Origin of the sequence: Saccharothrix algeriensis (assembly GCF_016907655.1) — a bacterium.
Classification (GTDB): domain Bacteria; phylum Actinomycetota; class Actinomycetes; order Mycobacteriales; family Pseudonocardiaceae; genus Actinosynnema; species Actinosynnema algeriense.
Genome location: NZ_JAFBCL010000001.1, coordinates 2,118,565 through 2,347,005 on the forward strand (window position 1 = coordinate 2,118,565; position 228,441 = coordinate 2,347,005).

The window sequence follows — 228,441 nt, forward strand, 5'->3', positions numbered from 1 at the left end:
CTCGTGGCGTCGGGGATCTCACCGGCCGCTTTCCGCGCTGCCCGCCGCCCGCTGCGCATGGCGCCCGCAGCGGCGATCAGCCCGGCGGCCGGCACGCTCTTGCCCGCCTCACCGCCGTGCTCGGTGTCCCCGGCGGAGGGGACGTCGGCCCCGGCCCGGTCCGAAGCGGTGTCATCGGCGGGAGCGCCGGGCTCTTCGGCAGCGATGCCCTGGTCAGGGAATTCCGAAGCGGAACCACCGACAGGACCGTCGAGCAGCGGCCGGGCGAAGACGTGGGTCGTTTCCGACTCGGATGCGGCGGCCCCCGCCTGCCCCGGTGACGGCGGCGCGAAAGGAGCAGGCCCGGCCGCGAACGTGCCGGAGGGGGGTGTGGCGGGCGCGGCGGAGGCAGGCATGGCGGAGGCAGGCATGGCGGAGGCAGGCATGGCGGGCGCGGGCGTGGCCGGCGGAGGCAGCGCAGGCGTGGCAGGCGCAGACGTGGCAGGCAGAGGCGTGGCAGGCGCAGGCGTGTCCGTCGGGGGTGTGGCAGGCGCAGACGTGGCAGGCGAAGGCGCAGCGGGTGCGGGTGTGCCCGGTGGAGGCGTCGCAGGCGTGGGCCCGGCAAAAGCAGGCGTGTCGGGTGGGAACGACGCAGGCGCAGGCGCGGCCGGCGTGGGCGCGGAGGCGGCGGGCGCGGGTCCGAGCGGGGGCGTCGACGGTGGCGTGGGGGTGGCGGGCGTGGGGGTGGCGGAGGGGAACGCCTGTTCCAGGTAGGTCTGCGCGCGGGTGCGGTGGGAAGTGGGGCGTGCTTCGCCGCTTCTCGCGTGTTCCGGTCGGCCTTGGGTCGCCTGGCCAAGCCCTGCCTGCTGTGGCACTGCGGCCGCTGCCGCCGGCGGGACCGCGGGCGCGGCGGGTGGTGCGGCAGGCGTCGTGGACGGTGCCTCTGCGGTGGCGGCCGGCGTCGCCGTCGGGGCGAACGGCGCCGGTGGCGTGGTGGGCGGCGTGGTTGCCGTGGTGGGAGTCGTCGCGGCTGCGGCTGCGGGCGGCGCTGCTGCGGCGGGTTGCGTAGCGGGGGGCGGCGCTGTGGCGGCGGGCTGCGGCGGCGCAGCAGCGGGCGGAGGCGCTGTGGCGGGGCTGGGTGGGATCGCCGAAGCGGCTTGGGGCGTGTGAGCGGGTGCGGGCGGCTCCGCGGGCGCGCCGGTAGGGATAGGCGCGGTGGAGGCGGGCGCGTCGGTGGGAGCGGACGCGGTGGAGGCGGGCGCGCCGATAGGGGCAGGCGCGGTGGGAGCGGGTGCGCCGGTGGGAAGGGGCGCGCCGGTGGGGGCGGGTGCGAGCTGCGGAGACGGTGCGGGCAGCGGTGCGGACGCCGCCTGCGGCATGGGTGGGGTCGGGGCGTCGGTCGGGTCGGGGGCTCGGCGGCGACCGCCGGAGGCGGGTGGCTCGGCGGCGGTGCCCGGGTCGCCGAACGGCTGGACCAGCCGCCAGCGGTCCGCCGCGTGGGCGCGGGCCGCGGAGAGACCTTCCACCGTCATGTCCTCGGTGGCCCTGCGGGTGCGCTTGACGCGCAGACCTTCCGGTCGGTGCACCTGGCCCGGGCGCCACTGGCGCAGCTGCTGCCTGGCCTCCGGGGTCAGGTGCGGGTCCGGTTGCGGGGTCGTGGTGCGCGGCTCCCGGTGGAGCAGGGACGCCAGCTGCTCGTGCAGGCCGGTCGGCTTGGCGTGCACCCCGGAGAACTCGGCCGCCAGCCTCGCCCGGACCGCGTACACCGCGCGGGCCCGGCGGCGTTCGGCCGCGTGGGCCGAGCGGAGGTCGGCCAGGGCCTCGGTCAGCTGCCCCGACACCTCGTGAACGTGCGCCAGCGCCAGCAGGCTCTCGGCGAGCAGGGTGTCGAGCTGGTGGCGTTCCGCGCTGTCCGCGGCGTCCCGCAGCAGGTCGCGCGCCTGGTCCACGCGGCCGGCCGGCAGGTGGACCCGGGTCGCGAGGGCCAGCCGCAGCCAGCCCACCGCCGGCGCCGACGGCGCCCGCACCGGGAGGTCGAGCAGGGGCGTGCCGGTTTCGGCGGCTTCCGCCGGGCGGCCCGCGTCCATCAGCGCGCAGACCAGCTCCACCACGAGCCTGCCGCGCACCTGGCCGCTGTCGGCCGCCGGGTCCGCCAGCCGGTCGAGCAGCTCCACGCCCTCGCGGCTCGCCGCGATCGCCGCGTCGAAGTCGCCCCAGCGGCGGTGCTGGCCGGCCGCCGCCGCCCGGAGCAGCCCGCGCAGCAGCAACGCCGTGTCGTGGTCCAGCACCGGGTCGGACGCGTAGAGCCGGTCGGCCTCCTCCAGTGCCTGGACCAGGGCCGGCCCGCGGCCCACCGAGACCAGGCACTCGCCGGCCTGCACGAGCGCCGAGGCGCGCAGCGAGTCCGGGACGCCGTCGGCTTCCAGGACCGGGCGGACGGCGGCGAACCCGGTCAGCGGCGCGCCGACCGCGCGGGCGCTGTCGGCCAGCTCCACGCGCAGCCGCCACGCCGTCTCGTGCTCCGCTTCGGCCTCGGCCGCCTTCAGGGCGTCCAGCGCCCGGTCGGCGACCCGGACACCGCGGCCCAGCCGGTTGCTCGCGAAGACCACCAGGGACTCCGCGCGCAACCGGTCGACCTCGTCACGGCGGGCGGAGGCGAGCGCCACCGCGCGCTCGCCCAGCACCAGGGCCAGTTCCGGCGCCCGCCAACGCAGCCGCCAGGCGGGCACGACCAGCGTGCTCACCTCGACGTCCGCCTGCGCTTCGCCCCTCGCCGCCACGGTGTCCGTACCCGGCTCAGTCTCGTGTGAGCTTGCGGTAGGTGACGCGGTGCGGCCTCGCGGCCTCCGCGCCCAGGCGCTCCACCTTGTTCTTCTCGTAGCCCTCGAAGTTGCCCTCGAACCAGTACCACTGGGACGGGTTCTCGTCCGTGCCCTCCCACGCCAGGATGTGCGTGGCGACGCGGTCGAGGAACCACCGGTCGTGCGAGATGACCACGGCGCAGCCGGGGAACTGCTCCAGGGCGTTCTCCAGCGAACCCAGGGTCTCCACGTCCAGGTCGTTCGTCGGCTCGTCGAGCAGGATCAGGTTGCCGCCCTGCTTGAGGGTGAGCGCCAGGTTGAGCCGGTTGCGCTCGCCGCCGGACAGCACGCCCGCGGGCTTCTGCTGGTCCGGGCCCTTGAAGCCGAACGCGCTGACGTACGCCCGCGACGGCATCTCGACGTTGCCGACGTGGATGTAATCGAGGCCGTCGGAGACGACCTCCCAGACGTTCTTCTTGGGGTCGATGCCGGCGCGGTTCTGGTCGACGTAGGACAGCTTCACCGTCTCGCCGATCTTCACCGTGCCGCCGTCGGGCTGCTCCAGGCCCACGATGGTCTTGAACAGGGTCGTCTTGCCGACGCCGTTCGGACCGATCACGCCGACGATGCCGTTGCGCGGCAGGCTGAACGACAGGCCGTCGATCAGCACCCGGTCGCCGAAGCCCTTCTTCAGGTGGTCGACCTCGACCACGACGCTGCCCAGGCGCGGGCCCGGCGGGATCTGGATCTCCTCGAAGTCGAGCTTGCGGGTCTTCTCCGCCTCGGCGGCCATCTCCTCGTAGCGGCCCAGCCGCGCCTTGGACTTGGCCTGGCGGGCCTTCGCGCCCGACCGGACCCAGTCCAGCTCGTCCTTCAGGCGCTTCTGGAGCTTCTGGTCCTTCTTGCCCTGCACCGCGAGGCGCTCGGCCTTCTTCTCCAGGTAGGTGGAGTAGTTGCCCTCGTACGGGTGCGCCTTGCCCCGGTCGAGCTCGAGGATCCACTCGGCGAGGTTGTCCAGGAAGTACCGGTCGTGGGTGACCGCCAGGACGGCGCCGGAGTACTGGGCGAGGTGCTGTTCGAGCCACAGGACGCTCTCCGCGTCCAGGTGGTTGGTGGGCTCGTCCAGCAGCAGCAGGTCCGGCTTGCTCAGCAGCAGCTTGCACAGCGCGACCCGGCGGCGCTCGCCACCGGACAGCGTCTTGACGTCGGCGTCGGGCGGGGGGCAGCGCAGGGCGTCCATCGCCTGCTCCAGCTGGGAGTCGAGGTCCCACGCGTTCGCGTGGTCCAGCTCCTCCTGGAGCTGGCCCATCTCCTCCATCAGCTCGTCGGAGTAGTCGACGGCCATCTTCTCGGCGATCTCGTTGAAGCGGTCCAGCTTCACCTTGATCTCGCCGAGGCCCTCCTGCACGTTGCCCAGGACGGTCTTCTCCTCGTTGAGCGGCGGCTCCTGCTGGAGGATGCCCACCGTGTAGCCCGGCGAGAGGTACGCCTCGCCGTTGCCCGGTGTGTCCAGGCCGGCCATGATCTTCAGCACGCTCGACTTGCCGGCGCCGTTCGGACCGACAACGCCGATCTTGGCGCCGGGGTAGAACATGATCGTGACGTCATCGAGGATGACCTTGTCCCCGTGCGCCTTGCGCACCTTCTTCATGGTGTAGATGAACTCGGCCATGCCCGCGATCGTAGAGCGGTGCCGATCGGGCAAGTACCTCGGACGCCGGCAACGGACGTGGCGACAGCTCGGAGTTAACGCGATCGTGGGTCACCCGCTGCTGTCACAGCGTGCCGGGCCCGTTCGGGCGCGGCGCTGTGACCAGCGGATCCGCTGGGATGCGCGAACTCATTGCGGTGTCAAACCCCCGTGCCGGCGCGAGAACCGCCTCGGCGCCTTCCCACGACCTCCCTCCTCGATGCTCGTGACGACGACCCCCGGTGGCATTGTCCGGCCCGGGTGCGCGCACCGACCCGTTTCCGGCCGTCATGCCCCGAACGGCTCAGGACTGCACTTCGGTTACCCCCTTCGGGTGCTCCCAGTCACCGGGATTTCGGGCGGCGGCTACTCCACTGGCCTGGAAATCACGGCAACCGACTGACACCGGCCGCCGGCGCTGCGACGACCTCGGGCGCGGCGGCGCCTCCGCAGCGCCCGATCAGGCGGGGCGACGGGGCCTGTGACGCCCCCGGACCTGGGACGTTCCCAGGCCCGGGGTGCGGTGGGGACCGGGTCGGGAAGGAACCGAACGAGGACCGGGCCGGGCAAGCCCCGACCAGGCGGGCTCCGAACCGGGCGGGAACCGGACCCGGGCAGGCTCCGGACCCAGGGGGAACTGAACCGGGCGGGGACCAGTCCGGGGTCGATCCGATCCGGGTCGGACCAAGCCGGGCAGGTCGGGCCGGTCAGGCCGGGCCGGGTCAGGCCGGGCCGGGTCAGGCCGGGCCGGGTCAGGCCGGGCCGGGTCAGGCCGGGCCGGGTCAGGTCCGGCCGGGTCAGGCCGGGCCGGGAACCACCGGGCGCGGGTCAGAACGGGATCTTGGCGACCTCCTCCCCCGGCTCGTCGGCGGACTGCTCGCCCGAGCCGCCGAAGAGCGTGGCCACCTCGCCCTCCCGGCGCGGCACGACGACTTCCGGCAGGCCGCCGCCCTCCCCCGGCCCCCTGACCGGACCGCCCTCCACCGGACCGCCCTCGACCGGAGCATCCGCGACCGGACCGCTCCCGGGCGCCCCCGCGACCCCCGGTGCGGCGCGCGGCGGAGCGGTGAAGGCGTCGCCGTCCTTGCGGACGCGGGTGACGACGGCCGTGCACTGCGCCAGGTTCGGCCCCACCACCTGGGCGTCGATGTCCACGAACTGGCGCACGCCCGGCCCGTCGGGCAACTCCTTGATCGTCATCCTGCCGTGGACCACGACCGGGTCGTTCTTGCCCAACGACCCGTAGACGTTGTCCGCCAGCGAGCGCCAGCACGTGACCGACAGGAACATGTGCGCGCCGTTCACCCACGTCTGCCGCTCCGGGTCGAACCGGCGCTCGGTGGTGAGCAGGCGGAACTTCGCCCGGCTGTCGCCCGTGCCGGTCGTCGTGCGGGTCACCTGGCTGGCCACGACGCCCGACAGCGTCACCCGCGTTTCGTTGTAAGCCATGTCGCCCTCCTCCGGGGTGGTCTTCCGACAGGTCCAGGTTGCCGGGGGACGGGGCGGCGGTGAACCGGTGATCCGCGATCTGTGGACAACTCCGGGGCTGTGGACAACTCATGAGTGAGCACTCACTCGTTGACATGAGTGAGGACTCACTCATACGCTTGCCCCATGCCCGAGGAGACCACCCCACGGCGGAAGCGCGCACCCGCGATGAGCCCGGACGACCGCCGGGAGGCGATCGTCGCGGCCACCGTCCCGCTGCTGTTCGAGCACGGCGCCAACGTCACGACCAGCCAGATCGCCAAGGCCGCCGGCATCGCGGAGGGGACCGTCTTCCGGGCGTTCAAGGACAAGCAGGAGCTGATCGCCACGTGCGTCCGCTCCGTGCTCGACGTCGACGCGGAACTGGAGCTGATCAAGGCCGCCGAGCAGGCGGACGCGCTCGCCGACCGCCTGTCGTGGGCGATCAGCGCCGTCTCCGGCTACCTGGACCGGACGTGGAAGCTCATCGGCGTCCTGCGCGACTCCGGCTACCACCCGCACCACGGGTCCGGCGAGCGCAAGGGGCCGCCCGTCGAGATGCAGCGCCTGTCCGAGCGCATCGCGGGCCTGTTCGAACCCGACGCGCACCGGATGCGCGTCGACCCGCAACTGGCCGCGCGACTGCTGCTCGGGCTCGTGTTCACCAACCGGATGCAGGGCGACGGCTTCGGCGACTCCACCGCCGGGACCGACCTGCTCGTCCAGCTCTACCTGCACGGGGTGCTGAGGGGAGACCAGTGAACGACCTGATGATCGAGGCGTGCGACGTCGGCAAGGCGTTCGGCGCGCAGAAGGCGCTGGACGGGGTGGGCATCGCCGTGCCGAAGGGCACCGTGCTCGGCCTGCTCGGCCACAACGGCGCGGGCAAGACGACGTTGGTCAACGTCCTCACCACCATGCTGCCGCCGGACTCGGGCACCGCCCGGGTCGCGGGCTTCGACGTCGTGCGGCAGGCGCACGAGGTGCGCGGCAGGATCGGCCTGACCGGGCAGTTCGCCGCCGTGGACGAGGGGCTGTCGGGCCTGGACAACCTGGTCCTCATCGCCCGGCTGCTGGGCGCGAGCGCCCGCGAGGCGCGGGCGCGGGGCGGCGAGCTGCTGGAGCTGTTCGGCCTCGCCGACGCCGCGAAGCGGCCCTCGCGCACCTACTCGGGCGGGATGCGCCGCCGGCTGGACCTGGCCGCGAGCCTGGTCGGCCACCCCGAGGTGATCTTCCTCGACGAGCCGACCACGGGCCTGGACCCGGCCAGTCGCCTCGGCCTCTGGGAGATCGTGGAGGGCCTGGTCACCGACGGCGCCACGGTGCTGCTCACCACGCAGTACCTGGACGAGGCGGACCGGCTGGCCGACTCGATCACCGTGCTGGCCCGCGGCGCGGTGGTGGCCGCCGGCACCAGCGCCGAGCTGAAGGCCCAGGTGGGCCGCCGCTCGGTGACGGTGACCCTCGCCGACACCTCCGACGTGCCCAAGGCGCAGGAAGCCCTGGAACGCGCCGGGATGCAGCCGGTGGCGGCGGCGAACGCGCTGACCGCGCCCGTGTCGTCGTCGCGCGAGCTGGCCGTCGTGGTCCGCGCCCTGGACGAGGTCGGCCTGGAGGCCACCGAGCTGGCGCTGGGCGAACCGACCCTCGACGACGTCTACCTGTCCCTCGCGGCCCACGCGGCCTGAAAGGAGCCCACGGAGATGACCACCGCCCTCGCCGCCGCGCCGGGGACCCTCCGGCGCGGCGCGGGCTTCGCCACGCAGGTGCTGGTGCTGACCCAGCGGTCGCTGCGCACGCTGGTCGGCGACCCCCGGATGATCGTGTTCAGCGTCCTCCAGCCGCTGGTCATGCTCACCCTGTTCAGCCAGATCTTCGCCGGCATCGCCCACACCCCCGGCTTCCCGCAGGGTGTCGCGTACATCGACTACCTGATGCCCGCGATCCTGGTGAACACCGCCATGCAGTCCGCCCTCCAAGCGGGCGTCGGCCTGATCACGGACATGAAGAACGGCGTCCTGGCCCGGTTCCGCTCGCTGCCCATCCGACTGGGTTCGGTGCTGGTCGCGCGCAGCCTGTCCGACCTGGTCCGCACCACCGCGCAACTGGTGCTGATGCTGGTGTTCGCACTGGCGATCTTCGGCTTCGCGCCGGCGGGCGGCCTCGGCGGGACCGCCGCCGCGCTGGCCCTGTCGCTGGCCGTCGGCTGGGGCCTGGGCTGGGTCTTCCTGGCCATCGCCACCTGGCTGCGCAACGCCGAGCTGATGCAGACGGTGGGCTTCCTGGCGATGTTCCCGCTCATGTTCGCCTCCAGCGCGTACGTGCCGGTGTCGGGGCTGCCCGGCTGGCTGCAGGCGGTCGCGAACGTCAACCCGCTGACCTACGCCGTGGACGCCGCCCGCGCGCTGGCGCTGGCCCACCCGGTGACCGGTGTGGTGGGCGCGCTGGTGACGAGCGCGGCGCTCGCGACCGTCGGCTGGGCGTTCGCGGTCCGCGGCTTCCGTCGCCCGCTGTAGGGGAAGCAGGCGCCGGCCCGCCGCCGCGGGCCGGCGCCTACTCCCGGTCGGACAGCTTGCGCAGCATCGCGTTGTAGGCGGCCAGGTCCGCCTCGCCGTCGGCGTCTGCCTTGCGGTCGGTCCGGCGCGCGTCGCGGTCGTCGGACCGGGCCCACTGCACGAGCAGCGCCACCATCACGACGACGAGCGGCACCTCGCCCGCCGCCCACGCGATGCCGCCGCCCAGCCGCTGGTCCTCCAGCCGCGACGAGACCCACGGCAGCGCCAGCGCCCGGTAGAAGTTGTCCCCGATCACGGTCTGCGAGCTCATCAGCACGATGCCGAAGAACGCGTGGAACGGCATGGAGGCGAACAGCAGCCCCAGCCGCCCCAGCGGCGGCAGCCGGTTCGGAGCGGGGTCGATGCCGATCACCGGCCAGTAGAACACGTACCCGACCAGGATGAAGTGCGCGTTCATCGCCAGGTGCGCCCAGTGGTAGTCCAGCGCCGAGTCGAACAGACCGGAGAAGTACAGCCCGTAGAACGACCCCACGAACAGCGCCAGCGCCACGAGCGGGTTGGTCAGGACCTTGGCCACCGGCGAGTGCACGAACGCGAGGATCCACTCGCGCGCGCCCGGCGGCCTGCCCTTGCCCGCCACCGGCAGCGCCCGCAGCGCCAGCGTCACCGGACCACCCAGCACCAGCAGGATCGGCGCCAGCATCGAGAGCAGCATGTGGCTCTCCATGTGGATGCTGAACATCGCCGGCGCGTACCGCCCGACCCCCGACGACGTGGCGAACAGCACGGTCAGGCAGCCGGCCACCCACGCGATCGTGCGGCCGACGGGCCACGCGTCGCCGCGGCGCTTCAGCCGCCGCACGCCCAGCAGGTAGACCGCGGCCAGCGCGATCGCGGCCGTGCCGAAGACCAGGTCGAACCGCCAGTCGAACAGCAGCCTGGCGAGCGTGGGCGCGCCGGCCAGGTCGTAGCCGATGCGCAGCTCCACCGTGCTGGGGAACGCCCGCCCCTCGGGCGGCGGTGGCGTGCGGCTCAGCGCGGCGGCCAGGCCGATGGTGAGGAACATCAGCAGCACCTCGACGCCCGCGAGCTTCATCAGCGAGCGGCCCGACCCGGTCGCCACGACCTGTCGGACGCCCTTCTGCCGCTGGAAGTAGCCGAACACGCCGAGCGCCACCAGCGCGAGCGTCTTGGCCAGCACCAGCAGCCCGTAGTCGCTGGTGAGCAGTTGGCCGACCGGCAGGCGCACCCAGGCGTTGACCACGCCCGAGACCGCCATCACGACCCAGCACACCAGCGCGAGCCGGGAGAACCGCGTGGTCGCCAGCCCCAGGTGGTCGCCGCCGCGGCGGCCGTGCGCGAGCAGCGCGATCAGGCCGCCGACCCACAGCGCCGCCGCGATCAGGTGGTACAGCAGGCTGTTGGTGGCCACGTCGTGCGAGCCGCCGCCGGACGAGTGCCCCGTCACGGCCACCGGCACCAGCGCGAACACCGACAGGAAGAACAGCACCGTCGTCCAGCCCCACGACAGCACCAGCCGGCAGCCCAGCGCCAGCAGCGCCACGACCACCGCCGTGACCATCCACGCCTTGGCCTGCTCCAGGAACCCGACCAGGGTGAACAGCACCGACGGGTCCAGCAGCGCGGTGACCGGCTGCCCGAGCGCGTCGGCCGCGGTGAACGGCACGGAGGCCACCGCGCCCAGCACCCACGCCAGCGCACCCCACCCCGCCGTGCGCAGCGCCGCGTAGCCGTCGGCGGCCAGTCTCCCGTTCTCCTGCGGCGGCACCAGGAACGCGGCCAGCAGCAGCGAGCCGATCGTCACCACGGCGGCCGACTCGGTCAGCACCCGCACGACGATCAGGCCCGACTTCTCGCCACCGGTCGCACTGGCCAGCCCGGCCGCGAGCAGCGCGGCTATGGCCGTGCCGACGGCCAGCAAAGGGACTAGACCAGTGCGCTGGGTTCGGGTGGGGGCGTCGATGGGCACGGGACGAGCGTAAGCGGCCTTGCAACGCCACCACCAACCGCCGGACGTGCGTCGATCGCACCGACTACCGTTGCTCGCCGTGACCAGCACTCGCAGGTGGCTCCTGGGGGCCGTGACCGTGCTCACCCTCACCGGGTGCAGCTACACCATCAACGGCGACGCGTTGCCCGAGTCCGGCTTCACCCCGGCGACCACCGCGGCACCGGCGACCGCCACGACCACCCCTGCGGGCGACGGCGCGCCGAAGATCGCCAAACAGCGCTCAGTGGCGGGCGTGGACCCGTGCAAGCTGCTCACCGCCGACGACCTGAAGCCGGTCGGCGCGCTCACCCGCGAACCGGCCCGCAAGGACGACGTCATCCAGGAGTCCTGCCAGTACGTGTTCGACGGCGCGAGCGTCGTGACGGCGCTCTACCAGAAGTACGAGCACGTGAGGCAGCGCCAGCCCAAGGGCAGGGAAGCGGTCGTGGAGGGCCACTCGTCGTGGGTGTCGTGCGACCTGGACGGCAACGCGATGGTGTGCACCACCACCACGGCGGTGAACCCGAACCGCAGCATCCTGGTCGCGATGACGTTGAACGGCGGCAAGGCCGAGCAGATGTTCGCGACCCTGCAACCGCTGATCAAGGCTTCCCTGAACCGGCTCCCACAAGGGTGAGCTCGCGGGCGCGGGCGTTGCGCGCCAGCCACGCCGTCGGCACGATCAGGGCGATCACGAACGCCACCACCCCCAGCGCCACGGTCAGCGAGCTGGCGTGCGCGAGGCCGCCGACCATGGGCGGGCCGACCAGGAAGCCCGTGTAGGCCAGCGTCGTCACCAGGCCGATCTCCCGCTCGCCGCCGCTGCCGTCGGCCCGCCGCCCGGCCGCGCCCGCCAGGTCCATGACCACCGGGAAGCAGAACGCCAGGCCCACTCCGGCGAGCGCGAACCCCGTGAAGCCGGCGACCGCCGCGTCCACCAGCACGGCGAGCCCGAGCCCGGCCGCGGCGACCACCGCGCCCGCCGCGAGCAGCCGGTACGGGCCCAGCTTCCGCTGCACCGGCTCGCCGACCAGGCGGGCGATGGCCATCGCGATGGAGAAGCCCGCGTACGGCATCGCGGCGACGGCCTCGGTCAGGTGGCGTTCCCGGACGAAGAACAGCGCCGACCAGTCGGCCGTCGCGCCCTCGGCGATCGCCGCGCACACCGTGATGCCCGCCAGCAGCCACAGCAGCGGGCGGCGCACCACCGACGGGCCGCGCTCCGCTACGGGTTCGCCGGTCGCGCCGGGCACCGAGCGGACCACGGCCGCCATCGTGACCGCGCCGACCGCGGCAGCCGTGACCAGGTGCGTGCGCAGGTCCCAGCCGGCCGCCGCCGCACCGGCGGCGCCCAGGGAGCCGAAGAGGCCGCCGATGCTGTACCCGGCGTGGAACTGCGGCATGAGCGGCCGGTCCAGCGCGCGGGTGACGGCGACGGCGGCGACGTTCATGCCGACGTCCAGCGCCGCGCCGCACCCGCCGAGGACGAACAGGTTGAGGCCGAGGTGCAGCGGCGAGCCGGCGAAGCTCAGGGCCGGCACCGCGAGCACCGTGACCGCCGCGCCGACGACGACGAGCCTGCGCGCGCCGACCGTCGCGCACAGCCGGGCCGCGATCGGCGCGGTGATCGCCAGGCCGATGCTCGCGCCGAGCAGGGCGAGGCCGAGGGTGGCCTCGGACGCGCCCACCTGTGCGGCCAGCGTCGGCATCCGTGCCGCCCAGGACAAGATCAGGGCCCCGTTGAAGAGGAACACTGCGAAGACGGCGTGGCGCATGGGGTCGAGTGTGACTGAAGCGCTTCAGAACGACCACCCCCGCCTCCTCGTTAACCTCGTCACGTGGACCGACCGCGCAAGCCCACCCTCGACACCGTCGCCGGAGCGGTGGGGGTGTCGCGCGCCACGGTCTCCAACGCCTACAACCGGCCCGACCAGCTGTCGGCGGCCCTGCGCGAGCGCATCCTGGAGGCGGCGGCGACCATCGGCTACCCGGGCCCGGACCCGGTCGCCCGCAGCCTCGCGACCCGGCACAGCGCGGCCGTCGGGTTCATGCTCGGCCAGGGCCTGTCGGCGGCCTTCTCCGACCCGGCGGTGTCGATCGTGCTCGACGGCCTGGCGACCACCGTCGACGGCCACGACCACTGCCTCGTGCTGATGCCCGGAGGCCCCGGCGGCGGTCCGCGCCCGGCGACCGTGGCGCGGGCCGCGGCGGACGTCGTGGTGGCGTACTCGCTGCCCGACGGGGCGCCCGCGCTGGACGCGGTCCGGGCCCGCGGGCTGCCGCTGGTGGTGGTCGACCAGCCGGCGCTGCCCGGCACGGCGCGGGTCGAGGTGGACGACGTCGGCGGGGCGCGGCTGGCGGCGCGGCACCTGCGGGCGCTGGGGCACGCGCGGTTCGGCGTGCTGGCGTTCGGCGTCGCCCCGGACGGCCGGACGGGCCTCGCGACCGCCGCGCGCCGGTCGGCCGGGACGTTCCGCGTCACCCGCGACCGCCTGGCCGGGTACCTGGAGGTCGTCGGGGCCGACGTGCCGGTCTGGGAGTGCGCCGGCAGCAGCCGCGAACTCGGCCGCGAGGGCGCCAGGGCGCTGCTGTCCCGCGACCCGCGGCCGACGGGGCTGCTGTGCGCGTCGGACGAGTTGGCGTTCGGCGCGCTGCAGGCGGCGCGCGACCTGGGCCTGCGGGTGCCCGCCGACGTGTCGGTGGTCGGGTTCGACGACGTGCCGGCGGCCGGGCACGCGGAGCCCCCGCTGACCACGGTGCGTCAACCCCTGGCCGAGAAGGGCCGCAGAGCCGGCGAGCTGGCGCTCCGGGTGCTCGACGGGGGCAGACCGGAAGAGCCGACCAGACTGGCCGTTTCCCTCGTCGAGCGGGGCTCGACAGCCCCTCCAGGGTGATCCACATCACTTTTCAGGCATCTTGATCCCTCTTCCGGTGCCCGAACGGAAACGCGCCACGTCTTCCGGACGATGTGTCCGGTGGGGCGGCTACGCTGCTACGGCGCGTGGTCGACAGCCCCTCCAGCCTCCGTAGCTCAGTGGAGAGAGCGAGGGACTTCTAATCCCGAGGTCGCAGGTTCGAATCCTGCCGGGGGCACTGGATGGCAAGGCCCCTGACCTGCAAGGACAGGTCAGGGGCGACAGCAGGGTCGGTCACTGGCCGCTCACGTGGAGCCACATGTGGAGCCAATCGGACCTAGACTGGCTCCATGGGCACCGCCAAGGCTCGCAAGACGACCAGGCAGCGGGGCGAGATCCTGCCCCTCCCGAGCGGCTCGCTAAAGGTGCGCGTGTACGCGGGTATCGACCCGCTGACCGGCAAGAGGAACTACCTGACGCACACCGTGCCGCACACCGCACCGAACCCCGAGCGCGAAGCCGAGAGGGTCCGGACCAGACTGCTCAACCAGGTGGACGAGCGCCGCGCGCCGCGCACGAAGGCCACCGTGAACATGCTCTTCGACAAGTACGAGGAGACCCTTGATCAGGCGGTCGAGCGCACGACCGCGATCGGGTACCGGCGCAACATCCGCCTGCACATCCGCCCGCTGCTGGGTCACTTGCAGATCGGCAAGGCCCTCAACGGCGAGACCTTCGACTCCTTCGACGCGATCCTCAAGCAGTGCTCGCTGCACTGCGGCGGCAGGGGTGACTTCATCGAGCACCGCAAGTCCGGCGAGCACAAGTGCACCGACAAGTGCCGGCGGCACAAGTGCAGGGGGCTCTCGAACTCCACGATCCTCAAGATCCACTCTTGTCTGAACAGCGCGTTGGAAATGGCGCTTCGCTGGGACTGGATATCGGTCAACCCGATGACCAAGGCCAAGCAGCCAGCTGCGCCGAAGCCGAAGCCGAACCCACCGACGCCCGAGGAAGCCGCAGCCATCGTCAACGACGCGTTCCGCGACATCTCGTGGGGCGTGTTCCTCTGGTTGGCCATGACCACGGGCGCCCGACGCGGTGAGCTGTGCGCCGCTTCTCTGGACAACCTCGATCTCGTCCGAAAGACCTTGTTCCTCAAGTCCGCCATCGCCCAGGAAGGCGGTGACACGTGGGAGAAGGATCTGAAGGACCACCAGCAACGCAGGATCGCCCTTGACGACGTCACGGTCCAACTCCTCAAGGCGTACCTGAAGTACCGCGAAGACCTTGCGGCCGAGATGGACGTGAAGTTGAAGAAGAAGGGCCGGATCTTCTCGAACTCGTTCGACCACAGCACGTACGTCAAGCCGAATTCCATGACTCAGCGCTATACGCGCACGTGCCAACGTCTCGGCATCGGGTCGAAACTGCACGCTCTACGGCACTACAGCGTCACCGAATTGATCGTCGCCGGTGTGGACGTGCGCACGATCGCGGGTCGCGTCGGCCACAGCGGAGGAGGAACCACGACGCTCCGCGTCTACGCCGCTTGGAGTTCGGAGGCAGATCAGCAGGCCGCACAGACGCTGACCGGCAGGATGCCCGCTGCACCTCTTGCCCTGGACTCCACCGGCACCCCAGTGGCAGCCCTGGAACCGGAGGTCACCGGCCCGTATCGACAGATCGCCCTGGACTTCCGAGGGGCGATCGCGTGCGGGATGCTCCGCCCCGGAGACACGCTGCCGACCGTTGTGGAGATCCGCAGCCGCTACGGCGTTTCCGCTGGTACGGCGAACCGTGCTGTAGCCGAACTGAAGGCTTGGGGCCTGGTGACCGCGAGTCGCGGCAAGCGCGCGGTCGTTGTCGGCCCCGCGTCCACCTTCCCGCAGAACGCCGAGGTCGTTGAAATGAAGAAACCACCCGCAGCACGGTAGGAATTCAGTCGGCCAGCGCTTTGAGCCGTCGTTGTTGTCGCGTCGACCCGACTTGTGCCGCAAGAAGTTTCGCGCGTTCTGCGTGCAGCGAAGCCGCATCATGCTCACCCTTGGATTTGAGCACCTGCACGAGATCCACTCGCAGTGCGGTTTCCGCGCGCGTGAACGTCGGGTCAAGTCGACTGAGCACGCCGGAAAGCACGTCGACTGCTTCAATTTCCCCGAGACGCGCCAGCGCACTCCCCCGCCACCGCGTCAAGTGGTTCTGATCGAAGACCAGATACGGAACATCCTCACCCGCGGGACACTTCGCCATCAAGCCCAACGCACGATCAAAGGCTTGAGCGCTGGCATCACGGTCACCATTGGCCGCGAGCGCTTCGCCGTGCCCGGCCAGTAGCCACGCCATGAGGAGGGCAGGCGACTCTTTGCCGGCACTCCCGCAGGCGTAACCGGTCAACTCGACGGCCGATGCGGTATCACCGATATCAAGCAACACAACCGCTTGCCCGGCACACGCATACGCTTCAAGGGCACGGGACTCAGCCACGCGAGCCGCGCTCCGCGCCTGGTCGTAGTGCTCCCATGACTCGCGAACAAACCCCTGATCCAGCGATTGCCACCCTGCGAGGGTCGACGCATCCGCCAATACTCGCGCCAAACTGACCCGCGTCCTGTGGTCGAGGACGTCGCTCAGAAGTCGCCACATCCGGCTGATCTGGGCACGCAGTTCATCAAGCAGCGTCACAGCACCCAAGCGGCGATCTATCACTCGGGTCAAGTCCAACTTCTGCTGAAGCAGCGACACGGTCTGCTGATCCACCGCGCGCCCGGACGCGATTCGCGCTCGCAGCTCCGACGCTTCGCCCGACCACTCGCGCTGCTCGGGAACCCCGGCGTTGACCGGCATCAGCAGTTGGTCGATCGGAACGCCCAGCATGTCTTCCAGAAGCCTCTGGGTGCCCGGTCGAACCGGCCCCAGGGGGCGACCGTCGGCACGACGACCGGTGGTGAGCCGGCGGACGTGTCGCGGGCTGAGGGTGGCATCGATGCCTCGTTCCCACGCCAACCGCGTGGCCTCTTCGCTGAACCGCTCTGCGGTCTTGCCCTGCTGCCTCAGCAGCTCCCCGAACAGCGTCCGACCGTGTTCGCGTTCCGGCTTCATCGGCCGTCCTCCGATTCTCCGATGTCAGCGCTGATCAGTCTAGGTCCATGCAGGTCCAGAGAGGTCAATACCCAGGTCATTTGCTCAATGCCGATCAAGAGAGAAGCTGATGTCGGCGCAACGTGGTCAACCGGAGGTGATCGTCGTGATCGAGAGGGCGGCAGGTGTCGACTGGGGAGGAATAGCGATCTTCCTCGTGTGGCTGGCCCTACCTCCGCTGTACACCTTGGTCATCGGCCGGCACTACACCCGGAAATGCCGGGAGCGCACAGAAGAGGCCATGCGGGTCCGCGATGAACTGCGCGCGATGCAGGAGCACCTCGGCGAGTTCGAAGAGGTGCTGGTGGCGCACCTCCACAAGTTGAACGCGCACGGGTCCGGACCGGACAACGGAGGAAGGAAGAGATGATCAAGACAGCGCTACCGGTAGTCAGTGCAGTGAGCAGCGGTGTGCAGTGCGCGTTGGCCTGCGTTGAGCGGGGGTGGCCGGTGATCCCGGGCGCGTCGTGGCTCGACAACGCGTACGTGGACCCGGTGTTGGGTCACGAACGCGATGCGCTGGCCCTGTGCCCGCCCGACATGGCGACGATGGACGAGGACTTGGTTCGGCGGTGGTGGCCGGTGCTACCGAGTCGGTTGCAGCGCTCGGTGTTGGTGGTGACGCAGCCGAACCTCGTGGCGGTGGTGGTCGAGTCCGAACGCGCCAAGCGGGTGGTCGAGCTTGAGTCGTTCCGCGAGAACCCGACACCGGCTGTCCTGGTCTCGACCTGGGACCAGAAGGAAGAGGCCATGTTCCTGCTGTCCTCTTCGCGTGGGTTGACGGGAGAGAACCTCGCTCCGGTAAGCGCCACGATCCCGATGCCGCCTGCGATGGTGGAGGGTCGGGAGGTCCGGTGGCTGTCCCCGATGACCGAGTGCGAGTCGCTGATGGCCGGGGAGGAGCTGGCCTTACTCCTGCGGTAGGTCGGCTGTCCGACGTGAGGAGGTAGCGATGACCTGGACCGTCAAAGTGCGCGTCGAAGCCTTCCGCCAAGCGGCCCACCGCGCGGAGTTCACGTCTGCCTACGCGTTGGGGAACGCCATGGAGGTCGAGCGTTCGACGGTGATCCGGGTGTTGAACGGAGAGATGCGTCCGGGGCCGGCGTTCATCGGAGGTGCGCTGCGGGCGTTGAAGCCGATGGCCTTCGAACACCTCTTCGAGGTAGTTCGCAAGACGCTGTGACGGCATCGGCTGTGGGCGCGTCCCTGTCCGGGGGCGCGCCCACAGCCGTTGCGGTGTGGTTGGGACGGGTTGCCCGTCACCCGTCCCAACCGGCTTGATGGCGCATTTATGCTGGTAGAAGCCTTTTCAGGGTGTCACGGCAGGTGGGACGGGTTGAAGCTGCCGGGACGGGTGCGGTGACGGGTCAGTGATCGTTCTCGACTACCTCTGCGTCCACGGTGGAGCGTTCGCGGTGTCGGGTGATCGCCTCGCGGATGTCAGTGATGAGGTAGCCGCGAACCTGGCGCACACCATCGGCGGTGGTGATGCGGTCACGCTTGGGCTTGCATCCGAGTTCGCCCATCTGCAAGCCGAACGCTGTGGGCTCGACGTCCAGTGCGGCAACGAGTTCAGCGGTGGGCACGAAGTCCCGTTCTCCTGAGTGGAGATCGTCTCCCAAGTAGTCCACAACCGACGTCAACGGTTCCGGCAGCTCCGTCCTGTCGGTGCGTTCGGCCACGGTGCCGATGACGCGTGCGACCGCTGCGTGGTCGAGTTCCGGTCTAGTGTCGTGGCCGGCCGCGTGCCCGCTCAGGGTGCCTTCCGCTTCGCGCAGCGCGCGGCCTTGCCGGCAGATGATCCGCCAGTCCTCGTTGGGCATGTAGTAGGTGCGCACGGTGGTGGCGAGCACGTCAGCGCCCGCTGTCTCTCCGTCCGGTCGGAGGATGCCCACGCCCTTGTGCGAGGCGAGCAGGCGGCTGCTGTCGTAGCCGCGCGTGTTCATCTGCTCGCCCAGGACGATGTTGCTGTCTCGCCAGTCCATGACCCGCAGGGCGAAGCGGGAGCCCATGACAGCCCGCAGGTTGCTGGGGATGGTCTTGCTGTCCGGCCGTTGGGTGGCCAGCACGAGCACGATGCCGGCCGCCGGTCCCTTCCGCGCTAGCCAGGTCAGCAGCTCGCCCACGTACTCGCCTGCGGTGAGCTTCTTGTCCTGCACCTCCAGCGGTGTCCGGTCCTCCAGGGGCACCTGCACCTCATCGAGGAACATCGCGGTGATCGGCATGTCCAGACGGGGATCACGGGACATGCCCGGGGTGATCTTGGACTCGGGGCAGACTTCGTCGTCAAGGTCCTGCATCCTGCGGTAGCGGCCCTGAACCTCGGCGACCAGCTCAACCAGCCACTCCACCAGCGTGAGCACGTGCTCGGGTTCGTCGCCGGACAGGAACCGGTGGGCGACCTGCGCGGCGGCGTACCAGTCCTTGCCAGCCTTGAAGTCGGCCACGTAGAGCCGGGTGTGCGGGTCGAGGATGAGCCCCGCGGCTGCCAGTCGTGCCGCGAAGGTCTTGCCCTGCCTGGGAATCGCGCCCACGAGCAACGACGTCCACACCATCGGCAGATCCACCCGCCGCTGTCGTGCGTCCCGGCCGAACGGCACCGGCCGCCACGCGTCCCACCGCTGCACACCCAGTAACGGCGTGCGCTGCGGAGCCGTTCCGTAGGGGTCCTCGTCGGCCACCCACAGGGCGACGCGTCCGGCGTGGCCGCCGTTGCCGCGTACTCGTTCCACGATGAGCTGCACCTCATCAACGGCGAGCGCGGACGCCAACGCCTCCCGGTTCTTCACGACATCGGCGGCCTTGCGGGTGGCCGGCAGGTCGACCGTCACCGCCCACCCGTCACCCTGCCTGGTGGCACGCTCGACCAGCCGCAGCGCTTCGTCCTTGCCGATCAGCTTCGCGTCACGGAAGGCGTCCACGAGTACCTGCGGGTCCATCGTCCACGTCAACGTGCGCGGCCCGGCCAACACGGCCTTGCGGCCCGGTGAGCCGTCCTTGCGGCGACCGAGGACGGCCAGCCCGACCGCCAGGACGCCACCGCCGATCCACAGCACCCGATGCCCGTACAGCAGGTCGAGCACAGCGACCACCACGGCGACCGACACTGCGATGGCGCCGGTGACCTTCCACCGGAACAGCGTCAGCGTGCGGATGCCGTCGAACTTGTCCGCCAGCTTGTCCGCCGCCTCGGCAGCCTGCCGGTAGTCCGCCACCCGCACCCACGACCGCCACCACCGGGCAGCGACCACCAGCCCGCGCACCACCGCCCCGAAGAACCGGACCGGCGACCGCAGCACAGCCACCAAGAGATCCTTGACCGCCTGCACCGCGAGCCGCCGCGACTTCAAGGCGGCCGGCACCCGCGACGAGCGCGACCACCAAGCCGCTACCCGCTGCCACCGGCTCGTCCGCCGATCGTTCACGAACCCGCCTTCGAGAACCGCGCTCACCAGTTCACCGGATGGCACGGATGCGGGGACGCTGTGGGCCTCGCTGCCGTGAACCCCCGGCCCGTTCATGACTCGCCTCCACCCGACGCTGTTTCGCGCGCGAGCGTGGCCGCCAGGCGTGACGAGAGCCCTCTAGAGCACCCTGTGACTTCTCGGACCCACTTCGGTGACACCACGGTCCCCGGTGTCCATGCCCGGTGTGCCGCTGTCAGGTACTCGGCGAACGACGTCCGAGCACCCGCTGACGTCGGCTTGGCGGTCGGTGCCGGTACAGGTTCACGCGCCGGCCGGTCCATGGCCGCAGGCTCCGGTGGAGCAGCTTCCGCGAACGCCGCCGATACAGCCTCGGTCAACTTGTCCCGCAGGTCCGTGACCGCTTCAGCAGCGACGAACACGACCAGCGGCGGCACCGAGTGCAGCACGACCCCGGACAACGACCCGGCCGTGTACGACGCCCAGGTGTTCATCACGTACGTGGCCGCCAACGTCAACCACTTCGCCCGACGCACCCACGGCCCCGTGCGCACCCGGTACCGCGCGGTCACCTGCTCCGCCCGCAGGATGGCCAGCAACACCAGCGACACCGTCGGGTCGAGCAGCCACGCCGCCAACCACGGCAGCGACCAGGCCGCCGCCGTGCCGGCCGCGAAGTGCTGCACGTTGGTCATCGTGAACCCGAGACCGAGCACGATCCCGGCCCAGCACAACCGGTCCACCTGTGCCCGCACGCGCTCCACCCGCAACGCCACCACATCCGGCCGTGCCCGATGCGCTCGCAGCAGGGCAGCCTCCGCAGCCTCCCGCGCAAGCCGGTCCGCACTCGTTTCCGCGGGGACGGCGGGTGGCCGCCCGAAGGCGACCACCCTTCCCACACCCTTCAGGGTGTTCACCGTCGCTCACCCCTGCGACGCGGACCCTCCACCCCGGTCACCGTGAGCGCCTTGGTCAGGGTGTACGCGGCGAACAACGCCGGCAGCCCCAGCACCACCCACAGCAACGACGAGTCCCGACCGTAGGCGACCACCAACCACTGAACACCCACGATCACACCGGCCGTCACCAGCACGCGCCCCGTCAACGACAGCAGACGGGCACCCGTGCGCGCCGTGTCGGCAGCGGCTCTGGCCCGACGCGAGCCGGCCCGCCACGCCCATACCAACACCACCAACGCACCCATTCCGGCCAACACCTGGGTGACCGTGAGATCCACCGTCATCACAGCGGCCCCCTCTCCCCACCCATGCGCACACGCCGGGCCAACCACACCCCGTGCAGCGCGGAGAACTCCTCGTCCGACAGACCGCTGCACACACCACCGCTGTACGGACCGGGCGTGCGCAACTCCAACTCCAAGCACGCCCGCCACACCGGGCACCCGACCGCCGAAGGGACTGAAGCCCCCTCCCACTGCACCGGCTCGAACTCCGGGCCGTACAGCCACACGCACTCCGCACGCCGGATCACGATCTCCAACAGCACGTCATCCGGAACCTTCGCCAACCGGTCCAGGTCGGTGGCGATCACCTCGAACCGGTCACCCGGGTTCACCACGAAGCACCCCCGGTCGCCCGCGCGATCTCCCGCGCCGTGCGCCGCTCGGCAGCCAGGCCGGCCACGTCGACCACACCGCCGGAGTCCACCGCCCGCCTGACCATCTCCTCGACGGCCTGCGCGGGGACGACGTACCGAGTCCGGACGCAGACGGCCGGGAAAGCGTCTTCCCGGATCGCCCGGTACAGCGTCGACGGCGCGATGCGCATGAGACGTGCAGCCTCACGCACCGTGTAGAAGGTGGGCGAACCAGCGCCCACGCCAGTTGTCGTACTCATCGCCATGCCTCCGAAAGACTGATTTCACCGCTCGGAGCGCTGACATAAGCGTTGATTATTGTTGAAGAGCCGCTGATGTCAGTGATAGCTCCGGATTCGACCTGAACCCCGCGCTAACGTCGGCGCTGAGGGCGGAGCACGGAGGCGTACATGAAAGAGGATTGGTCGGCAGTCGCGGAGGCGGTCAACGCCCGCGCGGCCGAGCTGGCGCTGAAGCAGCGGGAGCTTGCCGAGAAGTCGGGCGTCTCGCTGGCGATCGTGCGCGAAATCCAGCAAGGCCGAATCCAACGCCGACGTAACCCGCGAACCCTGGAAGCGCTGTCGATCGCGCTCGACTGGCACCCGCAGCACCTGACTGCGGTCCTCAACGGCCAGAACCCACCGGAAGCAGACGCGACCGCAGCACCGGTCGACAACCCGGTGATCCCGTTGTTGAACACCATCATCCGCGAGATCCGCGGTCTTCGTGCCCAGCTCGGGACGCTGGCCAACCGACTTGACGACGAAGCACGAAGAAAGGACTGAGTCGCGGTAGTCGTTCGGTGGTCTCTGCGTCGCTGCCATGGCAACAGCAGACCGCCGGACAGGGGGTGGAAATAACTGTCAGTGGCTAACACGTCACCTGTTAGGTGGTGTTAAGTCCGCAGGTCACGACCTCAGGGGACGGGGGAGAACGTGGCAGGACGAGGACGAGGCAACTCGCCGCTCACGCGGCTACAGGCCATCCGCAGGGAGTCCGGACGCACCCAAGCACAGGTCGTACGCTACTTCCTTGCCAGAGGACAGGCACTAGGCATACCCGTAGCCAGCGAGTCGGCTTTATCCGTCATGCTGTCCCGCTGGGAGAACGGGCGGGTAGAAGTAACCGATCCAGGGTATCAACGACTCTTCCGCGAGTTCTACGGCCGGACCAATGAAGAGTTGGGTTTCCCGTCTGAGCACCTCAACGAATCGGCCGAAGAACTCCGCAGTCGTCTGGTCGTCGCACGCAATATCGACCGCGAGACACTCGACCTCTTCCAACGTCAGGTCAACGACCTGCGCAACTCGGACGCACGATTCGGCGCCGTCGTCGTTCTCGACCAGTTGAACAACCTCGTCCGTCAGATGGAAAGCGTCAAGACGTTCAGCGTAAGCACCCAACTCCGTGAACGCCTGGCAGCCATCCTCACCGACGCACGCACCCTCGCCGGCTGGACGGCACTCGACCGAGGTTCCCAACTACAGGCTTGGCAGTACCACGAGGATGCCAAGGTATCCGCTCGTGAAGCCGACTCGCCGCACCTCCTGGCGCACGCCACAGCACAGCAAGCCGTGATCCTCTTGGACATCGGCGAACCGGCCGCAGCCGTCGAGCTGCTGGAGTACGCGCGCAACGTAGCCGAGAACCATGCCCCGTCCCTCCTGCGAAGCTGGCTCGCCGCAGCACACGGAGAAGGACTCGCAGCGGCCGGACGCCACGACGAGTCACTACGCGCGTTCGATGCGGCACAAGCACTTCTGCCCACGAACCCGATTGATCCCGAGCTACCACACCTAATGCTCAATGACGGACACCTAGCCCGATGGCGCGGCAGCGCACTCGTGCGCCTCGCCGACCACAACGCCGTCACCAACCTGGAAGCGGCAGTGCGGGAACTGGAGACGTCCCCACACTCCGCCGTCCGCGCCCAACTTCACATGTACGCCGACCTAGCCTTCGCCTACGCCACCGCGGGCGACAGCAAGGGAGCGCTGAGCTATGCGGCCAGGGCCCGCCAACTAGCCTCCCGTATCGGCTCCGACCGCCAACGTCAACGCCTAGCCAAGCTGCAACTACCCGAGGTCGGCGGACCCGGCGTTGCGTGAGGCGAGGTAGAACAACAGCGGCACAATCGCCCCCGACCCAAGCACCTCACCACGCTTGATCAGCTCCAACATCCGACCAATGGGAATCCACTCAATCCGCGCGGCTTCCTCGGCATCGATCGGCTCTGCGACTTTCTCTGCATTCCGCCAGATGTAGGCATTTACCGGGGCATCGACCATGCCGGGCAATGGCTGAAATGTAGCAATGTGCTCGGGGGCACCGATCGGCCGCCAACCGGTCTCTTCCAAGGCTTCCCTCGCAGCCGTAGCAGCTGGATCTTCGCCTTCCTCGACCAATCCACCAATGAGTTCATAGCCCCACTGGTCAACAGCGAACCGGTACCGCCACAGCGTCAACACCTCCTCACGCTCATTCAAAAGCAGCGCAACGGCCACGTGGTGCAACTTAACCACGTGATGCTCAAATCGATTACCATCCGGTGGTTCGACATCAACAAGCCGCAGCTTTACCCATTCATTGTCGTACACATTCCGACTTCCGTACACTTTCCACTTCAACTCCGCAGGCGGCTCAGTCATGCCCTTATCATAGGGTACATACATCACATTGAATAGCCGTACACCTCACCGAAGTTGCCGCACAAGCATCCAGCACCCTCGTTTATCCATCGAAACGACACCCCCGCAGGATTCCACAGGCGACAGAACTACAGTCATATCGCATACTCAAGCAGCCCCTAACATCCGCTCCCCCTCGCACTCGATTGCCAAGCCACAGCCTAACTACGCGTTTGACGCTACGGATCTGCACCAGTAAGGTTAGCCGATCACTACGCCAGTAATCGGTTTGCGGACTTGACTCCACGCACAAGATCAACGCCTAACGAGGAATCCATGCCCGACCTTGCAGACAGGTTTAAAGCGTACGAAGCACAGCTGAAAGCGTCGCTGCTGCACGCACGATCATCATTTCAACACGCGGGGATAAAAGGTGGCGAGATTGAATCCACTTTCAGGGCCTTTCTGTCACAACATTTGCCTCGACGGCTCACTGTAGGAACCGGCGAGATAATTGATCGCCAATCACGCAGGTCACCCCAGATAGATGTTGTTATATCAAACGAAGATCAGCCATTCCGCAGTGAACAGGACACTCCTGGCCTTATGATCATCGAGGGTGTAGCTGCTTCGTGCGAAGTGAAGACAACGCTCACTAAGGAAAATCTTCAAGACTGTATAGATAAAGGCTTCAAGCTAAAGGCGCTGCAAAATCAGCACCCTAATGGTGATGAAATACTCACTAATCCTGCAGATCGTGCACGATTCTACGATCGCCCTCCTTACTTCGCCATGTGCTTCGAGAATAAGATGGCCACCGATACGATAGGTGCACTACTTTCATCAACTCCACCGGTGGCCATCAATGACGGGGTAGCGATCCCTGTCATTGATGCGATTTTCATCCTAGGCCAAGGTTGTTGGATTAATTACGGAAACGGCGAGGGGGCACTTAAGATTATATGGGGAGAGGAGGGGAGAAAAGCTTTCGGCGCGGACTACGCAGAAGGTTGGGTCTGGGTACCATCCGACCACGTATTGGTTGATTTACTGCTATGGCTTCACGGTTGCATGCCATCTGTAATCCGTCGTCAATCGATTGCAGTCGGCTATTACGAAAAGATTGCATCAAACAGCAGCATGCAGCAGTACGGCTGGGTCGGAGTACAGTTGGAGCGACTGTCGCGAGGTAACAGCAAATAAGCGATCTCGTACATTCTCAACCGACCACACGGAAAGTTGCCGAGCCGTTCAAGCCGACACCCGCACTTCCGAAGATTATTAGCCGTCACGCTACCTCTGCAGCGCTATGGCCCGTGAGATTAGGACACGTTACACGACATGTCTAACCTGCAAGTGCCCATATGGATCGCGGTCGTTGTCCCGATTGGTGCTGCACTCATTGGAGCGGCGGGCCCGACTCTCGCTCAGCTTGTAAACGCCTGGAAAGAACGCACCCGTGAAGAGATTCGCTGGAGAAGAGAACAGCTAGCGGATTCCTTGAAAATTAACCACGAGCATGCTGCACAGTGGAGGCACGAGAAAGTTCAAATGTATGGCGGCTTCCTTAAAGGACTCCGCGATCTAGAGGATACACTGAAGCAGTTGCTCACCAATCAGGGACACCTATACGATATTTGCTACAGACGGTACTTGAACCAGTTTTCGGTACTCGCCGCTACAGTCTCAGAGATTCAGCTCATCGGTTCTGCAGAGATGCTCGACTTCATTGCAACTCGTGCACAACAAATTGATAGGATTCGACCAACCTTGCCGAACCTGGAGCAAGGCGGTGCAACACCAATGGGAGAACCCGAGAGGTCCAGGCCAATAAAGCTAAGACTCGACTTCATAAAGGAATACCGACAAGATTTTCTTTCTGTGGCACGAGAGGAGTTAGGTGTAAGAGCTCCTAGCTTCAACGATTTAGACAAGAAACCGGGAGAAGCGACGTGACCGATGCAGGGGTTCACAAGCGGAGCGAATCGCATTAATGCCTCGTCCGTCTCCATGACTTTGCTTCCTCGACGACCTACGACGTGTGATCATCTTGTCTAAGAACCATGGAGCCTCACATGGAGCCAACCAGGGGTCAACAGCGGCCCTGGAGCCACCAGAGAGACGTAGCTATGCACCAAAAGTGCAGGTAGAGACCCGAGAGAGCCATATCACAGGCACTTCTAATCCCGAGGTCGCAGGTTCGAATCCTGCCGGGGGCACTGGATTGGACACCCCTGGCCTGCGTGGACAGGTCAGGGGTGATCATCGGTCACGAGCGCCGGCACGGTCGTGGGGCCACTCGTGGGGAACAGGCGGCTCCGGGGCGGCCTTGTGGATCTTCGGGTGGCGGGCCGTCCACCTGTTCGGCGTCACCGGGCTCCCGCCGGTCGGGATCGGGCGCTTCCTCGCGGACGGGCGGGGGGGCGGCAGGAGCTGATCGGCCGGCAAGTCGGTCGAGCGGCGGCGCACGGGAGTGACCCGTGCCGCGGTCGGTGCAGCTGCGATCAACGGCGTGGAAACAGCGGATGTCCCGATCGCCACACGCCCGTCGCACCCCGCGGCCCGCTTCTCGCGACCGCCCGGCAGCCGCCCGCCGAGGGCGCGTCCGCGGGATCGCCGCGTTGATCGCGGAAACCGCCGGCACGTGCCCCGTGATCGGCGAAGTGTGCTGTGACAATGCGTGACGAAGCGGCCGAACAGAGCAGTGATCCCAATCACGTCGGCTGGTTCGGGGATTTCGCGGTCCGATCCCGGGTCGGATTGACCCGGGGGCCGTCCGGCCGCCTGCCGACGGGCGAGTGATTACGTCGAACGGCCGAGCTTATTCCATTCCTGCTGGAATCGGACACCGGACTGGCCCCGTTCGGCTTCCGTGCAGGTCAGAGCGTCGCCACGGAGCGGAACCCCGCTGTCACCTCGCGTGACTTCGCTGCTTGTGCGGCTTTCGTCCGGTCGGTACCGTGGCGAAGGGCGCATGACCGTTTCTGGTGACTGGGGTGGGTGCTGTGGCGGTTCCGCACGCTTCCGGCAATGCCGTTGGAGCTACTTCGGCGGTGCCTCCGCGGGGACCTTCCGAACAACCGCCGCGCATTGTCCCGAATAGCGCCGGCAATTGTTCTTGATGCGCTTCGACGCCACCCCGCCACACCCCGTCGCCGGTCTTCCGCCACCTGTTCGCGATCGCTCGCGCGCGTTTCCCGACCGGCCGGCGGACCACCTGCGGGAAGCGACCTCCGGAGGACGTCCGCCGGCGGCCCGGTCCGGCCCGGTGGCCCGGGCCACGCCCCGCCCACGGTCCCGAAGACCCCGGGGTGTGCCGGTGTCCGCACGCCCGACGACTTGGGGGACCGATGAACACAGGCAAGACTCCTGAAGAGGTGCGCACCTCCCCGGCGGACCAGGAGGCCACCGACGGACCCGGCCGGGAGCTGCGGGCGGCCTGGGAAGCCTCCGCGGAAGCCTGGCGCGCGTCGCTGCTGCCCGACCTGCACTTCGTCGACGGCGTGCGGGTGCGCTCCAACGGCCTGATGCTGCCCCGCGGCATGTCGTTCGACGCCTGGCAGCGCATCGGCCGGCACGTGCTCAACGCGGCCGAGTCGACCTCGTGGTGGATCGGCGACCTGCTGGTCTACGGCCAGCACGCCTACGGCGACCGCTACGAGCAGGCCATCGCGCGGACCTCGCTGGACTACCAGACGCTGCGCAACTACGCCTGGATAGCGAAGAAGTTCCCGCTGTCTCGCCGGCGAGACAAGCTGAGCTTCGGGCACCACACCGAGGTCGCCGCGCTGACCGACGAGGAGCAGGACACCTGGCTGCTGCGCGCCGAGCGGCTGGGCTGGTCGCGCAACGAGCTGCGGCGGCGGCTGCGGGCCGCCCGCATCGCCGGCTCCCGCGCCACCGCCGCGCCGCGGCCCGACCTCGTGCAGTCGGTCAAGCTCCAGGTCTCCGTCCAGCAGCACGACCGCTGGCGCGCCGCCGCCGAGATGACCAACCAGGCGATGGACGACTGGATCATCGAGACGCTGGACGAGGCGGCGGGCGGCGAGTTCCCCGTGCTGCACGGGCCCGGCGGCGAACCCGCCGGAGAGGACCAGCCCGAGCAGGGCTGACCGGGGCGCCGCGCGGCACGGCCCCCGCGCGACGCGAAGGGGCGTGGCGGGCCGCTGAGTCCTCCAGCCGCCGGCCACGCCCCTCGGGAGCGGTCGTGCGCGTCAGCCCTGCCGCGTCGTCTCGACCAGCCGCATCCACGAGCCGAACACCCGCCCGGCCAGGTCCTGCATCCGCTCGTCCTCCGTCGCCAGCTCGGCCGCCAGCTCGGCCGGCGCGTCGGCGCCGACCTCGTCCACCAGCTCGCGCGCGCACGAGTCGACGGCCAGCCACTCGGTGAGCAGGGCGGGCGAGACCTCGGCGTGGAACTGGAGGCCGTACGCCCTGCCGAACCGGAACGCCTGGTTGCGCACCGGGTCGCCCTCCACGAGCAGCTCCGCGCCGGCCGGCAGGTCGAACGTCTCGCCGTGCCACTGGAACACCCGCAGCGACTGCGGCAGGCCGCCGAACAGCGGGTCGTCCTGCGCCGCCGGGGCGGTGCGGACCTCGTGCACGCCGTACTCGCGCAGCGGGCCGGGGTAGACCTTCGCGCCGAGCGCCGCCGCCAGCAGCTGCGACCCCAGGCACACCCCGAAGAAGGGCTTGCCCGCGGCGGCGGCCTCGGCGATGAGCCGGCGCTCCGGGCCGAGCCACGGCAGCTCGTCGACGTCGTTGGCGCTCATCGGGCCGCCCATCGCGAGGATCCCGTCGAAGTCGTCCCAGGCCGGGAAGGCGTCGCCGAGGTAGGGGCGGCAGGTGGTCAGCCGCCAGCCCGCTTCGCGCAGCAGGTCGCCGTAGATCGCGGGCACCTCCCAGTGGGCGTGCTGCAGCAGCAGGACGTGCGGCGGGAGCTGCGTCGGACCCGCGGCGCGGTCGGGACTTCCGAGGCGGTCGGCGTGGGCCGGGTCGGGGGTTTCCATGGCCGGGAAGGTAGCAGTGCGCACTTCCGGGCGGAGCTTGATTGCTTCGGGAACGCACCTGCATGATGGGGCTGCCGACGGCCGGCGGTCGAATATCCCCTCCGACGAGCACACGATCGAATTCTCCGCGAAGCAGAACAATTGCCGAACCGGTTCGGGCGCAGCCCACCGGGCGGGGCGCCCAGGCGCGCCCGGCTGATTTCCGGCACGCGGCCGGGAGGTTTCCCCGCAGCGATTCCGCGCAGCGCGCCGACCGCCCGGCGAGGTCCGCGCGCCGCCCCACGAGCGCTGGAGGAGCTGGACATGACGCAGGGCGCGGTCCTCGGGGGGTGGCGGGAGGGCGGTTACCCGGCGCGGCTGGAGGAGCGGCTGGCGGACGACGTCGTCCGCTGCCGGCTCAGCCCGCGCAACTGCCGCATCCGGCCCGGTCAGCACGGCTTCTGCCGGGTGCGCGCCAACCGGGGCGGCCGGCTGGTCAGCCTGAACTACGGCTGGTCGGTGCACGCGACCGAGGAGACCGTCGAGACCGAGGCGGTGTTCCACTACGAGCCGGGCGCCCGCATCCTGTCGATGGGCAACATCGGCTGCATGCTCAACTGCGACTACTGCCACAACTGGAAGACGTCGCAGGCCCGGTACGTCGAGGACAAGGACGTGCACCACTACACGCCCGAACAGGTCGTCGACATCGCGCTCCGGCACGACATCAAGGTCATCTCCTGGACCTACAACGACCCGGTGGTGTGGCACGAGTTCGTGGTCGAGACGGCCCGGCTCGCGCAGCGGAAAGGCATCGTCAACCTCTACAAGTCGGCGTTCTTCATCTCGCCCGAGGCGATCGGGGAACTGCTCCCGGTCATCGACATCTTCTCCATCTCGATCAAGTCCATGGACCCGAAGTACTACCGGAGGATCACCAAGGGCTGGATCGAGCCGGTGCTCGAAGGCGCCGAAGCGGTGCACCGGGCGGGCAAGCACGTCGAGGTCTCCACGCTGATGGTGACCGACCTCAGCGACGACGAGAAGACCGCGCGGGCGATGGCGACCTTCGTCGGCGAGCGGCTGGGCGCGGAGGTGCCGACGCACTTCGTGCGGTTCCACCCCGACTACAAGATGACCGACACCACCCGCACGCCCGTCGACCGGCTGGAGCGCGCCCGCCGGATCGCGCTGGACATGGGCTTGCGCAACGTCTACCTCGGCAACGTCTACGACACCGAGTCGACCGACACCCGGTGCCACGGCTGCGGCGAGCTGCTGGTGACCCGCTACGGCCTGAACGCCCGGGTGCTCGGCGTCGACGCGGAGGGCAGGTGCCTCGAGTGCCGCGCGGACGCGAACATGCGCCGGATCCCGGGCATGACCGCGCCGCCCGCGGTGCCCGAGCTGCCGGACGACGACCTCGACGTGGCCACCTTCGAGTGGTACGGCGACGTGCGGGCCGTGCACGTCCAGGTGCGCAACGACTCCGCGCGACCCGACCGGGTCTACCACCGCCGCGACCGCGCCGGGCACGAGCGCGGCGAGTGGGGCGTCATCGGGTTGCGGCCCGGCGAGAGCTACCGGTTCATCGCCGCGAAGTCGGCCGCGGACGACCGCGGTGTGGCGGTCGCGGTGCCCAGGACCTGCACATCGAGCCTCCACCGGGTGTTCGACCGGGCGCACTTCCCGACGTCGGGCGCCGAGGAGGGCGCGTCGGGCTCCGACGTGACCCCGCTCCCCCTGTTCGTCCGCCCCGTGCGCGGGAAGGAGTGACCCGACATGTCCACGCAGCAGGCGCGGGAGTACCCCGACGTCGTCATCACGCCCGGTTCGGCGGTCGCCGGCCGGGAGGCGTTCCCCGACCTCACCCGGCGGGTGCTGGCCCACAACGACAAGCTGATGGTGGTCGAGCACGTGATGGAGGCGGGTTCGGTCTTCCCCCGCCACAACCACCCCGAGGAGCAGCTGGCCTACCTGATCTCGGGCCGCATCAGGGTGCAGATCGCCGACGACGAGCCGTTCGAGGCCCGCGCGGGGGACAGCTTCGTCGTGCGCGGCGGCGTCGACCACCAGGTGGTCGCCGTCGAGCGCTCCGTCGCGCTCGACGTCTTCACCCCCTCCCGCCGCGACTACGCGGAGTGGGCCGAGCAGGGCTGATCCGGCTCGACCGCACCCTCCCGGCACCGGGGCGGGCCGCCGGAACGGCCTGCCCCGCGCACCCGCCCCCAGGTGTGAAGGAGGAACGGTGACCGACGAGCGCCGAGCTGCCCGGCCGGGCGGCCCGCTCACCGCGGAGCGGTCGGACCCGTTGCCGCCCGGACCGGACGGCGTCGTGCGCCGCGGCCTGCCCCGGCCCGCGACGCACGACGCCTGATCACCGTGCCACCCGGTCGGAGCACCGGGCGGCGCCCGTCACTCCACGAGGCCGAGCCGGGCGAAGCTGTCGTAGGTGCGGCTGTCCTCGAAGACGCCGTTGCGCTCGAACAGGCGCAACGTGGCCGCGCCGGCGGTGCGGATCGAACGGCCGACCGCCATCGGCTCGTTGATCTCCTCCAGGACACCGCGGGTGGTCTCGTCGTCGAGGCCGGCGAGCTTGAGCAGGTGGGCGTCCGCGGCCGGGTCCGGGCCGAGGAACGCGGTGATGAACTGCGGGAGCGCCTGGCCGATCGCATCCCGCTGGCGCTTGCCGAGCTGGTGCCAGGCGTACTGGAAGAACTGCGCGAAATAGGCGTGGTGGCGGCGTTCGTCCTCCGAGTGGTCGGCGATCGTCTCACGGACCGAGGAGATGATGCGCTCGTCCCGCGGGATGTCGTTGAGAATGGCCGAGATCAGCGTTTCGGACACCACGGTGAAGAAGACCTTGGTCAACCCCCGGGTGTCGCTGTCCTCTTCCGCCTCCAGGCGGTCCAGATCCAGCAGGAACCGCGGGAACAGCTCCGGCGAACCCTCGCCGGTGGCGGTCGCCAACTGGTCCTGGAGGTCGTCGGAGAACAGCGCGTGCCACGACTCGTCGGTGCAGATCTTGTACGCGTCGCGGAGCATCCGGTCGGGCAGGTCGAAACCCGCCCGGCGGCGGCTGATCAACTGGGTCACGGGGTTGACCACGAGCTGTTCGAGGTCGCTCGTGAAGTCCAGGTAGATGTGCAGTCGGTGCAGCAGGACGCGCCTGACCAGGTCGTCGTCCGCGTTCCGCTTCACCTCGGGGTGGTTCACCGCGGCCACCAGCTCGGGCGGGAAGAACATCTTCCCGTCCAGGTGCTCGTCGAGGATGTGCCGGGGCTTGCTCCGCACGCTGGCGCGGTCGTCCCAGCTGCCGAACCCCGACCGGTACTCGGTCGCCTCGGGCGTGGTCGTCACGACTATTTCCTTTCCGAAACTATTTTTTGGGTGTGGCGTCATGGGAGTATGCCGCCATGGTCCGGGCGATCAACGGCTCCGGTCAAGACATGGCGAAATGCCCGGATCGCGGTTTTGCACAGCCCCGCCGACAGCACCGCCGAACTCGCGTGGGCAATCCGGCCGGAGGGCGTAACACCCGTTCGGGACGCACTTCGGAACAGTTCGGGACCACGTAGTCCGGCAGTGGCCATTTCACCCCGGTGGTTAGCGGGGTTATTCGGCGTCTTTTCCACTCGGCACGCGCGGCGCGCTCGGCGCGCCCGGCCGGCGCCCGTCGGCGGCGCGCACCGGGCGCTCGCGGCGCCGGGGACCGTCCACACCGGCGCCCGGCCGGCGCCCGCGCCCGCGTCGCCGCCCCCGGTCGGGTCCACATCGGACCGTCGCCGCAACCGCGGTGACCTATGTGGACCGCGCCGGCCCGATCACCGGTTTCCCTTGCCCGGCAGCACCCTCGCCCCGCCAGCGGGGCGCGGTCGACCGCCGGGCGCCGTCGAGGACATCCCAGGAGGACACCCGGTGGTGGAGAACAGGAGCGCGGCCGGGGCCGCGCGACCGCTGGCCATGGTGGTCGGGCCGACCCGCCAGGCGCCCTCGGTGCTGGAGCGGCTCGCCGCTCCCGCGCTGCCGCTGACCGACCCCGCCTTCCTCGCCGAGTTCGGGCGCTGCCTGACCCGGCTGCGCGAGGTCGTCGGCTCCACCTCGGCCGAGACCGTGGTAACGCCCGGCAGCGGCACCATCGGCATGGAGTGCTCCGCGGTCAGCCTGCTGCGCCCCGGGCTGCCGGTGCTGGTGGTGTCCACGGGCACGTGGGGCGAGCGGTGGCGGCGGATCTGCCTGCGCAACCGGGTGCCGGCGCACGCGCCGCGGTTTGCCCCGGGCCGCGCGCCGGACCTCGGAGCGGTCGACCGGGCCCTCCGCCGGCGGCGCCACCAGGCCGTCCTGGTGGCGCACGTCGACTCCAGCAGCGGCGTGCGGTCGGACGTGGCGGGGCTGACCGCGCTCGCCCACCGGCACGGCGCGCTGTGCCTGGTGGACGGGGTGTCCGCGATCGGCGCCGAACGCGTCGAAGTGGACGACTGGGACCTGGACCTCTACCTGGGCGGCCCGTCCAAGGGCCTGGCGGCGGCCCCGGGCCTGGCGCTCTACGCGCTCGGGCGGCGCGCGGTCGAGGCGCTGCGGGACCGGCCGTGGGAGCCGAGCACGTTCGCGCTGGACCTCGCGCCGTGGCTGCCGGTGATGGCGGCGGCGCTGCGCGGCCGGTTCGACTACTTCCAGTCACCTGCCGGCAACTCGGTGATGGCGCTGTCCGAGGCGTTGCGGCTGGTGCTGGCGGAGGGGCGCGAGCAGCGGGTCGCGCGGCACGCGGCGCTGCGCGACCGGCTGCACGCCGGGCTGGCCGACCTGGGCATCCGGCTGCTGGTGCCGGAGGAGCGCGACCGCGCCAACGGCGTCACGGTGTGCCTCGTGCCCGACGACCTGCGGGAGGAGCGGCTGCTGGCGGCCGTCGCCGACGAGGGCGTCGTCCTCCAGGCCGGCACGCTGCCCCTGGCGAGGCGGCGGACGTTCCGGCTGGGTCACCTGGGCACCGTGGACGACGACGACATCTCGCGCGCCCTGGCGGCCGTCGAAGCGGGCCTGCGCGCCTGCCGGCGCAATGCCCGCTGAACCGCTCCCCCGAGCAGCCGCCAACAATGCGACCGGTGTTCACGAACCGCATTAGGGCACCGGGTGCCACCGACCGAATGCGGACCGGCCGGGGCCATTTGACCGGAAGCGGTTCTCCACCACCGGGGCGCAGCCGCGCCGGGGTGCTGCGCCGAACTGCGCCACGTCAGCGTTGTACACTCCCGGTTCGGGCGGCCAGGAGCCGCCGGAACGGCGGCGGGACGAAATCCGCGCCGGCAGTCGGACGCTCTCGCACGAACGGAAATGGCCCGTGACGTTGAATACCACCGTGCCTTCTCTGGGCGCCCGGCTTCGGGACCGGGTCGCGGAGGCGATCACCGCCGCCCTCGGCGACGCGGGCGGGGCCGCCGACCCGAGGCTCCAGCGCTCCGACCGCGCCGACTGGCAGGCCAACGGCGTGCTCGCGCTGGCGAAGTCGCTCAAGGCCAACCCGCGCGAGCTGGCGGCCAAGGTGGTCGAGGCGCTCACCGCCGACGACGTGGTGGCGGCCGGCGAGGTGTCCGGGCCGGGGTTCATCAACCTGACCGTCAGCGGCCCGGCGATCCTGCGGCAGGCGGCGGCGCGCGTGGACGACCCGCGGCTGGGCCTGCCGGTCGCCGCGTCGACCGGCGTGTCCGTGGTGGACTACTCGCAGCCGAACATCGCCAAGGAGATGCACGTCGGCCACCTCCGGTCGACCATCATCGGCGACGCGATCGTGCGCGTGCTGGAGTTCACCGGCGAGCGGGTCGTCCGCAACAACCACCTCGGCGACTGGGGCACCCAGTTCGGCATGCTGATCCAGGACCTGCGCGAGCGGCCCGAGCTGCTGGCGGGCGAGGAGGAGGGCGGCGACCAGCCCTCGATGTCGCGGCTCAACCGGCTCTACCGGGGCGCGCGGGCGCGGTTCGACGGCGACCCGGACTTCGCCGACCGGGCCCGCAAGCGGGTCGTGGCGCTCCAGGCGGGCGACCCGGACACGATGGACGCCTGGCGCGAGATCGTCGAGGAGTCGAAGCGGTACTTCGAGGCGGTCTACGCCGAGCTGGACGTGCTGCTGACCGACGCGGACGCGGTCGGCGAGAGCTTCTACAACCCGTTCCTCGCCGAGGTGTGCGCGGAGCTGGAGGAGTCCGGCGTCGCGGTGCGCAGCGAGGGCGCGCTGTGCGTGTTCTTCGACGACGTGAAGGGCCCGGACGGCTCGCCGGTGCCGCTGATCGTGCAGAAGAGCGACGGCGGCTACGGCTACGGCACCACCGACCTCGCCGCGATCCGGTACCGGGTGAACGTCCTGGGCGCGACCGACCTGCTCTACGTCGTGGACTCCCGCCAGGCCCTGCACTTCAAGATGGTCTTCGAGACCGCGCGGCGCGCGGGCTGGCTGCCCGAGGGCGTCACGGCGCGGCACCTGCCGTTCGGCACCGTCCTCGGCCCGGACGGCAAGCCGTTCAAGACCCGCGCCGGCGACACGGTCCGCCTGGTCGACCTGCTCCAGGACGCGGTGGACCGCGCGGCCTCCGTGGTGCGCGAGAAGAGCCCCGACCTGTCGCCGGAGGAGCTGGCCGTGCGCGCCCGCCAGGTGGGCATCGGCGCGGTGAAGTACGCGGACCTGAGCACGTCGCGCACCCGCGACTACGTGTTCGACGTGGACCGCATGGTCTCGCTCACCGGCGACACGGGGGTGTACCTCCAGTACGCCTACGCGCGCATCCAGTCGATCCTGCGCAAGGCGCCGGACGTGACGGCGGCGGTGGACCCGGAGATCCCGCTGGAGGACCCGGAGCGCGCGCTGGGGCTGCTGCTGGACGAGTTCGGCGACGCCGTGGCCCAGGTGACGGAGCTGTACGAGCCCCACCGCCTGTGCAACTACCTGTTCTCGGTCGCGTCGGCGTTCACCGCGTTCTACGAGCGCTGCCCGGTCCTCAAGGCCCCGTCCGAGGCCCTGATGGCCAACCGCCTCCTGCTGTGCCGGCTGACCGCGAAGACCCTGCGGCAGGGCATGGCCCTGCTCGGCCTCGCGACGCCCGAGCAGCTCTGAGGCCGGGCCGCTCCCCCACCGACCCGCGAAACCCCGGTCGGCTCCGCCAGTGGAGCCGACCGGGGTTTCGCGCGTGGGCCGGGCGAAGTCCCGACTCCGGTAGCTGGAGCGGCGGGGTCCCGCCGTGCGACCGTACGGGTCCGGGTCGCCCTTTCCCTGGAGGACGGGCCGGACACCGCCGCCTTACGAGGGAACGACCTTTCCTAGGAGGTGCGCCATGTCACTACGGTCACGAACCCTGCCCATGGTGGCCGCACTGGCGATGGCACTGCCCGCACTACCCGCGCTGCCCGTCCTGACCGCCCCCGCCGCCCTGGCCGAAGCCCCGCGACCCGCCGCGGCGGCGAAGGTGAGCGCGGCGGGCGAGGAGAAGGCCGGCGGCGCGACCCTGCGCTACGCGCCGACCGGCCGCTCCTGGCGGGTGGTCCTGTCCGAACCCGGTTCCACCTACGTCAAGGTGCACTTCGCGTCGCTGGAGCTGGCGCCCGGCGACCGGGTCACGGTGGCCGACCCGACCGGCCGCGAGGTGCACACCTACCGGGGCGACCCGACCAGGGCCGCGTTCCCCGGCGACTCGCCGCACACCGTGCACGGCAAGCGGGGCTTCGCCGCGATGTCGGTCGACGGCGACACCGCCGTGGTCACCCTGCACGCCGTGACCGACCGCCCGGACGCCGCCGAGCTGACCCGCCGCGGGTTCGGCGCGCGCATCGACACCTACTACCGGGGCTTCAGCCAAGCGGAGCTGGCCGCCGCCAACCCCGCGCCGCTGAGCGTCTGCGGCGCGGACGCCCGCCGCGACGTGGTGTGCTACCAGGCCAACCACCCCACCGAGTACGCCCGGTCCGGCGCGGTGGCCCGGCAGCTGCTCAAGGGCATCGGCCACTGCACGGCGTGGCGGGTGGGCAACACCAACCGGATGCTCACCAACCACCACTGCATGGAGAGCGCGGCCGACCTGAGGGCCAGCGAGTTCCAGTTCGACTACCAGTGCGCCACCTGCGGCGGCAACAACCCCCGGCCCGGCACCAAGGTCAGCGGCGCGGAGCTGATCAAGTCCAGCCCGCTGAGCGCGCTGGACTACGCCTTGTTCTCGGTCAACGACTTCACCTCCGTCCAGCGGTTCGGCACGCTCTACCTGGACGTGCGGGAACCGGTGGCGGGCGAGCGCATCTACATCCCCGGCCACGGCGACACCAGGCCGAAGCGCCTCTCGCTGTACGAGGAGCGCGACGGCGGCGCGTACTGCAAGATCGACGTGGTGTCGTCCGGCGTGAACACCGGATACCGGTGCGACTCCTCCGGCGGCAACTCCGGCTCGCCGGTGCTGGCGGGCTCGTCGCACAAGGTGATCGCGCTGCACCACCTCGGCGGCTGCCCGAACTGGGGCACCCGGATCACGCTGGTGCACCGCGAGATCGCGAGCCTGATCGACAACAGGGCCGCTCCCACCCCGGGCAGCGCGTCCGAGGGCGCCACCGCCTTCCCGGTGGGCGGCCCGGCCACCGGCGCCTCGAACCCCTAGGCCCTCCGGTTCCCGGCCGGCGTCGCGGTGGGACCGCCGCGACGCCGGCCGGCGGGTCGGGGCCCGGCGGGGTCAGGGCTTGCGGCCCACGGCGGCGAGGCCGGCGAAGCGCTCCGGGGCGGCGCCCACCTCCTCCGGCGACGCCGGCCGCCACAGCGGCAGGTGCACCACTCCCGGCTCGACCAGCTCGTAGCCGGCGAACAGGGCGCGCACCCGGTCCGCGGAGCGCATCGTCATCGGCGTCGCCGTGCGCTTGCGGTAGAGGTCCTGGTGCGAGTCGGCCTGCTCGTCCTGGCCGTCCCGGGTGGCGTGCGAGACGACGAGGTGGCTGCCCGGCGCCACGGCGTCGCGGTAGGCGGCCACCAGGTCGTCCGGCCGGTCGGCGTCGGTCACGAAGTGCAGCACCGCCACCATCATCACGGCGATCGGCCGGTCGAAGTCCAGCAGGTCGCGCACCGCCGGGTGCCCCAGGACCCGCTCCGGCCGGCGCAGGTCCTCCTGCACCACGGCGGTCCGCCGGTCGTCGCCGAGGATCGTCCGGCTGTAGGTGACGGCGATCGGGTCGTTGTCGACGTACACCACGCGCGCGCCCGGGTCGGCCCGGTGGGCGACCTCGTGGACGTTGCCCGCGGTCGGGATGCCCGAGCCGAGGTCCAGGAACTGCCGCACGCCCCGGGCGGCGCAGTACTCCACGGCGCGCCGCAGGAACGCCCGGTTGGCCTGCATGATCAGCGGCAGCTCCGGCCACAGCTCGATGGCCTTGAGCGCCATGTCCCGGTCGACCGCGAAGTTGTGCGCCCCGCCGAGGTAGTAGTCGTAGACGCGCGCCGCGCTCGGCCTGGTCAGGTCGATGTCGTCAGCCATGGGGGCCTTCCGTGGGTGGTCCGGCCGAGCGCCGGGCCGGCGGGCGGGGCGCCGGTGACGGTACCGCGCCCGCCCGGAGGGGTGCGCGCGTCCGGGTGAAGGGCCGTTCGAGGTGCGCTCGCGCACGTCCGGGCCGGTCCGCGCGACCCCGGCATAGTATGTAGACCCATACCTGCGACCGGGGAGGGCCGAGCCTTGTCAGCCCACGCGACGTGGTCGGGCCTCCGCGCGCTGCACAACCGCGTCAACGCCGGGCTGGAGCGGGCCCTGCAGCGGAGGTTCCACTTCGGGCTGTCGGAGTTCACGGCGCTGGGCGCGCTGCACGAGGCGCCCGAGGGCGGGCTGCGGATGCAGGAGCTGACCGAGGTGGTGGGGCTCAACCAGAGCTCGGTGAGCCGCCTGGTCGCCCGGTTGGAGCAGTCGGGCCTGACCTCGCGCGAGGTCTGCGAGACCGACCGGCGCGGGGTGTACAGCTGCATCACCCCGGAGGGCCGGGGGGTCTACCGCAGCGCGAGCCCGTTCTACGAGCGGACGCTCGCGGCCATCTTCGACGAGGTCGCCACCGACCCGGAGCTGGGCCCGCTGCTGACCAAGATCCGCTCCTGACCTGCGGGAACAACTTCCCGGAAGCACCCGTTCGCCACCGCTCAGCGTCGTACCCGACGGGTAGAATTCGAACGTAGGTTCGATGCTGTGCGAGGGGAGCCTGTCGTGGTCGTGGAACCGGTCAGCGTCACCGCGTTGTCGTTCACCGAGTACGTGATGAGCGGCCAGCGCGGCCGGATCAGCATCGTGTCCGAGCAGCGGGACGTCTACCTGGGCGCGGACCGGTGGGTGTGCGGGTTCTACAACCCGATGAGGGACGCGATGCGCCGCGCGGCGAACTCGCCGGACCCGGACGCCGAGCTGGACGCGGCGGTGCGGTCGGCGTCGCGCAACGGGCAGCTGCGGGCGTTCGAGGAGATCCGGCAGGGCTTCCTGCCCTGGTTGAAGGGCACCGGGGCGACCGGCGTGCCGGTCTCGCCCGCGCGGTGGTCGGCGGGCGAGCTGACCCTGCGCGTGCGCCCCCACCTGGGCCTGCGCCTGCCGGACGGCTCGACGGCGGCGGTGCTGGTGTACGTCAAGGAGCGGGAGATGACGCAGGAGGCGGCCAACGTCGGCCTGCGCGTCCTGCAGCAGGCGGTCGACCAGGCGCTGCCGGGGGCGACGCCCCTGCTGCTGGACGCTCGGCGCGGCAGGGCCTTCCGGATGGCCAAGCGGACCAACCTGGCCAAGCTGGACGCCCTGATCGCCGCCGAGGCCGCCGGGTACGTCGTGCACTGGCGGATGAGCGCCTGACCCGCCCGCCGGCGGCTCGGCCCCGGGAGCGCCGGTCCGGCGACCGGGGCGGGCCGCCGGTCACCGGGCCGGTCGCAGAACGCGGATCACAGAACGCCGGTCACCGGGCGCGGATCACCGGGCGCGGATCACAAGGCGCGGGTCACAGGGCGCAGTCGGGCACGGGGGTGACGGGCCCCGCCGGGTGCTCGGCGGTCAGCGGGGGCGCCACCCCGCGGAAGGCCGCCAGCTGGGCGGCCGAGAGGCAGAACACGCGGTCGCCGGCGGACCGCGCCCACTCGGTGAGGGCCCCGTGCGGCAGCTCGCGGTCGGAGGCGGCCAGCACCGCGTTGCCCGCCTGCCTGCCCAGCAGCAGGCCGGGCTCGGCCAGGAGCACGACGTGCGGGAACACCTCGGCGAGCGACGCCACGGCGCGCAGCGGCAGGGTCATGTCCGCTGCGGACCACGTGTTGCCCAGGTAGAGGCCGCCGGGGCGCAGGACCCGGGCGATCTCGCGCAGGAACTCGACGGCGGCCAGGTGGGCCGTCACGGCGCCCGCCCGGAAGACGTCCACGACCACCACGTCGGCGGCGGCGTCGGGGGTGCGCGCGATCCCCCGCTCGCCGTCCTCGACGCGCACCCGCAGGTCCGCGATCGAGTCCAGCTCCAGGTGCGAGCGCACCAGGTCGACCAGCGGGCCGTCGAGCTCGTAGACCGTCTGGGGCGAACCGGGGCGGGTCGCGGCCAGGTACCTGGCGATCGTGAAACCGCCCCCGCCGACCTGGACCGCCGTCACCGGCTGCCCCGCGGGCCAGTGCAGGTCCAGCACGCGGGCGGCCCACGTGGCGTAGGGCAGGTGCAGGTAGGTCGGGTCGGCCAGGTCCACGCAGGACTGGAGGGCGCCGTCGACCGTGAGCAACCAGCTGGTCGGGCGGTACGGCCCCGGCGCCAGCCGTGCCATGCCGAACCGGACCTGCCGGTCCACGGCCTCGCGGGGTTCCACGTCGCCACCCTAGACCCCGCCGCGGCGGGCGGGGCGGCGATCAGGGGGCGAAGCCGGCCGGGTCGTGGCGGAACTCGCCGTCGACCACGGTGGCCAGGACGGGGATGTCGCCGATGGCGGACACCTCGCACGTGCGGGGGTCCTCGGCCAGCACCGCGAAGTCGGCGAGCTTGCCCGGGGTGATCGAGCCGAGCAGGTGCTCCCGCCGGCAGGCGTAGGCGGAGCCCAGGGTGTAGGCCGTGATCGCCTCCTGCACCGTCACCGCCTCGTCCGGGCCGACCGGCAGGCCGCCGCGCGACCGCCGTTCCACCATGAACTGGATGCCCCGCAACGGGCTGCCGTCCGCCACCGGGCGGTCCGAGCTGCCGGCCAGGACCACGCCCCGGTCGAGGAACGCCCGGCCCCGGTACAGCCAGGGCGCGCGGTCCGGCCCCATGATCGCCGAGTAGTCGTCGCCGTAGGCCCACAGGAACGACGGCTGCACGACCGGTGTCACGCCCAGCTCGGCGATGCGGTCGAGCTGGTCGGGCCGCACGAGGCCGCAGTGCTCGATCCGGTGGCGCGCGTCGGGCCGGGGCGCGACCGCCCGCGCCTCGGCCAGCGCGTCGAGGGCGAAGTCCACGGCCCGGTCGCCGATCGCGTGCAGCGCCAGCTGCCAGCCGGCCGCGTGGCCGTCCAGGACCGCCGCCCGCATGACCTCGGGGTCGTCCTGCAACTGGCCGACGCCGCCGACGCCCGCGTACGGCTCGGTCAGCGCCGCCGTGCGGGCCATCATGCCGCCGTCGGTCCACAGCTTGAGCGCGCCGAGGGACAGCCACTCGTCGCCCAGCCCGGTCCGCAGCCCCAGCGGCAGCGCCCGCCGCACCCCGTCCGCCGGGTGGGCGCGGACCTCGCGCAGCTCGCCGGCGGACACCATCAGCTGCACCCGGAGGGGCAGCGGTTCCCGCTGGTAGGCCGCGACCTCCAGCGGGCTGCTGCCGAGCAGGCCCGCGCCGACCCCGGCCTCGGCCGCGAGCACGACGCCCTCGCGCAGGCACTGCCACGCGCCCCGCCGCACGTCGGAGGCGATGTCGGCCAGCGGGTAGGGCAGCACCAACGCCCGCACCGCCGACTGCGCGCCCTCGGCCAGGAACCCGGTCGGCCGGCCCTCGGCGTCCCGCTGGGCGCCCTCCAGCGCGGTGCGCGGCAACAGCTCCAGCACGTCGCTGCTCACCACGCACGCGTGCCCGGACAGGTCCTGGACGTACACGCGCGGCCCCACCGCGTCCAGGTCCCGCGCGGTGAGCGGGCGGTCCAGGGCCCGGTGGTCGTAGCCCGCGACCTCCAGCCACCGCGACCGATCGGCATCCCGAAGCGAGTCCAGCACCTGCGCGACGGTCGAGCAGCCGGAGATGTCGGGCGTCCGGGAAGCCCTCCCGGCCCACGCCAGGTGGTTGTGCGCGTCGACGAACCCCGGCAGCACCACGGCCCCGCCCAGGTCCACGACCCGCCGCGCGGGCAGGTCGGCCACGTCGTCCAGCCCGACGACCCGCCCGCCCCACACCCCGGCGCACGACGCGGTCGGGCGAGCCGGGTCCAGGGTCGCGAACCGGCCGCCCACCAGCTTCAGGTCCAGGATCACCGGGGCAGGCTAGCCCTCCCCGGCTAGGTTAGGGTGCGGTAACTTAGGCAAGCCTTAACTAGGAGGAGTCCCATGCGGGTCGTCATGTTCGGCTACCAGACCTGGGGCCACCGCACGCTCCAGGCGCTCCTGGACTCCGAGCACGAGGTGGCCCTCGTCGTCACCCACCCCCGGAGCGACCACGCCTACGAGCGGATCTGGAGCGACTCGGTCGCCGACCTCGCGGCCGAGCACGGCGTCGAGGTGGTCGTCCGCAGCCGGCCGGACGACGACGAGCTGGTGCGCGAGCTCGAGGCGGTCGACCCGGACGTCATCGTGGCGACCAACTGGCGCACGTGGATCCCGCCGCGCATCTTCACCCTGCCCAAGCACGGCACGCTGAACGTGCACGACTCCCTGCTGCCCGCCTACGCGGGCTTCTCCCCGCTGATCTGGGCCCTGATCAACGACGAGAAGGAGGTCGGCGTCACCGCGCACATGATGGACGAGACCCTGGACGCGGGCGACATCGTGCTCCAGCGGGCCGTCCCGGTCGGTCCCCGCGACACCACGGCCGACCTGTTCCACAAGACGCTGGAGCTGTTCGGCCCGATCACCGTCGACGGGCTCGCCGAGATCGCCAAGGGCCGCACCGACTTCGTCAAGCAGGACCGCTCCAAGGCCAGCTTCTTCCACAAGCGCGCCGAGGAGGACCTGCGCATCGACTGGACGTGGGAGGCCGAGGAGCTGGACCGGCTGGTCCGCGCCCAGTGCGCGCCGTACCCGAGCGCGTTCGCGTTCCACCGGGGCAGGCGCCTGGAGATCGTCGAGGCCGAGGTCTCCCGGGCCCGCTACGGCGGGACGCCGGGCCGCATCTTCTACCGGGAGGGCGACGGCGTGGCCGTCGTCGCCGGCGCCGAGGCCCGCCGGGGCCGCAACCACGCCCTGCTGGTCAAGCGCGTGCGGACCGAGGACGGCCGCGAGCTGGCGGCCTCGGAGTACTTCACGCACATGGGCGGCTACCTCACCAGCCGCCCCTGACCGGCGCCCCCGCCGGGGCGGGGCGATCCCCGCCCCGGTGGCCGCGCCGCGCCGCGATCACCGATCATGGGTGCCATGAGCCGCAAGCGGTCCACGACGTGGGCGAGTGTGGTGGTGCTGGTCCTGCTGCTGGCGGTCGGCTACTACCTGTCCCGCCACGAGCCGACCACCCCCGACCAGCCGCCGGCGACCACCGGCCCGGCGACCGGCGAACCGGCGGCGCAGCTGGCGGCGCTGACCGTCGCGCCGGAGGGCCGGATGACCGGCTACAGCCGGGACCGCTTCCCGCACTGGAGCAGCCAGGGCGACTCGTGCGACACGCGCGAGGTCGTGCTGCGGCGCCAGGGTTCCGGGGTCCGCAGCGACTCGGACTGCAAGGCCACGGCGGGCACGTGGACCAGCGCCTACGACGGGGTGACGGTCACCGACGCGGGCAAGCTCGACATCGACCACACGGTGGCGCTGGCCGAGGCGTGGCGCTCCGGCGCGGACAAGTGGACCGACGAGCGGCGCCGGGCGTTCGCCAACGACCTCGACGGCCGCCAGCTCGTCGCCGTCTCCGCGACCAGCAACCGGGCCAAGGGCGACCAGGACCCGGCGAAGTGGAAGCCGCCGCTGGAGACCTACTGGTGCACCTACGCGACCGACTGGATCTCGGTGAAGGCGGCCTACGGCCTCACCGTCGACCAGGCCGAGCACGACGCCCTGGCCGCCATGATCGGCCGGTGCTGACCCCGGGCCCCCGGCGCTCCGGGGCTTTCCTCCGGGTCCTCAGGGCCGCAGGGACTGCAGCTGGTCCGCCAGGTCCGCGTGCGCCTCGGTGCGCCGCACCCAGGCCGCCGACCCCGACCCGGCCGAGGGCGGTTCGCCCAGCGGGTCCAGCGCCGTGGTGATCCCGTACTCCAGCCGGTAGGCGATCAGCCCGGTGGCCGCCCGGATCCACGGCGTCGGGTCCGGGCTGGTGATCTCGCCCAACCCCACCCGGAACCACACCGGCAGCCGGGCGTCGCGGGCCAGCGCCCGCTCCAGCCGCCGCGCGGCGGCGTCCCAGACCTCCTCGCGGGCCTTCTCGCCGGCCAGCACCGCCTCCCGCCGCCAGGAGTCCTCCGCCGCCGCCGTGTCCGCGTCCAGCCGGGCCGCGGCGGCCGCCGCGCTGCTCTCCAGGGCGCCGACCTGCCAGTCCAGCTGGTGCACCTCGTGCTCCAGGGCGTCCCGCTCGAACCGGGGCATCCGGCCCGCCGCCAGCCGCGCCCGGCCCGCGTCCCGCCGCTGCATCAGCCCCTCGTACTCGGCGACCTCCTGCTGCAGCTCCACCCGCACGGAGTCGGCCAGCACGTCCTGCTCGGCGTGCCAGGCGGCCCGCAGCGCCGCGACGACGTCGGCGACCTCGTCGTCCACGGCGTCGAAGTCCTCGTCGGGCCCCGACCCGGCGCCGGCGAGCCGCCGTTCGAGCACGAGCAGCCGCGCGCCGACCCGCTCCAGCTCGGCGGTCAGCAGCTGGGTCCGGGTGACGAGTTCGGCGACGGTCGGCTCGACCTCGTCGAGCCGCTCTTTCTCCGTGGGCACGGGCTCCAGCCAACCCGACGGACCGGCCCCGTCCAGGGACCGACCGGGAAAACCACGCGGACGACCGCGACAAACCCCCGTGCAGGTCAACGCACGTCACCGAGAGTCATCACGGATAAACATCCACTCAACGGTGTATGCCTGGGACATGGCGACATCGGTGCAGGAGACGGAACGCAAGTACGAGGCCCCCGCCGGCGTGGCGCTGCCGGAGCTGGCGGACCTCCCGGGCGTCGCCGCCGCGGCCGGGCCGGAGGAGCAGCGGCTGGAGGCGGTCTACTACGACACCGCGGACCTGCGGCTGGCCCGCGCCGGACTGACGCTGCGCCGGCGCACCGGCGGCGACGACGCCGGCTGGCACCTGAAGCTGCCGGTGGGCGGGGACACCCGCGAGGAGGTGCGGCTCCCGCCGGGGCGCGCCGCGAAGCACCCGCCCGAGGAGCTGGGCTCCCTCGTCCAGGCGCACGCCAGGGGCGGCGAGCTGGCGCCGGTGGCGCGCATCCGCACCACCCGGCAGCGCTGGCAGCTCGTGGACGGCCGCGGCGAACTGCTCGCCGAGGTGGTGGAGGACCTGGTCTCCGCGCAGGACGTCGCGGACGAGTCCGTCGACAGCTGGCGGGAGGTCGAGGTCGAGCTGGGCGAGCGCGGCGACGCCGCCCTGCTCGACCTGGTGGAGCAGCGATTGGCGGGGGCGGGCATCGTCCGCTCCCGGTCGTCGGCGAAGCTGACCCGCCTGCTGTCCGGCCGGCTCGCGCCGGCGCCGCCCGCGCCGAAGGCCGGCAAGACCGCGGGCGACGTCGTCCTGGCCTACCTGCGGGAGCAGGCGGACGCGCTCAAGCACCACGACCCGGGGGTGCGCCGGCGGGGCGCGGAGGCGGTGCACCAGATGCGCGTGGCGACGCGGCGGATGCGCAGCGCGCTCCAGGCGTTCGGCGAGGTCGTGGACCGCGACCGCACCCGCGAGCTGATCACCGAGCTGAAGTGGATCGCCGGGGTGCTGGGCGAGGCGCGGGACGCGGAGGTGATGCGCGACGGCTTCGAGCGCAACGTCGCCGCGCTGGACCCCGACCTCGTCCTCGGCTCGATCCCCGCCGAGCTGACGCGGCACTTCGCGCCGCTGGAGGCGCGCGCGCACGAGTTGGCGACGGAGGCGATGAACAGCCCCCGCTACTTCGCCCTGCTCGACGCCGTGGACGCGCTGCTGGCCGACCCGCCGCTGACGCCGACGGCGGCGCAGAAGGCCCGCAAGGTGCTGCCGCGGCTGGTGCTCAAGACCTACCGGCGCCTGGCGCGCAACGCCGAGAACGCCCACGACGACGAGTCGCTGCACGAGTCCCGCAAGGCCGCCAAGCGCCTGCGCTACGCGGTGGAGGCGGTCGAGCCGCTGTTCGGCAAGGGCGCCACGGAGTACCGCAAGCGCCTCAAGGACCTCCAGACGCTGCTGGGCGAGCACCAGGACAGCGTCGTGGCGCGGCCGGTGCTGCGGCAGCTGGGCGGGCAGGCGCACCAGGACAACACCAACGGCTTCACCTTCGGCCTGCTCTACGGCATGGAGGTGGCCAGGGCGCAGCGCGTCGAGGAGCGGTTTCCGGCCACCTGGCGGGGCCTCGGCAAGCCGAAGTTCGCCTGATTGGTCTGGACCTTGACACCTCCTGGCCCGGCTGGAACCGTGAACCCGCCGCCGCCCGGGTGATCCACGCCGACCCCCAGGAGGACGTCCGTGCCCCGACCAGCAGCGAGGACGAGCAGAGCCGGCCGACGCGGGCTCGGCCTGACACTCGCGGCACTGCTCCTGACCGGCGCGGTGGGCGCCGCGACGCCGGCGCAAGCGACCACGGAGACGCCGTTGCGACAGATCGTGCCCGCCCCGGTGAAGGTCACGCCCAAACCGGGCACCACCTACACCCTGTCCCCCGACACCCGCATCCACACCCACCCCGGCTCGCGGGAGGCCCGGCAGGTCGGCGAGTACCTGGCGGGCGTGCTGCGGCCCTCCACCGGGTACCGCCTGCCGGTGACGCCCGGCGCGTCCTGGCGCGGCATCTCGCTGCTGCTGGTCGGTGCGGACGCGCGGGTCGGCGAGGAGGGCTACCAGCTCGACGTGACGCGGCGCGGCGTGGTGATCCGGGCCAGGACGGCGGCCGGGCTGTTCGCGGGCGTGCAGACCTTCCGCCAGCTGCTGCCCGCGAAGGTCGAGGCGAAGACCCGGCAGCGCGGCCCGTGGACCGCGCCCGGTGGCAGCGTGCTGGACTACCCGCGCTACGCGCACCGCGGCGCGATGCTCGACGTGGCACGGCACTTCTTCTCCGTCGACGAGGTCAAGCGCTACATCGACCAGATCGCGCAGTACAAGGTCAACCGGCTGCACCTGCACCTGACCGACGACCAGGGCTGGCGGCTGGAGATCAAGAGCTGGCCGCGCCTGACCTCCCACGGCGGCAGCACGGAGGTCGGCGGCGGCGCCGGCGGGTACTACACGCAGGAGCAGTACCGGGAACTGGTCGCCTACGCGGCGTCGCGGCACATCACGGTGATCCCCGAGATCGACATCCCGGGCCACACCAACGCCGCGCTCTCCTCGTATGCGGAGCTGAACTGCGACGGCGTCGCCCCGCCGCTGTACACCGGCATCGATGTCGGCTTCAGCTCGCTGTGCATCGACAAGGACATCACCTACCGGTTCGTGGACGACGTGCTGCGCGAGGTCGCGGCGCTGACGCCCGGCGAGTTCATCCACATCGGCGGCGACGAGGCGCTGGTCACCACCGACCCGGACTTCATCGAGTTCATGGACAAGGTCCTGCCGCTGGTGGCGAAGCACGGCAAGAGGGCTTCCGGCTGGCACGAGTTCGTCAAGGCTTCCCCGGACGCCTCGGCGGTGCCGCAGTTCTGGGGCACGAAGCCGGTCGCGCCGGACGTGGTGGCCGCCGCGCAGCGCGGCAACAAGATCGTGCTGTCGCCCGCCACCAAGGCTTACCTGGACATGAAGTACGACGAGAACACGCCGCTGGGCCTGAAGTGGGCCGGCTACACCGACGTGGAGGACGCGTACGACTGGAACCCCGGCGCGTACGTGCAGGACCTGCCGGAGTCGGCCGTGCGCGGCGTCGAGGCTCCACTGTGGACGGAGACGCTGGCGCAGTCGGCGGACCTGGAGTACATGGCCTTCCCCAGACTCCCGGCCATCGCCGAGCTGGCGTGGTCGCCGTGGAGCACCCACGACTGGACCGGCTTCAAGCACCGCCTGGCGGCGCAGGCCCCGCGCTGGGAGGCGCAGGGCGTCAACTACTACCCGTCGCCGCAGGTGCCCTGGAAGAAGTGACGCGCGCCCGCGGGGAGGCGGTTCGGCCGCCTCCCCGCGGCGCTACGGCAGGTCGTGCCCGGCGGAGTAGCCGATCCGCAGGCTCCTGGTGCGCCGGAAGCGGTCCAGCAGCGCGCGGTGGTCCTCGTCGTCGTCCGGCCGGCAGCCGTCGGGCGCCGCGTGGTTCACCCGGACCCGCGCGGCCCGGATCCCGCGCCCGACCCGGTGGGCGGCGCCGAGGTCGCGCGACCACACGCCGGCGTCCCGGACGTCCGGCGTGTCGTTGACGAGCTTCACCGCGTCGTCGCGGTCGTCGAAGCGGGACACCGACACGACCGGACCGGGCGGTTCGCCCGACGGGGGCGGCAGCCTGGTGTCGCGTTCGAGGATCGCCGGCGTGAGGTAGGAGCCGCCGGAGAACTCGCCGCCGAGGTCGACGCGCTCCCCTCCCCGGACCAGGCGCGCGCCTTCCCGCCGGGCGTGGTCGATGTGCGCCAGCACCGCCGCCAGCCGCGCCGGGCCCGCCTGCGCGCCGACCGCGGTCCCGGTGTCCAGCGGGTTGCCCGGCCGGAGGGCCCCGACGCGGTCGACCGCGTCGGCGAGGAACCGGTCGTAGGCGGAGGCTTGGACGAGCACCCGCGACGGGACCGCGCACACCCCGCCCCGGTTGCGCGTGAAGGCGGTGAAGCCGGCCAGGGCCTCGTCCAGGAAGGGGTCCCGGCGCGCGGCCACGTCGGCGAGGAAGACCTCGGCGCCCCGGCCGCCCGGTTCCAGCAGCACCGGGACCAGGTTCCCGGCGGCGTGCCGCAGGACCGGCCGCCCGGCGCCCGCCGCGCCGGCGAACGCGACCAGGGCCACCCGGCGGGAGGACGCGAGCGGCCCGCCCGCCTCGGCGCCGGAACCGGTCACGACGTTCACCACGCCCGGCGGCAGCAGGTCCGCGATCACGTCCACCAGCTGGTGGACCGACACCGGGGCGTGCTCGGCGGGCTTGAGCACCACCGCGTTGCCCGCCGCCAGCGCGGGCGCGAGCACCCGGGCGGCCACCAGCAGCGGGGAGTCCCGCGGCAGGAGCTGCCCGACCACGCCCAGCGGCTCCGGGAAGCGGTGGGCCACCACGTCGTCGCCGACCAGGGCCGCCGTGCCGCCCCCGGCCGACAGCGCACCCGCGAGGCGGCGGAAGCGGTCCACGACCGAGGGCACGTCGGCGGCCAGCGCCTCGCGGACCGGCCGACCGGTCTCCCACGCCTGCACGACCGCCAGGGCCTCCAGGTGGTCCTCGACGCGGTCGGCGATCTCGGCCAGCGCGGCGGCGCGCCCGGCGGGCGGCGTGCGGCCCCACGCCCCGGCCGCGCCGTGCGCCGCGTCCAGCGCCCGGTCCACGTCCTCGGCGGTGCCGCGGGCCACCTCCGCGAACACCTCGCCGGTCACCGGTGTCGCGGCGGTGGCGTAGCCGCCCGCGGCCGGCGCGACGTGCTCGCCGCCGACGAAGTGGTCGTACCGCTCCCGGCAGGACACCACGCTGCCCACCCGGCCCGGTGCCGCGTACCTGGTCATCCCGCCGCCTCCCGCGTCGTCGCGCCGATCGCCGGGCGAACCTAGGCAGCGCCACGTTGCAGTCACGTTGCACCCGATCGGGGGAGGGATCGGCTTGCCGCCGCCGGCGGCGGGCCGTCATCCTGAAGAGCCCAGGAGGTCCCGCCATGCACCCCGATCCCCGCCGGCTCGCCCGCCTGCACGAGGCGACGCTGAGCGGGGCGGCGGCAGCCGGCGCGCGGGCGGTGATCGTGGAGTCCTGGCGGCGCTCGCTCGCGGCGCGGGTCGACCCGGACCGGCACGAGGCGCCCGTCGTGCTCGACCCGGACGAGGTGGCCGCGCTGCGCGCCGCGCACCCGTTCGCCGCCGTGCTGCCGCTGCTGCGCGAGGCGCTGGTGGGCGTCGCCGACGAGGCCCAGCACGTCATGATCATCACCGACGCGGCCGGCCACGTGCTGTGGTGCGAGGGCGCGGCGGCGGTGCGCGGGCGCGCCGAGCGGGTGCGGCTGACCGAGGGCGCCCGCTGGAGCGAGGACGCCATCGGCACGAACGCCATGGGCACCGCGCTGGTCCTGGGCCGCGCGGTGACCGTGCACTCGGCGGAGCACCTGGTGCGCACCTGCCACGGGTGGACGTGCGCGGCGACGCCCGTGCGCGACCCGGACACCGGGCAGGTGCTGGGCGTGATCGACGTGAGCGGACCGCTGACCAGCGCGCACCCGGCCGTGCCCGCCCTGGTGGCGACCGCGGGGCGACTGGTGGAGAGCCAGTTGCGGGCGCGGCTCGCGATCGAGGACGAGCGGCTGCGGTCGGTGGGCACCCGGCACCTGGCCGGCCTGCGCGGCGAGCCCGGCGCGCTGCTCAGCCCCACCGGGCGGGTGCTCGCGACGGCGTCCGGGGACGCGCCGGTGGACGTGGCGGGCGGGCGCGTGGACGTGGCGGGCGGGCAGGTGCGGCTGGCGGACGGGCGCGAGGCGCTGGTCGAGCCCCTGGCCGAGGGCTACCTGCTGCGCGTGCCGCCCGCCCCGCCCCGCCGCGCCCGCAGGCCCGTGCTGTCGCTCCGGTTCCTCGGCGGCGAACCGGGCGGGGCGCTGGACGGGCGGGAGCTGGTCCTGTCGCTGCGACACGCGGAACTGCTGACCGCCCTGTCCCTGCGCCCGCGCGGGTTGACCGCCGAGCAGCTGGCCCTGGACCTGTACGGGGAGCGCGGCAACCCGGCCACGGTGCGGGCCGAGCTGCACCGGCTGCGGGCCCAGCTCGACACCGTGCTGCTGACCCGGCCCTACCGACTGGCCGCCGAGGTCCGCGCCGACTTCCTCGCGGTGCGCGCGGCCCTGCGGGTGGGCGACGTCCGCTCGGCCGCGCGCGCGTACCGGGGTGAGCTGCTGCCGCGCTCCGACGCCCCGGTGGTGCGCGAGGAGCGCGACGACCTCGCGACGGCCCTGCGGTGCGCCGTGCTGGACCTCGGCGACCTGGCGGCGCTGTGGTCGTTCGCGGGCACGGTGGAGGACGCGGAGGTGTTGGAGCGCCTCGTGCGACTGCTCCCCCGCACCGATGCCCGACGCGCCCTCGCGGCGGCTCGGCTGCGACGGGCGTTGGCATAGGGAGCGACAACGCCAACCACCCGACTCGACTGGGACCAGGTCTTACACCCCGGCTTCCGAGCCCGATTTCAGCTTGAAGCTCTTGTCTTTTGCTCTCGCCCTCCCGCACGCCCCGTGCAGACCGGTCGCCTCGTGTTCTCCCCGTATGGCCTGCCCGGAGGGCTACCATGCTTTCTTGGGGGGTGCAAGCACGCTTTTCGCTTGCACCCCCCAAGAAAGCATGGTCGTCTTTGACAGGTCATGCGGGGGGAACACGACCGCTGTTTCTTTTCATTCTCCTTGGCGGCCTGCCTGTCCGGCGAGGACTCTTTCAAGCTTTTCAGCCTCGGGCGGTACGGCACCGAATCTCACCCGGATCGGTGCGGGGCACAAGTACGAAGAGCGGCCGAGAGGCCCCCAAGGAGGAGGAAAAGAAAGGGCGGTCGTGTTCTCCTCCCCGCACGGCCTGCCGAAGGCAATCAGATTTGCCTGGGGGTGTCAAGCGGTAAAGCGTGCTTGACACCCCCAGGCAAATCTGATTGGGCTGCGCCCAGGCCGTACGGGGAGGAGAACACGAAGCGACCGGTATGGCACTGGGTGCGCCAGCCTTGTGGAAAAGCGCAAGAGGGGCGTGGGCCGGGTTCGTCATCGGCCGGGATCTAGGCTGGTGGCATGGGGTCGTTCGCGCCGGGGGACGTGGCGTTGCGCCGTGAAGTGCTGCACGGGCGGCCGTGGGCGGTGACGCCGACCCGGGTCGTGCTGGACGAGCCGGGTCTGCTGGTGGTGTTCACCGTTCCCGGCACGGTGTTCGGCTTCCCGCGGCACCACTACCCGCACGGCTGGCAGGCCGCCGGGAACACGCACTGGCGCGGGCACGGCAAGTTGCAGCTGCACCGGCCCGGTGACGCCTACTCCGTCGACCTGTACTGGCAGGGCCCGCAGCGGCGGTTCGCGGGCTGGTACCTCAACCTTCAGGACCCGTTCCGGCGCACCGCGCTCGGCTTCGACACGCTGGACCACGCGCTGGACTACTGGGCGCCCGTCGAGGGCGGGTGGGTCGAGCGGGACCGGGAGGAGTTCGAGGAGCAGCTCACCGCGGGCAAGTACACCGCCGAGCAGGGCGAGGCGATCCGCCGCACGGGCAAGGAGGTCGCGGCCATGCTGGACGCCGGCGACACCTGGTGGGACCCGGCGTGGGCGGGGTTCGCGCCCGACCCCGCCTGGCCCGTGCCCACCCTGCCCGACGGGTGGGAGGACTACCCGCTGCCGTGAAGGTCCGCCCGCTGACCCCCGAGTCGCTGGTCGCCGAGCTGGTCGACCGGATCGACGCCGCGCCGCGCACCGGCTGGGTGCGGGTGCTGCTCGACGGCGCGCCGCCGGCCCGGCCGGACCGCCTGGCCGACGCGCTGGTCGAACCGCTGCGGGCGGTGGGGCGGCCGGTCCAGCGGGTGTCGGCGGGCGACTTCCTGCGGCCCGCCTCGGTGCGGCTGGAGTTCGGGCGCACCGACCCCGACTCGTTCCGGGACGGCTGGCTGGACGTCAACGGGCTGCTCCGCGAGGTGCTGGAGCCGCTGGGGCCCGGCGGGACCGGCCGGGTGCTGCCGTCGCTGTGGAACGCCGCCACCGACCGGGCCAGCCGCGCCGACTACGCGACCCTGCCCGAGGGCGGGGTGCTGCTGCTGGACGGCACGCTGCTGCTGGACCGGTGGCTGCCCGCCGAGCTGACCGTGCACCTGTGGCTGTCCGCCGCGGCGCTGGCCCGGCAGACCGACCCGGACCAGCGGTGGACGCTGCCCGCCTACGAGGGCTACGAACCCCGCGCCGACGTGACGGTGCGGTACGACCACCCCGACCGGCCCGCGCTCGTGGGTACGATCGGGTAGGAACCGCCGGAGGGGGGTGGACGTGTCCAGGTTGCGGCTGCTGCTCGCGCTGGTGCTGCCCGGCCTGTTCGCGCTCGCCCTGCTGCACTCCCCGGCCGAGGCGCTGGCCGCCGTGACGGCCGTGGCCCTCGTGCTGCTGCTGCTCGTCGCGGCGCCGGTGGTCGAAGCGGCGCCCGCCTGGGTGCGCTCCCTCTCGCTGCGCGACAAAGCCCTGAAAGCGGCTTTCCTGCGCCTGCGCGACCCCGACGCCGCCGGGCGTCCCCGTCCGCGAGCCCCGGGACTCGGCCTGAGCGCCTGACGTCCCCCACCCGGCAAGACCCGCAGACGGAGTACTCCCGTGTTCCACGCCCTGGGCTCAGCCCTGGCGGGCATCGCCACGCCCGCACTCGCCATCGTCCTGTTCACCGCGGCCGTCCGGCTGCTCCTCCACCCGCTCAGCCGGGCCGCCGTGCGCGGCGAGAAGGCCCGCGCCGCCCTCGCGCCCGAGTTGCGCGCCCTGCAGGAGAAGCACGGCGGGGACCGGCAGAAGCTCCAGGAGAAGACCCTGGAGCTGTACCGGGACAACGGCACCTCGCTGTTCGCCGGGTGCCTGCCCGCGCTGGCGCAGGCGCCGTTCTTCATGGTCATGTACCAGCTGGTCACCACGCCGAACCCGCTGCTGGACGGCGCCCTGCTCGGCACGCCGCTGGGCGCGCGCTGGCTGGGCGCGCCCGGCCTCGACCCGGTGTTCCTCGCGCTGTTCGCGGCGCTGACCGCGGTGGCGTTCGCGACGTCGCGGTGGCAGGCCGCCGTGGCGGCGAGGTCGGGCGCGCCGCAGCCGCCGTTCGCGGCGCTCCTGCGGCTGCTGCCGTTCGGCACGGTGCCCGTCGCCGCCGTGCTGCCGCTGGCGGCCGGCGTCTACCTGCTGACCACCACTAGCTGGACGCTGGTCGAACGAGCTCTCCTGTACCGCGCAGTTCAGCTCCCGCCTCGTGCAGGAACTTCAGCACGTACCCGTAGGAGGTGAACAGGCCGCACTCGGCGTAGGAGATCGACTTCTCCCGGCAGAAGTCGCGGACCAGCACCTGCGCCCGGCGCAGGTGCGGGCGCGGCATGCTCGGGAACAGGTGGTGCTCGATCTGGTAGTTCAGGCCGCCGAGCAGGAAGTCGGTGAACCAGCCGCCGGTCACGTTGCGGGACGTCAGCACCTGCTTGCGCAGGAAGTCCAGCTGGTGGCCGGCGCTGAGCACCGGCATCCCCTTGTGGTTGGGCGCGAACGAGCAGCCCATGTAGACGCCGAACAGGCCCTGGTGCACGGCGATGAACGCGATGGCCTTGCCCGGCGACATGGCGGTGAACACCAGCCCGAGGTAGCCGACCACGTGCACGGCCAGCAGCACCAGCTCCAGCCGCCACCCGCGCACCTCGCGGCGCGCGGCGGCGGCGGCGCTGATGACGTGCAGGCTGAAGCCCTCCAGCAGCAGCAGGGGGAAGAACAGCCACGCCTGGTGCTTGACCACGAACCGGAAGAACCCGCGCTTGCGCACGGCCTGCTCGGCGCTGAAGGCGAGCACGGCGATGTCGACGTCCGGGTCCTCGTCCTCGTGGTTGGGGTTGGCGTGGTGGCGGCTGTGCTTGCCCATCCACCAGCCGTAGCCCACGCCGATCAGCAGGTTGCCCAGCACGAGGCCGACCGCGCCGTTGACCTTGTTGTCGGCGAACATCTGGCGGTGGCCGGCGTCGTGGCCGAGGAAGGCGATCTGGGTGAACACCACGGCCAGCACGGCCGCGAGGCCCAGCTGCCACCAGGAGTCGCCGACCAGCACCACGGCGGCCAGGGTCGCCCCCAGGGCCGCGACCCCGCCCACCAGGCACAGCACGTAGAAGCCGATGCGGCGGTCCAGGAGGCCCGCCTGCTTGACCGACCTGGACAACTCCGCGAAGTCACTGCCGCGCCTGGGCGACGCATCGAGGTTCACTTCAGCAGCGTAAGGGGCGGTCGCTGAGAGCCTCAGGTCAGCCTGAGTTGCAACTGGGCGAACAGCCGGAGCAGCGGGTCGTCCAGGTCGAACCCGCCGACCTCCGCCGCCCGCCGCACCCGGTAGCGCAGGGTGTTGGGGTGGACGTGCAGCCCGGCGGCGGCGGAGCGCACGTCGCCGAACGCGTCCAGGTAGGCCAGCAGGGAGCGGGCGAGCTCCGGGTCGAGGGCGGCCAGCCTCGGGTCGCGGATGCGGGGGTGCTCGCCGAGCAGCGCCAGGGTCTCGCTGACCAGGACCCGGGAGCGCACGTCGGCGAGGGTGGCGACGTCGGCGTCCAGGTCGCGGGCCATCGCGTCGAGCACCCGGTCGGCCTCGCCGCGCGAGACGATCACCTCGTCGACGGTGGGCACCGTGGAGCCGACCGCGCCCTGCACCCGCAGGCCCATGTGCCTGCGGGCGGCGGTGACGATCTCGCGGGTCAGCGCCAGCAGCGGGGCCGTCGGCGGCAGGTCGGGCAGCAGCACGTAGGTGCGGCCGGCGGACTGGCTGACCAGCGCGCTGCGCCGGTAGGCGGCGGCGTGCACCGAGATCAGCCCGGTCAGCTCGGTGCGGCGCAGCTCGTGCTGGGTGCGGTCGGCGCCCTCCTGGCCGCGCAGCGCGAACACGACGACGGCCGCGGGCCGGTCCGGGTCCGCGCCGATCTGCTCGGCGACCGACGCGGCGTCCATCCGGCCGTCGAGCAGGGACGCCAGCAGGTTCTCCCGGAACGCGGCGGTGGGCTCGCGCTGCTGCACCAGGTGCAGCGCGGTGACGCGGGCCGCGCCCAGCAGCGCCCGCTCGGACCGCTCGGTGAGCGGGGTGGCGCCCTCCTGGACCCAGATCGTGCCCAGCGGCTGGCTGCCCGCGTGGATGCCGACCGCGATCCGGCGGCGGATGCCCAGCTCGGGCCGCTCGTCGATGCGCACGACCTCCTCGCCGGAGCGCAGCCGCTGGTAGACGCCCCACTCGCGGAGCATCTTGAGGTAGGGCTCGGGGCCCTGGCGACCCAGGATGGACAGCCGGCGCAGCTCGTCGACCTCGTCGGAGGAGCGGGAGTAGGCCAGCACGCGGCTCGCGGTGTCCTCGATGCTCACGATGCCGCCGGTCAGCGCCGCGATCGTCTGGGCCAGCGCGAACAGGTCGCCCAGCACCTCGCCCGCGCCCGCGTCCGCGGTCAGCCGCGCGCTGCTCACCACTCCCCTGACCAGCGACTCCAGGTGCTCCCAGCGCACCTCGGGCCGCACCGCCAGCAGCGCGACGCCCGCGTCCGCCGCCGCCTGCCGCAGCACCGGGGCGGGCGCGTCGACCTTGACCGCGACCGCCGCCGCGCCGCCCTGGCCCGCCGCCCGCACCAGCGGCAGCGCCGCGCGGCCCCGGGCCCCGATGACCAGCGCCAGGTCGCCCGGCCGCACGTCCGGCGCGTCGTCCGGGTCCAGGATCACCACGTCGTGCACGTCCACCTCGAGGCCGTGCGGCGCGACCTGGATCTCCACCAGGGGGTCGCCGAGCGCGATCAACACCTGCCGCAGGCTCACCCCGTCACTCCTTCGGGCGGCAGCCGTCCGGCCGCACCTTTGTCCGTCCGCACAACAGCGGAGGCGCAAGCCTAGACGGGAGGACAACGGTGTGCACGCTCGGTAGTCCTACCGTGAGGGTGACACAACCACGTGGCGAAGGAGCTGCTTTGTGGATGCCGTGACCAGGGTCCCCGCGCCGGTGAACGAGCCCGTCCTCAGCTACGCCCCCGGCACCCCGGAGCGCGCGGAGCTGCAGGCGAAGCTGGCCGAACTGGCCAAGGAGCCCACCGAACTGACCCTGACCATCGGCGGCGAGCAGCGGGTCGGCGGTGGCGAGCGCTTCGACGTGGTCCAGCCGCACAACCACCGCGCGGTGCTGGGCACCCTGCACGGCGCGACCCGGCAGGACACCGCCGACGCCATCGAGGCCGCCCGCCGGGCCGCCCCGCAGTGGCGCGCGCTGTCCTACGACGACCGCGCCGCCATCCTGCTGCGGGCCGCCGAGCTGCTGGCCGGGCCGTGGCGGCAGACGCTGAACGCCGCGACCATGCTCGGCCAGTCCAAGACCGCGATCCAGGCCGAGATCGACGCCGCGTGCGAGCTGATCGACTTCTGGCGCTTCAACGTGGCCTTCGGCCGGCAGCTGATCGCCGAGCAGCCGCAGTCCTCCCCCGGCGTGTGGAACCGCACCGACCACCGCCCGCTGGAGGGCTTCGTCTACGCGATCACGCCGTTCAACTTCACCGCCATCGCGGGCAACCTGCCCACCGCGCCCGCCCTGATGGGCAACGTGGTGCTGTGGAAGCCGTCGCCCACGCAGAGCTTCGCCGCGCACCTGACCATGCGGCTGCTCGAGGAGGCCGGGATGCCGCCGGGCGTGATCAACCTGCTGCCCGGCGACGGCCTGGCGGTGTCCGAGGTCGCGCTGCGGCACCCCGACCTGGCGGGCATCCACTTCACCGGGTCGACGCGGACCTTCCAGCACCTGTGGGCCGAGGTCGGCGCGAACATCGCCGGCTACCGCTCGTACCCGCGCATCGTCGGCGAGACCGGCGGCAAGGACTTCGTGCTGGCGCACCCGTCGGCCGACGTCGACGTGCTGCGCACCGCGCTGGTCCGCGGCGCGTTCGAGTACCAGGGCCAGAAGTGCTCGGCCGCGTCCCGCGCCTACGTCCCGCGCTCGGTGTGGAACCGGGTCAAGGACGCCTTCCTCGCCGACGTCGAGTCGCTGACCATGGGCGACGTCACCGACCTGTCGAACTTCCTGGGCGCGGTCATCGACCGGCGCTCGTTCGACAAGCTGTCCGGCGTGCTGGAGGCCGCGCGCGGCGACTCGCAGCTGGAGGTCGCGGCCGGCGGCACCGCCGACGACAGCGACGGCTACTTCGTGCGCCCGACCGTGCTGCTGGGCACCAACCCCGAGCACGAGGTGTTCACCACCGAGTACTTCGGCCCGGTGCTCGCCGTGCACGTGTTCGAGGACTCCGACTACGACACCGTGCTCAAGCAGCTGGAGAGCGCCGCGCCGTACGGCCTGACCGGCGCGGTCATCGCCCGGGACCGGGCCGCCATCGCGCACGCCCAGCAGGAGCTGCGGTTCGCCGCGGGCAACTTCTACGTCAACGACAAGCCCACCGGCGCGGTCGTCGGCCAGCAGCCGTTCGGCGGCGGTCGCGCGTCGGGCACCAACGACAAGGCCGGGTCGGTGCACAACCTGCTGCGGTGGGTGAGCCCCCGGTCGATCAAGGAGACGTTCGCGGCTCCGACCGCCCACCGCTACCCGCACCAGGGGTGACCATGCTCCGCTCCACACTGCTCGCCGCCTCGCGCTCCGGGGCCGTCCGCGGGCTCGTCGAACGCACGCCGCTGACCCGGCCCGTCGTCAAGCGCTTCATCTCCGGCGACGACGTGGACGCCGCGATCGCCACCACCGGCGAGGTGCTGGCCGACGGCCGGCTGGTCACGCTCGACCACCTCGGCGAGGACACCCGGGACTCGGCGCAGGCCACCGCCACCGCCGAGGCTTACCTGGAGCTGCTGCGCCGCCTGGAGACCGCCGGCTACGCCGACCGGGCCGAGGTGTCGGTGAAGCTGTCCGCCGTCGGCCAGTTCCTGCCGGTCGACGGGGAGAAGATCGCGCTGGAGAACGCCCGGCGGATCTGCGCCGCGGCCGGCGTCGTCGGCACCACGGTCACCCTGGACATGGAGGACCACACGACCACCGACTCGACCCTGGGCATCCTGCGGGAGCTGCGGGTCGACTTCCCGTGGGTCGGCGCGGTGCTCCAGGCTTACCTCAAGCGCACCGAGCAGGACTGCCGGGACCTGGCGCACGCCGGGTCGCGGGTCCGCCTGTGCAAGGGCGCCTACCAGGAGCCCGCCTCGGTGGCCTACCAGGACAAGGCGGACGTGGACCTGTCCTACGTGCGCTGCCTGAAGGTCCTGATGGCCGGCGACGGCTACCCGATGGTCGCCTCGCACGACCCGCGGCTGATCGCGATCGCCGCGGACCTCGCGGCGCACCGGTCCAAGGACAGCTACGAGTTCCAGATGCTCTACGGGATCCGGCCCGAGGAGCAGCGGCGCCTCGCCGCCGAGGGCAACCGGATGCGCGTCTACCTGCCCTACGGCGACGAGTGGTACGGCTACTTCATGCGGCGGCTGGCGGAGCGCCCGGCGAACGTGGCGTTCTTCCTGCGGTCGCTGCTCACGAAGAACTAGGCCAGTCGCGGGCGACCATCGCCTGGGTCCGGGCGCGCGCGGCCTGCGGGTCGGGGTGCGCCCGGACCACCCGCTCCACCACCTCCACGGCGCGGGCGAACCGGTCCGGCGCGGCGCCCGCCGCGCGCAGCACCATGACCGCGCGGTGCGCCGCGGCCAGCGCCCGGTCCAGCTCGCGGCCCGTCTCGGCGCACTGCCGGGCGTAGCAGGACAGCGCGGCGGCGTAGCGCTGGTCGTCGGTCAGCTCGTCCGGCGTCCGGGCCAGGTGCCAGGCCAGCACCGCCACCCGAGCGCGGTCCGGCGCGCCCGGGTCGGCCTGCCCCCACGCCAGCTCGGCCGCCCGCTGCGCCGCGAGGGCGAACGCGACCGGCGCGCCCCGGTGGCGCCCCACCAGCTCCCGCCAGGTGTCGGCGACCTGCTCGGCCAGCCGCAGCGCCGGCTCTCCCTGCCCGTCCGCCGCCAGCCCGTCGACCAGGCCCTGCAGCGCCGAGGCCAGCCTGCCGCCGCCGGTCAGCAGGAACCGCCGGGGCAGCCGCCGCGCCAGCGAGCGCACCTCCTCCACCACCGGCCGCGCCTGCTCGCCGCGGCCCTCGCGCAGCAGGACCCGCGCCAGCCGGGCGCGGGCGACGGCGAAGTCCACCCGGTGGCCCACCGGGTACCGCAGCACCAGGGGCCGCAGCAGCTCCACCGACTCCTGCGCCACCGCGAGCCGGTCCGCGCGGTGCTTGCCGTCCCGGACCAGCAGGTCGACCAGCTCGCCCAGCGCGGCGGCCAGCGCGACGACCGCGTGCGGGTCGCCGTCCGCGGCCACCCGCCGCCGCACCTCGACCGACTCCTCCGCGGCGACCAGCGCGTCCGACGGGCGGCCCAGCCCGCGCAGCACCGCGCCGAGCGTCCCCAGCGCGACGGCCAGGTCCGGCTCGAAGTCGCGCGGGTTGGCGCGGGCCAGGCGGCGCAGCACGTCGATCGCCTCGCGCACCGCCGCCGCGGCCTCCTCGCGCTCGCCGAAGACCGACAGCAGCGCCGCGATCGACACCAGGGTGCGCGCGAACTCGGCCTCGTGGCGCGGGTCGGCGTCCGCCGCGGCCCGCCACCGCACGACCGCCGAGCGCGCGGCGTCCGCCGCCTCCGCGCGGCGGCCCACGTCGAACAGCCGCACCGCGAGGTGGTGGGTCACCTTGGCGGCGTCCAGCCCGAACAGCGCCGGGTTGCCCTCGGCCAGCTCCCGGTAGAGCCCGGCGGCCTGCCCGGTCGCGGCCAGCGCCTCGTCCCGGCGGCCCACCGCGGCGCAGCGCAGGCCCAGCTGGTCCAGCGCGTCGGCGAGCTGCGGCGCGCAGTCCGCGTCGTGCGCGGCGACCAGCCGGGACAGCGCGACGGCCTCCTCGGACGCGGCCGGCGCCTCGTCGTCGCGCCCCACCGCGACCAGCCGCAGGCCCAGGTCGCCCACGGCGTCGGCGAGCGCCGGGCGGTACTCCACCGGGTCCTCCGCCACCAGCTCCCGGTACAGCGCGACCTCCGCGCGCGCCGCCGCCAGGGCCTCCTCCCGCAGCGCGGCGAGCGCGGCGCGGGCGCCCAGCATCCCGTGCAGCTCGGCCAGCTCCGCTTTGCCGGCAACGGGCGCTCGGTCGCGCAGGAGCGTCCGGGTCACCACGGCGGGCAGGGCGTCGCAGTGGAAGCGGGGGTCGTCGAACACGTGCCGGGCGATGGCCCGCGCCGCCGCCGGGCGCTCGGCCAGGGCGGTCAGGCCCGCGGCGCCGGTGACGCCCACCAGCTCCGGGTGCGCGGTGAACAGCTCCTCGGCGCGGCGCAGCGCGTGCGGCCACCGCTCGGCGGCGCGCAGCAGGGCGTCCAGGGCGGCCGGGGTGCGCTCGGGCTCGATGCGCTCGTCCAGCAGCGCCACGGCGAGCACGTCCTCGGCGAGCCGCCCCGAGGTCGCGGCGGCCGGGTCGACGTCGGCCAGCCAGCGCACCAGCTCCACCTGGTCGCCGGCGGGTGAGCCGTGCACGGCGGCGAGCGCGGCCAGGTGCAGGTCGTGCAGGGTGCCGGCGGGCGGGGGCGGCGCGGTCGGGCGCGGCCTGCCCAGCGCGTCGGCGAAGCGGGCGCAGGCGGCGGCGAACGACTCGTCGTGCTCCGCCGGCCGCGCGGCCAGCTCCAGCTCGGCGCAGGCGCGGTCCAGGTCCCCGGCCCGCTGCCGCGCCGCCGACCACCACCAGCCCGTGCGGCGGGCCACGAGCAGGACCCGGTCGTCCGGCTCCTGCAGCAGCCGGTGCAGGTCCTGCCACGGCAGCAGCTCGGCGTCGTCCACCACGCGCACGGCGTCGCCCGCGAAGTGGTGCGCGAGGCGGGTCTTGCCCACGCCGGCGGGGCCGTGCAGCAGCAGGACCGACGGCCCGCCCACCCGGTCGCGCCACCGCGCCAGCGCCGCCAGCTCCCGCACCCGGCCGTGGAAGGGCACCACCCCGTGCCGCGGGTCCAGCAGCTCGCCGGGAGACAGGGGCACCTCTGTGTTGGATGGCCCCGACTCCGTCGGGGCGGCTCGGTCGCCTGTAGTCGGCAGGTCGAGCCTGTTCTCCCGGCGATCGGAAAGCGTGATCGGCGGGAGAACAGGCTCGACCTACCGACGCGACCTCGCGGGGGAGGTCGGGTGGGTATGAGGACGTGAGTGATTTTTGGGGTGAGGGTAGTGAGGTGGGGGGCGGTGTTCCGGGGTGGGAGCGGAGGATCACTGGAAAGAGTGATGTCGTGCCCAAGGGGGAAGGTGGGCGGGGTCGAGAGGGTCGCTCACAATGCACTGGTGCTCGCTGCCCTGGTGCCCCACGCGGAGAACGCCGGTCGGGTCCGGTTGCTCTCCGACGCCGGTGAGCCCGCGGGGCCGGTGGTCGGGACCGACGACCTGGCCTCGGTGGTGGCCGAGTGGGAGGGCTCGCGACCGCGCTGGCTGTGGCCGTCGACCGCCGAGGTGTACCCCGGGCTGCTGGCGCGCGGGGTGCGGGTGGAGCGGTGCCTGGACCTGCACCACGTGGAGGCGCTGCTGCTGGCCTACCAGGGGCGGCACGGCGAGCCGCGCGGGTTGGGGGCGGCGCTGGCCCGGCTGCGCGGGCTGCCCGTCCCGGAGGACCACGGGCCGCGCCGGCGCGAGACCCAGCCGACCCTGTTCGAGCCGGAGCGCGAACCGCTGCCGGGCGCCGCGGACCCGCTGGAGGCCGTCGTCGCGGTGCACGCCGAGCAGCAGCGCACCGCCGCCGGGCTGGGCCACGCCGACCCGCTGCGGCTGCTGTTCGCCGCCGAGTCGGCCAGCGCGCTGGCCGCCGCCGAGATGACCCACCACGGCCTGCCGTGGCGGGCCGACGTGCACGAGGCCCTGCTGGTGGAGCTGCTCGGCCCGCGGCCGGCCGCCGGGGCGCGGCCGAGCCGGCTGGCCGAGCTGGCGGACCGGATCACGGCGGCGTTCGGCGGCCGACCGGTCAACCCCGACCACCCGCCGAGCATCGTGCGGGCGTTCGGGCGGGAGGGCGTCGAGGTCCCGTCCGCGCGGGCGTGGGTGCTCAAGGGCGTCGACCACCCGGCCGTGCAGCCGCTGCTGGAGTACAAGGAACTGGCCCGGCTGTGGGTCGCGCACAGCTGGTCGTGGCTGGACCAGTGGGTGTCCGACGGGCGGTTCCGGCCGGACTACGTGGTCGGCGGCGTGGTGTCCGGGCGGTGGGCGACGCGGGGCGGCGCGGCGCTGCAGATCCCGCGCACGCTGCGCCGCGCGGTGCTGGCCGACCCGGGGTGGCGGCTGGTGGCGGCGGACGCGGCGCAGCTGGAGCCGCGCGTGCTCGCGGCCCTGTCCGGCGACCGCAGGCTGGCCGAGGTCTCCGGTGACGACGACCTGTACACCAACGTGGCCGCGGACGCGTTCGACGGCGACCGGGACCGGGCGAAGGTCGCCATGCTGTCGGCGATGTACGGCGGCACCAGCGGTGCGGCGGGCCCGCTGCTGGCCGTGCTGCGGCGGCGGTTCCCCGACGCGGTCGGGTACGTGGAGGCCGCGGCGGCGGCCGGCGAGCAGGGCCGGGTGGTGCGCTCCCGCCTGGGCCGGACGAGCCCGCCGCCCTCCGACGCGTGGCACGAGGCCACCGGCAGCGCCGACGAGGGCGAGGACGCGGTCCGGCGGTCGCGGCGGGCCGCCCGCGAGTGGGGCCGGTTCACGCGCAACTTCGTGGTGCAGGCCAGCGCGGCGGACTGGACGGCGGCCCTGCTGGGCGCGCTGCGCCGCCGCCTGCACCGGTCCGCGCCCGAGGCGCAGCTGGTGTTCTTCCAGCACGACGAGGTCCTGGTGCACTGCCCGGCCGGGCTGGCGGACGCGGTGTGCGCGGAGGTGACCGCGGCCGGCGCGGAGGCGTCCCGCCTGGTGTTCGGCGACACGCCGGTCCGGTTCCCGCTCAAGGCCGTGCCGGTCGCCGGGTACGCCGACGCGAAGTGACGCCGCCCGGCGCGGTTAGGCTGGTCGGCGTGCAGCAAGCCCGACGCGCCGCCGTCCGCGGGGGACCGACCGCGCGCCGGCGCGCCCGGCCGTGAGCTACGTCGAGCGCCCGGCCGCCGGGCTGGACTGCGCCTGGCGGCGGTCCTCGGCCACCCCCGCCGTCGGCCGGGTGGTGCCCGACGGCTGCACGGACATCATCTGGTCCTCCGACCGCGCGCTCGTGGTCGCCGGTCCGGACACCGTCGGCCACGTCACGGCGATGGGCCCGGGCGAGGTGTTCGGCGTGCGCTTCGGCCCGGGCGTCGGGCCGGCCGCGCTGGGCGTCCCGGCGCACGCCCTGCGCGACCAGCGCGTGCCGCTGTCCGAGCTGTGGGGCGGCTCGGCCGCGCTGGAGGACGCCCTGGCCGCGGCCGACGACCCGTGCGCCGTGCTCGCCGCCGCGGCGCGCGAGCGCCTGCGCGCCACCCCGCCCGACCCGGTGGCGGCGCGGATCGCGCGGTCGGTGCGCACGTCCTCGGTCGCCGCGCTGGCCGACGACCTGGGGCTGAGCACCCGCCAGGTGCACCGCCGCAGCCTGGACGCGTTCGGCTACGGCCCCAAGGTGCTGCACCGCGTGCTCCGCTTCGACCGCGCGGTGAAGCTGGCGTGGCGGGGCGTGCCGTTCGCCGACGTGGCCCACCGCACCGGCTACACCGACCAGGCGCACCTGGCGCGCGAGGTCAAGGACCTGGCCGGCGTCCCGCTGGGTCAGCTGATCCGGTCGTAGGCGCGCAGCGTCAGCAACGCCTCGATGGTGACGATCGGGCGCCACTCGTAGGTCGTCACCGGGGTCCAGGCGGGCCACGGGAACGTCCAGCCGCCGTCCTCGCGCTGCCCCCGGGCCAGCTCGTCGAGGTCGCGCTCGACCTCGTCGTCGCCGAACCAGCGGCGGGCCAGGCTGTCCGGCGTGGGCGCGTAGTGGTGCGGCTTGTGCGTCTCGCCCGCGGCGTACCCGGCCGGCGCCTGCCCGTCCCCGAGGTCCACGAGCCCGGTCTCGCGCACCAGCGCGCCCAGCCGCTCGGCCGCCACCTCGGCGTGCGACCGGTCGGGCAGGTGGTCGAGGAACCGGGCGCAGGCGCTCGCCTCGTACGGGTGCGAGGAGGTCAGCGCGCCGAGCCGCCGCAGGCAGAAGTCCGTGGCCCGGTCCAGCCACGGGTGGTCGGACCCGGCCTCGTGCAGGGCGCTCGCGGCCAGCGCGGTCATGAGCAGGTCGCTCCCGCCCGACACCTGCCACCAGGGCGCGCGCGGGTGGTCCGCGGCCGTGGCGAGGCAGTTCGGCAGCCCGCCGTCCGGGTTGGCCACCGAGGCCAGGAAGTCGGCCGCGCCGGCCACGAACCGGTCGTCTCCCACCTCGCGGCAGAGGGTCAACGCCGTGAAGGTGTGCAGCGGCTGGCTGCTGGGCCCGCGGCCGTCGGGCTCCAGGGCGTGCCCGAACCCGCCGTCGTCGTTGCGGTGGGCGGCCACCGCCGCGACGACCGGCTCCCCCGGCCCGCCGTCGAACAGGTGCGCGAACCGCCGCTGCTCCAGCACGCGCGCGTTGTGCCACAGGAAGGACCTGGCTGCTTCGATCATTCCGCCACGGTAGGTCCGCCGGCCGCGGCGGTCTTGTACGGATCGGACACCGGTCACCCGGGACGACCCGGCCGAACTCCCGGACGCGCCGAGGCCGTTGTGCCATCATTGATCGCGCTGTTGGCGTGAGGGGAGCGCGAGCGATGCTGGACGCAGGTGGTGGGGGCGCGAAGCTGGGATTCGTCGCCGACACGGTGGCGCGCGGTCCGGGCGCGGGTTACGTGGCGACGCAGACGAAGTTCTCCGTCGACCCGGCGGAGGCCCAGCGACTGATCGACGGCCTCAAGCAGGCGCTGGAGAAACTGGTCAACACGAAGTTGGTCTCGGATGAGATCGCTGCCAGCAACTCCCCGGGCAAGGACGTCTACAGCGGCATGGCCACGCTGACCATCCGCAAAACCGCGAGCGACGAGCCCGGCGGTTACGGCTGGGCGAACCTCGAAGCGCGCAAGGCGCTGGAGAACACGATCGAGAACATCCAGAAGGCGCTGGACGAGTACCAGGGCACCGACTCGGCCGCCGCCGACGCACTCAAGCCGAAGGAATGAGCTCCTTGAACCGCACTGTTCGGGCGGCTCTCGCCGTCGGCGCTGCCGTGGCGGCACTTGCCGCATGCACCTCCACTTCCCCCGGAGATCCGACGTCTGCACCCACGACGTCGGAAGACGTGCCCACCTCGACCAGCCCCGACTCCGGTGGCGGTGGGGGTCTGAACCTCCAGAAGTACCTGAGCGACCCCTGCGCCATCCTGACCAAGGAACAGCAGGCCGGACTCGCCACCTTCCGCGAGGCCACAGCAGGGGAAGACGGGCCGAACGGCCCCAGTTGCACCTACCAGGGCAAGGACGTGTTGGCGGACTCCACCTTCAAGGTGATCCTCGTGGTCAAGGGCAACACAATCGAGGATTTCATCGAGAGCACCAAGTCCGGCATGTCGATCTCCGAGGAGACCGAGGTCGAGGGTAGGCGTGCGGTCAGCTTCGACAGCGCCGACGGCAAGCGGACCTGCAACACCGCGGTCGGCACGTCGGACAGGGAGGCCGTTCTCGTCCAAGGCAGCATCGGCAAGAACGACAAGCTCAACGACGGCAAAGCCTGCGGCACGACCGAGCGGGTGGCCGCGACGGTCATCGGAAACCTGAAGAAGGGGTAGCCATGACGTTGCCCGGCGGGCCCGTCGACATGGATTACGGCGGCTTCGCGCTGCTGCAGGTGGGGATCGGCGCCGACAAGATCTACGGCTGGTTCAAGGACGGCAAGGGCCCCGAGCAGACCACCGACGCGACCCAGCAGAACTGGGAGAAGGTCAACCGCGACCACCTCGACATCGCCCACCTGATCGAGAAGGCGGTGCGCGACTCCGGCGCGTCCTGGGAGGGCGCGGCGGGCGACCAGGCCCGTGCGTCGACCTCCCCGCTCGCGAGCTGGTCGCAGGCGGCCGGTGACAGCGCCAGCACGGCCAGTCGGGGCGCGTCGGACATCAGCGACTCGTTCCGCCGGGCCCGCGACTCCGTCGAGAAGCCCGTCGACGTGCCGGACAAGCCCTGGTACAACGACGCGCTGCCCTGGGACACCGACTACGACGACGCGGTGGAGAAGAGCCAGGAGGTCAACTCCAGGAACGTGCGGGTGCTCAGCACCTACGGCACCGCCGCGAACGCCGCCGGCGCGGCCATGCCGACGTTCCAGTCCCCCGCCGAGATCGGCGCGGGCATCGACGAGGGCGGCGACGAGCCGCCGATCCCCCGCCCGAAGGAGTGGGGCGGCACCGACGAGACGGGCGGGGACGGCACCGGCGAGCCCGGCACGGGTCGGGACCGGACCGGGAAGTCCTGGGGCGACGTGGCCGTCCCGCCGCCGACCTCGTCCGGCGAGGAGGGCGGCGACACGAGGAAGTCGCTGGCCGAGGTCCCCGACCGGCCGGCGCCGCCCCCGCTCGCGGTGGACCCGCCGCGGCCCACCGACCCGCGGTTCCCACCGAACGACCCGCGGTTCCCCCCGTTCGACCCGCGGCTGCCCTACGACCCGCGCAACCCCAACGACCCGCGCAACCCCCGCAACCGCAACGACCCGCGCAACCCGAACGACCCCCGCAACCGGCCGCCGGTGCGCGTGCCGGGACCGGGCGGGCCGGGTGGCGGTCCCGGCGGTGGTCCGGGCGGGCGCGGCGGCGGTCCGGGCGGCTTGGGCGGTGGTCCGGGTGGCCTGGGCGGCGGTCCGGGTGGTCTCGGTGGCGGGCGCGGCGGGCTGGGCGGCGTCCCCGGCATCCCCGGCCCCGGCGGGTTCGCGCCCGGTGGCGCGTCGGGCACGATGGCGCCCGGCGAGCGCGGGTTCGGCCCCGGCGGCAGCGGCGGGTTCGGGCCGGGCGGCGCGGGCGCGGCCGGGCGCGGCGGCGTGGCCGGCGCGGGCATGGCCGGCATGGGCGCGGGCGCCGGCCACGGGCAGGGCGAGGAGGACAAGGAGCACAAGGCCGCGTCCTACCTGCAGGAGACCGAGGACATCTTCGGCGACGGCACCATGGTCGCCCCACCGGTCATCGGCGAATAAGGGGGCGGCGTGCTGCGCACCAAGGTGGCGATCCCGGTCGTCGCGTTCTACACCGCCTGGCAGGCCGAGGGGCTGTCGACGCTGCACAACGCGCTGCTGACCGACGTCGACCTCGACGAGGACCGCCTCGCCGAAGGCGATCTCGGCGGGCTGGCGGAGCTGGCCCGGGGCGGCTGGGCGGAGTTGCAGCGGCTCGGCCTGGCGCGCGGCAGGCAGCTGCACGCCGACCTCGGCCGGTCGCTGCGGCTGCTGGCCGAGGCGGGCGCGGAGTACTACGCCTTCTTCAACCACGGTGACGAGGACACGCGCTCCGCGCTGGTGGCGGTGTCCGGTGACGAGGCGCTGCGGGTCGTGCTGCGGCCGGACGAGCACTTCGCGCTGGAGCCGGTGCGCGCGCAGGACGCCGTGCAGTCGCTGGTGTCGGCCCTGCCGGAGGCGAAGCCGGGGCGCGGCGGCGTGCTGTCGCTGCCCGAGGACGCGCTGGCGGACGGGCCCCGCCGCCCCCGCCACGGCGACGAGGACGGCGGCGGGTCGTTCCTGCAGGCCAGCAGGCCGTCGGGGGCGCACTCGGCCGAGGTGCAGGCGGTGCGCAGGCTGCTGGCCGAGCAGCGCACGGGCGGCGGTCAGCTGTTCGCCGCCCGCCGCGACCGGTTCGGCCGCAAGCAGCGGTGCGCCGCGCCGCTGACCTACTTCGACACGGTCACCGGCCGCTACCTGTCGGCGAAGTCGAAGGGCGGCGACGGCACCCCATGGATCACCGTGCAGCCCGCCGACTTCACCACCCTGCACGGCCGCCTGCGGCAGCTCACCGCGGACGCAGCGCCTCGCGGCTGAGCTCGGCCGGGCTCCGGTGCCCGGCCAGGCCGAGGGTGAGGTCGAAGTCGGCGAGCAGGCCGCGCAGCACGTGCCGCACCCCGCCCTGGCCGCCGTGGGCGAGCCCGTAGGCGAACGGCCGCCCGAGCAGCACGGCCCGGGCGCCCAGCGCCAGGGCCTTCACCACGTCCGCGCCGGTGCGCACGCCGGAGTCGAACAGCACCTCGACCCGGTCGCCCACGGCGTCGGCGATGTCGGGCAGCACGTCCAGCGACGCGACCGCGCCGTCCACCTGCCGCCCGCCGTGGTTGGACACGACGACGCCCTGCACGCCGGCGTCGACGGCCCGGCGCGCGTCGTCGACGTGCTGGACGCCCTTGAGCACGATCGGCCCGTCCCAGTGCTCGCGCAGGAACGGCAGCTGCTCCCACGACTTGTCGACGCCGGTGAACAGCTGCACCCACCGCAGGATCGCCATGGGCAGGTCGTCCTCCGGCGGCGCGGCCAGCCCGGCGCGGAACGCCGGGTCGGAGAACGGGATGGCCGTGCCGACGCCGCGCAGGAACGGCAGGTAGGCCCGGTCCAGGTCGTGGGGCCGCCACGCCAGCGCCCAGGTGTCCAGCGTGACGACGAGCACCCGGTACCCGGCCCGCCGAGCCCGGCCCAGGATGCTCGCGCACACGTCCGGGTCGTTGGGCCAGTACAGCTGGAACCACCGCGGCCCGTCACCGGCCGCCTCGGCGACGTCCTCGACGGTGTGCGACGAGGCGGTCGACAGCACGAACGGCACGCCCAGCTCCGCGGCGGCCCGCGCGGTGGCCAGCTCGCCGTCGGGGTGCAGGATCGACTGCACCCCGATCGGCGCGAGCAGCACGGGCGCGGGCAGCTCGGTGCCCAGCACGGACACGCCCGGGTGCCGGGTGGTGGCGTCGGTGAGCATCCGGGGCACGATCCGCCACCGGTCGAACGCCTCCCGGTTGGCCCGCGCGGTCGCGCCGGAGCCCGCCGCACCCGCCACGTACCAGAACGGCCCGGGTTCGAGCCGCTCGCGGGCGGACTCCTCCAGCCGCTCGGGGTCGGTGGTGAACGGCGGCACGGTCCCCGCCAGCCCTTGGAGGTAGATCTCGTTCTGGTACCCGGCGAACCCCGCCATGCGCCCTCACCGTCCACTGCGGCCGTCACGTGCGGGCCATGCTCGACCCGCCGGGGCCCGGCCGCAAGCACGCGCGGCCGGGCGCGCCTCACGCGAACAGGCGCCGGGGCAGCAGCCACGCCAGCCTGTCCGACCGCAGCACCGCCAGCGGCCCGACCACGGCCAGCAGCAGCACGTACCCGGCGACGAACGGCGCGACGCGCGAGTCCAGCCCCGCGGTCACCGCCATCGCCGCGAGCACCAGGGAGAACTCGCCGCGGGTCAGGACGGTCAGCCCGATGTCCACCGCCTGCTGCCGGTCGAACGAGTGCAGCTTCGCCGCGAAGAACCCGGCGCCGAGGTTCAGCACGATCGTCACCGCGACGGCCGCCAGCACGGGCACCACGACGCCGCCCACCGCGTTCGGGTCGATGCTCAGCCCGAAGATGAAGAAGAACAGCGCCCCGAACGCGTCCCGCAGCGGCAGCACGAGCTTGTGCACGCGCGGCGCGACGCCCGAGCCGCCGATGACCGCGCCGACCATGAACGCGCCGATCGCGTCCGAGACGCCCAGCTCGTGCGCGACCGCCGCGCCGGTCACCGCGACGCCGACGAAGCAGACCACCAGCAGCTCGTCGTCGGTCGGCGAGAACAGCCGGGTCACCACCCGACCGCCCCAGCGCGCGACGGCCGCGAGGACCAGCAGGAACAGGAACGCCTTGCCGAAGTCCAGCAGCGCGCGGACGCCGGACGTGCCGCCGAGCACCGGCTGCAGCACCGCCAGGTACAGGGCGAGGAACACGTCCTCGATCACGATGATGCCCATCACCAGCCGTGATTCCGGGTTGCGCAGCCGGTTCGCCTCCACCAGCAGCTTCGTCACGATCGCCGAGGACGAGATCCCGATCGCCCCGGCGACGATCAGCGCCTCGCGCGTCCCCCAGCCGAGGGCGAACCCGAAGACCAGCCCGCCGCCGATGTTGAGCAGCAGGTACCCGGCGCCGGCCGCGGCGAGCCTGCGCCCGCCCGAGACCAGGTCGTCCACCGAGAACTCCAGGCCGAGGTAGAACAGCAGGAACACCAGGCCGAGCCCGGCCAGCACGCTCATCTCGCCCGGGTCGTCCACGAGGGACAGCCCGGGGGTGTTGGGGCCGAAGAGGATGCCCGCCACCATGAACAGCGGGATGGTGGGCAGTCCTATCCGGACACCGGCGCGGCCGATGATCCCGGCCGCCAGGAACGCCCCTCCGACCGCCAGCAGCGCGTGCCCCGTGTTCATCGTCGACCCTCCAAGGCGATCGCCACCGGCGCCGCGGTCAGGACGGTCGAGACGGTACCGGCGACCACGCCGATCAGCAGCGCGGTGGCGAAGTCGGCGAGCGACCCGTCACCCAGCACCAGCAGCGCCGCCAGCACGAACAGCACGCCGATCCCCGTGTTGACGGTCCTGGGGACGGTCTGGAGCACGGCCGTGCCGACGACGTCGCCGAACGGCTCCGAGCGCCGCGCCCGGCGCAGCTCGCGCACCCGGTCGAACACCACCACCGAGTCGTTGACCGAGTAGCCGATGACGGTCAGCAGCGCCGCGAGGAACACCCCGTCGGCGGTCTTGCCCAGCCACGCGAACGCGCCGACCAGCACCACGACGTCGGCGACCAGCGCGGTGACCGTCGCCAGGCCCAGCCGCCAGTCGAACCGCACCGCCAGGTACGCGAGCTGCGCGGCGACGGCGATGGCCAGCGCGATCAGCGCGTTGCGCCGCAGCTCGGACCCCAGGCTGGGGCCGATCAGCTCGTTGCCGACCTGCTGCGCGCCGCCGGTCGCCCGGTCGACGGCCGCGCCGATCTCCGCCGAGCCGGCCTCGTCGACCGGGCCGGTGCGCACCGAGAGCCCGCTGTCGCCCGAGGTGGCGACGACGGCGTCCGGGAAGCCCGCCGCGGCCAGCTCGGCCCGCACGCGGTCCGCGTCGACGCCGGTCGCCGTGTAGTCGATCATCCGGCCGCCGGTGAACTCGACGCCCAGCTCCAGCCCGCGCACGAGCAGCCCGGCCACCGCCACCGCGAGCAGCAGCCCGGCGGTGAGCAGCCACCGGCGCGGCCGGCGGAACAGCCGCAGCCCCCGCCCGGTCAGCCAGGTCCGCACCCGGCCGAGGTCGTGCAGGCCGCTCCACCCCGGCCGGCGCTCCAGCAGCGGCATGGCCAGCTGCAACAGCACCCGGCTGAGCACCAGCGCGCTGAACAGCGACGCGAGCACGCCGATGGACAGCGTGACGCCGAAGCCCTTCACCGGTCCGGTGGCGAGCCAGAACAGCAGGCCGGCCGCCAGCAGCGTGGTGACGTTGGAGTCGGCGACCGCGCTGAACGCGCCCTTGAAGCCCAGGTCCACCGACCTCGGCAAGCGCTTGCGCCGCGCGTACTCCTCCCGCGCGCGCTCGAAGACCAGCACGTTGGCGTCCACCGCCATGCCGATGGCCAGCACGAACCCGGCGAGCCCCGGCAGCGTCAGCGTCGCGCCGACGGCCAGCAGCGCCGCGTAGGCCAGCGCCGCGTACCCGGCCAGCGCGAGCACGGCGACCAGCCCGGCCAGCCGGTAGACGAAGATCAGGAACAGGCCGGTCAGCGCGATGCCGACGAGCGCGGCCCGGCTGCTGGCCTCGATGGCCTCGGCGCCGAGCGTCGGGCCGACCGTGCGCTGCTCGACGACCTCCACCGGCACCGGCAGCGCGCCGGACCGGATCACCAGCGCCAGCTCCTCGGCTTCGGCCTGGGCGAACCGGCCGGTGATCTGGGTGCTGGTGCCGACCATCCCGGTCCGGCACGGCACGGACGGGTCGACCTGCGGGGCGGAGACGATCCGGCCGTCCAGCACGAACGCCACCCGCCGCTGCGGGTCGCCCGGCGGGAAGCACGCGGCGGCGCCGGTCAGCCGCTGCCAGGTGGCCGGCGCGTCGCCCCGGAAGTCGACGGTGACCAGCCAGCCGGCGCCGGTCTGGTTGGGCGATGCCTGCGCGCCCTTGATGCCGTCTCCGGTCATCGCGACCGGGCCGAGCGCCACCGAGTCCCCCTCGGTGGTCGGAACATCACCCGGTCCGGTGACGGGTTGGACGGCGAGCTGGGCGGTGCGGCCGAGCACGTCGATGGCTTCGGCGGGGTCCTGCACACCGGGCAGCTCGACCACGATGCGGTGGTCGCCGGAGCGGGCCAGGACGGGTTCGGCGACGCCGAGCTCGTCGACGCGGCGGCGCAGCACCTCCATGGCGCGGTCGGTGTTGTCGGACGTGGCCTCGGACGGGGTTTCCAGCACGATCTGGGTGCCGCCGCGCAGGTCGAGACCGAGGCGCGGCTGGCTGGTGAGCAGGACGAACGCGGACGCGGCGAGCACGCCGAGGGACAGCAGCCCTCGGACGAGGAGTTCTCGCCGCGCTGGTGGGCGCGGCATGGCGAAGCGACCTCCGGGGTCGGGGGTGACAGGGGGTTGGACTACCGGAGGTCGGCGGGCGGCGCGCGTTCGCCGAGCGGGGCCTGCCCGGTGCGCTCGGGGGCGCGGTGGGTCGGGTCGACGACGTCGACGCGCAGCCGGGGCGCGGGGGTGACGTGGACGGGCGGCAGCACGCCGTCCAGCGGCTGCGCGAGGTGGCCCGGCTGCTGGACGGGGTGGGTGGTGGCGCGGGTGGCGGCGCCGGGCAGGTGCGCCGCGTCGGCGGCGGCGCTGACCCCCACGAGGTCGGTGGGGTGGTGACCGGCGGGACCGACGACGACGAACCCGGCGACCAGCGCCAGGAGCATCAGCAGTCGCGTCACGCGGCCCTCCTTCCCGCGGTCCAGGTTAGCGGCCTCCCGCCAGGACGACGACGGATCCGCCGGCCAGGGCGCACAGCCAGGCGAGCACGAGCGGTTGCGCGGTGGTCGCGCCGAGGAGCAGCGCGAGCGACCAGCCGGCGAGGATCGAGGCCGACAGCCCGAAGGCCGCGGCGGCGACGGCGACCTTCGGCCGGTGGCGGGGCAGCACCCGCAGCGCCGCCCGCACCGCGGGCCGGGCGAACGCGAACGGCCGGCCCGCGACCGCGACGGCGGCGAGGACCAGGGCGCCGGAGAACCAGCCGAGCGACGGCGTCGGCCGGGGCAGCCCGGCGATCATCAGCAGCACCCCGCCCGCGACCAGCAGGGCGGCCAGCCGGGACAGCGTCCGCCGGGCGAGGCCGTGGGCGGTGGTGAGGGCGTCGGCGGTGGGCGACGCGGGCGCGGCGGACCGCTTGCGCGTGACGGTGGCGAGGTTGGCCCGGACGTCCTCGTCGGCCGGGTCGAGCCGCAGGGCCTTCCGGTAGGCCCACTCGGCGGTGCCCCAGTCCCGGACCCTCAGGGCGGCGTCGCCGAGGACCTGGAAGGCCCGGGCCTCGCCGGGCGCCAGCCGCGCGGCTTCGCGGGCGGCGTCGACGGCGGCGTCGCGGGTGTCCGGGACGGCGGCGAGGACTTCGGCCAGCACGACGTGGCACCGCCAGTCGCCGGGCTCGCGCCGAACGCACTCACGAGCCGCGACCGCCGCCTCGGGGTGCCGGCCGAGTTCGCTCAGCGCCAACGCCGCCAACCGCTGCGCCCAGGCGTGGTCGCCGTCGAGCGCGAGGGCCCGCTTCGCCGCGGTCAGGGCGGGGTCGGGCTCGCCGGTGTCCAGGTACGCCGCAGCCAACCGGCACCAAGCCTCGGCGTGCCGGGGGTGGGCCGCCAACGCGGGCCGCAGCAGGTCGATGGCCTGCCGGGGAAGCCCCCGAGCAGTGAGGTCCGCCGCGCGGAACACGACAGCGGCGATCGACTCGGACACCGGCACCTCCCGAACGTCGCCGACCAGTGTGACAGCGCCCCGCCCCTCTCCCTCAAGCGATCACAGCCGACCCCCACAGCAGCCACCCCACCCCTAGATGACCGGTCAACTAAAACAACTAGCTGACCGACCATCTCACAAATCTACATCCTTTCAGCCAATCGACCACTCCACCGATTCCCACAACGCATTAGTCGACCGACCATCTCCCCGAATCCCACAACACGCCAGCCGACCAGCTGACCATTCACCCATCGAGCCCCACAGCGCGTCAGTCAACCGACCATCTCGCCAAGCCCCGCAGGCTTCAACTGTCCGGCCATCCCACCGAAAACGCGCAACATATTAGTTGACCGGCCATCTAGTCGAACCTCACTGCACATCAACCGGTCGGCCGCCTCACTGATCCCCTCGCACGTTAGTTGACCGGTCGTCTCACCAAGTCCCGAAGCCCGCTAGTTGACCGGTCGTCTCACCAAGCTCCGAAGCCCACCAGGCGACTGACCACCTCGCCAAGTTTCGCCAATTTTATAGTTGACCGGTCATCTCGCTGGATTGTGAAGCCCATTAGTTGACTGACCATCTTGCTGAGCTTTGCCCAGCAGGTTTTGCCTAGCGAATTAGTTGACCGGTTGTCTACGCGAGCTAGAGCGATGCCCACGGCAGGGACGCATAGGACAAGGATTTGCAGAGTGGGCAGCGCAGGGCGCAGTGGGATGCTTGGAGCTTTAGTTGACCGGTCGTCTTTTGCGGAGGCCGCAGAGAGGCAGTACCGCTGTCAGCTAGTCGGCTTACTGGAATTACGGCGGGGTAGTTGACCGGTCGTCTAGTGGATTTTGTGTGTTGGTGGTGGCGAAGGCTTTCTAGCTGGGGTTTTGTTGATCGGGAGGGGTTCGGGGCGGGCGTATGCTCGGCGGCATGAACGCCCCTGTCGACTCCGCCTGCGTGCGCCGGTCCGGCCTGAACTGGCTGTTGCACCGGGCCGCGCAGAAGCTGGGTTCGGCGGCGCAGGAGGCAGCGGCGCGGCATGGTGTGACGACTCGTGGGCAGCTGGTGCTGTCGGCGCTGGCCAGCGAGGAGTTCCGGCGCACGCAGCTCGCCCTCGGGCAGGCGCTCGGCCTGGACAAGACGACGCTCACCGCCGAACTGGACCGGCTGGAGCGCGCGGGCCTCGTCGTGCGCGAGCCCGACCCGAACGACCGGCGGGTGCGCGTGCCGGTGATCACCGAGCAGGGCCGGGCGGTCCAGGTCGCAGTGGAGCGGCTCCACGTCGAGGTGGAGGACGACTTCACCGCCGACCTGGACCCGGCCGACGCGCAGCGGCTCAAGGCGTTGCTGGAGCGGTTGATCCTGGCCGACCACCGGCCCGACAGCGGGTCCTGCCTCTGATCGGAACCGTCGGCCTGCCGCACGCCACCCGGCGTGAAGCCGTCGAACCCGACACCCGGGCGCCGGCGGACGCCGTGGTCGGCGTGCAGGCGGCGGAACACCTCCCCGGCGGTCGACCCCGGGGCACGTCGCAGCGGCAGGTCCACCGGGTCGACGACGGTGACGATCGCGTCGTGTGACCAGGCCGCCGCAGCGATCTCACACCCGATTCGGCTGAGTCCGACGACCACGACGTTGGACTCAGCCGACAAGGTCCGCGCAGCCGTTGCGCGTCCTCGACGGGGCGCGCGGACCGGGGGACCCGCGTCCGTCGAGCCGGTCGCCAGGATCAACCGGTCATACGAGTGGGTTACCCCGGTCGAGTCAACGACCACCCGCCCACCGATGCGCAGCCCGGTGATTTCCACGCCGAGCCTCAAGCCGACGTCGCGGGTTTCGCAGAAATCTGGCTCGTGCACGCGGTCGGGCCCATCGGCGTTCCCGACGAGCACCCCCTTGGACAGCACCGGAAGTTCGCAGGGCTGGTACGCCTCCCCGCCGAACAGGGTGACCTGTCCGCCGTAGCCGCGCTCCCGCGACGCACCCGCCGCGCGGCCTCGGCGAGGCCCGAACCAACCATCACGATCCGTTGCGGTTTAGCCATTTTTCACCCACCTAGGTGACTGGAGCGATGACCACGTGCGACGCTGTCGACAGCTCGGCACGGTCGCCCGTCGGGAGTTTTCCCGTCATGGCACCAACCCGCGTGCGTCTCACCCCCGCGAGCGCCCGGATTGGTCCGAGCACCCGTGTCGAGACAGCTGGAGGTTCGGGACCGTGGGTACAGGCAAGGAGTGGCAGATCTCCTGCCGCGACATCGCATCCCGTCGCCGTGACATGACGGTTTTCGTCAGCCAGGGCCACGTGGTGGTCACGGTGCCGCCGGGAGAGGCGGCGGTGCTGACGCCGCTGGAGGTGGGGCGTCTGCGCGCGGCCCTGCGCGACGCGGTGGTGAACGCCTCGGGGACGCCCGAGAGCTGAAGGAACCCGCGCGCCGGGCCCGACATCCGCCCCCCTACTGCTGTGCCGCAACCACCGGGGCTTCCCGGAGACCCTGGCGGCACACGTGGAGATCGGCACCTTCGTCACCGACGGGATGCTGTTCGACGCGCTGCCCCGCAACGCCACCGGAAAGGTGCTCGAGCGGGACCCGCGGTGGGTATCCTGCGCGGCGGGGGACCGATGACCATTCCGGGACAACGAGCGGCGGACCCGCGGGCCGGCGCGGTGGCCAACCTGCGCGAGGCGCGGATGGCGCTGGACGAGGGGCGGCCCGGCGACGCGCTGGAGTTCGCGGAGAAGGCCGTCGCGGCGTTCGCCTGGCTGGACGACGCGGAGGGCGTGGCGCAGGCCGTGCTGGCCCAGTCGGTCGCGCTGGGCAAGCGCGGGCTGCTGCCCGGTGCGCTGGACACCATCGACCGGGTGCAGCAGATCGCCTCGGCGAACCGGCACGCGCTGCTGCAGGCGTGGTGCAGCTTCTCGCGGGCCGTGGTGGAGCTGCGGCTGGACTCGCGGGAGCGGTCGCTGCACTCGCTGTCGCGCGCGCTCGGGCTGGCGGAGCTGACCGGTGACCACGAGCTGATCGGCTCGATCCTGTTCGAGCAGGCCAGGCTGATGCGCACGCAGTACCACGAGCACTGCATGGTCCGCTCGGACGCGACGCGGTGCAGTCCGGACGGCGAGCCGTGCGTGCGCAAGCTGCGGCGCGCCGAGGTGCTGTGCGCGCAGGTGCGGGACAAGTGGAAGAACCTGGACGAGCCGGTGCGGATGGCACGGGTGAACCTGCTGCTGGCGCACGTGCGGCTGGACCTGGGCGAGCTGGACCGCGCGCTGCGCTCGTGCCGGCGGGCCGACCAGCTGCTGGCCGGGCAGGACCGGCCGGTGCTGCGGGCCGAACTGCTCATGGCGCGGGCCCGCGCGAACGGCGCGCGCGGCCGGTTCGACGACCAGGTGCGGCAGCTCGCGCAGGCGGCCGAGCTGGCGATGGGCTGTCTCGCGCGGGAGGTGGCGGTGCGGGCGCACGGCGCGCTGAGCGTCGCCCACGAGCGGGTCGGGCGGCTGGGGGCGGCGCTGCGGCACGCCCGCTCGCAGCTGGAGCAGTACCGGCTGTGGGAGCTGCAGGAGGGCCGCGACCTGCTGCGGATGCGCGAGCACGACCTGTCCGCGCGGCTGGTCGAGCAGCTCGCGCACCACCGGTTCGAGCCGCGCCGGGAGGACACCGTCGTCCGGGCGCGCCGCGACGAGCCGCTGCGCAGCACGTCGAGCGCCGAGCAGGTCAACCGGCGGATCGCGCGGGCGCTGGGCGCCGGGTTGACCAAGCGCGGCATCGAGGTGCTGCGGCGGGTCGCGGACGGGTCGAGCACCGGCGCGATCGCCGAGGAGCTGGGCCTGTCGCCCAAAACGGTGCAGAACCACCTCCAGCGGATCTACCGCACGCTGGGCGTGCGGGACCGGGCGGGCGCGGCCGTCTGGTGGGTGGACCTCGTCGACGAGCCCGGCGGGTGGGACGGCGGCCTGACGGGGTGACCGGGCCGGGCGCCGCCCGTTGCCGCTACCGGCGGGTCGTTCACGACGGCCCGCGCCGCCCGTCCGGGGGTTTTGCCCACCGCGTTGGGGCGGAACTGGGTGATGAGCCGGAGGACGCCTGTGTGTCATGCTCCGCTCGGACGCTCCACCCTGCGTCCCCTGGCGAAGCGGCGGTAGTGCGATGCGAGTGGTCGGTGGGCACGCGAGCCCGCGATCAGTGCGACGCCCGGGCGCCGTCGCGCCCGGACGGCGGCGCGGCCCCGCAGCGCCGCGCCCGAGCCGACCGCGACGCGCCCCGCGCCAGGTGCGCCCCAGGTTCCCGCAGCCGCGGCACGCACCCCGTCCAGCCCACGGGACCGGCCGGCAGTCCGCCGCGCCGCCGGCGTGCCGCGCGCAACCGAGCGCCGAACCCCGCGCGGGCCCTGCCGGCCGGCGCCGATGACCGCGGTCATCGACCACACCCCAGGCCGCTACCGATCGAACGGAGCTTGACGATGGTTGTGAACGCTGTCCGCAGAATCCTCGCCGTGGTGGCCCTCTGCGCCGGTCTCGGGGCCGGCTCCGGCGCCGTCCTGTCCGCGCCCGCGAGCGCGGAGGCGCGCAGCGAGGTGGCCGCCAGGGAGATCTTCACGCCACCTTACGTCCAGCCGTAGAGCGCACCCCGAGGCCGGGCTCGCGGCACCGCGGGCCCGGCCTTGGGGCATTGTGGACGAGGTGAGCACCGATCAGTTGCGCCTGCGCGCGCCGCGGCACCGGGTCAGCCGCAAGTCGATCACCCTCTGGACGCTGCACGCCGTGATCGGCTGGGCGGTGCTGCTGGTGCCGCAGCTGGCCGTGCTGGTGTTCAGCCGGGCGCCGTGGCAGGTCGGCCTGGCGGTGGCGACTCTGGTGGTCGGCGTCGCGCACGCGCTGGTCATGCCGCGCTGGCGGTACCGGGTGCACCGCTGGGAGGCCACGCCGGAGGCGGTCTGCACGCTGGCGGGGTGGCTGAACCAGGAGTGGCGCATCGCGCCGGTCTCGCGCATCCAGACCGTCGACACCAAGCGCGGGCCGCTGCAGCAGCTGCTGGGGCTGTCGACCGTGACGGTGACCACGGCGTCGGCGGCGGGCCCGGTGCAGATCGAGGGCCTGGACCGGGACGAGGCCGTGCGGCTGGCCGACGAGCTGACCGGCACCACCCAGGCCACGCCGGGTGACGCGACGTGACCGCGGACCTGCCCGCCGCGCCCGAGTACGCCGAGCCGGTCGTCGACTGGCACCGGCTGGACGTGCGGATGCTGGTCGTCCGGCCGCTCAACGAGCTGCTCGGCTTCGTGCCGGTGCTCGTCGGCCTGCTGGTGCTGGGCAAGGGCGAGACGTGGCGCGCCCTGCTCAGCGCCGGCGTGATCGCCGCCGTCGTGCTGCTGGGCCTGCTGCGCTGGGTGACCACGCGCTACCGGATCACCACCGAGCAGGTCGAGCTGCGCACCGGGTTGTTCGTGCGCAAGCGCCTGGCGGTGCCGCGCGACCGCGTCCGGACCGTGGACCTGACCGCGAAGCTCGGGCACCGGCTGTTCGGCCTGTCGGCGATCCGCGTGGGCACCGGGCAGCGCGACCAGCCCGGCGAGGAGGGGCTGACGCTGGACGCGGTGTCCTCGGCGGAGGCGGAGCGGTTGCGCGTGCTGCTGCTGGCGCTGGCCGCGCCGGAGCGCCCCGGCGAGCCCGCGGCGGAACGCCCCGGCGTGGTGCTGTCCACTTTGGACCGCAAGTGGCTGCGGTACGCGCCGCTGACGCTGTCCGGCCTGGTCGCGGTGGGCGCGCTGGCCGGTCTGGTCACGAACTACGCGCGCGAGCTGGAGGTCGAGGTCTTCGGGCCGCTGACCGACGCGGCGCACTGGGTGGTGCGGCAGCCGCTCTGGCTGACCCTGTCGCTGTTCGCGGGCGGGGTGCTGGTGATCGCGGGGTTCGGGTCGGTGCTGGTCTACGTCGTGCAGTTCTGGGGCTACCGGCTGACCCGCGAGCCCGACGACACGGTGCGGGTGCGCCGCGGGCTGCTGACGACCCGCTCGGTTTCCGTTGCCGAGCAACGGCTCCGCGGTGTCGAGGTGGTGGAACCCCTGCTGCTGCGGGCCGGGCGGGGCGCGCACGCGAAGACCGTGACGACCGGCCTGGGCCGCAAGGGCGAGAGCAACCTGCTGCTGCCGCCCGCGCCCGTCGCCGAGGCGCACCGGGTCTCCGCCGCCGTGCTGCGGCTGGACACCTCGCCGACGGCCACGCCGCTGCGCCGGCACCCGGCCGCCGCGCTGCGCCGGCGGCTGGTGCGCGCGATCGGGCCGCTGCTGGTCCTGGCGGGCGGGGCAGCGTGGTTCGCGCCGGCGTGGGCGTGGCAGGTCGCGTTGGCCCTGACCCCCTTGGCGGCGCTGCTGGGCTGGGACCGGTACCGCTCGCTGGGCCACGCGCTCACCGATCGGCACCTGATCGCCCGGCAGGGCTCGGTGGTGCGGGAAACCGTTGCGCTGCAACGCACCGGCATCATCGGCTGGCGGGTCTCGCGGTCGTTCTTCCAGCGCCGCTCGGGCCTGGTGACGATCTCCGCGACGACCGCCGCGGGCGACGGGGTCTACCACGTGGTGGACGTGGCGGAGGCCGACGGCCTGGCCCTGGCCGACGAGGCGGTGCCGGACCTGCTGCGGCCGTTCCTGGAACGGGGTCGGCCGGCGCGCGCCGCCGGCGGGTCCGCGCGGGCAGCCGACCGGCCGGACCGGGTCTAGCCCGCCGAGCGGAACGTCGTCCGGTACGCGCTGGGGGCGACGCCCAGCAGCGCGCCCATCTGCTGGCGCAGCGCGGCGCCGGTCCCGAAGCCGGCGTGGCGCGCCACCTGGTCGACCGCCAGGTCGGTGGTCTCCAGCAGGTGGCGGGCCCGCTCGACGCGCTGCTGCGCGACCCACTTGCCGGGGCTCATCCCCGTCTCCTCGCGGAAGCGCCGGGTGAAGGTCCGCACGCTCATCCGCACGTGCCCGGCCAGCACGCGCAGGTCCAGCGGCTCGGCCAGGTGCTCCAGGGCGTAGGCGCGGGCGGGCGCGGTGGAGGTGTCGGCGGCCTCGGGCACCGGGCGGACGATGTACTGCGACTGCCCGCCGGGGCGCCAGGCCGGCACGACGCAGCGGCGGGCGGCGCTGTTGGCGACCTCCGAGCCGTGGTCGTCGCGCACCAGGTGCAGGCACAGGTCGATGCCGGCGCCGACGCCCGCGGAGGTCAGCACGTCGCCGTCGTCCACGAACAGGACGTCCGGGTCGAGGTCGACGCGCGGGAACAGCCGCCGGAAGTTGTCGGCGTGCATCCAGTGCGTGGTGGCCTTGCGCCCCTCCAGCAGGCCCGCCGCCGCCAGCACGAACGCCCCGGTGCAGATCGACATCACCCGCGCCCCGCGGGCCGCCGCCCCGCGCAGCGCGTCGCGCACGTCGTCGTCGATCGCGCCGTCCGCCAGCACCTGCGCCCCGTAGTGCACGCCGGCGACGACCACGGTGTCCGCCTCGGCCACCAGCTCCAGCCCGTGGTCGGGGGTGACGGTGAACCCGGCGGCGCTGCGCACCGGGCGCCCGCCGGGCGTGCAGACGCGGACCCGGTAGAAGCGCACGTCCCGGTCGTCGCGGGCGGCGTTGAAGATCTGCGGCGGGGTGCCGAGGTCGAAGCCCACGACCTCGTCCAGCGCCAGGACGGCCACCAGGTGCGTCATGGCCGGATTCTTGCACATGATGGCCATCAGGCCACTGGTCGGTGGGCGGCCCGGTCGAGCACGCTCCTCGCGTGACTCGAGGCAACTGGGCATGGGCGGTCGCGGGCGTCAGCTTCGTCGCGCTGGTCGGCGCGGCGGCGTTCCGGGCGACGCCGGGCGCGCTGGTGGAACCGCTGCAGCGGGAGTTCGGCTGGTCCACCGGCACCATCGGGCTGGCGGTGTCGGTGAACCTGCTGCTGTTCGGCCTGACCGCGCCGTTCGCCGCCGCGCTGATGGAGCGGTTCGGCGTGCGCCGGGTCGTGGCGTCCGCGCTGGCGCTGGTCGCGGTGGGCAGCGGGCTGACGGTGTTCATGACCACCAGCTGGCAGCTCGTGCTGCTCTGGGGCGTGCTGGTGGGCCTGGGCTCCGGCTCGATGGCGCTGGCGTTCGTCGCGACCATCACCGGCCGGTGGTTCGTCGCGCGCCGCGGGCTGGTGACCGGCGTGCTCACCGCGGGCGGCGCGACCGGCCAGCTGGTGTTCCTGCCGGTGGTGGCGGCGCTGGCCGAGACGTCGGGGTGGCGCTCGGCGTCGGTGGTGGTGGCCGTGGCGGCGCTGGCCGTCGTGCCGCTGGTGCTGCTGTTCCTGCGCGAGTACCCGGCCGACCTGGGCGTCCCGCCCTACGGCGGCGACGAGGTCGTGCCCAGGCCCCCGGCCGGCGGCGGCGCGGCCCGCCGCGCGGTGGCGGCGCTGGCGTCGGCGGCCCGCACCGGGCCGTTCTGGTACCTGGCGGGCGGCTTCGCGATCTGCGGGGCCACCACCAACGGCCTGGTCGGCACCCACTTCATCCCCGCCGCCCACGACCACGGGATGCCCACCACCACGGCGGCGGGCCTGCTGGCGCTGGTCGGCGTGTTCGACATCGTGGGCACGGTCCTGTCCGGCTGGCTCACCGACCGGGTCGACTCGCGCCTGCTGCTGGCGGCGTACTACGCGCTGCGCGGCGCGTCCCTGCTGGTGCTGCCGCAGCTGTTCCACGACTCGGTGCACCCGAGCATGTTGGTGTTCATCATCTTCTACGGCCTGGACTGGGTCGCCACCGTGCCGCCGACGGTCGCCCTGTGCCGCCAGGTCTTCGGCCTGTCCGCGCCGGTGGTCTTCGGCTGGGTCTTCGCCGCGCACCAGCTGGGGGCGGCGTTCGCGGCAACGGCGGCCGGCCTGACCCGCGACCACTTCGGCAACTACGCGCCCGCCTGGTACGCGGCCGGCGCGCTGAGCATCTCGGCGGCGTTTCTGTCCCTGCGCGTGCGCAAGCCCGCGAACGGCCTCGAAGGCTCCTCGGGCGACCTCACGCCCCAAGGCGCGCGCGGCTGACTGCAGGAAGCTCCATTGCCGAACCCACGGCGCCTGCTCGACAGCACCGAGCCGGTTTCACCAGGATGTCCGTGACCCGGATCACCGCAGCGGTCCGGGTCGCCTCGCAACTCGCTCCCAAGAGGAGGCACCCCCGCGACCGGCTTCCCGTAGGCAGTCCGGGCGCAGCTCCCGGGCAGCCGTCGAACCGCTGACCGCCTGATCACCTTCGCGCCGGCGGTGTCCACAAGGGACCGCGGCGCGCGCGACCGGATCCCGCCCTTCCCGTTCGGCGCGGCGCCGGATCGGCCGGCCGGGCGACCACCGGGACGAGCGTGATGAGATTGGTAGGTCCCGCCGCTGGTAGCGGCGGCGGGGGCCGGGCGCCCGGCGGCTAGGCTCGCTCGGGTGATGGATCGCTTGGTGTGGATCGACTGCGAGATGACCGGGCTCGACCTGGGCAAGGACGCCCTGATCGAGATCGCGGCGCTGGTGACCGACGCGGAGCTGAACGTGCTCGGCGAGGGGGTCGACGTGGTGATCCACGCCGACGACACCGCGCTCGACTCGATGCCGGGAGTCGTGATGGCGATGCACGCCAAGTCCGGCCTGACCGAGGAGGTCCGCCGGTCCACCGCGACGCTGGCCGACGCCGAGGCGCAGGTCCTGGCCTACGTCAAGGAGTGGGTCCCGGACCCGCGCACCGCGCCGCTGGCGGGCAACTCGATCGCCACCGACCGGGGCTTCATCGCGCGCGACATGCCCGAGCTCGACGCCCACCTGCACTACCGGATGGTCGACGTGTCGTCGATCAAGGAGCTGTGCCGGCGGTGGTACCCGCGCATCTACTACGCGCAGCCGGGCAAGGGCCTGGCGCACCGGGCGCTGGCCGACATCCGCGAGTCCATCCGCGAGCTGGCCTACTACCGGCACACGGCGTTCGTCCCGCAGCCCGGCCCGACCTCGGAGCAGGCGCAGGCCGTGGCGAGCCGGCTGCTGGCCGCCGACCGGCAGGAATAGGGTCGATTTCGACGCGGCGGCGTGGCACTGTATGCTTCAGCCGCCGGGTCGACCGGTCTTGGTGGGTGTAGCTCAGCTGGCAGAGCACTGGGTTGTGATCCCAGGTGTCGCGGGTTCAAGTCCCGTCACTCACCCCAAGCGAAACGCCCCCCGCCCGTCCGGTCGGGGGGCGTTTTCCGTGACAGCGGTCCGTGTACACCGGGGAGCCCCTTGCCGTGAGCGCCACACTCGTCGCGAAGAACCTGGCGGCCGGCCACGGCGACCGCGTCCTGTTCTCCGGGCTGGACCTGGTGGTCGCCCCCGGTGACGTGGTGGGCCTGGTCGGGGTCAACGGCGCGGGGAAGTCCACGCTGCTGCGCGTCCTCGCGGGCCTGGTCTCGGCCGAGGAGGGCGTGGTCCGCCTGTCCCCCGTCACGGCGACCGTCGGCCACCTGCCGCAGGAGCCGGAGCGCCGCCCCGGCGAGACCGTCCGCGACTTCCTGGCCCGCCGCACCGGCGTGGCGGCGGCGCAGGCCGAGCTGGACCGGGCCACCGAGGCGCTCGCCGCGGGCGTCGACGACGGCTACTCCGACGCGCTGGAGCGCTGGCTGGCGCTGGGCGGCGCGGACCTGCCCGAGCGCGCCGAGGAGGTGGCGGCGGACCTGGGGCTCGCGGTCGACCTGGAGCAGCCCATGACGTCGCTGTCCGGCGGCCAGGCGGCCCGCGCCGGCATGGCGTCGCTGCTGCTGAGCCGCTACGACGTCTTCCTGCTCGACGAGCCGACCAACGACCTCGACCTGGACGGCCTGGCCCGCCTGGAGGCGTTCGTGACGGGCCTGCGCGCGGGGGCGGTGCTGGTGTCGCACGACCGCGAGTTCCTGGCCCGCACGGTGACCAGGGTGGTGGAGCTGGACCTGGCGCAGCAGCAGGTGCGCGCCTACGGCGGCGGCTACGAGTCCTACCTGGAGGAGCGCGAGATCGCCCGCCGGCACGCCCGCGAGGACTACGAGGAGTACGCCGGCGCCAGGGCGGCCCTGGAGGAGCGCGCCAGGGCGCAGCGGGCGTGGATGGAGAAGGGCGTCAAGAACGCCCGGCGCAAGGCGAGCGACAACGACAAGATCGGCCGCAAGTTCCGCACCGAGGCGACCGAGAAGCAGGCGGCCAAGGCGCGCCAGACCGAGCGCCTCATCGAGCGCATGGAGGTCGTGGAGGAGCCCCGCAAGGAGTGGGAGCTGCGCATGGAGATCGCCGCCGCGCCGCGGGCCGGCGCGGTCGTGGCGGTGCTGCGCGGCGCGGTGGTGGCGCGCGGGCCGTTCACCCTGGGCCCGGTGGACCTCCAGGTCGACTGGGCGGACCGGGTCGCCATCACCGGGGCCAACGGCGCGGGCAAGTCCACCCTCCTCGCGGCCCTGCTGGGGCGCGTGCCGCTGGTGTCCGGGACGGCGTCGCTGGGGCCGGGCGTGGTCGTGGGCGAGATCGACCAGGCCCGCGGCCTGTTCCTCGGCGGGGACGCGCTGCTGGACGCGTTCGGCGCGGCCGTGCCGGACCTGCTCCCGGCCGACGCGCGCACCCTGCTGGCGAAGTTCGGCCTCAAGGCCGCCCACGTCCTGCGCCCGGCGGCCTCGCTGTCGCCGGGCGAGCGCACCCGCGCGGCGCTGGCGCTGCTGCAGGCGCGCGGGGTCAACCTGCTGGTGCTGGACGAGCCCACCAACCACCTGGACCTGCCCGCGATCGAGCAGCTGGAGTCCGCGCTGGAGTCCTACCCGGGCACCCTGCTGCTGGTCACCCACGACCGCCGGATGCTCGACGCGGTGCGCACGACCCGCCGCCTGGAGGTGGCGGCGGGTCGAGTCCGCGACGTCTGATCAGCGACGTCCGACCAGGGCGGTCAGCGGTTGCCGCGGACCCACACGTCCCACGGCACCTGCCAGTCGCCGAAGCCGTCCCAGGACTCCAGGGCCGGGCCGCCGGAGTTGGTGACCACCACGACGTCGCCGGGCTTGGACAGGTCGAAGACCCACTTGGCGTTCTCGGGCGAGAGGTTCAGGCAGCCGTGGCTGACGTTGCGGTTGCCCTGGTCGCCGATCGACCACGGCGCGCTGTGGAAGAAGATGCCGCTGTTGGACATGCGGGTCGCCCAGTCGACGGGGGTGACGTAGCCGCCCGCGTCGAGGGCCAGGCCGTACGTGCGGGAGTCCATGACCATGTGGTCGTGCTTCTCCGTCAGCACGTAGGTGCCCGTGGGGGTGGGGTTCTCGGCGTTGCCCATGGAGGTCGGCATGGTGCGCGCGACCTGACCGTTGATCTTGGTCACGACCTGGTGCGCGGCGCCGTCGGCCTCGTGGACCACCGCGTCGCCGATGGTCGTGGTGATCAGGCGGTCCTCCTCGCCGTAGACGCCGTTGCCCAGGTGCTGCCCGTAGATCTTGGCGTTGATGGTGATCTTCGTGCCGGGCGCCCAGAAGTTCTGCGGGCGCCAGTGCACCTCCTTCTCGTTGAACCAGTAGAAGGCGCCCTCGACCCTGGGCTCCGTGGTGATGGAGATCATGGCCTCGGCGGCGGCCCGGTCGGCGATCGGCTCGTCGAAGTAGAAGGCCAGCGGCTGGCCGATGCCGACCGTGGTGCCGTCCATCGGGTTGACCGACAGGAACGTCAGCGTGCGCGGCCTGACCGTGGTGAAGGTCGAGGTCCTGCCGACGGTCTTGCCGTCCGTGCCCTGCCCGGTGACCGCGAGCGTGTAGGTCTTGCCGTAGCCGAGGGGTTCGCTGTTGGTCCACTGGGTGCCGTCCGGCGTCACCGCGCCGGCGACGACCTTGCCCTCGGCGTTGGTCAGGGAGACCTGCGTGAGCTTGCCGTCGGCCGCCGTCACGACCACGGGCTGACCGGGCGGGACGTCCACCGCCTGGTCGGCGTGCCCGGTGGTCAGCGCCACGGGCTTGGGCGGCGGGGTGGACGAGCTGGAGGTGGCGACGGGCGCGACGCCCCCTTCGGCGGCGCCGCCGGACGAGCAGCTCGCCACCAACACCGCGACCACCCCGACCGCGACGACCCCCAGCGCTCTGCGCGCCCCCCGGCTGACCGACATCCCCGCCTCCGCTTCCGTTCCCCGACACCCCGAAACCCCTTCAGGGGTCCCACTACTAGGTGACGCCCGAAGGGTTGACGATGTTGCCCGGGATGCCGGATCGTTACGGATGCGAAGTTCCCCCTGGGCCAGCGCCCCGGACCGGTTCTGACCAGGCGATTGGGAGCCGCGTAGGACGCTGTGCTAATGTTCTCCACGTCGGACGGAGCAAGAACGAGTCCGAGAGCGCCGCTAGCTCAACTGGCAGAGCAGCTGACTCTTAATCAGCGGGTTCGGGGTTCGAGTCCCTGGCGGCGCACCACAGGCCCAGGTCATTGACCTGGGCCTTCAGCTTCTCTAGATCGCCGCCATGGTTTTGCCATACTTTTCGCGGTCGACCCGTAATCACTCGTCGGGCCGGGTGTCACTCTTCGGTGATTGTCGTCACTCTCCCGCCGTCGTCCGAGGCATCACCGAAGGCGTTTCCCGCGCGCAGCCGTCCGAGGGCATACCGCCTTCCGGGAGTCACCCTTCCTGGCCGCTGAGCGCCGCTGCGGGCGGTGGAGAACCACCCGCACCCGGACAGGCCCCGCCCAAGTCGTCACGGGCCACCGCCGCTCCACATCCCGACCGGCACTCCCCGACCACGGTGCGCCGAACTCGTGAAGGGCCGCGAAAGTGCGGGAACGCACCGTGTCCACCGCACCGGCCCGTTGCCCGCCGAGAGTGGTTCCGGCCCGCCATTCCGGCGGACCGGCCCGGATTCCGCCGCTGCTTACCGTACGGTCGTCTTGGCGCAGCGCGGGAGGGGACCGCATGACGACCACGGGCGGTTGGGGCGCCGGGCGGTGCAACGAGCTGTCCGGCCCGGTGATCGGTGGCGCGCTCCAAGCAAGTGAGGTGCACGGCGGCGTCCACTTCCACCAAGGCGTGCCCGAGCCGCCCGTCCCCCGGCAGCTGCCCGCCGCGCCTGCCCACTTCACCGGTCGCGCGGAGGAGCTCGACGAGCTGGACGGCATGCGGGCCGAGGACGGGCGGGTGCTCGCCGTGCTGTGCGGCCCGGGCGGGGTGGGCAAGACGGCACTCGCGCTGCACTGGGCGTACCGGCACCGGTTCCCCGACGGCCAGCTGTACGTCGACCTCGCGGGCTTCAGCGGCGGTGAACCGGTCACACCGGACGAGGCGCTGGGGCTGTTCCTGCGCGGTCTCGGCGTGCCGCCGGAGCGGGTGCCGGCCGAGCCGGCGGAACGAGCGGCGCTGTACCGGTCTCTGACGGCCGAGCGCGACCTGGTGGTGCTGCTGGACAACGCCCTCTCCACCGCCCAGGTCCGCCCCCTGCTGCCCGCCTCGCGCGCCGGCGCCGTCGTCGTCACCAGCCGCAGCCGGCTCGCCGGCCTGGTCGCGGAAGGCGGGCGCCTGCTGGACGTCGGCCCGTTGAGCGCCACCTCGGCGATCCGGCTGCTCGACCTCGCCGTCGGTGGCGCGCGGGTGGTCCGGGAGAGCGCCCCGGCCCGCCGGCTGGCGTCGATGTGCGGCGGTCTTCCGATAGCCCTCCGAATCGCCGCCGCGCGACTGGTCACCCGCCCGCGGTGGTCGGTGGAACGGGTGGTGGCCGAGCTGACCGACGAGCGCGGGCGGTTGGCCGTCCTCACCGCCTCGCCCGAGCTGTCGGTCCGCAGCACGTTCGACCTCTCCTACCGTGCCCTGAGCCCGACCGCCGCCGCCCTCTACCGACGCCTCGCCCTGCACCCCGGGCAGGACTTCAGCCCCTCGGTGGCGGACGCCGTGCTCGACGACCCCGCACCGGGCGCACTCGACGAACTGGTGGAGGGCAGCCTCCTGGAAGAGGTGCGCGAAGACCGCTACCGCTTCCACGACCTCGTCCGGCTTCACGCCCGCGACCAGGTTGAAGCGGGCGAGCACACCGTGGCGCTGCGCCGGATGCTGGAGTGGTACCTGGCCGCCGCGTCGGTCGCGGACCGGGCCGTCACTCCCTACCGCAACCGGTTGCCCTACCGGTTCACGGCCGAGCCCGCGCGACTCCCGACGTTGGACCGCGCGGCGGCGCTGGCGTGGCTGGAGGTCGAACGGGCGAACCTGATCGCCGCGGGGAAGGCCGCCTTGGACCACGGCTGGTCGGAGCTGGCGTGGCAGCTGGCCGACGTGATGTGGCCGTTGCTGTTGCACCACAAGCACTACCAGGACCGGCTCGAGATCGACGACCGGGGTATCGCGGCGGCTCGCCGCTGGGGTGACCCGGTCGCGGAAGCGGTCATGCTCAGGCGCCGGGGCATGGTCTGCACGACGCTGGGCAGGTACGCCGAGGCCGAGAAGCACTTGAAGGCGTCGGCGGCCTGCGCGTCGAAAGCCGGTGACCGGCGCGGCACGGCGGACGCACTGGAGATGCTGGCGCTGCTGAACCTGAACCAGGGGCAGCTGCCGGAAGCCTTGGCTCAACTGGAAGAACTCGTGCAAGCCAACCGCGAGTCAGGCGCGGACCGCAGCCTCGGGCTCACCCTGATCCACCTGGGTGGCGCCCTGGGTCGTGCCGGGCGCGCGACGGAAGGCTTGGCGGCGTTGCGCGAAGCGGTGGCGCTGTTCGACGGGCTCGCCGAGCCGGACCCGTACAACCGGGCGCGCGTCACGGTCGCACAGGCCCGCCTCCTCCACCAGGCCGGCGACCCGGAGGAGGCCACCCGCGTCGGCACGCGGGCGTTGGCGGACATGCGCGACCTGGGCTCCGACGCCGGCGCGGCCGAGGCGCACGAGGTGCTGGCGGAGGCTTCGGCCGACCCGGCCCGTGCCGCCGAGCACTGGCGGCACGCCTTGGACCTGCTGACCCGGCTGGGTTCCCGTCGGGCGGAGGAGGTCTCAGCGAGGCTCAAGCCGCCCGCAGGGTGACGGCTCGACGCGGTGCCGGTCGCACCACAGCGGCAACCCGTGCCGGCGCAGCACCCCGAAGCCGAGCCGTTCCACGCGCCACGCCCACAGCGTCCTGACCACCGACCGCCACACCCCCTCCTCGGCGAGGCACTTCACGTACCCACCCACGAACACCGCCACGTCACCGTCCGCCGCCACCGCCACGACCCCGTCGTCGGCGACCCCGATCGCGAGGTCCGCGAACGGGTTGTCCCGCAACGAGGACCGCAGCACCGCCACGTCCACCGTAGATCTGACCACCACGTCGACGAGGGCCGAGCGCTTCACAGCGACACCACCGGAACCGGCGCCGGCGCCCGGTGCCGACCGGGTTCGGGCAGGTTGAGCAGGCGGTACGCGGCACGCCTCAGCTCGGCGCCGGACCGCCCGGGGCACGACGTGAGCCGGTCGCGGACCTGCTCGGCCAGCGGTTCGGCGGTGCGCGCCGCGTCGGCCAGCTGGTCCGCCACCGGTCGGTCGAGGTCGAGCCGGGGTGCGACCCGGCGCAGCAGCTCCTGCGCCGACCCGTCGCCGAGGACAGCGCTCATCGGGGGGTCGGCGAGCACCACGGGCGTGCCGATCGCCGCCGCGTACACCCCGACCGAACCGTGGTCGGCGATGACGTGGTCGGCCGCGATCACGACCGCCCGCCAGTCCACCTCGGGCGGGACCACGAGGAGCCCGGCGTCCACGCACTCGGCCAGCCACGCGGTGATCTGCCTCGGTCCGTGCGCGTACCAGCCGGCCGGGTGCAGCATCGCGGCCACGGTGAACCCCTGCCCCGAAAGCTGCTCCAACAACGTGGGCAGGAGGTCCTCGAACCGCGCGAACAGCGAGTCCAGCCCCCAGGTGGAGGTGACGACCAACAGCCGCTCCTCCGGCACCACCCCCAGGGCCGCCCGGTAGTCGGCGCGCAGCGGCAGGCTGGTCACCATCCGGTCGTAGCAGGGGTCGCCGGCCACCACCGCGACGTCCAGCGCCTCGGGGCACTGCCGCCGCAACACCTCGCGCTGGTCCTCGTGCGACAGGACCAGCGCCGCCGGGAGCACCTTCCCGTCGTGCAGCAGCCGCTGCGCGTCCAGTCCGTAGACCTGCGGTGATCCCGTGACGGATACGGATTTGCCGAACCCCGCTCCGTGCGGAATCACCAGCAGCGGCGCGTGCACGTGGTGCAGCGAACCATAGGACGCGGCCAATGCGAGGTCGAACCGCTCCCGCGTCGCCTGCTGCCACGTCAGCACGACCCCCCTCGTGGACCGCAGGAAGTCGGCCACGCCCGTGGCGAACGCGTCCGGGGCCTGGCAGAAGGTGACCTGCACCCGCGTGTCCGCCTCGATCAACTCCACGGCCTCCAGCAGCCGCTGCCCGCTGGCAACGGTGTGCACCACCGCGAGCACCTGTCGGCACTGACCCCTGGTGATCCACCGAGGAGCGTCGATCCCGACCGGTGCCGGCAGCCATTCCGCGTCCGTCATGCGGTTCCCCCTTCCACTCCGGTGCGCTCAGCCTCCGATGGGGGTTTGCCGGTGAACTTGCAGTCGGCTTGCACCACCGGCCGCCGGGGCCGATCGCAGCCGGTGGTCTTCCCCGAATTGGAGCAATACAAGTGAGACGGCTGCGGAATCGTCCCGCAGTCCCGCACACTGTGTTCCCAAGGCGCCCGCCGGCGAAGGGAGGCGCTGGTGGAATTCAAGATCCTCGGTAAGACCAGATTACACATCGACGGGAATGATTTCGAGCTCGGCTCGACTAAACAACGAGGCGTCCTGGCAATGCTCCTGTACTACACCGGGAGCCCCGTGCCGATAAGCCGGATCGCGTCGGCGCTGTGGCGGGCGGATACGGCCGCCGACGTGCGCGGCAAGCTCCAGCCTCTGATCAGTCGCCTGCGCGGCGTCCTGACGAAGTCCGGTTCAGGAGGTCGGATACGCAAGGAAGGTGAGGCGTACCGCCTGGAACTGGACGCCGGGCTGGTCGACTACCACCGTTTCCGCAGATTAGCGGAGGAAGGGCGGGCAGCCGCTGCACAGAATGATCATGCAAGCGCCAAAGTATTGCTCTCGGAGGCTCTCCGCCTGTGGCAGGGAAAGCCCCTCCAGGAATTGGAGGGGACGTGGGCGGACCATTGCCGCGACCAGATGGAGACCTTCGACCGGCTCACCGCCCAGCACGCTCTGCTGGACGCCCGGCTGCAACTGCGCGAACACGCCGAGGTGCAGGGCGAAGCGGGCCGGCTCACCCGGGAGCACGACTTGGACGAGAACTTCGCCCGCCTCTACCTCCAGTCGCTGGACGGGTTGGGCAAGTACGCCAGGGCGCTGGACTTCCACGCGCGGTTCTGCGCGCACCTGTTCGAGGTGACCGGCGGGGAGCCCGGCCCGGAGCTGCGCCGCGTCTACCAGGGCATCCTGCGCAAGCAGGCCGGCACCGGCCCGGCCGGGGGCACAGCCCGTCGAACGCCGCGCGACTTGCCCCGGGACACCAGGAACTTCACCGGGCGGGCGGACCTCCTCGCCCAGCTGGACGGGCTGCTCGACAGCGGTGCGCACGGGCAGGTCGTCGTGCTGCACGGGATGCCCGGCATCGGGAAGACCCGGCTGGCGACCTACTGGGCACACCGGCGCCTCGACCGGTTCCCGGACGGCCAGCTCGTGCTCGACCTCCAGGGTTTCGGCCCCGGCAACCCGCTCGCCCCGGACGATGCGCTCGGCATCCTGCTGGCGAGGGTGGACACCGGGCCGGTGCCTGCCACCCGGCAGGAACGCAGAGCCCGGCTGCGCAGGCTGCTCGACGGGCAGACCGTGCTGCTGCTGCTGGACAACGCGAACGACGACAACCAGGTGCGCCCGATTCTCGACGCCACGACCCCGTGCTTCACCGTCATCACCAGCCGCACCCAGCCGTTCGAGCTGCCGGTGCACGACGACGCGCACGTGATCCACGTGCCGCCGTTGACCGCGGCCGAATCCGAAGCCCTGGTGCGTGCGGTGATCGGTGCGGACCGCGTCGGCCAGGATCCCGCAGCCGTGCGCGAGCTGACCAGCCGCTCCAACGGCCACCCGCTGGCGCTGAGGATCGTCGCCCACCACGTGGCCCTCCGACCGGACGTCTCCGTCGCGAACCTCGTCGACGACTTCAGGAGCCCCGACGGACTGGGGGTCCTCGGCTCGTCGGATGACAACGATGACGACCACGGCACCCTGTCCGCCGCGTTCTCGTGGTCCTACCGCGCTCTCCCACCCGTCGCGGCCAGGCTGTTCCGATTACTGGGCCTGCACTTCACCACCGACTTCAGCCTCGACGCGGCGAGCGCCCTGCTGGGCGAACCGCTCAGCACCACTACCCGCCTGCTGAGCGCGCTCGCGAGGGCCAACCTCGTCCAGTACCGGACCATGCGCCGCTTCCGGCTCCACGACCTGCTGCACGGCTACGCGGTCGAGCTGATCCGCCGCGAGAACGACCGGCCCGCGCAGAAGGCCGCCCTCGCCCGCCTGTTCGACCACTACCTGGCCACCGCGACCGCGGCCAGTCACCGCCTGAACCCGGGTATCCGGCCCGTGCCACCGCTCGAAGGTCTGCCGGCGGTCACCCCGTTCGACGCCGATCGGGACGCGCTCGACTGGTTCACCCGCGAGCGCGCCAACCTCGTCGCCGCCGTGCCCCGCGCGGTCGGCCAAGGCTTCCCCGAACGCGCCTGGCGGTTGGCGGCCAACGTCCACGAGGTGTTCGACCGCTTGGGCCACTACGAGGACCTGCTGGTCTGCCAACGCGCCGCCCTCAAGGCCGCGATGGTGCTGCGCGACCGGCAGGCACAGGCCGGAATCCTGGCGGACACCGGGACCGTGCACTTCCGGCTTCGGCAGTACGACGAGGCGACGCAGGCGTTCGAGCAGTCGTCGCGGATCGCGCGGGAACTGGACCTGTCGGAGATCGAGGCCGTCGCTGTGCACAACCTCGCGAACGTCCACCTGAGACGCGGCCGGGTCGGTGAGGCGGTCGAACTGCTGGGCAGGGCGCTGGAAACCGCGCGGGCGCTCGGCGAGCCCGGCATGGAGGCCGCCACGCTCGAGCAGCTGGGGCTGGCGCACCGCCGGATGGAACGCGATGACGCCGCATTGGGGTACTACACGTCGGCCCTCGCGATCTGGGAGAACCTAGGCAATCTGCGGGGTCAGGGCACCACCCTGACGAAGATCGGCTGCTTGTTGCACGAGCACGCGCGACACGACGAGGCCCTCCAGCGGTTGGCCGCCGCGCTGGCGGTGAACCAGGCCAGCGGCGACCGGTCGAAGCTGGTCGAAGCGCTGGTCGCCAAGGCCGAGACGCACTACGACCTCGGGCAGTTCCCCGACACCATCGCCTGCGCGGAACGCGCCATCGACCTGAGCGCCGATGCCGAATCGCCCGAGGACCGCGCCCGGGCGCTGCACATCGCCGGCCACGCGTTCGTGGCGGTCGGCGAACCGGCAGCGGCCCAGCGGCACTGGGAGAACGCCGCCGCGCTGCTGGGCGGGGCGGACAGCTCCGACGGCATCGTGCTCCTGGAGCACCTGGCCGGCCTCCGCGAGGCGGAACGGCGCATCCCCGACCCCCGCGAGTCGAACGCGCAATTGATCAAAGCCTCTACCGGAGAGACAGCATCGTCCGCTAACCTCCACTCTCAGTCTCACCCCACATTCGAGGTTCATTCACCCGGTCCAGTCACCCGCGAGGTACCCACCGCTGGGTTGGCCCATCCCGAACGGGTGGCGCTTAAGCCTATTCACCAAGGTGAAGAAGACCCCCCGTTCTCTTAGATTCCACACCCCAGGGCACAATGCCCGAGTGCTCTGCAAACGATCTTTGATGTCCGCGGTGGCGCTGGTGCTCGTGCTCGGCGCGTCCGGGATCACCGCTCCTGCGGCCTACGCCTGGCCGACCATGATCACCAAGAGTGACGGGACAGGGGCCCCCATGAAAGCCCGGTAAGAGCGCCACACCTCCGTGAGAGAGGCCCTCGGCGGGCGACACCGGTCGCCCGCCGTAACCCCGCTCAGTGTCACCCGAAAGCGAGCGCGATCCGGCGGTCGGCCAGCAGTCGGGTCTGCCGCACGTCCTCGTCCACCCGGAAGTCCGGGGTGCGGTCCAGCCGGTCGTAGGACTTGGCCAGCAACCAGTGCGCCGCCTCCGCGCCCATCCGGGTCAGCGGCCCCTGCTCGGCCAACCGCAGCCGCGTCACCTCGACGTCCCGCGTCACGAACGCCTTGCGCACCACCCCGCCGGTCAGCTCGTCGATCAGGAACACCATCGCGTGCTCCTCGGCGAACCGGTAGGTGCACAGCAGCGCCAGGTACCCGGCGTCGAGCGACCGGTCGCAGATCCAGGCGCCGCCGGTGGTCAGCACCGGGCCCAGCGCGGGCACCGCCCGGGCCGCCCACTCCCGCGGCCGTCCGGTGAGCGCCGCCGCCAGCACCCTCAGCAGCCGGTCGTTGCGGTGGCTGGGCAGCGACACGGCGTGCTCGATGACACCGGCCCAGAACGCCTCGTCGGCGACCACGTCGGACACGGCGCTGCTCACCGTCAGCTCGGCCTCCAGCGGGTCGACCACCTGCGGCAACCCGCGGCACCGGTCGACGGCGCGCCGCTGCGCCGGGGTCAGCAGCGCGCCCGTCGGGCGCCGCACCACCGCGATCGGCCGCCGCCGCTGGGAACGCTGCGTCTTCCGGCTCACGGCGCGAGGCTGGCACGTCGCGCGCCGCACCGGCCGCAGCGACACCGCGGCACGGGGGAGAATCACCCATCGTGGACTCTTTGCGGGAGGCGATCCGACGGGCTGCGACGAACCGCCGCGCCCCGATGCCGCGCACCGCCGGCCTGACGCCGACCGAAGTGGACGGTGCGGTGCACGCCGTGCTGGACGAGACCCTGAACCACCTGTGGGACCACGGCTGGCTGCCCGTGGACCTGTACGAGATCGTGAAGCGCAACGCGGACGAGCGCGCGCTCTCGTTCGTGGTGGACGCGTTGGCGCGCTGCACGTCCCGTTACGAGGCGCTGCACCCCCGCTGGACCGGGCAGCTGGCGGAGATCGGCGCGGCGGTCTGGTGGGACGAGTCGGAGCCCCACCTGGCGCAGTGGGCGGTCAAGCACATCGAGCTGCCCGACGACGCGGTGGCCGTCGTGGTGGACCTGCTGGGCGTCCTGGTCCCGCTGCCCGCGCTGCCCACGATCGTCCCCCGCCCCGGGACGCCGCTGGCGCACATCACCCACCACAACGTCGACCCGAAGATTCTCAAGCGCGTGCGCTCGCTGCTGGCCAAGGCGGAGTCGACCCCGTTCCCCGACGAGGCCGAGGCCCTGACGGCGAAGGCCCAGCACCTGGTGACCCGCCACGCGCTGGAGCGGATGCCGTCCGAGGCGCCCACCACCACGTCCCTGCGGCTGTGGCTGGACAAGCGCTACTTCGACGGCAAGGCCCAGGTGGTGCACGTGGTGGCCGACGCCAACCGCTGCCGCGCGGTCGTCTACGACCTGGGCTTCGTGGCGCTGGTGGGCGAGGAGCTGGACCTGGAGATCGTCGAGCTGCTCTCGGCGTCCCTGCTGGTCCAGGCCACGCGGGCCATGGTCGCGGCGGGCGAGGGCGCCCGCAAGGGCGACGAATCGCGGTCCCTGGCCTACCGCAAGTCGTTCCTGCTCTCCTACGCGCACCGCGTCGGCGAACGCCTGAAGGCGGCCAACGCGCCCCCGGACGACGACCGGCTGCTGCCGGTGCTGGCCGACCGGAAGCGCGCGGTGGACGACCTGTTCACCACCCTGTTCACCCGGACCACGACGAAGTCCACGCCGATCCGCAGCGCGGCGGGCTGGGACGCGGGCCGCGCGGCGGCCGACCGGGCCGACCTCGGCGTCGACCACCCCTGAGACCGGTTGCGACCGGGCGGCGCGGGGGCTGCGCGCCGGGGTGGGCCATCATGGCCGGGTGCCGAAGCTGGAGACCACGGACGACGTCCGGGCCAGGATGAGCAAGCAGCGCTCGCGCGACACGGAGATCGAGGTCGCGCTGCGCCGCGAGCTGCACCGGCTCGGTCTGCGCTACCGGGTGCACCGGCGCCCGGTGCGGTCCGTCCGCCGGGAGGCCGACGTCGTGTTCGGGCCCGTGAAGGTCGCGGTGTTCGTGGACGGCTGCTTCTGGCACGGCTGCCCGGAGCACGGCACGTGGCCGAAGCGCAACGGCGACTTCTGGCGGGCCAAGATCGAGGCCAACCGGGCGCGCGACGCCGACACCGACGAGGTGCTGGCCCGGGAGGGGTGGCTCGCCGTGCGGGTGTGGGAGCACGAGGACCCGGTCGCGGCGGCGAGTCGCGTGCGGGAGGCGGTGCTGGCGCGCCGGGTGGGCTAGCCTGACCGGTGTGCTGTCCATGATCGACCTGTTCGCCGGCTGCGGCGGCATGACCTCCGGGTTCCGGTCGGCCGGCGGGTACCGGCCGGTGATGGCGGTCGAGTGGGACCTGCACGCGGCGGCGACGTACGCGGCCAACTTCGGCGAGGAGCACACCTTCTGGTCGGACATCGCCTCGATCCCCAACCGGCGGATCCCCCGGGTCGACGTGATCGTGGGCGGCCCGCCGTGCCAGGGCTTCTCGAACCTGGGCTCGCGGGACGTCAACGACCCGCGCAACTCGCTGTGGCGCGAGTACCTGCGGTTCGTCCGCGAGGCGCGGCCGAAGGTGTTCGTGATCGAGAACGTCGACCGGTTCCTGACCTCGACGGAGTTCGCTCTGCTCCGGGCCGAGACCGAAGGCTACGAGCTGAGCGCGGGCATCCTGCTGGCGACGGACTTCGGCGTGCCGCAGCGCAGGCGGCGCGCCATCGTGATCGGCTCCCGCGTCGGGCCCATCCCGCTGCCGGCGCCCACTCACCCGCACGAGCGGCGGCACACCGTGCGCGACGTGCTGACCGGCCTGCCGGAGGTGCCCTCGACGACGGCGCTGCCCAAGTCGGTGGTGGAGTTCTTCGGCACCGCGCTGCCCGGCCGGTACAAGAGCCCGGAGCTGCACATCGGCCGCAACCCGACCCCGCTGTCGGTGGAGCGCTACCGGCACATCCCGCCCGGCGGCGGGCGGTTCGACCTGCCCGAGGCGCTGCTGCCGCGCTGCTGGCGGGAGAAGAAGACCGGCACGACGGACGTGATGGGCAGGATGCGCTGGGACGAGCCGTCCCTGACCATCCGCACGGAGTTCTACAAGCCGGAGAAGGGCCAGTACCTGCACCCGCAGTGGGAGCCGGGCCGGTACGGCCACCGCGTCGACCGCCCGATCACGCACCTGGAAGCGGCGCGGCTGCAGAGCTTCCCGGACGACTTCGAGTGGTGCGGCACGAAGATCGAGGTGGCCAGGCAGATCGGCAACGCCGTCCCGCCGTCGCTGGCCAGGGCGATCGCCGAGCACCTGAAGCCCTACCTGACCGGCGCCCCGCCCAGCGCCGCGAAGTGCCCGCTCTGCGCCTGAGCGCCGACCCCCCGGGACTGTCGTACCCCCGGTCTACCGTCATCGCCATGACGACCACCACGTACGAAACCCGGACCCTGATCGGCTCGACGACCTACCACCTGCGGGCCTCCGCCGACCCCGAGCTGTTCCTGGAGGTGGCCGGCACGGACACCTCCGGCGCCCTCGTCGCGGAGGGCAACCTGCGCCTGCCCGCGGGCGCGGGCAGCGGCGTGGGCAAGCTGCTGAGCCAGGTGCTGGACGCGCTGGGCAAGCTCGGCGCTCCCCCACCGGGCTCGGGCCGCCCGCGCCCGGCCAACGCCAACCAGCCCTGGTCCGGCCGGCTGGACGAGGACCTGCGCGCCACCTGGCTGGCCGCCCCGCCGGGCACCTCGTCCACCGACCTGATCCGGGCCATCGCGAAGCAGCTGGAGCGCTCGGCGACCTCCATCCGCTCGCGCCTGGCGCGGGTCGGCTGCGACCCGGACGTGGCGGGCCGGCCCCTGGCCCCGGAGGCGGCGCGCCTGCTGGGGGTTCAGGGTCGGTATCAGGGCGAGGTCGGGGGAAAGCCCGATTCGGTCCAGGTGGGCGAGGGGTGATGCTCGTGGTGAACACCCAGTAGCGAGGAGGGGGACCTCACGTGGAGATCACCGGCATCATCTCGGCCCTGTTCATCGGTCTGGTCATCGGCGGCCTGGGGCGGCTCGTCGTGCCGGGCAGGCAGCGGGTCTCGCTGCTGACGACCACCCTGGTCGGCATCGCGGCGGCCCTGGTCGGGACCTTCGCGGCGTCGGTCCTGGGCGTGGCCGACACCGGTGGCGTCGACTGGCTCGAACTGGCTCTCCAGGTCGGCCTGGCCGGCGTCGGCGTGGCCGTCCTCTCCGGCCGCGCGAAGGTCCGCCAGCACCAGTAGTCCCCTGCACCGGCAGCCCGCTGCACCGGCAACCCTCCGCACCGGTAGCCCGGCAGCGCCTGTTGCCGCTGTGCCTGTTGCCGCTGTGCCAGTGGCCGCTGTGCCGGCAGTCCGGCCGCGCCGGTAACCCGCTGCACCACCACCGCGCCGCACCCGGCGCGCGGACTCCGCACCCGCCCCGCGGCGTCCGCACGCCGGTCGGCCGGTCGGGTGCACGGCCCGGTGCGTCCCGGGCGCGACACCGACAACCGCCGGTCCGAGCCCGGCCACGCCGAGCAGGCGTGCGACACAACAGAATCCAGCGCGGCGGAGTGCCCCGGTGCCCGGCCGGACCGGCCGCGCAGCCCGCACCTAGAGTCGTGCCCGTGTTGGTGCTGCACGGCCTCGCCACGGCCGATGGTCGGGTGGGGTTGTGGGCCGAGGACTCGCGCCTGCCGGCCCGGGTGGCGGGGCGGCTCCCCCGGGCGGCCGTGCACCACCCGTTCGCGGTCGACGGCGAGACCCTGGCCAGGCTCGTCGCCGGCACGGCGGGCATCGGCGACGGCGCAACCCACGCCGATGCGACCCACGCCGACGCCGGACCTCCCGACGCCGCTGGGGCGGACGCCAGTGCCGGTGAGGCCGCTACCCGCAACGGTGGGGCGGACGCCAACGCCGCCGGGGCGGGCACCGACGCCGCTGAGGCGGGCACCGGCGAGGGCCCGACGGGCGGCGGCGATCCCGGGGCCGGCCTGAGGAGCAGCTCAGGGGCTGGGTCTGCGGTCGGGCCTGCAGTCGGGCCTGCGGTCGGGTCCGTGGACGCGGTCGTGGTGCGGCTGCCGTCCTTCGCCTCCGGCCCGGTCGAGTCGCCGGAGCTGGTGCGGGACCCGATGGTCCGCGTGCCGTCGCGGCGGGGAGCGGTGCGGTGGCGCGGTTGGCTCGTGCCGGTGGTCTGGGTGGGCAGGCGGTGGCCGTCCGACTTCCCGGGCGGGCGGCTCGGCGCGTCGGCCAAGTACCTCCGGGACGTGGCGGCCTTCGCCGAGGACCTGGTGGCGCGCGGGCGGGTGCTGCCGGATGTCGACGGTGAGCGGCCGGCGGCGCGGTGGCGGGCGGCTCTCTCCGGAGTGGACGCGCTGCGGCACGCCGGCCTCCGGGCCGGTATGCCCCCCTCGTTCCGCGCGGCGGAGAGCGTTGTGGGAGGCGGCGCGGAAGCCGCGGCGACCGGCGGTGCCGAGGTGGCCGGGGCCCTGCTCCGGGGCGTGCTCGATTCCCTTGTGGACGCTGAGGTTCGGCGGCGGCTCAAGGGAGTGCGGACCGACGGCCGTGGCGCGACCGGTGGCGGCGGTGCGACCGGTGGCGGCGGTGCGGTCGGTGGCGGCGCGAACAGCGGCGGCGCTGGTGGTGCTGGTGCGACCGGTGGCGGTGATACCGCCGGTGGGACCGGTGCCGCCGGTGGGACCGGTGGCGGCGATGCCTCCGGTGGTGCCGGTGCGGCCGGTGACGCCAGTGCCGCCGGTGGCGGTGGTGCGGCCGGTGCGGCCGGTGGTGCCGGTGCGGCCGGTGGCGACGGAGCGACCCATGGTGACGGGCACGGTGGGGCGGGTGCCGGTGGCGTCGTCGGGCGGTGGCTGGCTGCGTTGGCCGGGTCTCCCGACTTCGAGGCCGGGGCGGGTGAGGTCGGCTCGCTGCGGTCCGCGGTGGCCGGTTGGCGGGCCGGTGCGGAGAGCACCGCTCGGGTGCGCACCTGCTTCCGGCTGAGTTCGCCGGAGCAGGGCGGTCCCGGCGACGACGGGTGGCGGGTGGAGTTCCTGCTCCAGGCCGTCGACGAGCCCAGCGTCCTGGTGACCGCCGCGCAGCTGTGGCGGCGGCAGGACGCCGTGCTGCGGCGGTGGGTGGCCCGGCCGCAGGAGCTGCTGCTCGGCGACCTCGGGCGGGCCGGCCGGCTCTACCCGGCGCTGGACCGCGCGCTGGCCGAGCGGAGGCCGACCGGGCTGGAGCTGGACACCGACGGGGCGCACGAGTTCCTGAGCCACGCGTCCCTGCTGGCGCAGGCCGGGTTCGGGGTGCTGCTCCCCTCGTGGTGGCGGCAGCCGCGGCAGCTCGGGCTCACGCTCACCGCCGGTCGGGCCGGCACGACCGGGGTCGTCGCCAAGGAGGGCGAGCTGGGCCTCGACGCCCTGGTGGACTACCGCTGGGAGCTGGCGCTCGGTGACGAGCGGCTGACCGAGGCCGAGCTGTCGGCGCTGGCGAAGGCCAAGTCGCCGCTGGTGCGGCTGCGCGGGCAGTGGGTGCACGTCGACCGGCGGCGGCTGGCCGAGGGGCTGGCGTTCCTCGCCCGCGGCGGCGGGCGGATGCCGGCCGCGCGGGTGCTGCTGCACTCGGGGCTCGGGCTGCACGACGCCGACCTGCCGCTGCCGCTCACCGCGGTGCGCGGTGAGGGCTGGTTGGGCGACCTGCTGTCCGGTCGGGTGGAGCACCGGCTCGAACCGGTCGAGGTGCCGGCCGGGCTGACCGAGACGCTGCGGCCCTACCAGCACCGGGGCCTGTCCTGGCTGGTCTTCCTGGACCGGCTCGGGCTGGGCGCCTGCCTCGCCGACGACATGGGGCTGGGCAAGACCGTCCAGTTGCTGGCGCTGGAGGTCTACGCGCGGCAGCACGGGCGGCGGCCGCCGACGCTGCTGGTCTGCCCGGTGTCCGTGGTGGGCAACTGGCAGCGGGAGGCGGCGCGGTTCGCGCCCGGTCTGCGGGTCCACGTGCACCACGGGGCCGACCGGTCGACCGCGGAGCTCGGGCAGGGGCACGACCTGGTGATCACGACCTACGCGGTGGTGGCGCGGGACGTCGAGGCCCTGGCCGGGGTCGGCTGGGACCGGGTGGTGCTCGACGAGGCGCAGAACGTGAAGAACAGCGCCACGCGGCAGTCGCGGGCGGTGCGGGCGCTGCCCGCCCGGCACCGGGTGGCGCTGACCGGGACGCCGGTGGAGAACCGGTTGGCGGAGCTGTGGTCGATCATGGACTTCGTCAACCCCGGCGTGCTCGGGACCGCCGGCACGTTCCGCGCGCGGTTCGCCGTGCCCGTCGAACGGCACCGCGACGAGGACGCGGCGGTGCGGCTGCGGCGGATCACCGGGCCATTCGTGCTGCGCCGGCTCAAGACCGACCCGCGGATCGCCGCCGACCTGCCGGACAAGATCGAGGTCAAGCAGCTGTGCACGCTCACCGCCGAGCAGGCTTCGCTGTACCGGGCGGTGGTCGACGACATGGTCGCGCGGATCGCCGAGGCGGGGGGCGTCCAGCGCAAGGGCCTGGTGCTGGCGACGATCTCGCGGCTCAAGCAGGTGTGCAACCACCCGGCGCAGCTGCTCGGGGACGGCTCGCGGATCGCCGGGCGGTCGGGCAAGGTGGCTCGGCTGGAGGAGGTCCTGGACGAGGCGCTCGCCGACGGCGACAAGGCGCTGTGCTTCACCCAGTTCACCGAGTTCGGCGCGCTGGTCGTGCCGCACCTGGCCGCGCGGTTCGACACCGAGGTGCTGTTCCTCCACGGCGGGACGCCCCGGAAGGCGCGCGACGGGATGGTGCGCCGGTTCCAGGCCGAGGGCGGGCCGTCGATCTTCGTGCTGTCGCTGAAGGCCGGTGGCACGGGCCTGAACCTGACGGCCGCGAACCACGTCATCCACCTGGACCGCTGGTGGAACCCGGCGGTGGAGGACCAGGCCACCGACCGGGCGTTCCGCATCGGGCAGCGCGACCACGTGCAGGTGCGGAAGTTCGTGTGCGTCGGCACGGTGGAGGAGCGCATCGACCGGATGATCGAGGAGAAGCGCGGGCTGGCGCAGCTGGTGGTCGGCGCGGGTGAGGACTGGCTGACCGAGCTGTCCACCGACGAGCTGCGGGAGCTGTTCGCGCTGTCCGGGGAGGCCGTCGGTGAATGAGGGCCGCTCCGCCCAGGCCGGCGGGCCGACCGGGTTGGCCGGCGGGCCGACGGGGTTGGCCGGCGGGCCGACGGGGTTGGGCAGCGGGCCGACGGGGTTGGGCAGCGGGGTGCTCGGGCCGGCCGGCGGGTCGACCGGGCTGGTGGGCGGACCCGGCGGGTCGGTGCAGTCGGCGCAGTCGGTGGAGGGGTGGGCATGAGCGGTCGGCACGGGGGGCGCCCGGCGACGCGACCCGTTCGGGTCGAGGGTGGGCTCACGTTGCGCAGCAAGCGCGGTGACGTCGCGCGCACGTGGTGGTCGCGGCGGTTCATCGGGGTGCTGGAGTCGTTCGGCATGGGCGGGCGCCTGGAGCAGGGGCGGTCGTACGCCCGGACCGGGCAGGTGATGAGCCTGTCGCTGTCCACCAGCCTGGTGGTGGCTCTGGTGGCGGGGGCCGGGCCGCAGCCGTTCCGGGCGCGGATCGGTGTGCGGAAGTTCGACGACGACGACTGGCGCCGGATCGAGCACGCCTTGGCCGACCGGGCGGTGTTCGCGGCGAAGCTGCTCGCCGGCGAGATGCCGCCGGAGGTCGAGGAGGTCTTCGCGGAGCTGGGGCTGACGCTGTTCCCCGAGTCGCCGCGCGGGATGACCATGGACTGCACCTGCCCGGACTGGGAGGTGCCGTGCAGGCACCTGGCGGCGACCTGCTACCTGCTCGCCGAGTCGTTCGACACCGACCCGTTCGAGATCCTGGCGTGGCGCGGCCGGTCCCGGGAGGACCTGCTGGACCGGCTGCGGGACCTGCGCGACGCCGCGCCAGGCGCGGCACCCGACACCGGGCCCGACACCGGCCCACCGCACGGGGAGGAGGCCGCGCCTCCTCCGCAGGAGGACCCGGCCGCGTTCTGGCTGCGCCCCGAGGCCCCGGCCGTGCCGGAGCCGGAGGAGCCCGTCGCCCGGCGGCCTGACGCGATCCTCGACCAGCTCGACCCGCTCACCGTGGCCGGCCGCTCGGTCACCGACGAGCTGCGACCCCTCTACCGGAGGATCGCCGAGCCCCGGCTGCCGACCACCCGGCCCTGAGCCGGTCCACAGCCAATCCCGGACCGTCCTGGGCCAGTCCTGGGCCAGTCCTGGGCCAGTCCTCAGCCCATCCCGGGCCGTCCTGGGCCGGTCCTCGGCCCATCCTCAGCCGGTCCTGGGCCGGTCGGCGGCACTCCTCGCCGTTCGCGGCGAAGCCCGGCCGAGGGCGCCCCGCCGCCCGGCGAAGGGAGCCGGTCCTCCGGTCACCGCGCCCGAGGAGCGCCGACCGGGGAGACGAGGCGAGCCGCCACCCCGGTGGGGGTGGCGGCTCGTCTACCCGAGTTGTGAAAACCCCGGTACCAGGTCAGAGCGGTCGGACCGTCTGCGCCTGCGGGCCCTTCTGGCCCTGGCCGATCTCGAACTCCACCCGCTGGTTCTCTTCCAGGGTGCGGTAGCCGTTGCTCTGGATCTCCGAGTAGTGCACGAACACGTCGGCGCCACCGTTGTCCGGGGAGATGAAGCCGAAGCCCTTCTCCGCGTTGAACCACTTGACGGTGCCCTGAACTGCCATCTTGCTACTTCTCCTCTAACAGGTGCCGGATCGCGCTTGCGACCACCGGGTCAGCTAGGGCGACGGCCCCTCCTGGCGGAGAAAGTTCGGCGCCCGCAACTCCGTTCCGCGAGCGTGGTGGAACACGAACACAGAATGGTACGACCGAAGACAGTGAACCACGGGAGACCGGTAGCAGTCGAGCGGCTGAGCGCGGCGAGTCGCACTGCTACGGTGGGCGAGGACGCGATCACAGGGGGTCTGCCATGCCGGAGCCGGTGCCGCCGCACGTCGCCGCGTCGCTCGCCACGCGAGCCGTCGCGAGCCTGAACGAACTCGTCCGGGTGAAGTTCGCGGGTGACCCGGCCGCGCTGGCCGCGCTGCTCTCCGCCGAGGGGGCGGCGCCGGACTCCCCGCAGGTCAGGGCACTGAGCGAGGTGCTGGGCCGGGCCGCGGCGGCGGACCCGGCGTTCGGCGAGGAGCTGCGCCGGCGGGCCTCCGGGGCGCAGCCCGGACGGGTGACCAACCAGGTGTCCGGCACGGTCCACGGCAACGTGGTCCAGGCCGGCGACATCCAGGGCGGCGTGAACTTCAAGTAGGCCGACCGGGGGCCGCCGTCGGAGTGAAGATGGTGCGGTGTCGTCGACGCTCCACCTGCCCCAGGCCCGGCTGCTGTTCTTCCTGCTCGGCCTCGTGGTCACGTTCGTCCTGATCAGGATCAGCGTGCGGTTGATCCGCGCCAACGTGCGCTGGTGGCCGGGCAACATCAAGCCCGGCGGCACGCACATCCACCACGTGGTGTTCGGCACGGTCTTCCTGCTCGTCGGCGGCGTGACGGGGCTGGCGGCCCCGGACGACGAGCACGGGGTACGGGTGTCCGCAGCGGCGCTGCTCGGCGTGGGCGCGGCCCTGGTGCTCGACGAGTTCGCCCTGATACTGCACCTGCGCGACGTGTACTGGTCCAAGGACGGCCGGCTGTCGGTGGACGCGGTGTTCCTGGCGATCGGCATGACGGGCCTGCTGCTGCTCGGCGCGCGCCCGCTGGGCTACGACGAGTTCTACGGCGAGGGTCGCTGGCTGCGGGTCCTGCTCGTCCTGGTGCACCTGGGCTTCGCCATCGTGGCGCTGCTCAAGGGCAAGGTCTGGACGGGCCTGCTCGGCTTGCTGGTGCCGGTGCTGCCGGAGATCGGGGCGCTGCGGCTGGCCCGGCCGGGGTCGCCGTGGGCGCGCTGGCGGTACTCCGAGGACTCGCGCAAGCTGCGCCGCGCCTACCGCCGGGAGGCCCGGATCAGGCAGCCGCTGATCCGGGCGAAGATCCGCTTCCAGGAGTTCATCTCGGGCCGGCACGACGACGAGTGACCCCGTCGCGGCGCCGCTAGTTGACGATGCCCAGCTCGTCGCAGTCCGCCGCCACGTCGCCCGCGCACAGCTCGGCCGGGTCGACCGCGCCCTGCGCCACCAGCGCCCGCACGTCGCCCCGGGTGACCATCTCGGCGCCCAGCAGCACGGACTTGACGTCCCGCCGCGCCACCAGGTCCCGCGTGTTGCCGGTGGCCAGGTCGTCGGCCCCGCTGAGGTCGCCGCGCGCCACGGCGATGGCCAGCCGCGCCGCCGCCTGGGCCTCGTCGCGCACGGGCTTGTGCACCGTCATGCACTGCTCGCCGCGCAGCACCGCGCGCAGCCCCGGCACGGTGGCGTTCTGCCCGGTCACCGGCACCCTCCCGGCCAGCCCCCTGGCCTTGAGCACCTCGATCACCGCGCCCGCGAGGCCGTCGTCGGCCGCGACCACCGCGTCGACCCGGCCCGCGTTGCCGTCGAGGATCTGCTCGAACAGGCCCTTGGCCACCGCCGGGTCGCCCTTGTCGACCGGCTGGCTCTTGACCAGCCGCAGCGCGCCGCTGTCGTAGAGCGGGCCGAGCTTGCGGCGCTGGCCGTCGGCGAACAGGGTGGCGTTGTTGTCCGTCGGCGCGCCCTGGATCTCGACGACCTGCGCGCCCGGCTTGGTCCCGAGGCACTCCAGCAGACCTTCGGCCTGCAGCTCGCCCACGTTGAGGTTGTCGAACGACACGTAGTAGTCGGCCATGCCGCCCAGGCTGATCCGGTCGTAGTTGATGACCGGGATGCCCGCCTGCTCGGCCTTGCGCTCGACCGTCGCGCCGCCCTCGGTGCTCAGCGGCGTGGTCATCAGCACCTTCACGCCGCGCGCGATCATCGCGTCGGCGATGCCCGCGAACCGCGCCTCGTCGCCCTCGGCGTTCTCGATCACCGACTCGACGCCGGCGATGTCGAACGCGGCGGACAGCAGCCTGCGGTCCTGCTCCTCCCAGCGGGCCGACGCGCGGTCGGGGAGGATCACCCCGACAACCGGCCCGCCCGCCCCGGCGGTGGCCTGGGCGTCGTCGCCGCCCCGGGCGCCGCAGGAGGTGACGAGCAGGACGAGCGCGGCGCAGGACGCCGCTCCGCGTAGTCTTCGCATCCGCCAACCCCCAGTGCGCCGCCGACCGCCCGTCGACCCCGGAAAATGCCAGGTGCGGATTTCATCCCCTCGGAGCGGGTTCGTCAAGATGTCGCAACGAGGCAGCTCCGAATGGTCCGCGCCAATGGGCCCGTCCACCTTCCTGGGACATCGAAGCCGCTGGCAGCGCTGTTACCGGACCCGGAAAAGGTGACGCTGCGCGCACAGCCGGTCACGATTGCGGCAGGGTGCGAAACAGGACTAACCACCCGCGGCTTTTCTGTGTCAAGGTGACGCCGGAGCAACCCTGAACGGGCGTGAGGAGACAGCGTGAGAACGCGCAGATTCGTTTCGTCGGCACTGGTGGCGGCAACGGCGGCGGCGCTGCTGGCGATCGGCGCCGGCACGGCGGTCGCGCAGGGTGACCCCGCCGCCGGCCGCACCTCCTCCGGGTTCGCGGCCCAGCCGGGCGCCGCGGCCCGCGTCGGTGTCGACCTGGACAACCGGGAGTGGCAGATCGTCGCCCCGTAGCCGACGCGGCACCCACGACGACGCCCCCGCCGGTCGAACCGGCGGGGGCGTCGTCGTGGGTGCCGCGCGGGAGGGGCCTCAGCCGAGCGCCGTGCCCAGCGCCTGCCAGTCCAGCACCGGCGCGGCCAGGTCGCGGATCGCCGCCAGCAGCCCCAGCCGGGCGGCGCGGACCGCCGGGTCCTCGGCCATCACCAGCACCTCGTCGAAGAACGCGTCGACCGGCCCGGTCAGCGCGCCGGCCGCCGCCGCGAACGCCGCCAGGCCGCCGACGCCGCGCGGCACGCCGGCGAGGGCCTCGTGCAGGGCCACCTCCGCCGGTTCCACCAGCGCCCGCGGGTCGTACTCGCCCGCCGTGCCCGGCGGCACGATCCGCCGCACGCGCTGGAGCGCGGCCACCAGGCCGGCGAACGCCTCGTCGCCCGCCAGCGCGGTCAGCTCCGCCAGCGCCTCGTCGGCTCGGGCGGGCGCGTCGGCGAGCACCAGCACGGCGTTGACGAACCGGTGGTCGTGCCCGGCGTCGAGCAGCTGCTGCTCGTAGCGCCGCACGGCGAACTCGCGCGCCGCCTCCAGGGCCTTGTCCAGGGCCGCCGCGGGGACGTCGAGCCCCTCGGCCGCGAGGGAGAGCGCCCGGCCGAGCGTGATCCCCCGCAGGTCGGGGAACGCCCGCAGCACGCTCACCGCGCCGAGGGCGGCCCGGCGCAGCCCGAACGGGTCGGAGCTGCCGGTCGGGTTCGCCCCGATGCCGAACAGCCCGGCCAGCAGGTCGAACCGGTCCGCCAGCGACAGCAGCGCGCCCGCGCGGGAGGCGGGCAGCGCGTCACCGGCCGACCGGGGCAGCTCCATCTCGTACAGCGCCGCGGCGACCTCCGGCGACTCGCCCGCCCGCTGCGCGTACTCGCGCGCCATCACGCCCGCCAGCGACGACAGCTCGATCACCATCTGCGAGCCGAGGTCGAACTTGGCCAGCTCGCCGGCCCGGCGCAGGGTCCCGTCGGCGCCGCCCACCACGTCGGCGAGCCGCCCGGCCAGCGCCGCGATCCGCCGGGCGCGGTCGGCCATCGACCCGAGCTCGTCGGCGAAGGTCAGCTTCTCCAGCCCGGACTTCATCTTCTCCAGCGGCGTGCGCAGGTCCGCCCGCCAGAAGAACGCCGCGTCCTCGTACCGGGCGCGCAGCACCGCCTCGTTGCCCGCCCGCACCAGGTCCTCGTCCACCGAGCCGTTCGCCACCGCCACGAAGTGCGGCAGCAGGGCGCCGTCGGCGGTCCGCACCGGCAGGTACCGCTGGTGCTTGCGCATCACGGTGGTCAGGATCTGGGCGGGCAGCTCCAGGTACTTCGGGTCGAACGACCCGAGGATGGGCGTCGGCTGCTCGACCAGGTTCGTCACCTCGTCCAGCACGCCGGTGAAGTCCACGACGCCGCCCGCGGTCGCCGCCAGCTCCTCGGCCCGCGCCACGATCGCCGCGCGCCGGTCCTCGGCCGACAGCGTGATCCCGTGCGCGGCCAGCAGCTGCGCGTACCCGTCGGCGGAGGGCACCTCCACCACCGGCGCGTCGGCCGTCCGGTGCACCCTGGTGGTGGTCCCGGAGGCCAGCGAGGACACCGCGAACGGCACCGGCGCGGACCCCAGCCGGGCCAGCAGCCACCGGATCGGCCGGGTGAACGACAGCTTCGGGTCGTTCCACCTCATGTTCTTCTCGGCGCGCAGCTCGGCCACCACCGAGGCCAGCAGCGGCCCCAGCACCTCGACCGCGCCGCCGCCCACGACCGCGCGGACCACGGCGACGTGCTCGACGCCGTTCTCCACGACCCGCCCCAGCTCGGAGACGTCCACGCCCTGCCCGCGCGCGAACCCCGCCGCCGCCTTGGTGGGCGCGCCCGAGTCGTCGAACGCCGCCGACACGCGGGGGCCGCGCACGGTCTTCTCGGCGTCCGGCTCCCGGGGCTGCACGTCGGGCACCACGACGACGACGCGCCGCGGCGTGCCGTGGACCTCCACCGCGCCGTGCCCGAGGCGCGTCGCCGCGAGCTTGTCGGTGACGGCCGCGCGCACCGCCTGCACGGTCCGGTCGACCTCGGCCGGGGGCAGCTCCTCGGTGCCGATCTCGAACAGCAGCGTGCCGGGCCGGTCGACCGCGACCGGGTCCGCCGCCGGGGCGGCGGGCAGCGGCTCGACCAGGCCCAGCGGGTGCCCCAGCTCCTCCCGCCGCGCCGCCCACAGCTGCGCCACCTCGCGCGCCAGGCCGCGCATCCGGCCGAACGCGCGGGCCCGCTCGGTCGTGCTGATCGCGCCGCGGGCGTCGAGCACGTTGAACGCGTGCGAGCACTTGAGCACGTAGTTGTGCGCGGGGACCGGCAGGCGCGCGTCGAGCATCCGCCGCGCCTCGGCCGCGTACTCCTCGAACAGCCGCCGGTTGGCCTCCACGTCGGCGTCGTCGAGGTAGTAGCGGGACATCTCGTACTCGGACTGGCCGAACGCCTCGCCGTAGGAGATGCCGGGCGCGTAGGCGATGTCCTTGAAGTGGTCGACGCCCTGCAGCGCCATCATGATGCGCTCGATGCCGTAGGTGATCTCCACCGACACCGGGTCCAGCGACAGGCCGCCGGCCTGCTGGAAGTAGGTGAACTGGGTGATCTCCAGCCCGTCGAGCCACACCTCCCAGCCCAGGCCCCACGCGCCGAGCGCGGGCGAGGCCCAGTTGTCCTCGACGAACCGCACGTCGTGCGCGCGCACGTCGACGCCCAGCGCTTCGAGGCTGCCCAGGTACAGCTCCTGCGGGTCGCCCGGGTCGGGCTTGAGGACCACCTGGAACTGGGTGTGGGTCTGCAGCCGGTTCGGGTTCTCGCCGTAGCGGGCGTCGTCGGGCCGCACGCTGGGCTCGACGTAGGCGACGCGCCACGGCTCGGGGCCCAGCACGCGCAGCACGGTGGCCGGGTTCAACGTCCCGGCGCCGACCTCGGTGTTGTACGGCTGCACGACGATGCAGCCCCGTTCGGTCCAGTACCTGGTCAGCGCGAGCAGCGCGTCCTGCATCGTGAGCACGGGGTGGAGTCTACGAACGGCGCGTCGGCCACCTCACAATCGGGCTACTTCGCTGGTCACGGTTCGTCCGGACCCGGTATCACCACGTCGTGATGTGGGGCTGTGCCACGCTGTGGGCAACCCTAAAGGCCACCGGTACGTCCAAGAGGGCACAGCCGGGAACGACAGGAGGGAGGGCGAGTGGACAACCGGCCGCCGAGGCCAGGCGGGCCCGACGGGTTCCGCAGGCGTCCAGTCCCCCCTGGGAGTTCCTCCGCAGGTCAGCCCCCTCACGGGCCGGACCGGCCGCGTCGGCAGCCGGGTGCGCCGCCCGCCCGCGGCCGGGGCGAGGCGACCGGCGGGCCCCGCCCCGGCGACGTCCCGCCCGGCGAGCGCCGCACCCCGGCGAACCCCGTGGGCGGTCGGCCGCGACCGAACCCCGGCGACGGCCGGCCGCGACCGAACCCCGGCGACCGGCGGCCCCGGGCCGGCGACCCGGCCCCCCGCGGCGCCGGCCGGCCCCCGGGCGCCCGGCCCCCCGCGCACGACGGCGGCGCGCCGCGGCCCGCCGACCGCGCCCGGCAGCCGCAGCGGATCGCGCCCCGGCGCCCCGCGCGCCCGCCGGTCCGGCGCAGGGGCGGTTCCCTGGCCGGCCGCGCGGTGGCCGCGCTCTGCTCGGCGGTCGTCCTGCTCGGCACCGGCTACGCGTGGGCGAACTTCCAGTCGCTGAGCCAGAACCTCACCACCACCGACGTGATCGGCGCGGGCGGCGGCGGCGAGCGGCCCGCCGACGGCTCGATCGACATCCTGATGGTCGGCATGGACAGCCGCACCGACGCCAAGGGCAACCCGCTGCCGCGGGAGATCCTCGACGAGCTGCAGGCGGGTGACGAGTCGGAGGGCGGCCTGAACACCGACACCCTGATCCTGATGCACATCCCGAACGACACCGGCGAGGCGGTGGCCGTGTCGTTCCCGCGCGACGCGTACGTGCGGATCGCGGGCGGCCACGGGCGGCACAAGATCAACTCGGCCTACGGCTACGGCAAGGGCGAGGCGGTCGAGCAGCTGCGGAAGAAGGGCGTCACCGACCCCGTGCAGGTCGAGCAGGAGTCGCGCAAGGCCGGCGCCAAGAACCTCATCGGCACCGTCCAGGACCTGACCGGCGTCACCGTCGACCACTACGCGGAGGTCAACCTCGTCGGCTTCTACGACCTGACCAAGGCCGTCGGCGGCGTGGACGTGTGCCTGAACGAGGCGACCAGGGACCAGCTGTCCGGCGCGGACTTCGCGGCCGGCCCGCAGTCGGTGGAGGGCCGCGACGCGCTGGCGTTCGTCCGCCAGCGGCACGGCCTGCCGCAGGGCGACCTGGACCGGATCGTGCGCCAGCAGGTGTTCATGGCGGGCCTGGCGAAGAAGATGCTCTCCGCCGGCACGCTGTCCGACCCGGGCAAGCTGCGCTCGCTGATCGACGCGCTGACCAGGTCGATCGTGCTGGACAAGGACTGGGACATCCTGCGGTTCGCCACCCAGATGAAGGACCTGACCGGCGGCAGCATCAAGTTCGAGACGATCCCGACCGGCAACCCGGCGCTCCAGACGCCCGAGGACGGCCTGGCGGTCGAGGTCAGCGAGAGCGCGGTCAAGCGGTTCTTCAAGGACATGGGGGCCGACCCGGGCGCGGGCACGTCCGCCACGCCCACCGTCGACCCGACGAGCGTCACCGTGGAGGTGCGCAACGCCTCCGGCGTGCGCGGCCTGGCGGCGCGCGTGCTGGAGACCCTGGTCGCGAAGGGCTTCGTGGACGGCGGCGCGGACAACGCGAGCCAGACCATGACGACGTCGGTGGTCCGCTACGGCAAGGGCGGCGAGGCGGGCGCGGAGACCGTCGCCGAGGCGCTGGGCGGCATCGGGACCGAGCAGGACGACGACATCCCGGCCGGGCGGGCCCGCGTGTACGTGGGCAGCGACTACTCCGGTCCGGGCACGCAGAACCTGGCCGGCGCGCCCCTGGTGGGCCTGGACGGCGCGCGCGAGGCGCAGACGGGGTCCAGCACCGCCGCCGAACCGCCCATCACGGCGGACGGGGTGCGCTGCGTCAACTGACCGGCGTTTCGCCGGGGGAATTCGTGGGGGGATTCGTGGGGGAGTTCGTGCGGCGCGTGCGCTGGAAGCGCGTGCTCGTGGTGGCGGTGCTGCTCGGCGCGCTCGCGCCCGTGCCCTGGATCTGGACGCGGGTGGCCAGCGCGCCCTACCGGCACGCGGCGCAGGACGTGCCCGAGGCGCCGGTCGCCCTGGTGCTGGGGGCGGGCCTGCGCGGCGGGAAGCCGACGCCGTTCCTGGCGGGCCGGCTGGACGTCGCCGCCGACCTGTACCGGCGCGGCAAGGTGAAGGTGCTGCTGGTCAGCGGCGACAACAGCCGCCGGGAGTACGACGAGCCCGGCGCCATGCGCGCCTACCTGATCGACCGGGGCATCCCCTCCCGGGTGATCGTGGCCGACTACGCGGGCCTGGACACCTGGGACTCGTGCACGCGCGCCAAGCGCGTCTTCGGCGTCTCCAGGGCCACCGTGGTCACCCAGCGGTTCCACCTGCCGCGCGCCGTGGCGCTCTGCCGGGAGGCGGGGCTGGAGGCGTTCGGCGTGGGGCACGACACCTCGCGGCAGTGGGCGACCACCGCGTACGGGCACTTCCGCGAAGCCTTCGCGAGCGGCAAGGCGATGTGGGACGGCCTCGTCGCCCGGCCCGACCCGCGGTTCCTCGGCCCCCGCGAAACCGGGGTGACCGGCGCTCTGGACCGCTGAAGGAACTACTCCGAGTACCTCCGATTAGCCCGTTCGAGGGATATCGGGGGCAAGTCGCGTAAGCGGACGGCACGTCGCGCTTTCCCTCTGCGAGGGGTCTGCCGACCCCCGCGGACATGGAGGACTTGACGGTGCAGGTCGACACAGCGGTGTACCAGCGCGTGCTCGGTGAGGAGCTGCGCAGCCTGCGCAGGCAGCGCGGTTGGACCCGCAAGGATCTCAACCGCCGGCTGCAGAGCGGGATCTCGTTGCAGACCCTCGCCACCTACGAGCTGGGCACCCGCCAGTGCTCGGTGGTGCGCCTGGTGGAGATCTGCGTCGCGCTCGGCGTGCCCGCGCACCAGGTGCTGGCCCGGGTGCACGACCGCGTGTTCGGCGACGCGCCCGCCGGCCACCTGTCGGTCGACCTCACCGCGGTCGTCGCCGACGCCCGGCCGCAGCTGCTGCCGCTGCGCCGCTGGGCGCAGGGCAGGCTGCACCAGCTCGCGCCCGGCCGCTCCCCCGAGGTCCACCTGGACCTGCCGGCGCTGGAGCACATGGCGCAGCTGTGCCGGCTGAGCACCGTGGACCTGATCCGGACCCTGCGGGAACTCGACGGCCGCGGGCCCCGGTAGCATCGGCGGCATCCCTTCTACCGAGCGGGAAGTCGCTTGCCGAACACTCCTGGTGCAGACCCAGCACGCCTGCCGCTGCGCACCGCCGCGGCCGTGCGGCTGGGCAACATGAGCTCGAAGCTGTCGCAGAAGATGGGCCTGGGCGCGGGCGGCATGATCGGTGGCCGCGTGGCGCTCAAGCTCGACCCGCAGGCGCTGGCGCACCTGACGTCCGGCCGTTCGGTCGCCCTGGTCACGGGCACCAACGGCAAGACCACGAGCACGATGATGCTCAGCCGCGCCGCGTCCTTCCTCGGTCGGGTCGCCACCAACCACGGCGGCGCCAACATGCCCGACGGGCACGTGACGGCGCTGTCCAAGCAGCCCGACGCCCCGTACGCGGTGCTGGAGGTCGACGAGGGGTACTTCCCCGAGGTCTGCCGCGCCTCCGCGCCGGCCGTGGCCGTGCTGCTCAACCTGTCGCGCGACCAGCTCGACCGGGTGGGCGAGGTGCGCACCATCGAGAAGTCGCTGCGCGCGGCGCTCGCCACGGTGCCCGGCGTGGTCGTGGCGAACTGCGACGACATCATGGTGACGTCGGCGGCGCGGGACTGCGCGCGGGTCGTGTGGGTGGCGACCGGCACCGGCTGGCACAACGACGCGGCGTCCTGCCCGCGCTGCGGCGACCCGATCCGCTGGCAGGGCGAGCACTGGCGCTGCACCGGCTGCGACCTGGCCCGCCCGCGCCCGGACTGGGTGACCGGCGACGGCCGGCTGGTCACGCCCGAGGGCGAGAAGGTCGCCCTGGCGCTGCGGCTGCCCGGCAAGTTCAACCAGGCCAACGCGGTCATGGCGACGGCGGCGGCGTTCGCGCTGGGCGTGCCGGTCGCGGAGGCCGTGGAGCGGCTGCGCGGCGTGTCCGACGTGGCCGGCCGGTACCGGACGATCCAGCGCGGCGACCGCCGCGCGCGCCTGCTGCTGTCGAAGAACCCGGCGGGCTGGAGCGAGACGCTGACCGTCGTGCGGGAGGCCGACCACCCGGCGGTGCTGGTGATCAACGCGCAGGAGGCCGACGGGCGCGACCTGTCGTGGCTGTGGGACGTGCCGTTCGAGCGGCTGCGCGGCCGGCGGGTCATCGCCTCCGGCGAGCGGGCGACGGACCTGGCGGTGCGCCTGACCTACGCCGAGGTCGAGCACGCGGTCGTGCCGGACCCGCTGGTCGCGATCGACGCCATGCCGCCCGGCGCGGTGGAGGTCATCGCCAACTACACCGCTTTCCGCGACCTGAACGCGAGGGCCGCCCAGTGAGCAGCAAGGTCTCCGTCGCCCTGGTCCTGCCCGACCTGCTGGGCACCTACGGCGACTTCGGCAACGCCGTGGTGCTGGAGAAGCGCATGGCGTGGCGGGGCATCCCGGCCGAGATCGTCACCGTGAACTTCGGCGAGCCGGTGCCCGACTCGTGCGACATCTACGTGGTGGGCGGCGGTGAGGACACCGCGCAGACGCTGGCGGTGCGGCACCTGCGCGAGCACCCCGGGATGCAGCGGGCGGCGGCGCGCGGCGCGGTCGTCCTCGGGGTGTGCGCGGGCATCCAGATCTTCGGCGAGTCGTTCACCCGGGCCGACCAGGTCACCCACCCCGGTCTCGGGCTGATCGACTCGACGTCCCACGCGGGCGGCAGCCGGGCCATCGGCGAGGTCGTCGCGACGCCCGCCGACGGCCTGTTCGAGGGGCTGCTGACCGGCTTCGAGAACCACCAGGGCCGGACCACCCTCGGCCCGTCGGCGAAACCGCTGGCGCACGTCAAGGTCGGCACCGGCAACGACGGGTCGGTGGAGGGCGCCGTGCAGGGCCGCATCCTGTGCACCTACCTGCACGGGCCGGTGCTGCCGCGCAACCCGCAGCTGGCCGACCTGCTGATCGAGTGGGCGACCGGGGCCCGGCTCCAGCCGCTGGACCTGCCCGCGGTGACGCGGCTGCGCGCGGAGCGCGCCAAGGCCGCCGGCGTCTGACCACGCCGGCGGTTCCCCGTCCCGGGCGGCGCCGGGGCCCCTTGCGGACAGCCGACCACGGGGGCGACGGGGACCCGGCGCCGTGGGTGATCGCGTCGACCTCGTGCTCCACCCCGGCGCCGTCCACGACGCCGTGCGCGCGCACCTCCGCGATGCCGCCGGTGTCGAGGTCCACAGTGGACTCGGCTGGCGCCGGGTAGTGGCCGTTGGAGGCCGGCAGCCGCTTGCAACCCGTGGTGCGGCCGGGTCGGGGCTTCGCCCGCAGCGCGGGGCCGGGCGCCCGGGAGCGCAGGTGGCGCTCGGCGCTGCCCCGGGCCGGCCCCGCGATCTCCGGGTTCACGGCCAAGCCGAGCGCGGTGGACTCCCGCGCCCGACCCTCCTCGGGCGCCCGGAAAAGACCCGGAAGAGGTTCAGTCATCCCACCTTGGGGGGAATGATCGCGTGCGCGCGGCCGATTGCCGGTCAGATGGGCGGGGAACGGAGGTCAAGACATGCCCACCCTGCCCATCACCGCCAACTACCTGCGCGCCGGCGACGACTGGACCGTGACCGTGCGCGCCGGCGACCAGGTGCTCGGCGCCACGGCGCCGGGGCTGATCGCGGCCCGCGTCCAGGTCGACCTGCTGGTGGAGGAGATCGCCCGCGGGCACGCCGACCGGGCCGTGGTGCACCTGCTGGACGGCGACGCGCTCGCGTTCTCGGCGGTGTACCTGCACACCCGGCACGGCCTGGCCGTGCCCGTCCTCCCCCACCCCGAACCGAGCACCCCTCATGACCAGGCAATCGAGGTCTGAGACGGCCCGCTCCCGCCTAGGATGTCCGGCCAAAGGGCGAACGGGAGCGCAGACATGGCCACACCGGTGTACAGCGGGGCGGCACGAGCCCCACAACGAGGCAGACCGCGGGACGCGAGCCGCGACGACGCGCTGCGCCGGGCCGCGCTGGAGGTGATGGCGGAGGTCGGCTACCGGGCGCTGACCATGGACGCCGTCGCCGCGCGCGCCCGCGCGGGCAAGGCCACCATCTACCGGCGGTGGGAGTCCAAGCTCGACCTGGTGATCGACACGTGCACGCACCTGGCGACGGAGAACCTGGCGGAGCCGGACACCGGCTCGCTGGCGGGCGACCTGCGGGAGTTCCTCAGCTCGTTCGCGGCGTTCCTGTCCGGGCCGATCGGCAAGGCGGCGCAGGCCCTCGTGGGCGAGCTGCCGCACGAGCCGGAGCTGGCCACGGCGTTCCGCGAGACGTTCCTGATCGCCCAGCGCGACGTGCTGCGGCGCATCCTGGAGCGGGCCGACGAGCGGGGCGAGCTGCGCGCCGACGCGCCGCGCGGCATGGCCGTCGAGCTGGCGGGCGCGGCCCTGATCTACCGGCTGATGCTCACCGGCGACCCGCTGGACCTGCCGTTCGTCGACCGGGTGGTGGACCAGGTGCTACTGCCCCTCGTGGCCGAGGGGCAGTAGCCCGGGTCAGCGGAACAGCTTGCGCAGCACGGCGAACCCGACGAGCACGGCCACCGCGATCAGCGAGTACCGGATCTTGGGTTCGTCGAGCTTCGCGCGCACGCTGTCCTTGCCCGCCTCGACGAAGCGCTGGGGGTTGGCCCTCGTGCCCAGCTCGTCCAGGGTGGTGGCCAGCGCGTCGCGAGCCTGCTCGATCTCGCGCTGGATGGTCTCGGGGTCGCGAGCCACATCTCCTCCTAGCAGCGGTCTGCCGGTAACCGTAGTTGAGCCGCGACGCCGCCGTTGACCGGTACCGCCCCCGGCGCTTCGGCGACACCGCTTCGCCGGGCCGGGACCACTGCCTCCCACCAGTGCGCCACCCCTCCCGGCCGGCCGATAGGCTGGCGGTGACGGGGTCGTAGCCCAATTGGCAGAGGCACACGGTTTAGGTCCGTGCCAGTGAGAGTTCGAGTCTCTCCGGCCCCACTCTCACCGCAGGTAGCGCAGGACCTCCAGCATGGACTGCGGGTCCACCGACCCGGGCGCGGGTTCCGCGCACCCCCGCAGCGCGGCGACCACCGCGTCCCGGTCGAGGTCGGCGCCGATCAGCACCAGTTCGGTCCGGTGGGGCCCGCTGCCGGGCAGGCGCTCGAAGCGCAGGAACGCGCCGACGGCGTGCAGGCTGAAGCGCTGCCGGTGGCCGGGCACGTCGAAGTGCACGAAGCCCTTGATCCGGTACAGGCCCGGCGGGCGGTGGTCCAGGAACGCCATCAGGCGCGTCGGGTTCATCGCCCCGCCGGTGAACTCCGCGCTGGTGTAGTGGACGTGGGCGTGCTCGGCGTCGTCCGGGTCGTCCAGCAGGTCCTCCAGCGACAACTGCCCGTACCGGTCGCCGCGCGGGCGCGGGTCGAACAGCAGCGCCGGGTCGACGCGGCCGTGCTCGGCGGCCACCACGGGCACGCCGGGCTTCACCCGGTCGATCCGCGCCACCAGCGCCGGCACGTCGGTCGCGCGGTCGGTCTTGTTGAGCACCACCAGGTCCGCGACGCGCAGGTGGCGCTCCAGGTCGGCGGGGAACTCGGCCGCGTCGACCAGCAGCACCAGCCCGCCGTAGGCCAGGCGCGGGTTCCCGCTGCCCAGCACCAGCCGCGCCATGGCCTGCGGCTCGGCCAAGCCGCTGGCCTCGACCACGATCACGTCCACCAGCGAGTCGAGCCGGCCCAGCAGCTCGTCCAGGCCGCTCGCGTCGACCGCGCAGCACAGGCACCCGTTGCTCAGCGACACGGTCGAGCCGACCTGCCCGGCGACGCTCATCGCGTCGACGCCGATCGCGCCGAAGTCGTTGACCACCACGCCGATCCGCGTCCCGCGCGCGGTGGCCAGCAGGTGGTTGAGCAGGGTCGTCTTGCCGGCGCCGAGGAACCCCGCCACCACGATCACCGGGATCCGCTCCACGCGGCCGATCCTAGTCGGCCGCCATCTCCAGGAAGAGGTCCATGGCGGCGGTGACGCCCTCCTCGTCGTCGGTGGCCACCAGGTCCAGCAGCAGGCCCCGGGCCACCGCCAGCCCCAGCCGGGCGCGGGCGCGGGCGCGCTCGGGCGGGTGGCCGCGGCGGCGCTCGCGCTCGGCGACGGGCTCGACCCACGAGTCGACGACGCCGTCCAGCAGCGCGGTCGTGCCCGGTCGGCCCTGCACGGCCTGGCCGTACAGCTCGAAGAACAGCCGCTCGTGGGCGCGCAGCGCGGGGTCGGTGAGGGCGCGCCAGAACGCGCGGCCCAGCTCGGCCGGGTCGTCGTCGGGCAGCGACGCCAGCAGTTCCCGCTGCCGCGCCTCCACCGCCCGCGCCACGGCCACCAGCAGGCCCTCCTTCGACCCGAAGTGGTAGATCAGCATCCGGTGGCTGGTGCCGACCCCCGCCGCGAGCCGCCGCAGGCTCAGGTCCGCGATCCCGTGCCGCGCCACGTGGTCGACCACGCGCGCGAGCAGCCCGTCGGCGGTCTCTTGTCCCGGCATGTACCGGATGGTACATGTACCACATGGTACAGACAGTGGACGTCTCGGTGCGCAGCGCCGCGGACCCGGCGCGCGTCTACCGCCTCGCGGCGGACAGCGCGACGTGGCCGGACTGGTCCCCGGTGCTGCGCTACGAGCGGGAGCGGGCGGGCGACGCGCACGGCGTCGGGGAGATCCGCGTGTTTCACAACCGGGGCCGGAGGAACCCCACGAGGGAGGAGGTGGTCGAACTCACGCCGAACCGCCGGATCGGGTACGTGCTGCTGTCCGGCTTGGCCGTCCGCGACTACCAGGCGTTCATCGACCTGGCCCCGGACGGCGGCGGGACGCGGATCCGCTGGCACTCGTCGTTCGAGCCCGCGGTGCTCGGCACCGGGTGGCTCTACCGCCGGGTCCTGCGGGGCGTGATCACCCGGTACGCCGAGGGGTTGGCCGCGCACGCCGCGGGGTGAGGTGGAGGCGGGGTGGGTTCGTCGCCCTGGGGTTTTCCACACCCGCGCTGTGCGGCCCGCTTCATGGCACGCCAACCCGGCGCGCTCGTAGCGTGGTGATCATGGATGTCGTCAAGTGGGTCACCGATCTGATGGAGGCGCTCGGCGCGCCCGGCGCCGGGCTGGCGATCGCGCTGGAGAACCTCTTCCCGCCGCTGCCCAGCGAGGTGTTCCTGCCGATGGCCGGCTTCGCCGCCGGGCAGGGCCGGATGAGCCTGGTCGCGGCGATCCTGTGGACCACCACCGGGTCGGTCGTCGGCGCGCTGGTGCTCTACTACGTGGGCGCGCTGCTCGGCCGGGACCGCGTGCGGGCGATCGTGTCGAAGATGCCGCTGGTCAAGGTCTCGGACGTGGACAAGACCGAGGACTGGTTCCGCCGGCACGGCCGGGCGACGGTGTTCTTCGGCCGGATGGTGCCCATCTTCCGCAGCCTCATCTCCATCCCGGCGGGCGTGGAGCGGATGCCGCTGCCCACGTTCGTCGCGTTCACCGCCGCCGGCAGCGCGATCTGGAACACCGCGCTGATCCTGGCCGGCTACCTCCTGGGCGACAACTGGCACGTCGTCGAGCAGTACATGGGCATCGTGTCGAAGGTCGTGCTCGGCGCGGCGGCGCTGGCCGTGGTGTGGTTCGTGGTGTCCCGCCTGGCCAAGCGCGAGGCTCACGACCGCAGGTAGCGCAGGATCGCCAGCACCCGGCGGCTGTAGCCGTCCACGTCGGACAGCCGCAGCTTGTCGAAGATCGAGTTCACGTGCTTCTCCACGGCGCTGCGCGAGACGTGCAGCTTCGCCGCGATCGCGTTGTTGGTGTGGCCCTCGGCCATGCGCGCCAGCACCTCCCGCTCCCGCGCGGTCAGCGCGTCCAGCGGGTGCCCGGAGCGCGCCAGCAGCCGGCGCACCACCTCCGGGTCGAACGCCGCGCCGCCCGAGCCCACCCGGCGCAGCGCGTCGAGGAACTCCTCCACCTGGACGACGCGGTCCTTGAGCAGGTAGCCGACGCCCTCGGCGCGCTCGGTGAGCAGGTCGACGGCGTAGCGCTGCTCCACGTACTGCGACAGCACCAGGACGCCGACGCCGGGGTGCCTCCGGCGGATCTCCAGCGCGGCCTTCAGGCCCTCGTCGGAGTTCGTCGGGGGCATCCGCACGTCGGTCACCACGACGTCCGGCAGGTGCGCGGCCACGGCGTCGAGCAGCGCGCCCGCGTCGCCCACCGACGCGACCACCTCGTGGCCCTCCTCGGCCAGCAGCCGCACCAGGCCCTCGCGCAGCAGCGTCGAGTCCTCGGCCAGGATCACCCGCACGGGACCTCCGCGGTGATCACCGTGGGCCCGCCGGCCGGGCTGCGCACCGCGAACCGGCCGTCCAGCGCCGACACCCGGCGGGCCAGCCCGGCCAGCCCGCCGCCCGCCGGGTCCGCGCCGCCGACGCCGTCGTCCTCGACCCGCACGCGCACCTCGCCGCCGCCCCCGCCGATGTCCACGCGGATCATGGTCGCACCCGAGTGCTTGGCCGCGTTCGTCACCGCCTCGGACACCACGAAGTACACCGCCGTCTCCACCCGCGCGGGCGCGTCGAACCGCTCGCAGCGGATCCGCACCGGTATCGCCGAGCGGTCCGCGACGGCCTCCAGCGCCTCGGCCAGCCCCAGCGAGTCCAGGGCCGCCGGGTACACGCGCCAGGCGACCTCCCGCAGGTCCTCCAGCACGTGCCGGGACTCGTCGTGGGCCTGGCGCAGCAGGTCGTCGGCGTGGTCGGGGTTGCGCCGGGCGCGGCCGAGCAGCATCCCCAGCGCGACCAGCCGCTGCTGCACCCCGTCGTGCAGGTCGCGCTCGATGCGGCGGCGCTCGGCGTCCACGGCGGCGACGATGCCCGCGCGGCTGGTGGCCAGCTCGTCGATGCGCCGGCGCAGCACCTCGGCCTCGCTGGGCCCGAGGAACCGCCGCGCGACCTTGGCCTCCAGCGCCACCACGCCGATGATGCCCTGCACCTCGATGTAGAGCAGGACGCCGCCGACCAGCGCGGTCCACAGCGCGGCGGAGAGGTCCTCGCCCCAGTCGACCCCGTCCAGCCCGTTGGCGGCGAGCCGGTGCGCGACCGGGACGGTCATGGCCAGGCCGTAGAACAGCCACGCCAGCACCACCCCGCCGAACGTGCCCACCGCCGCGCGCACCGCGAGGTACCGGACGGCCTGGGGGCGGGTCGGCTCGGCGCTGTCGATGCCGAGGAAGGCGCCGATCCGCCGGCGCTCCAGCCCGGCGAACCACGGCGCGGCGGGCCGGGCGAGCACCACGACCAGCAGGCCGGCCAGCCCGGACGGGAACCCGAGCGCCAGTCCGGCGACGACGCGCAACCCCCTGAGCACAGCACGAGGCTAGGCCATCGCCGCCCGGACCCCGGGGCCGTCGCGGGTGGCGGCGCTCAGGCGGCCGGTTCCCGCCCCACCGACGCCTTGATCTCCCGCGCCGCTACCCGCCCGGCGCGGGTGGCGCCGACGGTGCTGGCCGAGGGCCCGTACCCGACCAGGTGCACCCGCGGGTCCGCCACGACCCTCGTGCCGTCCAGCCGGATCCCGCCGCCGGGCTCCCGCAGCCCCAGCGGCGCGAGGTGGTCGACGGCCGCGCGGAACCCCGTCGCCCACAGGATGGCGTCGGCCCGCCGGGTGCTGCCGTCCGCCCAGGCGACACCGTCCTCGGTGATCCGCTCGAACACCGGCCGCCGGCGCAGCGTCCCGGCCGCCAGCGCGTCCCGGACCGCCGGCGTCAGACCGAGCCCGGTGACGCCGACGACGCTGCGGGGCGGCAGCCCGGCCCTGACCCGCTCCTCCACCAGCGCCACGGCCGCCCGCCCCGCCTCGGGCGTGAACGGCTCGTCGCGGAACTCCGGCTCCCGGCGGGTCACCCACGTCGTGCCCGCGGTCCGGGCGATCTCCAGCAGCTGCTGCACCGCCGACGTGCCACCGCCCACCACGACCACGTGCCCGCCCGCGAACTCCTCGGGCCCCCGGTACCGCGAGGAGTGCAGCTGACGGCCCCGGAACAGCTCCTGCCCCGGGTAGCGGGGCAGGAACGGGCGCGTCCACGTGCCGGTGGCGTTCACCAGCGCCCGCGCGCGCCAGGCGCCCCGGTCGGTCTCGACCCGCAGCAGGCCGCCGTCCTCGGGGAGGTCCCGCACCGCCCGCACGCGCACCGGGCGGCGCACGTCGATGCCGTTGCGGCGCTCGAAGTCCGCGAAGTAGGCGGGCAGCACCTCGTTGGCCGGGTCGCCCGGGTCGGGCGGGTCGAACGGCATCCCGGGCAGGTCGTGGATGCCGTGCACGGTGGCCATCCGCAACGTCGGCCACCGGTGCCGCCACGCCCCGCCGGGGCCCTCCTCGGCGTCCAGGACGACGTGGTCGAGCCCCGCCCGACCGAGGAAGTAGGCGGCCGACAGGCCGGCCTGACCCGCACCGATGACCACGACGTCCACGTCACGGGCAACGCGCGCCACCCGCCGCCGCTTCCGCGGTGTGACGAAGGCGCCAGGCTCTCGATCAGGTGAAAAAATCGGCAACACCCCACCCTCCCGGAGGACCCTCCGAGCAGCGATGCGCTGGTCAGCGGTGCGCCTCGGCGCGCGGAGCGGGAAAACGCGGAACCGTGCGACACTGGCGGCGGAGTCGCAGCAGGGAGAATCACGGTGACCGCACTCGCGCACCACCCGCCGGACGACCCGGTCGGCCCCTTCACCGTCGAGGACTGGAACCGCCTCACCCCGAGGGCGGACGGGTCGCGTCTGGAGCTGATCCGGGGGCATTTCCACGTGACGCCACCTCCGTCCATGCACCACCAGTACGCGGGCGATGAGCTGCGCGCCGTCCTCAAGGCCGCGTTGCGGGACGCCGGCCGGCGCGACCTCTACGCCGTCACCGGCATCGGCACCGGGATCAGCACCAAGCGCCGGACCGCGCTGATCCCCGACGTGGTGGTGCTGAACGTCCCCCCGGTGGGCGGGATCGCCGACCCGGACCACCTCGAACTGGTGGTGGAGATCCTCTCGCCCGGCAACACCGGGCAGGAGCAGGCCGAGAAGAAGGACGCCTACGCGACGGCCGGGGTGCCCTTCTACTGGGTCGTGCGGCAGAACCGCCCGGGAGCGCCGACGATCACCGCGTACCGCCTCCACCGCGAGATGTACTTCGAGGAGCTCACCGCGGTCCCGGGCACCGCGGTGACCATCGACGCCGCTCCGGTGCCGGTGACGGTGGACCCCGCCGAACTCCACCCGTGAGCCCCGGGTCACACCCGGAAGGCATTCGGCGCCACGGGCGTTGTCGGGGGTATGAGCCGACTGCACGACGTCCCGCTGTCCGTCCTCGACCTGGCGCCGGTCACGACGGCGACGGACGCGAGGACGGCGCTGGCGCACACCCGTGAGCTGGCCCGGCACGTCGAGCGGCTGGGCTACCGGAGGTTCTGGCTGGCCGAGCACCACAACATGCCCGGCATCGCCAGCTCGTCGCCGGCCATCCTCATCGGCCACGTCGCCGACGCCACCACCACGCTGCGCGTCGGCTCCGGCGGCGTGATGCTGCCCAACCACCCGCCGCTGGTCGTGGCCGAGCAGTTCGGCACGCTGACCGCGCTGCACCCCGGCCGCATCGACCTGGGCATCGGCCGCGCGCCGGGCACCGACCAGCGGACCGCCCGCGCGCTGCGCCGCACCGAGGGCCCGCTGTCCGCGGACGACTTCCCGCAGCAGCTGTCCGAGCTGCTGGGCTACTTCGCCGGCACCGAGGACCTGGCGGCCGTCCCCGCGCAGGGCAACGAGCCGCCGGTCTGGCTGCTCGGGTCCAGCGGCTACAGCGCGCAGGTCGCGGGCCTGCTCGGGCTGCCGTTCGCGTTCGCCCACCACTTCAGCGCGGAGAACACCATCCCGGCGCTGCGGCTGTACCGCGAGCGCTTCCGCCCGTCCGCCGCGCTCGACCGGCCCCACGCGATGGTGTGCGCCTCGGTGATCGTCGCCGACACCGCCGAGCACGCCGACTGGATCGCCGCGCCGCAGGCGCTGTCGTTCCTCCGGCTTCGGCAGAACCGGCCCGGCCCGCTGGCCACCCCGCAGGAGGCCGCCGAGTACCCCTACACCGAGTTCGACCGGCTGCTGGTGCGCGACCGGCTGTCGCAGCAGGTCGTCGGCGACCCGGCGACGGCCCGCGAGCAGCTCGAGCAACTGCTCGCCGACACCGCCGCCGACGAGCTGATGGTCACCACGATGGTCGCCGACCAGTCCGACCGGCTGCGGTCCTACGAGCTGCTGGCGGACCTGGCCGGCCTCCCGCGCTCATCCGAACGAGTGAAGACTGAAGTAGAGGTGTAGCGGATGGGGCCCGACGCGCGATGATCCTGTTGAGCGCGCACGCCCCCCGACGCGCTCCCTAACTTCCGGGCGGCGCGTCCGCCCGAGCGGACGCCGCCGCGGTCCGCGTGGGTGACGCCCCCAGGGTGTGGCGCCGCCCACGCGGGCGGTGCCGTGTCATCACGGCTTGGCCACAGGCCGGCACCAGGTCCGAATCAAGCCCCCGCATCCGCCCCCGGGCGCACCCCGGCACCGTCATGGTGGTGGGAGTCGCTGCAAGCCCACCGCCGGGGCGGGAAGGGGAGGTTCGTGAGATTCGCCGGACTGGCCGTCGGCCTGTGCCTGGCGGTGGCCTCGGCCGGGTGCGCGGAGCACTCCGCGCTCTCCGACACCTCCGTCCCCGGGACGGCCTCCAGCGCCGCGGCCGAGCCGAACGACGCGCCCCCCGCCGCCGCGCCCTACGCGGCCTTCGGCTCGCAGCGGGTGTGGCCGGACGGCCTGTCGGTCGGGGTGTCGCAGGCGCGGTCGCTCAAGCCGAGCGACACCTCGTTCCCGAAGGCGCCGCGCACCGCCGTGTTCGTGCTGACGGTGGTCAACGGCACCCCGTCCGCCTACCGCACCAGCGAGCTGGCGGTGCACGCGACGGTCGGCGGCGAACCGGCCGCCGAGGTGCTCGACTCGGTGCAGGGTCTCAACGGCCTGGGCGCGGCGGTCGACGAGGTCCCGCCGGGCGGCGAGACGATGCTGACCCTGGCCTTCGCCGTGCCCGAGGACCCGGTGCGGCTGCGGCTCGTGGTCGAGCCGCACGGGTCCGCGCAGGGGGCGATCACCACGTTCGAGGGCGTGGCCTGACGACCCGCGGCGCGGTCGGGGCCGACCTGTAGCGTCTGGGGCCATGACCGAGCAGAAGCGACTGTCCCCCGGCGACCGGGCCCCGGCGTTCACGCTGCCCGACAGCGCGGGCGAGCCCGTCTCGCTGTCGGACTACCTGGGGCGTTCCGTGGTCGTCTACTTCTACCCGGCGGCGGGCACGCCCGGCTGCACCAAGCAGGCGTGCGACTTCCGGGACAGCGTCGGCGCGCTCGCGGGCGCCGGGTACGACGTGGTGGGCATCTCGCCCGACAAGCCGGAGAAGCTGGCGAAGTTCGCCGCGGCGGAGGGCGTGAACTTCCCGCTGCTGTCCGACGTGGAGCGCGCGGTGCTGACCGAGTGGGGCGCGTTCGGCGAGAAGCAGAACTACGGCCGCACCGTGCAGGGCGTCATCCGCTCGACGTTCCTGGTGGACCCGGAGGGCAAGGTCGCCAAGGCCATGTACAACGTCCGCGCGACCGGCCACGTGGCCAAGCTGCTGCGCGAACTGCCCGCCTGACCGGGCGCCGCCGGCGCGCCGGTGTCGCGAGGGGACCGTCCGGCGCGCCGGCGCCGGGCGGTCAGCGCGGTCACCCCCCGGCCAGCTCCCGCAGGTGCGGCAGCAGCAGGCGCAGCGCGCGGCCCCGGTGGGAGAGCCGGTCCTTGTCCTCCGGCGACAGCTCGGCCGACGTGCCGGCGCAGCCCTCCGGCCGGAAGATCGGGTCGTAGCCGAAACCGTTGGCGCCGGCCGGTTCCCGGACGATCTCGCCGCGCCACTCGCCGCGCACCACGACCTGCGCGCCGCCGGGCGCGACGAGCGCCGCCGCGCAGACGAAGGCCGCGCCGCGGCGCTCGTCCGGGACGTCGCGCAGCTGCCCCAGCAGCAGCTCCAGGTTCGCCGCGTCGTCGCCGTGCTTCCCGGACCACCGCGCCGAGAGCACGCCGGGCATCCCGTTCAGGGCGTCGACGGCGATGCCCGAGTCGTCCGCGACGGACGGCAGGCCGGTGGCGGCGGCGGCGTCGCGCGCCTTGGCCAGCGCGTTGCCCTCGAAGGTCGGGTCGGTCTCCGGGGCCTCCGGGAACTCCGGCACGTCGGCCAGGCCCACGACCTCGACGCCGGCGACGCCCGCGGCCTCCAGGATGCGGCGCAGCTCGCCGAGCTTCTTGGCGTTGCGGGAGGCGAGCAGGACCTTCACTTCTTGCGCCCCTTCGGTTCGGGCAGCACGCCGGGGTAGGGCAGGGCCAGCGCCGCGGACTGCGCGCGGTTCAGCTCGGCGCAGCCGGCCAGCGCCAGGTCCAGCATCCGGTCCAGGGTGGACCGCGCGAACGTCGCGCCCTCGCCGGTGCCCTGGACCTCGATGAGGGTGCCCGCGTCGGTGGCCACCACGTTCATGTCGACCTCGGCGCGGGAGTCCTCCTCGTAGGGCAGGTCCAGCCGCACGCGACCGTCCACGACGCCCACCGACACGGCCGACACCGCGCACGACAGGGGCTGCGGGTCGGCCAGGCGACCGGCCGCGCCCAGCCAGGTGACCGCGTCGGCCAGGGCGACGTAGGCGCCGGTGATCGCGGCGGTCCGGGTGCCGCCGTCGGCCTGGATGACGTCGCAGTCGATGACGATGGTGTTCTCGCCCAGCGCCGCCAGGTCGATGCACGCCCGCAGCGAGCGGCCGACGAGGCGGGAGATCTCGTGGGTGCGCCCGCCGACCCGGCCCTTCACCGACTCGCGGTCGCTGCGGGTGTGGGTGGCGGAGGGCAGCATCGCGTACTCGGCCGTCACCCAGCCCTTGCCCTGGCCCGTCCGCCACCGGGGCACGCCCTCGGTCACGCTGGCCGCGCACAGCACGCGCGTGTTGCCGAACTCGATCAGCACCGAGCCCGCGGGCCACTGCTGGAAGCCCCGGGTGATCCTGACGTCGCGCAGTACGTCGTCGTTCCTGCCATCGGTCCTCAGCACGGCACTACCCTAAGGCGCTGAACCCGGGAGGGTCCCACTGGCGTAGGGAGAGGCATGGCACTCGCAGACGACCTGGTGACGGTCTTCGGTCTCCCGGCGCACCCGCTGCTGGTCCACGCCGTCGTGGTGCTCCTCCCCCTGTCCGCCGCCTCGGCCGCCGCGCTGGCCGTGGTGCCGCGCTGGCGGCAGCGCTACGCGTGGCCGGTGCTGGTGATCACGCTGCTGGGGGTGGGTTCGGTGCTGCCCGCGCAGGAGGCGGGCGAGCAGCTGGAGGCCCGGCTGGCGGCGCTGGAGAACCCGCTGATCCGGCAGCACGCCGAGCAGGGCAACGACCTGCTGCCGTTCGCGCTGGGGTTCGGGGTGATGGTCGTGGCGCTGCTGGTCGCCGGCCGCCTCGCCGACCGGGAGCGCGCGGCGGCGGCGGACGACACCGCCGTGCCCAGGACGTGGCGGCGGATCTCGGTCGTGGTGGCCGTGCTGGTGATCGCGGCCGGCGCGGCGACGACGGTCCAGACGGTGCGGATCGGGCACAGCGGCTCGACCGCCGTGTACGACGGGGTGGGCACGAGCTAGCTCCGGCGCGCCGGCGCGGTGGCGGGCCCGGCCGTCGCGTTCGGCCGTCGCGTTTCGCCGCGGGACTCGGCCGTCGCGTTCCGCCTTGGGACCCGGCCGTCGCGTTCCGCCGCCGGGTTCGGGGACCCGGTTCGGCGGCGCACCGAGCGGGTCCGGGTGGGACCGGTCGGGTCGCGGCCTCCGGGGTCGCCCTAGGGCAGAATCAGCGGCGCCGGCGGGGACTTCTCCAGCGTGCGCGAGACCGTGCACAGCCGCTCGATCGCCCGTCGCACGGTCGTGTCCAGCGCCTCGCGCTGCTCCGGGGTCAGCGACGACACGTCGTAGTCCAGCGTCACGGGCACGGCGTCCAGCTGGTGGGCGCCCGCCGGCCGCACGTCGTCCGCCCGCGCCACCAGCCCGTCGCCCACCCGTCGGGTGATGAGCGTTTCCGCCGTCACGATCGCGCAGCCCGCCACGGCCGCCAGCAGCAGCTCGACCGGCGTGAAGGCGCCCTCCGCGCCCTTGCGGCCGATCGGCACCGACGCGCCCCGGTCGTTGGTGGCCACGAACTCGTGCTTACCGACCCGACGCACCTCGACGTTCGACACGCGCCCGACGCTAGTCGATGCGGTCGGCCGTGGCCTTGGCCAGCTTGCGGACGTATTCCAGGTCACCGCAGTCGTCGTCCAGCCGGTCCTGGCGGACGCGGGCGAACAGCTCGCCCAGCTCGGCCCGGCGCTCGTCGGCGACCTGCTCGCGCGCGTCGTTGAGGATCGTGCGCTCCTCCTCGTCCACGTGGTGGTTGAGGGCGTCGACCAGCTCCTCCAGCTTCTCCTCCCACTCCTCCGACCCGGTGTCGGCCTCCTCCATCAGCGCCAGCAGCGCCTGGTGCCCCTCGGCGTGCTCCTCGGCGCCGTGGTCGACCTCCTCCGCGTCGACCTCCCGGTACCGCTTGAGGGCCGGGTAGACCTCCGACTCCTCCGCCTCGGCGTGGGCGACCAGCAGCGCCGCCAGCTCGCCGAGCAGCGCGGACCGGTCGGAGGAGCGGTCCCTGAGCTGGCGGAACAGCTCCTCGAACCGGCGGTGGTCGGCCAGGATCAGTTCGACGACATCAGTTGCCATGCCCGCCTGTTACCCGGAGCACAGGGCGGTCAACCGCGTGCTTCGCGCCCTGGCGCGCCAGTTCGACGGGCCCCTCGAACCGGCTGCGCGCTTCGGCGAGCACCGCCTCCGGGTCGGTCCACGGCGCGACGTGGGTCAGCAGCAGCCTGCCCACCCCCGCCGCCGCGGCCAGCTCGCCCGCCTGCACCCCCGACAGGTGCGTGCCGGGCGGCCGGTCGGCGGAGTGCGTCCACGTCGCTTCGGACAGCAGCACGTCCGCGCCGCGCGCGAGGGTCAGCAGCGCGTCGCACGGCCCGCTGTCACCGGTGAACGCGAGGGACGCGTTCGCGGTGGCGATGCGGAACCCGTAGGACTCGCCGGGGTGGTCGACGCGGGCGGCGGTGATCTCGAACGGGCCGACGCGGATCGGGTCGGCGGTGAGCGGGTGGAACTCGAACACGTCCGACAGGTCGGTGGCGCCCAGCTCCTCGGCGTTCTCGGCGTAGGCGCGGGCGAGGCGCCGCGGCGTCTCGGACGGGCCGTGCACCGGCAGCCGGTTCTCGGTGGTGTCGTGCGGTGGGTGGGTGTGGTAGCGGCGCGTCACGGCGAGCGTCGTGAAGTCGGCGCAGTGGTCCGGGTGCAGGTGCGAGAAGAGCAGCGCGTCGAGCCCGAACGGGTCGCAGTGCGCTTGCAGCGAGGCGAGCGCACCGTTGCCCAGTTCGAGCGCGATCCGGCGGCCGTCCGCCTCGACGAGGTAGCCGGAGGCGGGGCCCTGCGGTCCCGGCAGGCTGCCCGAGCAGCCGAGGATGGTCAACAACACCGTTGGAGAGTGCCAAATCATGCGTGGGGGTGGAAGGACGCGTTTTCCAACCGGGGCAGGAATCGGCGTGCCAGCCTGGCGAACGACTCCACCGGCCCGGTGCAGGAGAACCGCAGATCCGGGTCCCCGGAGCGGAACTGGTCGCGGTCGGTGAGCACCCGGACGACGTCCTTCACGGTTTCCTCCGCGCTGGAGACCAACGTCACGCCCTCCCCCATCACGATCTGCAACACGCCGGTCAACAACGGGTAGTGCGTGCAGCCGAGGACGACGGTGTCGACCTCGGCGCGCTGCAGGGGCTCCAGGTAAGCCTGGGCGAGGCCGAGCACCTGCCGGCCGGACGTGGTGCCGCGTTCCACGAAGTCCACGAAGCGGGGGCACGCCACGGCGGTCACCTCGACGTCGCGCGCGGCGGCGAACAGGTCCTGGTAGGCGCCGGACCCGATGGTGCCCTGGGTCCCGATCACCCCGACCCGCCCGGTGCGGGTGGTGGCGACGGCGCGGCGGACGGCGGGCAGCATCACGTCCACCACCGGCACGTCGTAGCGCTCGCGGGCGTCGCGCAGGCACGCCGAGGAGGCCGTGTTGCAGGCGATCACCAGCATCTTCACGCCGTCGTCGACGAGCCGGTCGAACAGCTCCAGCGACAGCTTGCGGACCTGCGCGATGGGCTGCGGGCCGTAGGGCGCGTTCGCCGTGTCGCCGACGTACCGGATGCTCTCCTCCGGCAGCTGGTCCATGATCGCGCGGGCGACGGTCAGCCCGCCCACCCCGGAGTCGAAGACGCCGATCGGCGCGTCCGCGGCGGTCACGCGGCGACGGCCCGGCGGTCGTCCCGGGCCACGCCCCAGGCCGCCAGCGCGCCGCCCAGCGCGCCGAACAGGTGGCTCTCCCAGGAGATGCCCGGCTGACCGGGCAGGACGCCCCACAGCATCGCGCCGTAGAGCGCGAACACCACGAGGGCGACCGCGATCTGGGCGGCGGAGCGGGCGAACAGGCCGCGCAGCAGCAGGAAGGCGAGGAACCCGAAGACCAGCCCGGAGGCCCCGATGTGGCTGCCCGGCGAGCCGACGAGCCAGACGCCCAGGCCGTCGACCAGCCAGATGACGGCGGTGACCTGGAGGAACTGCCGCACGCCGCCGGAGGACGCGAGGAAGCCCAGGACGAGCAGCGGCACCGCGTTGCCGGTGACGTGCGCCCAGCCGGCGTGCAGGACGGGCGCCCAGAGGAGGTTGTCCCACTCGGTGAAGTCGCGCGGGATGACGCCGTCGTCGTCGAACCGGCCGCCCAGCACCGCGTCGACGGCCTCGACCACGAAGAGCAGCCCGACGAAACCCGACACGACGACCGCCGACAGCACCGGGTTCGGCGGGATGACGCGCTTGGCCGGCGACCTGCGCGCCGGGGACACAGCCGTGGGATCCACGCCTCCAGGCTACGTCCGAAGGGCGGGCCGCAGGGCGCGGATCGCGGCGGGGCGGCTCGGGGCGGGCGGCCCTGGGGCCGTGGGGTGGTGGCGGGGCTTCGCGGCGGGGCGGTGGGGCGGCTCGGAGCGGCGAGGCGGTGGGCGGCGGGTGGCGAGGCGGTCGGGCGGCGGGCGGCGAGGCGGTCGGGCGATGGGCGACGGGGCGTAGGCGGCGGGGCGGGGGCGGCGGGGCGGGGCCTGAGGTGGAGGCGGGCGGCGGAGGTGGGAGCTGAGGTGGTTCTCAGCTCGTGCGGGCGGAAATGTCGTGGTCGGGTGGTGGGATCTCTCCCAGGGGTGCGCCGGCTGGGGGTACGCCTGCGGAGCCGTGGCTCGGGCTGCGCCTACGCTGGGGCGGTGTCGATCGAAGTTGCGGTCCGGGCCGAGGCCGTGCTGGGCGGGGCGCCCACCTGGGACCACGCCAGTGGGACGCTCCTGTGGGTCGACGTCCTCGGCAGCGAGGTGCACCGGTACTCCCCCGGCCGGGGTGACGACGCGGTGCTGGCCGTGCCGCAGCACGTCGGCGCGGCCAAGCCGCGCGCGCGGGGCGGGCTGGTGATGAACCTGAGGGACGGCGTCGCGCTCGTCGACGAGGACGGCGCGAAGACCTGGCTGGTGTACTGGGCCCGCGACGGGTACCGGAGCAGCGACGCCGCCGTCGACGCCGCCGGCCGGCTGTGGGCCGGCACCGCCCGGTACGACGGGGAGCCCACCGGCTGGCTCGCCCGGGTCGAGCCGAACGGGGACGCCAAGGTCGTGCTGAACGGCGTCGGCGCGGGCAACGGCATCGGCTGGAGCCCCGACGGCGCGCTGCTGTACCACGCCGACTCCGCCGCGCGCCGCGTCGACGTGCTGGACTTCGACCGCGACTCCGGGGACGCCACGAACCGGCGGGTGGTCGCCGAGGTCGACCGCGGGCGGCCGGCCGGGCTGTGCGTGGACGCCTCGGGTGCGATCTGGGTCGCCCTGCCGGGCGGTGCGGCCGTCCGCCGCTACGCGCCGGACGGCCGGCTCGACGCCGAGGTCGAGCTGCCGGTCGGGCAGCCGACGGCGTGCGCGTTCGGCGGCCACGACTTCACCGACCTCTACGTCACCACGGCGCGGGCCGGGGACGCGCCGGGCGAGCTGGCCGGTTCGGTGCTGGTGGTGCCCGGCGCAGGCGAGGGGCAGCCGTCCACCGCGTTCGCGGGCTGACCCGCCGGGCCGACCGGCGCCACGCCGCCGCGCCGACCGGCGCCGCATCGGCGGGACCGGCCGCGCCGACCCGGCCGGCGCACCGGGTGAACCCGGCCGGTATCACCCGATCGGGGCAGGCTGGACCACGTAGACCGCGCCCGGCTCGGCCAGCGACACCGGGCCGGCGAACGCCTCCGCCGCGTCGGCGAGCACGCCCTCCCGGTCCGACCACGGCAGCACGTGGGTCAGCACGAGCCGCCCGACGCCCGCCTCCGCCGCCACCGCGCTGCTCTCCCGGCCGCTCATGTGCAGGTAGTCGGCGCGCCCGGCCTGCTCCCGCCACGCCGCGTCGGCCAGCAGCAGGTCCGCGCCGCGCGCCAGCCCCACCAGCTCGGGGCACGGCACCGTGTCGCCGCTGAACACCAGCGACACCCCGCCGTGCGAGATCCGGAACGCGTAAGCCTCGCAGATGTGCCGCACCGGCGCGACGTCGACCGTCACCGGGCCCACCGCGAACCGGCCCGCCGCCAGCGGCACGAAGTCGAAGGTGTCCTCCAGCCGCAGCTCCGCCAGCTCCTCCTCGGACGCGGCGTGCGCGGCGGCCAGCCGGGACGGCGCGTGGGACGGCGCGAGCACCCGCAGCCGGTCGAACGCCGCCGGCGGCGACGGGTGCGCGCGCAGGTAGGTCGTGAGGGCGCTGAAGTCGGCGCAGTGGTCGAGGTGCAGGTGCGACAGCAGCACGGCGTCCAGGTCGAACGGGTCGCACCGGCGCTGCAGCGGGCCGAGCACGCCACCGCCGAGTTCCACCGCGATCCGGACGCCCGCCGCTTCGACGAGGTAACCCGAAGTGGGCAGATCGGGACCGGGCGCGCTGCCCGAACAACCGAGCACCGTCAATTGCATGGCGGCACGATAGCAGCCGCCGGTCGGCCGAATTGCGGAAAAGGCCGCCGGCCGGTCCTGGCAATGCGCGGGGGCGAGATTCACTCGAATGCCCCGGCCGTGGGTTCGGCACCGGTTCGGGGTGGGCGCGCGGCCCCGCGGCCGGTTCGGCGGCCACCCCGCGCCGACCGCGGGCGGCCGGACCGCCCGGCCGCCGGATGCGCTGGGCGGCAGGCGGAATCCCGACCGCGCGCCGAGCGGCCGGCAGGGTCGCGCCGCGATGGGCCGGGGACGCCCGGGAATACCGGGAGCTGCCGGCGGGACCGGCCCGAATGGACCGCGGCGCTATTCGACGTCACCACTCCGGCCATTTGAGACCACGGCATCCGGAGAAACCGTTGTCCGCTCCACCGGGCGATCGGATAGTGGGGGGACACCTCATTAAGGAGCGCAGATGCTGCTCAGGACCCTCCTCGTCGTCGCCCTGCTGCTCGTCGCGCCGGCCGTTCCCGCGAACGCCGCCGCCCCCCGCTGCTCCGGTCACGTGGCGCTGACCTACGACGACGGCCCGACGGCGGGGCACACCCGGCCGCTGCTGGCCGCCCTGCGGTCGGTGGGCGCGCGGGCCACGTTCTTCGACATCGGCTCGAACGCCGAGCGGCACCCGGACCTGGTGCGGGCCACCGCGCGGGCGGGCATGTGGCTGGGCAACCACTCCTGGTCGCACCCGCGCCTGACGACCCTCACCCCGGAGGAGCTGGCCGGGGAGATCGCCGACACCCAGGACGGGCTGCGCCACATCACCGGCCGCACGCCGAAGCTGTTCCGCCCGCCCTACGGCGACACCAACGCCGCCGTGCGGGAGGAGGCGCGCCGCCAGGGCCTCACCGAGGTGCTGTGGACGGTGGACACGCGGGACTGGAGCGGGGTGTCCACCGAGGCGATCGTGCGGTCGGCCACCAGCGCCACGGCGGGCGGCGTGGTCCTGATGCACGACGGCTACCAGAACACCGTGGACGCCGTGCCCCAGATCGTGCGCGGGCTGCGGGCCAAGGGGCTGTGCCCGGGGCGGATCACCGCCGACGGGCGGGTCGTCGCGCCGTAGCTCGGGCGGGCGACCGCCGTGCGGGCGAGCCGCCGGTCGGCGGCTCGCCCGCACGGGACAACCGGATCCGGCGCGGGGCAGGACGAAGCCCGTGCGCGACGGGCAAATCCACGCGCCGCGGGCAGAAGCCCTCGCGCAGAAGGGGGACCGCATACGGCACAGGACCGGGACAGGCCCGTGCCGAAGGGCGGGAACCGTTGCGGGACAGGGGAAGGGAGCCCCGGGGGGCTCCCTCCCTCACGCCCAGAGGTGGCCGTCGAGCCGCTCGGCGGCCTCGTCCAGCGTCCCGGCGTACGCGCCGGTGGACAGGTACTTCCACCCCGCGTCGGCCACGACGAACGCCACGTCCGCCGGCTCCCCGCGCCCCACGGCCTTCTCCGCCACCGCCAGCGCGGCGTGCAGGATCGCGCCCGTGGAGATGCCCGCGAAGATGCCCTCGACCTCCAGCAGCTGCCGGGTGCGGCGCAGGGCGTCGTACGAGCCGACCGAGTAGCGGCCGGTCAGCACTTCCGCGTCGTACAGCTCGGGCACGAAGCCCTCGTCGAGGTTGCGCAGGCCGTAGACCAGCTCGCCGTAGCGCGGCTCGGCGGCGATGACCTGCACGTCCGGCTTCTGCTCGCGCAGGTAGCGCCCGACGCCGACCAGCGTGCCGGTGGTGCCCAGGCCGGCCACGAAGTGCGTGATCGTCGGCAGGTCCTTGAGCAGCTCCGGACCGGTGCCGTGGTAGTGCGCGCCCGCGTTGCCCGGGTTGCCGTACTGGTAGAGCATCACCCAGTCCGGGTTCTGCGCGGCCAGCTCCTTGGCCCGTGCGACCGCCTGGTTGGACCCGCCGGCGGCGGGCGAGAACACGATCCGCGCGCCGTAAGCCTGGAGCAGCTGCTTGCGCTCCGTGGACGTGTTCTCCGGCATCACGCAGACCAGGCCGTAGCCCTTGAGCTTGGCGGCCATGGCCAGCGCGATGCCCGTGTTGCCCGAGGTCGGCTCCAGGATCGTGCAGCCGGGCCGCAGCTTCCCGGACCGCTCCGCCTCCTCGATCATCATCAGGACCGGGCGGTCCTTGATCGAGCCGGTCGGGTTGCGGTCCTCCAGCTTCGCCCACAGCCGCACGTCCGCCGACGGGGACAACCGCGGCAGCCCCACCAGGGGCGTGCCGCCGACCGCGTCGAGCAGCGACTCGTACCGGGCCACGGCTCAGCCGCCCGCGACGGCCGGGAGGATCGTCACGGTGTCGCCGTCCTTGACCGCCGCGTCGAGCCCGCCCGCGAAGCGGACGTCCTCGTCGTTGACGTAGACGTTGACGAACCGGTGCAGCGAGCCCTCCTTGACCAGGCGCGCCTTCAGGCCACCGTGGTTGGCCTCCAGGTCGTCGATGACCTGGGCGAGCGTCGTGCCCGCGGCCTCGACCGACTTCTGCCCACCGGTGTGGGTGCGCAGGATCGTGGGGATGGAGACGGTGACGGCCATGCTGGAACCTCCGAGAAGAGCCTGAATTCGGGAGTGGTGCGGGGAGCGACGGCGCTTCAGCGGCAGTCGGGCGCGTCGTCCGCGCCGTTGTGCGCGAACATGTACGACTCGACCACCTCGACCGGTTCTTCGGTCACGACGCCGTCCACGATCCGGTACGAGCGCAGCTCGTGCTGCTCCGGATCCCGCGTGGACACCAGGACGTAGTGGGCGTCGGGCTCGCTGGCGTAGGAGATGTCGGTGCGCGACGGGTAAGCCTCGGTGGCGGTGTGCGAGTGGTACACGACCACCGGGACTTCGTCGTTCCGGTCCATCTCGCGCCAGATCCTCAGTTGCTCGGCCGAGTCGAACCGGTAGAACGTCGGCGAGCGCTCGGCGTTGTCCATCGCGATGAACCGCTCGGGGCGGTCTGAGCCCTCGGGGCCCGCGATGATCCCACATGCCTCGTCCGGGTGGTCACGACGGGCGTGCGCCACCATCGCGTCGACGAGGTCACGGCGAATAACCAGCACGTGTTCATCCTACGTGGTGGCGGAAGGCGTCCCGCTTCGTGAGACCGCTTACTCGACGGGTTCCCGCTGCACCCCGGCTGCCTGCGAGTACGACAGGTGGCCGCCCAGCAGCCCGCCGGCGCCCACGGCCGCGAGGCCGAGGGTCGAGACCGCGCGGGCGACCACCCCGAAGCCGTGGACGCGCAGCCGGAACGAGGTCAGGTAGCAGGCGGTCGCCGTCGCGTTGGCCACGAGGTGGACGAACGCCGTCCGCCGTTGCCGCTGGTCGAGGGTGGTGTACTCGGCGAGCCCGGTCACGATGGCGGCGGGCGAGGTGATCAGCCCGGCCCCGATCACCGCCTGGGCCGCCCGGCCCTCACCGGGCACGAGGTCGAGCAGCGCCGAAGCCGCGTACAGCCCGACGGGCAGGAGGACGACCGCCGGGTGGGCCGGGTGCCCGAGCGGCTGCCCGCGCAGCACCCGGGAGCTGCGGATGGCCGAAGGGATGGCCTCCGCCAGCGCCCCCGCGGCCCGGTCCAGCCCCTTGCTCTCCTCGATCCACCGCAACACCCGCGTCAACCGGCTCATACCGGCTTGGTTACCCGCGAACGGGCTCCGCACACGCGAACACCCCGTGCGCCGCGGCGGTGCACAGGTCGTCCAGGGCGGCGCCGGTCCCGACGCCCGTGGCCAGGGCGAAGGCGGTGGCCGGCACCCGCACGCCGGCGCGGACCAGCCCGTCGTGCGCCGACATCGCCACCCGCCGGCAGGCGGCCTTGTCCAGCGCGGCGTCCACCACGACCAGCGCCGCCGCCGTCCCGCCCACCCGGACGACGGCGGGTGGCGGCCCGGCGACGGCCGCCGCGCACGCCGCGTAGCCGCGGGCCTCGGCGTCCGCGACGTCCTCGGTGGCGCCGCCCGCCGCGGGTCCGACCGCGGCGGCGGGCACGATCGGCACGACCTCGTGCGGCAGCGGGCCGACCCGGAAGCCGTGGTGGCGCTCCGCCAGCCACCGCACGACGCCGTCGGCCGCGGCCAGGACGTCCGCCAGGACGACCGCGTGCACGCGCTGCACGAGGGCCGACGGGTCGAGCAGGTCCAGCTCCCGGGTGCCCAGCGGCGCGCCGCGGGTGTCCACGCCGGCCACCGCGCCCGCCGGGGCCAGCACGACCACCACCCCGGGCGCGCGGCCGACCAGCAGGCCACCGGCAGGCGCCCCACCGGCAGGCGCCCCACCGGCAGGCGCCCCACCGGCAGGCACCCCGTCGGCGGGCACCCCGTCGGCGGGCATCAGTCCATGACCGCTTCGACCAGCGTCTCCTGCACCCACGTCAGCCAGTGGTAGACGCCCAGGTGGGGCGAGCGCGGGTCGTCGGGCGGCAGCTCGTCGGGCATCTCGTCCTGCACGTCCAGCGCCGTGCCCAGCGCGAGCCGCACGTCGTTGAGCGCCGACAGCCACGCCTCGGCGTCCTCCAGCCGCAGCCGCACCTCGCCGCCGTCGGGCGGGCACGTCTCCAGCACGACCGCCGCGACACCGGTCTTGCGGTCCAGCAGCTCGGGCTCGTGCAGCGACCGCAGGGCGTTGGCCGAGTCCACCTCGGACGGGTCGGGCGCGTCCGGGTCCAGGCGGTGGAAGTCGGGCAGCAGCCGGCCCAGGATCGGGTCGTCCGGCGGCGACGACGGGCCGGTCCGGATGCCGGTCAGCTCCGCCAGCTCGTCCTGCGGCGCCTCCTCGGCGCGGGCCAGCAGCATGTCCTGGACCTGGCTCACCAGGCCGCGCACCACCGCGGCCTCCTGGCGGTCGAACCGGCCCCGGACCGTGTCGCCGCTGCGCGTCCACTTCTTCACGACGAACGCTGCATGGTCGCCCAGAGCCCGGCCGCGTGCAGCTTGGCCACGTCGGCCTCCACCTTGTCCTTCGATCCGGACGACACGATCGCCCTGCCCTTGTGGTGGACGTCCAGCATCAACTTCGTCGCGTGGTCACGGCTGTAGCCGAACAGCTTCTGGAACACGTACGTCACGTAGGACATCAGGTTCACCGGGTCGTTCCAGACCAGCGTCTGCCATGGGCGGTCCTCGGTGCGGACCTCCTCGGGCGCCGGGTCAACCTGCGTCCGCTCATGCTCGACGGGCGTGGTCATACCGCCAATGGTGTCATGTTCGGCCGCGTGGCGGAGCCCATAGGGCCACCTCCTGCGTCAACGGGCGGCGCGAGCCTAGGCTCACACCCCATGTCGACCTCGCTGTTCACCGACCACTACGAGTTGACGATGCTGGCCGCGGCGTTGCGCGACGGCACCGCCGACCGGCCGTGCGTGTTCGAGGTGTTCGCCCGCAGGCTGCCCGAGGGCAGGCGGTACGGGGTGGTCGCGGGCACCGGCCGCCTGCTGGACGCCATCGAGGCGTTCCGGTTCGACGCCGCCGAGCTGGACCTGCTGCGGCGCACCGCGGTGGTGGACGACGCGACGCTGGACTGGCTGGCGGACTACCGGTTCACCGGCGACGTGGACGGCTACCCGGAGGGCGAGCTGTACTTCCCCGGCTCGCCGATCCTGTCGGTGCGCGCCCCGTTCGGCGTCGGCGTGGTGCTGGAGACGCTGGCCCTGTCGATCCTCAACCACGACAGCGCCATCGCCTCGGCCGCCGCGCGCATGGTGAGCGCGGCCAACGGGCGGCGGATGATCGAGATGGGCTCGCGGCGCACGCACGAGGACGCGGCGGTGGCCTCGGCCCGCGCCGCCTACCTGGCGGGCTTCACCGCGACGTCGAACCTGGAGGCCGCGCGGCGGCACGGCATCCCGACGGCGGGCACCTGCGCGCACGCGTTCACCCTGCTGCACGACAGCGAGGAGGAGGCGTTCCGCAGCCAGGTGGAGGCGCTGGGCGCGGGCACCACGCTGCTGGTCGACACCTACGACATCACGGCGGGCATCAAGACCGCGGTGGAGGTCGCCGGGCCGGGGCTCGGCGCGGTGCGCATCGACTCGGGCGACCTGGGCGTGCTCGCCCGGCAGGCGCGCGACCAGCTGGACTCGCTGGGCGCGCGGAACACCCGGATCGTGGTGTCCGGCGACCTGGACGAGTACTCCATCGCCGCCCTGCGCGCCGAGCCCGTGGACGCCTACGGCGTCGGCACCTCGGTGGTCACCGGTTCGGGCGCGCCCACCGCCGGCATGGTCTACAAGCTGGTGGAGGTGGCCGGCCGGCCGGTGGCCAAGCGCAGCTCGCACAAGGAGTCGCGCGGCGGCCACAAGTGCGCGCTGCGGCGGCACAAGGACACCGGGACCGCGCTGGAGGAGGTCGTGTTCCCCGCCGGCGAGGCGCCGGAGGCGGGGCCGCACGACCGGCTGCTGCCCGTGCCGCTGGTGCGCGGCGGGCAGCGGGTCGAGGGCCTGGACTCGCTGGCGGAGAGCCGGGAGCGGCTGCGGGCCGCGCTGGTCACCGTGCCGTGGGAGGGTCTCAAGCTGTCGCGCGGCGAGCCCGCGATCCCGACGACGTTCCGCTGAGGAGAGGGAGGGCGACATGACCAAGGCGCTGATCGTGGTGGACGTGCAGAACGACTTCTGCGAGGGCGGCTCGCTGGCCGTCGCGGGCGGGGCGGCGGTCGCCGCCGCCGTCTCGGCGCACGTGGCGGCCGGCGGCTACGACCACGTGGTGGCGACCCGCGACTACCACGTGGACCCGGGCGGGCACTTCAGCGAGACGCCGGACTTCGTCGACTCGTGGCCGGTGCACTGCGTGGCGGGCACGGCGGGCGCGTCGTTCCACCCGGAGCTGGACGTGACGGCGGTCGAGGCGGTGTTCTCGAAGGGCGCCTACGCCGCGGCGTACTCGGGGTTCGAGGGCGCTTCGGGCGGCGGCGAGGGCCTGGCGGACTGGCTGCGGGCGCGGGGCGTCGACCGGGTCGACGTGGTCGGGATCGCCACCGACCACTGCGTGCGGGCAACGGCGCTGGACGCCGCCGCGGCGGGCTTCACGACCACCGTGCTGCTCGACCTGACCGCCGGGGTGGGGCGGGCGACGGTGGACGCCGCGCTGGACCGGCTGCGCGAGGCCGGGGTCGCCCTGCACGGCGCGCCGCGCGTCGGCTGACCCGCGCCGGCTGACCCGCGCCGGCCCCGGCCCCGCGGTCGGCGGGGCCGGGCCGCGCGGCTCACGGGGTGGGCGAGCAGGCCACCGAGCCGAGCACGACCTCACCGGTGGCGCCGGAAGCCTCGGTGAAGCGCAGGCGCAGGACGTTCATCGCGATGCTGCCGTCGTTCGGCTCGGGCACGAGCACCTCGTTGAAGGTGATCCGGGCCAGGACCGCGCCGGCCGAGTCCTTGACCTCGTGCAGGTGGTTGACCGGGATCTCGTCGGGCAGGCCGGCGAACCCGCTCGCGCCGCCCAGCGACCAGCCCGCCGAGGTGCCCGCCTGGTCGCCGGTGCAGGTGATGCGCCACTTGCCGATCCTGAGCCGCGGCCCGCCCGCCGGCACCAGCGCCGAGAGCTCGAAGTCGGAGCCCTCCGCGACGGACTGCGTCCGGGTGGTGTGCTGCTGCGCGTCCAGCACGGTCGTGGTGCAGGAGGACGTGCCCGCGCCGAACCGGATGCCCGGCTCGGACACCGCGGGCGACGAGGCGGAGGTCGGCCCCTCGACCGCGCAGCGGGCCAGCACCGGCACGACGACCCGCTGGCCCGCCCGGGTGAAGTCGGCCGCCCCGACGGACGCGACGCCCGCCGGGTTCGCCGCGTGGGCCGGCGCGCCGGCCAGGGTGAGCGCCAGCGCCGCGGCCACCGCCCCGGCCCGGCGCGCGAGGATGTGGTTCATGGGATTGCCCTTCTGGTTTCGCGTTCGCCCGGAATGATCGTTCGCCCCGCGGCGAGTTCTCCGCGGCCGGCGGAAACATCACTCGCAGGGCACGGTTTTTCATCTGGTCGAGCGATGGAACTCGCGGTCCCCTCACGAGGGGGTGCGCGGCGGCGACCCCGCCGGCCGGCCGTTCCGGCGCGGTGCGCGTCGGGGCGGTGGCCGGGCTCGGGCGGGCACGGCCGGACCGGGCGCCACCGGGCGACGCGGGCGCGGGTGGGCAGGCGGACCGGGACCCGACCGGGCGGCGCGGGCACGGGTGGGTGCCGGCCCGGTCGCGGAGCCGCCGCCGGGTACGGTCTTCGCCGTGCCGTCCACCACCGCGATCCCCTCCACCAGGTCCCTGCTCGCCGTGGCCGTGGCGGCGGTGGGCGGAGCCGAGCGCACCGGCCAGGTCGACATGGCCGAGGCCGTGGAGCGCGCGATCCGGACCGGCGAGCACCTGGCCGTGCAGGCGGGCACCGGCACCGGCAAGTCGCTGGCGTACCTGGTCCCGGCGATCCGGCACGCGGTCGCCGAGGAGTCCACCGTCGTCATCTCGACGGCGACGATCGCGCTCCAGCGGCAGCTGGTGGACCGCGACCTGCCGCGCCTGGCCAAGGCCCTGCGCAAGGAGCTGGGCCGCGAGCCGCGCTTCGCGATCCTCAAGGGCCGCCGCAACTACCTGTGCCTGCACCGCGTCCACACCGGCGCGCCGGACGAGCCGGAGGAGGCGGGCCTGTTCGACCCGTTCGCCGTCTCCCGGCTGGGCCGCGAGGTCAAGCGGCTGCGCGAGTGGTCCTCCGACACCGGGACCGGCGACCGCGACGAGCTGGTGCCCGGCGTGACCGAGCAGGCGTGGCGGCAGGTCTCGGTGACCGCCCGCGAGTGCCTGGGCGTCGCCAGGTGCCCGGTCGGCGTCGACTGCTTCGCCGAGCGCGCGCGGGCCGAGGCGGGCCGGGCCGACGTGGTGGTCACCAACCACGCGATGCTGGCCGTGGACGCGCTGGAGGGCTACCAGGTCCTGCCCGACCACGACGTGGTGGTGATCGACGAGGCGCACGACCTGGTGGACCGCGTGACGTCGGTGGCGACCGAGGAGCTGAGCGCGGCCCTGGTGGCGACGGCGGCCCGGCGCTGCGGGCGCCTGATCGACCAGGGCGTCGCCGACCGCATGGCCGAGGCGGGCGACGGGCTGGCGATGGTCCTGGAGGACGCCCCGGCGGGCCGGCTCGACTCGCTGCCGCCGGCGCTGCAGGGCGCGCTGCGCGCCACCAAGGACGCCGCCCACGCCTGCATCTCCTCCCTCGGGCCCGACCGCAAGGAGGACGTGGAGGGCGCGACGTCCCGCAAGCTGGCCCGGTCGCTGCTGGACGAGGTGCACGACTGCGCGGCCCGCATCCTGGGGGCGTTCGACGACGACCACGACGTGGTGTGGGTGTCGGGCGACTTCGCCGACCGCGGCAGGGCCCCGTCGCTGCGGGTCGCCCCGCTGGGCGTGGGCGGCCTGCTGCGGGAGCGCCTGTTCGGCAAGCGCACCACCGTCCTGACGTCGGCCACGCTGACCCTGGGCGGCACGTTCGACGCGCTGGCCCGGCAGTGGGGCCTGCCGGCGGCGTCGGCCGCCCGCAAGGCCGAGGGCGCCGCGACCGACCGGGAACCGCCCTCGGACGGCGGCGGGCCGCGCTGGTCCGGCCTGGACGTCGGCTCGCCGTTCGAGCACGGCGCGAGCGGCATCCTCTACGTGGCCAGGCACCTGCCGCCGCCGGGGCGCGACGGCCTGCCGCCCGCCTACCTGGACGAGCTGGAGGGCCTGGTCACCGCGGCGGGCGGGCGCACGCTCGGCCTGTTCTCGTCCACGCGGGCGGCCAAGGCGGCGGCGGAGGCGCTGCGCGGCCGGCTCGACCACCCGGTGCTGTGCCAGGGCGACGACGCGACCGGCCTGCTGGTGAAGCGCTTCGCCGAGGACGCCCGCACCTGCCTGTTCGGCACGCTGTCGCTGTGGCAGGGCGTGGACGTGCCCGGACCCGCGCTGCAGCTGGTGGTGATGGACCGCATCCCGTTCCCCCGCCCCGACGACCCGCTGGCGTCGGCGCGGCAGAAGGCGGTGGAGGCCCGCGGCGGCAACGGCTTCCTCACCGTCGCCGGGACGCACGCGGCCCTGCTGCTGGCGCAGGGCGCCGGCCGCCTGCTCCGGTCGATGAGCGACAAGGGCGTGGTGGCCGTGCTCGACCCGCGCCTGGCGACGGCCCGCTACGGCGGCTTCCTGCGCGCCTCGCTGCCGCCGTTCTGGACGACCTACGACCCCGAGGTGGTCCGCGCGGCCCTCAAGCGCCTGGACGCCGCGGCCGGCTGAGCCCGCCGCGGCGGCCCGCCGGTCAGCCCCGTCGCGCGGAGCGGTTCAGGAAGGTGATCATGCGGTCGGGTTCGACGCGGGCCCACGGCAGCGCGCCCAGCCACTCGTCCCAGGCCCGCTGCCCGTACACGCCGACCAGGAACGCCGTCAGCGCCGGGTCCGTCGCCGGGTCCACCCGCCGGGCCCGGCCGTGCACCGTGACCTGCAACCGCTCGCCGTCGATCACCGACGCGGAGACCGCGGGACGGGCGCGGATGTGCCGGAAGCGCAGCGAGTCGGCGCCCGACCCGAAGTGCAGCCTGCCCCGGTAGAACAGGCCGTCGACCGGGCCGACCCGCGGCTCGCCCGCCGCCGTCGCGGTGGCCAGCGCCATGACGCGCATCGCGCCCAGCTCGGCGACCACCCCGGCGGCGTCGAGGCGGCGCTCCTCGGTGACGACCGAGCGCAGGTGCCGGCCCGCGGCGGCGTACGAGTCGTCCAGCAGGCGTTGCAGCCACGCGAGGTCTTCAGGGGTCTCGTGCACGCGCCCAGCCTGCCGGCAGCGCGGGCGGGCGCGGGCGCCGGAGGGGCTACTCCCCCGGCCGCCACACCGCCACGGTGGCGGTGCCCGGCTCCACCTCGGTGTACCCGGCGTCGCGCACCACGACGACACCGGGCCGGGCCACCAGGGCGTCCCACTCGGCGGCCGGCGGCGTCCGCACCGCGCACCGGTACCCCGTCGCGGCCCACTGCCCCAGCTCCTCGTCGGTCAGCGTCGGGGCGAGCAGCATCGACGCGTGGCCGACCTGCGCCGCCGCCTTGCCGGCGGTCATCGCGACGCGCGGGTTGAGCCACAGCACCCGCGCGCCCGCGGGGACCGGGCCGGGTTCGTCCGCGGGCAGCTCGCTGCCCGAGACCTGCAGCCGGGACAGCTCCCGGGGCAGGTCGGCCACCCGGCCGGGCACGAACGCGCGCACCTGCGCCCGCCCCACCCCGAAGGTCAGGCCCGGCAGCCCCTGCACGGCCTGCCAGTGCGCGCCGCGGGCCCGCCGGGAGACCTTCCGGATGCGCCCGCGCACCCACGCCACCACGTCGTCGTGCCACTCGCCGCCCGGTTCGGCGCGCGGGTCCAGGCACACCGCGACCGCCGCGGCGGCCGCCGCCTCCAGCACGTCGGTCCGGCACGGCGGGTCGGCCCGCTCGATGCGCAGGACCAGGGGCATGGCCCGCACGCCGGCCGGGTCCTCCTCGTCGGTCGCGTGGCGCCGGTCGACGAGCGCCTCCAGGACGGGGTTCACTGCCGCACCAGGTCCAGCCCGTCGGCCGCGTCGGCGGCCTCGACCTCCGCCCGGGTGACGCCCAGCACGAACAGCACGGCGTCCAGGTACGGGTGGGACAGCGCCGTGTCCGCCACCTCCCGCAGCGCGGGCTTGGCGTTGAACGCGATGCCCAGCCCGGCCGCGCCCAGCATGTCGATGTCGTTGGCGCCGTCGCCCACCGCCACGGTCTGCGCCGGCGGGACGCCCTCCTGCTCGGCGAACCGCCGCAGCGCCACCGCCTTGCCCGGCCGGTCCACGATGTCGCCGACCACCCGGCCGGTCAGCCGCCCGTCGACGACCTCCAGCTCGTTGGCCGCGCAGAAGTCCAGCCCGAGGTCGTCCACCAGGGCCCTGATGACCCGCGTGAACCCGCCGGACACCACCCCGCAGCGGAACCCGAGCCGCTTGAGCGTGCGCACGGTGGTCCGCGCGCCGGGCGTCAGCTCCAGCGAGCCGGCCACCTCGTCCAGCACCGACTCGGGCAGGCCCGCCAGCAGCGCCACCCGCCGCCGCAGCGACTCGGCGAAGTCCAGCTCCCCGCGCATCGCGGCCTCGGTGATCTCCCGGACCCGCGGCTCGACGCCGACGTGCGCGGCCAGCATCTCGATCACCTCGCCCTGGATGAGCGTCGAGTCCACGTCGAACACCACCAGCCGCTTGGCCCGCCGGGCCAGCCCGGCCCGCTCGACCGCGACGTCCAGGTCGACCCGCGCCGACACCTCGGCCAGCGCGCCGCGCAGCGCGGCGTCCGCGCCGGCGGTGTCCTCGGCGACGGAGACCCGCAGCTCCAGCCCGGTCACCGGGTAGTCGGCCACGCCGCGGATCGCGTCGATGTTCACGCCCAGCGACGCCAGCCGGCGGGCCACCTCGGTGAACCCCCGCGCGGTCACCGGGCGCCCGAGCAGGATGACGACGTGGCTGGACTCCAGCCGCGCGGTGCGCCGCGAGTCGGCCCCGACCTCCACCTCGACGTGCATGGACACCGTCGCCATGGCCTGCTCGACCGCCTCCTGCAAGCCCTCCGGGTCGTGCCCGGCGGAGACCAGCACCCCCAGCACCAGCCGGCCGCGGATGACGACCTGCTCGACGTCGAGCACGTCCACGCCGTGCCTGGTCAGCACCGCGAACAGCACCGAGGACACGCCCGGCTTGTCCGGGCCGGTCACGGTGATCAGGACGGGTGTCGCGCCGGTGTTGCTCACTGGTGGCTCCTCTGCGGAGAACGCGACGAGCCCCGACGACCTGCGGCGGTCGTCGGGGCTCGTCGTTGAACCTTGGCCTGGAGGTTACCCGTGGTCGTGCTCGGTGCCCTCCGACGCTGTGCCCGATTGCACAGCCTGCGCCGCCTTCTCGGACGGGGCCGCCTTGGCCTTCTCGTGCGGGATGGCCTTGCCGGTGAAGGTGACGTGGCCCTCCTCGCGCATCCGCTCGATCATGTGCGGGTAGTGCAGCTCGAAGGCCGGGCGCGCGGACCGGATCCGGGGCAGCTCGGTGAAGTTGTGCCGCGGCGGCGGGCAGCTGGTGGCCCACTCCAGGGAGTTGCCGAAGCCCCACGGGTCGTCCACGTGCACGGTCTCGCCGTAGCGGTAGGACTTGAAGATGTTCCAGATGAACGGCAGCGTGGACGCGCCCAGGACGTAGGCGCCGATCGTGGAGATCGTGTTCAGCGTGGTGAAGCCGTCCGAGGGCAGGTAGTCGGCGTACCGGCGCGGCATGCCCTCGTTGCCCAGCCAGTGCTGGACCAGGAACGTCGCGTGGAAGCCCAGGAACGTCGTCCAGAAGTGCAGCTTGCCCAGCGGCTCGTCGAGCATCCGCCCGGTGATCTTCGGGAACCAGAAGTAGATGCCGGCGAACGTGGCGAACACGATCGTGCCGTACAGCACGTAGTGGAAGTGCGCGACCACGAAGTACGTGTCGGAGACGTGGAAGTCGATGGCGGGCGCCGCGAGCAGCACGCCGGACAGGCCGCCGAAGAGGAACGTCACGATGAAGCCGATGCTGAACAGCATGGGGCTCTCGAACGTGAGCTGCCCCTTCCACATGGTGCCGATCCAGTTGAAGAACTTGATGCCGGTCGGCACGGCGATGAGGAAGGTCATGAACGCGAAGAACGGCAGCAGCACCGCGCCCGTGGCGTACATGTGGTGGGCCCACACCGCGACGCTCAGCGCGGCGATGCCCAGGGTCGCGTAGACCAGGCCGTTGTAGCCGAAGATCGGCTTGCGGCTGAACACCGGGAAGATCTCGCTGACGATGCCGAAGAACGGCAGCGCCACGATGTAGACCTCGGGGTGGCCGAAGAACCAGAACAGGTGCTGCCACAGGATCACGCCGCCGTTGGCGGGGTCGAACACGTGGGCGCCCAGGTGGCGGTCGGCGAGCAGGCCGAGCAGCGCGGCGGTCAGGATCGGGAACGCCAGCAGCACCAGGACGCTGGTGACCAGGATGTTCCAGGTGAAGATGGGCATCCGGAACATGGTCATGCCGGGCGCCCGCAGGCACACCACGGTGGTGATCATGTTGACCGCGCCGAGGATGGTGCCCAGGCCGCCGATGGCCAGGCCGGAGATCCACAGGTCGGCGCCCACGCCGGGCGAGTGGATGGCGTTGGACAGCGGCGTGTAGGCGAACCAGCCGAAGTCGGCCGCGCCGCCGGGCGTGAGGAAGCCCGACATCACGATCAGGCCGCCGAACAGGTAGAGCCAGTAGGAGAACGCGTTCAGGCGCGGGAACGCCACGTCCGGCGAGCCGATCTGCAGCGGCAGGATGAAGTTGGCGAAGCCGAACACGATCGGCGTCGCGTACAGCAGCAGCATCACCGTGCCGTGCATGGTGAACAGCTGGTTGAACTGCTCCTGGCTCAGGAACTGCATCCCCGGGCGGGCCAGCTCGGTCCTCATCAGCATGGCCATCGCGCCGCCCACCATGAAGAAGGCGAAGCTCGTGACCAGGTAGAGGATGCCGATCTGCTTGTGGTCCGTGGTGCGGAACATCCGCAGCAGGAACGAACCCTTGGCCGCCTGGCGAGTCCCGAAGGGCCGCGTAGCGATCGGCTGCGGGGCTACGGCCGTCACGGTGCCTCCTGCACTGTCTGGTTCTGGCGTGGCCGGCCGTGGCTCGCCACGTCGGCTCCCCGGATCGTAGACGGGGCCGATCGGGGTGTTGCGGCTGGGCCGGGTCCTGGATCAAGTGAGGTAGCGCAGCTCACAGTGGTGGAGCGGGGCCGGGGCGGTGGCCGGGTGGGGGCTTCGGGAGCTTCGGGGCGGGCTGCGACCCGCTGGAGCCGGCGCCGGGCGGGCTGGGAGCATCGGCCGGTGGGTGGTGCGCTGGAACGGGTCCTCGCGGTGGCCGGGCGGCTGGGGCTGCCGGTCGGGCGGGCCCGGGTGCTCCAGGAGGGCAGCAACCTGCTGGTCCACCTGGCTCCGGCGCCGGTCGTGGCGCGGGCGGGCGCGGTCACCTCGCTGGTCCGGGGCGACGTCCACGACCACTTCGCGCGGGCCGACGCGGTGGCCCGGTTCCTGGCCGCGCGGGGCGTGCCGGTGGCCGAACCGGTGCTCGCGCCGGTCCGGGAGGGCGGGCTGGTCGTCTCGTTCGCCTCGTACGTCGAGCACGAGGCCGGGTGGCGGCCCGACGCCCGGTCGTTCGCCGCCCTGCTCGCCGAGCTGCACGCCGAGCTGCGCCACTACCCCGGCGAGCTGCCGGTGGCCGGACCGCTGGCCGACGTGGACGCCGTGCTCGACCTGGCCGGCCGGCCCGCGGAGCTGGTCGCCGCGCGGGACGCGCTGGTGGCCGCGTGGCCGGTGCTGCCGGTCCAGCCCCTGCACGGCGACCCGCACCCGCGCAACGTGCTGCTGGGCGCGCGGGGGCCGGTGTGGAACGACTTCGAGGACGCGTGGCGCGGGCCGGTGGGGTGGGACGTGGCCTGCGCCGCCCGCAGCCCGCTGCTGGACCGGCGCGCCGTGGCCGCCGCGTACCCCGTCGACGGCCTGGAGCACTGGCTGGCGCTGCGGGAGCTGTTCGGGCGGTGCTGGCGGATCGCGAGCGACCTCCACCGCGCAGCGGCGCGGTGACGCGGCCACCGCGTGCCGGGGGCGAGGCGGCCCGGGCGGACCGGCACGGCGGCCGGGCCGGTGACGCTCAGCGACCGGCCATGAGCGCGTCGAACGTGGGGAACGACCCGGCGATCGGGCTGCCGGTGAAATCGCCCACCCAGCCGTCGTCGTCGTGGAAGAACCGGATCGACACGTAGTCGGGCCGGGTGCCCATGTCGAACCAGTGCGTGGTGTTCCTCGGCACGCTCAGCAGGTCGCCCGCCTCGCACAGCACGGCGTGCACCCGGTCGCCGATGTGCAGGTAGAAGACGCCGGCGCCGCGCGCGAAGAACCGGTCCTCGTCGTCGCCGTGGGTGTGCTCGGCGAGGAACCTGCGCCGCGCCGCGTCGGCCGACTCCAGCCACGCCGGGTCGTCGGACGGGGTCATCTCCATGGCGTCGACCAGGACGTAGCCCTCGTCCCGCGTGACCCGCTCGACCTGCTCGCGGTACACCTCCAGGGCGTTCTCCCTGGTCACGCCGGGCACCACCGGCCACCGCTCGTAGCGCACGCCCAGCCGCCCCAGCACGTCGGCGATCTCGACGGGGTCGGAGGTGCGCACCACCACGGTGTCGGGCTCGGTGTCCGGCCACACGGTCAGCAGCGTCATCGCGGGTCCCTCCTCGTCTCGACCTGGAAGCGCAGCAACCACTCCAGGCACTCCAGCCGGTGCCGCGCCTGGCGCAGGTCCGCACCCCACACGTACACCCCGTGCCGGGCCACGATCAAGGCCGGCACGTCCGCGCGGAACCCGGCCTCGAACGCGTCGCCGAGCAGCCGCATGTCCTGGTCGTTGGGCACGACCGGCACCACCACGACGTCGTCGTGCGCCGCCCGGCCGAAGCCCTTGAGCATCTCCAGGTCGCGCAGCTCGACGCCGCCGGGCCAGTGCTCGGCGGCCACGACCGGCGCCAGCGCGTGCACGTGGACCACCGCCCCGGCGCCGGAGACCGCGGCGATGCGGCCGTGCAGCCCGGCTTCGGCGGACGGCACGCGCACCGGGTCGTCGGTGCGCCCCTCGGCGTCGACGACCACCACGTCGTCGGCGGTCAGCTCGCCCTTGTCCAGCCCGCTGACCGTCACCGCCAGCCGCAGCGGGTCGCGGTCCACCACCACGGAGAGGTTGCCCGACGTGCCGCGCATCCACCCCAGCGCGGCGTACCGGGCGCACTCCGCGGCCAGCTCCTCGCCCGGCGTCACAGCGCGGCCACCGTCCGGTGCGGGCCGAAGTCGGCGTCCCCGAAGGGCTCACCGGGCCGCGCCACGCCCACCGTCCGCCAGCCGGCCTCGGCGGCGGCGTCCAGCTCGGCGGGGACGTCGGAGTAGAAGGTCACGTCGTCGGAGCCGAGCACGGCGGCGATGGCGCGGTAGGAGGCGGCCTCGCGCTTCGGGCCGGCGTTGACGGTGTCGAAGTGGTGCTCGAACAGCCCGCGCAGGTCGCCCTCGGTGGTGTGGCCGAAGAACGCGACCTGCCCGGCCACCGAACCGGAGGAGAACACGGCCAGCCGCACGCCGTCGTCGTGCCACCTGCGCAGCGCCGGCACCACGTCCGGGAAGAACTCCGCCACCAGGTCGCCCTCGGCGTAGCCGCGCTGCCAGATCAGGCCCTGCAACGTCTTGAGCGGCGTGGCCTTCCGGTCGGCGTCCATCCAGCCGTGCAGCACGCGCACCAGCTCGTCCGTGCCACCGTCCACACCGGACAGCTCGCGGATCTGCCGGACCGCCTCGGCGACGACGGGGTCGTCGCCGTGGGCGTCGATCCACGGGCCCAGCCGCGGCCGGGCGTAGTCGTAGAGCACGACCAGCACCTGGTCGGTCGCGGACAGCGTGCCCTCGATGTCGAGCACGACCCACTCAGTCATGGACTTCCTCGCCGTTGTAGTACTCGGACAGGCGGTCGGGAGCGTACGCGCCCCGGTCGGTGACCACCGACGACACGAACCGGGGCGGTGTCACGTCGAACGCCGGGTACCAGCCCGCGACCCGCTCGCTGGCGGTGCGCCGCCCCAGGGTGTGCAGGACGTCGTCGCCGGGCCGGAACTCGATCGGCACGTCGGCGGCGGTCGGCGCGAGCCGGTCGGGCGCCTGCACCATGGCCAGGAACGGCACGTCGAACGCGGTGGCGGCCACGGCGAGCCCCAGCGTGCCGACCTTGTTGACCACGTGCCCGTCCATGGTCACCCGGTCGGCGGCGGTCAGCAGCACGTCGACCTCGCCGGAGCTGAACGCCGCGGCGCCCATGCCGTCGGTGATGACCGTGGTGTCCACGCCCATCTCCGCCAGCGTCTCGGCGGTCAGCCGCGCGCCCTGGAGGTAGGGGCGGGTCTCCGTGCAGAAGAAGCGCAACCGCTTGCCCAGCGCCAGCGCCGCCCGCACCGTCTCGGTCAGGTACAGGTCGGCCCAGCAGTGCGTCAGCACCGCGCCCTCGTCGGGCAGCAGCGCCGCGGTGTGCTCGCCCAGCGCCCGGCTGCGACCGCGGTAGCGCTCGTCCCCGGCCCGCGCGCCCGCCAGCGCGCCCGCCTCCAGGTCGTCGGCCGCGTCGACCCCCGCCAGCACGGCCGCGACCGCCTTGCGCAGGTGGTTGTTGGTGCGCCGGGTCTCGACCAGCAGCCGCCCGGCCCGCTCCAGGTGGGCCCGGCCCTCGGCCCTGGGCAGGCCGCGGGCCTCGCGGGCGGCCAGCACCATCCCCCACAGCGCCGCGAAGTACGGGCCGGAGGACTGGGTGACCATGTCCTCGATCGCCCTGGCCACCTCGGCGACGGTCGCGCAGCGCACCCAGACCCGCTCGAACGGGAAGTTGCGCCGGTCCAGGACGTGCACGCCGTCGTCGGCGAGCCGGACGCTGTGCGCGAGGACCGGTTCCATCAGCTGTACCCCGTGAACGGGGCGCGCTCGCCGGTGAGGTAGTACGCGCCGACCTCCCGGGCCTTGTAGGCCACCGGGTCGTGCAGGGTGAGCGTGCGGGCGTTGCGCCAGAACCGGTCGAAGGCGTACCCGGCGGCCGTCGCCCGCGCCCCGCACAGCTCGAACACCTTGGCGGTGGTGTGGTTGGCGACCCGCGTGGACACGACCTTGGCCGAGGAGATCACCGCGGCCGTCGCGGCGCGCTGCTCGACGGTCAGGTCGGGGCCCCGGTCGCTCGCCGCGCCCAGCGCGGTGGCCGCGCGGTCGGCGAGCAGGCCGGCGGCCTCGACGTCGGCGACCAGCTCGCCGTAGGAGGCCAGGATGTAGGGGTCGGCGGTGGCCGACTCGACGCCGGAGAGGAACCACGGGCGGGTTGTGCCGCGGGTGTAGCGGGCGGCCTCGGCGAGCGCGCCCTCGGCCAGCGCCACGTAGACCTGCGCCAGCACCAGTTGGAAACCGAGGGCGGCCAGCGACTGGCGCGGGCTGCTCTCGTCGTGCGCGCCCAGCACGCGCTCGGCCGGCACGTGGACGTCCTCGAACACGACCCCGCCGCTGGCGGTGAGCCGCTGACCGATGTTGTCCCAGTCGCCCGCGTAGGTGATGCCGTCGGCGCGGGCGTCGAGCGTGAAGGTGAGCTTGCGGCCGTCGTCGGCCCGGGTCGCGCTGACGACGAGCCGGTCGGCCACGGACGCGCCGGTGGCGAATGTCTTGCGCCCGTTGACGAGGAACCCGCCGTCGACCGGCGTCAGCCGCAGCGCGGCGTCCAGCGGGTTGCTCACCCCGGCCCAGAACAGGTCCTCGCCCTCGGCGGGGACCGGGCCGTCGAACAGCCCCCGGCGCCACACCTGGAGGTAGTGGTAGCCGAGCAGGTGCCCGACGTTGGCGTCCGCCGCGGCGACCACCCTGGTGACGGCCTGCCGGGTGTCCCAGTCGGTGACGGCCAGCAGCCCGGAGCGCCGCAGCGCGGCCACCTCGGCCACCGGCTCACCACCGGCCCGGTCCCGCTCGGCCGCGTCCACCCGCAGTCCCGAGGCCACCTCCTCGGCGACAGTCAGCCACTTCCGCCGACCATCGGTGCTCGTCATCCACAGCCTCCACGCTCGCTCGAACCCGGCCGGACGAGCGTAGTGGCCCCGAGCGGGCCGAGGTTGAGCGTTCCGCCACACGGGACCGGCCTCGCGCCCCCGCGCGGCGCGCCCTGCGGTGACGCGGACCGCGGCGGCGCGGCCTGCGGCGACACCCGGTGCGGCACGGTCGGTTGGACTACGGTGTGCGGGCCGATGCGTCGGAGGGAGAGCCGCACGATGGACCCGTCAGGCAGACCGCCCTCCGGGGGCGCCGCCGTCGCGCTGCCCGGAGCGACCGGGTCCGACGGCCCCCACCGGGCGTCCACGGCCCACCTGCTCGAAGCCGAGCAGCTCGTCGGCTACCTGTCCCTGCCCACGTGCCCGTTGGCGAACAACACCTACAAGGACCCCCGCCAGCCGAACGTCGTCACCTGGGGCGCCCCCGGCGACCCGACGACCTGGTTCAACCAGAGCCAGTGCGCGTCGTTCCAGACGGCCGTGCTCAGGCGGACCTACCGCTGGGCCACCCGGCGGTTCTTCACCACCCACTTCGGCCTGGCCAGCCCCTTCGCCCGCGACTACCGGGCGGCCTTCGCCCGCGACGCCGTCCCGCACTTCCGCCGCGTGCGGCGCGTGGCGGACCTCCGGCCGGGCGACCTGGTCGCCATCGACTACCGCAACGACCAGGACACCAACACCGGCCACATCGTCATGGTGCGCTCGCTGCGCGGGGTCTACGTCGCCCCGGTCGCGAGCCTGAACTTCCCGGGCGAGACGCAGTACGCCGTCGAAGTGGTGGACTGCACGGCCGAGCCGCACGGGCTGCACGGCGTCGGCGGCTACTCCTCCTACCCGGACACCCGGATCTTCAACGCCGGCGCCGCCACCGCCGGCGCCGGGTTCGGGCACATGATGTTCTACGCCTCGGACGAGACCGGCGAGTTCAGCCGGTACCGGTGGAGCGTCAACACCTCCTCCAGCGGGACCTACGCGCTGTCCCGACGACCGATGGCCGCTGCCCGCATCGCCTGACCCAGGCAGCCACAGGAGCAAACCCCGGCTTCAGGCTTTGGGGTTTCGGGTTTTCGGCACGCCCCGTGCAGACCGGTTTCTTCGTGTTCTCCCCGTATGGCCTGCCCGGAGGGCTACCATGCTTTTCCTGGGGGTGCAAGCACGCTTTTCGCTTGCACCCCCAGGAAAAGCATGGTCGTCTTTGACAGGTCATGCGGGGAGAACACGACCGCTCTTGCTCTTCCTCCTCCTTGGCGGCCTGCCCGTCCGGCGAGGACTCTTTTAATCTTTTCAGCTTCAAGCGCTACCGCACCAATGAGATCCGCACCGCACCAAATCTCACCCAGATCGGTGCGCAACCCCAGTAAGAAGAGCGGCCGAGAGGCCCCCAAGGAGGAGGAAAAGAAAGAGCGGTCGTGTTCCCCTCCCCGCACGGCCTGCCGAAGGCAATCGCATTTGCCGGGGGGTGTCAAGCGAAGAGCGTGCTTGACACCCCCCGGCAAATGCGATCGGGCTGCGCCCAGGCCGTACGGGGAGGAGAACACGAAGCGACCGGTGTGCGCATCGGGTGCGCTGCTCGTCCGTGCACTGCGGTCAAGGGCGCGGTCGGCTTTGAAAGCGCTAGACCGGCTGCCAGAGCGCGGGAACGTTGGGCGGTTCCCAACCCGCCATCGACGTGTGCGGTTGGCGGCACTTGTAGGTGACCCCGTTGTACGTCACCGTCGCCTGGGCCGGGTAGGCCACCCCGGGCGCCCAGCTGCCGGACGGCACGTCCGACGTCGTCGTGGTCGTCGTGGAGCTGGTCGTGGTGCCCCCGTTGTCCCACGGCACCTGTGGCGAGCGGTAGAAGTCGATGCCCTGGGCGGTCCAGCGCGGGCCCTGGGCGCCGAGGCGGACCTTGAACGCGTCCCAGTTGTGCGTGGACCAGGGGGACCAGCCGAGTTCCGCGATCACCGCCAGGCGCGGGAACGCCATGAAGTCGATGTGCGCCGGGGTCACGATCGTCTCCGTCCACAGTGGAGCCTCGACGCCGCGCACCGCCGACTCGGGCACCCCGCTCAGGTGCGTGCCGGGGTTCCAGTTGTAGGCGTCCTGCACCTCGATGAAACCGGCCCAGGACAGGCCCAGCGGCGTGCTCGCGTTGTACTTCATGTCCAGGTAAGCCTTGTTGGCCGGGGACATCAGCACCTTGGCGCCGCGGGCGGCGGCGGCCTGGACGACGGCGTTGGACGTGGTGGTGCCCCAGTACTGCGGGACGGCGGCGGTGTCCTTGGTGGTCTTGACGAACTCGTGCCAGCCCATCGGCTTCTTGCCGTACTTGGCGACCAGGGGCAGGACCTTGTCCATGAACGCCTGGTAGTCCCGGTCGGAGGTGGCGCTGGCCTCGTCGCCGCCGATGTGGAAGTACGGACCGGGGGTCAGCTCGGCGATCTCGCGGATCACGTCCTCGACGAACTTGTAGGTGATGTCCTTGGTGACGCACAGCGAGCTGTACCCGACGGCGATGTCGGTGCGCAGGCCGGGCGCGACGCCGTTGCAGTTCAGCTCGGCGTAGGAGGCGAGCGCGGCGTTGGTGTGGCCGGGCATGTCGACTTCCGGGATCACCGTGATGTGCCGGGACGCGGCGTGCGCGACGATCTCCCGGTACTGCGCCTTGGTGTAGTACCCGCCGGGCCCGCCGCCGACCTGCGTGCTGCCGCCGTGGGTGGCCAGCCGGGGCCAGCTGTCGATGGCGATGCGCCAGCCCTGGTCGTCGGTCAGGTGCAGGTGGAAGTAGTTCACCTTGTACAGCGCCAGCTGGTCGATGTACCGCTTGACCGCGGCGACCGGGTGGAAGTGCCGCGCCACGTCGAGCATCGCGCCCCGGTGCTGGAACCGGGGGTGGTCGGTGACGGTCGCGCCCGGCACGGTCCACGGCCCGGTCTGCGGGGTGGCGCTCTCCACCTTGGCCGGCAGCAGCTGCCGCAGCGTCTGGACGCCGGCGAACAGCCCGGCCGGGGTGTTGGCGCGCAGGGTGATCGCGGCGGTGGTGACGCCGAGCTGGTAGCCCTGGTCGCCGACCGCGGTCGGCGCGCCGTCGAGCAGCAGGGCGATCCCGTCGGCCGGCGTGCCGGTGGTCTCCTCGACCGGGAACGGGTAGCCGGTGGAGGGCCGCAGGACACCGGCGAGGTAGTCGGCGACCCCGCGGGCCGCCGGCGCGGTGTGGATCCTGGTGGTGGCGCCCAGGGTGTGCTCCGCACCGGGCACGGCCTGCACGGAGACCGGGGCCGGCACGACGCTGCGCAGCGGTTCGGCCGCCGTGGCCGTCATCGGGGCGGACCCGGCGGACCAGACGACGGACGCGCCGAGCAGCAGCACCAGGACGGCGAGCGCGCGCGCCACCCTTGCTTGGAGTTTCACCGTTGACCTCCTCGGGGGCAGGCGGCGGCCGGCTGGCGTCCAGCGTGCTGACCCGCGCAAGGTCATGTCAATGGGTCTAGACCAATCGGCCGCGCCGCCCCCGGCGCGGGCTCAGCCGCGGCGGGCCGGGATCCGGGTGGACGCGGTGCCCAGGCCGGTCGGGCCGCGCGGCGCCCGCGGCGCCGGCGCCGCACCGCGGTCGGGGAAGCGGCGCTCCAGCGCCTCCCGGTCGTAGCGGCGCGTCCTGCGCAGCCAGTTCAGGGTCCCGGCCGCCCAGTCCTGCAACCGGACCACGTGCCGGGTCACGGCGGCCCGCGCGGCGCGGTCCAGGTCCGGTTCCCCGAACAGCGCGGGCAGCTCCCGCCGCACGGCGTGGCCGAACTGCCGCAGCCGCTGGTTGGCCAGGTCCACCACCAGCGCGTGGGCCCGCTCGACGCCCACGTCCAGGAAGTCCTGCGCCACCAGCACCATGTTGTGCAGCTCGCCCTCGTACCGGACCTCCTTGCGGTAGGAGTACAGGTCGTTGGCCAGGGTGACGTGGTCGACCACCGAGTTCTCGACGTCGCGGATCGCGCGCGCCCGGCGGACCTCCGGCGGCAGCGCGTCGCCGCGCCCGAGCCCGAGCAGGGTCAGGGCGAGTTCGGCGCCGGAGGCCCGGCGGCGCTCCTCCAGGTAGTCCACCGGGTCGGGCACGCGGTGCTCGTGCCGGTTCTTCAGCTCCCACAGCCAGCCGTCCAGCAGCGCCCCCACCGCCGCGCGCAACCGCTCCCGGTCCGCCCGCGGCAGACCGGCCGCGGTGCGCTCCCACAAGTCGGCCAGGCCCCGCTCCAGCGGGCCGACCGGGCTGATCGGCGCGGCGCCCGCCACCGGCAGCAGCTGCCCGAGCCGCGCGGCGGCCAGCTTCGCCGCCGGCAGGTCGCCGGGGCGGCCGTACGCGACCGGGTAGTGGTCGTCGCCGTAGGCGCACCAGGTCGACCACAGGGTGGAGACCGCCAGCTCCTCCGGCGTGGCCCGCGGGTCCGCGCCGGCCGAGCGCAGCGCCAGGTCGTGGTCGCGCACCTTCCGCTCGGTCCAGACGCCCCCGTCCAGCATCCCCATCTCCCCGGCCCACCGGACGCCCTCCGCCCGCGCGTCCGCCGCGTGCGGGCTCACCGACAGCGGGTAGGGCATCTCCAGGGCGGGCTCGGGCAGCGGCGGCACCTCGGCGAACGGGACGTGCGCGAAGCGGCGCAGCCGTTGCGGGGCGGTGCCCAGCAGCGACCTCAGCGACCGCGTGCCCAGGCCCGTCGGCCCCGCGCCCGGGTCCGCGTCGAGCGCGCCCTCGTTCATGTAGCGGCCGGACCGCAGGTGCCACTCGTGGCCGCCGGACTGCCAGTCCTGCAGCCCCTTCACGTGCGCCAGGACCGCCAGCCGCCCCGCCGGGTCGACGCCGCGCTCGTCCAGCAGCGCCGGGACCTCCGTGGCGGCGGTGTGCTCGAACTGGTGCAGCCGGGAGGTGAGCAGGTCGTTGACCGCCTCGGCGGCCTCCTGCGCGGGCAGGTCGAGGAACTTCTCCAGCACCAGGACGCCGTTGCTCAGCTCGCCCTCGTCGAGCACCTCGCGCTCGTAGGAGAACAGGTCGTTGCGCAGGTGCACGGCGTCGGCGAAGGTGTCGCGCAGCACGGCCAGCGGACGGGTCGACGCGACGCTCGCGGGCACCTCCAGGCCCGTGACGTGCTCGACCAGGTTCGCGCTCCACGGCGCGCCGCCCACCTTGCGGCGCATCTCGACGTACTCGATCGGGTTGGCCAGCCGGCCGTCGTCGATGTTGCGCAGCTCCCACATCGATTCGTGCAGCAGGTGCTCGGTGTTCTCGGCGAAGCGCCGGCGCCAGTCCGCCGAGTGCGCGGGGACGGTGCGCTCCCAGAGGTCCCTGAGGCCCGTCTCGACCGGGTTGGCGGGCTCCTCGGTGATCGCGCCGTCGACCGGCATGAACAGCGGGAGGCGGTCCAGGTGGGCCTTGGCGCCCTCGAGGTCGCCGGGGTTGCGCTTGAACCGCTCGACGAAGTGGTCGTCGAAGTAGAAGACCCAGACGTACCAGTCGGTGACGAGGTCGAGGTCGTCGGCCGTGGCATCCGGGTGGGTGTACGCGCACAGCAGCGCGTAGTCGTGCGAGGCGAGGTCCTCGTCGCTCCAGATCACCGCGCCGTGCTGCGGGGCGTCGACGAAGCCCATCCGGCGGGCCCACTCCCGGCTGTGCGCCCGCGCCCGCTCCAGGTGGGGGTTCAACCGCGCCGGGTAGGGCGTGTAGAACTCGGGCAACCGGAACGGCTGCATCGGCCGGCACCTCCTGTCGGTGGTCACCGCGTGCACGCAACCAGCCGCACGGCGCTCCGGCCAAGACCCGCGACGCCTATTCCACACGTTCGGGCGAGGTCGTCCCCCCACCGTTCCAGCCGGCCCTGCTCGCGGTGTCCGCGCGACGCGGGGGCCACCGATCGCGGAGCACGCGCGGTGAGTGATCGACTACGCCGTTGAGTGCAGTAGATCACCACCGTACGGGTGAATCATTAGGTTAGGCTCACCTTCATGTTCAAGGACGATGGCGCCGTGCTCGCCGGTCGCGGCCTGGTGCTCGCGCACCACGACCGGACCGTGGTGCACGGCGTGTCGCTCGAACTGCGCCAGGGCACGGTGACCGCGCTGGTCGGCCCGAACGGGTCCGGCAAGTCGACCGTCCTGCGCTCCCTGGCCCGGCTGCACAAGCCGCGCGGCGGCGACGTCCGCCTCGGCGACCGGCAGGTCTGGGCCGGCTCCGCCCTGTCCGGCAAGGAGTTCGCCCGCAACGTCACGCTGCTCACCCAGCACCGGCCCACGCCCTCCGGGGTGTCGGTGCGCGACGTCGTCGCCTACGGCCGGTACCCCCACCGGTCCGGGTGGCGGGGCGTCGACACCGGCGGCGCCGCCGCCGTCGACCGCGCCATGGCCCTGACCGGCGTGGCGCCGATGGCCGAGCGCGGCGTCGACGAGCTGTCCGGCGGGGAGCTCCAGCGCGTGTGGCTGGCGTCCTGCCTGGCGCAGGAGACCTCCGTGCTCCTGCTCGACGAGCCCACCAACCACCTCGACCTGCGCTACCAGGTCGAGGTCCTCGACGTCGTCCGCGACCTCGCCGACGACCACGGCGTGGCGATCGGCGTGGTGCTGCACGACCTCGACCACGCCGCGATCGTCGCCGACCGGGTGGTGCTGCTGGGCGAGGGCCGCGTGATCGCCGACGGCGGCGTCGGCGAGGTGCTCACCACCGGCCACCTCACCGAGGCGTACGGCGTCACGGTGCACGTCGCCAACGACCCCGTCACCGGCGCGGTCCACTGCCGGCCGCTGGGCAGGCGCACACCCCGCCCCGTCTGAGACAACATCGGAGAACCATGCGCATCCCCGCCCTGATCGCGGTCGCCGCGATCGTGCTGACCGCCTGCGGCACCACGGAGGACAGCTCCGCACCGAGCGGCGCCGCCGCGCCGGGCGGCCCGGTGACGGTCACCGACTCGCGCGGCAAGGCCGTCGAGCTGGCGGCGCCCGCCACCCGCGTCGTCGCGCTGGAGTGGGCCGAGGCGGAGGTCGTCGCGTCGCTCGGCGTCATGCCGGTCGGCGTCGCCGACTCCGCGGGGTTCCGGACGTGGAACTCCGTCACGCCGCTGGACGACACCGTCAAGGACGTCGGCAAGCGCAACGAGCCCAGCGTGGACGCCATCGTCGCGCTGGACCCCGACGTGGTCGTCGTGGCCTCCGGGCGCGACTCCACCCTGGTTCCGCAGTTGGAGAAGTACGTGCCGGTCGTGGTGACCGAGTCCAGCGACGCCGGTCGCAACCTCGACCGGCTGCGGGACGACGTGCGGATGATCGCCAAGGCCGTCGGCAGGTCCGCCGAGGGTGACCGGCTGCTGTCCGCCATGGACGCCGAGCTGGCCGAGGGGCGCGAGGCGGTGCGGGCCGGGGGCGCGGCCGGCACCCCGTTCCTGATGGCCGACGGGTGGCTGGAGGGCAGCACCGTCAACATCCGGCCGTTCGGCAAGGGCTCGCTGGTCTCCGACGTGGCCGAGCAGGTGGGCCTGGTGAACGCCTGGACCGGGCAGGTCGACCCGCAGTGGGGCCTGGGGCAGACCGACGTCGAGGGCCTGACCGCGCTGACCGACCCGAGGACCGTGCTGTTCTACAGCGCGTCCGAGGAGGACGTGTTCACCACCGGCCTGGCGCAGAACCCGGTGTGGCAGCGGCTGCCGTTCGTGACGTCGAACCGGGTCCACAAGCTGGAGCGCGGCACCTGGACGTTCGGCGGGCCCCGGGCGGTCGGCCACGTCGCCGCCCAGCTCGTCGAGGCCGTCACCTCCTGACGTGCTCCGGACCGCCGCCGTGACGGCGGGGATCGCGGCGCTCGTCGCCGCGCTCTGCGCCGTCCACCTCACCCAGGGCACGTCCACCACCGGCGTGCTCGACGTCCTGCGGGCCGCGGTCGGGCAGGGCGACGCCGGGACGCTCGCCGTGCTGGCCGGCTCCCGGGTGCCGCGCCTGCTCACCGCGCTGCTGCTCGGCGTCGCGCTCGGCGTGGCGGGCGCGGGGATGCAGTCGGTGGCGCGCAACCCGCTGGCCGCGCCGGACACGCTGGCCGTCAACGCGGGCGCGCACCTGGCCGTCGTGGCGATCGCCGCGTTCGGCCTGAGCCTGCCCGCGCTGCCCGCGGGCGCCGCCGCGTTCGTCGGCGGGCTGGGCGCGGCGGCGGCGGTGCTGGCGCTGTCCGGCGGCGGGTCGACCGGCCCCCGGCTGGTGCTGGTCGGCTCGGCGGTCGCGCTGGCGCTGCAGTCGCTGACCATCCTGCTGCTGCTGGTGTACGAGCAGGAGACGACCGGGCTGTTCGCCTGGGGCAGCGGGTCGCTGACCGTCAGCGACCTGGACACCACCGCGCGGATGGCGCCCGTGGTGCTGGCCGGGACGGCGGCGCTGGTCGCGATGGGCCGGTCGCTGGACGTCCTGGCCCTCGGCGACGACAACGCGGCCGTGCTCGGCCTGCGGGTGCGGCGGACGCGGATCGGCGCGGTGCTGCTGACCGTGGCGCTCACGGCCGCGGCGGTGACGGTCGCCGGACCGGTCGGCTTCGTGGGGCTGTGCGCGCCGGTGATCACCCGCCTGCTGGTCCCGCTGGCGCCCCGGCTGGGCGGGCACCGCGTGCTGCTGCCGGTGTCCGGTCTGGTCGGCGTGCTGCTGGTGGTCGGCGCGGACGTGCTGCTGCGCGCGGTGATGGGCTCGGCGGGGGCGCTGCGCGTGCCGACCGGCGTCACGACCACCGTCCTGGGCGCGGTCGTGCTGATCTGGCTGGCGCGGCGGGGCCGCCCCGCGGGCGGGCGGTCGGGCAGGCAGGCGCCGGCGGGCCGGGTCGGCGTGGCCGGGTCGCGCCGCCGGCTGGTGGCCGCGGGCGCGGCGCTGGCCGCCCTGCTGGCCGCCGCGCCGGTGGTCGGGCTGCTGCTCGGCGACCGGCTGGTGCTGCTGGGCGACCTGGCCAACTGGGTCGCCGGGCGCAGCGGCACCGCGCTGACCTTCGTGCTGGACCAGCGGCTGCCGCGGGTGCTGGCGGCGCTGGGCGCGGGCGCGGCGCTGGCCGTGTCGGGCTGCGGCATCCAGTCGGTGAGCCGCAACCCGCTGGCCGAACCCGGCCTGCTCGGCATCACCGCCGGCGCCGGGGTCGGCGCCATCGCGCTGATCACCGTCGTGCCGGCGGCCGGGGCCTGGTCGGTCGCGGGCGCGGCGGGCGTCGGCGCGCTGGTGGCCTTCGCGCTGGTCTACGGCCTGGCGTGGCGGTCGGGCCTGGAGCCGGACCGGCTGGTGGTCATCGGCATCGCCCTGTGGTCGGGCGGCACGGCGCTGATCACCCTGCTGATCGTCACCTCCGACCCGTGGAACAGCGCGAAGGCGCTGACCTGGCTGTCCGGCTCGACCTACGGGCGGACCCTTGAGCAGGTGCTGCCGGTCGGGCTGTCCCTGGCGCTGCTGGCGCCGCTGCTGTGGGCGCGGCACCGGGACCTGGACGTGCACGGCCTGGACGACGACACCCCGCGCGTGCTGGGGATGCGCGTGGAGCGGTCGCGGCTGGCGATCCTGGGCGCGTCCGGGGCGCTGGCGGCCACGGCGGTGTCGGCGATCGGCGTGGTGGCGTTCGTCGGGCTCGTCGCGCCGCACCTGGCGCGGTCGCTGGTCGGCGGGCGCAACGCGCGCGTGCTGCCCGTGGCGGCGGCCATCGGCGCGATCCTGGTCAGCGCGGCGGACACGCTGGGGCGCACCGTGATCGCGCCCGCGCAGGTGCCGGCCGGGCTGGTGATCGCGCTGGTCGGGACGCCGTACTTCGTGCTGGTGCTGTGGCGCACCAGGCAGGCGCGCTGAGCCGCCGCGGGAGCGGCCGGCGCGGTCCGGAGAGGGGACGGACCGCGCCGGCTACACCCGGATCCCCTCGACGTCGTGCGCGACCACCAGCCGGGTCTCGGTGATGTGGAAGCCCATCTCGTGGTTGACCCGGATCATGTGCTCGTTGTCGCTGTCGGTCGCCGTCGAGACGCGGGTCAGGCCCGGTTCCTCGGCGAGCAGCCACCGCGCCATCTCCCCCTTGAGCCACAACCCGATCCGCCGCCCGCGGTGCGCGGCGAGCACGGCCGTGTCGCCCTGCAGGTACTCGTCGCGCCGGCGGGGCGGGCGGACCACCTCGGTCAGCCCGACCACCGCGTCGCCGCACAGGGCCGCCACCACCCGCTGGGTGATGCCCTTGGCCCGGTTCTCCCGCTCGGCCTCCCGGACCCGCTGCGGCGTCCAGTCCGGCGACCGGAACTCCGACCGCCCGGACGGCGCGTCGTGGATCGCGCAGCGCGCCCGCGCGTAGGACGCGAGCAGCTCCCGGGGGGCCGCGTCGGTCCACCGCTCCAGCCGGTAGCCGGCGGGCGGCTGGACCACCCACCGCGAGCGGTCCGCGCCGGCGAGGTCCAGCGCCATCCGCGTGACCGACCGCACCGTGCGGAACCCCAGGGTCCTGGCCCAGCGGTCACCCGGGCCGCCCGCCTCCACGAGCCAGCCCTCGACCACCCGCCGGCCGCGGGTGCGCAGCTCGGGCAGCAGCGCGCGCACCGCGGCCGTGCCGATGCCCCGCCGCCGGTGGTCGGGGTGCACCACCACCTCGGCCAGCGCGAGGTGGCGGTTCTCGTCCTCCGGGAACCGCAGGTAGACCAGCCCCACGACGCCGTCGCCGGCGCGCACCAGCCGGTACCCGGCCGCGCCGAGGCCGGGGAACGGGTTGCGCATCCGCGCGACCAGGCTGTCGTAGTCCACCGCGCCGTCTTCCGGGTCGGCGTGCGTCCGCCAGATCCGGGCGTACTCGGCCAGGTCGGCGCGCTCCGCGCGGTGCGGGTCCAGCTCCACCAGTTCCAGGTTCACCCGTTGCCCCCCATCCGATCGCCGACTCCTCGACGGCCCGTGGCACGCGCACCGCCCGGCGCCCCAGCACGTGGTTCACGCGGGCGTTGTCCGCGCCGGGGTGTCCGGCAACCCGGGGACGAACGACCTGATGTCCGCGTGCTCCCCCTGTGGATGCCCCGTGGCCGTACTTCCATTGTCACCACAAGGGGAAGCACGATTCAGCCTGTGGGAAGGCCGCCCGCCGGCAGTGGCGAGCGGCCTCCCCGCGGGCCGGCGGCCGGCTGCGCGACGTCAGAGGTCGTAGCTGCCCAGGAAGGAGTCGACGGCGGCGGTGGCCTGCTCGAAGCCGTAGTTGCGGAACGCGTAGCCCTTGGCCACGAAGGGCGCACCGGCGTAGAACATCTCGTACTGGTGGTGCCGACCGGCGAACTCGCTGCCGATCGCGTCCCACACCAGCTTGAACAGCTTCACCCGGTCCTCCGCGGGCACACCCGGGCTGTGCACGTACCGATCCACGTCCGGCCGCGTCTCCGGGCTGACCATGTCCGCCACGCTGGACGGGACCTGCAGGACGCCGCCGCCCACCAGGTCGCGCAGGATCGCCAGCACCCTCGGGTACAACTCCGCCTGCAACCCCATCACCCCGTACAACGCCCGCGCGCCCGGCCGCCACATGCCCTGCTCGTCGGCCGAGGCCGTGTGCTCGGCCGCCAGCACCGCCGATTCCACCAGCGAGACCAAGGACGCCAGTTCACCCAGTTTCTCGACCACGCCGGGGAACTTGTCGACGCCGTTGACCGCCGCGACCTTGCGCGCCAGCCCCGCCAGGAACCGCAGCTTCACCGAGAACCGGATCTGCGCCTGCCAGTTGCCCAGCACATGCGCACCCGTGTCGAAGAACTGCCTGCGCAAACCCCCCACATCACGGAAGACGAACACCCGCTCCCACGGCACGAACACATCATCGAAAACCAACAACGCGTCCGTCTCGTCGAACCGCGACGACAACGGATAGTCATAGACGCTGCTCGCCGCCGGCGCGTACGGCCGACGACACAACAACTTCACCCCCTCCGCACCCACCGGCACCGCGAAACTCACCGCGAAATCCGCGTCGTCCGGACCGAGGGGTTTGATGCAGGACACCAGGATCTCGTCGGCCACCGCCCCGCCGGTCGCCAGCATCTGCGCACCGCGCACCACGATGCCGTCCGAGCGCTCTGCCACCACTCCGACCTGCACGAACTCCCCCTCCCACGCGCTCGCCGTCGACGCCCGGGACACCTGCGGCGGGATGATCGCGTAGGAGACGTAGAGGTTCTCCGCCTGCACCCGTTCGCGGTAGGCGACGACGTTGGCCGCAAGATCACCGCTGAACGCCTCTGGGTGCGCGGCGAACGCGGCGACGAACGCACCCACATGATCAGGACTGCGCCCGACCCAACCGTGCGTGTGCTCCGCCCACACCGTCGCCGCAACCCGGAACGCCGCCAGATCCTCCCGACTGCGCGGCGTGGTGAACAGGCGGTTGACCGTGCGGTCGCCGTCGGTGGTCGTCATGACCGGGGATGCGGCGGCGAGGTCGAACAGCTCCGCCACGGTCCGCGCGATCGGGGCGAACGCCGGGTGGTGCGCGATGTCGTCCACGGCGGCGCCGTCGACGTACACCCGCCGGCCGTCCTTCAACGAGGCCAGGTACTCCGCTCCGGTGCGCATCACGTGCTCCTCTGCTTGATCTCGTAGGCGTGGGACAACAGCGGGCCGCCGGGCACTTCCAGGTGCACCCGCCAGTAGCCGCCGTAGCTGAACTCCCCCGCCAGCAGCGGCAAGGTGCCGCAGAACAGCACCAGGTCGCCTTCGACGGGGCCGAGCACCGCCGCCATCCGGTCCAGGAGGTCGACCGGGTGGCGCAGGGTCGAGACCGGGCCGCGCTGGTACTGCCAGCCGTCCACGCTGGACTCGGCGAGCAGGCCGGCCCAGTCCGCGGTCGCGAGGTCGACCTCCACCACGCGCGCGCCCAGCGGCTTGGGGCACGCGGCCTTGGCCGCGGCGATGTCCGCGCGCTCCAGGTCCCGGTCGGTGTGGTCGGAGCCGACGCCCAGGAAGTGCCGCCCGCCCGACCTGATCACCACCGGCTCGACCTCGCCGGAGGTCGCCGGCCCGCCGACCGCCACGACGGCGTCGGTGGTCAGCAGCGCCGGGTCGAGGTCGTAGAACGCGGGCACGCTCGGCGGTCGCGGCACGCCGATCGCGGCCAGCTCCTCGATGTGCGCCTCCACCGAGGCGACGTCCCGCGCGGTGTACCCGGCGACGACCAGCCGCGCCGGGGTCAGCGCCAGCTCCTCCCCGGAGCCCGCCACGTGCAGCACCACCGTCATGACCGCCCCCAGCGCCGGTCGGCCAGCACGGGGAACCCGGCGCGCACCCGCGGCACGACGGCCGGGTCGACCTCGCACACCGTCACGCCCTCGTCGGCGCCCGCCTCGGCCAGCACGGTCCCCCACGGGTCGACCACCCGGCTGCACCCGGCCAGCTCGACGCCCTCCTGCACGCCCACCGCGTTGCACGCGACCAGCAGCACCTGCTGCTCCACCGCCCGGCACGAGGTGAACAGCCGCCAGTGCTCGCGCCGGGCGGCCGGCCACGCCGCCGGGACGACGACGGTCTGCGCGCCCCGGTCCACCAGCTCCCGCCACAGCTCGGGGAAGCGCAGGTCGTAGCACGTGGTCGCGCCGAGCGGCCCGAACGCGGTGTCGGCCACGTCGAGCGCGTCGCCCGGCGTCAGCAGCTCGGCCTCCCGCGAGGCGTGCCCGAAGACGTGCACCTTGCGGTAGGTGTGCGCGATCCGGCCGTCCGGCGCGACCAGCACGGCGGTGTTGAACAGCCGGCCGCGCCCGTCGCGCTCGACGACGCTGCCCAGGTGGACGTGCGCGCCCAGCTCGGCGGCCCACCGCCGCGCCGCGCCGACGGTCGGCCCCGCCAGCGGCTCGGACCGCCGCGCGTAGTCGTCGAACGCGAAGTAGCCCGCCGCCCACAGCTCGGGCAGCACCACCAGGTCCGCGCCGCGCGCGCCGGCGACCAGCCGGCCGACGCGCGCGCGGCGGTCGTCGGGTGCTTCCCCCGGTGGGCTGGCCACCTGGACCAGTGCGATCTTCATGCCGTTCCCCGCTCAGGTAGACGATTGGTAGACCAGTTGCATACAAGTGGTGGGCAGACTGCGGCCCCGGTGGAGAGCCCGGTGCGCCGGTGGGCGCGGTCAGGCCCCGCCCTGCGGCGCCCACGACAGCACGTCCAGCGCCCCGTTCGGCGCGTAGCCGCCGAGCCCCGCGACGCCCTTGGCGAACACGTAGTTCTGGACCGCCACGACCGGCAGGAACCACGCCTCGTCGACCACCACGCGGCTGAACTCCCGCGCGGCCGGCTCCTGCTCGGTCTCCGCCGCGGTGGCCAGCGCCGCGAACGCCCGCTCGACGTCCGGGTCCGCGCTCTGGAACGGGTTCAGCGGCGAGGCCGCGCCGGTGATGTTGAACAGCGCGCTGGCGAACAGCGGCGTGGTGAGCCGGAACGTGGTGGCGGAGAACCGGCGCGAGGACAGGTCGGCGACGTACCGGTTCAGGTCGTTGCCGTCGGTCTGGACGCGCACGTCCACCCCGACCTTCGCCAACTGCGCGGCCACGGCCTGGGACGCGGTGTTCATCCCGAACGTCAGCAGGTCCACCAGCTCGAACGACAGCCCGTCGGCGTACCCGGCTTCGGCCAGCAGCCGCCGCGCCCGGTCCGGGTCGTGGGCGTAGGTCGCCTCCAGCGCCGGGTCGTGGCCGTCGGTCCCGGCGGCGGCGATCTGGCCGACGGCGCTGTGCCCGGGGCCCAGCGCCGCGGCGATCGCCGAGCGGTCCACGGCGTGGTTGAGCGCCTGGCGCACCCGCACGTCGCCCAGCGCGGGCGTGGTCTGCCCGGCCCGGTCGACCAGGTACAGGGCCAGCACGCCGGGGTTGCCCTCCAGCACCGACGCCCCGCTGCGCCGCGCCTGGTCCGCGAGCGTCGCCGTGGCGTTGAGGTTCACGTCGACCTGACCGCTCGCCAGGGCCTGCATCGCCGAGTTCGGGTCGGGGATCACGCGCACCACGACCTTCTCGAACCGCTGCGCCTCGGGCCGGTAGTAGTGGGCGTTGCGCACGAACGTGTAGTGGTCGCCCGCGACCGTGGCCGACGGGTCGAGCGCGTAGGCGCCCGCGCCGAACGTCCGGGAGGTCAGCTGGTCGGGCTGGGCCAGCCCCGCCGGGCTGATCACGTCGCCCCAGTTCACCAGCTGGCTGAACACGTAGGGCAGGATCGGGTTCGGCTTGGTCAGCTCGACCCGGACGATCGGGCCGTCGCTGCTCACCTCGCTGATCCCGGTCAGGAACGGGGCCATCGGGCCGGGGCTGACCAGGTAGTGCTTCAGCGTCGCGACCACCGCCGCCGGGTCGACCGCGGTGCCGTCGGCGAACTTCACGCCCGACCGGATGGTCATCTCGAACCGCGTGTTGCCGGGACCGGCGTACTTCCAGTCCGAGGCGATGGCCGCGCTGAACGTGCCGTCGGAGTTGGCCCGGATCAGCGGCTCGTAGCTCAGCCAGTGCACGATCCCCTGCCCGCCCGCGCCGTTCCGGGCGGGGTCCAGGCTCTCCGGCGGCGCGGGCAGCGCGATGACCAGCGTGTCGTCGGCGGCGCCCGCCGAGGGGTTTCCGGCGCACCCGGCGGCCAGCAGGGCGCAGGCCGCCAGCAGGGCGGGGAGTCTTCTCATCGGAGGGGGTCCTCTCTCGGGGCGGGGGCACGGCGTTCGGCGCGGCGGCGGGCCTGCGCCACGGGGTCGGGCACCGGCGCGGCGGCCAGCAGTTCCCGGGTGTAGGGGTGGCGCGGGCGCTCGCAGACGTCGTCCACCCGGCCCGACTCCACGACCTCGCCCCGGCGCAGCACCACCACGCGGTCCGCGACGTGCCGCACCACGGCCAGGTCGTGGGTGATGAACAGGTAGGACAGCCCGCGCTCGGCGCGCAGGTCGGCCAGCAGGTTGAGCACGTGCGCCTGCACCGACAGGTCCAGCGCGCTGACCGCCTCGTCGCAGATCAGCAGGCGCGGGTCGGGCACCAGGGCGCGGGCGATGGCGATGCGCTGGAGCTGGCCGCCGGAGAACTGGCCGGGGTAGCGGCGCGCGGCGTCGGGGTCGACGCCCACCCGGTCCAGCATCGCGGCGACCCGCTCGCGCGCCTCGTCGCGGCGCGTGCCGCGCGGCAGCGCCTCCGCCACGGCCTGCCCGATGGTGCGCCTCGGGTTGAACGACAGGTACGGGTTCTGGAACACCACCTGGACGACGCCGCTGAGCGCGCGGCGCTCCTTCGGGCGCAGCTCGGTGATCTCCCGGCCGGCCAGCCGGATCGCGCCGCCGGCGACCGGCACCAGGCCGAGCACGGCCTTGCCCAGCGTCGTCTTGCCCGAGCCGGACTCGCCGACCAGGCCGACCGTCGTGCCGGGCGGGACCGACAGCGACACGCCGGACAGCGCGACCGCCGGGCCGTAGCGGACCTCCAGGTCCGCGATGTCGAGCAGGGGCTTCATCGCCCGGCTCCCGTCGTCGTGCCGCTCCTGGGGTGGACGCAGCGGTAGCTGCCGTGCAGCGGCTCGTCCGTGACGGGCACCGGCCGCGCGCAGTCGGCGGTCGCGAACGCGCAGCGCGGGGCGAACCGGCAGCCGTGCGGCCAGTGGCCGGGCGCGGGCACCGAACCGGGCAGCACGGGCAGCCGCGCGCCGGGCTCCGCCGCGTTCGGGTCGGCGGCCAGCAGCGCCGCCGTGTACGGGTGGCGCGGCTCGGCGAACACCCGCCGCACGTCGGTCCGCTCCACGACCTGCCCGGCGTACATGACCACGGCCGCGTCGCAGGTGTCGGCGACGACGCCCCAGTCGTGGGTGACCAGCACCAGCGCCATGCCGGTGCGCTCGCGCAGCTCCCGCAGCAGGTCGAGGATCCCGGCCTGCACGGTCACGTCCAGCGCGGTCGTCGGCTCGTCGGCGACCAGCACGGCCGGCTCGCCGGCCAGGGCGCGCGCGATCGCCACCCGCTGCGCCATCCCGCCGGACAGCTCGTGCGGGTACTTGGCCTGCACCTCGGCCGGGTCGGGCAGGCGCACGTCCTCCAGCAGCTCCACCACCCGGCGGCGCACCTCCGCGCCGGTCGCGCCCCGGTGGTGGTGGCGGACCGCCTCCCGGAGCTGGTCGCCCACCGTGAACAGCGGGTCCAGGCTCGCGACCGGGTCCTGCGCGAGGTAGCCGATGCCGCCGCCGCGCACGCCCGCCATGCCGCGCTCGTCCAGCGCCAGCAGGTCGCGGCCGGCGAAGCGCACCTCGGCCGCCTCCACCACCGCGCCGGGCGGCAGCAGCCGCAGCACGGCGGACACCGTCATCGTCTTGCCGCAGCCCGACTCCCCGACCAGGCCCAGCGCCGTGCCGGGGTGCAGGTCGAAGCCCACGTCGTCGACCACGGTCGTGCCGTCCGCCAGCCGCACCGACAGCCCGCGCACCGACAGCACCGCCGCGCCGTCGGCCGGCGCGCCGGCCCGCCGGACGACCCGCGTCCGCATCCGCTGCCAGGACAGCGGCTCGCGGCTGGTGCGGTCGTCCGCGGCGTCCCGCAGGACGTCGCCGAGCACCGCGCAGGCGATGGCCGTCAGCGCCACCACGCCGCCGCTGGGCACCAGCAGCCACGGCTGCCGGTAGATCGCCTGGGACGCCTCGGCGATCAGGCCGCCCCAGCTCGGCTCGGGCGGCTGCACGCCCAGCCCGAGGAAGCCCAGGGACGCCTCCACGAGCAGCGCCGAGCCCGCGACCAGGGCGACCAGCGAGATGACCGGGCCGACGACCGACGGCAGCACGTGGCGGCTCAGGACGAGCGGCGTGGTCAGGCCCGCGACCCGCGCGGCGGCGACGAACGGCTCGTCGCGCACCGCGGCGGTGGACGCGCGCACCACCCGGGCCAGCCCGGCGGCCGACAGCACGCCGAGGGTGATCATCGCGGCGGACTCGTCGTGCGGGCGGATCGCCAGCACCACCAGCAGGATCACCACGGTGGGCATGGCCAGCGCCAGGTCGCTCACCCGCAGCACGACCCGGTCGAGCAGACCGCGCCGGTAGCCCGCGAGCACGCCCGCCGCGCAGCCCAGCACCAGGTAGGCGACCAGCGCCTGGCCCACGACCAGCAGGCTGACCTGCCCGCCGTGCAGCACGCGGCTGAGGACGTCGCGGCCGAGCTGGTCGGTGCCCAGCCAGTGCGCCCACGTCGGTCCGCTGTAGACCGACGCCAGGTCCTGCTCCTGCGGGTCGTAGGGGGCCAGGAGGTCCGCACCGGCGCAGGCCAGGACGACCAGGCCCAGCCACCCCAGGCACAGCGCGCCCAGCGGCCGGCGCACGGCCGCGCGCCACGCGCTCACCGCGCCACCACCCGCGGGTCCAGCCAGCCGGTGACCAGGTCGACCAGCAGGTTCACCACGACGACCAGGACCGTGAAGCACAGCACGACCCCCTGCAGCACCGGCAGGTCGTGCTGCGCGGCGGCGGTGACGGCGAGCTGCCCGAGGCCGGGCAGCGCGAACAGCTGCTCCACCACGACCGACCCGCCGAGCAGGCCGATCAGCACCACGCCGAACACCGAGACCACCGGCAGCGCCGCGTTCCTGGCCACGTGCCGGCCGATGATCCGCCGCGCCGGCAGCCCGTTGGCGCGCAGCGCCCGGATGAAGGGCCTGCCCAGCACCTCCACCACCGCGCCCCGCACCTGCTTGGCGATCACCGCGACCCCGCCCGCCGCCAGGCACACCACCGGCAGCGCCAGCGCCAGCGCCCACCCGCCCGGCGACTGCGCCACCGGCACGTACCCGGTGACCGGGAACCACGCCAGCTCCACCGCGAACACCAGCACCAGCACCAGTCCCAGCCACGGCGTCGGCACGCTCATCGCGACCACCGACAGGCCGTCCAGCAGCCGGCCGGGCACACCGCCGCGCAGCGCGCCGGACAGCCCCAGCGCGACGCCGACCACCGCGATCACCAGGGCGGACAGCACCAGCAGGGACAGGCTCACCGCCAGCCGCGAGTCGACGATCGCCGACACCGGCTCGCCGGTGAACAGCGAGCGGCCCAGGTCGCCGCGCACCGCGCCGGCCAGCCACGCCCCGTACTGCTCGGGCAGCGACCGGTCCAGGCCGAGCTGCGACCGGACCTGCGCGTAGGCGGCCGGGTCGGTGTTGGTGCCCAGCACCACCCGCGCGGCGTCGCCGGGCGTCAGCCAGGCCAGCAGGAAGGTCAGGGCGGACAGCACGACCAGCAGCGGGACCGACCACAGCAGCCGGCCGCCGACCAGGCGCAGCATCACCGGCTCCCGGGCAGCAGCACGACGGTGCCGGGCAGGAGCGCGGCGGTGGCGGGCGACCCGGACTCGTCGGCCGCGGTCACCGTGACGCCCAGCCGCAGCGCGTCGCCGGGCTCCAGCCGCAGGTGCACCGGGTAGACCTCCACGTCGAGCACCACCGGCTCGCCCTGCGGCAGCTTCTCCGCGCGGTCGTGCGGGTGCCACGGCTCGGCGGTCCCGCTGCGCGCCGCGTCCACGGCGCGGTGCGAGGCGCGCAGCCGGCCCTCGGTGACCTGCTGGACCTCGCCGCCCGCGCGCACCACCGAGAGGCGGGCGTGCAGGTCGACGTCGTCGCAGCCCTCGACGGACAGCACGGCCGACAGGCCGACGTGGCCCAGCAGCGCGGTGGACCGGGTGACCGGCAGGTCGAACGCGGCGGACTCGCCCCACAGCCGCATCCCCGACTCGGTGGCCAGGTCCACCAGGGGGTGCACCGCGGTGGGCGGGGCGGGCGGCGTGCTGAGCAGGCTCGCGGCCACCGCCACCGGGGTCGGCTCGGCCACCGGCTCCCAGCGCGCCCAGTCCGGTTCGGGCCAGCCGCCGCGCGTGGTCCACTCGTCGGTCCCGAACACCGACAGGCGGGCGTTGGCCCCCGGCGCGGTCGGGTCCTCGCCCCGGTCGCGCAGCCAGAAGTCCAGCCAGGCGACGAGTTCGCCGCGCAGCTCGGGGCCGAGGAACGGCTCGTGGCTCCAGTTGCCCACCAGCAGCCGCTTCGGGCCCGCCGCCCGACGGAACCCGCGCACGGTGCCGCGCAGGAAGTAGTCCTGCCACCCGCCGATGAACAGGGCGGGCACGTCCAGCCGGTCGAGGTCCACGCGGTGGAACAGGTCCGTGTCGAACGGCTCGTCCACCAGCTCGGAGTAGAAGTGCCGCAGCCCTTCGCGGCGCGTGTCCTCGCGCTGGGCGTTGAGGAAGGTCCGGGCGCCCCAGGCGGTGTGCGAGGGGATGCCGCCGCGCTTCCACATGTCCCGGTAGGTGTCGGTCGGCGCGATCCACGGCGCGATGCAGCGCAGGCCGCGCGGTCGCCGGACGGCCGCCAGCAGCTGGTTGACGCCGCAGTACGACCCGCCGACCATGGCCGTGCGGCCGTCGCAGAAGTCCTGGTCCGCCAACCACTCCAGCAGCTCGGCGGTGTCGAGGGACTCGCGTTCGGAGAGCACTCCGCGGTACGGCCCGGTCGAGCCGCCGAACCCGCGCACGTCGGCCACGACCACGTCGTAGCCCGCGTCCAGCACGGCCGCCACGAGGTCGGCGTTCTGCGCGGCCTCCTTGCGGTACGGGGTGACGGTGACGACGACCGGCGACGGCGCGGAGCCGCCCGGGTAGCGCAGCGCGGCCAGCACCGCGCCGTCGCTCATCGGCACGTGCAGCCGCTGCGGCGGCGGCAGGGTGGGGTTTTCGGGCATGGCTGGGAGACCTCGCTTCGAGGAGGTGGTGGGGGTTCGGGGGTGTTCGGGGAGGGCGGCGCGGCGTCAGGAGATCCAGGGCGCCGGGGCGTGCCCGCGGTCGAGCACGTCGCTGAACCGGCCGCGCAGGAAGCCCAGCGGCTCGCCGTCGCGCTCGCAGGCGTCGCGCACGTGGCCGATCACCACGACGTGGTCGCCGGCGGTGAAGTGGCGCTCGACGTCGCACTCCAGGTGGGCGAAGGCGTCCGGGATCACCGGGACGCGGTGCCGGCCGTGGGTGACGTCGAGGCCGGCGAAGTGGTCCTCGCCGCGGCGGGCGAAGCGCAGCGCCAGGTGTTCCTGGCGGCTGGACAGGATGCTGACGGCGAACCGGCCGGCCGAGACGACGGCGTCGGTGCTGCGCGCGCCGGTGGTCAGGCACACCAGCAGCAGCGGCGGTTCGAGGGAGACGGAGGTGAGGGAGTTGACGGTCATGCCGTGCGGCGCGCCGTCGGCCCCGCGGGTGGTGACGACGGCGACGCCGGTCGCGAAGCGGCCCATCGCGCGGCGCATGGTGAGCGGGTCGACGGGGGTGGTTGCCGGGATCATCGGGTGCTCCAGGGTGCTCAGGTCCGGTAGCGGACCTCGAATGTCAGGACCCCCTCGTCGGTGCGCCACGGCCCGTGCGCCATGCCCGGCGGGCGGCAGGCGTACATGCCCTTGGTGAAGGTCCGCCCGAGGGTCAGGTCGGTGAACGAGCCCTCCAGGATGTAGACCTCCTCCCAGAAGTCGTGGCGCTGCACGCCCATCGGGGTCGAGTCCGCGCCGGGGGCGTAGCGCAGGATCCGGGTGGCGACGCCGGTCGCGTCGTCGCGGGAGAGGACCCGCTCGGTGATGGCGGGGTCGTCGCCGGGGCAGACGGTGAAGTCGACGTCGGTGACGGGGAAGAACTCGTGCTCGGGTTTGCTCATGGTGTCTCCGTGCCGTGGGAGGCGCCGTAGGAGGCGAGGAAGGAGTCGACCTCCGCGAGCGCGGTGTCGAAGTCGTAGTTGCGGAACGCGTGGCCCTTGGCCACGAAGGGCGCTCCGGCGTAGAACATCTCGTACTGGTGGTGCCGACCGGCGAACTCGCTGCCGATCGCGTCCCACACCAGCTTGAACAGCTTCACCCGGTCCTCGGCCGGCACACCCGGGCTGTGCACGTAGCGGTCGACATCGGGCCGTGTCTGCTCGCTGGTCATGTCGGCGACGCTGGACGGGACCTGCAGGACGCCGCCGCCCACGAGGTCGCGCAGGATCGCCAGCACCCTCGGGTACAGCTCCGCCTGCAACCCCATCACCCCGTACAGCGCCTGGGGGTCCGGCCGCCACAGCCCCTGGTCGTCCGGTCGGGCGGCGTACTCGGCGGCCAGCACCGCCGACTCCACCAGTGACGCCAGCGAGGCCGACTCGCCCAGCTTCTCCACGACGCCGGGGAACTTGTCGACGCCGTTGACCGCCGCGACCTTGCGCGCCAACCCCATCAGGAACCGCAGCTTCACCGAGAACCGGATCTGCGCCTGCCAGTTGCCCAGCACATGCGCACCCGTGTCGAAGAACTGCCTGCGCAAACCCCCCACATCACGGAAGACGAACACCCGCTCCCACGGCACGAACACATCATCGAAAACCACCAACGCATCCGTCTCGTCGAACCGCGACGACAACGGATAGTCATACCCACTCGTCGCCGCCGGCGCGTACGGCCGACGACACAACAACTTCACCCCCTCCGCACCCACCGGCACCGCGAAACTCACCGCGAAGTCGGCGTCCTCGGCGGTCAGCGGCTTGATGCAGGACACCAGGATCTCGTCGGCCACCGCCCCGCCCGTGGCCAGCATCTGCGCACCCCGGACCACGATGCCGTCCGGCCGCTCCGCCACCACTCCGACCTGCACGAACTCCCCCTCCCACGCGCTCGCCGTCGACGCCCGGGACACCTGCGGCGGGATGATCGCGTAGGAGACGTAGAGGCTGTGCTCGGCGATGCGGCGCTGGAACGCGGTGACGTTGGGCGCGAGGTCGTCGGCGAACGCTTCCGGGTGCGCGGCGAACGCGGCGGCGAACGCACCCACGTGATCAGGACTGCGCCCGACCCAACCGTGCGTGTGCTCCGCCCACACCGTCGCCGCAACCCGGAACGCCGCCAAGTCCTCCCGACTGCGCGGCGTGGTGAACAGGCGGTTCACCCCGTCCACCGCGAACCGGTCGTCGGCGGCGGCGAGGTCGAACAGCTCGCCGATGGTCCGCGCGATCGGCGCGAACGCCGGGTGGTGCGCGACGTCCTCCACCACCGCGCCGTCCACGTACACCCGCCGGCCGTCCTTCAACGAGGCCAGGTACTCCGCTCCGGTGCGCATCACGTGCCCCTCGTCTCGGACAGGTGCAGCGCGGCCAGCGTGCTCGCCAGGTGGGCGGCGACCGCGCGGCCCGCCTCCTCCGGGTCGCCGGAGCGCAGGGCGGCCACTATCGCGGCGTGCTCGTCGAGCACCCGGCGGGACCGGTCGGCGCTGGTGGACACCGCGCGCAGGCCCATCCGGACCTGGCGCTCGCGCAGCGTCTCGTAGAAGTCGGCCAGCACCGGGTTGCCCGCGCGCCGGACGATCGTGCGGTGGAAGACCCGGTCCCGCTCGATGAAGCCGAGCGGGTCGGCGATCGCGGCCTCCTGGTCGGCCACGAGCCGGTCGAGCTCGGCGGTGAACGACTCGTCGGCGGGCACCGCGCGGCGCACGCACCAGTCCTCCACCAGCGCCCGCGCCTCCATCACCGCCCGCACCTCGCCGTCGGAGATCGGCGGCACGAACGCGCCCTTCTTGGGCATGATCCGCAGGAAGCCCTCGGCCTCCAGGCGCAGCAGCGCCTCGCGCACCGGCGTCCGCGACGTGCCCGCCGCCTGCGCGACGCCGGACTCGGTGAGGAAGGTGCCGTCGTCCGGCGGCAACGTGGCGATGTGCTGCTTGAGCCAGCGGTAGGTCGTGTCCTGAGCCGACGCCCCCGGCAGTGGTGAACTGCTCATGGCCCAGATGTATACAAGCCGTGGACAAGGAGCACAAGAGGTCGTGACCGCATTGCCGCCGACCCCGCGCGCAGGGCGGCGACCAGCGGCGGGAGGTCCCCGGGACCCCCGCCGGGCCCCGCGCCCGGGCGGCCGGCGACGCCCGGCGCGCGCTCACCCCCGCCGGGCGACCCGATCCGGACAATGACCGACAACGGACGGAACACCCCTCGCGAATCCGATCCGGACAATTCCGTGCGACCGTTCGGCGGTATATCCGAAAGCCATAAACCACCTCGTATGACCAGCCCGGCGGCTGGTCCTGGGATATTGCCCCGAACAGTCCAGCACAACGCCTCTGGCAACGGTTAATACTCGATGGGTTACGCCATGCGCGTTACACAGGGACGTGTTTTATCGAGGTCGCCACTTCTGACTCCGGACATTCTCGTCCGAGTCCTCGGTATTCCCTGCGTGCCTGAGGAGCTGGCATGAAACGCAGTATCGGCGTCTACCTGGCCGCGTGCCTGGCCGCGCTGTCGGTCCAGACCGCGGCGAGCGTCGCGCAAGCGGCGCCGGCCACGCCGGCCGGCAGTCCGATCACCCTGGCCACCGCCGCGGCCGACCGGGCCGCCGCGTCCGGTCTGGACGCCCTGGCCAAGGGCCCCGACGAGCAGTTCCACCGCAAGGCGGTCTACACCGGAGGCGTGCCCGGCCGCAAGGACCTGTTCTACGTCTCCTACGACCGCACCTACAAGGGCCTGCCGGTCATCGGCGGCGACGCGGTGGTCGCCACCGACGCGGCGGGCAAGGTCCTGGAGACCGTCGCCGCCAACGAGGGCGGCCTGGCCGTCGACACCAGGGCGCGGATCGGTGTCGACCGGGCCAAGCAGATCGCCCGCGCCCAGTTGCCCACCGTGGACGGCGTCGAGGGCGGCGCCCTGTCCGTGCTGGCCGACGGGCACGGCAAGCTCGTGTACGAGGTGCTCGTCACCGGCAAGCGCGACGGCGAGCCGAGCCGCCTGCACGTCTACGTCAACGCCCAGAACGGCGTGGTCGAAGACCTGGTGGACGACGTGAAGGCGGGCACGGGCAACAGCGAGTGGAACGGCCCCAACCCGCTGAACATCGACACCAGCAACAACAGCACGGTCGACGACACCCGGCCCGGCCTGCGGTGCGTCGACTACTCGACCAACCAGCCGTTCAGCAAGCCGTCCAACTCCTTCGGCACCGGCAAGGCGACCAGCAAGGAGACCGGCTGCGCCGACGTCCTGTGGTCGACCCAGAAGCAGTGGGACATGCTGAAGAACTGGCTGGGCCGCAACGGCATCGACGGCAACGGCCGCGGCGTCACGGTGAAGGTCGGCCTGGACCGCGTCAACGCGTACTGGACCGGCCAGCACATCGAGATCGGCCGCAACAACGCCAACCAGTGGATCGCGTCCATGGACGTGGTCGGCCACGAGCACGGGCACGCCATCGACCAGTACACGCCCGGCGGCGCCGGTCGCGAGGCCGGCCTCGGCGAGGCCACCGGCGACATCATGGGCGCGCTGACCGAGGCGTACGCCGCCGAGCCCGCGCCGTTCGACACCCCGGACTACCTGGTCGGCGAGTCGGTCAACCTGGTGGGCCAGGGCCCGATCCGCAACATGTACAACCCGAAGGCCGTCGGCAACCACCCGAACTGCTGGTCCAGCGCCATCCCGGGCACCGAGGTGCACGCGGCGGCCGGTCCGCTGAACCACTGGTTCTACCTGCTCGCCGAGGGCTCCAACCCGGGCGGCGGCAAGCCAGCCAGCCCGACCTGCGACGGCTCGTCCGTGACCGGCATCGGCATCCAGGCGGCGGGTCGCGTGTTCTACAACGCGATGCTGCTCAAGACGTCGAACATGACGCACTTCAAGTACCGCGTCGCGACGCTGACCGCGGCCAAGGCGCTCGACCCGACCTGCGCGCAGTACAACACCGTCAAGGCGGCGTGGCAGGCCATCAGCGTCCCGGCCCAGGCCGGCGAGCCGACCTGCACGGCCGTCCCGGTCGACGACTTCAGCCTGCAGCTGAACCCGGCCTCGGGCAGCGTCCAGCCGGGCGGCACGGTCACCTCGACCCTCGGCACCACCACCGTGTCCGGCAGCCCGCACGCGGTGGCGCTCAGCGCGTCCGGCCAGCCGGCCGGCGTGAGCGTCAAGTTCAGCCCGGAGTCGGTCACCTCGGGCCAGTCGGCCACGATCACCGTGCAGGCCACGGCCGGCGTGGCGCCGGGCACCTACCCGATCACCATCCAGGGCAAGGGCTCCACCACGCACACCGTCACCTACAACCTGACGGTCGGCAGCGCGCCTCCGGTGAACGACTTCGCCCTCGCGCTGGACCCGAGCAGCGGCGACACCAACCCGGGCGGCGCGGTGACGACGACCGTCGGCACCAAGGTCACCTCCGGTGAGTCGCAGAAGGTCGTGCTGTCGGCGACCGGCCTGCCCGCGGGCACGACGGCCACCTTCACCCCGGCCAGCATCGCGTCCGGCGAGTCGGCCAGGCTCAGCCTGGCCACGTCCGGGTCGACGCCCGCCGGCACCCACACCGTGACCGTCACGGGCGCCGGCGCCGACGCGTCGCACTCGGCGACGTACACGCTGCGGGTCGGCGGCGAGCCGCCGGCGAACGACTTCTCGCTGGCGCTGAACCCGACCAGCGGCAGCGTCGAGGCGGGCGCCGCGGCCACGACCACGGTCGAGACCAGGACCACCGCCGGTTCGCCGCACAAGGTGTACTTCACGGCGACGGGCCTGCCCGAGGGCGCGACGGCGACGTTCACGCCGCTGTCGGTGGAGTCCGGTGAGTCCTCGCGGCTGACGATCGCCACCTCGGCGACCACGCCCGAGGGCACCTACACCATCACGGTGACGGGCACCGGCACGGACACCAGCCACACCGCCACCTACACCCTGACGGTCACCAGCGGCTCCCCGGGCGGCTGCGGCGACCTGCCGGCGTGGGAGGCGGCGAGGGCTTACGTGCCCAACGACGAGGTCTCGCACAACGGCCACAAGTGGAAGTCCACCTGGTACTCCACGGGGGCCGAGCCGGGCCACCCGAACTCGTGGGCCGTGTGGCAGGACCTGGGCGCCTGCTGACCGCTTGACGGACCGCACCGCCTGACGGGGGCGGCTGCCCGCTCACCCGAGCGGGCAGCCGCCCCCGCGCCGCGTCGGCGGTCAGCCGGCCACCTCGTAGGTGAACGACGCGCCGTCGCCGAGCACCACCCGGGAGCCGGGCGCGAGGGGGGTCGGGACGAGGCCGGCGAGCGCCTGCGGCGACCAGCCGGGCGCGATCACCGCGGTGCCGTTCCTGGAGCCGAGGTCGACGACGAGGGCGTCCCAGCCGTCGAGGCGGACCTCGACGTGGTTGCGGGAGATGTCGTTGCCGCGGTTGGCGAAGCGGACGGCGCGCGGCCGGGCCGGGCCGCGGTCGGCCACCTGCGGGTCGCGGCCGAGGACGACGCCGCGGTCCAGCAGGACCGCCTCGCCCGTGGACAGCCGCAGGACGCCCAGCGGCGGTCGCGGGACGACGAGCGCGTCCTGCGCCGCGAGCCGCCGACCGCACACCCGGCAGGCGACGGCGCGCTCGGGGTTGAGGTGCCGCGCGGGGCAGGCGACCGCTCGCACCCGCGGCACGCCGCCCGGGTCCCCGTGCCGGGCGTCGCCGGGCGAGGGGCCGCCGGGCGAGGGGCCGCCGGGCGAGGGGCCGCGGCGCGGCCAGGTCCCCGGTGAAGGCGGGTCCGGGGTGGGCGCGGACCCCGGCGCCGCGGCGCCGACCGGCGGCAGCGACGCGACCGCGGTCGGCAGCTCCGCCACCGCGCTGCGCACCACCCCCTCCGCGAGCACCTGCGTCGGGGCCTCCGCGGACCTGTCCGGGAACTGCGCGGGCGCTTGCACCGGGGCCTGCGCGGGCGCGCCTGGGACCTGAGCAGGCACCTGCGTCAGGGCCTGCGCGGGCGCGCCCAAGGACTGCACAGGCGCGCTCTGGACCTGCGCGGACATGCCCTGGGGGTGCACTGGCACGCCCAGGGACTGCGCGGACACGCCCAGGGCTTGCGCAGGCGCGCCCAAGGGCTGCGCGGGCACGCCCGGGACCTGCGCAGGCATCTGCGCCGGGGCCTCCGCGGACGCGCCCGGGACCTCCGCGGGTAGGTCCGGGGGCTGCGCGGGCGCGCCCAGGACCAGGTCGGCGGCCCGCGCCACCAGCCGGGACGCCGGCACCACACCGCGCTCCACCGGCAGTTCGACCGGCGGCTCGACGCCGTCGCCGGCCGCCAGCCGGATCTCCAGCACCTCGTGCGGCAGGCCGGTGTCCACCCACGGCCCCGCGCCGTCGTCGTGCAGCTCCAGCGCCACCCCGTCGGGCCCGACCACGCCCACCACGGCGTCACCCCGCACGACGACCCGCCGCTCGTCGTCGGCCCACCGCACGAGCGCGAAGCCGCCCACCCCCCGCGGCCCGTCGTGCGCCAGCGCGCCCAGCACGTCGTCCAGACCGGACCCGGCGCGCGCCAGCTCCCAGCACCGGCGGACCACCGCGGAGCCCGGCGCGACGCCGATCAGCAGCCACGTCCCGTCCGCCACCACGGCGATCGCGGAGCCCGGCACGTAGCCGGTCACGGCGCGCTCCCGGGCGGGGCCCCTCCGTCCTCGGGAGTGTCGTCGGGGACGTGGTCCACGACCACGACCGTGACGTTGTCCCGCCCGCCGGCCGCCACCGCCTGCCGCACCAGCTCCTCGGCGGCGGCGCCCGGGTCGGGCGTGGCGCGCAGCACGGCGGCGATCCGGTCGTCGTCCAGCTCGCCGTTCAGCCCGTCGGAGCACAGCAGGAACCGCTCGCCGGCGACCGCCGGGATCACCAGGTGGTCGGGGTCGACCCCGTGGTGGACGCCCAGCGCCCGGGTGATCACGTTGCGGAACGGCGAGGTCCGCGCCTGCTCGGGGGTGAGCCGCCCGGCCGCCACCAGCTCGGCCGCCTCCGAGTGGTCCGCCGTCAGCAGCTCCAGCACGCCGCCGGCGTACCGGTACACGCGCGAGTCGCCGAGGTTGAACACCACCCAGTGCGGTGACCCGGCCTGCGCCACCAGCGCCAGCCCGGTGACCGTCGAGCCCATCCCGGTCCGCTCCGGGTCCGCCTGCCCGGCCGCCCGGATGGCGGTGTTCGCCGCGGCCAGCGCGTCCCGGATGTCGTCCGGTCGCAGGTCGTCCCGCCCGTCCAGCGCCCGCAGGTGCTCGACGGCCATCGCGGAGGCCACCTCGCCGGCGGCGTGCCCGCCCATCCCGTCGGCCACGGCGAACACCGCCGAACCGACCAGCAGGCTGTCCTCATTGGACTCGCGCACCAACCCGATGTCGGACGCGGCACCAGTCCGCACGCCCATGCATGGCCTCCTACCAGGGCAGTCGCACCGAAGACGACCGCCTCACTCGCGTCTCACATCGCCGGCCGCTGCGAGATCGTTGCACGCACAGGGTGGAGCACCGGCCGCGGACGCGCGCACCCGGTGCCGGAACACCCCGGCCCGGACCACCCCCGCACCCTGACGAAAGTCAGGGCGGCGCCGTGCCCTTCGGGTCGTGCTCCGCGCCGCCGCGCTTCCTAGCGTCACCGGCGTTGATCCGGAACGACGGGGAGCGCGCAGTGGACAGTGGCAGGAGCCGAACGGTCACGGTCGCCGTGCTGGCCGTGCTGGCGGCGGTGTCGGCGGCGGTGTCGGCGCCCGGAACGGCGGTCGGCGCGCCGGGCGGGCCCGACCTCGCGGCGATCGACCGCTTCGTCGCGGACTACGCCGAGGACGCCGCCTACCCCGGCGTCGCGGTCGCGATCACCAGGGGCGACCGGGTGGTGCACGTCACCGGCCACGGCCGGGGGTCGTCGGGCGCGGCCGTGACGGGGTCGACGCCGATGCCCGTGGCGTCGGTCAGCAAGTCGTTCACGGCGCTGGCCGTGCTGCAGCTGGTGGAGCGGGGCAGGCTCGGGCTGGACGACCCGGTGGCCCGCCACCTGCCCGGCTTCCGCCTCGCGGACCCGCGCGGGGCCGCGATCACCGTCCGCCACCTGCTCAGCCAGACCTCCGGCATCACCGACGGGACGCTGCCGGAGAAGAGCCTGCCGCAACCGCGCTCGCCCGCGGACGCCGTCACCCGCGCCAACGCCGCGACCCTCGCCACCGACCCGGGCACGCGGCACACCTACACCAACACCAACTTCCACCTGGCCGGGCGGCTGGTCGAGGCCGTGAGCGGCGAGCGCTACGCCGACTACCTCCGGCGCCACGTGTTCGGGCCCGCCGGCATGACGTCCACCACCGCCATCACCCTCACCCCCCGCGACCTGCCCGCCGGCGTCGAGAAGGGGCACGTTCACGCGTACGGGGCGTCGATCGCGGTGGCGGAGCCGGAGCGCTTCGTGGCGGGCTCCGACGACGTGGTCACCACGGCCGAGGACATGGCGCGGTGGCTGGTCGTGCAGTCCAACGGCGGCCGGACCGCCGAGGGCGTGCGGCTGGTCTCGGCGGAGGGCGTCGAGGCGATGCACACGGCGGCGGACCCGCGCTGGACGTACGGCATGGGCTGGGACACCTACGGCGGGCGCGTGCGGCACGGCGGCATCTGGTTCACCTACGCGGCGGGCCAGGTCCTGCTGCCCTCCGGCTACGGCATCGCCGTGATGGCCAACAGCGGTGTCGCCCTGGGCAACGAGGGGACCGGCGGGTTGGAGGACGGCCTGGCGGTGCTGCTGGAGGGCGGGGTCCCGGAGACCCGCTCGCGGTGGGCCGTCGACCTGGTCCTGGCCGCCCTGACCGCGTCGAGCGCGGTGCTGGGCGTCCGCGCCCTCCGGCGCACCGCCGCGTGGGCGCCGCGCCGCCCGTGGTGGCGGCAGGCGCTGCGGCAGGCGCACCGGCTCGTGCCGATCGCCGCCCTGGTCGCGTTGCCGGACCTCGCGGGGCTGCTGTACCCGGGCGGCCGGGACATCACGCACGCCCAGCTCGCCCACTACTCGCCCGCCCTGGTCGCCTGGCTGGTGGTGGCGAGCGCCGTGAACGCCGCCGTGCTGGTCACCCGGGCCGTGGCGCTGGTGCGGCTGCGCCGAGTGGCCGCGGGGTAGCGTCGGTGGCCGTGAGGATCCCGCGGACCCGGTGGGCGCACGTGCCGCCGTGGGCGGTGGCCGTGCTGGTGGCGCTGCTGACCGCCATCGCCCTGTCCGCGGACGGGCCGACCGGGTGGGCCTTCGCGGGGGCCGTCCTCGCGCCGGCGGTCGCGGCGGCGCTGCTCGGCCCGCGCCCGGCGGTGGCGCTGGGCGTGTGCGCGGCCACCGCCTCGGCGCTGGCGGCGGCGGTGGACGACGCGGTGCCGCCGTGGAGCGTGGCCCTGGCCGCCGCCCTGGGCGTGCTCGCGTTCCTGGCCGGTCGCCGGTCGCCCCGCCCGGGACCGGCCCTCGCGGCGTTCGGGGTCGGCCTCCTCCCGCCGGTCCTCGTCGGCGCGGGCGCGTGGGCCGCGGGGCTGTTCCTGCTGTCCGCCGCCGTGGCGCTGCCCTGGCTGATCGGCCGCTCGGCCCGGCAGCAGGCCGACCTGGCGGCGGCGGCAGCGGCGCACGTCCACCTCCGGGAGCGCGCGCGGATCGCGCACGACGTGCACGACACCCTCGGGCACGAGCTGAGCCTGCTGGCGCTGCGGGCCGGGGCGCTGGAACTGGCGCCCGACCTGGCCGAGGGCCACCGGGCGGCCGTGGCGGACCTGCGCGCCGCCGCCGCCACCGCCACCGAGCGGCTGGCCGAGCTGGTGGCCCTGCTGCGCGCCGGCGAGCCGCCGCCGGTGGACCCGGCCCCCGAGGACGTGGAGACCCTGGTGGCCCGGGCGGTGGCGGCGGGCGTGCCGGCCACCGTGGACTGGGCGGGCCCGCGGTCGCTGCCCCACCTCGCCGACCGCACCGCGCGGCACGTGGTGCGGGAGGCGCTGACCAACGCCGCGAAGCACGCACCCGGCTCCCCGGTCCGCGTCCGGGTGGTGAACACCGGCTCGGCGACGACGGTGTCGGTGACCAACGCCGTGCCGGCGGCGGCGCGGCGGGGACCGGGCGGGCGCGCGGGCCTGACCGCGCTGCGGGAGCGCGTCCGGCTGGTCGGCGGCACGTTCGAGGCGGGCCGGGGCGACGGCGGCTTCCGGGTGGTCGCCACCCTGCCGCACGAGGGGGGACCGTGATCCGGGTGCTGCTGGCCGACGACGAGGCCATGATCCGGGCCGGCGTGCGGGCCATCCTGGCCGCCGACCCGGCCGTGGCGGTGGTCGCCGAGGCCGCCGACGGCCGGGAGGCGGTGGAGCTGGCCCTGGCGCACCGGCCGGACGTGGCGCTGCTGGACGTCCGGATGCCCGTGCTGGACGGCCTGACCGCGGCGGCCGAGATCGCCCGCGCCGCGCCGGCGGTCGCGGTGGCCATCCTGACCACCTTCGGCGACGACGAGTACCTGGCGCGGGCGCTGGACGGCGGCGCGCAGGGCTTCCTGCTCAAGTCCGGCGACCCGCGCGAGCTGCTGGCGGGCGTGCACGCGGTGGCGGGCGGCGGCGCCTACCTGGCCCCGGCGGTGGCGGCACGGGTGATCGCCGGCCTGCGCACCACCCGCCTGACCCGCGCGGCGACCGCCCGGACCAGGACCGACGCGCTGACCCGGCGCGAGCGGGAGGTCCTGGCGCTGCTGGCGGCGGGCCTGTCCAACGCCGCGATCGCCGCCCGCCTGGACCTGGTGGAGGGCACGGTGAAGGGCCACGTGAGCACCATCCTGACCCGCCTGGGCCTGGCCAACCGCGTCCAGGCCGCGATCCTGGCCCACGAAGCGGGGCTCACCGCCGACTGAGCGGCCGGGCCCGGTCGCGCCCGCGCCGGGGCGGGGTGGCGGCCTACCCGGCCTCCCCCTCGGCCTCCCGGGCCTTGCGCCGCTGCTCCTCGGCACGCGCGCGGCACCGGCGGAGGAACTCCGCGTCCGACTCGGAGTCGGACGCGGCGAACCGGCCGGGGCGGTCGTACTCGGGGAAGGCGGGCGCGCCGCGCTCGTAGGCCCGCGGCGCGCGGACCACCCCCGCCGGCCGGCCCGCGACCAGCCAGGCGATCGACCCCACCAGCGGGAAGAACAGCACGATCAGCAACCAGCCGAACTTCGGCAGGTTGCGGGCGTCGCCGTCGTCGGTCGTGATGACGTCGACCAGGCAGAACAGCCACAGGCCCAGCGTGAGCACGCCGAAGAGGCCCCCGAAGTAGAACATCGCCAACAACCCCCAAAGTCGTTGACGCAGAGTAGCGCAGAGCGCACAACCGGCATACGCGGAATACGGGTGAGGGACCGCTATTCGTGGTGAGGTCGACAGATCCCGCTCACGAGTCCTCGTCGGCGCGACTACCCGGCGTGGTCACGGGTGGAACCGGACCGAGGCGACCGCGGACCTCACAGCAGGACGTTGAGCAGCACGGTGAGCAGGATCGACGCCACGATCGAGATGACCAGCATCGTCAGGCAGCCCGCCCGCCCACCCAGGAACTCGACCCGGGTGTTGCCGAAGCGCATGACCAGCCTCCCCGTCCGCCCAGGTCCCGCCCTGCGCCGTAGACGACACGGGTACCGCCGGGGCGCCCGCTCATGTGCGCACCGCCGCGGATCACCCGTTCGGTGCAAGCGATCCGGCGCGGGGGCAGGGCGCCCGACCGTCAGCCGGACCCGTCCCGGAAGTGGCGGACCTCCTCGTCGGTCTGCCGCGTGGCGGTCTCCACGAACCGCAGCAGGGCCGCCAACTCGCCGTCGTCGAGGCTTGCCAGGGCCTGGCGGTGGCGGTCGTTCAGGCTGTCGTAGAGGCGGCCGACGCGCTCCACCGCGCTGTCGACCGGCTCGATGAGCACCTTGCGCCGGTCGTGCTCGTCGGGCACCCGGCGCGCGTACCCGGCGCGCACGAGGCGTTCGATCATCCGCGACGCCGAACCGCTGGTCAGGTTGACGCGGCGGGCCAGCTCGCCCGGGGTGGCCGGGCCGTGGTTGGCCAGCACGTACAGCGCCTGGAGGTCGGTCCAGGTCATGCCCAGCCGCTCGGCGATCAGCCCGTTGAGCTGGACGACCGGGATCTGCCACCGGGCGATGGCCCGCAGGACCTCCGACCGCCGGCCCTCCGGCGACCGGTCCGCCACGACTTCCTCCACCGGCTCAGCGTACTGCACCGCACAGCCACTGCATAGGACAGCATCTGCTTCACACAGTATCTGCGTGACGCAGCTATATTGGGGCGACTCCCGGCTCCCGAAAGGCACACCATGTCGGACGCACCCGTCGTCAGCTGCCCGTTCTCCGCGTGGACCCGCCGGCTCGACGACCCGGAGCCGCCCCGGACCGGACCGCGGGAAGCCCCCGTGGTCCGGGCCACGGCCCCGGCGGGCGGACCGGTCTGGATCGTCACCGACGCCGACCTCGCCCGCGAGGTCCTGGCCGACCCCCGGTTCGCCAAGGACCCCGCGCTGGCGCCCGCGCACTGGGACCCCCGCACGGCCGGCCTGGAACCCACCGCCGCCGAGCAGCTCTCGGTGACCACGCTCGACGGCGCGGCGCACGTCCGGCTGCGGCGGGCGTTCGCGCCGCTGTTCGGGCCGGCGCGGCTGCGGGCGGCCTACCCCCGGGTGCTCGCCACCGCGCGGCGGCTGCTCGCGCGCCTCGGCCCCGACGAGGTCGACCTCGTCCAGGACTTCACCACCCGCTACCCCCTGGCCGTCCTGTGCGACCTCCTCGGGGTCGGGCCCGAGCACGTCGACGCGGCGATCGACGCCTGCCGCCTATTGCACGCCGACTACCCGGCCCACGTCGGCGAGGCCATGGCCGGCTTCGCGGACCTGGCGACCGCCGCGCTCGCCGGCGGCGGAGCGGTCGCCGGACTGGCCGCGCGGATGCCCCCGGGCAGCACGCCGCGGGACCTCCACTACCAGGTCTTCACGCTCCTGTTCGCCGGGCAGCTCACGACCGACCTCACCGCCGGGTTCCTCGTGGCGCGCCTGCTCGGCGACCCGACCGCCCCCGGCGACGACGACGACCTCGTCCGGGACACCCTCCGCGAGCACCCGCCGGCGCCCTTCACCCTGTGGCGCTTCACCTCGACCGGGGTCGACCTCGCCGGGACGCGCCTGCCCGCCCGCTCGCCCGTCCTCGTCGACATCCGGACCGCCGGCCGGGGTCTCGGGCGCGACGCCGCCGACCTCGTCTTCGGCGCGGGCCCGCACCACTGCCCCGGCGCCCGGTTGGCCCACCTCGAACTGCGCGCGCTCGCCGGGGCGATCCGGGCCCACCACCCCCGCGCCCGGCTGGCCGTGCCGTACCGGGACCTGCGCCACAGCTCGCCGGGCGGCATCGCGGGCAGCCGCCTGCGCGAACTCCCCGTTCGGCTGCGGTGAGCGCTCCCCCGCCCGCCGGCGGTGTGACGCCGGCGGGCTGGGGAACCCCAGTCGGGCCCGACCGACGGAGGGGTCGCCATGAACACCGCCGCGCAGACGTCGCCGGTCCGCCACGGGACCGGCGCGCCGACCCGGTTCGTCACCGGTTTGGTCAGGGTGGGCGCCGCGCTCCGCGGCAAGCGCCTGTTCCACCCGCACGGCGTGGTGTTCGACGCCGTGTTCACCGTGTCGCGGGCGCAGCGCTTCGGCGTGCCGCTGCTCGACCGGCCCGCGGAGCACCGGGCGCTGGTGCGCCTGTCCAAGGCCGTCTCCACCCCGCGCGCCCTGCCGGACGTGCTCGGCCTGGCCGTCCGCGTGGTCGACGCCGACGGCGAGGGCTCCCCGCTGGACCTGGCGCTGGCCACGACCGGCAGCCGCCCCGTGCTCCGCCACCTGCTGACGCCCCGCCGCGACTTCGCCACCACCTTCACGTCGCTGCTGCCCTACCGGGTCGGCGGGCGGACCCGGCTCCTGGCCGCGATCCCCGCCGACCCGGACCGCCGCCTCCCCGTCGACCTGGCCGCGCTGGCGCGCACGACCCGACCGATCACCTACCGCGTCGCGGTGGCCGGGCCGGTCGGCCGCTGGCAACCGGTCGCCACCCTCACCCTGCTCGGGCCGTGCCGGGGCGGCGAGGACCCCGCCTTCGACGTCGTGGCCCACGCGCTGGACCGGCTCCACCCGCACGGCCGGCTCAACCGGCTCCGCGGCCCGACCTACCGCGCCTCCCAGCGCGCCCGGGGCGCGGCCGGGCACCGCTGAGCGGCCCGCCGCTCAGGCGGGTGACGGGCGGGCGGCCCACGCCGTGCGGCTGCCGCGGACGGCCAGGTCGCCGCGGCGCGACAGGGACTCCGGGGTGTCGTCGGCCAGCAGGCGGTCGAGGGCGTCGCGGTCGTCCGCCGCCAGCCGGTCGCCGTGGGCGGAGCGCAGGGCGCCCAGCAGGGTGCGCGCGTAGCGCGCGGCGGCGCGCGGCGCCGGGTCCACCTCGACGGGGAAGCCGCGCTGCCCGACGACCTCGAACCCCGCCCGCTCCAGGTGGGGGCGCCAGTCCGGGTGCGCGTTCCACCCCGCCCGCGCGGCCACCTCGTGGCAGCGCGCCTCCAAACCGGGCCGGCCGACGCCGACGTCGTCGGGGAGGAAGCGCGGCAGCCCGTCCATCTCGACGACCACGACCAGGCCGTCCGGCCCCAGCGCCGCGCGGAGGTCGCCGAGCAGCCGGTCGGGGTGCTCGACGTGGTGCAGCGACGAGGACGCCCACACCAGGTCCACCGGGCCGATCGGGGGCCAGGCGGCGTCCAGGTCCGCCGCCACGACCCGCAGCCGGTCGGTCAGGCCCTGCCGGAGCGCCGCGGCCCTGAGCCGGTCGAGCACCACCGGCGACCGGTCGATCGCGACGAGCCGCGCGTGCTCGAAGCGCCGGGCCAGGGCCACCGTGCCGACCCCGGTGCCCGCGCCTGCGTCGGCGATGGTCCGCGGGTCGCCGGGCACGTGCCCGGCGACCCACCCGGTCAGCTCGTCCAGGTACGGGCCGAACACCTCGGCGTCCAGGTCGAGCACGTCGGCCATCCCCGACTCGTCGTGGTGGTGGTGGTGTGCGTGGTGTTGGTGCATGACTCCAAGCTAGGCGCTTCCTGCGTGACTGGCATACACTCTTGCGCGTGGAGCAAGAATGGGAAGCCGTGATCCGCCGGCGCATCCGCGGCCTGCGGTTGGCCCGCGGGTGGACGCTGGACGCGCTGGCCACCCGCAGCCACCTCAGCCCGTCCACCCTGAGCCGCATCGAGACCGGGCACCGCAGGATCGCCCTCGACCAGCTCGTGCCCATCGCGCGGGCCCTCGGCACCACCCTCGACCGGCTGGTCGAGTCCCACGACGACGAGGACGTGGTGATCCGCCCGGAGCCCTGCCACACGCCGGGGCTGACGAGCTGGCTGCTGTCCGGGGAGCGCTCCGCGCACGGCGTGGCGGTGGCGAAGATGCGCATCACCCCCGACCGGCCGACCGGCTCGGACCACCTCAAGGTGCACCCCGGCCGCGAGTGGTTCACCGTCCTGTCCGGCACCGCCCGCCTGCACCTGGGCGAGCGGGTCGTCCTGGTCCAGGAGGGCAACGCGGCCGAGTTCTCCACCATGACCCCGCACGCCGTCGGCGCGCACGGCGGCCCGGTGGAGATCCTGACCATCCTCGACCACGAGGGCGAGCGCACCCACCTGCACGGGGCGTGACGCGCCCGCGGTCCGTCCGGCGTGGACGGTCCGGTGTGGACGGTCCGCCCGTCAGCGGACGACGTCGTAGACCAGCTTCACGATCCCGTTGGAGTAGGTCTCGCTCTCGACGAGCCTCAGGTTCTGCTTGTCCTTGTCGGTGTCGCTGAACAGCCGCTTGCCCGCGCCGAGCAGCACCGGGAAGACCAGCAGGTGGTAGCGGTCGACCAGGCCGGCGTCGGACAGGCCGCGGTTGAGGGTGGCGCTGCCGTGGACGATGATCGGCCCGCCCTCGCCCCCCTTGAGCGCCGCGACCTCGTCCAGGGAGCGCAGGACGGTGGTCTCACCCCAGTTCCCGACCAGGTCCTCCTCCCGCAGCGTCGTGGACACCACGTACTTCGGCATCGCGTTGTAGCGGGGGAACTCCTCGGTCATCCCCGGCCACACCGGGGAGAACGCCTGGTAGCTGACCCGGCCCATCAGCACGGCGGCGGCCTCGTCCTGCTCGCGGCCCTTGATCCCGTAGGCGGCCTCGTCGAACTCGAGGTCGTTGAAGGTCCAGCCGGTGTTGCGGTAGCCCGGTTCTCCGCCAGGGGCCTCCACGACGCCGTCGAGCGAGACGAAAGCGGTGGTGATCAGGGTGCGCATCGGGTGCTCCTCGGTCCGTTCTCGGGTGCTGTCACCGGTGCGTCGAACGGGGACCTCCGGTTTCGACACATCGCACCGGGGAGTGTGACCCCACCCCGGTCCTAGACCGCGCACGGCTCACCCCTCGCGCCGCCGCTCCGCCAGCGGGATGACCAACGCGGCCAAGGGCGCCCCCACGGACATGATCAGGGAGGACCTGAGCATCCCGTCGTGCCACGCCCAGCCGTGCAGCGCCGACCGGACCAGCAGGTTGGCCCCGACCGCGAGGACGTAGGCGACCAGCGCGCCGAGCACCCACACCGACCGCCGATTGCGCGCCGCCCAGGACCGCAGCGAATCCTCCGTCTTGTTCCCCATGTCCGCACGGCTACCACCGTGGATCACGCGAAAAACCGACTACTCCTTGCGATCACCCATTCCGAGGATCGTGCCCCCGACCAGGGCGCAGACCACCACCGTCGTCATCGCCGACACGTCGGCGGTGAAACTCCCGCTCCGCACGCTGGGCAGGACGACACCCGATGCGAGCAGGACGAGCAAAGTCACACCCGAAAACACCTTCATCCTGCGACTCATGGCTCCCCTCCCACTCGCGGTTACCCCGCCGCACCCCGGCGGTAACCGCGTTGTCGAACGCGGACGCGTTCGCCGACAGACCCGTAACCCATGCGGAGCAACAACTTCGACGCCGTCCGGGCACTCGGGCTGCACTCCCGGGGCGCCAGGCGCTAGATTGGCGCCCGACACCGATTCACCCCCCGGGCACGACTCGGCCCACCGGTCCCGACACGCAGGACAGGCGTTGAGCGAATACCAGTACTACGAGTTCCTCGCGGAAGACCGACCACTGGACGAACAAGCGCAAGCCGAAGTGCGCGCGCTGTCGACCCGCGCGGAGATCACCGATACGAGTTTCGTCAACGAATACCACTGGGGCGACTTCCGCGGCGACCCCGACGAACTGGTGGAGCGCTATTACGACGCCCACCTCCACCTGACCGACTGGGGCACGCGGCGCGTCCTGCTCCGCCTCCCGCTCACCCTGCTCGACCCGGCCGCGGTCGAGCCGTACCGCGTCGACGACCAGGTCGAGTGGTGGACCACCGACGAGCACCTCGTCCTCGACCTGGCGAACGACGACGCGGAGGCCGAGGACGGCGACTACGACCCGACGGGGGCGCTGTCCGCCATCATCGGCGTCCGGCACGAGCTGGCCACCGGCGACCACCGCGCGCTGTACCTGGCGTGGCTGGCCGCGTACGGCACGTGGGAACGCGACGAGTGCGCCTTCGACCGCGAGGCCGACAACGACGTCGAACCGCCCGTGCCGCCCGGGTTGCGCGCGCTCACCGCACCGCAACGCGCGTTGGCCGGGTTCCTGCGCCTCGACGACGACCTGCTGGCGGTGGCGGCCGAGGCGAGCCCTCCGCGCGACAGGACCGCCGAAGACCCCGAGCGCCTGGCGACCTGGCTGACGGGACTGCCCGCCGCCGAGAAGGACCGGCTGCTCCTGCGCGTCGTCCGCAACGAGGCCGCGGCGGTGCGAACCGAACTGCTGCACCGCTTCCACCGCGAAGCCGCGCCCGCCGGCACCACCGCCCCGCCTGGCCGCACCGTGGCCGACCTCCTGGACGAAACGGCCCGCAGGCGCACCGCGCGGCACGACCGGGAGGCCGCCGAGCTCGCCGAGGAGGAAGCCCGCCGCGAAGCCGCCAGGGCCGCTGCCCACGAGCGACGCCTGGACAGGCTGGCCGAGGACCGGGCGGGCGCCTGGGAGCGCGTCCATGCCCTGATCGCCACCTACAAACCCGCCGACTACGACACCGCCGTCGAACTCCTCGCCGACCTGCGGGCCCTGGCCCGCCGCGACGGCCGCACCGCCGAGTTCACCCGGCGCTGCGCGACCCTGCGGGACGACTACGCACGCCGCCCCAGCCTCGTCGAACGCCTGAACCGCGCCAACCTGTGACCGCGGCGCGCCGGGGACCGGCGCGTCCCGACGGCGACCCCCGCGCACCGCCGGTCAGCGCGGCGCGGGCGGACCGGGCTCGGGTCGCGCGGCCAGCCGGTGCTGCAGCGCCAGGTGGCGGAACTGGTGGGTGCTGCCGAACTGGCGCAGCACCTCCAGCCGGCAGGCGTCGACGAGGAAGACCTCCAGCCGCCACGGCAGCCTGCCGCGCAGCGACAGGCACTCGGCCAGGGACAGCGCCAACAGCGCCACGCCGAGCAGGGCGAGCAGGAAGTCCAGCCGCAGCACGGCGGCGATCAGCACCACCCACCCCGCGCCGGGCAGCAGCACGGTCAGCGCCGACCTCACCAGCGCCCGCCCCGGCCGCACCCGCCGCGCGCCGTCCACCGGCTCCACCGACAACGAGACCAGCGCCTTGCCGAGGGTGCGGCCCAGCCAGGCGTGGGCGACGAAGTCGTACAGCGCCACGGCCGACACCTGCACCGCCGCGGTCGCAATCACCGTCGAGCTGACCGAACCCCACACCTCGGACGCACCGGCGTACGCGCTGTCACCGACATCGCCCCAGCGCAGGGACAACGCGCAGCACACCGTCGTCGGCGAAGGAGGTGGCGGTGAGCGCGGCGCTGTGCTTGAGGTGGCCGACCGCCACCCCCCCACACCGGCGAGGTGACCACCAGCACCAGCAGCCAGTCGACCAGCCGCGCGATCCAGCGGCGACCGAGGTTCCTCGGGGGCGAAGGCGCGGGCTGCACGGTCCCTCCTCGTTCCCGTCGGGGCCAACGTACTGCCGCGGCGGAGCGCGCTCCCCGTGGAACTACGGCTCGACGACCGCTCCCGGACCGGGCGGGGCGGCGGGTGGCCGTGTCGACCCCGGCTCGGCGGACCACCGCCCGGCGGCTGGTGCCGTCGGGCCTCACGCGGACGGGTGATCGGCGTCGGACGGATGGCCGCCGAATAACGGAATAGCGCCGCGGGCGCACCTGCCGGACAACCGGCCCGAAGCCCTGGAATCGGTGCCGGAATTACTCCGCACACGGCAACCCATGACCACGGGCGAAGATTATCCACGACAGCGTGACACCCGTTCGGGCCAGCACGAAGATACAGTTGCACGCGGCGTGAAAACCCTCCGAAGCATCGCAGAAGACCTGGTAGAAGGCTCGAAGCGGACGCAGGAACACCTCCACCACCGCAGAAGTGCGGACCTGTGGCGACAGGCGCCCGTTAACCTCGAACCACCGCATGAACGATTTGTCGCACCGCATGTGCACCGCATAACCTATTCGCCGTCCGTGTCGAATACCGGGAGGCCCGATGAGTCGTCCCTGGGAAGCCGATCCCGTGGCGCAGTTCGCCCGGCGGCTCGGCAGGTCCGCCGTCCAGCTGGGCGTCACGAACGACGACCCGACCTGCCCGGACATCTGGGAGCTGTCCAACGGCGACGTGGCGGTGATCGGCCGCGACCTCACCTCCGACTACGCGGCGCGCCTGCCCGAGGGCGTGCACATCGGCACGGACGAGCGGCTGGTCGTCATCCCCGGCGTCATGCTCCGCTCCGCCAAGGCGGAGATACCCGATGGCTGACGACGGCGTCGTCCTCACCGGCGACCGGCTGGGCGTGGACGAGTACCTGCGGGACTTCGGCGACAACTTCTGGCACGGCAACAGCGGGGTCAACTGGAAGCTGGAACGCCGGCAGGAGTTCGTCGAGTCCGCGAACGAGAGCTGGGAGGCTTCCCGCCGCGACGACTGGGCGAAGTCCCTGGACCTGCTGGAGCGCAACCGCGCCGAGGTGGCGGACTACGAGCGCAGGCTCGGCCGCAACGGGCTGGAGGTGCGGCGGGTCCGCGTGGTCGAGCACCCGATCAGCCCCTACCTGCTCTGGGAGCTGACGTCGCTGCACGTCCGCCAGCAGGAGGGCGGGAAGATCCGCGTGGTCGGCCCCGGCCCGGTCGCCGCGTGGGAGACCGGCGGCGCGGTGCTGCCGGAGCTGTTCCTGCTCGGGCGGGCAGTCGCCTACCAGGTCCTGTACGACGACGGGGGCGCCGTCAGCGGCGCGGTGAAGTGCGTGGCCGAGGACGAGGTCCGGTACTGGACGAGCGTCGTGGCCGCCCTCTACGACCGGGGCGAGGAGCTGGGCTCGTTCTTCGATCGCGAGGTCGCGTGGCGGTTGCCGACGGCCGGCTGACCGGTCATGACACCTCCCGAGGCGCGTGGCGACGACGAGACGCACAACGAGTTCGGCGGTGGCGGGCGGGAAGTCGTCCAGGCCCGTGACGTGACCGGTGGTGTGCACTTCCACCGCCCCGGGCGGCCCGAGCCCCCGGTGCCGAGGCAGCTCCCGGCGGACGTGCGCGGTTTCGTCAACCGCTCGGCGGACCTCCGCTCCCTCACCCGGGCCTCCGGCGAGTCGGCGAACCGCGTGGTGGTGTGCGTCGTGGTGGGCACCGCCGGGGTGGGCAAGACCTCCCTGGCCCTGCGCTGGGCGCACCAGGTCTCCGCCGCGTTCCCGGACGGCCAGCTCTACGTGAACCTGCGCGGTTACGACGCGGGGCCGCCGATGGGCCCGGACGAGGCGCTGGACCGCTTCCTGCGCGCGCTGGGCGTCCCGGGGAGCCGGGTGCCCGCCGACGTGGACGCGCGCTCCGCGCTGCTCAGGACGCTGCTCGCGGGCCGCAGGTTCCTGATCCTGCTGGACAACGCCGCGTCACCGGCCCAGATCCGGCCGCTCCTGCCCGGCACCGCGGGTTCCCTGGTGCTGGTGACCAGCCGCGACCGGCTTGCCGGCCTGGTGGCCCGGGACGGGGCGCACCGCCTGCGCCTGGACGTCCTGCCGCTCGACGAAGCGGTGTCGCTCCTGCGCGACCTGATCGGGCCGTACCGCTCCCGGGACGACGACGGCGACCTGGCGGAGCTGGCCCGGCTGTGCGCACGCCTGCCGCTGGCCCTGCGCATCGCCGCGGAACGGGCCATCGGCAGGCCGTGGACGCCGCTGCGGGACCTGGTCGCCGAACTGCGCGACGAGTCGAGCCTGTGGACCGCGCTGGGATCGGACGACGACGCGGACGCCGTGCGGACGGTCTTCGCGTGGTCGTACCGGGCGCTGTCGGAGGGGGCGAGCCGGCTCTTCCGCCTGCTGGGGGTGTACCCGGGCGACGACTTCGGCCCCGCGGCGGTCGCGGCGCTGCTCGGCGAGCCGGTGCCGACCGCCCGCCGCCTGCTGGACGACCTGGCGGGCGCGCACCTGGTGGAGAACACCGCGCCGGACCGCTACGAGTTCCACGACCTGCTCCGGCTCTACGCGAACGACCAGGCCCGGACGGGCGAACCGGCCGAGTCGGCGTCGGCGGCCCTGGAACGCCTGGCGCTGTGGTGCCTGCACACGGCGTGGAACGCGGTCCGGCTGCTCGTGCCCGAGGCCCGCGACCGCGACCTGCCGGTCCTGCCACCCGACGTGCCCGGCCAGGCGTTCGCGGACCACGACGCCGCGCTGACCTGGTACGAGCGCGAACGCCGCAACGTGATCTCCCTGGTCCGCGCCCTCGGCGAGCAGGGGCGGGACGACGTCGTGCCGCTGCTGTCGGACGTCCTGCGCGAGGTCTACGCCCGCCACAACCACTTCGACGACTGGATCGCCACCGGCACGGCCGGGCTGGACGCGGTGCGCCGCCGCGGTGACCGCGCGGCCGAGGCCGCCGCGCTGGAGAGCCTCGGCAAGGCGCACACCCAGCGGGGCGACCGCGCGGAGGGGATCGGGTTCCAGGAGGCGGCGCTGGCGATCCGGCGGGGGATCGGCGACCGACGCGGCGAGGTCGCGTCGGTCAACGCCCTCGGCCTGGCGCACCTGCGCGACCACCGGCCGGCGGCGGCACTGCGGCACTTCCGGCTGTGCGAGGCCATCGCGGACGAACTGGACGACGGCTACTGGAAGGCCGTCGCGGCCAACAACGTCGCCAACGCCCTCATCGACCTGGACCGGCCGGACGAGGCCGTGCCGCTGCTCGACAAGGCGCTCGACGGCTACCGGGAGCTGTCGATCCCCGGCGGCGAGGGCGACGCGCTGCGCGGCTTGAGCCACGCGCACCGCCTCCTCGGCGACCCGTCGGCGGCCCGCCGGTTCATCGAGGGCGCGCTGTCGATCGCCGCGCAGCGCCGGAACCGGGCCTGGGACGCGTTCTGGTCGCTGGAGGCCGGGCGGGTGTTCCTGGCCCTGGGCGCCCCGGAGCAGGCCCTGGTCCACTACCAGCGCGCCGCGTCGCTGCAACGCCAGTTGGACGACCAGGTGCGGGAAGCCGCCGTGCTCGACGCCACGGGCGAGGCGTACCAGGAGTCGGCCCGGCCCGGTGACGCGGTCGGGTTCCACAGGTACGCGGTGGAGGTGTTCCGCCGGTTCGGCGAGCGGTGGCGGTTGGCGGTCGCCCTGCGCAACCTCGGCGTCGCGCTGGCGGCGGCCGAGGACCCGCGGGCCGCGGCGGAAGCGCTCGAGGAGGCGGCCGACCTGTTCGCCGCCCACGACGACCCGACCGCCCGCCGCCACCTCGCCGAGGTCGAATCCCTCCGCCCGCCGCCCTGACCGAGCCTCCCGGCGGTGCTGCGCACCCGGTCACGGGGCGACTTGCCGGGGCAGCGCCTCTCCGGGCGGGAACGGCTCACTCCCGCCGGTGCGGGAACAACCGGCCGCTGTGCTTCAGGGCTGTTCGACGGCACCGGACCCGGGACTCCCGCCCAGGACCTTCCGCAGGCGCACGAGGGCGCGGTGCTGGGCCACGCGGACCGCGCCCGGCGTGGACCCGACCGCCTCGGCGGTCTCCTCCGCGGACAGCCCGACCACGACGCGCAGCACCAGGATTTCGCGCTGCCGCTCGGGCAGGGCGTTCAACGACTGCCCCGTGCTCCCGGACAACACCTCAGCCAGGGCCCTCCGCACCGCCTCCCACTCGTCGCCCGCGCCGTCGGCCCGGTCGGGCGCGGACCGCGCCCGGCCGCGCGCCGACGAGTGGCGGGCGTCGGCGATCCTGTGCGCGGCAACGCCGTAGGCGAGCGCCAGGAACGAGCCGTGCTGGTGGCGTTGGGCCGGCAACGCCACCAGCACGGCCCGGCACACCTCGTCGGCCACCTCCTCGGGCGACAGCCGAAGCCGCTCACCACGCCCCATCCGCGCTCGGCAGTACCTCAGCAACAGCGGCCGGATGGCGGAGACCAGCGCCTCGCCGGCCCCGACCTCGCCCCGGCTCGCCGCCTCGACCAACTCCTCGAGGTCATCGGCGCCGGGTCGGGTCGGGCCCGGACCGCTCGGCGTGGTCGTGGGCGGGGGGAGCGGGCTCCGCCGCAGGACGTCGTCGATCTCGGCGGGGCTGGACAGCAGGCGGTTGGTCTGCGCCTGGTCGGTGCCCAGCGACGAGCTCTCGATCAGGCGCAGGTAGTCGACCAGACCTTCCAGGGCCGGGTCGAGCGCGGTTCGCTCCGCCTCGTGCGGGTCGGCGCCGCGGGCGACCTCGTCCCGCAGCGGTCGCAGGCGCTCGATGACGACCTGCCGCTGCGGATCGGGATCGGTCTCCTGGCGTTGCCGCAGCAGGCTGTACAGGCGCAGCAGGAGCATGGCCCGGTTGCGCTGCGACAACCGCTGCGCCCCCGTGCCGGTTCCACCGGTCATCGGGACTCCCCTCCCCTTCGCCGTCGTCGGCGTTCGGCGCGGAACCGGTACAGCCGAGCCTCCACCGAGCGGGGGGTGACCCCCAGTTCGGCGGCGACCTCTTCGTGGCTGCTGCCGTGCCAGACGATCGGCTCGGCCACCTCGCGCACCTTGGGGTCCATGCGCTGCAGCTCGGCGACGACGCGTTCACGACTGACAACCCGGTCGGCGTGGTCGCGCGTCCGCAGCGCGGCGGGGTCGACGTCGTCCATGCGGACGCCCGAGACCTGGTCCCACCGGTTGCGGGTGCGCTGCCAGGCGCGGAACACACCGGGGAAGACCGCCACGCACGCTCCGACGAAGAACGTGGTCAACGCCGCACCCCCGTCAAGGGACCAGCCCGTGCCCGCCACCGCCCGTCGGTGGAACAGGACCAGCGCCATGGCCACGGTCTCGTGGGCCAAGCCGATGCGCTCGTCGACGTCCTCCAGCCCGGCGCGGTCGTGGTCGGTCACCCGCAGCGGGCGGCCCTGCCGGTGCGTGAGGTCGAAGATCCGACCGCGGCGCAGCCAGGACCGCACCACCGGCAGCGCGTAGGCGGCCATCTCCCCGCGGAAGATCTCGTACTTCGCCCCGCTGAACCCCGCCACGACGAACTCCTCGTAGAGCAACTGGTCCTGCTCGTGCCGCAGGTAGCGAGCCTGGCGCTCGGCGACGGCGGCGGCGGCGTGCTCGTCGGCGTCGAACTGCGGTTCCCACTCCTGCTGCCCGAACCCGGCCGGCAGTCCGGTGACCTCGGCTCCGTCCGCGAGCGCCTCGTCCCCGGCGAAGCCCACGCCGTGCGCGCCGGCGCGGTCGTCCGGTTGTAGGTCTGTAACGCGACGCGGCGGCACCCCGCCGAACCGCTCGCCACCGCCTGCCAACCCGCTCTCCCCGACTCTGCGCCACCTCACCCCGGAGGGGCATCGGCGGCCCGTTCCCCTCCGCTGCGCTCCGGGAACGAACGACGACCACTTCTATGACCGGTCGGAAACGGCGCCCCACGACTTTTTCCGAGGTTTTCCGCCGGTGATCGCAATCGGTTTTCCGTGGGTCGGCCGGGGCCGGCGAACCTACAGCCCCGACATGATCGGGGCCATGCCGGGCACCACCGCGCACCACGACGAGGAGATCGCGATGACCACTTCCGACCCCGCCCCCTGCGACCCCGCTCCCCTGGTGGGGCTGCGCGCCGCGCTGATCATGACCCTTGCCGTGCTCGCCGGCATCGGCGCCGGTGTGCTCGCCGCCCTGGCCCGCTACCACCCGGCCGAGGCCGTCCTCGTCGGGTGCACCGCCACCGCCGCGGCAGCCGCCCTGTTCAACTGGGTCATCGCCCGCAGGTGACCGGTCGACGCCGGCGCCGGGAGCGGACGACGCCACCGGCGCCGGCCGTCAGGCCCCGCGCCCGTCGGCGGCGCCCCGGGCCCGCGCCAGGACTTCCTCCTCCGTCAACGCCGTGGACGGGTGGTGGCTCAGGCACATCGGCACCCGGACCCTGGTCAACCCGGTTCCCTCGGTGGCGCCGTAGAACTGGCCGGCGGGCAGCCGGGAGACGTCGTCGACGCGCCCGCCCTTGGCGCGAGCCAGGTCGGTGGCCGCCTGGATCTGGACCGGCGCGTTGAGCAGGCCGAAGAACTGGGTCGCGGCGTTGCCGGTGACCACGTTGTGCAGCGCCTTGGGCGCCTGCGTCGCGTAGACCATGCCCAGCCCGTACTTGCGCGCCTGCGACGCCAGGGTCAGCGTGCTCTGGGTGGAGGCGGTCGTGGCGCGGGAGGACACGAACGTCTGGGCCTCGTCCAGCACGAACAGCCCGCCGAGGGGCCGGTCCCCGGCCGGGTTGCGCCTGACCCAGGAGAACAGGGCGAGCTGGAGCCGGCTGACGAAGGTCTGGCGCTGGTCGTCGTTGGGCAGGCCGATGCAGCTGATCACCGACACCCTGGCCCGCTTGCCGGGGGGAGGGGTCAGCAGCACGCCGGGGTCCAGGCGTTCGCCCGCGCCGCCGAACACCGGATCGTTGATCATCTCGGCGTTGAGGCCGTCCGCCAGGTCGGAGGCCAGGCGCGGGGCGTCCCGCACGGTGCTGACCCCGGGCGGGAGGTCGGCCAGGAACGCCAGGAAGTCGCGCAGGTCGCCGCCCCCGCCGTGGGCGAAGTGCGCCAGGGCCTGGGTGAGGACGGCCCGCCCGGTGACGGCCCGGCGCCCGCCGAGGTTGGCGCGCGGCGCCAACCCCGCCACGGCGGCGTCGATCGCGGCGCGGAACTCGTCGGGGTCGTCGGGCTCGCGGTCGAAGCCGGGCAGCGGGTCGAGGGCGAGCGGCCTGCCCGCCTCGCGCCGGGGCGTCCAGACCACGACGTCGGTGTCGCGCAGGTAGCGGTCGGCGCGCTCGGCGTCGCCGGGTTCCCAGAGGGCGGGCGCGGCGGGCCAGGGGTCGCCCAGGCGGGCGAGGTCGTTGTTGGTGTCGACGAGGATCGAGGAGACGCCGTGCAGGGCGACCTCCTCCACCAGGCGGCGCAGCAGCACGGTCTTGCCCGAGCCGCTGCCGGCGAAGACGGCGGTGTGCTTGCGCAGCAGGGCGAGCGGGACGGTGAACGGCTTGCCGGTCACCGTCCCGACGCCCAGGCGCACGACCGGCTCGTCATCGGCGGCGGGCACTCCCGGCCCGGCGGGTTGGTCGGTGTCGGACAGCGTGCCGCTGACCCCCGGCCACTCCGGCTCCGGGTCGGGGTCGTCGTGGCGGGCCTGCGGCACGGGCGTCGCCGCGCGGTGGTCGAGGTCGGCCAGCGCCCTGGCCAGCAACGGCGAGGAGCTCGCGGGGCGGCGGGCCAGCAGCCACGGCAGGAAACCCGGCGGTGACCGGTCGAGCATCTTCTCCAGGGCGCCGAACAGGCGCAGGTCGCTCTCGGCGATCGGCAGGACCACACCGCCGTCGGAGCGGAACGCGGCCAACGCCGCGGTGGTGGCCGGTCCGCCGGAGAAGGGCGCGTTGCGCAGCACGACCAGGTGCCGGGTGTCGTTGCCCTGGTGCAGTTCCGCCTCCAGGTGGGCGGACTTGAGCCGGGCGAGCGCGGCGCGCGGGTGGGGGTGGGCGATGGCGCGGAAGCACCAGTGGACCTCGCCCTCGCCGGCCTCGTCGACGGTGAGGCGCAGCCGGGCGTGCAGGGGCGGGTTGCCGCCGCGTGACGCGTCGATGGTCAGCGCGGGACCGTCGGCGCCCCGTTCGAGCACGAAGCAGTGCAGGGCGGCGCCGAGCAGCGCCGGCACGCGCTCGTCCTCCCGGTGGTGGTCCAGGGCAGCCGTGACGTCGGCGGTGTCGCGCAGGTGGGCGAACAGGGCGTCGAGTTCCTCCGCCTCCCGCGAGAGCACCGCGGGCCGGCCCGCGGGCTCGGGTGCGGGGGCCGCGAAGTCCCGCAGCTCCTCGACCGCGTCGTGGGTGAGGCACCAGCGGATGTGCTCGTCGACGCGTTGCAGGAGCCGTCGGGGTGTCCAGTGGGCCACGTCGCGCCCTCCGAACGCCGACGGGTGGACGGGCCAGGTGGCGTGGGGCGGGGTGAAGCCGATCTCGCCGTAGCGGCTGCCCAGGTGCCGCTCCACGATGGCGGTGGCCACGGCCGCGCTCGGCATGGCCGTGCGCAGGTCGAGCACGCGGAACCGGTCCGCCGCGGAGTTGACGGCGTGGTGCTCGATGAGGTCCCACGAGCGCGGCAGGCAGGCCACCACCACGATGGTGCGCCTGGTCTCCTCGCGCACCCGCATGAGCCCGTCGGCCAGGCGGTCGGCCAGGGTCCCCTCCCCCGGCACGTCGGCGGACCCGGTGATGACGCCGTCGACCTGGTCGACGGCCATGACGACCGGGCCCACCAGGGCGAAGATCCTGGACAGGTCGCCGAGCAGCAGCTGCGGCGCCCGGGCCGGGGCGCGGAACCCCCACTCCGCCCGGTCGGCCTCCTCGACGCCGTCGGGCAGGACCAGGTAGGCGTTGCCGGCTTCCCGCGCCCTCCCCTTGGCCCGGTACAGGACCAGGGCCCGCAGGGTGTCCTGGCACTCGACGGCGACCTGGGGGTCGAGGGGGAACAGCCCGTCGAGCAGGGCGTCGACGTCCTGCCTGCGCACCGGCAGGGTGCCGGTCAGGCGCAGGCCCGTCTCCCGGTCCTGACCGGTGAGGCGGGCGAGTTCGCCGAGCAGGTGCCCCAGCTGCCCGCCCTGGCGGTCGAGCAGGCCGCCGACCACGCCGTGGACCGCACCGGTCCAGAAGGAGTGGCCGTCGAGGAGCTTGAGCAGGAAGAACGACCCGCCCTGCTGCTGCACGTGCTGCCTGAGCCAACCGAGCATGTGCGTCTTGCCCACGCCGCGCTCCCCGCGCAGCACGACGCCCATCGGGCCGGCCTGCGGGCGCCGCCGGGCCGAGGCGACCGCGTGGGTGACGGCCTCGACGGCGCGCGGGTGCAGGCCGTCGACGTGGTGGTCCATGGGGCTCCAGATGTCGTCCGGGGTCACCGCCCAGCCGAACTGGACCGACGACAGCGCGTGGCGCTGCTCCTCGTTCACCCGGCCGCCTCGACCAGCAGGGTGTGGCGGGGGCTGCCGCCGAGCACCAGCGCGGCCCGCCGGTCCTGCTCGGTGAGCGACTTCTGGTCGGCCTCGGCCCGCAGGTGGACGTCGGGGCGGTCGGCGAGGGCCGTCAGCGCCCGGTCGAGCCGGTCGGTCGGCACGTCGTCGAGGTGCTCGCGCAGCGCGCGGAGGGGCACCGCGTCGCCGGGGCGGGGCGCCAGCGCGCGGTACGCGCTTTCGACCCGGTGGGCCAGGTCGGGGGTGAAGATCTCACCGAGGGCGCCGCCGGTGGCGTCCAGGTGGCGTCGCAGGCCGGCCAGGAGCGCGTAGAGGGCCCCACCGGCGTAACCGGCTCGGGGCGGCCGTCGGCCGGACAGCTCGGCCCGGCACCGCACGGCGCCGTCGTCGGTGAGGTCGTGCACGTAGGCGCGGCCGGTCTTGGTGCTGACGACCAGCCCGAGGTCGTTGAGGCGACGGCGGCACGCGCCGTCGAGGGTGAAGCCGGCGAGTTCCCGCAACTCGGCGTTGGTCAACTCGCGCGCTTCCGCCATCAGCACCAGCAGTGCGGCGCGCTCACGCATGGTCAGCCGTTCCTCGGACATCCCCGTTCCCGTTCCCGCGGTCATCCGCGTCCTCGACCGACGACTGTAAAGCCACCCGGCACCACCACGGCGCAGTGCTTCGCGCCGGTGCCTCCGACCCCGGGCGAGGAGCCCGGCTCGGGGAGTACCGGGACGGCGGTGAGGCAGGTCCGCCGGTGGTCCACCCGCGCGCGAACGGCACGCTGCCGGCCGACCGGGCGTCAGTCCAGCACGAGCACCGCCCGGGTCGTGACCGGACAGCGCGAACCGCGGCAGGCCGGGCACGTCACCCGGCCCCGGAGGGCGCTCCCGTGCTGTCGGGCCCGAAGCCCCCGGTGAGGTGACCGACAACCCGGACCCGTACCGGGAACGGCATTTCCGGCTCTTCGGTCGGCGGCTTCCGGCGGCCGGCGAACCGCGTCGCGCCTCCGAGCGGTGCGCAGCCCACCACGGGCGCACGGACGGCCGGAAGCCGCTCGCGCTGTCAGCTCAGCCTGGCAGCGCGGACACGCCGCGCGGTGACGATCACGGTGACGAGGCTGATCGCCATGCCGATCACGGCGAACGCCACGCTCGCGACGGCAGGCGCGACCGGCACCTCCAGGATCGCCGCGCCGCTTCGGCAGACGACGGCCGGGGCGGCGTCGAGGCGCAGCTCCGCCACCGCCTCGGCCGACGCCGGTCGCCCCGCCACGTCCTGCCCGCACCACTGGTACGTCGACGCGACCTGGGCGAGGCCGAGCACCGCGACCCCGAGGAGGGTCGCGAAGACCAGCGCGCACGCCAACGCGAGACCGCGGTCGTTCACGAGGAGGCGCGGCATGTCAGCGCAGGTGGCTGCGGTTCTCGAACGGCTCGTCGTCATCGGGGCGGTGCGCGCCGCCGGGCCGCCCGACCGGCGGGGCCTCGGGCGCGGCGGTGACGCGCTGCTTCAACCGCAGCGCGTCGTCGAGTTCACGCGCCAGGTCGGCCATGTCGAAGTCGAGCACCTCGGCAGCCCGCTTGGCGGCCCCGTGCGCCGCCACGACCTCCTCGGCCAACCAGGGCTCCCCGCCTTCGTAGAGGGTGCCGGGCGCGATGCGCACCCGGACGAGCCTGCCCATCATGTCCACCCAGACCGTGACCGCACCGCTGGGCGACACACCCTTGTACTGGCTGAACAAAGCCTTCTCGGGATCGTTCCTGATCCTGGCGAACCGCTCCTGCGCCTGCGCGACCATCTCCTGCGGGTCCACGGCCCCTCCTAGGGCTGAATCCTGCCCAGCGACTCCATCGCCCCGACGGCGTCGGCGGACGCCCCGGCGCACTTGGCGATCTGCTCGTCGGCCTTGAACTTCTGCGAGTGCCACCACGCGGCCAGGCCCGCCAGGACGCCGAGGATGCCCAGGACCAGCCCCACGACCGCGCCGACCCCGGTCAGGCCGACGACGATGCCGGCGATGACACCGATGATCCCGAGCGCGAAACCGACGGCGCTCCAGATGTTGTTCCACATGTCCGAAGCCTTGAACTCGAAGCCGTCGGCGAGGTCGACCAGCGCCTGGCCGACGTCGTGGGCCGGCTTGCGCATCCCGCCCAGCGCCTGCTTCATCCGGTTGACGCGCTCGGTGTAGGCGTTGCTCGCCTCGCCGGTCCACGCCGAAGCCTGGTTGGCCGCCGTCTCCAGGCCCTTGACGCACGCGTCGATCGCGCGACCCAGCTCGTCCGCGCCGTCGGACTGCCCCGTGCCCCACACGTCCCGCCCGATCCTGCGGAACGACTCCGGGTCGATCTCCCTGACGACCCTCAAGGTGGCCTCGACCGAGGGCAGCCCGGGGGCGTAGCGGGCGGTGAACCCGTCGATCTCCCCCGCGTCCGACAGCAACGAGTCCGTGATCACCGACTGCAGGAAGCCCACGCGTTCCCCCTCCTGGTCACCCCGGGTGGACCCGGCGCAGACCGTCCCCGACCGACTGCTCGGTCGCCAGGTACTCCTGTTGCGTCCGGTGGACGCCGTCGACCGCGGTCCCGATCGCGGTGTGCACCCGGTCGATGAAGTCCTGCACGACCCGGACGGTCCGGGCGTAGTCCTGGTCGACGAACTTCGTCAACGCCCGGACCACCTCGTCGACGGTCTCCTCGACGTTCTCGTGGGGGCTCACCGACTGCACCGTCAGGCTGCCCTCGAGGCCGGCCCTCGTGCGGAAGTCCCGCAGGCCCAGCGCCTCCCCCGCGGACTCGAGCGTTGCCTTCAAGCGATCGAGTTCGGCCGGGTCGAGCGCGTACCCCCGCCCTGGAGTCCCCATACCACGTCACCCCCTGCGATCAACTCGTGCCGCAATGTAACAGCAGCAATCCCCTCCGAAGCCGCGAACAGGCGGACGAGCGGGGCACATCAGCCTTCTGGGCGAGTCAGCCGACGCTTCCCCACCGGCGACTCGACCGCCGACCACCGCCCGGCCCGGAGCCGGCAGGCCGGCCCGCACCTCCCGCGCCGACCACGGGAAGCACCGACTACCCGGCTACCGGTCACGCACCGGGCCGTGCATCCGGTGAAACCCTTCGGAGCCTTCCTGCGATATGCCGTCAGCAGGAACCTCGTATGCCCTGAAAGGCCCACGATCATGAGCCTTGCCCGACGCGCACCCGGCACGTGGTACTTCGTCGTGGTGATCGCGAGCGCCGGCATCTTCGCCGCCGTGCCCTTCGCCCACGCCGCCCACCGCCTGCGGAGGCCATCGCTCCGGTGGTGGACCGCGCTCTACGCAGCAGCGGCTATCGCGCTGCTGTTCATCATGCCGCCTTCGCAGGACCAGTCCGCAGCATCGACCACGGACTTGCGCAGCACGATCGGCGGCATCGGCGCCATCGCGGTCATCGTCGCGGCCTGCATCCAGCTCAGCAGCATCCGGCGCGACGTCTACGGGCTGCCCCAACCCGCCCGGCCGCCGCAGCCACCGCAACCCTGGGCCGCGGACCCCGCCGTCGCCGCCGCACTGGCCCTGCGGGCCAAGCGAGAGGAAGCCCGCACACTCGTCGCGCGCGACCCGGCACTCGCACGGGACCTCCGCATCGGCCGACCGGACCTGCCACGGCAGTACGACGACGGCGGCCTGGTCGACATCAACACCGCACCACCGTCCGTCATCGCGCAGTGCTGCGGACTCGACGCCCACGCCGCCGAGCAGATCAACCGCGCCCGCCGGCAGCACCCCGTCCCCTTCCAGTCGGTCGACGAACTGCTCGTCCTCGCCGAGCTGGACGTCACCGCGTGGGACCTGATCCGCGAACGAGCGGTTGTCTACTCCTGATACGGCATCCCTGCCCAAGATCCGCCGGCGCCTTCGAGCGCGCCACTCGCTCTCGCGCGCCGCCGACCACTCCACCGCGCCGCACCCGCGGGAACCGCGGACGACGTCGCTCTTCACGCCCCAGCACCGTTTCCTTCCGGCACCTCTGCTCGCACGGGTGCACCCGACGGATTCGGCTGCCCGCAAGGCGTTGAGCCGTAGACTTCGGCAGCCGACGCCGACGAGGTCCGGCCGTTGCGCGCGCTTGCGGGGAGGAGATCGCATGCAGGACCCTGCGGACTCGATGGAGATCGCCGAGCCTGAGGAGAACGGCCGGAGCGATACCACCGACTCGCCTGTTGCCGACGATCCGACGTCCGACTCGGACATCGACCCGGCGACGACGTCGACGGTCCTGGTGGAGGTGCTCCCGGGAGTGGCTGTCGTCGCCGGTGAGGTCCCGCCGGAGCTGAAGCCCGATCTGGTCGACTTCGGGATCGTGCCGGCTGCCGACCGCAAGCAGATCTCGGCGATCCTCGCCTCGATCGGGAACGCGGCGACCGTGGCCGGCAACCTCGGGAACGCGTTCGCCGGCGTGCAGGGGCTCTACAGGATCGGCCACACGGCACAGGCCCTGCTGAACAACGGCGCGACGCTCGCCGCCAAGGACGGCGGGAACCTCGGAGCGGTGATGGTGTCCGGTCGCGTCGTGCACCAGGCCCGCTTCTACCCCGTGAATGCGGTGAGCAAGGCGCAGACCGCGGCCTCGGTGGGGCCGGCGCTGGCCATGCTCGCCCTCCAGATGATGCTGAGCGAGGTCTCGGGCCTCGTCAGGACCAACCTCTCGGTGACGAGCCAGGTCCTCACCGCCATCCGCAAGGATCAGTGGGCCGAGCTGACAGGGCTCGTCGCCGCCATCGATCGCGCGGTCGACCAGGCGCGGGAGATCGAGTCGGTCCCGACGTCCCTGTGGGAGGACGTCGCGGGCAGTGGAGCGCTGCTGCAGAAGCAGCTCGAGCTCTACGAGGGGAACGTCCGCGACCACGTCAGGCGGATCGGTGAGGCCGACGCACGCAGCCACCGCGAGTACCTGCAGACGAACGCCGAGGTCATCGCCTTCGACGTCAACGCCCTTCTGTCCGCCCTCAAGGCGTGGACCGGGTATCACGCGCTTCACGCCGCAAGGGCGAGAGCCGCTGGACGGGAAGACGCCGCCGAGGCGCACTACGCCGAGGTCATCGCGCGCGACACCCGGGCGGAGTTCGACTCCGCCCTCGCCGGGACGACGAGCCTCGTCGACGCGCTGGCGCGGGAGCTGCGGATCACCGCCGAGCTCCGCGGCCCCGACGCGTGGCCGCTGCCGGGGAAGCGGAAGGACGTGAAGGCGGCCCGCGAGGTCTCCGCCCGGCTCCTGGAGGCGATCGGTCCTCTCGCCGACGCCCTCCGCCCGCCGGTCCCTCCGCTCGAGGCCCCGGACGTCGTCTGCGCATCCGGGTCGCTGGACCCAGGGCCGTACCTCCGCGTTCTGCGATGGCTCTTCGAGGACGGTGAGGTCCTGCGCGTCCTCGGCTTCCCCGACCAGCTCGACCCCCTCGGCCCCATTTCCGCGATCGTCGGCGGAGCGAAGGAGAAGTTGGCCGCAGCGAGGGACAAGGCCACGGTGAACACCCTGATCGCCGTCACGAACCGCCGCATCATCACGGCCAAGGCGAACGCATTCCTCGAGCAAGCGGAGATCCGTCAGAGCATCCCGATCGACCAGGTTCGATACGTCCGATCAACAACCGCGCAGGACAGAAGCTCTCGCTTGGCGATCGACCTCATCACGCGCGACGAGAACATCCGGTGGCTCTTCCACGCCGATATCGACAACACTCGAGTGGACGCGCTCGCCGCCGTGCTCGCCGAGTCGATGGCGATCCCGGACGCTGAACGCGATGAGCTCCAACGGCGGCGCCACATCTCCATCGAGGCGGACGAGAAGAGCGAGAGTGCCGGCACGAGGACTCCCGAACCGACTGGGCCTGAAGCCACGACCTGACCACCACTCCGCAAACCAGCGTGCGCGGTCCAGGACACCTACCAGGTCTGGTCCCACCGGACGATCCGCGCCGCAGCCACACCCGAGACGCACCGACCACACCACATCAACGAACCGCGCCCGACAACCGCCGATACACGCCAACTGCGACGAAGCGCAGTCACAAGCCGAACCGCACTCCGCACAGGACGGCCGCGACTGCGACTTGCGCGCGGACGTGCCGCCTCCCCCGATACATTGCCGGTGGCCACTGCCGTGCAACCGGGGAGTCACGTTGGTGAAGGCGATGTTCCGAGAGGTCAGCTACCGGCTGTCCAAGCTGCTCGACGAGATCGAGGACGGCGACATCGGCCTCCCCGACATCCAGCGGCCGTTCGTGTGGTCCCGCACGAAGGTCCGCGACCTGTTCGACTCGATGTACCGCGGGTTCCCCGTGGGTTACTTCCTGTTCTGGGAGAATCCCGCGGTGCCCGCCGGCACCCGCCAGATCGGTGTCAACGACAAGCAGCAGGTCGCCCGACGCCTGATCGTGGACGGGCAGCAGCGGCTCACCTCGCTGTACTCGGTGATCAAGAACCGACCTGTGGTGGACGACGAGTACCGGCAGTCGCACCTGGCCATCGCGTTCCGCCCGCGCGACCAGCGGTTCGCCGTGGCCGACGCGGCCACCCACCAGGACCCCGAGTTCATCGGCGACGTGTCGCAGCTGTGGGCGGGGGCGACGACCAGGCGCCGCTTCCAGACCGAGTTCATCGAGCGCCTGCGCGCCGCTCGGGACGTGGACGACGTCGAAGAAGACCAGATCATGGATGCGATCGACCGCCTCTACGACCTGCGCGACTACCCGTTCACCGCACTGGAGATCTCCGCGAACGCCTCCGAGGAGGAAGTCGCGGACATCTTCGTGCGGATCAACTCCGAAGGCGTCGAGCTGAAGCAGGCGGACTTCATCCTGACCCTCATGTCGGTGCACTGGGACACCGGTCGCCGGGACCTGGAGGACTTCTGCCGCGTCGCCCGGTTCCCGTCGCTGGGCGAGGCGTCGCCCTTCAACCACTTCATCATGCCGAGCCCCGACGAGCTGCTGCGGGTGACCGTCGGCCTCGGGCTGCGGCGCGCCCGCCTGCAGGCCGTCTACCCCGTGCTGCGCGGCAAGGACGTGGAGACCGGCAGGTTCTCCGAGGAGGCGCGGCTGCGCCAGTTCGACGTCCTGCGCACCGCGCAGCAGCACGTCCTCGACCTGGACAACTGGCACGGGTTCCTGGGCGCCCTCCGGCAGGCGGGGTACCGCAGCGGATCGATGATCACATCCCGTTTCACCATCGTGTTCTGCTACATCGCGTTCCTCGTCGGACGACGCGACTTCGGGATGGGCCTCCACGAGCTGAGGCCGGTGATCGCCCGCTGGTTCTTCATGTGCGTCATCACCGGCCGGTACACGGGCTCCTCGGAAAGCCGGATGGAGCAGGACCTCCGCCGGTTCACCGAAGCGACGAACGCCGCCGCGTTCGTCGATGTCCTCGACTCCGTGATCGGCACCCAGCTGACCAACGACTTCTGGGAGGTGACGATGCCCGACCTCCTCGCCACCTCGGCCGGCTACTCGCCGAGCCTGTTCGCCTACCACGCAGCGCTCGTGCTGCTCGACGCGGACGTGCTCTTCGCCCCGGTGAAGGTGGGCGACGCCCTCGACCCGACGTCGGGGCAGCGCAGCGCGGCGGACCGGGACCACCTGTTTCGGCGCAAGCACCTGGAGTCGTTGGGCATCAAGTCCGTGAGCCGGCGAAACCAACTGGCCAACTACGTGTTCGTCGAGTGGCCGACGGGCGGCAAGCCCGCCCACGAGGCGCCCGCCGAGTACTTCCCCAAGCTGTGGGAGGCGCACGTCCCGGCGGACCAGCGCGACCGCGTCCGCTTCCTGCACGCGCTGCCGGAGGGGTGGGAGCAGCTGGAGTACGAGGAGTTCCTGGAGCGGCGGCGCAAGCACATCGCGCTCGTCATCAGGACGGCGTTCGACAAGCTGCGGACCGGCGCCGCCGCGGTGCCCGGCGCGACCGGCGGCAGCGCGTGGGCCGGGCCGTCGGTCGCGGAGCTGCTGGCCGGCGAGGAGTCGTCCGAGTTGGAGTTCAAGCAGACCGGGGTGGGGCACCGCCCACAATCCGGCAAGCCCCAGTTCCCGAGCGACGCCGTGGTCAAGAGCGTGGCCGCGTTCCTCAACAGCGGCACAGGAGGGACCCTGGGCATCGGCATCTCCGACGACAAGCAGGTAGTCGGGTTGGACGACGACTTCCGGCTGTGCGGCATGGACATCGACAAGTACGTCAACGCGATCACCTCCGGTCTCATCTCCGCCTGCGGCGCCGGCCCCGTCACCCTGCACACCAGGGCACGGCCCGAGCAGGTCGACGGGCGCTGGGTCGTGCTGGTGGACGTCACCCCCTCGTCCAAACCGGTCTACACCCGAACCAGCCGCGGCGACGAGGCGTTCTTCGTACGGGCGAACAACACCACACGGCAACTGGGCATCGGCGAGGCTCACGAGTACATCAGCACCCGCTGGCCGTCCTGATGGGTGGCGCACTACGGCGAAGTACAGCCAACAAGCTGAGCATCACTCTGTCAGCGCGGCCCACCAAGTGCCCTGATCAGCACAAGTGGAGAAAATCCCGTCAGCCGATGCCGTTCAGAGCCGTCGCACGTCGTTCAACTCCACCGCCTACTCCAGATCTGCTCCGCCCACCGCAGCATGAATAGCCGAAGAGGCCGGACCAGACCGTCGAACACGCGTTTTCCTCGTGCAGCACGGAACTCGGCCCGCAGTCGACCGCTCGCCCCACTCATGCCACACCGCCGTGGCCGCCTCGTCGGAGGAGGTTGCCCGTTACTTCCACTCGGTTGACGAACTGCTCGTCTCCGGCCCTGCGCACCCGCTCCTACGTCACCTCGAGGTCGCGCCACGGCTGCTCGAGTGTCTTCACTGCCGTGGAGGCAGGCCGTGCCGGAACCGACGACAGTGCCCGATGCGGATGGCGCGACGGCAGTGGCAGGCCGGCCGCCTATCTGGTGTGAACGGGCCGTGCGGCCCAGTCCTCACGGTCGAGACATGCGTCGAGGGTTTCAGTGTTCTGGTACCCGCATAAACCAGGACACAGTCTGCGACAGCACTGATACCCTGAGTCATGTCCGGGGAGGGGCAGATGACCGGGTTCGATGTCGATCCGAAAGCGCTGCGCGCCGCGGCCGATGCCGCGAAGCAGGCCGCAGGGGTCGTGCGCAAGTTGGAGCTGGGCCGGGTGGCGGAGCTCGCCACCGCACTGCCGGGCACGGAGTCCGCCGGGACCGCCGGCGAGCTCGGTCCGCACTGGGAGGCCACCACCGGCAAGTGGGCCCGAGGTGTGGACTCCTACGCGGACGCGCTGACTGCGGCCGCCGAAGACTACGAGGCGCAGGACGACGACGCCGAGCGGGGGTTCGGCGGGGTAGGAGGCCGTTGATGGCCACGTGGTCCGAGGTCAGGCAGTGGCTGCCGGATGTCATCGGACAGGTCGGCGACCACCTCTCTGCACAGAAGAGACAGGTGATCGGCCTGCAGGACGAACTCGACGGCGCCAAGCCTGCCGAGTGGACCGGGAAGGCATCAGAAGCGGCGGCCGACGATCTCCGCGCCCGTCGTCAGGAACTCGAGGAACTCGCCGCGCGACTGTCCGCGGCGGGGAAGGTCGTCGACGACTCCGAGCAGTCCGCGCGGGACCTGGTCCGCAGCGTCGAGGCGACCGAGCAGTTCGCCGCGCAGAACGGCTACCGCATCGAGAACGGCACCGTCGTGAGGACCTCGGACGTCGGCGGATTCCTGGACATCGCGATCCTCCAAGCCGAGGTGCAGGGCATCCTGGCCCGCGCAGCCGAGATCGACACGGAGTTGAACTCCGTGCTCAAGCGCATCCTGTCCGACGGGATCGGCGACGCGGGGGCCACCACGTTGGCGGCGGCCGCGACGGCGGGCGAAGACCGCGTGGTCGATGAGCGGCGGCACCGCGAGCTGCTGGAGAAGTACCAGGTCAAGACCGATGGCACAACGATCTGGCCGAGCGGTCTGACCGGTTGGCTCGCGGAACGCAGAGGCATCAGGAAGGAGCGCGTCACCCAGGCCGAGGCGGAGATGCTCGACGACCTGCAGATGCGCAAGGGACTGCTCGGCCTCAAGGAGTTCGGCGACATCCGGCAGGACGCGCTGCACGTCGCTGAGGGCAAGTTCGACGGCAAGGGCGGGACCGACGGGCACGCGGACGCCTTCCGGCACGCCTACTGGAACGCGCTGATGACGCAGCGGTACGGTGAGGAGTGGGCCCGCGAGTTCGCCACCGCCCACGAGCGCAATCCGTCGAGCCACCACATCCCGGTGGGCATGGATCTGCACAACAACGAGGTCGGCCGCAGCATCGCGCAGGCCAACCCGGACGCGAGTCCCCAGCAGTTGGCGAAACTGGTCGAACAGGCGGTCAAGGACGGCAAGATGGTGGTCATCGACAAGAACGACACCCTCGTGCCCTCCAACGAGGTGCCACCCGGCGAGACTCGCGAGACCAAGAAAGCACCGTGGCCCACGGACAACCCCGGGCGCAACGACGACCACGACCCCGGCAAGCCGTCGGCCACTCCGGACCAGTACTGATCATGCGCTCGATACTGACCCTCATCGCACTGCTCGCCCTGCTGGCAGGATGCAGCGAGACCGCTTCGGGAGTGACGGTGGAATTCGACGAGAACCTCGAAAAGGCGATCGGCGAGCTGGCCCGCTCGGACGACTCCAGACAACTCAAAGAGTTGGCACCCGGCGATTGGACCTCAGTGCGCGTCCTCACCGGGCCCGCAACCGGCACGCGGATCGAGCAGGAGTTGGGTCGGCCCGTCGAACTGGACGGCGACGGCACCTACGACGGCGATTACGTCCAGGACGGCAACCTGCTGGTGTTCCAGCGTGGTGGCGAGACCGTGCGGATGGTCAGCCTCGGTCAACTCGCCGCGCTCGCCGACGGCGAGTACCGCGCGGACGTGGTCCTGCAAGCGCGCGATGGCGCCATAACCATGACCGGCCCGGACGGGCACCCCGCAGGCCGCTGACCCCGTCAGAACGAACCGCGTCCAACAACCGCCAATCCATGCCAACTGCGGCGAAGTGCAGCCTACAAGCTGAGCCTCGCTCCGCCTGATCTGGATGTGTTGCCGTGCAAGGGGCGTCGACCACAAATCGGCGGTGGTCGGCGAGCCGGCGCCCGGACATGGCGAAGCCCCTGGTAGCAGAACTCTCGACCAAAATCGTCCAGCACACTCAGGGGCTTCACGTGCTGTTCTACCGCGCCGCGCTGCCGTTGAGCGTTATTCAGTTCGGTGTGGGTTCGTATAGGACAACAGCTCCGTTCCGGTAGGATCGTTTTCCTCTCACAGAACACGACCACCGGGCGGAGCTGTTGCGTTACGAGTCTACAACCGGGCTGTCCCAGGAGCTGATCCGGGAGTTGGTGGCCAGGATCGCGCAGGTCCTGCCGCCGCGCCGGGGGCGACCACCGCTGCCGGGGGTCTACCGCAGCGTGCTGCTGACGCTGATCGCGCTGCGCACGAACATGCCCCAGACGGTGCTCGCGGACCTGTTCGGCATCAGTCAGCCCACCGTCCCCCGCGTGCTGCGCCGGTTCCTGCCGCTGATCGGCCAGGTGCTGTGCCTGCACACCCCACCGGTTCCCGAGGTGCTGCGCGGGCGACCGGCGCTGGTCGACGGAACCCTGGTCCCCACCGGCAACCGCGCCGGGCAGCGGGGCAACTATTCCGGCAAACGCCGCCGCCAGGGATTGTCGATCCAGGTCCTGTCCGACACCGACGGCGCGCTGTTGGCGGTGTCGACGCCCTGCCGGGGCGGCACCCACGACCGCACCGCCCTGGCCGAGACCGGCTGGGAGACCCTGCTCGAAGGCACCCCCACCCCGGGCGACCACGCCTACCGCGGCACCACCGTCATCGTCCCCACCCGCCGCGCCCACGGCGGCGGCGAGCACTCGCCCACCGACCGCAACGCCAACCGCGAACACTCCGCCCTGCGCGGCGTAGCCGATGCACCGTTGACTCCGGAGCTGACCTTGGGTGAACCACCGGTCGTGGGGCTTCAGGAGACGGCTCGGTGCCGTGGCGTGTGCTGGTCAGAGCGACCCGGCCTTGGACGTTCGACCGCCCACCCGCACGGCAGGGGCGGAGGTGAACCGGACGTCGGTGCCCTCCCCCGTCACCGTGACCGACACCCGCTCCCCTGCCGGTACCTGCTCGACCCCGAGGGGCAGCTGGTAACTCCAGCCGCGCACCTCCACGTCGTCAACCGCGGCGAACCTGAGGTGGAACCGGATCCAGTCGTGCTCGGGCGGCGCCTCCCACGTCCGGCGGGCGGCCTCGTCCAGCGGCCCTTCGAAGGACGCGGTGATCGCTTGGTCGCGTTCGTCCCAGTGCAGGGCGTAGAGCGCGAACGCCGACAGGTCAGATGTGCTCATGGTAGGTGTCGATCTCCGGTCCGGGGACGGCCGCGTACAGCCGCTGGTCCAGCTTGCTCGCGAACTCGTGCGGCCCGTCGCCCACCGCGTCCGGGGGTGAGTTGTGGGTGCTGATCCTGCCGAAGCGGAACTGTTCGGCGCACGTCAGCGTCAGGCGCAGCGACTCACCGGTCACCGACACGGCCGGCCTCGCCCTCGGCCGTTCCTCGAACTCGATCGAGACGGTGGCGGGCAGCGTGGCACCGGACAGCCGGACGTCCTCGACCGCCAGGAAACCCAGGTGCGCCTGCACGCGGCTGTGGCCGGGCACGTCCGAGGCGACCGGCAGGTCGACGCGCAGCGTGCAGCCTGGCCCGCGGCGCTCGAAACGGATCGATCGCAGGACCAGGCCGGTGAAGTCCGGTCCCTGTGGGTAGAACCGGGCCAGCAGCTTGGCGTCATCGGGCAGGAGTCGGTCTGCCCAGCTCGGGGTTGTGATAGTAGTGCTCCTGCGCTCCGGGGACCTGGCCGTTGCGGGTGTTCTCGTAGGGTCGCACTGGACGTGCGGGGGCTGGTCGCCGACTCCACCCTCATCGAACTGGTGACCGGTGTAGTGGTCCTGGAACACGATCAGCTCGTCCCGGTTGTTGAGGTAGATCTCCTCGGGGAAGTAGACGGGCTGGTAGTCCTCGTCCAGGATCTGCCTGCCGCTCGGCGTGGTGGACGGCACCATGCGGCTGTCGAGGGGCTCGGAACCCGGCGGGACGCCGGCGTCGGCGAGGGCCTGCTGCTTGGCCTCGTCACCGCTGACGTCGCAGCCCTGCAGGCCGAGCGGGTCGATCTGCCGGGTGGGGCTGGGCACGTAGGCGCCGGGCTCGACCGACGGCACGAGTCCCAGCGGGTCGGGTGGGGCGTACCGGCCGGTTTCCGGGTCGTAGTAGCGGAAGTGGTTGTAGTGCCAGCCGGTCTCCGGCCTGCCGCATCGACTCGTACCGCGCGGCCTTCTCCTCGGCGTTGCGCTCCCAGTCATCGACCAGGCGCTGCACGTTGGCCAACGGATCGGTCATCGGCTCCCGCTCCCGCGACGTGGAAATCGCGCCACGCTATCCCGTGTGGGACGGCGCCTGAGGCGGCTTCGTTCCCGAGGTGTCGGTTCGGACGATCCGATCAGAGTGCCACCGGTTGCCTTGCCCAGCCCCGGGTGCCGAAGGTGGCCGCGGCGCGGTAGCCCTGGATGCCGGCGGCCGGGTAGTCGATGAGCCGGTCGGGCAGGTTGTCGAGGGGGAACCAGCAGACCGCGGAGCACTTGTCGGGTTCACGGTTGGTCGGGGTGCCGGTCCAGCGGCGGGCTTCGAAGAAGAGACCGAGGCGGGGTTCGGGGCCCGAGCCGTTGACGTGGAGGGTGTGGACCAGGCGCAGGTCGGTGGCGTCGAGTCGGACGCCGACTTCTTCCTCGGCTTCGCGGACGGCGGCGTCGAGGACCGACTCCCCCGCGTCGAGCTTGCCGGAGGGCAGGTGCCACAGGCCGTCGAAGAGCGCATTGGTGTCACGGCGGCGGGTGAGCAGGACGTCGTCGTCGCGGACGAGGAGGACGTGGACGTCGATCAGGTGACGGTCGGCCATGGGTCCTCGTCGGTTGCTCACGCGGTTCGGGACCCGGCGCAGCTTACGCGGTGCGTGGTTCGCCGGGCGGACCGGCCGACAATTGCGCAATTCGTTGGGTGATCGTGCTGACGACCTGCTCTGTTGTGCTTTTCGTCGTATCGATTGCGAGTATCGGGTAGTTGAGTCGGGCCAGGCGGTGGGCGGTGTCCGCGTACAGCTCGGCTTCCGTCCGGCTGGTGGTGATGCCGGCTTCGAAGCGGCTGTGCGCGCCGCGCTCGTGAATGCGTCGGGCGGTGACTTCCGGGTCGGCGGTGAGGATGACGGCGAGGTCGGGGATGTCGGTGGCGGCGTTGAGGGCTTCGATGAAGTCGATCAGCACGCCGTCCATGCGTTGCAGCACGTAGGAGGAGGCGACGTAGCGGTCGCACAGCACGATCCTGCCCGCGGCGAGTTGTGGGCGGATTTCGGCGGCCAGGTGGTGGTAGCGGTCGGCTGCCACCAGGCAGGCCAGGGCGTGTCCGGAGTAGGTGTCGGTGCCGTGGCGGGCGATCTCGCCGAGTTGGTCGCGGGACGGCTCGGTGGTGGTGTGGGCGGTGTAGCCCTGGTTGGTGAGTCGATGGTGCAGGTGGCGGGTGATGGTGCTCTTGCCCGCGCCGCCCGAGCCGTCGATGCTCACGAAGAGCCCGCGGTGGCCGGTCATGCCGCTGCGGCTTTCCGTGCGTGCTGTTCACGAGTCAGGGCGACGAGTTGGGCTCGGACGTGGTCGATCGGCGCTTCGGAGAGTTGGAGGTTGACCGAGAAGTTGAACTCGTCGCGTTCGCGCAGGGACTCGTCGACTCCGGCGTCGGTGAGGTCGACCGCGCTGTAGTCGAGCAACTGGCCGGCGGTGTAGCGGCCGATGGCCAGGAGGCGGTGCCAGTCGGGTGTGCCGGGGTAGGGGCGGTATTCGAAGGCCGAGGCGCGGAACCGCCCCGGCAGCGGATCGGTGCGGTCCCACAGGTCGCGTACCAGGAGGACGGTGGCCGCGATCTCGGCCGGGGTTTCGGTGGGGAAGCCGAGGATGAAGTAGCCCTTGACGTCGATGCCACGTTCGGTCAGGCGACGAACGACGGTTTTGGTCATGTCGGGGTCGATGCGCTTGTCGATCAACGTGAGCATGCGTTCGCTGCCCGACTCGATGCCCAGCGCCACTTCGCGCAGGCCGTTGCAGGCGAGGGTGTCCAAGGTGGTGTCGCTCGCGCGGTGCAGGACGTTGATCCGGCCGGTGGCGTCCCAGACGGCCCAATCACCGACGCGCTCGGTGGTGAATGCGCTCATCATGTGGTCGATGACCCGTCGTGCGCCGAGGAACAGGTCGTCGACGAACCGGAACGCGGTCACGCCGGTGTCTCGCAGCCGGTGCATCTCGGCGATGATGTTGTGCGGGTCGCGGGTGCGGATGGTGATGTCCGGGTTGGCCGAGACCGCCGCTCCGCAGAACGAGCAGTCGTAGGGGCAGCCGCGGGCGCCGACCATGTTGGCCTCCCACCGGCCTGCCTCGTGGTGCGGGTCCTGGGCCAGGTAGCGGCGGTCGACGAAGGGCAGCGCGTCGACGTCCGGTGCGAGGTGGTGGGAGTTGCCGGGGATGCCGCCGGTGACCGGGGTCTTCAGGATGGGGTCCAGCCACATGACGCCGGGCAGCTCGGTGCGCGATCGGCGGTCGGCCGGCAGGGCGGCCACTCGTGTCTCGCCTTCGCCGAGGACGAGGGCTTCGCAGCGGGACATGCGGGGGTCGGTGAGGATCTCGACGGGCATCGCCTTGGCTTGGTGACCGCCCAGCATGACCTTGATTCCCGTGCCCCGACCGTCTCGGCCTTGGCTCCGAGCAGGGCGAAGATCGCCGACATCGGGATGAGCTGGCTGCCGTAGGGCAGGAACCGGGTGTCGAAGATGTGCTGCGAGTACAAGAACCGGGCGGCCGACTTGAGGCCGTCGGTCACGGCGAACGCCCACTTGCGGTACTCCGGCAAGGTGAGGGTGAGCATGTCGGCGCGCCGACAGCCGATGCGCGGGGCGGCGACCTCGTCCCGACCGGCTTCCACGGCGGCCCGGTGGCGCTCGTGCGTGGCCGGCAGCGTCACCGCCTGGAGAAAGTCGGTGTTGGCGACCTCGGAGAGGATCCGGTACTGCTGCCGGCTCACTGCGCCTCGCGGAACAGCGACTGGTGGAGCGAGGTCAACCGCTGCTGACCGTCCAGGATCAGCCGGTCGGGCGCGGCACTGGCGCAGGGCCCCTTCGACCGACCTGGTCTTGAAGCGGACGTCACCGCCCTGCTTCGACATCATCACGGTGCCCGCCGGGTAACCCAGCGAGATCGAGGCGATCAGGCCGGCGATGGTGCGATCGGGCCACACCCAGCCGCGCTGGAACTCGGGGAGCTGCGCTTCACCCCTGTCCACCTGGGTGAGCAGGTCCTTCAGGACCGGACCATCCTGGGCCATTGCACCGGTGCCGAACATTGACAGCGGTCACGGCGACTGAAAAGTCCCCAGGCAGATCCACCAGCCGGGCCAGTGGGACTTGGAGCACACACCTGACAACATTTCGTGCGGAGCGACCGCCTGCTCCGACTCGGCCGCCACAAACCACAGCGGGTCCAAAAGCAAGACCGCCCGCCACCTGCGTCACAGCAGGTCAGCGGGCGGATCCGGTCATAACATTCACTTGTGGAGCTGAGGGGACTCGAACCCCTGACCCTCACACTGCCAGTGTGATGCGCTACCAGCTGCGCCACAGCCCCGTGCAGTCACGTTCCCCGGTGGTTACCCGCCGTTCCCGTGTGGCAATACCGTACAGCACCGGCCCCGCTGGATGGAAATCGGGGGTACCCCGAGCACGTTCCGGCTGCTAGACCGGGGTGCATGGGTGGCTTGCCGTTGGTCGACCCGGATGCCGAGGGCGTCCGGCCGGAGGTTCGTCGGGGTGTCCAGGAGCGCCGGCTGCGGGGGCTGGTGGGGCGGTTGTTGGCTGCCGGTGGGGTGCAGGCGGAGCGGTTGCGGGCGGTCGGGGTCGAGGACGGGCGGGAGGTGTCGCTCTCGGAGTTGTGGCGGTTGCCGTTCGTGACCAAGCAGGACCTGTGGGAGCACTACCCGACGGGCTTCCAGGTCGACGACCGGATCGTGTGCGTCCACGGCTCGTCCGGTACCGGCGGGCGGCCCACCCTGGTGTCCTACACGGCGCACGACGTCGACGTCTGGGCCTCGGTGATGGCCCGCGCGCTCGGCGGGGCGGGCGCCACCTCCAAGAGCCGCATCCACAACGCGTACGGGTACGGGTTGTTCACCGGCGGGCTGGGCGTGCACCACGGCGGTATGCGGTTGGGGGCCGCGGTGGTGCCACTGTCGGGCGGGATGACCGAGCGGCAGGTCCGCCTGATCGCCGACCTCCGCCCGGACGTCCTGTGCTGCACGCCTTCCTACGCCGTCCACCTCGGTGAAGCGCTGCGGCGCAGCGGGGTCGAGCCCGCCTTCCGGGTCGGGGTGTTCGGCGCCGAGCCGTGGACCGACGGGATGCGCGAGCAGCTCCAGGGGCTGCTGGGCCTCCGGGCGCTGGACATCTACGGGCTCTCCGAGGTCATCGGGCCCGGTGTGGCGTGCGAGTCGCTCGACTCCGAGGGGATGCTCAACGTCGCCGAGGACCACTTCCTGGTGGAGGCCGTCGACGAGGAGGGCCGACCGGTGCCCGACGGCACGCCGGGCGAGCTGGTGTTCACCACGGTGACCAAGACCGGCATGCCGCTGCTGCGCTACCGCAGCGGTGACGTGGCGACGTTGGCCCCGCCCGTGCCGGACAGCCCGCGCACGCTGCGCCGGATGAGCAAGGTGCTGGGGCGCCGGGACGACATGCTGGTCGTGCGCGGGGTCAACGTGTTCCCCACCGAGATCGAGGCCGTGCTGCTCGCCGACCCGAGGGTCGGCCCGCACTACCTGGTCGTCGAGGACCGCCGGGCGCGCCCCGAGCTGTGGGCGGTGGTCGAGAGCACCCACGGCGAGGCGCTGCGCCAGGACCTCGTGGCGGCCCTGCGCGAACGCCTGGGCATCGCGTGCCGGGTCGTCGTCGCGCCCGTCGGGACCGTGCCCCGCGCCGAGACCGGCAAGGCCCGGCGGCTGGTCCGCTGGGACGCGGGCCGGCCGCCGGTCGCGGGGCTGGGGTGAGGGTTACCCGACCAGCTTCTTCAGCCAGTCGGCGTCGCGCAGGTCGACCTTCTGGTCGCCGACGGCCACCGTCGGCGTGCCCTCGAAGTAGGAGGTGCCGCGGGCCTTGTCCATCTCCGCCTGCGCCTCCTTCTCGTGGGCGCCGCTCTCGACGCACGTCTTGAACTCGTCGCCGGTGATGCCCAGGTCGGTCCCGAGCTTCACCAGCTCCTGCTTGGTGTAGCCGGGGCCGCCCTCCTCGGGCTGCTTGGCGAACAGCGCCTCGTGGAGCTCCCAGAACTTGCCCTGGTCCGCGGCGCACAGCGCGGCGTTGGCGGAGTCGCGCGAGTAGCCCTCGGGTTCGGACATCCGCACCAGGAACGGCAGCGCGTGGTAGCGCACGCGCAGCGTGCCCTTTTCGATCTCGTGCTTGATCTGGTCGCCGTAGATCTTCTTGAACTGCCCGCACGCCGGGCACAGGAAGTCCTCGTAGACGTCGATCGTCGCCTTGGCGCCGTCCTTGCCGACGACGACGACCCCGCCCTCGCGCGTGATCGGAGCGGCCACGCCGGCCACGTCCGTCGGCGGGGTGAGCGAGCCGCTCGCGGAGTCGGACTTGGTCCAGATCACGCCGCCGATCACGACCAGCGCCAGCACGATGACGACGACGACGCCGACGACCACCTTGGTCCGGTCGCCCTTGGCGCCGCGCGCCGCGGCCACCGCCCTCGCCGCCTGCTGTTCCTGCTTCTTCTTCCGAGCGTTGCGCTCCGCGCCACCCACGTCGCCGATTCCTTCCCGGTCACCTGCGGGCGCAGGCTACCGAGAGATGCTGAGCGGAACCTGAGCGCTCACGCGTCCGGCTGACGCGGTCGACCGGCGAGCCGCTCCCCGGTGGGCACCTCGGGACCCTCGTCCAGGCAGCCCGACTCGCTCGCGACCCCTTCCGCGACGTGCGACGACGGCTCCTTCGGCAGGGTCTCGGGCGCGACCGCCCAGAACACCAGGGCCAACACCATCATCGCACCCGTCAGGGTGAACGCCGCGCTGTAGGACACGTGGTCGACCAGCACGCCGGCCAGCAGCGGCCCGATGATCGCGCCGCAGTCGGCGACCATCTGGAACGCCGCGAGCACCGGCCCGCCCTTGGCCTTGGCGCCGATGACGTCCGCGACGACGGCGTTCTGCGGCGGGTTGAGCAGGCCCGCGCCGATGCCCGCGACCAGGGACGCCGCCATGAACATCGGCACGTCGGTGGTGAAGCCCAGCCAGATGGTCCCGACCGCCGACACGGCGAGCCCGGACATCGCCATCGGCTTGCGCCCGATGCTGTCGGACAGCTTGCCGGAGATCATCAGCACGGCCGCGTTGCCCAGCGCGAACACCGACAGCGAGAGGCCCGCCAGGGCGGGTCCGCCGCGCAGCGCCTCCACGACGAACAGCGGCACCAGCGAGATCCGCACGCCGAACACGGCCCAGCCGTTGGCGAACCCGGACGCCAGCGCCGCCCGGTAGGCGGGCGACCCGAGGGCCTGGGTGACGCTCAGCGCCGCCTGCGGCGCGCTCGTGTCCAGCGCGGTGAGCGTGGACCGGCGCAGGAACCACCAGACGACGAGCGCGGCGAGCACCAGCGCGGCGGCGTAGGTGACGAACGGCACGCGGATGGAGATCTCGGCGAGGGCCGCGCCGACGATCGGCCCGGCGATGTTGCCCAGCAGGAAGCCCGTCGCCCACAGCCCGGACGCCCGCCCGCGCATGGGCGGCGGCGTGATCCGGATGAGCAGGCCCACGGCGGCGACGGTGAACATGGTGGAGCCCACGCCGGCGAACGACCGGAAGACGATCAGCTGCCAGTACGCGGTGGCGAAGCCGCACGCGCCGGTGCCCAGGGCCACGATGAGGATGCCGACGATGTAGGTCCGGGTCTCCCCGAACCGGCTGACCAACCGCCCGCTCACCGGCGCGAACAGCAGCCTGACCAGCGCGAAGGCGCTGACGACGGCGGACACGGCGAAGGTGCCGACGTCGAAGCCCTTGGCGTAGGCCGGCAGCACGGGCGCGACGATGCCGAAGCCGATGGCGATGATGAAACTGGCCACCACCAGCACCCAGACCTCGCCGGGCAGCCGGGGCTTGGACCGCACGTCGTTCCCCGGCACAGCGCCCTCCGATCTCCGTTAGCTGTGCTAAGGATATGCGGTGGGGCAACCGGGGGTTCAACCGAGCAGCTCGTCCACCCTGCGTGCGTACGCCGTCACGGGGTACGCCGCCTCGAACCCGCACCTGTCCGCGAACCGCTCGCCGGCCCCGCCCTCGGCGACGTGCGCGGCCACCAGCTGCGCCCCGAGGTCGCGCAGCGCCGCCACCGCGCCGTCCACCAACGCCGACCCGACGCCGCGCCGCCGCCGCGCGGGGCGCACCACGACGTGCTCGAGCAGCCCCACCCCGCGCTCGGCGAACCCGGCGGCGAACCCGCCCAGCCGGTCGCCGTCGTCCACCGCGACGAACGCGCAGCGCGGGTCGTCCAGCCGCTGCCCGAGGTGGCGGGCCAGGCGCGCCGGGTCCGCGCCCAGGTCGTCGGCCAGCAGCGCGGCCATGCCGTCGAGGTCCGCGTCCGCGGCGGCCCGCACCGCCGAGCCCCGGACCGGGCCCCGGTGCACGACGGCGAGCGACTCCTCCACGGCGTACCAGCCGGCGTCGTCCGCGATGCCCTCGATCTCGGCGACCGTCGTCGGCGACGCGTACACCACCGCCTCCGCGCGCCCCGCGTCGGCGAAGGTCCGCTCCAGCCGCAGCAGCGCGCCCGCGACCTCCGCCGACGAGCCGTCCAGCGCGCAGGCGTGGTTGCCCAGCGGCAGCGGGTCGTCCCGGTTCACCACGACGTGGGCGCACCCGACCCGCCCGACCTTGCCGTACCGGACCGCGCCGGAGGCCAGCCGGGCCGCCTCCACCAGGCCGGCCAGCTCGCGGGCGCGGTACGGGTCGAGCAGTTCGGGGTCGTCGGGGTCGCGCAGCGGGTCAACCACCCGACCAGCCTCGCACGCCGTGCCCCCGCCGGCGCGGCCCGCGTCCGGCGATCGCCGGGCCGGGGTCCACACTGCCCACCGTGGAACTGCCGATCGCGGGGGTGCTGGACGAACTGGTGCGCACGCTGGCGGCGCACGGCTCGGCGGTGCTCGTCGCGCCGCCGGGCACCGGCAAGACGACCCTCGTGCCGCTCGCCCTGGAGGGCCGCGTCGTGGTCGCCGAACCCCGCCGCGTCGCCGCCCGCGCCGCCGCCGCGCGGATGGCGAGCCTGCTGGGCGAACCGGTGGGCCGCACCGTCGGCTACGCGGTGCGCGGCGACCGCCGGACGTCCCGGGACACCCGCGTCGAGGTGGTGACCTCGGGGCTGCTGGTGCGGCGGCTGCAGCGCGACCCCGAGCTCGCCGGCGTCGGCACCGTGCTGCTCGACGAGTGCCACGAGCGGCACCTGGACGCGGACCTCCTGCTCGCCCTGCTGCTCGACGCGCGCGCCGGGCTGCGGCCGGACCTGCGGCTGCTGGCGACCTCGGCGACCGTCGCGGCCGACCGCCTGGCGGTGCTGCTCGGCGACGCCCCGGTGATCCGGGTGGACGCCCGGACCCACCCGGTCGAGGTGGCGCACGTGCCGCCCGCGCGGTCCGAGCGCGTCGAGGCGACCGCCGTGCGGGCGGTCCGCCGCGCGCTGTCCGAAGTGGACGGCGACGTGCTGGTGTTCCTGCCCGGCGTCGCGGAGATCCGGCGCTGCGCGGCCCAGCTGGGCGGGGTGGACGTGGTGCCGCTGCACGGCCGGCTCGCCGCCGGCGCGCAGGACTCGGCGCTGGAGCCCGGCCCGCGGCGGCGGGTCGTGCTGGCCACCGCGATCGCGGAGTCGAGCCTGACGGTGCCCGGGGTGCGGGCGGTGGTCGACTCGGGGCTGTCCCGCGTGCCGCGCGTGGACCACCGGCGCGGGCTGGCCGGGCTGGCGACGGTGCGGGTGAGCGCGGCGGTGGCCGACCAGCGCGCCGGCCGCGCCGGGCGGGAGGCCCCCGGCCGGGTGTACCGGTGCTGGCCCGAGCACGAGCACGGCACGCTGCCCCGCTACCCCGAGCCGGAGATCCGCACCGCCGACCTGACCCGGCTGGCGCTGGAGCTGGCCTGCTGGGGCGTGCCCTCGGGCGAGGGCCTGAGCTGGTGGGACGCCCCGCCGCCGGGCGCGCTGGCGGCGGGGCGCGCCGTGCTGGCGGCGCTGGGCGCGCTCGACGGCGACGGCGGCGCGACCGACCGCGGTCGCCGGATGGCCGGCCTGGGCCTGCACCCGCGGCTGGCCCGGGCGCTGCTGGACGGCGCCGCGCTGGTCGGCGCGCGCACGGCGGCCGAGGTCGTGGCCGTGCTGGACGACGAGCGCTCCGGCGACGGCGTGGAGCTGTCCTCGCGCCGCGCCGACCCGCGCGAGGTGCGGCGGTTGGCGGCGCTGGTCGACGGCCCCGGTCCGGCGACCCCGCCCGCCGACGCCGGGGCGCTGGTCGTCGCGCTGGCCCACCCGGAGCGCCTGGCGCGCAGGCGGTCGCCGGGCTCGTCGACCTACCTGATGGCCGGCGGCACGGCCGTCGAGCTGCCGCCGGGCAGCGGCCTGGCCGACGCGCGGTGGCTGGCGGTCGCCGTCGCGGACCGGGAGCCCGGCCGCAGCCACGGCCGCGTCCGCCTGGCCGCCCGCGCCACCGAGGAGCTGGCCCGCCAGGCCGCGCCCGCCCTGCTCACCGAGGAGGACGACGTCCGGTGGGACGGCGACGTGGTCGCCGAGCGCGTCCGCAGGCTGGGCGCGATCACGCTGTCGGCCACGCCGCTGCGCACCCCCTCGGCGCTCCGGGCGGCGCTGCTGGCCGGGCTGCGCGCCGAGGGCCTGCACCTGCTGCGCTGGGACGCCGACGGCGTCCGCACCCGCGAGCGCATGGCGTTCCTGCACCGCGCGCTGGGCGACCCGTGGCCCGCCGTGGACGACGAGGCCCTGCTCGCCGTGATCGACCTCGGCGACGCGCGCCGGCGCGCC

At 73.5% G+C, this 228,441-nt stretch carries 213 protein-coding genes, 5 tRNA genes and 2 pseudogenes (2 of these 220 cut by a window edge); 110 read left to right on the forward strand and 110 right to left on the reverse strand.

Annotated elements, in window-relative coordinates; all coding sequences use genetic code 11:
- The 3 genes from JOE68_RS31765 to JOE68_RS09405 all read right to left on the reverse strand — a co-directional run.
- Positions 1-2,759, reverse strand: partial view of a hypothetical protein gene (locus tag JOE68_RS31765; protein ID WP_204841934.1) — the 5' portion only. 1,891 nt of this gene lie to the left of the window's left edge; 2,759 of the gene's 4,650 nt are visible here — the first part of the coding sequence; the start codon lies at positions 2,757-2,759; its stop codon lies off the left edge, out of view.
- Positions 2,760-2,775: 16 nt separating this feature from the next.
- On the reverse strand, positions 2,776-4,452 hold the full coding sequence (gene ettA, locus JOE68_RS09400) for an energy-dependent translational throttle protein EttA (RefSeq protein WP_204841935.1): 1,677 nt from the start codon (positions 4,450-4,452) through the stop codon (positions 2,776-2,778).
- An 846-nt stretch (positions 4,453-5,298) separates the two neighbouring features.
- Positions 5,299-5,919, reverse strand: a complete 621-nt coding sequence (locus JOE68_RS09405) for a single-stranded DNA-binding protein (RefSeq protein WP_204841936.1) — start codon at positions 5,917-5,919, stop codon at positions 5,299-5,301.
- A gap of 165 nt (positions 5,920-6,084) precedes the next feature.
- Here JOE68_RS09405 and JOE68_RS09410 point away from each other — a divergent pair, with 165 nt between their 5' ends.
- Genes JOE68_RS09410 through JOE68_RS09420 form a run of 3 tightly spaced genes read left to right on the forward strand, consistent with a single transcriptional unit; the run spans position 6,085 to position 8,453 of the window.
- Positions 6,085-6,699 carry a TetR/AcrR family transcriptional regulator gene (locus JOE68_RS09410; protein ID WP_204841937.1) on the forward strand — a complete coding sequence of 205 codons (615 nt, stop codon included), beginning with the start codon at positions 6,085-6,087 and terminating at the stop codon, positions 6,697-6,699.
- Positions 6,696-7,625, forward strand: coding sequence for an ATP-binding cassette domain-containing protein (locus JOE68_RS09415; RefSeq protein WP_307819597.1), 930 nt, complete (start codon positions 6,696-6,698; stop codon positions 7,623-7,625). Before JOE68_RS09410 ends, JOE68_RS09415 begins: the two co-directional genes overlap by 4 nt.
- Positions 7,626-7,640: 15 nt before the next feature.
- Complete coding sequence (locus tag JOE68_RS09420) at positions 7,641-8,453, forward strand: ABC transporter permease (protein ID WP_204841938.1); 813 nt, start codon at positions 7,641-7,643, stop codon at positions 8,451-8,453.
- Between the two features lie 37 nt (positions 8,454-8,490).
- Here the strand turns inward: JOE68_RS09420 and JOE68_RS09425 are convergent, their stop codons facing one another.
- Positions 8,491-10,443, reverse strand: a complete 1,953-nt coding sequence (locus tag JOE68_RS09425; protein ID WP_204841939.1) for a bifunctional copper resistance protein CopD/cytochrome c oxidase assembly protein — start codon at positions 10,441-10,443, stop codon at positions 8,491-8,493.
- 79 nt (positions 10,444-10,522) lie between these two features.
- On the opposite strand from JOE68_RS09425, the gene JOE68_RS09430 reads away from it, so the two are divergent.
- Positions 10,523-11,101 carry a DUF3558 family protein gene (locus tag JOE68_RS09430; RefSeq protein ID WP_204841940.1) on the forward strand — a complete coding sequence of 193 codons (579 nt, stop codon included), beginning with the start codon at positions 10,523-10,525 and terminating at the stop codon, positions 11,099-11,101.
- Here JOE68_RS09430 and JOE68_RS09435 read toward each other — a convergent pair.
- Positions 11,067-12,239: an MFS transporter gene (locus JOE68_RS09435; RefSeq protein WP_204841941.1), complete on the reverse strand. Its 1,173-nt coding sequence runs from the start codon at positions 12,237-12,239 to the stop codon at positions 11,067-11,069. The genes JOE68_RS09430 and JOE68_RS09435 overlap by 35 nt on opposite strands.
- A 63-nt stretch (positions 12,240-12,302) precedes the next feature.
- Between JOE68_RS09435 and JOE68_RS09440 the strand changes: the two genes are divergently transcribed.
- From JOE68_RS09440 to JOE68_RS09450, 3 genes are all read left to right on the forward strand, one after another.
- Positions 12,303-13,358: a LacI family DNA-binding transcriptional regulator gene (locus tag JOE68_RS09440; protein WP_204841942.1), complete on the forward strand. Its 1,056-nt coding sequence runs from the start codon at positions 12,303-12,305 to the stop codon at positions 13,356-13,358.
- A gap of 126 nt (positions 13,359-13,484) precedes the next feature.
- Positions 13,485-13,557, forward strand: a tRNA-Arg gene (locus tag JOE68_RS09445).
- 112 nt (positions 13,558-13,669) lie between these two features.
- Positions 13,670-15,256 carry a tyrosine-type recombinase/integrase gene (locus JOE68_RS09450; RefSeq protein WP_204841943.1) on the forward strand — a complete coding sequence of 529 codons (1,587 nt, stop codon included), beginning with the start codon at positions 13,670-13,672 and terminating at the stop codon, positions 15,254-15,256.
- 4 nt (positions 15,257-15,260) lie between these two features.
- Here JOE68_RS09450 and JOE68_RS09455 read toward each other — a convergent pair whose 3' ends face one another.
- Positions 15,261-16,421, reverse strand: coding sequence for an NsdA family TPR-like regulatory protein (locus tag JOE68_RS09455; RefSeq protein ID WP_204841944.1), 1,161 nt, complete (start codon positions 16,419-16,421; stop codon positions 15,261-15,263).
- Between the two features lie 136 nt (positions 16,422-16,557).
- Here JOE68_RS09455 and JOE68_RS09460 point away from each other — a divergent pair, with 136 nt between their 5' ends.
- The 3 genes from JOE68_RS09460 to JOE68_RS09470 are packed head-to-tail and all read left to right on the forward strand — an operon-like array spanning position 16,558 to position 17,643.
- Positions 16,558-16,830 (forward strand): hypothetical protein, encoded by a 273-nt coding sequence (locus JOE68_RS09460; RefSeq protein WP_204841945.1) that lies wholly within the window; start codon positions 16,558-16,560, stop codon positions 16,828-16,830.
- Positions 16,827-17,384, forward strand: coding sequence for a bifunctional DNA primase/polymerase (locus tag JOE68_RS09465; RefSeq protein ID WP_204841946.1), 558 nt, complete (start codon positions 16,827-16,829; stop codon positions 17,382-17,384). Before JOE68_RS09460 ends, JOE68_RS09465 begins: the two co-directional genes overlap by 4 nt.
- A gap of 28 nt (positions 17,385-17,412) precedes the next feature.
- The gene (locus JOE68_RS09470; protein ID WP_204841947.1) at positions 17,413-17,643 is read left to right on the forward strand and encodes a transcriptional regulator; all 231 of its coding nucleotides are present in this window, start codon (positions 17,413-17,415) and stop codon (positions 17,641-17,643) included.
- 184 nt (positions 17,644-17,827) lie between these two features.
- Here the strand turns inward: JOE68_RS09470 and JOE68_RS09475 are convergent, their stop codons facing one another.
- The 5 genes from JOE68_RS09475 to JOE68_RS09495 all read right to left on the reverse strand — a co-directional run bounded on the left by JOE68_RS09475 (position 17,828) and on the right by JOE68_RS09495 (position 21,693).
- Entirely contained in the window at positions 17,828-19,912 is a 2,085-nt protein-coding gene (locus JOE68_RS09475) for a hypothetical protein (RefSeq protein ID WP_346038640.1), read from the reverse strand.
- 65 nt (positions 19,913-19,977) lie between these two features.
- A complete protein-coding gene (locus tag JOE68_RS09480) occupies positions 19,978-20,784 on the reverse strand; it encodes a hypothetical protein (RefSeq protein ID WP_204846009.1) in 807 nt (268 codons plus the stop codon).
- A 14-nt stretch (positions 20,785-20,798) separates the two neighbouring features.
- On the reverse strand, positions 20,799-21,128 hold the full coding sequence (locus tag JOE68_RS09485; protein WP_204846010.1) for a hypothetical protein: 330 nt from the start codon (positions 21,126-21,128) through the stop codon (positions 20,799-20,801).
- Positions 21,128-21,460, reverse strand: a complete 333-nt coding sequence (locus JOE68_RS09490) for a WhiB family transcriptional regulator (protein WP_204841949.1) — start codon at positions 21,458-21,460, stop codon at positions 21,128-21,130. Before JOE68_RS09490 ends, JOE68_RS09485 begins: the two co-directional genes overlap by 1 nt.
- Positions 21,457-21,693: a helix-turn-helix domain-containing protein gene (locus JOE68_RS09495; RefSeq protein ID WP_307819598.1), complete on the reverse strand. Its 237-nt coding sequence runs from the start codon at positions 21,691-21,693 to the stop codon at positions 21,457-21,459. Before JOE68_RS09495 ends, JOE68_RS09490 begins: the two co-directional genes overlap by 4 nt.
- A 198-nt stretch (positions 21,694-21,891) precedes the next feature.
- Here JOE68_RS09495 and JOE68_RS09500 point away from each other — a divergent pair, with 198 nt between their 5' ends.
- Both JOE68_RS09500 and JOE68_RS09505 read left to right on the forward strand, forming a co-directional pair.
- A complete protein-coding gene (locus JOE68_RS09500) occupies positions 21,892-22,266 on the forward strand; it encodes a helix-turn-helix domain-containing protein (protein WP_204841951.1) in 375 nt (124 codons plus the stop codon).
- Positions 22,267-22,569: 303 nt separating this feature from the next.
- A complete protein-coding gene (locus JOE68_RS09505) occupies positions 22,570-23,589 on the forward strand; it encodes an NsdA family TPR-like regulatory protein (RefSeq protein ID WP_239562186.1) in 1,020 nt (339 codons plus the stop codon).
- Here the strand turns inward: JOE68_RS09505 and JOE68_RS09510 are convergent.
- On the reverse strand, positions 23,557-24,129 hold the full coding sequence (locus JOE68_RS09510; protein ID WP_204841953.1) for an NUDIX hydrolase: 573 nt from the start codon (positions 24,127-24,129) through the stop codon (positions 23,557-23,559). The two genes, JOE68_RS09505 and JOE68_RS09510, sit on opposite strands and share 33 nt — an antisense overlap.
- Before the next feature lie 315 nt (positions 24,130-24,444).
- Here JOE68_RS09510 and JOE68_RS09515 point away from each other — a divergent pair, with 315 nt between their 5' ends.
- The 3 genes from JOE68_RS09515 (at position 24,445) to JOE68_RS09525 (ending at position 28,220) form a co-directional block, all read left to right on the forward strand.
- Positions 24,445-25,311, forward strand: coding sequence for a DUF6602 domain-containing protein (locus JOE68_RS09515; protein ID WP_204841954.1), 867 nt, complete (start codon positions 24,445-24,447; stop codon positions 25,309-25,311).
- Positions 25,312-25,449: 138 nt separating this feature from the next.
- Positions 25,450-26,064 carry a hypothetical protein gene (locus JOE68_RS09520; protein WP_204841955.1) on the forward strand — a complete coding sequence of 205 codons (615 nt, stop codon included), beginning with the start codon at positions 25,450-25,452 and terminating at the stop codon, positions 26,062-26,064.
- Positions 26,065-27,458: 1,394 nt separating this feature from the next.
- Entirely contained in the window at positions 27,459-28,220 is a 762-nt protein-coding gene (locus JOE68_RS09525) for an LmbU family transcriptional regulator (RefSeq protein WP_239562187.1), read from the forward strand.
- 102 nt (positions 28,221-28,322) lie between these two features.
- Here JOE68_RS09525 and JOE68_RS09530 read toward each other — a convergent pair whose 3' ends face one another.
- The gene (locus JOE68_RS09530; RefSeq protein ID WP_204841956.1) at positions 28,323-29,117 is read right to left on the reverse strand and encodes a type 1 glutamine amidotransferase; all 795 of its coding nucleotides are present in this window, start codon (positions 29,115-29,117) and stop codon (positions 28,323-28,325) included.
- A gap of 303 nt (positions 29,118-29,420) precedes the next feature.
- Here JOE68_RS09530 and amrS point away from each other — a divergent pair, with 303 nt between their 5' ends.
- From amrS to JOE68_RS31770, 3 genes are all read left to right on the forward strand, one after another.
- Positions 29,421-30,872, forward strand: a complete 1,452-nt coding sequence (gene amrS / locus JOE68_RS09535; protein ID WP_204841957.1) for an AmmeMemoRadiSam system radical SAM enzyme — start codon at positions 29,421-29,423, stop codon at positions 30,870-30,872.
- 6 nt (positions 30,873-30,878) lie between these two features.
- On the forward strand, positions 30,879-31,256 hold the full coding sequence (locus JOE68_RS09540; protein WP_204841958.1) for a cupin domain-containing protein: 378 nt from the start codon (positions 30,879-30,881) through the stop codon (positions 31,254-31,256).
- A gap of 88 nt (positions 31,257-31,344) precedes the next feature.
- Positions 31,345-31,473, forward strand: a complete 129-nt coding sequence (locus JOE68_RS31770) for a hypothetical protein (protein ID WP_275584714.1) — start codon at positions 31,345-31,347, stop codon at positions 31,471-31,473.
- A gap of 38 nt (positions 31,474-31,511) precedes the next feature.
- On the opposite strand, the gene JOE68_RS09545 is transcribed toward JOE68_RS31770, so the two are convergent.
- Positions 31,512-32,456, reverse strand: a complete 945-nt coding sequence (locus JOE68_RS09545; RefSeq protein WP_204841959.1) for a diiron oxygenase — start codon at positions 32,454-32,456, stop codon at positions 31,512-31,514.
- Between the two features lie 558 nt (positions 32,457-33,014).
- Here JOE68_RS09545 and JOE68_RS09550 point away from each other — a divergent pair.
- The 3 genes from JOE68_RS09550 to JOE68_RS09560 all read left to right on the forward strand — a co-directional run bounded on the left by JOE68_RS09550 (position 33,015) and on the right by JOE68_RS09560 (position 37,726).
- Positions 33,015-34,163 (forward strand): aminotransferase class V-fold PLP-dependent enzyme, encoded by a 1,149-nt coding sequence (locus JOE68_RS09550; RefSeq protein ID WP_204841960.1) that lies wholly within the window; start codon positions 33,015-33,017, stop codon positions 34,161-34,163.
- Positions 34,164-34,452: 289 nt separating this feature from the next.
- Positions 34,453-36,201: an arginine--tRNA ligase gene (gene argS, locus JOE68_RS09555; RefSeq protein WP_307819600.1), complete on the forward strand. Its 1,749-nt coding sequence runs from the start codon at positions 34,453-34,455 to the stop codon at positions 36,199-36,201.
- Between the two features lie 217 nt (positions 36,202-36,418).
- A complete protein-coding gene (locus JOE68_RS09560) occupies positions 36,419-37,726 on the forward strand; it encodes a trypsin-like serine peptidase (protein WP_239562188.1) in 1,308 nt (435 codons plus the stop codon).
- Between the two features lie 72 nt (positions 37,727-37,798).
- On the opposite strand, the gene JOE68_RS09565 is transcribed toward JOE68_RS09560, so the two are convergent.
- The gene (locus JOE68_RS09565) at positions 37,799-38,590 is read right to left on the reverse strand and encodes an SAM-dependent methyltransferase (protein WP_204841962.1); all 792 of its coding nucleotides are present in this window, start codon (positions 38,588-38,590) and stop codon (positions 37,799-37,801) included.
- 195 nt (positions 38,591-38,785) lie between these two features.
- Here JOE68_RS09565 and JOE68_RS09570 point away from each other — a divergent pair, with 195 nt between their 5' ends.
- Both JOE68_RS09570 and JOE68_RS09575 read left to right on the forward strand, forming a co-directional pair.
- On the forward strand, positions 38,786-39,196 hold the full coding sequence (locus tag JOE68_RS09570; protein WP_204841963.1) for a MarR family winged helix-turn-helix transcriptional regulator: 411 nt from the start codon (positions 38,786-38,788) through the stop codon (positions 39,194-39,196).
- 87 nt (positions 39,197-39,283) lie between these two features.
- Positions 39,284-39,928, forward strand: a complete 645-nt coding sequence (locus JOE68_RS09575; RefSeq protein WP_307819601.1) for a hypothetical protein — start codon at positions 39,284-39,286, stop codon at positions 39,926-39,928.
- A gap of 142 nt (positions 39,929-40,070) precedes the next feature.
- On the opposite strand, the gene JOE68_RS09580 is transcribed toward JOE68_RS09575, so the two are convergent.
- Both JOE68_RS09580 and JOE68_RS09585 read right to left on the reverse strand, forming a co-directional pair.
- Complete coding sequence (locus tag JOE68_RS09580) at positions 40,071-40,910, reverse strand: spermidine synthase (protein WP_204841964.1); 840 nt, start codon at positions 40,908-40,910, stop codon at positions 40,071-40,073.
- 40 nt (positions 40,911-40,950) lie between these two features.
- Positions 40,951-42,531, reverse strand: coding sequence for an amidohydrolase (locus JOE68_RS09585; protein ID WP_204841965.1), 1,581 nt, complete (start codon positions 42,529-42,531; stop codon positions 40,951-40,953).
- 72 nt (positions 42,532-42,603) lie between these two features.
- Between JOE68_RS09585 and JOE68_RS09590 the strand changes: the two genes are divergently transcribed.
- Both JOE68_RS09590 and JOE68_RS09595 read left to right on the forward strand, forming a co-directional pair.
- Positions 42,604-43,551: a methionyl-tRNA formyltransferase gene (locus JOE68_RS09590; protein WP_204841966.1), complete on the forward strand. Its 948-nt coding sequence runs from the start codon at positions 42,604-42,606 to the stop codon at positions 43,549-43,551.
- A 75-nt stretch (positions 43,552-43,626) separates the two neighbouring features.
- Entirely contained in the window at positions 43,627-44,283 is a 657-nt protein-coding gene (locus JOE68_RS09595; RefSeq protein ID WP_204841967.1) for an HNH endonuclease family protein, read from the forward strand.
- 39 nt (positions 44,284-44,322) lie between these two features.
- On the opposite strand, the gene JOE68_RS09600 is transcribed toward JOE68_RS09595, so the two are convergent.
- A complete protein-coding gene (locus JOE68_RS09600) occupies positions 44,323-45,117 on the reverse strand; it encodes a hypothetical protein (RefSeq protein WP_204841968.1) in 795 nt (264 codons plus the stop codon).
- A 148-nt stretch (positions 45,118-45,265) separates the two neighbouring features.
- On the opposite strand from JOE68_RS09600, the gene JOE68_RS09605 reads away from it, so the two are divergent.
- Entirely contained in the window at positions 45,266-46,747 is a 1,482-nt protein-coding gene (locus tag JOE68_RS09605) for a CYTH and CHAD domain-containing protein (RefSeq protein WP_204841969.1), read from the forward strand.
- Between the two features lie 90 nt (positions 46,748-46,837).
- Positions 46,838-48,439, forward strand: a complete 1,602-nt coding sequence (locus tag JOE68_RS09610) for a beta-N-acetylhexosaminidase (protein WP_307819602.1) — start codon at positions 46,838-46,840, stop codon at positions 48,437-48,439.
- A 42-nt stretch (positions 48,440-48,481) separates the two neighbouring features.
- Here the strand turns inward: JOE68_RS09610 and JOE68_RS09615 are convergent, their stop codons facing one another.
- The gene (locus JOE68_RS09615) at positions 48,482-49,975 is read right to left on the reverse strand and encodes an aldehyde dehydrogenase family protein (RefSeq protein WP_204841970.1); all 1,494 of its coding nucleotides are present in this window, start codon (positions 49,973-49,975) and stop codon (positions 48,482-48,484) included.
- Positions 49,976-50,121: 146 nt separating this feature from the next.
- Here JOE68_RS09615 and JOE68_RS09620 point away from each other — a divergent pair, with 146 nt between their 5' ends.
- The 5 genes from JOE68_RS09620 (at position 50,122) to JOE68_RS09640 (ending at position 54,426) form a co-directional block, all read left to right on the forward strand.
- A complete protein-coding gene (locus JOE68_RS09620) occupies positions 50,122-51,558 on the forward strand; it encodes a GAF domain-containing protein (protein ID WP_204841971.1) in 1,437 nt (478 codons plus the stop codon).
- A gap of 651 nt (positions 51,559-52,209) precedes the next feature.
- Entirely contained in the window at positions 52,210-52,809 is a 600-nt protein-coding gene (locus tag JOE68_RS09625; RefSeq protein WP_204841972.1) for a ribonuclease FAU-1 family protein, read from the forward strand.
- Entirely contained in the window at positions 52,806-53,420 is a 615-nt protein-coding gene (locus JOE68_RS09630; RefSeq protein ID WP_204841973.1) for a nucleoside/nucleotide kinase family protein, read from the forward strand. The genes JOE68_RS09625 and JOE68_RS09630 overlap by 4 nt, the downstream gene beginning before the upstream one ends.
- A gap of 22 nt (positions 53,421-53,442) precedes the next feature.
- Positions 53,443-53,718 (forward strand): DUF6412 domain-containing protein, encoded by a 276-nt coding sequence (locus JOE68_RS09635; RefSeq protein WP_204841974.1) that lies wholly within the window; start codon positions 53,443-53,445, stop codon positions 53,716-53,718.
- Between the two features lie 39 nt (positions 53,719-53,757).
- Complete coding sequence (locus tag JOE68_RS09640) at positions 53,758-54,426, forward strand: YidC/Oxa1 family membrane protein insertase (RefSeq protein WP_204841975.1); 669 nt, start codon at positions 53,758-53,760, stop codon at positions 54,424-54,426.
- Here the strand turns inward: JOE68_RS09640 and JOE68_RS09645 are convergent.
- Together JOE68_RS09645 and JOE68_RS09650 are read right to left on the reverse strand one after the other, a co-directional pair.
- Entirely contained in the window at positions 54,335-55,378 is a 1,044-nt protein-coding gene (locus JOE68_RS09645) for a fatty acid desaturase family protein (protein ID WP_307819603.1), read from the reverse strand. The two genes, JOE68_RS09640 and JOE68_RS09645, sit on opposite strands and share 92 nt — an antisense overlap.
- 32 nt (positions 55,379-55,410) lie before the next feature.
- Positions 55,411-56,952: a PucR family transcriptional regulator gene (locus JOE68_RS09650; protein WP_204841976.1), complete on the reverse strand. Its 1,542-nt coding sequence runs from the start codon at positions 56,950-56,952 to the stop codon at positions 55,411-55,413.
- Positions 56,953-57,103: 151 nt separating this feature from the next.
- Between JOE68_RS09650 and pruA the strand changes: the two genes are divergently transcribed.
- Entirely contained in the window at positions 57,104-58,729 is a 1,626-nt protein-coding gene (gene pruA, locus JOE68_RS09655; RefSeq protein ID WP_204841977.1) for an L-glutamate gamma-semialdehyde dehydrogenase, read from the forward strand.
- 2 nt (positions 58,730-58,731) lie between these two features.
- Entirely contained in the window at positions 58,732-59,655 is a 924-nt protein-coding gene (locus JOE68_RS09660; protein ID WP_204841978.1) for a proline dehydrogenase family protein, read from the forward strand.
- Here the strand turns inward: JOE68_RS09660 and JOE68_RS09665 are convergent.
- Positions 59,642-62,155 (reverse strand): P-loop NTPase family protein, encoded by a 2,514-nt coding sequence (locus JOE68_RS09665; protein WP_204841979.1) that lies wholly within the window; start codon positions 62,153-62,155, stop codon positions 59,642-59,644. The two genes, JOE68_RS09660 and JOE68_RS09665, sit on opposite strands and share 14 nt — an antisense overlap.
- Positions 62,156-62,449: 294 nt before the next feature.
- Between JOE68_RS09665 and JOE68_RS09670 the strand changes: the two genes are divergently transcribed.
- Together JOE68_RS09670 and JOE68_RS09675 are read left to right on the forward strand one after the other, a co-directional pair.
- Positions 62,450-64,120, forward strand: coding sequence for a bifunctional 3'-5' exonuclease/DNA polymerase (locus tag JOE68_RS09670; protein WP_204841980.1), 1,671 nt, complete (start codon positions 62,450-62,452; stop codon positions 64,118-64,120).
- Positions 64,121-64,211: 91 nt separating this feature from the next.
- Complete coding sequence (locus JOE68_RS09675) at positions 64,212-64,886, forward strand: helix-turn-helix domain-containing protein (protein WP_204841981.1); 675 nt, start codon at positions 64,212-64,214, stop codon at positions 64,884-64,886.
- Here JOE68_RS09675 and JOE68_RS09680 read toward each other — a convergent pair.
- Entirely contained in the window at positions 64,868-65,731 is an 864-nt protein-coding gene (locus JOE68_RS09680) for a prenyltransferase/squalene oxidase repeat-containing protein (protein ID WP_204841982.1), read from the reverse strand. The genes JOE68_RS09675 and JOE68_RS09680 overlap by 19 nt on opposite strands.
- A 143-nt stretch (positions 65,732-65,874) precedes the next feature.
- Here JOE68_RS09680 and JOE68_RS09685 point away from each other — a divergent pair, with 143 nt between their 5' ends.
- The 4 genes from JOE68_RS09685 to JOE68_RS09700 are packed head-to-tail and all read left to right on the forward strand — an operon-like array spanning position 65,875 to position 69,112.
- On the forward strand, positions 65,875-66,279 hold the full coding sequence (locus tag JOE68_RS09685) for a hypothetical protein (RefSeq protein WP_204841983.1): 405 nt from the start codon (positions 65,875-65,877) through the stop codon (positions 66,277-66,279).
- Between the two features lie 5 nt (positions 66,280-66,284).
- Positions 66,285-66,884, forward strand: coding sequence for a DUF3558 domain-containing protein (locus JOE68_RS09690; RefSeq protein ID WP_204841984.1), 600 nt, complete (start codon positions 66,285-66,287; stop codon positions 66,882-66,884).
- Positions 66,885-66,886: 2 nt separating this feature from the next.
- Positions 66,887-68,278 carry a hypothetical protein gene (locus JOE68_RS09695; protein ID WP_204841985.1) on the forward strand — a complete coding sequence of 464 codons (1,392 nt, stop codon included), beginning with the start codon at positions 66,887-66,889 and terminating at the stop codon, positions 68,276-68,278.
- 9 nt (positions 68,279-68,287) lie between these two features.
- Entirely contained in the window at positions 68,288-69,112 is an 825-nt protein-coding gene (locus JOE68_RS09700; protein WP_204841986.1) for an ESX secretion-associated protein EspG, read from the forward strand.
- On the opposite strand, the gene JOE68_RS09705 is transcribed toward JOE68_RS09700, so the two are convergent.
- The 5 genes from JOE68_RS09705 to JOE68_RS09725 form a co-directional block, all read right to left on the reverse strand.
- Complete coding sequence (locus tag JOE68_RS09705) at positions 69,084-70,244, reverse strand: lactate 2-monooxygenase (protein WP_204841987.1); 1,161 nt, start codon at positions 70,242-70,244, stop codon at positions 69,084-69,086. The two genes, JOE68_RS09700 and JOE68_RS09705, sit on opposite strands and share 29 nt — an antisense overlap.
- 88 nt (positions 70,245-70,332) lie before the next feature.
- Positions 70,333-71,502 carry a cation:proton antiporter gene (locus JOE68_RS09710; RefSeq protein WP_204841988.1) on the reverse strand — a complete coding sequence of 390 codons (1,170 nt, stop codon included), beginning with the start codon at positions 71,500-71,502 and terminating at the stop codon, positions 70,333-70,335.
- A complete protein-coding gene (gene secD, locus JOE68_RS09715) occupies positions 71,499-73,661 on the reverse strand; it encodes a protein translocase subunit SecD (protein WP_204841989.1) in 2,163 nt (720 codons plus the stop codon). Before secD ends, JOE68_RS09710 begins: the two co-directional genes overlap by 4 nt.
- 41 nt (positions 73,662-73,702) lie before the next feature.
- Positions 73,703-74,023, reverse strand: a complete 321-nt coding sequence (locus JOE68_RS09720; protein ID WP_204841990.1) for a hypothetical protein — start codon at positions 74,021-74,023, stop codon at positions 73,703-73,705.
- A 25-nt stretch (positions 74,024-74,048) separates the two neighbouring features.
- A complete protein-coding gene (locus tag JOE68_RS09725) occupies positions 74,049-75,038 on the reverse strand; it encodes a tetratricopeptide repeat protein (RefSeq protein WP_204841991.1) in 990 nt (329 codons plus the stop codon).
- A gap of 918 nt (positions 75,039-75,956) precedes the next feature.
- On the opposite strand from JOE68_RS09725, the gene JOE68_RS09730 reads away from it, so the two are divergent.
- On the forward strand, positions 75,957-76,427 hold the full coding sequence (locus JOE68_RS09730; RefSeq protein WP_239562190.1) for a MarR family winged helix-turn-helix transcriptional regulator: 471 nt from the start codon (positions 75,957-75,959) through the stop codon (positions 76,425-76,427).
- An 83-nt stretch (positions 76,428-76,510) separates the two neighbouring features.
- Here the strand turns inward: JOE68_RS09730 and JOE68_RS32430 are convergent.
- A pseudogene (locus tag JOE68_RS32430) lies at positions 76,511-76,972 on the reverse strand (FAD-dependent oxidoreductase); the annotation flags it as partial.
- Positions 76,973-77,243: 271 nt separating this feature from the next.
- Here JOE68_RS32430 and JOE68_RS09740 point away from each other — a divergent pair.
- The 5 genes from JOE68_RS09740 to JOE68_RS09760 all read left to right on the forward strand — a co-directional run bounded on the left by JOE68_RS09740 (position 77,244) and on the right by JOE68_RS09760 (position 81,742).
- Entirely contained in the window at positions 77,244-77,447 is a 204-nt protein-coding gene (locus tag JOE68_RS09740; RefSeq protein WP_162470732.1) for a hypothetical protein, read from the forward strand.
- 201 nt (positions 77,448-77,648) lie between these two features.
- Positions 77,649-78,992, forward strand: a complete 1,344-nt coding sequence (locus JOE68_RS31040) for a LuxR family transcriptional regulator (protein WP_239562191.1) — start codon at positions 77,649-77,651, stop codon at positions 78,990-78,992.
- 494 nt (positions 78,993-79,486) lie between these two features.
- Positions 79,487-79,645 carry a hypothetical protein gene (locus JOE68_RS09750; RefSeq protein WP_204841993.1) on the forward strand — a complete coding sequence of 53 codons (159 nt, stop codon included), beginning with the start codon at positions 79,487-79,489 and terminating at the stop codon, positions 79,643-79,645.
- A 61-nt stretch (positions 79,646-79,706) separates the two neighbouring features.
- Positions 79,707-80,198, forward strand: coding sequence for a PH domain-containing protein (locus tag JOE68_RS09755; RefSeq protein ID WP_307819604.1), 492 nt, complete (start codon positions 79,707-79,709; stop codon positions 80,196-80,198).
- Entirely contained in the window at positions 80,195-81,742 is a 1,548-nt protein-coding gene (locus tag JOE68_RS09760) for a PH domain-containing protein (protein WP_307819605.1), read from the forward strand. Before JOE68_RS09755 ends, JOE68_RS09760 begins: the two co-directional genes overlap by 4 nt.
- Here JOE68_RS09760 and JOE68_RS09765 read toward each other — a convergent pair.
- Positions 81,739-82,707, reverse strand: coding sequence for a GlxA family transcriptional regulator (locus JOE68_RS09765; protein WP_239562192.1), 969 nt, complete (start codon positions 82,705-82,707; stop codon positions 81,739-81,741). The genes JOE68_RS09760 and JOE68_RS09765 overlap by 4 nt on opposite strands.
- Before the next feature lie 71 nt (positions 82,708-82,778).
- Between JOE68_RS09765 and JOE68_RS09770 the strand changes: the two genes are divergently transcribed.
- The 4 genes from JOE68_RS09770 (at position 82,779) to JOE68_RS09785 (ending at position 86,902) form a co-directional block, all read left to right on the forward strand.
- Entirely contained in the window at positions 82,779-84,059 is a 1,281-nt protein-coding gene (locus tag JOE68_RS09770; RefSeq protein ID WP_307819606.1) for an MFS transporter, read from the forward strand.
- A 390-nt stretch (positions 84,060-84,449) separates the two neighbouring features.
- Positions 84,450-85,058 (forward strand): oligoribonuclease, encoded by a 609-nt coding sequence (gene orn, locus JOE68_RS09775; protein WP_239563338.1) that lies wholly within the window; start codon positions 84,450-84,452, stop codon positions 85,056-85,058.
- A gap of 61 nt (positions 85,059-85,119) precedes the next feature.
- Positions 85,120-85,195: transfer RNA gene (locus tag JOE68_RS09780), tRNA-His, on the forward strand.
- A gap of 78 nt (positions 85,196-85,273) precedes the next feature.
- Positions 85,274-86,902: an ABC-F family ATP-binding cassette domain-containing protein gene (locus tag JOE68_RS09785; protein WP_204841997.1), complete on the forward strand. Its 1,629-nt coding sequence runs from the start codon at positions 85,274-85,276 to the stop codon at positions 86,900-86,902.
- 23 nt (positions 86,903-86,925) lie between these two features.
- On the opposite strand, the gene JOE68_RS09790 is transcribed toward JOE68_RS09785, so the two are convergent.
- Entirely contained in the window at positions 86,926-88,122 is a 1,197-nt protein-coding gene (locus JOE68_RS09790) for a L,D-transpeptidase (RefSeq protein ID WP_204841998.1), read from the reverse strand.
- 225 nt (positions 88,123-88,347) lie between these two features.
- On the opposite strand from JOE68_RS09790, the gene JOE68_RS09795 reads away from it, so the two are divergent.
- Both JOE68_RS09795 and JOE68_RS09800 read left to right on the forward strand, forming a co-directional pair.
- A tRNA-Lys gene (locus JOE68_RS09795) sits at positions 88,348-88,423 on the forward strand.
- Positions 88,424-88,917: 494 nt separating this feature from the next.
- Positions 88,918-91,002, forward strand: coding sequence for an ATP-binding protein (locus JOE68_RS09800; RefSeq protein WP_204841999.1), 2,085 nt, complete (start codon positions 88,918-88,920; stop codon positions 91,000-91,002).
- On the opposite strand, the gene JOE68_RS09805 is transcribed toward JOE68_RS09800, so the two are convergent.
- Entirely contained in the window at positions 90,973-91,311 is a 339-nt protein-coding gene (locus JOE68_RS09805; RefSeq protein ID WP_204842000.1) for a hypothetical protein, read from the reverse strand. The genes JOE68_RS09800 and JOE68_RS09805 overlap by 30 nt on opposite strands.
- The gene (locus JOE68_RS09810; protein WP_204842001.1) at positions 91,308-92,411 is read right to left on the reverse strand and encodes a hypothetical protein; all 1,104 of its coding nucleotides are present in this window, start codon (positions 92,409-92,411) and stop codon (positions 91,308-91,310) included. Before JOE68_RS09810 ends, JOE68_RS09805 begins: the two co-directional genes overlap by 4 nt.
- A 294-nt stretch (positions 92,412-92,705) precedes the next feature.
- Between JOE68_RS09810 and JOE68_RS09815 the strand changes: the two genes are divergently transcribed.
- Positions 92,706-95,819, forward strand: coding sequence for an AfsR/SARP family transcriptional regulator (locus JOE68_RS09815; RefSeq protein WP_204842002.1), 3,114 nt, complete (start codon positions 92,706-92,708; stop codon positions 95,817-95,819).
- 242 nt (positions 95,820-96,061) lie between these two features.
- Here JOE68_RS09815 and JOE68_RS09820 read toward each other — a convergent pair whose 3' ends face one another.
- Positions 96,062-96,733 (reverse strand): hypothetical protein, encoded by a 672-nt coding sequence (locus JOE68_RS09820; protein WP_307819607.1) that lies wholly within the window; start codon positions 96,731-96,733, stop codon positions 96,062-96,064.
- 71 nt (positions 96,734-96,804) lie between these two features.
- On the opposite strand from JOE68_RS09820, the gene JOE68_RS09825 reads away from it, so the two are divergent.
- The 8 genes from JOE68_RS09825 to JOE68_RS09860 all read left to right on the forward strand — a co-directional run bounded on the left by JOE68_RS09825 (position 96,805) and on the right by JOE68_RS09860 (position 105,374).
- The gene (locus JOE68_RS09825) at positions 96,805-97,923 is read left to right on the forward strand and encodes a DUF2786 domain-containing protein (protein ID WP_204842004.1); all 1,119 of its coding nucleotides are present in this window, start codon (positions 96,805-96,807) and stop codon (positions 97,921-97,923) included.
- A gap of 97 nt (positions 97,924-98,020) precedes the next feature.
- Positions 98,021-98,401: a very short patch repair endonuclease gene (locus JOE68_RS09830; RefSeq protein ID WP_204846018.1), complete on the forward strand. Its 381-nt coding sequence runs from the start codon at positions 98,021-98,023 to the stop codon at positions 98,399-98,401.
- Positions 98,402-98,420: 19 nt separating this feature from the next.
- A complete protein-coding gene (locus tag JOE68_RS09835; RefSeq protein ID WP_204846019.1) occupies positions 98,421-99,509 on the forward strand; it encodes a DNA cytosine methyltransferase in 1,089 nt (362 codons plus the stop codon).
- 47 nt (positions 99,510-99,556) lie between these two features.
- Entirely contained in the window at positions 99,557-100,087 is a 531-nt protein-coding gene (locus JOE68_RS09840) for a hypothetical protein (RefSeq protein ID WP_204842005.1), read from the forward strand.
- Between the two features lie 41 nt (positions 100,088-100,128).
- Positions 100,129-100,401 carry a GlsB/YeaQ/YmgE family stress response membrane protein gene (locus tag JOE68_RS09845; protein ID WP_204842006.1) on the forward strand — a complete coding sequence of 91 codons (273 nt, stop codon included), beginning with the start codon at positions 100,129-100,131 and terminating at the stop codon, positions 100,399-100,401.
- 365 nt (positions 100,402-100,766) lie between these two features.
- The gene (locus JOE68_RS09850) at positions 100,767-104,312 is read left to right on the forward strand and encodes a DEAD/DEAH box helicase (RefSeq protein WP_307819608.1); all 3,546 of its coding nucleotides are present in this window, start codon (positions 100,767-100,769) and stop codon (positions 104,310-104,312) included.
- Positions 104,305-104,511, forward strand: a complete 207-nt coding sequence (locus JOE68_RS09855) for a hypothetical protein (RefSeq protein WP_204842007.1) — start codon at positions 104,305-104,307, stop codon at positions 104,509-104,511. The genes JOE68_RS09850 and JOE68_RS09855 overlap by 8 nt, the downstream gene beginning before the upstream one ends.
- A gap of 59 nt (positions 104,512-104,570) precedes the next feature.
- A complete protein-coding gene (locus JOE68_RS09860) occupies positions 104,571-105,374 on the forward strand; it encodes an SWIM zinc finger family protein (RefSeq protein WP_307819609.1) in 804 nt (267 codons plus the stop codon).
- Positions 105,375-105,678: 304 nt separating this feature from the next.
- Here the strand turns inward: JOE68_RS09860 and cspE are convergent, their stop codons facing one another.
- A complete protein-coding gene (gene cspE / locus JOE68_RS09865) occupies positions 105,679-105,885 on the reverse strand; it encodes a transcription antiterminator/RNA stability regulator CspE (RefSeq protein WP_053717138.1) in 207 nt (68 codons plus the stop codon).
- A gap of 245 nt (positions 105,886-106,130) precedes the next feature.
- Between cspE and JOE68_RS09870 the strand changes: the two genes are divergently transcribed.
- The gene (locus tag JOE68_RS09870) at positions 106,131-106,463 is read left to right on the forward strand and encodes a hypothetical protein (protein ID WP_204842009.1); all 333 of its coding nucleotides are present in this window, start codon (positions 106,131-106,133) and stop codon (positions 106,461-106,463) included.
- Positions 106,464-106,500: 37 nt separating this feature from the next.
- Positions 106,501-107,223 (forward strand): hypothetical protein, encoded by a 723-nt coding sequence (locus JOE68_RS09875; RefSeq protein ID WP_204842010.1) that lies wholly within the window; start codon positions 106,501-106,503, stop codon positions 107,221-107,223.
- 16 nt (positions 107,224-107,239) lie between these two features.
- On the opposite strand, the gene JOE68_RS09880 is transcribed toward JOE68_RS09875, so the two are convergent.
- Positions 107,240-108,340 (reverse strand): sugar ABC transporter substrate-binding protein, encoded by a 1,101-nt coding sequence (locus tag JOE68_RS09880; protein ID WP_204842011.1) that lies wholly within the window; start codon positions 108,338-108,340, stop codon positions 107,240-107,242.
- A 309-nt stretch (positions 108,341-108,649) separates the two neighbouring features.
- Between JOE68_RS09880 and JOE68_RS09885 the strand changes: the two genes are divergently transcribed.
- The gene (locus JOE68_RS09885) at positions 108,650-108,850 is read left to right on the forward strand and encodes a hypothetical protein (RefSeq protein WP_204842012.1); all 201 of its coding nucleotides are present in this window, start codon (positions 108,650-108,652) and stop codon (positions 108,848-108,850) included.
- Positions 108,851-108,928: 78 nt separating this feature from the next.
- Here the strand turns inward: JOE68_RS09885 and JOE68_RS09890 are convergent, their stop codons facing one another.
- Positions 108,929-111,883, reverse strand: coding sequence for a glycine--tRNA ligase (locus JOE68_RS09890; RefSeq protein WP_239563349.1), 2,955 nt, complete (start codon positions 111,881-111,883; stop codon positions 108,929-108,931).
- A 648-nt stretch (positions 111,884-112,531) separates the two neighbouring features.
- Between JOE68_RS09890 and JOE68_RS09895 the strand changes: the two genes are divergently transcribed.
- The 7 genes from JOE68_RS09895 to JOE68_RS09925 all read left to right on the forward strand — a co-directional run bounded on the left by JOE68_RS09895 (position 112,532) and on the right by JOE68_RS09925 (position 118,743).
- Positions 112,532-113,977, forward strand: a complete 1,446-nt coding sequence (locus tag JOE68_RS09895; RefSeq protein WP_307819610.1) for an LCP family protein — start codon at positions 112,532-112,534, stop codon at positions 113,975-113,977.
- A gap of 35 nt (positions 113,978-114,012) precedes the next feature.
- Positions 114,013-114,675: a SanA/YdcF family protein gene (locus tag JOE68_RS09900; RefSeq protein WP_204842015.1), complete on the forward strand. Its 663-nt coding sequence runs from the start codon at positions 114,013-114,015 to the stop codon at positions 114,673-114,675.
- 131 nt (positions 114,676-114,806) lie between these two features.
- The gene (locus JOE68_RS09905) at positions 114,807-115,289 is read left to right on the forward strand and encodes a helix-turn-helix domain-containing protein (RefSeq protein ID WP_372443354.1); all 483 of its coding nucleotides are present in this window, start codon (positions 114,807-114,809) and stop codon (positions 115,287-115,289) included.
- A 108-nt stretch (positions 115,290-115,397) separates the two neighbouring features.
- Positions 115,398-116,576: a Mur ligase family protein gene (locus tag JOE68_RS09910; protein ID WP_239562193.1), complete on the forward strand. Its 1,179-nt coding sequence runs from the start codon at positions 115,398-115,400 to the stop codon at positions 116,574-116,576.
- Positions 116,573-117,280 (forward strand): type 1 glutamine amidotransferase, encoded by a 708-nt coding sequence (locus tag JOE68_RS09915; protein WP_204842017.1) that lies wholly within the window; start codon positions 116,573-116,575, stop codon positions 117,278-117,280. Before JOE68_RS09910 ends, JOE68_RS09915 begins: the two co-directional genes overlap by 4 nt.
- A 491-nt stretch (positions 117,281-117,771) precedes the next feature.
- Positions 117,772-118,074, forward strand: coding sequence for a hypothetical protein (locus tag JOE68_RS09920; RefSeq protein WP_204842018.1), 303 nt, complete (start codon positions 117,772-117,774; stop codon positions 118,072-118,074).
- A gap of 54 nt (positions 118,075-118,128) precedes the next feature.
- Entirely contained in the window at positions 118,129-118,743 is a 615-nt protein-coding gene (locus tag JOE68_RS09925; RefSeq protein ID WP_204842019.1) for a TetR/AcrR family transcriptional regulator, read from the forward strand.
- A 6-nt stretch (positions 118,744-118,749) separates the two neighbouring features.
- On the opposite strand, the gene JOE68_RS09930 is transcribed toward JOE68_RS09925, so the two are convergent.
- Complete coding sequence (locus JOE68_RS09930; RefSeq protein ID WP_204842020.1) at positions 118,750-118,971, reverse strand: DUF3618 domain-containing protein; 222 nt, start codon at positions 118,969-118,971, stop codon at positions 118,750-118,752.
- A 163-nt stretch (positions 118,972-119,134) separates the two neighbouring features.
- On the opposite strand from JOE68_RS09930, the gene JOE68_RS09935 reads away from it, so the two are divergent.
- Positions 119,135-119,208 (forward strand) — tRNA-Leu (locus tag JOE68_RS09935).
- Positions 119,209-119,211: 3 nt separating this feature from the next.
- Here the strand turns inward: JOE68_RS09935 and JOE68_RS09940 are convergent.
- Together JOE68_RS09940 and JOE68_RS09945 are read right to left on the reverse strand one after the other, a co-directional pair.
- Positions 119,212-120,177, reverse strand: coding sequence for a CobW family GTP-binding protein (locus JOE68_RS09940; protein ID WP_204842021.1), 966 nt, complete (start codon positions 120,175-120,177; stop codon positions 119,212-119,214).
- 10 nt (positions 120,178-120,187) lie between these two features.
- Positions 120,188-120,736 carry a TetR/AcrR family transcriptional regulator gene (locus tag JOE68_RS09945; RefSeq protein ID WP_204842022.1) on the reverse strand — a complete coding sequence of 183 codons (549 nt, stop codon included), beginning with the start codon at positions 120,734-120,736 and terminating at the stop codon, positions 120,188-120,190.
- Positions 120,737-120,759: 23 nt separating this feature from the next.
- On the opposite strand from JOE68_RS09945, the gene JOE68_RS31050 reads away from it, so the two are divergent.
- A complete protein-coding gene (locus JOE68_RS31050) occupies positions 120,760-121,188 on the forward strand; it encodes an SRPBCC family protein (RefSeq protein ID WP_239562194.1) in 429 nt (142 codons plus the stop codon).
- Between the two features lie 101 nt (positions 121,189-121,289).
- On the forward strand, positions 121,290-121,904 hold the full coding sequence (locus JOE68_RS31055; protein ID WP_239562195.1) for a DedA family protein: 615 nt from the start codon (positions 121,290-121,292) through the stop codon (positions 121,902-121,904).
- On the opposite strand, the gene JOE68_RS09955 is transcribed toward JOE68_RS31055, so the two are convergent.
- Genes JOE68_RS09955 through JOE68_RS09965 form a run of 3 tightly spaced genes read right to left on the reverse strand, consistent with a single transcriptional unit; the run spans position 121,889 to position 124,712 of the window.
- Positions 121,889-122,527: a response regulator transcription factor gene (locus JOE68_RS09955; protein ID WP_204842023.1), complete on the reverse strand. Its 639-nt coding sequence runs from the start codon at positions 122,525-122,527 to the stop codon at positions 121,889-121,891. The two genes, JOE68_RS31055 and JOE68_RS09955, sit on opposite strands and share 16 nt — an antisense overlap.
- Positions 122,518-123,588 carry a sensor histidine kinase gene (locus JOE68_RS09960; protein ID WP_204842024.1) on the reverse strand — a complete coding sequence of 357 codons (1,071 nt, stop codon included), beginning with the start codon at positions 123,586-123,588 and terminating at the stop codon, positions 122,518-122,520. Before JOE68_RS09960 ends, JOE68_RS09955 begins: the two co-directional genes overlap by 10 nt.
- Before the next feature lie 56 nt (positions 123,589-123,644).
- Entirely contained in the window at positions 123,645-124,712 is a 1,068-nt protein-coding gene (locus JOE68_RS09965) for an FAD-dependent oxidoreductase (protein ID WP_204842025.1), read from the reverse strand.
- A 189-nt stretch (positions 124,713-124,901) separates the two neighbouring features.
- Here JOE68_RS09965 and JOE68_RS09970 point away from each other — a divergent pair, with 189 nt between their 5' ends.
- The 4 genes from JOE68_RS09970 to bcp all read left to right on the forward strand — a co-directional run bounded on the left by JOE68_RS09970 (position 124,902) and on the right by bcp (position 127,926).
- Positions 124,902-125,492 (forward strand): Uma2 family endonuclease, encoded by a 591-nt coding sequence (locus JOE68_RS09970; protein ID WP_204842026.1) that lies wholly within the window; start codon positions 124,902-124,904, stop codon positions 125,490-125,492.
- A gap of 51 nt (positions 125,493-125,543) precedes the next feature.
- Positions 125,544-126,578, forward strand: a complete 1,035-nt coding sequence (locus JOE68_RS09975; RefSeq protein WP_204842027.1) for an LLM class flavin-dependent oxidoreductase — start codon at positions 125,544-125,546, stop codon at positions 126,576-126,578.
- A gap of 288 nt (positions 126,579-126,866) precedes the next feature.
- Positions 126,867-127,409 carry a hypothetical protein gene (locus JOE68_RS09980; RefSeq protein ID WP_204842028.1) on the forward strand — a complete coding sequence of 181 codons (543 nt, stop codon included), beginning with the start codon at positions 126,867-126,869 and terminating at the stop codon, positions 127,407-127,409.
- A 43-nt stretch (positions 127,410-127,452) separates the two neighbouring features.
- Positions 127,453-127,926, forward strand: a complete 474-nt coding sequence (gene bcp / locus JOE68_RS09985; protein ID WP_204842029.1) for a thioredoxin-dependent thiol peroxidase — start codon at positions 127,453-127,455, stop codon at positions 127,924-127,926.
- Between the two features lie 70 nt (positions 127,927-127,996).
- On the opposite strand, the gene rdgB is transcribed toward bcp, so the two are convergent.
- Together rdgB and rph are read right to left on the reverse strand one after the other, a co-directional pair.
- Positions 127,997-128,602, reverse strand: a complete 606-nt coding sequence (rdgB, locus tag JOE68_RS09990) for an RdgB/HAM1 family non-canonical purine NTP pyrophosphatase (RefSeq protein WP_204842030.1) — start codon at positions 128,600-128,602, stop codon at positions 127,997-127,999.
- The gene (rph, locus tag JOE68_RS09995; protein WP_204842031.1) at positions 128,599-129,363 is read right to left on the reverse strand and encodes a ribonuclease PH; all 765 of its coding nucleotides are present in this window, start codon (positions 129,361-129,363) and stop codon (positions 128,599-128,601) included. The genes rdgB and rph overlap by 4 nt, the downstream gene beginning before the upstream one ends.
- Before the next feature lie 54 nt (positions 129,364-129,417).
- Here rph and JOE68_RS10000 point away from each other — a divergent pair, with 54 nt between their 5' ends.
- Positions 129,418-129,936 (forward strand): DUF2231 domain-containing protein, encoded by a 519-nt coding sequence (locus JOE68_RS10000; protein ID WP_204842032.1) that lies wholly within the window; start codon positions 129,418-129,420, stop codon positions 129,934-129,936.
- Between the two features lie 191 nt (positions 129,937-130,127).
- On the opposite strand, the gene JOE68_RS10005 is transcribed toward JOE68_RS10000, so the two are convergent.
- Genes JOE68_RS10005 through JOE68_RS10025 form a run of 5 tightly spaced genes read right to left on the reverse strand, consistent with a single transcriptional unit; the run spans position 130,128 to position 133,262 of the window.
- Complete coding sequence (locus tag JOE68_RS10005) at positions 130,128-130,523, reverse strand: OsmC family protein (RefSeq protein ID WP_307819611.1); 396 nt, start codon at positions 130,521-130,523, stop codon at positions 130,128-130,130.
- 10 nt (positions 130,524-130,533) lie between these two features.
- Positions 130,534-131,037 (reverse strand): hemerythrin domain-containing protein, encoded by a 504-nt coding sequence (locus JOE68_RS10010; protein ID WP_204842033.1) that lies wholly within the window; start codon positions 131,035-131,037, stop codon positions 130,534-130,536.
- Positions 131,027-131,836: an MBL fold metallo-hydrolase gene (locus tag JOE68_RS10015; protein ID WP_204842034.1), complete on the reverse strand. Its 810-nt coding sequence runs from the start codon at positions 131,834-131,836 to the stop codon at positions 131,027-131,029. The genes JOE68_RS10010 and JOE68_RS10015 overlap by 11 nt, the downstream gene beginning before the upstream one ends.
- A gap of 17 nt (positions 131,837-131,853) precedes the next feature.
- A complete protein-coding gene (gene murI, locus JOE68_RS10020; protein ID WP_204842035.1) occupies positions 131,854-132,648 on the reverse strand; it encodes a glutamate racemase in 795 nt (264 codons plus the stop codon).
- Positions 132,645-133,262, reverse strand: coding sequence for a rhomboid family intramembrane serine protease (locus tag JOE68_RS10025; protein ID WP_204842036.1), 618 nt, complete (start codon positions 133,260-133,262; stop codon positions 132,645-132,647). The genes murI and JOE68_RS10025 overlap by 4 nt, the downstream gene beginning before the upstream one ends.
- Positions 133,263-133,655: 393 nt before the next feature.
- On the opposite strand from JOE68_RS10025, the gene JOE68_RS10030 reads away from it, so the two are divergent.
- The gene (locus JOE68_RS10030) at positions 133,656-134,492 is read left to right on the forward strand and encodes an SMP-30/gluconolactonase/LRE family protein (RefSeq protein WP_204842037.1); all 837 of its coding nucleotides are present in this window, start codon (positions 133,656-133,658) and stop codon (positions 134,490-134,492) included.
- A 102-nt stretch (positions 134,493-134,594) separates the two neighbouring features.
- On the opposite strand, the gene JOE68_RS10035 is transcribed toward JOE68_RS10030, so the two are convergent.
- Entirely contained in the window at positions 134,595-135,377 is a 783-nt protein-coding gene (locus JOE68_RS10035; RefSeq protein WP_204842038.1) for an MBL fold metallo-hydrolase, read from the reverse strand.
- Between the two features lie 433 nt (positions 135,378-135,810).
- On the opposite strand from JOE68_RS10035, the gene JOE68_RS10040 reads away from it, so the two are divergent.
- A complete protein-coding gene (locus tag JOE68_RS10040) occupies positions 135,811-136,461 on the forward strand; it encodes a polysaccharide deacetylase family protein (protein WP_204842039.1) in 651 nt (216 codons plus the stop codon).
- A 237-nt stretch (positions 136,462-136,698) separates the two neighbouring features.
- On the opposite strand, the gene JOE68_RS10045 is transcribed toward JOE68_RS10040, so the two are convergent.
- From JOE68_RS10045 to clpS, 7 genes are read right to left on the reverse strand one after another with little or no spacing between them, the layout of a single operon-like run.
- Positions 136,699-137,649 carry a PLP-dependent cysteine synthase family protein gene (locus JOE68_RS10045; RefSeq protein ID WP_204842040.1) on the reverse strand — a complete coding sequence of 317 codons (951 nt, stop codon included), beginning with the start codon at positions 137,647-137,649 and terminating at the stop codon, positions 136,699-136,701.
- A 3-nt stretch (positions 137,650-137,652) separates the two neighbouring features.
- Positions 137,653-137,925, reverse strand: coding sequence for a MoaD/ThiS family protein (locus tag JOE68_RS10050; RefSeq protein ID WP_204842041.1), 273 nt, complete (start codon positions 137,923-137,925; stop codon positions 137,653-137,655).
- 56 nt (positions 137,926-137,981) lie between these two features.
- Positions 137,982-138,437, reverse strand: a complete 456-nt coding sequence (locus JOE68_RS10055; protein WP_307819612.1) for a M67 family metallopeptidase — start codon at positions 138,435-138,437, stop codon at positions 137,982-137,984.
- Between the two features lie 48 nt (positions 138,438-138,485).
- Positions 138,486-139,004: a DUF2231 domain-containing protein gene (locus JOE68_RS10060; RefSeq protein WP_204842042.1), complete on the reverse strand. Its 519-nt coding sequence runs from the start codon at positions 139,002-139,004 to the stop codon at positions 138,486-138,488.
- Between the two features lie 10 nt (positions 139,005-139,014).
- Positions 139,015-139,707: a P1 family peptidase gene (locus tag JOE68_RS10065; RefSeq protein WP_204842043.1), complete on the reverse strand. Its 693-nt coding sequence runs from the start codon at positions 139,705-139,707 to the stop codon at positions 139,015-139,017.
- On the reverse strand, positions 139,707-140,264 hold the full coding sequence (locus JOE68_RS10070) for a DUF2017 domain-containing protein (RefSeq protein WP_204842044.1): 558 nt from the start codon (positions 140,262-140,264) through the stop codon (positions 139,707-139,709). Before JOE68_RS10070 ends, JOE68_RS10065 begins: the two co-directional genes overlap by 1 nt.
- Entirely contained in the window at positions 140,261-140,560 is a 300-nt protein-coding gene (gene clpS, locus JOE68_RS10075) for an ATP-dependent Clp protease adapter ClpS (protein ID WP_184692693.1), read from the reverse strand. Before clpS ends, JOE68_RS10070 begins: the two co-directional genes overlap by 4 nt.
- A gap of 90 nt (positions 140,561-140,650) precedes the next feature.
- Here clpS and JOE68_RS10080 point away from each other — a divergent pair, with 90 nt between their 5' ends.
- Complete coding sequence (locus tag JOE68_RS10080) at positions 140,651-141,925, forward strand: nicotinate phosphoribosyltransferase (protein ID WP_204842045.1); 1,275 nt, start codon at positions 140,651-140,653, stop codon at positions 141,923-141,925.
- A 16-nt stretch (positions 141,926-141,941) separates the two neighbouring features.
- Positions 141,942-142,511, forward strand: a complete 570-nt coding sequence (locus tag JOE68_RS10085) for an isochorismatase family protein (protein WP_204842046.1) — start codon at positions 141,942-141,944, stop codon at positions 142,509-142,511.
- Positions 142,512-142,572: 61 nt separating this feature from the next.
- Here JOE68_RS10085 and JOE68_RS10090 read toward each other — a convergent pair whose 3' ends face one another.
- Positions 142,573-143,229 (reverse strand): hypothetical protein, encoded by a 657-nt coding sequence (locus JOE68_RS10090; protein WP_204842047.1) that lies wholly within the window; start codon positions 143,227-143,229, stop codon positions 142,573-142,575.
- 346 nt (positions 143,230-143,575) lie between these two features.
- Here JOE68_RS10090 and JOE68_RS10095 point away from each other — a divergent pair, with 346 nt between their 5' ends.
- Positions 143,576-145,603: an ATP-dependent DNA helicase gene (locus tag JOE68_RS10095; protein ID WP_204842048.1), complete on the forward strand. Its 2,028-nt coding sequence runs from the start codon at positions 143,576-143,578 to the stop codon at positions 145,601-145,603.
- A 22-nt stretch (positions 145,604-145,625) separates the two neighbouring features.
- Here the strand turns inward: JOE68_RS10095 and JOE68_RS10100 are convergent, their stop codons facing one another.
- From JOE68_RS10100 to ctaD, 4 genes are all read right to left on the reverse strand, one after another.
- Positions 145,626-146,126, reverse strand: coding sequence for a pyridoxamine 5'-phosphate oxidase family protein (locus JOE68_RS10100; protein WP_204842049.1), 501 nt, complete (start codon positions 146,124-146,126; stop codon positions 145,626-145,628).
- A 46-nt stretch (positions 146,127-146,172) separates the two neighbouring features.
- Positions 146,173-146,880, reverse strand: a complete 708-nt coding sequence (locus JOE68_RS10105) for a peptidyl-tRNA hydrolase (protein ID WP_307819613.1) — start codon at positions 146,878-146,880, stop codon at positions 146,173-146,175.
- Positions 146,877-148,103: a phosphoserine phosphatase SerB gene (gene serB / locus JOE68_RS10110; protein WP_204842050.1), complete on the reverse strand. Its 1,227-nt coding sequence runs from the start codon at positions 148,101-148,103 to the stop codon at positions 146,877-146,879. Before serB ends, JOE68_RS10105 begins: the two co-directional genes overlap by 4 nt.
- 84 nt (positions 148,104-148,187) lie before the next feature.
- Positions 148,188-149,975 (reverse strand): aa3-type cytochrome oxidase subunit I, encoded by a 1,788-nt coding sequence (gene ctaD, locus JOE68_RS10115; RefSeq protein WP_204842051.1) that lies wholly within the window; start codon positions 149,973-149,975, stop codon positions 148,188-148,190.
- A 240-nt stretch (positions 149,976-150,215) separates the two neighbouring features.
- On the opposite strand from ctaD, the gene JOE68_RS10120 reads away from it, so the two are divergent.
- A complete protein-coding gene (locus JOE68_RS10120) occupies positions 150,216-150,971 on the forward strand; it encodes a phosphotransferase (protein WP_204842052.1) in 756 nt (251 codons plus the stop codon).
- 67 nt (positions 150,972-151,038) lie between these two features.
- On the opposite strand, the gene JOE68_RS10125 is transcribed toward JOE68_RS10120, so the two are convergent.
- Genes JOE68_RS10125 through JOE68_RS10145 form a run of 5 tightly spaced genes read right to left on the reverse strand, consistent with a single transcriptional unit; the run spans position 151,039 to position 154,981 of the window.
- On the reverse strand, positions 151,039-151,602 hold the full coding sequence (locus JOE68_RS10125; protein WP_204842053.1) for a 1,2-dihydroxy-3-keto-5-methylthiopentene dioxygenase: 564 nt from the start codon (positions 151,600-151,602) through the stop codon (positions 151,039-151,041).
- Positions 151,599-152,192 (reverse strand): methylthioribulose 1-phosphate dehydratase, encoded by a 594-nt coding sequence (gene mtnB, locus JOE68_RS10130; RefSeq protein WP_204842054.1) that lies wholly within the window; start codon positions 152,190-152,192, stop codon positions 151,599-151,601. Before mtnB ends, JOE68_RS10125 begins: the two co-directional genes overlap by 4 nt.
- Entirely contained in the window at positions 152,189-152,854 is a 666-nt protein-coding gene (gene mtnC / locus JOE68_RS10135; RefSeq protein ID WP_204842055.1) for an acireductone synthase, read from the reverse strand. Before mtnC ends, mtnB begins: the two co-directional genes overlap by 4 nt.
- Positions 152,847-153,857, reverse strand: a complete 1,011-nt coding sequence (locus tag JOE68_RS10140) for a s-methyl-5-thioribose-1-phosphate isomerase (protein WP_204842056.1) — start codon at positions 153,855-153,857, stop codon at positions 152,847-152,849. Before JOE68_RS10140 ends, mtnC begins: the two co-directional genes overlap by 8 nt.
- Positions 153,857-154,981: an acyl-CoA dehydrogenase family protein gene (locus JOE68_RS10145; RefSeq protein ID WP_204842057.1), complete on the reverse strand. Its 1,125-nt coding sequence runs from the start codon at positions 154,979-154,981 to the stop codon at positions 153,857-153,859. The genes JOE68_RS10140 and JOE68_RS10145 overlap by 1 nt, the downstream gene beginning before the upstream one ends.
- Before the next feature lie 219 nt (positions 154,982-155,200).
- Between JOE68_RS10145 and JOE68_RS10150 the strand changes: the two genes are divergently transcribed.
- Positions 155,201-155,995: a hypothetical protein gene (locus tag JOE68_RS10150; RefSeq protein WP_204842058.1), complete on the forward strand. Its 795-nt coding sequence runs from the start codon at positions 155,201-155,203 to the stop codon at positions 155,993-155,995.
- 600 nt (positions 155,996-156,595) lie between these two features.
- On the opposite strand, the gene JOE68_RS10155 is transcribed toward JOE68_RS10150, so the two are convergent.
- Both JOE68_RS10155 and JOE68_RS10160 read right to left on the reverse strand, forming a co-directional pair.
- The gene (locus tag JOE68_RS10155; protein WP_346039139.1) at positions 156,596-158,374 is read right to left on the reverse strand and encodes a family 20 glycosylhydrolase; all 1,779 of its coding nucleotides are present in this window, start codon (positions 158,372-158,374) and stop codon (positions 156,596-156,598) included.
- 111 nt (positions 158,375-158,485) lie between these two features.
- Positions 158,486-160,690 (reverse strand): terpene synthase family protein, encoded by a 2,205-nt coding sequence (locus JOE68_RS10160; RefSeq protein ID WP_204842060.1) that lies wholly within the window; start codon positions 160,688-160,690, stop codon positions 158,486-158,488.
- A 252-nt stretch (positions 160,691-160,942) separates the two neighbouring features.
- Between JOE68_RS10160 and JOE68_RS10165 the strand changes: the two genes are divergently transcribed.
- From JOE68_RS10165 to JOE68_RS10175, 3 genes are read left to right on the forward strand one after another with little or no spacing between them, the layout of a single operon-like run.
- Positions 160,943-161,764, forward strand: coding sequence for an ABC transporter ATP-binding protein (locus tag JOE68_RS10165; RefSeq protein ID WP_204842061.1), 822 nt, complete (start codon positions 160,943-160,945; stop codon positions 161,762-161,764).
- 17 nt (positions 161,765-161,781) lie between these two features.
- A complete protein-coding gene (locus JOE68_RS10170; RefSeq protein WP_204842062.1) occupies positions 161,782-162,747 on the forward strand; it encodes an ABC transporter substrate-binding protein in 966 nt (321 codons plus the stop codon).
- A gap of 1 nt (position 162,748) precedes the next feature.
- The gene (locus tag JOE68_RS10175) at positions 162,749-164,785 is read left to right on the forward strand and encodes an iron ABC transporter permease (protein ID WP_204842063.1); all 2,037 of its coding nucleotides are present in this window, start codon (positions 162,749-162,751) and stop codon (positions 164,783-164,785) included.
- Positions 164,786-164,836: 51 nt separating this feature from the next.
- Here JOE68_RS10175 and JOE68_RS10180 read toward each other — a convergent pair whose 3' ends face one another.
- From JOE68_RS10180 to JOE68_RS10240, 13 genes are all read right to left on the reverse strand, one after another.
- Positions 164,837-165,823 carry a GNAT family N-acetyltransferase gene (locus tag JOE68_RS10180; protein ID WP_204842064.1) on the reverse strand — a complete coding sequence of 329 codons (987 nt, stop codon included), beginning with the start codon at positions 165,821-165,823 and terminating at the stop codon, positions 164,837-164,839.
- Positions 165,824-166,096: 273 nt separating this feature from the next.
- A complete protein-coding gene (locus tag JOE68_RS10185) occupies positions 166,097-167,521 on the reverse strand; it encodes a 4-hydroxyphenylacetate 3-hydroxylase family protein (protein WP_204842065.1) in 1,425 nt (474 codons plus the stop codon).
- Entirely contained in the window at positions 167,521-168,183 is a 663-nt protein-coding gene (locus tag JOE68_RS10190; RefSeq protein ID WP_204842066.1) for a DUF2848 family protein, read from the reverse strand. Before JOE68_RS10190 ends, JOE68_RS10185 begins: the two co-directional genes overlap by 1 nt.
- Positions 168,180-168,962, reverse strand: a complete 783-nt coding sequence (locus JOE68_RS10195; protein ID WP_204842067.1) for a carbon-nitrogen family hydrolase — start codon at positions 168,960-168,962, stop codon at positions 168,180-168,182. Before JOE68_RS10195 ends, JOE68_RS10190 begins: the two co-directional genes overlap by 4 nt.
- A 99-nt stretch (positions 168,963-169,061) precedes the next feature.
- Positions 169,062-170,591, reverse strand: a complete 1,530-nt coding sequence (locus JOE68_RS10200) for an ABC transporter substrate-binding protein (protein ID WP_204842068.1) — start codon at positions 170,589-170,591, stop codon at positions 169,062-169,064.
- A complete protein-coding gene (locus tag JOE68_RS10205) occupies positions 170,588-171,403 on the reverse strand; it encodes an ABC transporter ATP-binding protein (protein WP_204842069.1) in 816 nt (271 codons plus the stop codon). Before JOE68_RS10205 ends, JOE68_RS10200 begins: the two co-directional genes overlap by 4 nt.
- On the reverse strand, positions 171,400-173,268 hold the full coding sequence (locus JOE68_RS10210; protein WP_307819614.1) for a dipeptide/oligopeptide/nickel ABC transporter permease/ATP-binding protein: 1,869 nt from the start codon (positions 173,266-173,268) through the stop codon (positions 171,400-171,402). Before JOE68_RS10210 ends, JOE68_RS10205 begins: the two co-directional genes overlap by 4 nt.
- Positions 173,265-174,206: an ABC transporter permease gene (locus tag JOE68_RS10215; protein ID WP_204842071.1), complete on the reverse strand. Its 942-nt coding sequence runs from the start codon at positions 174,204-174,206 to the stop codon at positions 173,265-173,267. The genes JOE68_RS10210 and JOE68_RS10215 overlap by 4 nt, the downstream gene beginning before the upstream one ends.
- Positions 174,206-175,651 carry a CocE/NonD family hydrolase gene (locus JOE68_RS10220; RefSeq protein WP_204842072.1) on the reverse strand — a complete coding sequence of 482 codons (1,446 nt, stop codon included), beginning with the start codon at positions 175,649-175,651 and terminating at the stop codon, positions 174,206-174,208. The genes JOE68_RS10215 and JOE68_RS10220 overlap by 1 nt, the downstream gene beginning before the upstream one ends.
- 66 nt (positions 175,652-175,717) lie before the next feature.
- A complete protein-coding gene (locus JOE68_RS10225) occupies positions 175,718-176,239 on the reverse strand; it encodes a flavin reductase family protein (protein ID WP_204842073.1) in 522 nt (173 codons plus the stop codon).
- A 17-nt stretch (positions 176,240-176,256) separates the two neighbouring features.
- The gene (locus JOE68_RS10230; protein WP_204842074.1) at positions 176,257-176,601 is read right to left on the reverse strand and encodes a cupin domain-containing protein; all 345 of its coding nucleotides are present in this window, start codon (positions 176,599-176,601) and stop codon (positions 176,257-176,259) included.
- A complete protein-coding gene (locus JOE68_RS10235) occupies positions 176,598-178,031 on the reverse strand; it encodes a 4-hydroxyphenylacetate 3-hydroxylase family protein (RefSeq protein ID WP_204842075.1) in 1,434 nt (477 codons plus the stop codon). The genes JOE68_RS10230 and JOE68_RS10235 overlap by 4 nt, the downstream gene beginning before the upstream one ends.
- Complete coding sequence (locus JOE68_RS10240) at positions 178,031-178,687, reverse strand: GntR family transcriptional regulator (RefSeq protein WP_204842076.1); 657 nt, start codon at positions 178,685-178,687, stop codon at positions 178,031-178,033. The genes JOE68_RS10235 and JOE68_RS10240 overlap by 1 nt, the downstream gene beginning before the upstream one ends.
- A gap of 470 nt (positions 178,688-179,157) precedes the next feature.
- Between JOE68_RS10240 and JOE68_RS10245 the strand changes: the two genes are divergently transcribed.
- Positions 179,158-181,806 carry a M4 family metallopeptidase gene (locus JOE68_RS10245; RefSeq protein ID WP_204842077.1) on the forward strand — a complete coding sequence of 883 codons (2,649 nt, stop codon included), beginning with the start codon at positions 179,158-179,160 and terminating at the stop codon, positions 181,804-181,806.
- 81 nt (positions 181,807-181,887) lie between these two features.
- On the opposite strand, the gene JOE68_RS32200 is transcribed toward JOE68_RS10245, so the two are convergent.
- Positions 181,888-183,330: an FHA domain-containing protein gene (locus tag JOE68_RS32200; RefSeq protein ID WP_204842078.1), complete on the reverse strand. Its 1,443-nt coding sequence runs from the start codon at positions 183,328-183,330 to the stop codon at positions 181,888-181,890.
- On the reverse strand, positions 183,327-184,091 hold the full coding sequence (locus JOE68_RS10255) for a PP2C family protein-serine/threonine phosphatase (RefSeq protein WP_204842079.1): 765 nt from the start codon (positions 184,089-184,091) through the stop codon (positions 183,327-183,329). Before JOE68_RS10255 ends, JOE68_RS32200 begins: the two co-directional genes overlap by 4 nt.
- A 260-nt stretch (positions 184,092-184,351) precedes the next feature.
- Here JOE68_RS10255 and JOE68_RS10260 point away from each other — a divergent pair, with 260 nt between their 5' ends.
- Genes JOE68_RS10260 through JOE68_RS10270 form a run of 3 tightly spaced genes read left to right on the forward strand, consistent with a single transcriptional unit; the run spans position 184,352 to position 187,562 of the window.
- Entirely contained in the window at positions 184,352-185,818 is a 1,467-nt protein-coding gene (locus tag JOE68_RS10260) for a serine hydrolase domain-containing protein (protein WP_307819615.1), read from the forward strand.
- A gap of 11 nt (positions 185,819-185,829) precedes the next feature.
- The gene (locus JOE68_RS31775; protein ID WP_307819616.1) at positions 185,830-186,912 is read left to right on the forward strand and encodes a sensor histidine kinase; all 1,083 of its coding nucleotides are present in this window, start codon (positions 185,830-185,832) and stop codon (positions 186,910-186,912) included.
- Positions 186,909-187,562, forward strand: coding sequence for a response regulator (locus JOE68_RS10270; RefSeq protein WP_204842081.1), 654 nt, complete (start codon positions 186,909-186,911; stop codon positions 187,560-187,562). The genes JOE68_RS31775 and JOE68_RS10270 overlap by 4 nt, the downstream gene beginning before the upstream one ends.
- A 43-nt stretch (positions 187,563-187,605) precedes the next feature.
- Here the strand turns inward: JOE68_RS10270 and JOE68_RS10275 are convergent, their stop codons facing one another.
- Complete coding sequence (locus tag JOE68_RS10275) at positions 187,606-187,968, reverse strand: PLD nuclease N-terminal domain-containing protein (RefSeq protein ID WP_204842082.1); 363 nt, start codon at positions 187,966-187,968, stop codon at positions 187,606-187,608.
- A gap of 439 nt (positions 187,969-188,407) precedes the next feature.
- Positions 188,408-188,890, reverse strand: a complete 483-nt coding sequence (locus JOE68_RS10280; RefSeq protein WP_204842083.1) for a MarR family winged helix-turn-helix transcriptional regulator — start codon at positions 188,888-188,890, stop codon at positions 188,408-188,410.
- 111 nt (positions 188,891-189,001) lie between these two features.
- Here JOE68_RS10280 and JOE68_RS10285 point away from each other — a divergent pair, with 111 nt between their 5' ends.
- Positions 189,002-190,126, forward strand: coding sequence for a cytochrome P450 family protein (locus JOE68_RS10285; protein WP_204842084.1), 1,125 nt, complete (start codon positions 189,002-189,004; stop codon positions 190,124-190,126).
- A gap of 78 nt (positions 190,127-190,204) precedes the next feature.
- Entirely contained in the window at positions 190,205-190,927 is a 723-nt protein-coding gene (locus tag JOE68_RS10290; RefSeq protein WP_204842085.1) for a catalase family protein, read from the forward strand.
- A gap of 12 nt (positions 190,928-190,939) precedes the next feature.
- On the opposite strand, the gene JOE68_RS10295 is transcribed toward JOE68_RS10290, so the two are convergent.
- Positions 190,940-191,776: a class I SAM-dependent methyltransferase gene (locus tag JOE68_RS10295; protein ID WP_204842086.1), complete on the reverse strand. Its 837-nt coding sequence runs from the start codon at positions 191,774-191,776 to the stop codon at positions 190,940-190,942.
- 47 nt (positions 191,777-191,823) lie between these two features.
- Between JOE68_RS10295 and JOE68_RS10300 the strand changes: the two genes are divergently transcribed.
- A complete protein-coding gene (locus JOE68_RS10300; RefSeq protein WP_307819617.1) occupies positions 191,824-192,390 on the forward strand; it encodes a helix-turn-helix domain-containing protein in 567 nt (188 codons plus the stop codon).
- 51 nt (positions 192,391-192,441) lie between these two features.
- Here JOE68_RS10300 and JOE68_RS10305 read toward each other — a convergent pair whose 3' ends face one another.
- From JOE68_RS10305 to JOE68_RS10315, 3 genes are all read right to left on the reverse strand, one after another.
- A complete protein-coding gene (locus tag JOE68_RS10305; protein ID WP_204842087.1) occupies positions 192,442-193,017 on the reverse strand; it encodes a dihydrofolate reductase family protein in 576 nt (191 codons plus the stop codon).
- A 117-nt stretch (positions 193,018-193,134) separates the two neighbouring features.
- Entirely contained in the window at positions 193,135-193,374 is a 240-nt protein-coding gene (locus JOE68_RS10310; protein ID WP_204842088.1) for a hypothetical protein, read from the reverse strand.
- Between the two features lie 39 nt (positions 193,375-193,413).
- A complete protein-coding gene (locus JOE68_RS10315; protein WP_204842089.1) occupies positions 193,414-193,563 on the reverse strand; it encodes a hypothetical protein in 150 nt (49 codons plus the stop codon).
- Positions 193,564-193,819: 256 nt separating this feature from the next.
- Here JOE68_RS10315 and JOE68_RS10320 point away from each other — a divergent pair, with 256 nt between their 5' ends.
- Positions 193,820-194,986, forward strand: a complete 1,167-nt coding sequence (locus tag JOE68_RS10320) for a hypothetical protein (protein WP_204842090.1) — start codon at positions 193,820-193,822, stop codon at positions 194,984-194,986.
- 54 nt (positions 194,987-195,040) lie between these two features.
- Here JOE68_RS10320 and JOE68_RS10325 read toward each other — a convergent pair whose 3' ends face one another.
- On the reverse strand, positions 195,041-195,487 hold the full coding sequence (locus JOE68_RS10325) for an RDD family protein (protein WP_204842091.1): 447 nt from the start codon (positions 195,485-195,487) through the stop codon (positions 195,041-195,043).
- Positions 195,488-196,303: 816 nt separating this feature from the next.
- Between JOE68_RS10325 and JOE68_RS10330 the strand changes: the two genes are divergently transcribed.
- From JOE68_RS10330 to JOE68_RS10340, 3 genes are read left to right on the forward strand one after another with little or no spacing between them, the layout of a single operon-like run.
- A complete protein-coding gene (locus tag JOE68_RS10330; protein WP_204842092.1) occupies positions 196,304-196,573 on the forward strand; it encodes a hypothetical protein in 270 nt (89 codons plus the stop codon).
- Positions 196,566-197,177 carry a DUF6879 family protein gene (locus JOE68_RS10335; protein ID WP_204842093.1) on the forward strand — a complete coding sequence of 204 codons (612 nt, stop codon included), beginning with the start codon at positions 196,566-196,568 and terminating at the stop codon, positions 197,175-197,177. Before JOE68_RS10330 ends, JOE68_RS10335 begins: the two co-directional genes overlap by 8 nt.
- Before the next feature lie 6 nt (positions 197,178-197,183).
- Positions 197,184-199,562 carry an ATP-binding protein gene (locus JOE68_RS10340; protein WP_204842094.1) on the forward strand — a complete coding sequence of 793 codons (2,379 nt, stop codon included), beginning with the start codon at positions 197,184-197,186 and terminating at the stop codon, positions 199,560-199,562.
- Between the two features lie 114 nt (positions 199,563-199,676).
- Here the strand turns inward: JOE68_RS10340 and JOE68_RS10345 are convergent, their stop codons facing one another.
- Positions 199,677-200,642 carry a sigma-70 family RNA polymerase sigma factor gene (locus JOE68_RS10345; protein WP_239562199.1) on the reverse strand — a complete coding sequence of 322 codons (966 nt, stop codon included), beginning with the start codon at positions 200,640-200,642 and terminating at the stop codon, positions 199,677-199,679.
- Positions 200,639-201,544, reverse strand: a complete 906-nt coding sequence (locus JOE68_RS10350) for a sigma factor-like helix-turn-helix DNA-binding protein (RefSeq protein ID WP_204842095.1) — start codon at positions 201,542-201,544, stop codon at positions 200,639-200,641. The genes JOE68_RS10345 and JOE68_RS10350 overlap by 4 nt, the downstream gene beginning before the upstream one ends.
- A 214-nt stretch (positions 201,545-201,758) precedes the next feature.
- On the opposite strand from JOE68_RS10350, the gene JOE68_RS10355 reads away from it, so the two are divergent.
- Positions 201,759-202,007, forward strand: a complete 249-nt coding sequence (locus JOE68_RS10355; RefSeq protein WP_204842096.1) for a hypothetical protein — start codon at positions 201,759-201,761, stop codon at positions 202,005-202,007.
- Between the two features lie 48 nt (positions 202,008-202,055).
- On the opposite strand, the gene JOE68_RS10360 is transcribed toward JOE68_RS10355, so the two are convergent.
- The 6 genes from JOE68_RS10360 to JOE68_RS10385 form a co-directional block, all read right to left on the reverse strand.
- Positions 202,056-205,208 carry a helicase HerA domain-containing protein gene (locus JOE68_RS10360; RefSeq protein ID WP_307819618.1) on the reverse strand — a complete coding sequence of 1,051 codons (3,153 nt, stop codon included), beginning with the start codon at positions 205,206-205,208 and terminating at the stop codon, positions 202,056-202,058.
- Positions 205,205-205,813, reverse strand: a complete 609-nt coding sequence (locus JOE68_RS10365) for a hypothetical protein (RefSeq protein ID WP_204842097.1) — start codon at positions 205,811-205,813, stop codon at positions 205,205-205,207. Before JOE68_RS10365 ends, JOE68_RS10360 begins: the two co-directional genes overlap by 4 nt.
- A 463-nt stretch (positions 205,814-206,276) precedes the next feature.
- Complete coding sequence (locus tag JOE68_RS10370) at positions 206,277-206,615, reverse strand: hypothetical protein (protein ID WP_204842098.1); 339 nt, start codon at positions 206,613-206,615, stop codon at positions 206,277-206,279.
- Between the two features lies 1 nt (position 206,616).
- On the reverse strand, positions 206,617-207,027 hold the full coding sequence (locus tag JOE68_RS10375) for a YbaB/EbfC family nucleoid-associated protein (protein ID WP_204842099.1): 411 nt from the start codon (positions 207,025-207,027) through the stop codon (positions 206,617-206,619).
- Between the two features lie 8 nt (positions 207,028-207,035).
- Positions 207,036-207,689, reverse strand: a complete 654-nt coding sequence (locus JOE68_RS10380) for a WXG100 family type VII secretion target (RefSeq protein WP_204842100.1) — start codon at positions 207,687-207,689, stop codon at positions 207,036-207,038.
- A 16-nt stretch (positions 207,690-207,705) separates the two neighbouring features.
- The gene (locus tag JOE68_RS10385) at positions 207,706-208,026 is read right to left on the reverse strand and encodes a hypothetical protein (RefSeq protein WP_239562200.1); all 321 of its coding nucleotides are present in this window, start codon (positions 208,024-208,026) and stop codon (positions 207,706-207,708) included.
- Positions 208,027-208,437: 411 nt separating this feature from the next.
- Here JOE68_RS10385 and JOE68_RS10390 point away from each other — a divergent pair, with 411 nt between their 5' ends.
- The 7 genes and pseudogenes from JOE68_RS10390 to JOE68_RS32435 form a co-directional block, all read left to right on the forward strand.
- Positions 208,438-209,082 (forward strand): helix-hairpin-helix domain-containing protein, encoded by a 645-nt coding sequence (locus tag JOE68_RS10390; protein ID WP_307819619.1) that lies wholly within the window; start codon positions 208,438-208,440, stop codon positions 209,080-209,082.
- Positions 209,083-209,344: 262 nt separating this feature from the next.
- Complete coding sequence (locus tag JOE68_RS10395) at positions 209,345-211,102, forward strand: hypothetical protein (protein ID WP_204842102.1); 1,758 nt, start codon at positions 209,345-209,347, stop codon at positions 211,100-211,102.
- A 286-nt stretch (positions 211,103-211,388) separates the two neighbouring features.
- Positions 211,389-213,671 carry a GmrSD restriction endonuclease domain-containing protein gene (locus JOE68_RS10400; RefSeq protein WP_204842103.1) on the forward strand — a complete coding sequence of 761 codons (2,283 nt, stop codon included), beginning with the start codon at positions 211,389-211,391 and terminating at the stop codon, positions 213,669-213,671.
- Positions 213,672-214,299: 628 nt separating this feature from the next.
- The gene (locus JOE68_RS10405) at positions 214,300-214,596 is read left to right on the forward strand and encodes a hypothetical protein (RefSeq protein ID WP_204842104.1); all 297 of its coding nucleotides are present in this window, start codon (positions 214,300-214,302) and stop codon (positions 214,594-214,596) included.
- Entirely contained in the window at positions 214,596-215,774 is a 1,179-nt protein-coding gene (locus tag JOE68_RS10410) for a DUF6973 domain-containing protein (protein WP_204842105.1), read from the forward strand. Before JOE68_RS10405 ends, JOE68_RS10410 begins: the two co-directional genes overlap by 1 nt.
- Before the next feature lie 2 nt (positions 215,775-215,776).
- The gene (locus tag JOE68_RS10415; RefSeq protein WP_239562201.1) at positions 215,777-216,223 is read left to right on the forward strand and encodes a hypothetical protein; all 447 of its coding nucleotides are present in this window, start codon (positions 215,777-215,779) and stop codon (positions 216,221-216,223) included.
- Between the two features lie 467 nt (positions 216,224-216,690).
- Positions 216,691-217,194 (forward strand): annotated as a pseudogene (locus tag JOE68_RS32435) (transposase); the annotation flags it as partial.
- A 99-nt stretch (positions 217,195-217,293) separates the two neighbouring features.
- On the opposite strand, the gene JOE68_RS31075 reads toward JOE68_RS32435, so the two are convergent.
- The 7 genes from JOE68_RS31075 to JOE68_RS10440 all read right to left on the reverse strand — a co-directional run bounded on the left by JOE68_RS31075 (position 217,294) and on the right by JOE68_RS10440 (position 221,998).
- Positions 217,294-217,635 carry a hypothetical protein gene (locus tag JOE68_RS31075; RefSeq protein WP_239562202.1) on the reverse strand — a complete coding sequence of 114 codons (342 nt, stop codon included), beginning with the start codon at positions 217,633-217,635 and terminating at the stop codon, positions 217,294-217,296.
- On the reverse strand, positions 217,622-218,644 hold the full coding sequence (locus JOE68_RS31080; protein ID WP_239562203.1) for an RHS repeat-associated core domain-containing protein: 1,023 nt from the start codon (positions 218,642-218,644) through the stop codon (positions 217,622-217,624). The genes JOE68_RS31075 and JOE68_RS31080 overlap by 14 nt, the downstream gene beginning before the upstream one ends.
- Positions 218,645-218,781: 137 nt before the next feature.
- On the reverse strand, positions 218,782-219,237 hold the full coding sequence (locus JOE68_RS10425; protein ID WP_204842107.1) for an NUDIX hydrolase: 456 nt from the start codon (positions 219,235-219,237) through the stop codon (positions 218,782-218,784).
- A gap of 43 nt (positions 219,238-219,280) precedes the next feature.
- The gene (gene tmk / locus JOE68_RS10430) at positions 219,281-219,895 is read right to left on the reverse strand and encodes a dTMP kinase (protein WP_307819620.1); all 615 of its coding nucleotides are present in this window, start codon (positions 219,893-219,895) and stop codon (positions 219,281-219,283) included.
- Positions 219,896-219,915: 20 nt separating this feature from the next.
- On the reverse strand, positions 219,916-220,983 hold the full coding sequence (locus tag JOE68_RS10435; RefSeq protein WP_307820027.1) for a B12-binding domain-containing radical SAM protein: 1,068 nt from the start codon (positions 220,981-220,983) through the stop codon (positions 219,916-219,918).
- Entirely contained in the window at positions 220,866-221,717 is an 852-nt protein-coding gene (locus JOE68_RS31085; RefSeq protein ID WP_239562204.1) for a DUF262 domain-containing protein, read from the reverse strand. Before JOE68_RS31085 ends, JOE68_RS10435 begins: the two co-directional genes overlap by 118 nt.
- 208 nt (positions 221,718-221,925) lie before the next feature.
- Positions 221,926-221,998 (reverse strand) — tRNA-Ala (locus tag JOE68_RS10440).
- A gap of 121 nt (positions 221,999-222,119) precedes the next feature.
- Between JOE68_RS10440 and JOE68_RS10445 the strand changes: the two genes are divergently transcribed.
- Complete coding sequence (locus tag JOE68_RS10445; RefSeq protein ID WP_204842113.1) at positions 222,120-223,412, forward strand: phenylacetate--CoA ligase family protein; 1,293 nt, start codon at positions 222,120-222,122, stop codon at positions 223,410-223,412.
- Between the two features lie 3 nt (positions 223,413-223,415).
- Here the strand turns inward: JOE68_RS10445 and JOE68_RS10450 are convergent, their stop codons facing one another.
- The 3 genes from JOE68_RS10450 to JOE68_RS10460 form a co-directional block, all read right to left on the reverse strand.
- Positions 223,416-224,174 (reverse strand): DsbA family protein, encoded by a 759-nt coding sequence (locus JOE68_RS10450; protein WP_204842114.1) that lies wholly within the window; start codon positions 224,172-224,174, stop codon positions 223,416-223,418.
- A 68-nt stretch (positions 224,175-224,242) separates the two neighbouring features.
- On the reverse strand, positions 224,243-225,550 hold the full coding sequence (locus JOE68_RS10455; RefSeq protein ID WP_204842116.1) for an MFS transporter: 1,308 nt from the start codon (positions 225,548-225,550) through the stop codon (positions 224,243-224,245).
- Between the two features lie 57 nt (positions 225,551-225,607).
- A complete protein-coding gene (locus JOE68_RS10460; RefSeq protein WP_204846032.1) occupies positions 225,608-226,417 on the reverse strand; it encodes a GNAT family N-acetyltransferase in 810 nt (269 codons plus the stop codon).
- 80 nt (positions 226,418-226,497) lie between these two features.
- Here JOE68_RS10460 and hrpB point away from each other — a divergent pair, with 80 nt between their 5' ends.
- Positions 226,498-228,441, forward strand: the 5' portion of a protein-coding gene (gene hrpB / locus JOE68_RS10465) for an ATP-dependent helicase HrpB (RefSeq protein ID WP_372443283.1). Its footprint extends 384 nt past the window's final position; 1,944 of the gene's 2,328 nt are visible here — the first part of the coding sequence; it begins with the start codon at positions 226,498-226,500; its stop codon lies off the right edge, out of view.

Coding starts and splice junctions, on each gene's coding strand:
- JOE68_RS10425 (WP_204842107.1), bottom strand. CDS start 219,237: ATGGCCGACCGTCACCTGATCGACGTCCACGTCCTCCTCGTCCGCGAC.
- JOE68_RS10285 (WP_204842084.1), top strand. CDS start 189,002: ATGTCGGACGCACCCGTCGTCAGCTGCCCGTTCTCCGCGTGGACCCGC.
- JOE68_RS09945 (WP_204842022.1), bottom strand. CDS start 120,736: ATGCCGGGACAAGAGACCGCCGACGGGCTGCTCGCGCGCGTGGTCGAC.
- JOE68_RS31075 (WP_239562202.1), bottom strand. CDS start 217,635: ATGAGCACATCTGACCTGTCGGCGTTCGCGCTCTACGCCCTGCACTGG.
- JOE68_RS10220 (WP_204842072.1), bottom strand. CDS start 175,651: ATGCCCGAAAACCCCACCCTGCCGCCGCCGCAGCGGCTGCACGTGCCG.
- JOE68_RS09410 (WP_204841937.1), top strand. CDS start 6,085: ATGCCCGAGGAGACCACCCCACGGCGGAAGCGCGCACCCGCGATGAGC.
- secD (WP_204841989.1), bottom strand. CDS start 73,661: ATGCCGCGCCCACCAGCGCGGCGAGAACTCCTCGTCCGAGGGCTGCTG.
- JOE68_RS10395 (WP_204842102.1), top strand. CDS start 209,345: ATGCAGGACCCTGCGGACTCGATGGAGATCGCCGAGCCTGAGGAGAAC.
- JOE68_RS10400 (WP_204842103.1), top strand. CDS start 211,389: ATGTTCCGAGAGGTCAGCTACCGGCTGTCCAAGCTGCTCGACGAGATC.
- JOE68_RS10340 (WP_204842094.1), top strand. CDS start 197,184: ATGACACCTCCCGAGGCGCGTGGCGACGACGAGACGCACAACGAGTTC.
- JOE68_RS09695 (WP_204841985.1), top strand. CDS start 66,887: ATGACGTTGCCCGGCGGGCCCGTCGACATGGATTACGGCGGCTTCGCG.
- cspE (WP_053717138.1), bottom strand. CDS start 105,885: ATGGCAGTTCAGGGCACCGTCAAGTGGTTCAACGCGGAGAAGGGCTTC.
- JOE68_RS09975 (WP_204842027.1), top strand. CDS start 125,544: ATGAGCCGACTGCACGACGTCCCGCTGTCCGTCCTCGACCTGGCGCCG.
- JOE68_RS09470 (WP_204841947.1), top strand. CDS start 17,413: ATGACCTGGACCGTCAAAGTGCGCGTCGAAGCCTTCCGCCAAGCGGCC.
- JOE68_RS10090 (WP_204842047.1), bottom strand. CDS start 143,229: ATGAACCACATCCTCGCGCGCCGGGCCGGGGCGGTGGCCGCGGCGCTG.
- JOE68_RS09730 (WP_239562190.1), top strand. CDS start 75,957: ATGAACGCCCCTGTCGACTCCGCCTGCGTGCGCCGGTCCGGCCTGAAC.
- JOE68_RS10040 (WP_204842039.1), top strand. CDS start 135,811: ATGCTGCTCAGGACCCTCCTCGTCGTCGCCCTGCTGCTCGTCGCGCCG.
- JOE68_RS10230 (WP_204842074.1), bottom strand. CDS start 176,601: ATGAGCAAACCCGAGCACGAGTTCTTCCCCGTCACCGACGTCGACTTC.
- JOE68_RS10065 (WP_204842043.1), bottom strand. CDS start 139,707: ATGCCCGCCGACGGGGTGCCCGCCGACGGGGTGCCTGCCGGTGGGGCG.
- JOE68_RS09680 (WP_204841982.1), bottom strand. CDS start 65,731: ATGATCGAAGCAGCCAGGTCCTTCCTGTGGCACAACGCGCGCGTGCTG.
- JOE68_RS10330 (WP_204842092.1), top strand. CDS start 196,304: ATGAGTCGTCCCTGGGAAGCCGATCCCGTGGCGCAGTTCGCCCGGCGG.
- JOE68_RS09925 (WP_204842019.1), top strand. CDS start 118,129: ATGGCCACACCGGTGTACAGCGGGGCGGCACGAGCCCCACAACGAGGC.
- JOE68_RS31085 (WP_239562204.1), bottom strand. CDS start 221,717: ATGTTCGGCACCGGTGCAATGGCCCAGGATGGTCCGGTCCTGAAGGAC.
- JOE68_RS10370 (WP_204842098.1), bottom strand. CDS start 206,615: ATGCCGCGCCTCCTCGTGAACGACCGCGGTCTCGCGTTGGCGTGCGCG.
- JOE68_RS10215 (WP_204842071.1), bottom strand. CDS start 174,206: ATGCTGCGCCTGGTCGGCGGCCGGCTGCTGTGGTCGGTCCCGCTGCTG.
- JOE68_RS10165 (WP_204842061.1), top strand. CDS start 160,943: ATGTTCAAGGACGATGGCGCCGTGCTCGCCGGTCGCGGCCTGGTGCTC.
- JOE68_RS09485 (WP_204846010.1), bottom strand. CDS start 21,128: ATGACGGTGGATCTCACGGTCACCCAGGTGTTGGCCGGAATGGGTGCG.
- JOE68_RS09840 (WP_204842005.1), top strand. CDS start 99,557: ATGACGACCACCACGTACGAAACCCGGACCCTGATCGGCTCGACGACC.
- JOE68_RS09420 (WP_204841938.1), top strand. CDS start 7,641: ATGACCACCGCCCTCGCCGCCGCGCCGGGGACCCTCCGGCGCGGCGCG.
- JOE68_RS10295 (WP_204842086.1), bottom strand. CDS start 191,776: ATGCACCAACACCACGCACACCACCACCACCACGACGAGTCGGGGATG.
- JOE68_RS10255 (WP_204842079.1), bottom strand. CDS start 184,091: ATGGGCGTGCGGACTGGTGCCGCGTCCGACATCGGGTTGGTGCGCGAG.
- JOE68_RS10035 (WP_204842038.1), bottom strand. CDS start 135,377: ATGCAATTGACGGTGCTCGGTTGTTCGGGCAGCGCGCCCGGTCCCGAT.
- JOE68_RS10195 (WP_204842067.1), bottom strand. CDS start 168,962: ATGAAGATCGCACTGGTCCAGGTGGCCAGCCCACCGGGGGAAGCACCC.
- JOE68_RS10335 (WP_204842093.1), top strand. CDS start 196,566: ATGGCTGACGACGGCGTCGTCCTCACCGGCGACCGGCTGGGCGTGGAC.
- JOE68_RS09870 (WP_204842009.1), top strand. CDS start 106,131: ATGCCGGAGCCGGTGCCGCCGCACGTCGCCGCGTCGCTCGCCACGCGA.
- JOE68_RS10445 (WP_204842113.1), top strand. CDS start 222,120: ATGGGTGGCTTGCCGTTGGTCGACCCGGATGCCGAGGGCGTCCGGCCG.
- JOE68_RS10240 (WP_204842076.1), bottom strand. CDS start 178,687: ATGAGCAGTTCACCACTGCCGGGGGCGTCGGCTCAGGACACGACCTAC.
- JOE68_RS09505 (WP_239562186.1), top strand. CDS start 22,570: ATGCTGTCCCGCTGGGAGAACGGGCGGGTAGAAGTAACCGATCCAGGG.
- JOE68_RS09750 (WP_204841993.1), top strand. CDS start 79,487: ATGGTTGTGAACGCTGTCCGCAGAATCCTCGCCGTGGTGGCCCTCTGC.
- JOE68_RS10190 (WP_204842066.1), bottom strand. CDS start 168,183: ATGACGGTGGTGCTGCACGTGGCGGGCTCCGGGGAGGAGCTGGCGCTG.
- JOE68_RS10245 (WP_204842077.1), top strand. CDS start 179,158: ATGAAACGCAGTATCGGCGTCTACCTGGCCGCGTGCCTGGCCGCGCTG.
- JOE68_RS10000 (WP_204842032.1), top strand. CDS start 129,418: ATGGCACTCGCAGACGACCTGGTGACGGTCTTCGGTCTCCCGGCGCAC.
- JOE68_RS10145 (WP_204842057.1), bottom strand. CDS start 154,981: ATGACGAGCACCGATGGTCGGCGGAAGTGGCTGACTGTCGCCGAGGAG.
- JOE68_RS10275 (WP_204842082.1), bottom strand. CDS start 187,968: ATGTTCTACTTCGGGGGCCTCTTCGGCGTGCTCACGCTGGGCCTGTGG.
- JOE68_RS09620 (WP_204841971.1), top strand. CDS start 50,122: ATGCACCCCGATCCCCGCCGGCTCGCCCGCCTGCACGAGGCGACGCTG.
- JOE68_RS09765 (WP_239562192.1), bottom strand. CDS start 82,707: ATGACGCACCTGGTGGCCGTCCTGGCGCTGGACGAGGTCGTGGGCTTC.
- JOE68_RS09590 (WP_204841966.1), top strand. CDS start 42,604: ATGCGGGTCGTCATGTTCGGCTACCAGACCTGGGGCCACCGCACGCTC.
- JOE68_RS10150 (WP_204842058.1), top strand. CDS start 155,201: ATGGACCCGTCAGGCAGACCGCCCTCCGGGGGCGCCGCCGTCGCGCTG.
- JOE68_RS10200 (WP_204842068.1), bottom strand. CDS start 170,591: ATGAGAAGACTCCCCGCCCTGCTGGCGGCCTGCGCCCTGCTGGCCGCC.
- JOE68_RS31040 (WP_239562191.1), top strand. CDS start 77,649: ATGACCATTCCGGGACAACGAGCGGCGGACCCGCGGGCCGGCGCGGTG.
- JOE68_RS31080 (WP_239562203.1), bottom strand. CDS start 218,644: ATGACTGGGAGCGCAACGCCGAGGAGAAGGCCGCGCGGTACGAGTCGA.
- JOE68_RS09530 (WP_204841956.1), bottom strand. CDS start 29,117: ATGGAAACCCCCGACCCGGCCCACGCCGACCGCCTCGGAAGTCCCGAC.
- JOE68_RS10205 (WP_204842069.1), bottom strand. CDS start 171,403: ATGAAGCCCCTGCTCGACATCGCGGACCTGGAGGTCCGCTACGGCCCG.
- JOE68_RS10345 (WP_239562199.1), bottom strand. CDS start 200,642: ATGACCGGTGGAACCGGCACGGGGGCGCAGCGGTTGTCGCAGCGCAAC.
- JOE68_RS10080 (WP_204842045.1), top strand. CDS start 140,651: ATGTCGACCTCGCTGTTCACCGACCACTACGAGTTGACGATGCTGGCC.
- mtnC (WP_204842055.1), bottom strand. CDS start 152,854: ATGACTGAGTGGGTCGTGCTCGACATCGAGGGCACGCTGTCCGCGACC.
- bcp (WP_204842029.1), top strand. CDS start 127,453: ATGACCGAGCAGAAGCGACTGTCCCCCGGCGACCGGGCCCCGGCGTTC.
- JOE68_RS10365 (WP_204842097.1), bottom strand. CDS start 205,813: ATGTCCGAGGAACGGCTGACCATGCGTGAGCGCGCCGCACTGCTGGTG.
- JOE68_RS09615 (WP_204841970.1), bottom strand. CDS start 49,975: ATGACCAGGTACGCGGCACCGGGCCGGGTGGGCAGCGTGGTGTCCTGC.
- JOE68_RS10290 (WP_204842085.1), top strand. CDS start 190,205: ATGAACACCGCCGCGCAGACGTCGCCGGTCCGCCACGGGACCGGCGCG.
- JOE68_RS09510 (WP_204841953.1), bottom strand. CDS start 24,129: ATGACTGAGCCGCCTGCGGAGTTGAAGTGGAAAGTGTACGGAAGTCGG.
- JOE68_RS10125 (WP_204842053.1), bottom strand. CDS start 151,602: ATGACGCTGCTGACCGTGTGGCCGGACACCGAGCCCGACACCGTGGTG.
- JOE68_RS09705 (WP_204841987.1), bottom strand. CDS start 70,244: ATGGCGGGGTTCGCCGGGTACCAGAACGAGATCTACCTCCAAGGGCTG.
- orn (WP_239563338.1), top strand. CDS start 84,450: ATGGATCGCTTGGTGTGGATCGACTGCGAGATGACCGGGCTCGACCTG.
- ettA (WP_204841935.1), bottom strand. CDS start 4,452: ATGGCCGAGTTCATCTACACCATGAAGAAGGTGCGCAAGGCGCACGGG.
- JOE68_RS31050 (WP_239562194.1), top strand. CDS start 120,760: ATGGTACAGACAGTGGACGTCTCGGTGCGCAGCGCCGCGGACCCGGCG.
- JOE68_RS09540 (WP_204841958.1), top strand. CDS start 30,879: ATGTCCACGCAGCAGGCGCGGGAGTACCCCGACGTCGTCATCACGCCC.
- JOE68_RS10010 (WP_204842033.1), bottom strand. CDS start 131,037: ATGGCAACTGATGTCGTCGAACTGATCCTGGCCGACCACCGCCGGTTC.
- JOE68_RS09625 (WP_204841972.1), top strand. CDS start 52,210: ATGGGGTCGTTCGCGCCGGGGGACGTGGCGTTGCGCCGTGAAGTGCTG.
- JOE68_RS10405 (WP_204842104.1), top strand. CDS start 214,300: ATGACCGGGTTCGATGTCGATCCGAAAGCGCTGCGCGCCGCGGCCGAT.
- JOE68_RS10435 (WP_307820027.1), bottom strand. CDS start 220,983: ATGTCCCGCTGCGAAGCCCTCGTCCTCGGCGAAGGCGAGACACGAGTG.
- JOE68_RS09910 (WP_239562193.1), top strand. CDS start 115,398: ATGAGCTCGAAGCTGTCGCAGAAGATGGGCCTGGGCGCGGGCGGCATG.
- JOE68_RS10140 (WP_204842056.1), bottom strand. CDS start 153,857: ATGGAACCGGTCCTCGCGCACAGCGTCCGGCTCGCCGACGACGGCGTG.
- JOE68_RS09435 (WP_204841941.1), bottom strand. CDS start 12,239: ATGCGCCACGCCGTCTTCGCAGTGTTCCTCTTCAACGGGGCCCTGATC.
- amrS (WP_204841957.1), top strand. CDS start 29,421: ATGACGCAGGGCGCGGTCCTCGGGGGGTGGCGGGAGGGCGGTTACCCG.
- JOE68_RS10305 (WP_204842087.1), bottom strand. CDS start 193,017: ATGCGCACCCTGATCACCACCGCTTTCGTCTCGCTCGACGGCGTCGTG.
- JOE68_RS09800 (WP_204841999.1), top strand. CDS start 88,918: ATGACGACCACGGGCGGTTGGGGCGCCGGGCGGTGCAACGAGCTGTCC.
- JOE68_RS10235 (WP_204842075.1), bottom strand. CDS start 178,031: ATGCGCACCGGAGCGGAGTACCTGGCCTCGTTGAAGGACGGCCGGCGG.
- JOE68_RS09525 (WP_239562187.1), top strand. CDS start 27,459: ATGAACACAGGCAAGACTCCTGAAGAGGTGCGCACCTCCCCGGCGGAC.
- JOE68_RS09790 (WP_204841998.1), bottom strand. CDS start 88,122: ATGTCGGTCAGCCGGGGGGCGCGCAGAGCGCTGGGGGTCGTCGCGGTC.
- JOE68_RS09890 (WP_239563349.1), bottom strand. CDS start 111,883: ATGCAGGACGCGCTGCTCGCGCTGACCAGGTACTGGACCGAACGGGGC.
- JOE68_RS10170 (WP_204842062.1), top strand. CDS start 161,782: ATGCGCATCCCCGCCCTGATCGCGGTCGCCGCGATCGTGCTGACCGCC.
- JOE68_RS09660 (WP_204841978.1), top strand. CDS start 58,732: ATGCTCCGCTCCACACTGCTCGCCGCCTCGCGCTCCGGGGCCGTCCGC.
- JOE68_RS09455 (WP_204841944.1), bottom strand. CDS start 16,421: ATGAAGCCGGAACGCGAACACGGTCGGACGCTGTTCGGGGAGCTGCTG.
- clpS (WP_184692693.1), bottom strand. CDS start 140,560: ATGACCACGCCCGTCGAGCATGAGCGGACGCAGGTTGACCCGGCGCCC.
- JOE68_RS09520 (WP_204841955.1), top strand. CDS start 25,450: ATGTCTAACCTGCAAGTGCCCATATGGATCGCGGTCGTTGTCCCGATT.
- JOE68_RS10415 (WP_239562201.1), top strand. CDS start 215,777: ATGCGCTCGATACTGACCCTCATCGCACTGCTCGCCCTGCTGGCAGGA.
- JOE68_RS09830 (WP_204846018.1), top strand. CDS start 98,021: ATGAGCAAGCAGCGCTCGCGCGACACGGAGATCGAGGTCGCGCTGCGC.
- JOE68_RS09450 (WP_204841943.1), top strand. CDS start 13,670: ATGGGCACCGCCAAGGCTCGCAAGACGACCAGGCAGCGGGGCGAGATC.
- JOE68_RS09710 (WP_204841988.1), bottom strand. CDS start 71,502: ATGAACACGGGGCACGCGCTGCTGGCGGTCGGAGGGGCGTTCCTGGCG.
- JOE68_RS10410 (WP_204842105.1), top strand. CDS start 214,596: ATGGCCACGTGGTCCGAGGTCAGGCAGTGGCTGCCGGATGTCATCGGA.
- JOE68_RS10160 (WP_204842060.1), bottom strand. CDS start 160,690: ATGCAGCCGTTCCGGTTGCCCGAGTTCTACACGCCCTACCCGGCGCGG.
- JOE68_RS09500 (WP_204841951.1), top strand. CDS start 21,892: ATGAAAGAGGATTGGTCGGCAGTCGCGGAGGCGGTCAACGCCCGCGCG.
- JOE68_RS09560 (WP_239562188.1), top strand. CDS start 36,419: ATGTCACTACGGTCACGAACCCTGCCCATGGTGGCCGCACTGGCGATG.
- JOE68_RS09595 (WP_204841967.1), top strand. CDS start 43,627: ATGAGCCGCAAGCGGTCCACGACGTGGGCGAGTGTGGTGGTGCTGGTC.
- JOE68_RS09835 (WP_204846019.1), top strand. CDS start 98,421: ATGATCGACCTGTTCGCCGGCTGCGGCGGCATGACCTCCGGGTTCCGG.
- JOE68_RS31055 (WP_239562195.1), top strand. CDS start 121,290: ATGGATGTCGTCAAGTGGGTCACCGATCTGATGGAGGCGCTCGGCGCG.
- JOE68_RS09685 (WP_204841983.1), top strand. CDS start 65,875: ATGCTGGACGCAGGTGGTGGGGGCGCGAAGCTGGGATTCGTCGCCGAC.
- JOE68_RS10310 (WP_204842088.1), bottom strand. CDS start 193,374: ATGGGGAACAAGACGGAGGATTCGCTGCGGTCCTGGGCGGCGCGCAAT.
- JOE68_RS10225 (WP_204842073.1), bottom strand. CDS start 176,239: ATGATCCCGGCAACCACCCCCGTCGACCCGCTCACCATGCGCCGCGCG.
- JOE68_RS09515 (WP_204841954.1), top strand. CDS start 24,445: ATGCCCGACCTTGCAGACAGGTTTAAAGCGTACGAAGCACAGCTGAAA.
- JOE68_RS09465 (WP_204841946.1), top strand. CDS start 16,827: ATGATCAAGACAGCGCTACCGGTAGTCAGTGCAGTGAGCAGCGGTGTG.
- JOE68_RS09405 (WP_204841936.1), bottom strand. CDS start 5,919: ATGGCTTACAACGAAACGCGGGTGACGCTGTCGGGCGTCGTGGCCAGC.
- JOE68_RS10060 (WP_204842042.1), bottom strand. CDS start 139,004: ATGAGCCGGTTGACGCGGGTGTTGCGGTGGATCGAGGAGAGCAAGGGG.
- JOE68_RS09605 (WP_204841969.1), top strand. CDS start 45,266: ATGGCGACATCGGTGCAGGAGACGGAACGCAAGTACGAGGCCCCCGCC.
- JOE68_RS09920 (WP_204842018.1), top strand. CDS start 117,772: ATGCCCACCCTGCCCATCACCGCCAACTACCTGCGCGCCGGCGACGAC.
- JOE68_RS10185 (WP_204842065.1), bottom strand. CDS start 167,521: ATGCGCACCGGAGCGGAGTACCTGGCCTCGTTGAAGGACGGCCGGCGG.
- JOE68_RS09565 (WP_204841962.1), bottom strand. CDS start 38,590: ATGGCTGACGACATCGACCTGACCAGGCCGAGCGCGGCGCGCGTCTAC.
- JOE68_RS10085 (WP_204842046.1), top strand. CDS start 141,942: ATGACCAAGGCGCTGATCGTGGTGGACGTGCAGAACGACTTCTGCGAG.
- JOE68_RS10355 (WP_204842096.1), top strand. CDS start 201,759: ATGCCGGGCACCACCGCGCACCACGACGAGGAGATCGCGATGACCACT.
- JOE68_RS09880 (WP_204842011.1), bottom strand. CDS start 108,340: ATGCGAAGACTACGCGGAGCGGCGTCCTGCGCCGCGCTCGTCCTGCTC.
- JOE68_RS10050 (WP_204842041.1), bottom strand. CDS start 137,925: ATGGCCGTCACCGTCTCCATCCCCACGATCCTGCGCACCCACACCGGT.